The following is a 230,686-nucleotide window of genomic DNA, read 5'->3' on the forward strand; positions in this document are numbered from 1 at the left end:
CAACTCTCTAAACTGATACACATCAATAGAGAGCCAGTCTTCCTTTCCTCGTTCGATCTGAACAGAGCACGCGACCTAAAAATGTCGCATCTCTATCTTGCCCATCTGTCGCATCTGTATATTGCTGTTATACGCATCAATCAGATAATATGTATTATGGAACTATCTGATGTGAAGCGATGGACCCATCGCGATAGTGGTGGATATCGTCCCGGATGCGCGACGGCGATTAACGGCAGGATGCAGATTATAACAGGATCGCCGCTGAAACTGTGCATGTAAATTTCCAGCGAATCGAGCTGTTTTCAAGCGCATTCCAACTGACATTCAAATGTCGGAAATCGCGGGAAATGCGGCGTTTTCTGGGCACATCCAGATGGCATTCCGGCTTTGTAAATCAGATGAAAACCCGTGACCCCGTACCAGAAGTTAAGCGCGCGAATTACTCAAAAAATTGTGAATATATTAATTAAGTCAAAGTGTTGATAAGTTCTCTTGCAAGTGGCGATCTTATAAATAAGATGCGGGGCATTTCAAAAATTTCAAAGGAGGGGTTCTCACATGTATCGCAAATTTCTACTGACAGGTGTATGTCTTCTGGCGCTGGCCGGTGCTGCTTCAGCCGAAACCGTTCTCAATCGCGGCAACGACACCGACCCGGCGACGCTGGACCATCACCGCACCTCGACTGTGTCCGAAGGCAATGTCCTGCGCGACCTTTATGACGGCCTGACCATTCAGGACGCCAAGGGCGAGGCAATTCCCGGCGTTGCGAAATCCTGGGATATTTCCGAAGACGGCACCGTCTACACCTTCCATCTGCGCGACAATGCGAAATGGTCGAACGGCGACCCGGTTACCGCCGGCGATTTCCAGTTCACCTTCCGCCGCCTGATGGACCCGAAGACAGCCGCCGGTTATGCCAGCATGCTGTTCGTCATCAAGAATGCCGAAGACATTGCCGGCGGCAAGAAGCCGACCGACCAGCTCGGCGTGGAAGCCGTCGACGACCATACGCTCAAGGTGACGTTGAACTCCCCTGCTCCGTATTTCCTTGAGCTTCTGACCCACCAGACCGGCTTCCCGCTGCACCAGAAGAGCGTCGAGGCCAATGGCGACAAGTTCACCACGCCCGGCAAGATGGTGACGAACGGCGCCTATATGCTGGAAAGCTTCACCCCGAACGACAAGATCGTGATGAAGAAGAACCCGCATTACTACGAAGCGGATCAGGTGAAGATCGATACGATCAACTGGATACCGTTCGAGGACCGCGCAAGCTGCATGCGCCGTTTCGAGGCGAAGGAAGTGCAGGTCTGCTCCGACGTTCCGGCCGAGCAGATGGACTATGTGAAAAAGAACCTTTCCAAGGAATTCCGCCTGGCGCCTTATCTCGGCGTCTACTATCTGCCGGTGAAGGGCAAGACCGCCGACAGCAAGCTGAAGGACCCGCGCGTCCGTCAGGCTATTTCGCTAGCCATTGACCGCGATTTCATCGCCGATCAGGTCTGGCAGGGCACGATGCTGCCCGGCTATTCGATGGTTCCTCCCCATATCGCCAATTATGTTGAAGATGCGCCAAGGCTGAAATATTCCGACGATATGCTGGAGCGTGAAGACAAGGCCAAGGAACTGTTGAAGGAAGCAGGCGTCGAACCGAATACGCTTTCGGTCGAACTGCGTTATAACACTTCGGAAAACAACAAGAACACCATGGCTGCCATCGCCGACCAGCTTGGCAATATCGGCATCAAGGCTTCGCTGAACGAAACCGAAGGCGCGACCTATTTCAACTACATGCGTGACGATGGTCCGTTCGATATTGCCCGTGCTGCCTGGATCGGCGACTACAACGATCCGCAGAACTTCCTCTACATCAGCCAGAGCGACGTGAGCTTCAACTATTCCAAGGTGAAGAACGCCGATTATGATGCGTTGATGGAAAAGGCTGCAAAAACCCTTGATCTCAAGGAACGCGCCAAGACGCTTGCCGAAGCCGAACAGCTGAAGCTCGATGAACTGAGCAATATTCCGATCCTCTATTATTCGTCGCGCGCCCTTGTTTCGGACAAGGTCGAGGGTTGGACCGACAACCTGATGGATGTCCACAAGACGCGCTGGCTTTCCTTAAAACAATAAATTTTCAGCTTGGGCTGCGCTTATCGGCGCGGCCCATTTTTTCTTCCGGCAGTTCCGGAAGGCCCTTTTGCGGGGCGAACATTTTGTAAAAAAGTATATGGGAGTTTTTCATGGTTCGCGGAATTTTGATGACAGGCGTTTGCCTGATGGCGCTGGCAGGTGCCGCATCGGCAGAAACAGTGCTCAACCGGGGCAACGATACCGATCCCGCCACGCTGGACCAGCAACACACGACAACAGTTTCGGAAAACCGTGTCCTGCGCGACCTTTATGAAGGTCTGCTTGTGCAGAACGAGAAGGGTGAGGCCATTCCTGGCGCCGCATCCTCATGGGACATCTCCGAAGACGGCCTCATCTACACGTTCCACATGCGCGAGAACGCCAAGTGGTCGAATGGCGATCCCGTCACCGCTGGCGATTTCGAATTCACTTTCCACCGCATCATGGACCCGAAAACCGCCGCCGGTTATGCCAGCGTCCTTTACGCCATCAAGAATGCCGAGGAAGTCGCTACCGGCAAGATGCCGCTGGACCAGCTGGGCGTGAAGGCGTTTGACGACAAGACTTTGCAGATCACGCTCAAGAACCCTGCCCCTTACTTTCTGGAACTGCTCACCCACCAGACCGGTTTTCCGCTCAACCGGAAAGCGGTCGAGAAGTTCGGCGACAAGTTCACCCTGCCCGGCAATCTCGTGACCAATGGCGCCTATACGCTTGTCAGCTTCAATCCCAATGACAAGATTTCCATGAAGAAGAACCCCAACTACTGGGATGCTTCCAATGTGAAGATCGATGCAGTGAACTGGATACCGTTTGAAGACCGTGCAAGCTGCATGCGCCGTTTTGAAGCGAAGGAAGTCGATATCTGTTCCGATGTTCCGGCCGAGCAGATGGACTATGTGAAGAAGAACCTGAGCGGCCAGTTCCGCCTCGCCCCATATCTCGGCATCTATTATATCGACATCAAGGGCGAGCCGTCGAGCAAGCTGCGCGATCCGCGTGTGCGCCGGGCCATTTCCATGGCTATCGACCGCGATTTCCTCGCCGATGAAGTCTGGCGCGGCGTCATGCTGCCAGCCAGTTCCATGGTGCCGCCCGGCATCGTGAATTACGTCAAGGACGCTCCGAAGCTGGATTTCGCCGATGCGGACATTCTGGACCGTGAGGACAAGGCCAAAACGCTGCTGAAGGAAGCCGGTGTCGAGCCGGGAAGCCTTTCGGTGACCCTGCGCTACAACACTTCGGAAAACCACAAGAATACCATGGCGGCCATCGCCAATATGCTGGGCAATATCGGCATCAAGGCCACGCTCAACGAGGTCGAGGGTACGACCTTCTACAACTACCTTCAGGAAAAGGGGATGTTCGACATTACCCGCGACGGCTGGATCGGCGATTACAATGATCCGAATTCGTTCCTGGAGCTTTATACCACCGGCAATTATTTCAATTACGCCGAATGGTCGAACAAGGATTACGACGCGCTGATGGCGAAATCCGCCACGACGACCAATCTCGCTGACCGGGCAAACATTCTCGCAGACGCAGAGAAAATCCTGCTCAGCGAGGGGGCCGTCGTTCCGCTGATGTATTATTCGTCCACCGCGCTCGTTGCCGACCGTGTTCAGGGTTATGAAAACAACCTGATGAATTCGCACGGCACCCGCTGGTTATCCTTGAAGAACTGAAAACACAAGAAAAACAAGGCCCAAGAAGCATTTTCCAGCCAAAGGCGCGAAGCGGTTTTGCATAAGGAAAATGCATAAAACAAAGAGTTTGGGATTTGCCGGACCGCTGCACGGCGGTTCGGCAAAGAAGGGAAAAGAACATGCTGGGCTATACGCTCCGACGATTGGGTAGTGCGATACCCACGATATTCATCATCATCACGCTGACATTTTTTGCGATCCGGCTGGCGCCCGGCGGACCTTTCGACCTTGAAAGGCCCATCGACCCCCTGATCCTGGAAAACCTCAAGAAGGCCTATAATATGGATGCGCCGCTATGGCAGCAGTATCTGATTTATCTGGGCAATCTTCTGCATGGCGATCTTGGACCGAGCTTCACGCGCCGCGACTTCTCCGTGAATGATCTCTTCGCTTCCGGCCTGCCGGTATCGATCGTTCTCGGCACGCTCGGCCTGACGCTTGCGGCAATCATCGGAACGTTTCTCGGCACGCTTGCAGCCCTGAAGCAGAACTCGACCATCGACTATTTCGTCGTGGCGCTCGCCACTTTCGGCATCACCACGCCGAACTTCGTCGTGGCCCCTCTCCTCAGCCTTCTGTTCGGTGTCATTCTCGGCTGGGTTCCGGCGGGCGGCTGGTCCTCGGCCAATATAACCTACTGGATACTGCCGGTCCTTACCCTGGCACTGCCGCAGGTGGGCGTCATTGCGCGTCTCGTGCGCGGCGCAACGATCGAGGCGCTGCGCGCCAATCACGTGCGCACGGCGCGCGCCTATGGCCTGCCTTCCCGCGTGGTTGTCGGCGTGCACGCCTTGCGCGCCGCCATGCTTCCCGCCGTTTCCTATCTCGGCCCCACCGCCGCCGGCCTTCTCACCGGTTCGGTCGTGGTCGAGACGATCTTCGGCATCCCCGGCATCGGCCGTTACTTCGTGCAGGGCGCGCTCAGCCGCGATTACACCCTCGTCATGGGAACCGTTGTCGTCATTTCGATCTTCATCGTGGTTTTCAACCTGATCGTCGATCTTCTTTATGCATGGCTTGATCCGAGGGTTCGCTATGACTGATCTTTCCGTTCCGACCGAAACAGCCCGGCTGGAAGTTCCAAGCCGCTCCCTCTGGCAGGATGCATGGCTGCGCCTGCGCAAGAACAGGGCCGCCGTGGCGAGCGCCATCGCCCTTCTCGTGATGGCTTTTCTGGGCGTGTTCGGCCCCATGCTGAGCCCGCATCCCTATGACAAGATCTATCCGCAGTTCGTGCGCGTGGCTCCGAGCCTCGAAGCCTATCCGCGCGCGGATACGATCATGCCGGGCCTTGAACGCGAACTGGCCCGTGCACGGCTGAAAGCCGCCGGCGAACCGGAATTGACCGGCAACAATGTCGTTGTCAATTTCACCTCGCAGCGCCCGACAGATGACCGCGTGCTGCGTTATTTCCAGCGTTCCGACCTGTTCAGCAATCCCAAGATCGATATCGCGTCCGATGGGTTGTCGGGCAAGCTTACGCTCGACGTGACGCGCAACTATTTCCTGCTCGGCACCGATAATCTGGGCCGCGATCTGATGACCCGCATCTTCGTCGGCGTTCGCATGTCGCTTGCCATCGGCCTGCTGGCTTCCGCCATGTCGCTGATCCTAGGCGTGTCCTTTGGTGCCATCTCCGGCTATCTGGGCGGGCGCATCGACAATGTGATGATGCGGTTTGTCGATATCATCTATTCCCTGCCCTTCATCTTCTTCGTCATATTGATGCTCGTCTTCTTCGGACGATCCATTTTCATCATCTTCATCGCCATCGGCGCGACGGAATGGCTGGATATGGCGCGCATCGTGCGCGGACAGACATTGAGCCTCAAACGGCAGGAATTCGTGCAGGCGGCGGAAGCGCTCGGCGCGACGCGCAGCGGCGTCATTACCCGCCACATCATCCCGAATGCGCTGGGCCCCGTCATCGTTTTCGTGACGCTTCTGGTGCCGAAGGCAATCCTGCTCGAAAGTCTCCTTTCCTTCCTCGGTCTCGGCGTTCAGGACCCCCTCACCTCTCTGGGGCTGCTGATTTCCGAAGGTGCCCAGAACATGCGCGGCGCCAGCTGGCTATTGATCTGGCCTGCCATCACGCTGACCACAATCCTGTTTGCGCTGAACTTCCTTGGCGACGGCCTGCGCGACAGCCTTGACCCGAAGGATCGCTGAGATGACAAGTGAAAACATTCTGAGCGTGCGCGACCTGAAGGTCACTTTCGACACGCATGATGGCCCGGTCGAAGCCGTGCGCGGCATCAATCTCGACGTGAAAGCGGGTGAGACCATCGCCATCGTGGGAGAATCCGGTTCGGGCAAGAGCCAGACGACGATGGCGATGATGGGCCTTCTCGCCCAGAACGGCAGGGCTACCGGCCAGGCGCTCTATCGCGGGCAGGACCTGATCGGCATGCCCGAAAAGAAGCTCAACACCATCCGGGGCGCAAAGATCACCATGATCTTTCAGGAGCCCATGACATCGCTCGATCCGCTTTATCGCATCGGCGACCAGCTTGCAGAGCCGCTCCGCTATCATCGCGGATTGAGCAAGAAGGATGCGCGCCCGCGTATTCTCGAACTGCTCAGGCTCGTCGGCATTCCCGAACCGGAACGCCGCATCGACAGCTATCCATATGAACTGTCGGGCGGCCAGCGCCAGCGCGTCATGATCGCCATGGCGCTCGCCAACGAGCCGGATATCCTGATCGCCGACGAACCGACGACCGCGCTCGACGTCACCATTCAAGCGCAGATTCTCGACCTTCTGGCCAATCTGCAGAAGCGGCTTGGAATGGCGGTGGTTTTCATCACGCATGATCTCGGCATCGTGCGGCGCTTTGCCGACCGGGTTTACGTGATGCGCTCCGGCGAAGTGGTCGAAACGAACGAGACGGAAAAGCTATTCACCGCGCCCGAGCACGCCTATACGAAGATGCTGCTCAACGCCGAGCCGGAAGGCGAAAAAGCCCCTCCCCGCGATGATGCGCCGGTTCTCATTCGCGCCGATAATGTGAAGGTCAATTTTCTCATCAGCAAGCCGTGGCTTGGCGCCGCCAACTACCTCACAGCCGTCAACAATGTCTCGCTGACGCTGAAGCAGGGCCAGACCATCGGCATTGTGGGCGAATCCGGTTCGGGCAAGTCCACGCTGGGGCGCGCCATCCTGCGGCTGATAGCCTCCGAGGGCCGCATCGCCTATCTCGGGCAGGAATTGCCGCACGAGCCGCAAGCAATGCGCCCCAAGCGCCGTGAATTGCAGCTCGTCTTTCAGGACCCGTTCGGCTCGCTGAGCCCGCGCATGACGGTCGGACGCATCATTACCGAGGGGCTTCTGATCCACGAACCGAACCTTTCGGCAAAGGAACGCGACCGCCGCGCGCAGGAGGCGCTGAAGGAAGTCGGCCTCGATCCGGCCATGCGCAACCGCTATCCGCACGAGTTTTCAGGCGGCCAGCGCCAGCGCATCGCCATTGCGCGCACGATGATCCTGAAACCGCGCGTCATCGTGCTCGATGAGCCGACAAGTGCGCTCGACCGTTCGGTCCAGAAGCAGATCGTCACGCTTCTGCGCGACCTGCAAAAGGACCATGGACTGTCCTATCTCTTCATCAGCCACGACATGGCGGTCGTGCGCGCCGTCTCGGACTATGTGATCGTGATGAAGAACGGCAAGATCGTCGAACAGGGCGACACCGAACAGGTCTTCGACCGCCCGCGCGAAGACTATACCAGGGCCTTGATGGCGGCGGCGCTCAGCGAAGAACGCTTCGGCACATGACGAGCCAGAGGAAATGGGCCTGAAATTCAGGCCCATTTTCATTGCTGACCAGAGGGTTCAGGCGACGCTGTGCAGTTCGGTGCATACCTTGTTGCGTCCCAGATGCTTGGCGCGATAAAGCGCGGCATCCGCCCGGTGGAACACGGTCAGGAAATCACGGTCTCCCGGCGTACAGAATGCGATGCCCGCACTGGTCGTCGTGGAAAAATCTCCGGCCAGAGCTTCAAAAACTGTCGCCGCGAAGGCCTTGCGGATCGCATCCGCCATGGCGAGAACCTCGCTGTTCTGCTTCTGCCGCAGGACCAGGACGAATTCCTCGCCGCCGACACGGGAAATCAGCGCCTCGCATCTGACATGGCTGCGCAGGACATTGGAAAAGGTTCCAAGCACCTCATCGCCGATGATGTGGCCGTGCGTATCGTTGATCGACTTGAACGCATCGAGGTCGAAGATCACGACGGAATCCCCGAGCTGCAATTCATTGTCGGTCAGCACATCGTAAAGGGCGCGCCTGTTCAGCAAACCGGTCAGGCTGTCGGTGCGCGCATCATTGGCATGGCGGCGCGCAATACGCGACTGGGTGAAATTCAGCGACAGGGCGCCAATGCCCGTAATCCCGATGATGGCCGTTATCGCATTGATATTTTCAGCCCAGTTGCTGGGAATGGCGGTCATCACCCATTGCCGTTCATAAAGGATCACGGCACCGCACAGAAAGAACGAGATCGCCGTCAGGACATAAAGCGCGATCATGCCTGTCACGGGCACCGGCGCCTCGCGATAGACATGGAAATATTCCTTCGCGGTCAGCAGGAGCAACAGGGCCGATGTCAGGTTGAAAATTGCCGTGCCGGTGCCCGTCTGTCCCGCCAGGATCGGCAGCACCGTCGCGCTGATGACGGCAATCGCCAGAACGATCAAAAAGCGGCTGCGAACCGCACGGCCCGAAATCTGCCGCGAACCGAGGATCAGCAGTATGAAGCCAAGGCTTTCGAGGGTGAAGGCAATGATGGAGGCCGTGGCCAGCGGCAACGGACCGGCATAATAAAGCACCGCCCCCGTGCCGAGCAGGATCATGCCAAGGCAACCCCATAACAGGAAGCTGTCGCGGGAGTTCTGGTACCAGACACTCAGGATCGTCAGGGCCACTGCCAGGGAGCAGATACCCGCCGCAAAAAACAGAGTATTCTCGTCAAAACCCAAGGATGCGTTCCCCCAACCGCAAGATGCTGCCCGACAGAGTGTAATTCAGCTCTTTGTAATAAGCGATAAGCAATGTGCCTGTGCGTCTCTCCTGGCAGCCCTTGTCATTTCAGGCGCCATTTCCATCAAATTGACAGGGTCCTGCCCCTAAACCCCAGAAGCTGAAAACTTTTTTATTCCGGCCACTTGAACGGCCGTGGCGGCTTACTAAATCGACGCCGTCACACTAACATTTTCGTTCGATCAAATGGAGGTTCTGATGAGCGACCGTTTGTTTGACAGCCCTGTATTTGTTAAGGATGGGCCCTATCTCATTCGCGAAATTGCCTGCGTTGAAGATGCAATAGATTATCTTTATGAATGGCCGGAGCATGACCGCGATGTCATATATGAAATGACATGGAAGGCATGTTGTGATGCGCAGAACGGTCTCAAACCCCTGCACGTCGCGCGCCATGCGGTAGCAGGCTTCGCCCTCAAGCGAAATATTCTCGAAGAACCGCAAACAGCAATTCCGTGGGCACCGAACGTTCGATCTGGCGGCGGCAGAGTTCCGGCATAGGAGCTTCGCTCATGCACTGGTATTTTATAATAGAGGGTACGATCCTTGCGGCTTTTCTGACGGTGACAGCCGCGCTGGTATGGAAAAACCTGCGCAGGCACTGATTATCCAAGGCAAAACCCCGGCACCGATGGGCCGGGGTTTTGCATTTCTGGATAGACGTGCATCTCCAATGTTCGGTTGAAACGGGAAATGCCCTCTCCTCCAGGCTACATCATGCTGCCAGCGAAGCCATGTCGATGACGAAGCGGTAGCGCACGTCACTCTTCAGGACGCGTTCATAGGCTTCGTTGATCTCCTGGATATTGATCTTCTCGATTTCGGAAACGATGTTGTGCTGGCCGCAGAAGTCCAGCATTTCCTGCGTTTCCTTGATCGAGCCGATCATCGATCCCGCAAGCGACTTGCGGCCCGGAATGAGCGAGAAGGCATGCACAGGCACCATATGTTCCGGCACGCCGACAACAACCATGGTGCCGTTTACCTTGAGCAGCGCAAGATAGGCATTCCAGTCGATGGCGACGCCAACCGTGCAGATGATGAGGTCGAACGTTCCGGCCAGCTTCTGGAAGGTGGCAGCGTCGCTGGTGGCGTAATATTCATGGGCGCCGAGCTTGAGACCGTCTTCCTTCTTGGAAAGCGACTGGCTCAGCACCGTCACATGCGCGCCCATGGCATTGGCGAGCTTGACGCCCATATGCCCGAGCCCGCCCATGCCGATGATCGCGACCCGCTTGCCCGGACCTGCATTCCAGTGGCGCAGCGGCGAATAAAGCGTGATGCCCGCGCACAGCAGCGGAGCTGCCGCATCGAGCGGAAGATTGTCGGGCATGGAAAGGACATATCCTTCCTTCACGACGATATGGTCCGAATATCCGCCCTGCGTCCGTTCCTTTCCTTCGGCGTCGAAGGTGTTGTAGGTCTGGATGAGGCCCGGAAGATATTGCTCGTTGTCGACATCCCGGCTGGCGCAGCCGACGCAGGAATCCACGAAGCAGCCGACGCCGACCTTGTCGCCGACCTTGAATTTGGTGACCGCATCGCCGACGGCAGTCACGACGCCCGCGATTTCATGTCCCGGAACGATGGGATAAACGGCATTCTTCCATTCATTGCGAACGGTATGGATGTCGGAATGGCAGACGCCGCAATACTGGATCGAGATGACCACGTCATCCGCGTTGGGCTCGCGCCGTTCAAATGTGAACGGAACCAACGGCTCGTCTGCATCCGTAGCAGCATAACCTCTTGCTATGGCCATGATAGACTCCATTTATTGGATTGGGGAAGCAGGCGGAATATGCCGGAGACACGGGCAGATGCGGTAGACCGATCCTGCAAGCTTCTTGCACGATCCTGCAAAACTGCCTGTTTCGCGATTGCCGATACCGACCCGCTTGCGCAATAATTGCTCTATTCCACATCGTCTGAACCGGATCATCCATGACGTCATTGACAGAGACCTATAACGAGCTTGCCGCTCTCGCGGAGCGTTTCACCGCACAGGACGGCGAATACCGCATGCCGATCGAAGGTCTGTCGATCAGCAGGCGCACGACACCAAGCATACCGTGCCACAGCAGTTACAGGCCCTGCCTCGCCATGGTGCTGCAAGGCGCAAAATCGCTGCGCCTCGGTTCCGAAACGATCAACTATACCAAGGGCGAGTATCTGGTGACGTCGCTGGACCTGCCGGTCACATGGCGGGTGGTGGAGGCGAGCCCGGAAGCGCCGCATCTGTGCCTGGCGCTCGCCATCGACAGCGAGAAACTGACCGATCTGATCGGCCGCGTGGATGTTCGCAGACGGATGCTAGCCGATGGGGATCAATGGGGAATAACCGTCAATGCCGCGCCTGCGGGCCTGCTGGATGCAGCCTTGCGCCTGCTGCGCCTTCTCGACAACCCCGACGATATTCCGGTGATGGCGCCCCTGATCGAACAGGAAATCCTCTATCGCCTTCTGACGGGTCCCGGCGGCGAGCGACTGATCAACATCGCCACCGCCGACAGCCAGGCCAACCGTATAGCGCGGGCTATCGCATGGCTTCGCCAGAACTTTGCCGCACCGTTGCGGATCGAACAGCTTGCCGAACACGTCAATATGAGCGCGTCGTCGTTTCATCACCATTTCAAGGCGATCACGGCGATGACGCCGGTACAGTATCAAAAGCAGCTCCGCCTCAACGAAGCCCGCAGGCTGATGCTGGTCGAGCGGCTGGACGCCGGTACGGCAGGCCATCGCGTCGGCTATCAAAGCCCGTCGCAGTTCAGCCGCGAATATAGCCGCTTCTACGGCAACCCGCCGATGCGCGACATCGAAGCCGCCTGAATGACAAAACGGCGGAACTATCATTCCGCCGTTCTTTAAAGAGCATCCCGAAAAGTGTGAAACGGTTTTCGGGAAAGATCGCCCAAAACAATGGGACAGAGCGCCGATCTGATCCCGTCAGATCGGCGCTTTGTTGTCAGTGGGTCTGGCTGTTGCGGACCGTTGCAACATCCGCCGCCTTCACCGGCCCGGCGCTGTTGCCCCATGCGGAGCGCACAAAGGTAGCCAGTTCGGCAACTTCATCGTCCGTCAGGCGGTCGGCGTAGCCCTGCATCACAAGGCGCATCGGACGCTTTGCCGTGGACGGAACCTCGGCGCCGTGCAGGATGATCGAGATCAGCGGCTTCGTTTCCGAACCTGTCACCAGATCGTTGCCGGCAAGCTCGGGGAATATCCCCGGAGCGCCCCTGCCCGACACGAAATGGCAGGCAGCACAGTTGTCGAGATAGAGCCGCGCACCAAGCGGCATATCCGGAGAGGCTTCGGTCAGCATCTTTGTCGTTGCTTCACCGGCGGCATCAGCCGGGGCGGCTGGCAATGCCTTGGATGCCTTCACGGCAAACTCCTGCGGCACTTCAACGGCAGCACCGTCAATCCCCTTCAGGAATGCGGCGATCGCCAAATTGTCGGCATCGGTGAGATGCTGAAGCGAATGTTCGACCGCAAGGCCCATTTCGCCATTGGCCGTGGAGTAGGAATTGCGGCCTGTTGCAAGATAGGTCGCCAGTTCCTCGATGGACCACTTCTGCGGAGCGGAATTTGCGCCGCGCAGCGACGGTGCGTTCCAGCCATCGACGACGCCGCCGGTGAGGAAGTCCTTGTCACCGACTTGCGTGCCGCTCTGCGCCATCAGCGGATTGCGCGGGCTGTGGCAGGCGGCGCAGTGAGCCGGGCCCTCGACCAGATACTGGCCGCGATCCTGTGCTTCCGACTTGCCTGCGGCCTTGAAGCCCGCTTCCTGACCGAGAGCCAGCCAGTTCCATGCACGAATGCCGAAACGCATGTTGAACGGAAAGCCGAGCTTGGTTTCCTGAACGACATTGTTCACCGGCTCGACCTGATGCATGAAATAATCATACAGCGCGCGGACATCTTCCTCGGTCAGCTTGCGATAGTTCTCGTAAGGCATTGCCGGATAGAGATGTGAGCCATCGGCACGAATGCCGTCATAGAGAGCGGCGCGGAACTGATCGAGCGTCCAGTTTCCGATGCCGGTTTCCTTGTCCGGGGTGATGTTGGTCGTCCAGATCGTACCCATCGGGCTTGCAATCGGGCGTCCACCGGCAAAAGGCTTGCCGCCTTCCGCCGTGTGGCAGGCCATGCAGTCCGATGCATACATGACATACTGGCCCTGCCCTTCGGCAGGTTTCCAGTCCGCCGCCAGTTCCCTGGTTGGCTTCGTCAGCTGTACCGGCACGAAGATGAAGGCCAGCAGCGCGACAATTCCGATGACGACGAGAGCGCCGATTATGCGAAGAAAAGTCTTCATCACCATTCTCCTCAGATCAGCGGACGCGGATTGGACAGGTATTGCGTGCGGATCGCATGCGCAGTCGAATAGGCAAGCCCGCCGAGCAGACCCGTCGGATTGTACTGCGTGTTCTGCACGAAATTGCCCGCGCCGGTCAGGAACACATTGTGCTTGTCCCATGCCTGCGAATAGCGGTTGACCACGCCCTCACGCGGATTGTCCGACATGATATGGCCACCCGTATTGTGCGTCGTCTGGTATGGGCGCACGTCATACTGCGCGCCTTCCTTCTTGAAGGACGACTGCATCAGGTCGGGGTTCATCGTCCTGGCCAGCGCTTCCATCTTGGTCTTCATGTACTGGGTCATCCGGATATCATTCGGATTCCAGTTGAAGGTCATGCGCATGAGCGGGCGACCGTGACGGTCCTTGTAGGTCGGGTCCAGATCGAGATGGTTGGTCCGGTAGGACATGTGCGAACCATGGCTGCCGATCGACATGGAATGGCCGTACCATTCGGCGATGGCCTTTTTCCACGCGCCGCCCCATGCCGGTGTACCGGATGGCAGCGCCATGCTGCGGATCGGCTGGCCGTTGGTCTGGCCGGCGCGCCAGTACGAACCGCCGATGAAGCCTTCCCGTCCGAAATCGATCTGGTTGACACCGAAATCGTCGATGCACATGCCATTCGCGCCGGTGCCGATGAAGGGGTTGAATTCCTCATCCTTGAAGAAGAGCGTCACGCCGCCATTCATCTGATAGGCATAGTTGCGCCCGGTGACGCCTTCGCCCGTTACCGGGTCATATGGCTGGCCGATACCCGACAGAAGCGCCAGATGCACGTTGTTGAGCGAGAAGGACGCGAGGATGACGATATCGGCGGGCTGGAAAACTTCTTCCTGCGTCGCCTCGTCGAAATAGGTCACGCCCGTGGCGGTCTTGCCGTCCGGCGCCATTTCAACGCGCAGAACTTCAGACTCCGTGCGATAGGAGAAGTTCGGCATGCGCTTCAGCGCATCGAGGATGGCCGTCTGCGGCGATGATTTGGAATACTGGTAGCAGCCGAAACGCTCGCAGAAACCGCAGTGATTGCACGGCCCCATCTGCATGCCATATTCGTTGACATAGGCGGTCGAGGCAATGCCGCCCGGCGACGGGAACGGGTGATACCCCATGCCCTGAGCCGCATCGGCGAACTTCCGTCCATCCCAGGTCGTGTGCATCGGCGGCATCGGGTAGTCATTGGAACGCCAGCCCTCGAACGGATTGCCGCCTTCGACGATCTTTCCCTTCAGATTGCCCGCCTTGCCGGAAATGCCCGCGATGCGCTCGAAACGGTCGAAGAAAGGCTCCAGCTCGTCATAGTGGATCGGGTAGTCGCCGAGAAGCATGTCTTCGGGAATGATCTGCTCGCCCCAGCGTTCCTTGACATAGGAGCGCAGGCGCAGCTCTTCGGGCTGCGGACGCCAGTTCAGGCCGTTCCAGTGCGTGCCTGCACCGCCGACACCGTTGCCGGGCAGAAACGAGCCGAAGCTGCGGTAGGGCAAGGCGACTTCGTCGGCGTTGCGGCGGATCGTGACGGTCTGCTGGCTGGCGCGCTGCATCATCTTCAGGCGCACGCCGTATTTCAGCTCGTCGATCATGTTGGGATATTTGAAATCCGGGACCGTGTTCTGGTCATGCCCGCGCTCGAGCGCGACGATTTCAAGCCCTTCCTGAGCCAGTTCCATGGACAGGATGGCTCCGGTCCAGCCGAGGCCGACCACAACCACGTCTTTTTTCTTTTCCTGACGTGCCATCGTTAAGCCCTTTCGCCCTTGATCGAGACCGGGCCCAGCGGGTAGCGAACATTGTAGCGTTCGACCCATTCCTTGTAGCTGCCGCGCGCACCGGGGAAGCCGATATAGCTCCACGCCTGCATGCCGTGATTGCCGCCATACATCGGATCGGCGAAATAGCCTTCCTTGGTGTTCTGCAAAAGAAGCGTGAAGAAGTCGCGCAGTTCAGGCTGAAGGCCGACCTCCCCCTTCTGCAGCGAGGTCAGCGCCGCATCCTGCTGTTCCGCAGTTAGGGCGGAGAAAGCCGCGCCGTACTTCTGCTCGCACCATGCGTTGAACGCGGGAATGCCCTGCCGGTAAATCTGCGCAGGGTTCAGCGGTGTCTGCCAGCCACGCGTCGGATCTGCGGACGGATCGTGGGGTCCGACCATGTACCAGTCATCCGCGCGACCGAAATCGCCGGCGAGCTGGAGATCGATGAATACGGGAACACGGGCTTCGATAGCGCCGGGGCCGTCGCCTTCGGACGGAATCAGTCTCGCCGTGGCTGCAAGAACGAAAGCCCATTCGACTTCATTGAAATATTGGCGTTCATATTGTTCGAGTGGAACCGGGGGAGTTTGCGGTTCCGCTTTTGCTGAGACAGCGAGCCCTGAAAGCATCACACTTGCTGCGGAGGCTTTCAGAAAACTGCGACGACTCGGATATCCGGGGAGGTCGGTCATTGTCGTTTCCTGCCGATCTGGTGGGTAAGACTTTTTGAGTGTTTCCGAGAAATTCCACGATACGCAGACGAGAAACATATACGCTGGATACACATACCTTCAGAATAGTTCAAATATCTTGTACCCTAGTTGTGCATAAACATCCCGAGGTCTCTATAAAACCGGGGCTTTAGCGCATTCGGAAAAGCCCCGCAGAACGACCGGAAATCCGCTTGCCTTGGCGGTTTTGCACCTCGTTTTCACAATCACGTGATTGCAGGCACGTGATTGCAGGATTTGCCCGCCGATATTGCCCGGCAACGCCCTTGAGCCCGCTTCCGCAGGGATAATTCGCCTCGCCCGACCGGAACCGGCCCCGGCTTTTCACGTTGAAAGCGGTGGCCGAAAGAGGTCATTATGGGCCGTCGTGGTTTGCGCACGACGGGAGTGAAACGAAGGGAGGTCAGAAAAATGAAGGCACGCACAGCGACTGTCGGTGATCTTGAAAGCGTTTTTCATGACCTTTCGAGGCGCATGGCGATCGAATATATCGCCGCCGGCAAGGATACCAAAGCCGCCTACGACAACCTGATGATGAACCTGCGGGAAGGTCGTGCACATGCCTTGCTGCAAGACGACAAGGTGGTGGCAATCATCGCGTGGCACGAAGCGGATGGCGCGACGGACACGCTTTTCGCCGCGAAGGAGGAATTCTTCAACCGCAACACCGTGCGCTTCTGCAAGCAGCATATCCGGCAGATTCAGGCGCTGGCGGGCGATCTGCCTGTCCACTCGCGAAGCTGGCTCGACCGTTCCGACATTGTGAAATGGTTCCGGATCATCGGCTATGAGGAAAAGGGCACCGAGAACGGCGCCCGGCTGTTTGAACTGCCCGCCCCCAACGACGCAATCGTCTCCGCATGATTTTCGCCACCGGAGCAATTCCGGTGGCGCCCACGGCAAAAGCAAAATCCGACTGCAAAGCGGCCGAACTTGAGAAGTCTGTTCCTTGATGAAGGAGACTTCGTAGCTCACCATCGCAGCATGGACACGAGCTATATCTATATCGCCATCGCCCTGCTTCCATTCCTGCTCTGGAGCACGATCATCGTCGTACTGTCGGAACTGGATATCGATGCCGGTCACACGGACCGCGAAAGCATGAGCGATGATCGCCCCACCGACGACCAGATGGCCGACGTCGTGACCATTCCCTACGGCCTGATCTTCCCGCTTTATTATCACACGCCGACCGCATCCCGCGAGATCGGCTGACGTCGTTCAGGCGCGCGGCACAACCCTTGTTCGCAAGTCGCTTCACGCCCGCCATACAGGGTTGCGGCAGTGCGGGCAAAGTGTTGCAGATAGATCGCAGCCGCAAGCCTGACCTCACCCTTACCCTTCGATTGCCCCCTAATAATTGTTGACTCTGTTACTCCATTTTATAGTTGAGTAGCACACTCTTATTTAATGTCACGAGACGGGGAACGCTCGCGACAGGCTTATGAACCGAGGGACCCGCATGCGCTTCAATTCCCGTCACGGTCGGCTGAACCTGGCTTTGACCTGCTCCACCCTTCTTGCTTCCACTGCGATTTCGCTGGCTCAGGACAGCGCGCAACCGCTTGTTCTGGACACGGTTACGATCCAGTCGCAGAGCAACGACACGCTCGTTCAGGACGGTTATGTCGCCAAGAGAGATCGTGAAGGCACTAAGATCGACACGGATATCGTCAGGATTCCGCAGTCCATTTCGGTCATCACCCAGCGCCAGATGGAAGACCAGAAGCCTGTTACGCTCAACGATGCATTGAGCTATACGGCGAGCGCCAATCCGAACAATTTCGGCTTCGACACACGGTATGACGCGTTCTATCTGCGTGGTTTCCCGGCCTATTACACCGGCATGTTCCGCGATGGCCTGCGCATCATCAACGGCCCGTCTGCCTGGCTGAAAACCGAGCCATACGGCATCGAGGGCATTACCGTGCTGAAGGGCCCGGCTTCCTCCCTCTATGGCGTGAGTGGCCCCGGCGGTATCGTCAACGTCGTCACCAAGCGCCCGAAGGAAGAAGAATTCCGTGAGGTCGAGTTGCTGTTCGGCAGCCACAATCGCTATCAGGCCGCTTTCGACCTGTCCGGTCCGGCCAATGAAGACAAAACAATCCTCTATCGCATTACCGGCCTTGGCCGCATTAGCGATACCGAACTGCCCGGCTATCCGGACGACAAATATTACATTGCCCCGTCATTCACCATAAAGCCGGATGAAGACACGCGCTTTACATTCCTCAGCGAGTTTTCCCGCTCGGTGACCGGCGGCACGGCGGCGTTCTACAATCCGTCCTATGGCGAGGTTTCCAACCTCTACGAAGGCGACCCGAACTATAATGATTTCGTGCAGAAACAGGGCCGCGTTGGCTACGAATTCGAGCATCGTTTCAACGATCTGCTGACCGTTCGCCAGAATGTCCGCTACAGCGATGTCGATGCCGACCTTGAATATAGCGGCCATTATCCGCAGGAAGGCACCGCCGATCTCGCCCGCTACTGGGGCCACTACAAGGAGCGCATGAAGAACTTCGTCGTCGACACGATGGCGCAGTTCGATTTTGAAACCGGAGCGCTGACCCACAAGGCAATCGCTGGCATCGACTATGCCTGGTCGGACTACAAGGCCTATAGCGGCCTGTCCTACGTGTCGATTGAAGACATTCGCGCAATGGACGTTCCGTTCAACGGCGCCCAGAAGATGAATCAGGTCGGCATCTACGCGCATGACCAGATCGAGTGGGATAACCTCACCGTGTTCGGCAGTGGCCGTTATGACTGGGTGAAGTCCACGACCACGGATGTCGACTATACCGATACCAGGCAGAACGACAGCGCGTTCTCGGGACGCGTCGGCGTGGCTTACAAGACCGAATGGGGGCTCATCCCCTACGTCAACTATTCGACCTCCTTCTCTCCCAATATCGGCTTCGTTTACGATGACGTCGCGAGCGATGACAGGCACGTCGCCAATCCGACCATCGGTCGCCAGAAGGAAATCGGCGTCAAATACGAAATTCCCGGTTATAACGCCGTCATCAGCGCTTCATTGTTCGACATCGACCAGAAGGACGGCATCGTGCTCGATGCGTCTTCGGGCATGAACAAGCAGCGCCAGCTCGATCTGAATTCGCGCGGTTTCGAGCTTGAAGCCAATGCCACGCTCGATAACGGCATCGGCATCATCGCTTCCTACACCCACTTGCGGGTCAAGATCGACAAGGGCGCGGAAGGCACCGTCGGCAACGAACTCTCCGGCACGCCGAACGATGTCCTGTCGCTCTGGGGCAACTACAAGATCGAGAACGGCGTGCTTGCCGGTCTCGGCCTCGGTTCCGGCATTCGTTACGTCAGCTCCAGCTATGGAGACGATCTGAACAGCTTCAAGAACGAATCCCGCATCATGGTCGATGCCGCCGTTTCCTATGATTTCGGTTATCAGGATCCGAAGCTTGAAGGCGTTCTGTTGCAGGTCAACGCCAAGAACATCTTCGACAATCGCGACCCGGTCTGCACGGCAGGCTATTGCTATCAGCAGGAAGGCCGCCAGATGTTCGGCAGCCTCCGCTACCGCTTCTGATGGCCCAAATGGAGCGGATGGACAAAGCACCCTCGCCGGTCGCCGTGTTTGCGACGATCGGCGGCCTCTACATCGCCCAGAGTGTCATTGGCGGCATGACGTGGACGGGTTTGCCAGCGATCATGCGCGACAATGGCGTATCGCTCGACCAGATCGGCCTCGTTTCGCTCATCATTCTGCCCTGGGCGCTCAAGTTTCTCTGGGCGCCCGCGGTAGAGCGTTTCCGGCTGCCTCCGGCGGGCAAAACCCGCACCGCCACCATTATTCTCGGCGGCGGCTTTCTGTCCGTTCTCTGCCTCCTTGTCATCGGCTTTGTCGATCCGGGACAGGTCTATCTGCTGCTTGCGATCCTGGCCGTCGTCGCCTTTGCCACGGCCACCGTGGACATCGCCTGTGACGGCTATGCCGTGCAAAGCCTGTCGCCCGAAAACTACGGTTGGGGCAATGCAGCGCAGGTCGGCGGCGCCTATCTCGGGTCGGCCATCGGCGCCGGTGCCTTTCTGATCCTCGTGGACAAAGCGGGCTGGCAGGTCGCCATCTGGACCATGGCCGCAGTCCTCGTGCTGCTGGGCCTTCCTTTCGCGGTCTTTTCGCGCGGCCGAGACAGGGTCGAGGATCGCCCTCACACCCCTTCCCTGCTGGCCGCATGGCGGCGACCGGAGATGAGACGCGGCCTTGCGGCGGCTGCGGTCTATGTGATCGCACAAAAGGCCGGACTGGCAATGCTCGGCCCGTTTCTCATCGATGCAGGGCTTGACCTCACCACAGTCGGCATTCTGAACGGAGCAGGCAGCATGTTCATCGGCCTTGCGGCGGCGCTGGCCGGTGGCTGGCTGGTTCGCGCTTTCGGCGTTCGCGGCATTCTGGTCGCGGCCCTGCTGCTGCAGGCTTTCTGCTTCCTGTTCTTTGCTCTCCATTCCTCGGACAAGAATGCAGGCGTCGTGCTCATTGCGGTTGCAGTGGCGAGTTCCTCCGGCGTTGTGGCACTTGGTTTCGTCGCGCTTTATGCGCAGTTCATGCACTGGTCGGACCCGAGACAGGCCGGGGTGGACTTCACCCTGTTCCAGTGCATGGATGCTCTCATCAGCATGGCGGGCGGCGTCGCATCGGGCTACGTGGCGCAATATTTCGGATATGGACCGTTCTTCGCAGGCGTCGGGGCCATCGCAATTCTCGCAGTGCCACTGATATGGAAACTCTGCCGCCCGCGCCTATCGCATTAGTTGCACGGGCGGCCGATTTCGCCCCGCACCTTAACCGATTTCTGACGATTAGCCGCTATCTGATGGGTGGCAGCCAATCGGGGGAAATCATGGCTTGGAAATTGATGTTTGCGAGTGCCGTCCTTGCTGTAGCTCGGACAATGCCAAGGGTCTTCGTTGCGCCCCAGGGGCCCGCCGTCGTCTCCGACAATGCAATGGAAATGGAGTTGAAGCCCGCGCCGATCAATCCCGACTGGGTGCTGGATGGCAATCCGCAGGCCCGTTCCAGCGAGCAATCGGCAAGCGCGGACGGCGCCGCCTATACCGCTATATGGGATTGCACCGCAGGCACCTTCCGCTGGTATTTCGGCTGGGACGAAACCGTCTATATCCTTGAAGGCGAAGTCCACGTCACCGATGCGGACGGCGGCACCCGCATCTTGCGGGCGGGCGACGTCGCCTATTTCCGCGGTGGCACATGGGCTACCTGGAAAATCGAAAACTATTTGCGCAAGGTCGCCTTCATGCGTCGCACCTTGCCCGCACCCGCTTCATTCATTTATCGCGCAAGCGACGCCGCAAGACGCCGTCTGGGTCGGCGCAAAGGCGGCGCTCTCAACTGATTACCGTTTTGTGATCGGCACGGGCGATGGAGCCGCGCCCGTCAGATTGACGGGCGGTCTCGGTTTTCAGTATAAATCCCCCATGGCCTTTGCCATACGTGATGGGAATGGGGTTCTCCCGAAACTGCCAGCAATTGGCTGATGACTCCTGCTTGAATTGAAACAGGAGAAGAGCGCGTCGCAGTGCCTCGTGAAGCAGGATACTTATCAAGCTTCCGGAAGCAGACGGCGAAGCCTCTATCCATTATTGAATGGACACAGAACAATGCAAGCTACCCTCGTTGTAGCGCTCGGCGGAGCGATCGGAAGCGTCGCGCGATACTGGCTGGCCCTCTTGATGCTCCCCGTAAGTCGTGAGCTTCCCTGGGGCACTATCGTCGTCAATATTATCGGTTCGTTTGCAATCTCGTTCTTCGGCGCATTGACGCTGGAACAAGGCCGCTTTCCCATCCCGGAAATCTGGCGCATCGCCTTCATGGTCGGCGTGTGCGGTGGCTTCACCACTTTCTCGTCATTCAGCTTGCAGACAATGGACCTCCTCCGGGCTGGCCAACCGGGCAAGGCATTGTTCAATATCGGTTTTTCGGTCGTGCTATGCCTCATCGCCGTATGGCTCGGACTGCTGGCCGCCGAACGCTTCAATGGCGGCATCGAACAGGTCGCACAGAATGTGATCGAAGAAGAAGCTTCTTGAGCACCGCTCCGGGCGCGAAACCTGTCGCGCCCTTCTCATTTTCGCACCCCTGAGCGAAAGTAATCTCGAGTATTAGCGCAATAAAAAAGCGTACCTCTCCAATCGAGAATCATCTTCTGGCGTGTCAAGTAATTTTATGCTAGTCTATACACTATTATATTTTAGGATTAATGAATATGGAAATTGATACATTCTCTATTCTCCAATCCCTTGCATTATTCGGGGTCGTCATAGTGATAATGTTCATGATTTTTATTGGCATGAACACCAATGGGACTTTGTAGTATATTTGAGTCCGCTTTTGCAAGGATTGCAGCTTGGTGGCACCGTGGCCTTCCACAGTTGCACAAGCTCGGCCGTCCTTGGGACCGAGAAGGAGGGAGGCTTTCAATACGGGCGTCGTAGCCCGCAACGCGCGCACCCTTGCAACCGAATACCGCTGATACTTATTGAATTCGATGAAAATGGCGGAGGGGGTGGGATTCGAACCCACGGTACAGTCTCCTGCACGCCGGTTTTCAAGACCGGTGCCTTAAACCGCTCGGCCACCCCTCCAGGCAATTGATTTCTCGTGCTTTTCCCGATTCCGGTAAAGCAGCAAACCGCAGCAAGCTACCGATTTGCGACCAATCGCTCAGCGAGTGACTTCTTAGCAGCTTTTCTTTTCACGTCAACGTGCACTGTTTCATTTGCCAGCATTCCGAATAGCGAAGATCAAAACGGCGGCAGGTTGAGAGGACAACAGTTCGATCCGGCGCTCGAAATGCAACTTTCGATGTCGATGCCATGGCCAGCGCCCGGATGCGCACTAGGTTCTTGCGAGCAAGCCTCTATCACAGATCGCCATTTCGGCAGAATTCAACACGGAGAAATCCCATGCAGCACGAAATCCGCGAAAATATGGAAGTAATCGGAGCCGATGGCGTTCATGTCGGCACGGTCGACCACATTGAAGATAACCGCATCAAGCTCAAGAAGACCGATAATTCCGGCCAGCACGCCGACCATCACCATTATATCGAACTTGGCTTCGTTGCCGACGTTGAAGGCGACAAGGTAAGACTTTCCGCCAATGCGAATGTGGCGGTCACCCTGGAAGAAGAAGCCTCCGGTCGCCCGGTCGATCTTTGAAGCAGCCCGAACGCCAGTTCATAACACGGCGCGGCGGGCTGCCGTGTTATGAGGCGCGCTGCCGTCTCCAACACCTTCATCATTTGTTGCAGATCCGGACGCCGGTCTGATAGAGTTTTTATGCAAAAATGCCGCAATGAAGCGACCGGACTTGTCCTTTGTCATAATGCGGCTTAAACTTGAGTGTAATAATCAAAATAAGAAAAGGGAAGCTATGAGTCTGGATTCCGTAAAGGCCTTTTTTGCGGCCAAAGCGCCTGAAATCGAAGTGATCGAACTGCCCACCAGCACCGCCACCGTTGTTCTCGCCGCCGAAGCGCATGGCGTGGAACCGGGGCAGATCGCCAAGACGCTTTCCTTTTCGGCCAAGGAGCAGACCATTCTCATCGTTACCCGTGGCGATGCCCGCATAGACAATCGCAAGTTCAAGGATCAGTTTGGAACGAAGCCGCGTATGCTGGATGCCGAGACTGTCCTTGCTGAAACCAGCCATCCCGTCGGAGGCGTTTGCCCGTTCGGCCTGCCGAGCGCCCTGCCCGTCTATTGCGATGTTTCGCTGAAGACCTATGAGGAAGTCGTGCCTGCAGCCGGGGCTACCAACAGCGCCGTGCGCATCGCTCCGCACAGGATGGCCGAACTCGTCAGCGCCGAGTGGATAGATGTTTGCCAGTGACGCCAAAATGGACGTTTGCGGCCGGTCTGGGAGGAACTCGCAGCGAATTGATGCCGGCAACAACTTTTCCCCTTTAAAGGTGAGAAAAGACTTCATATATTTTAAGAATGATTCTAAAGTGGGTTAAGAAACAGATACTCGCTTTAGCGCATGTTCCGATCGCGCCTTGAACCTTTCGGAAAAGCAGATGCGACAGGACCAGAATTTAAAAGCAGTTCCGAAACAGGGATGAACGTTTTCGGTTGGAGCTGCAAACTCAAGGATTGGAGCATCGCTGCCTCTGTGGAGGCGAGATTGCTTCAAGACGTGTTGAAAGGAACAGTGATGCGTCTTACCCGCCAGACGAATTATGCCGTTCGTATGCTCATGTACTGCGCTGCCAATGACGGCAAGCTCAGCCGCATTCCGGAAATTGCACGCGCATACGGCGTTTCTGAACTGTTTTTGTTCAAGATTCTTCAGCCGCTCGTCGAGCATGGGCTGGTAGAAACGGTGCGCGGTCGCAATGGCGGCGTGCGGCTCGGACGCGCGGCACAGGACATTTCACTGTTCGACGTCGTGCGGGTGACGGAAGAAAACTTCGCCATGGCCGAGTGCTTCGAAAACGACGCCACCGAATGCCCGCTGGTTGATAGCTGCGCACTGAATTCGGCGCTGCGCGAAGCGCTCAATGCCTTCTTTGCCGTGCTGATGAAGTACAGCATTGCCGACCTCGTCAAGGCGCGCCCGAATGTGCGGCACCTGCTTGGTCTCGATGAGATGGAACCGGAGCGCGTCGCGAGCTGACGGCTCGGCGCCAGGGTGCGAACGAACAGGTCCGGCTTGCTGCCGGACCTTTTTTCATTCTGCGGCGGCGCGATAGGCGGATTGCGGCAGTATGAAAGGCACGCCCTTTTCGGGCGGAACGCCGACCCGTAACGAGCATTCGTAGACACGTTCGAGCCGCTCGTCAGTCAACGCTTCGCGCGGCGTCCCCATCACGTCGAGCTTGCCCTTGCTCATCACCGCTATACGGTCGGCGAACATGGCGGTCAGGTTGAGGTCGTGCAGGATCGCGATCACGCCGCCGCCTGCCGCCGCGAAATCCTTCGCAATCTCCATCACGACGATCTGATGCCGTATATCGAGGCTTGAAATCGGCTCATCCAGAAACAGATAACGCGCCTTGCCGCCCACGACGGGCTTCCAGACCTGACACAGAACACGGGCAAGCTGCACACGCTGCTGCTCTCCGCCGGAAAGCTCCTGATAGAGCCGCCCGCTGAAACCGGCAAGATCAACCCTTTGCAAGGCGAGATCGGGCAGCCGCTTTTCTTCATCGCGAGAAACACCGCTGTAGCCGCCCGTAAGCCCGATCTTCACGATTTCCCGTACCGTGAAGGGAAATGACAGGGCGCTCGCCTGCGGCAGCACCGCGCGGCGCGCCGCCATCTGCCAGGGCTTGATTTCCGCGAAGGACTTGCCGTCCAGACAGGCTGTTCCCGTATAGGCGATATCACCGGAAAGCGCACGCAGCAGCGTTGTCTTGCCGGAGCCGTTCGGCCCGACGATTGCCGTCACCTCGCCCGGTTTGGCGGAAAAGGCAACGTCGCTGATGATGGTCTTGCCCGACAGGCTTACGCCCAATGAAGTTGTTTCAATCATGACAGCCTCACAGATCGAGCAGGCCGCGCTGGCGCAGCAATATCCAGAGGAAGAACGGCGCGCCGAAAAGCGCGGTGATGATGCCGATCGGCAATTCCGCCGGAGCCACAATCGTGCGGCTTACCGCATCTGCGAGCAGCAGAAGCGTCGCGCCCAGCAGGGCTGAGGCCGGCAGGAGATAGCGATGATCCGGACCGATGCCAAGGCGCAGCATATGCGGCACGACGATACCGATAAAGCCGATCCCGCCTGCGACGGCGACCGTCGCGCCGGTGGCGGCAGCGACCGTGACGATGGCGATGTTCTTGACGCGCTGCACCTGAATACCAAGATGGCCAGCGGCAGCTTCTCCGAGAGCCAGCGCATTGAGACCGCGTGCCAGCAAGGGCGATACGGCGAGGACGACGGCAATGATCGGACCTGCGGCGCCGATCTTCGCCCAGGTGGAACCGGCAAGGGAGCCAAGGCCCCAGAATGTCAGGTCGCGGAGCTGGCGGTCATCGGCCAGATAGATAAGCCCGCCGGTGGCAGCGCCCGCCAGAGCCGCCAGTGCGATACCTGCAAGCAGCATGGTCGCCACAGAGGTCCGCCCCCGCCTCGTCGCAACACGATAGAGCAGAAACGTGCTGCACAGCCCGCCAAGGAATGCCGCCAGCGGCAGAGCATAGACACCAAGAGCAGCTATGACCGGCGCAAGAACGGTGCCGCCCAGAACGATCATGGAAACCGCTCCAAGGCTCGCGCCAGCGGAAACGCCGACGAGGCCCGGGTCGGCAAGCGGATTGCGGAAAAGCCCCTGCATGACAGCCCCGGAAACCGCGAGCCCCGCCCCTATCAGCATGCCCATGACGATACGCGGCAGGCGGATTTCCATGATGATCAGATGATCGCGGCGAAATGCATCCGCGCCCTCGGTTCCAGCGGAGGTCAGAGTGCGCAGAACCGAAAGCACGGACGCATCCGAAGCGCCAGCCGTGAGGCTGAACAGAGCAGCGAAGCACAAGGCCGCCGCGAGCAATATGATGGTGAGCCGTGCGCGTACCGCGCGGTCTCCCGTGTCATTTTCTGAATGACGCGCTGTAATGCGCTGCATGCGCGCCACGCGACCCTGGATCGTCATTTCCAATAATCCTTGCAATCGGGCCTGCGCTGGAACCGCGCAAGCCCGACCATGTTACTGCCCCGCAGGAGCGCCATAGAGTTTTGCCGACAGGTCACGAATGGCAGCGCCGGTTCGCGGCCCGAAACCTAACAGATAGGACGCCTCCATAGAAACGATGTTTCCGTTCCGCCCCGCCGGTGTTGCCGCGATAACCGGGTTTTTCATGAGCGATTCCGGCGTCATCCCATCCGCGCCCGTATCCATGATCAGGATCATGTCAGGCGCCGCCTTCTCAACGGCCTCGTCGGTCAACTGCTTGTATCCGTGATATTCGCTGATGACGTTTTCACCACCGGCAAGCTTGATCATGCCATCAGCCGCCGTGCCGGTGCCTGATGCCATCAGGCGTCCGCCGGGAGCCGACAATACGAAAAGCACACGCCTGCGTGGGTTATGGCCTGCCGCAGCCTTTTCGGCCGCCTCAATGTCGCTGGATATTTCTGCAGCAAGCGTCCGGGCCCTGTCTTCCAGACCGAGTGCCTTGCCCACGATCTCGATTTTCCTGACGACGCTTTCGCCTGTAAAGGTCTCCGGCACGACGATCATCGGCACGGACGCTTTTTTCAGGACATCGAGTGTATCCTGCGGGCCACTGCCTTCGAGGAGCAGAATGCCGGTCGGGTTGACCGAAAGCACGCCTTCGGGGGCAAGCTGGCGCATATATCCCACATCTGCCAGCTTCTTGACGGCTTCGGGATAAACGCTTGTCTGGTCACGACCGGCAAGCATATTTTCCGCCCCGAGAGCGTAGACTATTTCCGTCAGCGATCCGCCAACGGAAACAATGCGCGACGTATCGGTGAAACGATCGACAGTGTCGGCGCTCGCAGCGCCGGTCGCCAGCGACAGTGCGATGGCGACAAGGGCGGCTCCGTGCCTGAGGCGCAAGGAAATGAACGACATCGCCGTCACCCTATGCAGCGGAGGATTGCGGCAGACGTGGAAGATTTTCCACGATCATGCGCCAATCGGCCAGTTCCGCTTCGCCCTCATGACGCTCACCGAAGAACTGAACAATCAGTTCGCCCCTGGCATCATAAGCTTCGAGCGAGGTCACATGCCCGTCCTTGGTCGGCTTGCGCACAACCCAGACGTCAGAGATGTGATCGAGGCGCAAATGCATATGGAAAGTCGGGTCCAGCACGTTCAGCCAAGGGCCCATCATCTTGATCTCGTGGATCGGCCCCGTGTGAATCTGGATGCAGCCGCGGCTACCGACAAAGCACATGATCGGAAGCTTTTCCTGCACCGCATGGTTCATCATGGCCTCGACTGACGACGTGTCGACCCGCCAGGCGAAATCATGACCGGCAAGATGCACGGCCTGATGCCGGTCCACGCCGAAATCCTTCAGCAGGCCGACAAACTGGTGCACATCGGTGAGAGCGCCCCAACGCTCACGGAAAGCGTCGATATCGAGAAGCGACACATCCGCCTTCGGTCCCTTGGGAGCGAGGATGCTTGTTTCGATGACCGGAGACTGATCATCCAGCAGCATATCCCTAACGAGCGCCTCATAGGCATCAACGTCGGAAGCCGGGCGCAGATGTATCTTGAAGACCGCCTCGCCCGTGGCGTCGAAGAACTGCAGGCTGCGGCGCGTTGCTTCACCGTCCCGCTTGGCGACCGCAAAACCGTGAACCCAGTGCTTTGGAAAAATGCGAAGATCGATTTCCTTGCCGAGCGCCAGCGAAGCGTGCGCTCCCCAGACAGTCTTTTCAAAAGGTCCGATCTTTTCATGAACCACGCTTTCATTGCGCGTCAATGCCATGATCTCGCCGACAGACGCGATGCGGTTCAACAGCGTTTCAACATCGGCACGAATGCGTCGCGCCGAAATCGACGCCATCTCGGGCTGTCCGCAATGCGCTGCAACAAAATCGGCTTCTGATATAGCGAGACTCTGCGCAAAATCGCGTTCGCGCATTTTCGGATTATCAGCCCGTGCCTTGAGAATCTCCTCTGGGGAGGGCTTGGTATGGGTCGTCATCTGATGTTGCCTACTTGTTTAGGATGAGCTTGCCTTGGCGGGTGATCTTGAGGCGATAGAGCGAGCCGCCGTGCTCTATGCCCACTTCCCGGGAGCCGTCGAAAAGTTCGCGGCTGCCATAGGTTTTCAGTTGCGGCTCAAGCGCACTCTCGCCGAAGCGAGGTCTTATCTGAGCCGGAACAGATCCGGTCGAATCGCTGTGAAGCTGGCTTTCGGAAATGCGATCTGCGGCCCGCTCGGAAACGGGTCCGCGCGGCAACCGCACCTGCATGTCGATATGGATACGCCTGTTCATTTTCTCGCCTCAGCATCGACTTTCCACACGGTGATGACAGCAAATTTGTTTTGTTGACATCAATACTCATGTTTATTAATCACTGCATTACTGGAATAAACGAGTCAAGTTTAAATCTCGCTTTTTCCACGCAAGCCAGGGAGATGTTTTCTTCCCAGCCAGCACGCGGCCTTCTCTTGAGGGGGAAGTCATAAACAATTGAAATTTTTCGGTTTCTTCGCTGTCCAAAGGACTGGCGAAGCGTGTCTGGTCATGAAGGAAACATTGGAAATGCGGGCGACTGGTGGGGTTCATAGAAGGTCATTTAAGGCGAGCACGGGACTTGCCGTCATTCTGGCGGCGATGACGTCGCAAGCATTCGGGCAGGAGCAGAAAGCGGCTGACGACGAAGCCGGCGTTGCGCTGAAGACGATCACCATTCGCCGCGCGAACGACACACAAGTGCCGACCTCGGTCACGGCGCCCGTGGGCAAGGTGAACCGCGAAGAGATCAATCGTTTCGGTGGCGCGAAACTGGACGATGTGCTGCGCGGAACCGCAGGCGTCTTCACCCTCCAGAGTGGCTCCAATCCGGGCGTGGCGGTCAATATCCGTGGCTTTGAAGGCTCCGGCCGCGTCAACATGATGATCGACGGCGTGCCGCAGAGCTATCGCAACACCGCGCATGACGCGCAGGGCTATGCCTATATCGACCCCAATCTGCTGTCTGAAATTGACGTGGCGCGCGGCGCTGTTACGACCGAAGGCGGTACTGCGCTTGCCGGCAGTGTGAATTTCCGCACGCTCGGCGTGGACGATGTCATTCTCGACGGCAAGGACAAGGGCGTTCTGGGACGTGCTTCCTGGGGCAGCAACGGCACCGGATTCTCCGAAATGCTGGCGGGCGCGGCACGCGTCAATTCGATCGGGCTTGTCGCGGCCATCAGCCGCCACGATTCCAACGACTACAAGAACGGCGACGGCGTGACTGTCGAGAAGACCGGCGAGGAACTGACTTCCGGCTTGTTCAAGGCCGAGTTCGGCCTTGGCGAAGACCAGAAGCTGACGCTTGGCGGCGTTCTCTACAACAACCACTATGGCACATATGCTGCGGGCTATCGTCCGGGAACCTATACGATCTACGATATGTTCCTGCAGAACCGCACGTTCTTCGCACAGTATAACTACAACCCGTCCGACAACGATCTCATCGGCATCGACGTCAACCTCTACCACAACAGCACATTGCAGAACTGGGTGGATGGTAATGGCGGCTTCGTCGGGCGGCAGGTCTCGGCCGAAACCACCGGCATGACCGCCTCGAACACGTCGCGCTTCACCTTTGGCGATGTGGCGGTTGCATGGAAGAACGGCTTTGAAATCAACCGCGACAATGCGGGCGGCACCAAGACGGGCGTCAACCCGACAGATGCCACATCCAATCGTGGTGCGGTCTTCTCGGAAGCGACCTGGAATTATCAGGCGCTGCAAGTCGTTACAGGCCTTCGCTATGATTACTTCAAGCTCGAAAGCGAAGACAGTTCGATCTCGAACAGCGACAGCGAGTTCAGCCCCAAGGTCACAGTCGCCTACAACGTAACCGACTGGTTGCAGCCCTACATTACCTATGCGCATTCCATGCGTTCGCCGACCCTGCAGGAAACCTTCCTTGGCGGCATCGCCCATGCCGGAACCGCGGGGCTGCATGGAAACCCCAATCTCCGTCCTGAAAAGCAGCGCGGCTGGGAATTCGGCGTCAATATCGCTCGCGATGGCATCCTGACCGCAGAAGACGGCCTGCGCATCAAGGCCAACTATTACATGATGCGGGTTGAGGACTATATCACCGCCTCCAGCACCAACAGCCAGTTCATCAATGTTGACGGCACGTCCGATGTGAAGGGCTTCGAACTCGATGCCCGTTACGATGCCGGCTTCGCGTTCGGTGGCATTGCCTATACGCACTCCACTTCCGAACTGCCTGAGCAGACGGCGGGGCTTGGCGCCAACCAGTATCTGCCGGAAGATGTGGTGACTGTTACCGCCGGCGCGCGCTTCTTCGAACGCAAGCTTGAAAGCGGCCTGCGTGTCCAGCACGTTTCAAGCGGGCGGACCATCAGCGGCAGCGATACCGATCCCTACACGCTGGTGGACGTGTTCGCGAAGTACAAGTTCACCGATACGGTCGATCTTTCGCTTCAGGTGCTCAACATTGCCGACAAGGAATATACCCCCGCGCTGAGCACCTATGGCTCCGGTCGCGGGCGCACCTTCCTCGTCTCGACACAGTTCCAGTTCTAGAACTGCGGGAGGCGTTCCCGCCTCCCGTTTAAGATCGTCACATCTGCTAAGGCCGACCAACCTGACCGCGGCGGCCTTCTGATCCCGAGATGTGACGCGGCGAGTGCAGCCCTACCGCTGCACTCGCCGAAAACTATATAGTTAGAGCATTCCGCTTCGCACTTTTCGGGATGCGCTACAGCCAGTCCCAAACCTGATGGAAAAGGATCAGCAATGTTCATAGCCATGAATCGCTTCAAGGTTCGCGTCGGCAGCGAGGCCGATTTCGAGACCGTCTGGAAGAATCGTGACTCCAGATTGTCGGAACTTCCCGGCTTCGAAGGCTTTCATCTGCTTCGCGGCGCGACCAACGAAGAAGAAGGCTACACGCTTTATGCTTCGCACACGGTCTGGCGCGATCGCGAGGATTTCGTCGCGTGGACCAAATCCGAACAATTCCGCGATGCGCATCGCAATGCCGGGGATAACAAGCCGCTCTATCTCGGTCCCCCGCAGTTCGAAGGCTTCAGCGCCGTGCTTGGCTCGTGATGCCGCAGGCCGCTGCCTATCCACAAGGTGCGGCGAAATGGCGCATAATGTCCTGGCGGCGCATTTCCCGCGCCGCTATGGCAAACGCAGTTGCCAATTGTCCTTTAAAGATGGGTAGTTAACTCATATTTAGAATGATTCTAAGCTATTGATTTTTAGAACATTTCAAAAACATAAAAATTGACAGAACTGAACCCGAACGGCCATAACCTGACTTAATTGGGTGGGTTTTATAAACACCGCTTAAGTAACGCCTTTAATGTTCGGGCCTTTAACCCTTGCAGTTGGAGGAACCATTGACCGGTTCAGTTCGGCCTTGCGCCATGAGTGAAATAAAGCTGCCAGATTTTCTGCGCAGCCACACAGTTGAAGTACAGTTTGAGCCGGTAAAGTCCCTCCCTTCGGTGCTTTTCGCATCCGACTTTTTCTGCGCGCGCTTGGGAGATAGTTCCTCATGCTAGTGTGCAGCTGCAATGTTATTACCGATAAGGACATCGAAGCCGTCGTTATCGAGCTTCTCGATCAGGATTGCTGGCAACTTATCGTTCCCGGCACCGTCTATAACATCATGTCCAAGCGCGGCCGTTGCTGTGGCTGCTTCCCAAACGTCGTGGAAACGATCATAAGGGTGACTGAAGAGTATCATCTTCGTCATAACCAAATGGACGAAAACGTGATCCAGTTCATGGATCGTGTACGTTCTCTACGCGACAAATTCGGGAGTTCATGGAATGAAAGGCGAACCAAAGGTCATCGAGCGGCTTAACGAGGCACTTTTCCTCGAGCTTGGCGCTGTAAACCAGTATTGGCTTCACTACCGCCTCCTCAACGACTGGGGCTTCACGCGTCTTGCCAAGAAGGAACGTGAAGAGTCTATCGAAGAAATGCATCACGCCGACAAGCTGATTGACCGCATTATCTTCCTGGAAGGTTTTCCAAACCTGCAGACCGTAGCTCCGCTGCGCATCGGCCAGAACGTCAAGGAAGTTCTGGAAGCCGATCTTGCAGGCGAATACGACGCCCGCGCTTCCTACAAGAAGTCCCGCGAAATCTGCGACGAACTCGGCGACTATGTTTCCAAGCAGCTTTTCGATGAGCTTCTGGCCGATGAGGAAGGTCACATCGACTTCCTCGAAACCCAGCTCGACCTTCTCGCCAAGATTGGCGAAGAGCGTTACGGCCAGTTGAACGCGGCTCCGGCTGATCAGGCCGAGTAAGCCAACCTCACCAAGTATCAAGAAGCCGGAGCCCTGCGCTCCGGCTTTTTTTGTCATCTCAACTTTACCGTTGCCCCTTTATCGTGATATTGCGCGCGCAATTTCCGATATTTGCAAGGTTCTCCCAATGAGCGCACCGCGCGTCAGTTTCGTTTCCCTTGGCTGCCCGAAGGCGCTTGTCGATTCCGAACGCATCATCACCAGCCTTCGCTCCGAAGGTTATGAAATCTCCCGCAAGCATGACGGCGCCGATCTGGTGATCGTCAATACCTGCGGCTTTCTCGATTCCGCGCGCGATGAATCGCTGGATGCCATCGGCCTTGCCCTCAACGAAAATGGCAAGGTGATCGTGACCGGCTGCCTGGGCGCAGAGCCCGAGGTCATCCGCCAGCGCCACCCGAACGTGCTCGCCATCACCGGCCCGCAGGCCTATGAAAGCGTGATGAGCGCGGTGCATGAAGCGGCCCCTCCCGCGCACGACCCGTTTGTCGATCTGGTGCCCCCGCAGGGCGTGAAGCTGACCCCGCGCCATTACGCCTACCTGAAAATCTCCGAGGGCTGCTCGAACCGCTGTTCGTTCTGCATCATTCCGGCGCTGCGCGGCGATCTCGTCTCGCGCCCGATTGATCAGGTGCTGCGCGAAGCGGAAAAGCTGGTTAATGCAGGCGTGAAGGAAATCCTCGTCATCTCGCAGGATACGAGCGCCTACGGCCTCGACATCAAATATCAGGAAGCCATGTGGCAGGACCGCACGGTTCGCACCAAGTTCCTCGATCTCTCGCGTGAATTGGGCGAGATGGGCGTATGGGTGCGCATGCATTATGTCTACCCCTACCCGCATGTCGATGAAGTCATTCCACTGATGGCGGAAGGCAAGATCCTGCCTTATCTGGATATTCCGTTCCAGCACGCCTCGCCTGCGGTGCTGAAGAATATGCGCCGTCCCGCACATCAGGAAAAGACGTCGCGCCGCATTCAGGCCTGGCGTGAAACCTGCCCTGATCTGGCCGTGCGTTCCACTTTCATCGTCGGCTATCCGGGTGAAACCGAAGAAGATTTCCAGATGCTGCTCGACTGGCTCGACGAAGCCAAGATCGAACGCGCCGGCTGCTTCAAATATGAGCCGGTCAAGGGTGCGAAGGCCAATGACCTCGGTCTGGAGCAGGTACCGGAAGAGATCAAGGAAGCTCGCTGGCATCGTTTCATGGCCAAGCAGCAGCAGATTTCGACCAATCTCCTCAAGAAGAAGGTCGGCAAGCGCCTGCCGGTCATCATCGACGAGTCGAACGGAACGGTTGCCAAGGGCCGCACGCGCTACGATGCTCCGGAAATCGACGGCAGCGTTCACATCCAGTCGCGCCGCCCGCTTCGCGTGGGCGACATCGTGACGGTAAAGATCGAAGCGAGCGACGCCTACGATCTTCACGGCATGGCGGTCTGATGGCGGCGGATGCGGCCATAAAGATCAGAAAGGCAGCCTCGGCTGACGTGGCGGCGATTGTCGCCATGCTGGCCGATGATGCGCTGGGCGCAAAGCGTGAAGATGCGAGCCTTCCCTTGCGGGATTCCTATCGCAGCGCCTTTGCAGCCATCGACGCCGACCCCAACCAGCTTCTGGCTGTCGTGGAGCAGGAAGGCGAGATCATCGGCTGCATGCAGGTCAGCTTCATACCCGGCCTGTCGCGGATGGGCATGTGGCGCGGCCAGATCGAAAGCGTCCGGATTGCGAGCCGCATTCGCGGCGGTGGAATCGGTCGTCAGATGATCGAGTGGGCGATCGAACGGTGCCGCGAACGCGGCTGCCGCCTGGTGCAACTGACAACAGACAAATCACGTGCCGACGCATTGCGTTTCTATCGGTCCCTTGGCTTCATCGACAGCCTTGAAGGACTTAAGCTATCGCTTTAACAGACGGCTTCAATACAATGTAAGAAAATAAAAAGGGCGCTTTGAGCGCCCTTCTTTTTGATCGTGGTGAAAACTCACTGCGGCAGCTTGTCGTCCACGCCAGCGACGTAGAAGTTGAGGCCCAGCAGGGTCTTGTCGTCAGCCTGTTCGCCTTCTTTCAGCCAGACGGAGCCGTCCTGCTTCTTGATCGGACCGGTGAAAGGCTTCAGTTCGCCGGACTTGATCTTGGCTTCGGTTTCTTCCGCCAGTTTCTTCACGTCGTCCGGCATGTTGGTATAAGGCGCCATCTTCACGAGGCCTTCCTTCATGCCCCACCAGATGTTCTGGCTTTTCCACGTACCATCGAGAACTGCCTTGGCGCGGTCGATATAGTAAGGACCCCACTCATCCACAACCGCGGTAAGCTGCGTGTCGGGCGCGAACTTGATCATGTCCGAAGCCTGACCGAAAGCCTTGATGCCGCGATCATGCGCGACCTGAATGGCAGCGGTGGAATCGGTGTGCTGGGTGATGATGTCCACACCCTGATCGATCAGAGCCTTGGCCGCATCAGCTTCCTTGCCCGGATCGAACCAGGAATTGGCCCAGATCACCTTGACCTTGAAGTCAGGATTGACTGACTGCGCGCCGAGCATGAACGCGTTGATGCCCTGCACCACTTCCGGCACCGGCACGGAAGCGATGTATCCGGCCACGCCCTTGGTGGACATCTTGGCGGCGATCACGCCCTGCACGTAACGGCCTTCATAGAAGCGCGCATTATAGGCCGACATGTTGTCGGCGGTCTTGTAGCCGGTCGCGTGTTCAAATTTCACATCCGGGAACTTCTTCGCGACCTTGAGCGTCGGGTCCATGTAGCCGAACGAGGTGGTGAAGATCAGCTTGTTGCCCGCACGCGCCAGACGCTCGATCGAACGTTCGGCATCAGCACCTTCCGGCACGTTTTCCAGGAAGGTGGTTTCGATCTTGTCGCCAAGCGCTTCAACAAGCTCCTTGCGGGCCTGATCGTGCTGATAGGTCCAGCCGAAATCGCCCGGAGGTCCGATATAGATGAAGCCGATCTTCAGTTTATCTTCTGCATGCGCCGCGCCGCCGAGCATAAAGCTCGTCGCGGTGGCTATAGCCAAAAGCGTCTTTTTCATGATCCCTGCACTCCTTGTTTGCACCCACTAACCAGAACGAAAATCCTTGGGAGTGATTTTCGTCTACCCCTCAACCGTTGGCTTTACCTGTCCGGCACGAAGGGCTTGCCGAGCGAAGCCGGCGTATTCATCATCGTCAGGCGCTTGTTGCGCGAAATGATGACCAGCACCACAATCGTCGCAAGATAAGGCAGCGCGGACAGAAACTGCGATGGCAGGCCCAAGCCCAGCGCCTGCGCGTGGAGCTGGCCAATCGTCACCGCGCCAAACAGATAAGCGCCGATCAGCACCCGCCAAGGTCGCCACGAAGCGAAGACGACGAGGGCAAGCGCGATCCAGCCACGACCGGCAGTCATGTTTTCCACCCATTGCGGTACATAGACGAGCGAAAGCTGCGCGCCCGCCAGACCGGCGCAGGCACCCCCGAACAGCACCGCCAGATAGCGCGTGCGCACCACATGCACGCCGAGCGAATGGGCGGAGCCGTGGCTGTCGCCGATGGCGCGCAGGGTAAGGCCAGCCCGTGTACGGAACAGAAACCACGCCACGCCGATAACCAGCAGGATGGACATATAGAAGATCGGGTCCTGACCAAAGAGGAACCGACCGACAAGCGGGATATCGGTCAGATAGGGAATATGAACGGCTTCTAGCCGGACGCCGGGAAGCCCGACAAAACTTTCGCCGAGCAGGGCCGACGCGCCGACGCCGAGGATTGTGAGCGCCAGCCCGGTCGCCACCTGATTGGTGACCAGTATGAGCGTCAGAAAGCCAAAGACGGCGGAGAAGAGAGCGCCCACCAGAACGGCGGCAAACAATCCCAGCCATGCCGAACCGGTCATCTGTGCGATGGCGAAGCCGGACACCGCACCCATCAGCATCATGCCCTCGACACCGAGGTTGAGCACGCCGGAGCGCTCCACCACCAGCTCACCGATGGCCGCGATAAGGAGAGGCGTCGCAGCCGTTGCAATTGTCAGGAGAATAGCCTGTGTCAAATCCATGGGATCAGGCCTTTCCCGCTCGGGCTGCGGATATGAAGCGAATGCGATAGAGGATCAGCGTATCGCAAGCGAGAACGAAGAACAGGATCATGCCCTGAAACACGCGTGCTGACTTTTCCGAGATGCCTATGGAAACCTGTGCCGCTTCGCCGCCAAGATAGGAAAGCGCCAGCACCAGACCGGCCGCGATCGCCCCCAGCGGGTTAAGACGTCCGAGAAAGGCGACGATAATTGCCGTGAAGCCATAGCCCGGGGAAATGACGGGGCGAAGCTGGCCGATGGCGCCCGAAGTTTCCGCAATGCCGGCAAGACCGGCAAGTGCGCCGGAAACCGCAAAGACGAAGAACACCATCCTGCCTGCGCTGAAACCCGCAAAACGCCCTGCCCTCGGGCTTTGGCCGATGACCTTGACCTCGAAGCCCTTCAGCGTGTGCTTGAGCAGAAACCAGACGACCACCGCCGCCACAAGCGCGAAGATGAAACCCCAGTGGGCACGGCCCGATGCACTCCAGATTTCCGGCAGAATGGCGCTATCGTTGAACTGGCGGGTTTCGGGGAAGTTATAGCCTTCCGGGTTGCGCCACGGGCCGCGCACCAGCCAGTCGAGAAACAGTTGCGCGACATAGACAAGCATGAGGCTGGTCAGAATTTCGTTCGTGTTGAAGCGCACTTTCAGCAAGGCGGGAATGGACGCATAAGCCATCCCGCCTGCCATGCCCATCAGCATCATCAAGGGCAGAACCACCCATGACTGCAGATCGGGGAACATGACGGGCAGCACCGAGCCCGCGATGGCACCGGCAATGAACTGCCCCTCGGCACCGATATTCCAGTTGTTGGACAGGAAACAGATGCATAGCCCCACCGCGATCAGGATCAGCGGCGCGGCTTTCACGAGTAATTCATGCCACGACCAGATGTCGAACAAGGGCTCCACGAAGAAGACATAGAGCGCATGCAGCGGGTCCTTGCCCATCAGCGCAAAAGCGAGACCGCCGAAAACCAGCGTCAATGTCAGCGCAAGCAACGGCGACAAGGCGCTGAAAAGTTTTGAGGGTTGCGAGCGTTTGACGAGTTCGATCCGCATCATGCAGCCTCTCCAGAAACACCGCCCATCAGGAGGCCGATCTTTTCCAGCGTCACATCGGCAATCGGCATTGGATCGGAAAGCTGGCCGTGGTTCATGACCGCGATCCGGTCGCTGATTTCAAGAAGTTCATCAAGGTCCTGGCTGATAACGAGAACTGCGGAACCGGAACGCGCAAGATCGACGAGCGCCTGACGAATATGCGCCGCAGCACCGGCATCGACGCCCCATGTCGGCTGGTTCACCACCATGACAGACGGTGAACGGTCAAGCTCGCGCCCGATGATGAATTTTTGCAGATTACCGCCGGAAAGTGCGGATGCTGGTGGATTTTCAGCGCTCTTGCGCACATCCATCCGTTCGATGATGCGCTTTGCAGCCGACCGAAGCGCGCTCTCCGCGATCAGCCTGAGTTTGCCGCCGCGCAGGAACATTTTCGCGTCGGTCCTGTACCGCGACAAGAACAGATTGTCGGTCAATGTCATGGTCGGAACGGCACCGTGTCCAAGCCGTTCTTCGGGCACGAAGGCCGCGCCCATCATGCGCCTTTCGCTAATGCCTGCCTTGCCAGCATCCTTACCGCGAATACGCACATTCGAGGCGCTGGACTGCAACACTTCACCGGAAACGGCCTCGAAAAATTCACCCTGCCCGTTGCCCGCAACGCCTGCAATGCCAACGACTTCGCCAGCGGCAACCGAAAGCGAAATATTTTTCAGCGCCGTCGAAAACGGTCCACGCGGCGGCTGCGACAGCGACCTGATTTCTAAAAGCGCATCGTCACCCGCATTTTGCGCCGCAATGGGAGTGCGCGCCACGACGTTGATGTCGTTTCCAACCATCATGCGGGCAAGCGAGGCAACGGTTTCCTTGCGCGGATCGCAATGCGCGACGACCTTGCCATGCCGCAACACCGTCGCGCGGTCACAAAGGCGCTTCACTTCCTCCAGACGGTGGCTGATATAAAGGATCGACTTGCCTTCGGCTTTCAGCCGCTCCAGCGTTTCAAACAGCTTGTCGGCTTCCTGCGGCGTCAGCACCGATGTCGGCTCATCCAGAATGATCAGGTCGGGTTCCTGAAGGAGACAGCGCACAATCTCGATGCGCTGGCGTTCGCCAACCGACAGGTCGCCGACATGCGCTTGCGGATCGACAGGAAGGCCATAGGTCTTGCCGACCTCACGCGCACGTTTTGCAACCTCCGAAAGCGGAAGCGAACGGTCCAGCGACAAGGCGATGTTTTCAGCGGCGGTAAGTGAATCAAATAGGGAAAAATGCTGGAAAACCATGCCGATGCCGAGTTTTCTTGCAGCGGCAGGTTCGTCTATCGCGACAGGCTGCCCTTTCCAGACGATTTCGCCTTCAAGGGGTTGCAGGGCGCCGAACAGCATTTTCACGAAGGTGGACTTTCCCGCGCCATTTTCGCCCAGGAGCGCGTGAATCTCGCCTTCCCCGATGGTGAGATCGACACCATCACAGGCCCGCAGCTGACCAAATACTTTCGTGAGCCGGCGGACATCAAGAAGAGGCCGGTCGGTTAAAGGCGCTGTCATTGTTCCCCATTTGTATTTTTGAGCGACCTTAGCCAGCAAGTCTGCTCTTGAAAAGCCCAAAAGCAAGCAGCGGTGGACATATGCACACCGCCGCGATCATCAGTCAGTTCAGGGAAGCAGAATGGTCGTTCCTGTGGTCTTGCGGGCTTCCAGATCCTCATGCGCCCTTGCCGCATCCTTGAGCGCATAGGTCTGGTTGATCTCGATCTTGACGGCGCCGGTTCCCACCACATCGAAAAGCTCTGCCGCCGTCTTTTCGAGGTCGGCCCGCTTGGCGATGTAATTGAACAGGGTCGGTCGCGTGGCGAAGAGCGATCCCTTCTGGGCCAGAATGCCCAGATCGAACGGCGGAATGACACCGGAGGACTGGCCGAAGCAGGCAAACATGCCAAGTGGCTTCAACACATCCAGTGAGCCCATATAGGTATCGCGTCCAACGGAATCATAAACCACATCGACGCCCGCTCCGTCCGTCAGCTCCTTCACCTTTTCGGCGAAGTTTTCAGTGCGGTAATTGATGACGTGGTCGTAGCCGTGCTTTCTGGCGAGCGCGATCTTTTCTTCCGATCCTGCCGTGCCGATGACGGTAGCCCCGAGGTGCTTCGCCCATTGCCCGGCAATGAGCCCCACACCACCGGCAGCAGCATGGAAAAGGATCGTCTGTCCCGGCTCGACCCTGAACGTGCGCCGCAGAAGATACTGCGCCGTCATGCCTTTCAGCATCATCGAGGCGGCGGTCTTCAGATCGACATTATCGGGAACCCTGACCAGCCGTTCGGCTGGCAGAATGCGCTCGTCTGCATAGGAGCCCGGTGTGGCGACATAGGCAACACGATCGCCAACGCGAACATCGCTCACGCCCGGACCAACCGCCACGACCGTGCCCGCACCTTCATTTCCAGGCGTGAACGGCATCTGCGCCGCCTTGTAAAGCCCCGTGCGGAAATAGACATCGATGAAGTTGAGACCGACGGCTTCATGGCGCACCTTCGCTTCGCCCGGACCGGGTTCACCGATCTCGATCTGCTCATACTTCATGACGTCCGGACCACCGGTCTGGTGGACGCGAATGGCATTGATCATGGTGCTTCTCCGCTCTTCTGCTTCTTTTCGACAACCTTTCTGGCCTTCGCAAGTGCCGCTTCACGGCCCAGACTCGGGAAAAGCTGCATGATCGCCCCGATGAAATAGATGTAAAGCCCTGTCACGGAAACGCCGACGCGGACCCACAACGGCGCATCCAGAGTATAATAGAGCGCAGCCGCGCCAAAGGCACACCAGAGCAGGAAAACAGTCAGGTTGAGCGGGCGCAGGCGCACGACGCGCACCGGATGCAGGAAGTTGATCGGCAGGAACGAAAGGATTGCCGACACGACGACAGTCGCAAATGCGACCCACTCGCCCGGCCTGACGATGAAAAGCGTAAAGACGACCATGTTCCAGACGACCGGGAAACCCTTGAAGAAGTTTTCCTTCGTCTTCATGCCGGTATCGGCATAATAGATCGCGCTCGAAACCACGATTATGGCACCGGATATGAACGACAGATAGGTGCCCATGAACCCGCTTTGATAAAGCGCGAAGGCAGGTATCAGAACATAGGTGACATAATCGATGATGTTGTCGAGAAGCTCGCCGGACCAGTTCGGAAGAACATATTTCACCTCGAGCTTGCGCGCGATGGGTCCATCGATGCCATCGACGAAAAGCGCCAGCCCCAGCCACCACCACATTGCCGTGTAGCGCCCGTCGCTGGCCGCCACGATGGAAAGGAATGCCAGAAACGAACCCGATGCCGTCAGAAGGTGAACCGAAAACGCCTTGGCTTGCGGCGCGGTGACTTTCTTGGCTTTGAGTTTTCCGGTCAGTTTGGTTTTCACGCCGTCCGCCATTTCAGTTTGTCGCCGCGCTTATCCCGCCCAAGACAATCCCCGAGGCGGCGAGTATATTTAATCTATCGGGGAACGCGTACACTACACAAACTGACATCCCCAAAACTAATGATCATCGAAACCTTTTCCCTCGGGAAAAAGCCATGATCCTGCAGCAGCTTTCCCTGAATAAGCGCAAAAGAGCAAGTAAGGCGTGAGGCAAATCCGCCATAATCCCACGGAAGAATGGCCTTTTGGCTGTATTTCGGTTTAAGTGCGGCTGGAATCATCAGACGATGCACGAGGCCCGCAATGTCGGGCCGGGGATGAAACACGATGAACGATCTTGTTGTGAACAAGCCACTCACCGACATTGTCATCAGCGGCAGCGGACCCGCCGGCATGATGGCTGCGCTGGCGCTCGGCGCGAAAGGCTATCGCACCGTCCTGCTCGGACCGGAGACCGACAAGGGAGACCGTCGCACGACAGCGCTCATGATGCCGGCCATCAGATTGCTGGAGGGACTGGGCGTCTGGCCGGGTATCGAGCCGGAAGCAGCAGCCCTCGCCTCCATGCGCATCGTGGATGCGACACGGCGGCTTGTGAGAAGCCCCGTCGTGACCTTCCGCGCCGGTGAAATCGACGAGGCCGCGTTCGGCTACAACATCCCCAATGCCGTATTGAACGAGAAACTTTCTGAAGCCGTCGCACGCAATCCGAATATTCAACGCATCAATGCACCCGTCATCGAATATCGCCACAATGGCGACCACGTGACCGTCACCCTGTCGGGCGGCGACACGCTGCATACGCGGCTGGTCGTTGCAGCCGATGGACGCAATTCGATGGCTCGCGAAGCCGCCGGCATCCGCACACGCCGCTGGAGCTATCCGCAGACGGCCGTTGTGCTTTCCTTTTCACACACTGTCGATCATGAAAACATTTCGACGGAGTTCCACACCGAGGAAGGCCCTTTCACCCAGGTTCCCCTCAAAGGCAAACGCTCGAGCCTTGTCTGGGTTGTGAATCCGGGTCGCGCCGAAGCGCTTCTTGCACTTGATGACGCCACGCTCGCCAGGCGCATCGAGGACATGATGCAATCCATGCTCGGCAAGATCGAACTCGAAATAAAGCCGCAGGCCTGGCCGCTTTCCGGCCTCGTGCCTCATGTTTTTGCAGCCAGACGCACGATTCTTATCGGCGAAGCCGCGCACGTTTTTCCGCCAATCGGCGCACAAGGCCTCAATCTGGGATCGCGCGATGTCGAAACGCTGGTCAAGGCCGTAGAAAGCGATCCGGCAGATCCCGGTTCGGATCGGGTCATTCGCGCTTATGACCGCGCGAGACGCCCGGATATTCTGGCCCGCACCGGCTCCGTCGATGCACTCAATCGTTCGCTTTTGTCCGGCATGCTTCCGGCGCAGATCGTGCGCGGCGTGGGCCTGGAAATGCTTCGCTCCTTTGCGCCGCTGCGCGCGTTCTTCATGCGTGAAGGGCTTCGCCCCGGCAGCGGCTTCTCGCATCTTCTTCCGAAACTGCCGAGGCTTCCACACCGAGACGACGGAAAACGCTCCAGCTAACCTGATTTTCGGACCACCTGACACATCAAACTGACAGAATTGCCGGTCGCTGCCGACTTTAATTTGTCGCGCGGTGAACTAAATAATGTTGCATGGGTATGACACAGATAAAGCACGCGAAATTCCAGATCGGCCAGGTGGTCAAGCACCGGCTATTCCCCTTCCGCGGGGTCATCTTCGACGTGGATCCAGAATTCGCGAATACGGAAGAATGGTATGAATCCATTCCCGAGGAAGCGCGCCCGCATCGCGATCAGCCATTCTATCATCTGCTCGCTGAAAACGCGGAATCCGAATATGTCGCCTACGTTTCGGAACAGAACCTCGTGCCGGATTTGAGCGGCGAGCCCCTGCGCCATCCGCAGATAGAAGAAATGTTCGACCGGCTGGATAACGGTTCATATCGCGTAAAAGCGCAGCTCTCGAACTAGGGCGCGTTTCGATCCAATGAATGGAACCGGCGCTCTAATCTCTTTTATTTGAAATATAATCATTAAGATAGAAGCGTCTTTTAAAGCGATAGTTGAAAAGAAAAGGGGCGCTCGAAGCGCCCCTTTCTCGTGACAGACTGGATGCAGCTTAGTTTGCTGCGCCCTTTGCCTTGTCCTGTTCAGCCTTCATCTTGGCTTCAAAGTCTTTCTGCTTCTTCTGGACGGCGTCCTGAAGTTCCTTCTGGCGTTCTTCCAGTTCCGACTGCTTGAGAGCCGGGCCAGTCAGAGCGCCGGAGAAGCCGGTGAGTGCAACCGGAATCGGGTTCGGCTTGTTCTGATAGTTGACCGAAGTCAGGGTCAGCTTGCCGCCCTTCTTGAGCGCGTTGATGAGATCGTCGGTCAGCGGAGCTTCGGCGATGCAGCGATCCGGGAAGCAGATGCCGTATTCAAGCTTGACCGGCTTGTTGTTGTCGATCTGGAGGCCGACACCAGCAGGAATCAGACGGCCGATAGGAACGGTCACCTGAAAGATCTTGCGGTTGATCTTGCCCTTGATCTCGATGAGGTTGACGGCGGTCAGGAGCTGGCCGGAATCCGCGGTGACGATGTTCTGCGTGTTGCAGATGTCATTGTCTTCCTGCTTCGAGCAGACCTTGAACCAGCCCTGTGGCGGCTGCTGCGCCGATGCAGGCATCGTCGCGGAGGCAAGCAGGGCGAACGCGCCAGCAATGGCAGATGCGGCAGCGATTGTCTTCGTGCTGGACATGATCAACAGGTTCCTTTCAACACTCTGATCTATAGTTCCCGTTCTGTAGTTAAGTCAGCGATAGACCGTCACTGATTTGAAAATGCGGCAACAGCGTGACCTTGAGGGTTTTAGCCCCCATTCAGGCCCTATCCGGGCCCAATCCGGAGCCGTGTTACAACGACTAGGGGCATGAATCCAGATGAGTTTCGACATTCCATGCTCGGAATCCGCCAAAATCTTTGTTTTAGCTCCTACTGTCACGCGGCGGACACGCCCTAATTCCGCACTTAATGTACGATCATGCTAGTTTTCGGTTCCGAATCGGCGCTTCCCGGCGGCGACCATCAAACTTGTTTACAATGGACGATTGAAGTTGAACGGATTGATTGCCTATCTCCGCAAAGCGGTTCTTGCGAGCTTTACCGGAGCGGTTGTCGCCGCAATGCCGGTGCAGGCGGTAGCGGAAACCCAGCCGGACTACGCGCTCTCCATGCATGGAGACGTGGCGCTACCAGCCGACTTCACCCATTTTCCTTACGCAAATGCCGACGCACCGAAGGGCGGCGCGCTCACAATGGGCGTTGTCGGCACTTTCGACAGTCTCAATCCATTTGTGCTGAAAAGCATGCGTACAACGGCGCGCGGCCTGTTTCTTGACAGCGATCTGGGAAATCTGGTTTTCGAACCATTGATGCAGCGTTCGCGAAACGAACCTTTTACGCTCTATCCTCTCCTTGCGGAGAAAGTCTCTACCGATCCGGATCGCAAATGGGTCGAGTTCACGTTGAACCCGAAAGCGAGATGGTCTGACGGCCAACCGGTGACGGTGGACGATGTGCTCTTCACCTACGACATCCTGACGGAAAAGGGACGCCCTCCCTACAATAACCGGATGAGCCGTGTCGAAAAGATCGAGAAGACGGGCGAACGCTCCGTTCGCTTCACCTTCAACGACAAGTCGGACCGTGAGTTTCCCATGCTTATCGCGTCCGTTATGCCCGTGCTGCCAAGGCACGCCATCGATCGCGAAACTTTTGGCAATTCGTCCCTTAAACCACCTGTTGGCAGCGGCCCGTACCTTGTTTCCGGCGTGCAGCCCGGCCAGCGGATCGTCTACAAGCGCAACCCTGATTATTGGGGCAAGGATTTACCCTCCCAGCGCGGCCTCAACAATTTCGACACTTTGACAGTCGAATATTATCGCAACGAAACTTCCCTTTTCGAGTCCTTCAAGAAGGGGTTGCTCGACGTCTTTATCGAAGCAAACCCGACCCGCTGGCAAAAGCTCTATGATTTCCCGGCGGTCAAACAGGGACGGGTTATCAAGGACAACTTTGAAAAAGGCACGCCAGCCAATCTGCTGGGATTCGTGTTCAATACGCGCCGCCCGATCTTCGCCGATCGGCGCATCCGGCAGGCGCTGGGGCTGCTGTTCGACTTTGAATGGGCCAACCGCAATCTCTTTGCCGATCAGTACCGGCGCACGCAGAGTTACTGGGAAGGATCGGAGCTTTCTTCGGTGGGCAAACCTGCAGACGACCGCGAGAAGCAATTGCTTGCGCCTTTCCCCGACGCTGTTCGCGAGGATGTCATGAATGGCACATGGCATCCGCCGGTAACGGACGGCAGCGGCCATGATCGCACGCCTGCAAAGAAGGCCTATGATCTGCTGACGGAGGCAGGCTTCCAGTTTGAACACGGTCTTGCGGTCGATCCTTCGGGCAAACCGCTCACGTTCGAAATCATGACGCGCTCGCCCGACGAAGAAAAGGTCGCGCTTGCTTACAAGCGCAATCTCGCGCGACTCGGCATTACGGCAGAAATCCGCACCGCAGATGATGCCCAGTATCAGCAACGCCTGCAAACGTTCGACTACGACATGATCCTCGGCGCGCTGACCGGTTCGCTTTCGCCCGGCAATGAACAATGGATGCGCTGGGGTGCGGCCTCGCGGGATGTGCAGGGAAGCTTCAACTATCCCGGTGTTGCCGATCCGGCGGTCGATGCGATGATCGAAGCGCTTCTGGCCGCAAGGACCCGTGCAGATTTCGTCAGTGCGGTCCGCGCGCTTGATCGTGTGCTTATCTCCGGCGACTATTACGTTCCGCTCTACTACCTGCCCTATCAATGGGTGGCCCGGTGGGACCGCATCGAACATCCGCAGAAGACTTCGCTCTACGGTTATCAACTGCCGACATGGTGGCGCGCAAAACAATGACCGGGCTTTAACGTCAGTGTAATTCGCCCTACATCCACCCAATATATGATGAGTATTCAACGGGAGGCCGAGCCTCCGGTTCCTGCACGGAGATTGAACCATGGCCGCCAGAAAGATAACTATCGATGTGGTCTCGGACGTCGTCTGCCCATGGTGCTTTCTGGGGCGCAAGCGCCTCGAGGCGGCTCTTGCCATGGTGCCGGATGTGGAGGCGGAAGTGCGCTGGCGTCCCTTCCAGTTGGACCCTACCCTGCCGCCACAAGGCAAGGATCGCCAGGCCTATATGCGGGAGAAATTCGGCACAGGCGGAAAGATCGATGACATCCACAAACAGTTGACCGAGCTTGGCGAGGAAAACGGCATCGTCTTCGATTTCGACGCCATCGCCCGCGCGCCGAATACGCTCGACGCACATCGCGTCATCCATTGGGCGGCACAGGCTGCACCCGATACGCAGGATCGGATGGTCGGCCTGTTGTTTTCGCTCTATTTCGAGCAGGGACAGGATATTGGCGACCATGAAGTGCTGGTTGATGCGGCGGCAAGCGTCGGCATGGACGCGGCAGTAGTCGCCCGGCTTCTCCAAAGCGATGCCGACAAGGCGACAATTCGCGAGGAGATAGATACGGCCAGCCGCATTGGTGTGCGCGGCGTGCCCTGTTTCATCATCGACCAGAAATACGCCGTCATGGGCGCACAGACGGCCGATGTTCTTGCCGACGCCATCCGCCAGACGGCGGAAGGTTTTGAACCGGGTATTGCCGAGGATCGCTGAAAGAAAAGCTATAAAATAGCCCGCGCTCCATCTGGACGCGCGGGCTTTTTCTTTGAATAATTGAATGCCTACATGCTCTGATCGGACACGCGAACCAGAGTCCAGCATGGCTGCTTGGCAAATTCATATTCCATATATTCGCCACCGTCCGTGCCCTTGATGACAACGATCTTATTGCCATTGGCAGCATCTTTGTATTCGGCCTGCAGCTTCTGACGTTCCAGCGTCGCCATATCTGGCATCACAGGCCATTCAACGTCAGCGAGTGGAACTTCCTTGCTTGTCTTTTTTGGCTCCGGGTCAGCTTCCATGTCGAGGCCTTCAAAGATGACTGTCTTGGCGGTCTGAGCTTCCTGAATCGCAATGTTATGGCTGAAACGCGTGACAAAATTCTCGATACCTTCAACCTTGCAGTTGAGTGTGGTCAGAGCAAAAGCCGATTGAGAAGCCAACACAAGTGCACCCGCAGTGCAGAAAATGCGCAAAGCATTCTTTAGCATCAAAGTTCTCTCCGTTCTAAAATCTCGGGACCAACAGGCGGCTCCGAACCCTCAATTTTTATCCCCGTGTGCCTCAGCCGCCTGTAGCAATTTTTGCGAGCTGAGTCATGATGACTGCCGAGCCGTTGAGGCGCTTCTCCGGTGTTGCCCAGTCGCGGATGAAAACAATGCTCTGATCTGGCCTGATCTTGGCCATAGAACCCTGTTCCCCGATCATTTTCACAAGCCCGACGGGATTTGCAAAAGTGGCATTGCGGAACTGGATGACCACGCCCTTCGGACCGGCGTCGAGCTTCTCGACATTCGCACGGCGGCAGAGCGCCTTGATGTAAACGATCTTGAGCAGATGCTGCACTTCTTCCGGCATCGGGCCAAAACGGTCGATAAGTTCCGCACCAAAGGCATCGATATCCTGCGGCTCTTCCAGATCGGCAAGGCGACGATAAAGGCCGAGGCGGAGCTGAAAATCGGGCACATAGGCTTCCGGAATCATTACCGCCGTGCCGATCGCGATCTGCGGCGACCACTGGCTGTCTTCAACCTCGATTGTGCCCTTGAGTGTCGCCACGGCTTCTTCCAGCATTTGCTGGTAGAGCTCGAAACCGACTTCCTTGATATGGCCGGATTGTTCCTCGCCGAGCAGATTGCCTGCCCCGCGAATATCCATGTCGTGGCTTGCAAGCTGGAAGCCCGCGCCCAGCGTGTCGAGCGACTGCAGAACCTTGAGGCGGCGTTCCGCCATCTGCGTCAGCATCTTGCCCGCAGGGAGCGTGAACAGCGCGAAGGCGCGTTGCTTGGAGCGACCGACACGACCCCGCAACTGGTAGAGCTGCGCCAAGCCGAACATATCGGCGCGATGCACGATCATCGTGTTGGCCGTCGGAATATCGAGGCCGGATTCCACGATGGTCGTGGACAGAAGCACATCATATTGGCCGTCATAGAAGGCGTTCATGATGTCATCCAGCACGCCCGGCGCCATCTGGCCGTGGGCTACGGCGACTTTTAGCTCAGGCACATGGGTTTTCAGGAATTCTTCGATCTCGCCAAGATCGGAAATACGCGGGCAGACATAGAAGCTCTGGCCGCCGCGATAGCGTTCGCGCAACAGCGTTTCGCGAATGACGAGCGGATCGAACGGCGACACGAAGGTGCGGACTGCCATGCGATCGACCGGCGGCGTGGTGATGAGCGAGAGTTCGCGCACCCCGGTCAGCGCAAGCTGCAAGGTGCGCGGGATCGGCGTGGCGGACAATGTCAGCACATGCACATCCGACTTCAGCTCTTTCAGCCGTTCCTTGTGCTTGACGCCGAAATGCTGCTCCTCGTCGATGATGAGCAGTCCGAGATTCTTGAACTTGATGGAGTTGCCGAGCAGCGCATGGGTGCCGACGACGATATCGACGGTTCCATCCTCCAGCCCCTTCTTGGCAGCCGCAAGCTCCTTCGTCCCCACGAGCCGCGATGCATGCGCGACGTTGATGGGCAGACCGTGGAAACGTTTCGAGAAGGTCTTGAAATGCTGGCGAGACAGAAGCGTCGTCGGCACGACGACCGCAACCTGAACGCCGCTCATCGCCGCAATGAAGGCAGCGCGCAGCGCCACTTCTGTCTTGCCGAAACCGACATCGCCGCAAATCAGGCGATCCATCGGCTTGCCAGCAGCCAGATCGTCCGCGACGGATTCAATGGCCGTCAACTGATCGTCGGTCTCATCATACGGAAAGCGAGCTGCAAACTCCGCATAGAGACCATCGGGCGGCGTCATGACCGGCGCGCCGCGCATCTGGCGTTCGGCAGCGATCTGGATCAGCTGACCGGCAATCTCAAGCAGGCGTTTCTTGAGCTTCGCCTTGCGCATCTGCCATGCGCCGCCGCCAAGTTTGTCGAGAACCGCATCCGAGCCTTCCGAACCATAGCGCGACAGAAGCTCGATATTTTCAACCGGCAGGAACAGCCGGTCGTCGCCTGCATAATGGATTTCAAGGCAGTCATGCGGCGCACCTGCCGCCGTGATCGTCTTGAGGCCAATGAAGCGACCGATACCGTGATCGACGTGGACGACAATGTCGCCAGCGCTGAGTGAGGCAACCTCCGAGATAAAGTCCTGATCCCGCTTGCGGCGCTTGGAGCGGCGGATGAGGCGGTCGCCCAGAATATCCTGCTCGGCCACGATGACGAGATCGCCCGCATCGAAGCCGCTCTCGACGGCCAGCACCGCCGCCGTCACCTTGTCGCGGGACAGCGCCTTGACGGTAGAAAGCCTGTCGACGGATTCGATCTTTTCCAGCCCATGTTCGTCGAGCACCTGCAAAAGACGGTCGAGCGAGCCTTCGGTCCAGGCAGCAACCAGCACCTTCTTGCCCGACGCCCGCAGTTCGGCAATATGCTTCACCACCGCCTCGAACAGGTTCACATCGGTGGCGGCGCGCTCCTCGGCAAAGCTGCGGCCCTTATGCACATCGGCATGAACAATCGTCCGACCCGTAACTTCCGGCGCACCGAACGGCGTCAGGTCGATGCGCATGCCCCCGGCTTCCGCGTGCTTCTCGACCTCTGATGGCGTGAGATAAAGCGTTTCCGGCTTCACCGGCTTGTAAGGCACGGCGTCACTGCCCGGTTCCTTGCCTTCAGCCTGCCTCAGCCGCGCCTCGTAATGATCGACAACCATGGTGTGGCGTTCGGTCAGCGCCTCATGGACAAGATGATCGAAGACCACCGGCATATCGTCCGCATGATCGAATACGGTGTCGAGCCTGTCATAGAACAGCGGCAGCCAGTGTTCCATCCCGGCAAAGCGGCGGCCTTCGCTGATAGCCTGATAGAGCGCGTCATCGCGCTGCGGCGCACCGAACATCGCGACGTAATTCTTGCGGAAACGGCTGATCATGTCAGGCGAGAGCGTAATTTCGCTCATCGGCTGAAGCACGAATTCCTTCCGCGTGCCGGTGGTGCGCTGCGAGGCCGGATCGAAAGCGCGAATCGTCTCCAGCGTATCCCCGAAGAAATCGAGCCTGAGCGGCTCTTCCGCGCCCGGCGCATAAAGATCGAGAATACCGCCACGCACCGCAAATTCGCCGATGTCGCGCACGGTGGAAACGCGCTCGAAGCCGTTGCGCTCCAACCGGGATGCCAGATCGTTCATGTCCAGCTGGTTGCCGGGGCGCGCAGAAATCACCTGCTCGGCAATTGCAGCCTGTGGCGGCAGTTTTTGCAGCACGGCATTGGCTGTGGTCAGAATGATTGCCGGATGCGGCGCTTTCCTGAGCGCGGCCAGGGCGCCAAGCGCTGTGAGCCTGCGCGCGGCGGCGTCCGCTCCCGGCGACACGCGATCATAAGGCAGGCAATCCCATGCAGGCAGATGCAGTACCGGCATGTCCGGCGCCACGAAACTCAAGACCTGTTCCAGATCCGCAATGCGCTGCCCGTCGCGCACGATATACATGATCGGCCCGCGTTCGCCGATCTCTTCCACCAGACGGATAAGACAGAACGCCTCATAACCGTCGGCGACGCCGTCGATCACGATATGACGATTTGCCCCGGATGCGCTGGAGGACTTGAGACCTAGTTTGCTGAAAACGGGCATGGGAACCTTGAACTCAGAATTCTATGCGGTCGCGGAAAGCGACAATATCGCGAAACAGCGGCGTGTCGTAGTCTGCGGGGATCGGGCTCTCGCCCGTCACCCATTTGAGAAGATCGCGGTCGAGCACTTCGAGAATATGCTCGAACTCATCAAGCTGCGGATCGGTGAAGCCCACAATATACGCGTCCGCATATTGTCCAAGGATCAGATCCATCTCGCGCATACCGCGATGCCACGCGCGAAACAGAAGCTTGCGGCGCCGTACATCCAGATTTTCCGTCGCCAATGTGCTGCCAGTCATCCTTGGTAAGCTCCAGTCAGTTCCAAATTGCTGCTGGTATATAGCATCTGCGCCGCAAACGGGAACCCGTTTATCCAACAGGAACAAAAAGAGCACAGAAAGATTGCACGCCGCCCTTGCACGGCAGCCAGAAGCAGTTAATGCTCCCGCCATGCGTCCATCCGTTCTCGACCCATTTTTCGCCTCCGTTCGTTCGCTTTCAGGCATTGGCCCGAAGGTCGCCGCCCTGCTTGGCAAACTGCTCGGCACCGACATACCGGGCGCGGAGCCGAAAGTCGGCCAGCTTCTGTTTCTGGCGCCGCATAGCGTGATCGACCGGCGCAACCGCCCCGGCATCGTTAACGCGCCTGAAGGCGCAATCGTCACGCTGGAAGTAACGGTAGACCAGCACCAGCCAGCGCCGCCCGGACGCGGCAATGTTCCGCATCGCGTCTTCGCGCATGACGATACCGGCGAAATCGCGCTGACCTTCTTCCATGCACAATTGCCATGGTTGCAAAAAATGCTGCCCGAAGGCGAGACCGTCATCGTGTCTGGGAAGGTGGAATGGTTCAACGGCCGCGCCTCCATGGTCCATCCGGACTACATTGCGAGCCTGGAAGATGCGGCCAATTTGCCGATGGTCGAGCCGGTTTACCCGCTGACGGCTGGCCTGTCGCCGAAGACGCTGGCGCGCGCCGTCAAGGAAGCTTTGAGCCGTGTTCCAACAATGCCGGAATGGGTCGACGCTCCCCTGCTGGCGCGGGAGCGCTTTACCAGTTTCCAGCAATCGCTCAATACGCTTCATCTGCCGGAAGACCCCTCCGATATTGGGCTTGAAAGTATTTCGCGACGCAGGCTCGCCTATGACGAGTTTCTCGCCGGACAACTGGCGCTCGCCCTTGTTCGCGCCAAGACCCGACGTCTTTCCGGTCGCCCATTGGAAGGAACAGGACGCATCGTCGCCGAAATCATGCGCCACCTGCCCTATCGCTTGACGAAGGGGCAGGATCAGGCCGTTCGCGAGATCATCACAGACCTCAAATCGCCTGAACGCATGTTGCGGCTTTTGCAGGGTGATGTCGGCTCGGGCAAGACGGTGGTGGGGCTGCTTTCCATGGCGCATGCCGCTGAATCCGGTGGTCAATCCGCGCTGATGGCGCCAACGGAAGTTCTCGCCCGCCAGCATTTTGCGACTATTGCGCCGCTTGCGGAGAAAGCGGGATTGAAGGCCGCGCTCCTGACCGGCCGTGAAAAAGGACGCGACCGGAATGCAGTGCTTGAAGGATTGAAAAGCGGCGAGATCGATATTGTGATCGGCACGCACGCGCTTTTTCAGGAAAAGGTCGAGTACCACGACCTCGTCCTGGTCATCATTGATGAACAGCATCGCTTCGGCGTGCATCAGCGCCTGATGCTGACGGCCAAGGGTTCGGCACCGGATATGCTGGTCATGACAGCGACCCCCATTCCGCGCACCCTTGTGCTTACCGCCTTTGGCGATATGGACGTTTCGAAACTGACCGAGAAGCCAGCCGGACGCCAGCCGATCACAACGGCTATCGTGCCGATGGAGCGCATGGGCGAACTTGTCGAGCGCATCCGAAAGGCTGTCGGAGAAGGACAGAAAATCTACTGGATCTGCCCGCTGGTCGAAGAATCCGAAGTCGTTGAACTGACATCAGCGGAAGAACGCTTTGAAAGCCTCAAACCCGTCTTTGGAGACCGCATCGGCCTTATCCATGGCCGCATGAACGGTGCTGAAAAAGACGAGGCCATGCGGGCGTTCAAACAGGGCGAAACCCGTGTTCTGGTTGCCACCACAGTGATCGAAGTCGGCGTGGATGTGCCCGATGCCACGATCATCGTCATCGAGCATGCAGAACGGTTCGGTCTGTCGCAATTGCATCAGCTGCGCGGGCGTGTGGGGCGCGGCGACAAACCTTCGACCTGCCTGCTGCTTTACAAGGGGCCGCTCGGTGAAATCGCGCAAGCCCGGCTGAAAGTGATGCGTGAGACGGAAGACGGTTTTCGCATCGCCGAGGAAGACTTGAAACTGCGTGGCGAAGGTGAACTGCTTGGCACGCGGCAGTCCGGAACGCCGGGTTTCCGCCTGGCTTCCATCGAAGCGCATGGCGATCTTCTGGAAATCGCCCGCAAGGACGCGCGTTACATTCTGACGAGCGATCCAGACCTGGAATCCGAACGCGGACAGGCGCTGCGGATATTGCTCTATCTCTTTGGGCGTGACGAAGCGATCAGGCTCCTGCGGGCGGGATAATAATCTCGCCCCTTAGCCTGAGGTGCGGAGCGAAGCGATGCCTCACCCTTCGAGACGGTGCTGCGCACCTCCTCAGGATGAGGCATTGGGGAGTGAAATCACCTTCAACGCTTTATAAAAGCCGTAACAGCTGCTTTTCCCGATTACTCGACAGTCACCGACTTCGCCAGATTGCGCGGCTGGTCGACATCGGTGCCCATCAGAACAGCGGTGTGATAGGCCAGCATCTGGATCGGCAGCGCATAGACAAGCGGAGTGATGAATTCCGGAACGTCCGGCAGAACGATGGTTGCCATCGTGTCGATGCTGGCAGCTTCTGCGCCTTTTTTGTCGGTGATAAGAATGATCCGACCCCCGCGCGCCGCCACTTCCTGCATGTTGGAAACGGTCTTCTCAAAAAGGCGATCCGACGGCGCGATGACGATTACCGGCATGGTTTCATCGATCAGCGCAATTGGGCCGTGCTTCAACTCACCGGCGGCGTAGCCTTCGGCGTGGATATAGGAAATTTCCTTGAGCTTCAGCGCGCCTTCCATGGCAAGCGGGAAGGAAGTGCCGCGACCGAGATAAAGCACATGATTGACCTTGGCCAGTTCATGGCAGACTGCGGCGATCTGGTCTTCCAGCTTCAGAACCTGATTGATGAAACGCGGCGCTTCGGAAAGCTGGCGCACCAGTTCCTGTTCGCGCTTGTCATCGATTGCGCCACGCGATTTCGCAGCCGCGATAACAAGCGAGGCCATGGCCGAGAGCTGGCAGGTAAAGGCCTTGGTCGAGGCAACCCCGATTTCCGGCCCGGCAAGCGTCGGGAAAACGGCATCGGATTCACGCGCAATGGTCGAGCCCGTCACGTTGACGACAGCGGCGATTTTCAGCCCCTGCGATTTGCAGTAGCGCAGCGATGCCAGCGTATCAGCCGTTTCGCCGGACTGCGATACGAACATCGCCAGCGAATCTTTCGAAAGCGGCATTTCGCGATAACGGAATTCAGACGCGATATCGCTATCGACCGGCAGGCGCGCAATCTGCTCGAACCAGTATTTGCCGACGGACGCAGCATAATAAGCCGTGCCGCAGGCAGATATCGTCAGGCGGTCGATCTTGCTGAAATCGATGCCGATTGCTTCCTGACGCACCTTGCCGGTGGTGAAGTCGAGATAGTTCGCCAGCGTGTGAGAGATCACTTCCGGCTGCTCGAACATCTCTTTCTGCATGAAGTGACGATGATTGCCCTTGGAGACAAGCATGTTAGCCGTCTGCGTCTTCTGGATCGGCCGCTCGACTTCGCTGTTGTTCTCGTCGTAAACGGTCACACCCTTGCGCGTCAGAACGGCCCAATCGCCATCTTCGAGATAGGCGATGGTATCCGTGAAAGGCGAAAGGGCGATGGCATCCGAACCGAGGAACATTTCACCTTCGCCATAACCGACGGCAAGCGGCGGCCCCTGGCGAGCGCCGATCAAAAGCTCTTCGTCGCCCTCGAACAGGAAAGCAAGCGCGAAAGCGCCATGCAGCATCGGCAGGCTGTCGCGGACAGCCTCGACCGGAGACTTGCCCTTTGCCAGTTCGCGGGTCACAAGATGCGCGACAGCTTCAGTGTCGGTTTCGGTCTGGAACTTGTAGCCTTCCGCCTCAAGCATGGCGCGAAGTTCGGCGAAATTCTCGATGATGCCGTTATGAACAACCGCAAGGCGCTCGGTGATGTGCGGATGGGCGTTACGCTCCACAGGCTTGCCGTGCGTCGCCCAGCGGGTATGGCCAATACCGATGACACCAGGAAGCGGTTCTCCAGCCAGTCGCTTCTCCAGATTGACCAGCTTGCCTTCGGCACGGCGGCGATCGAGCTTGCCGTTCTGCAAGGTGGCGATACCGGCAGAATCGTAGCCGCGATATTCAAGCCGCTTCAGTGCATCCACGAGAAGCGGAGCGACTTCGTTATTTCCGATAATGCCGATAATTCCACACATGGGCTGCTCCAGATCCGACGTCGAGACGTAATGTTTCGCGGTTTAAAGATTCTAACGCAGAACGGCAACCCAATGGATTGCCGCTCACTTAAGCTATTGGACGATTTATTTCGCCGCGGTTTTAGCCGCTTTGATGGCGGCATACTTCTCTCGCAGGATTTTCCCCCGGCCTTCCTTCGTTTCCTGCCGGGCACGACCGAAGGCCAGCGCATCGGCAGGAACATTGTCGGTAATCGTGCTGCCCGATGCGATATAGGCATTGTCGCCGATTTCTACCGGCGCAACCAGAGAACTGTTCGAGCCGACGAACGCGTTTTCGCCGATCACCGTCTTGTACTTGTTGTACCCGTCGTAATTGCAGGTGATGGTGCCCGCGCCGATATTGCTCGATGCGCCGACTATCGCGTCGCCGATATAGGTCAGGTGATTGATTTTCGCGCCTTTATGCAAGGTGGCATTCTTCACTTCGCAGAAATTGCCGACCTTGGTCTTTTCTCCCAGATTTGCACCGGGGCGCAGGCGGGCAAACGGCCCGATCTCTGCCTTGGGACCGACCTCCGCACCTTCCAGATGCGAGAAGGAATGTATCAAGGCTCCCGACGCAACATGCACATGCGGGCCGAAGAATACATTCGGCTCAACAATAACGTCGGCCTCGATCAGCGTGTCATGCGAGAAGAACACGGTTCCGGGCGCAATAAGCGTCACGCCTGCCAGCATCATCTCGCGGCGCTTGCGATCCTGCCAGATGGCTTCGGCTTCAGCCAGTTCGACACGATTGTTGATGCCGATGACATTATCGACCGGCACTTCGATGGCCGTCACATTCATGTCCCTGCCATGGGCGATGGCGACAATATCGGTCAGATAATATTCGCCCTTGGCGTTGTTATTATCGACGGCATCCAGAAGCGCCAGAGCATGTTGGCCACGGACAGCCATCAGCCCGCCATTGCAGAAACCGATCTGCTTCTGCGCTTCGCTTGCTTCCTTTTCTTCAACGATGGCGACAAGCTTGTCGCCCTCTTCGATCAGACGGCCATAGCCGTGCGGATTCTCCGGGCGGAAACCGATAACGACAACGTCTGCGCCTCCGGCCAGCCGCTCGCGGGCCTTTTGCAGGGATTGTGCCTCGATCAGCGGCGTATCACCAAAAACGATAAGCAGATCATCATAACCGCGTTCGATTGCCTCGCGCGCGGCCAGAACTGCATGCGCTGTACCGAGACGTTCCTTCTGCTCGAAGGCCGAGACAGGCCCTGCATTCTTTTCCACCGCCGCGCGCACTTCGTCGGCGCCGCGCCCCACGACCAGCGCAACATCGCTTTTGCCGGTGCCCTGAACGGCCTTGACCACGTGCGAAACCAGCGGCAATCCCGCCACCTGATGCAACACTTTGGGCAGGCTGGATTTCATGCGTGTGCCTTCGCCAGCAGCTAGCACGATGGAAAGGCAGGTACGGTCTGTCATTGTGTCGTCCAGAAAATTGAGATGATCTTCGCTCATAACATCAAAGCGTCTATGAAAACTTACGCGCCAGTCTTCAGGAAAAGACCTTCGATTTGCCCAAGTGCAGGAAAGGTTTCAAGCATCCAGTACGAGAATGATTGCATGCCGCCCGTCAGGAACAAAACTCCTGCTACCACCAAAAGCGCGCCCATCGCTTTCTCCACCTTGCCCAGATGCACCCGGAAACGCGAAAGAAACCGCATGAATGCGCCGGAAAAAAGGGCGGCGATCAAAAAAGGAATGCCAAGGCCAAGCGAATAGGTTGCCAGCAACAGCGCACCCTCGCCCACCGTGCTGCTACCGCCCGCAAGCGTCAGGATCGGCCCAAGAACTGGCCCGATGCATGGCGTCCAGCCAAATGCAAATGCCAGCCCCATGACATAGGCTCCGAGCGGCGACGCCGGAGCGTTGCGGGCCTGGAACCGGGCTTCGCGAGACAGGAACGACAGGCGCAGGACGCCGAGGAAGTTCAATCCCATCAATATGATGACCACGCCCGCGACGATTGCAATTTCCTGCTGCCAGGCGCGCAGGAAGGCGCCAATCGAAGAGGCGCCAGCGCCAAGCGCCACAAAAACAGTGGTAAAACCGAGAACAAAGCAAATTGCGGCAAACGCCAGCGAACGGCGCGCCGAAGGCGCTGCTGCAACGGTTGTCGCCTTCTCTGCACGGAAATCCTCGACGCTCACGCCAGCCATATAGCACAGATAAGGCGGCACAAGCGGAAGAACGCAGGGTGACAGAAAAGACAACGCACCGGCTCCGGCAGCGGTCATGTATGAAATATCGAGCACCAAGACCTCTTTCAATTCATCAAATCACTTGCAGCCTGACCCAACCGCAGGCTTATATAGACCAACTTCTGCTCTACTTTGAATATTTTCAATGCGGCATCTCGCTCGAACACAAGTTCGCCCTAAATCGAGATCATTGCGCAATTTATATATGTTGCTCCAACCGGACGATGTTCCTATGAGCCTTATTGATGATGACGAAGTGCCTTCCATGCCATCCGAAACGTCAGCAAGACATCATGGCTGGTTCACCCGCTACCAACATTTTCTGTTTCCGATAGCCGGTATCGCCATTGCGTTGCTTGCAATCTATGTGCTGGAGAATCTTCTCCAGCATACATCGCGCACGGAAACGCTCGCCGCACTGCATAATATATCGTGGGCAACGCTTGCGCTGGCAGTGTTTTTCACGGCTCTGAGCTATGCCGCTGTCGCACTTTACGATGTCGTGGCCGTCGATACGATCGCGCCAAACCAGATACCGCGCCGCCTTGCAGCCGTTGCAGGCGCCGCTGGCTACGCGATTTCCAACGCGCTTGGCTTTTCCCTGCTGACCGGCGGTGCCCTGCGTTATCGCATCTATGCCGCGGAGGGCGTGAGTCTTGCTGACATCGGCAAGATCGTCGGCACGTCATGGTTCGCGATCTGGTTCGCGCTGATCATAATGGTGGGCGCCGCTCTTCTCATCGATCCACGGGATGTTCCCTGGCTCTCTGCCATCGATTCCCGCATCGATATCGTTGCCGGCATCGCTATTCTGGGCGGTATCGGCTGGCTGATCTACTGGCTGTCGCATGGGCAGCGCAGTTTCACGATAGGCTCATTCAGCCTGCGCCTGCCCAACTCAAAGGGAGCGCTGCTCCAGATATTTGCCGGGCTCGTGGATGTGGGCGCCGCAGCGGCTACGCTCTATGTCCTCATGCCCGCCGATGCTGTGCCTAGCTTCGCCGTTTTCGCACTCGTCTATGTGATCGCCATCGTGCTGGGCATTGCCAGCCATGCGCCCGGCGGCCTCGGCGCCTTTGAAGCGACAATTATTGCAGGTCTCGGCCTTGGCGGAAAACCGGATGCGATTGCGGCGCTTCTCGCCTACCGGCTTATCTATACGATTATGCCGCTTGTCGTGGCGACCGCAGGCATTCTCATATGGGAGATCATGCGCCGCCGCCATATGCTCGGCAAGCAGGCACGCTTCGCCAAGCGGCTGGTCGAGCCGCTCGTCCCCGGTCTGTCTGCCAGCATCATCTTTCTGGGCGGGATCATGCTTCTCGTTTCCGGGGCCACGCCGGACCTTCGCTACCGCGTCGAAGTGCTCTCCGACATCGTTCCGGAATCCTTCATGGAAATGTCGCACCTCGCCGCCAGTCTGGTCGGCGTGGCGCTGCTCATCGTTGCTCGCGGTCTCTCAAAGAGGCTTGCGCGAGCATGGGTGGCTGCGCAAATCCTGCTTCTCTGCGGCGCGGCCTTTTCTCTGGCAAAAGGTCTCGACTGGGAAGAAGCCATTACTCTCTGTCTTTTCGCTTTCACACTGTGGGGGTTCCGGGATTCGTTCTATCGCCGCCCTATTTCGGGGCCGTTTGACCTGAGCTGGAACTGGATCGCGACCGTCGGCACAACTGTGCTCGTTTCCACATGGCTTGGATTTTTCGTTTATCGCCACGTGGAATATTCCAACACGCTCTGGTGGGATTTCGCCTGGAACGGCAATGCCCCACGCTTCCTGCGGGCAACCGTGTTGGTCTTTGCCGTGGTCGCCGCAGTTGGCCTTTACTCCATCATCAACCGGAACGGTCATCGCAGGCGAAAGGTGGATTATTCAATACCCCCCGCCGTGCCCGCCCTCGTCGCCCAATGGCCGCACACGGATGCCGCCCTGGCGCTGCTTGGCGACAAGCAATTTCTTCTGGCCCCCGACAACAGCTCCTTCATCATGTATTCCCAGTCCGGGGGCAGTCTGATCGCGCTTGGCGAACCCATCGGTAATGAACAAACCGGCAAAGAGCTTGCATGGTCCTTTCACGGGCTGGCCGACAAGCTTGCCCTGCGCACCGTATTTTACGGTGTTGGTCCGCAAAGCCTGCCCCTGTTTCTGGATATGGGCCTTGTCGCCCTGAAACTCGGTGAAGTCGCCCGCGTTGATCTCGCCGAATTCTCGCTGGAAGGACCGCGTCGCCAGCCGTTCCGCTATGCCGACAGAAAGATCGACAAGGATGGACTGACGTTTGAAATCATTCCGTCCGCCGATGTGCCTCCGCTCATCCCACGCCTGCAGGAGATTTCGGATGCCTGGCTGGATTTCAAGTCGGGCAGCGAGAAAGGGTTTTCGCTCGGATATTTCGATGAAGAATATATGAAACGCTTTGACGTTGCAGTGCTGAAACGCGACGGAGAAATCGTGGCTTTTGCCAACATATGGCGCGGCGCGGACAAATATGAAATCACTGTCGACCTCATGCGCTACATGCCGAATGTGCATAAGCTCCTTATGGACGCGCTTTTCGCGAAGCTGCTGATGGCCGGCAAGGAAGAAGGCTACAAGTGGTTCAACCTGGGCGCCGCCCCGCTATCGGGCCTGAGCGGCAGCAGGCTGGCCTCCCGTTGGAACCGCTTCGGCTCGTTCATCTACAAGCGCGGCGCCGATCTCTATCACTTTGGCGGATTGAAAGCCTTCAAGGAAAAATTCGATCCTGTCTGGACGCCGCATTACATGGTTTGCCCGGGCGGCCTTGAGACGCCGCGCGCCCTTCTCGATGCCACGACCCTCATCAATGGCAGCCCACTGGAGTTCATCCGCAAATGACGAAAAGACGCGTTCTCTTTATTGTGCTCGGATTGGCGCTGGTGGCAGCAGCGGGCGTGTACGGCACAATGCATACTGGTAAAATCGCGCGGCTCTGGACAAAAGTCATCGATTCCGACGAGCCGGTTATCCATGCCAGTGCCGAAAGACTGTCCAACATTCCTGTCTATATGCCAGAGAACGATCCTGTCGGACTTGCCATCCTGCTGAGTGATGACGGCGGCATAGGCGACCGGGAAAAACAATTCATGGATGCCATGCTTGCCCGGAATATGATCGTTCTGCCGGTCGAGCTTGGTCCGTGGCGCGCGGCGCTCGATAAGGAGGGCGGCGAATGCAACTATCTGGACTCCGATTTCGAAGCCATCGCCAAGGAAGCCTTGCGCGGGCTGGATCTCGGGGTCTATTTTCACCCCGTCCTGACGGGTGTCGGACAAGGCGCGACCATCGCTTATGCGGCGGCCTCGGATTCTCCGGATGCAACGATTGCAGGCGCTGTCGCGCTTGATCCGGTTCCTGCCAGGACCCGTCTTCCTTCTTGCACGGAAAAAGCCGCAGCAACCAAGGCCCCGGATGGAGGCTTCACCTATGGGTTCAATGTGGCAATTCCCGCCCCTGCCCTGGTGATCGGGCCGGCCGGATCACCGACGAATAATCCCGTTACTGCCCGGCAGGAAAATTTAGCCGTGCTTCAATCTGCTCCTGCATTTCCGGCAAGACTCAAAATGGCTGTCGACAATGTCGTGGCCATGGCGGATCAGGACGCCAAGAACGAAGCCCTGCCGATCGTCGACCTTCCTGCGAAGGACGGAAAGGCCGATATGATTGCGGTCTTCTATTCCGGTGATGGTGGCTGGCGCGACCTCGACAAATCCATCGGCGAGTGGCTGCAGGCACACGGCGTCCACGTGATCGGCGTGGATTCGCTACGCTATTTCTGGTCGGAACGCACGCCGGAGGAAATCGCCAACGACACGACGGCGATGATCAAAAAAGCTGATCCGACAAATAAATTGCCGGTAGCTGTTCTCGGCTATTCGTTTGGCGCTGATACATTTCCGTTTGCCTGGAAATACCTGCCTGCGGCCATACAGGACCGGACGAAAATGATCGGCCTTCTCGGGGTCGAAACGACGACCACATTTCAGGTTTCGATTGAAGGCTGGCTCGGAATGGATGGTGACAAGGACGTCATTCCGGCCATTTCGACAATCCCGCTCGACCGGGTCGTCTGTGTCTATGGACAGGAAGAAGAGGATACCGCCTGCACTGCTCCGGAACTGAAGGGCATGGAAGTCATGAAACTGGCTGGCGGCCACCATTTCGATGAAAATTATGAGCCGATTGCCGCCAGCCTTCTGGAAAAGATGCGCAGCCGTGCCGGATTGCCGCCGCGACCAGCCAGTTGATAGGCCGCCGACAGGTCATCGCCAGAGATCAGGTATAAAAAATCGCCCAACCGCAAATCGGGGATCAAACGGTGACATCTAAGTATTTGAATGTGTTGGTGAGCGCGCAGGGATTCGAACCCTGGACCTACTGATTAAAAGTCAGTTGCTCTACCGGCTGAGCTACGCGCTCCCTGTTGGAGCAAATCGCCCCCGGAAGTGCGGCGGAACATAAGGGTGGCTTACGGATTGGTCAACACCATAAAGTCAGGTTTCTCCAACATAAATTCAAAAAAATAACAGGTCAGGGATACTCTATCTCGCGCAACAGCTTCCAGATGCCGGTAAATAGGTCATTTTCACGTTTTTCTGAGGGCTTAGCAGCTTCAACAGAACAGCGATTCTGAACCGTATGGTGATAGAACGACGACTGCCGGGCCTTCCGGGCCGGACCTTGCCGCGTGGCCATGCTACAGCTAGGGTCGGGACCTGTTAATTTGTTGGAAGTGGCGCCTGAAATGACAAGAGCTGCTGGAGCGGCGAAGGGCGACTACATCCAAACAGCCAGCCTCGTGCCATTTTCACCAAATTAACAGGTTCTGCCCTAGCTTCATCGGAATGAACTAACGGCACGGTATTTCATGTCTCTGACCACCAAGGCATTCTTCCATTTCCGGCGCTCCTTATCCGGCGTTGGCATAGCGCTAGGCACCCTGTTTTTTGCTGCGGCGCTCACGCCGAGCCTCGTTCCACGCACCTACGTCATGCAGGGCATTCTCGGTGGCGTCGCGTTCGGATCAGGTTATGGCATTGGCGTGCTATGGCGCTGGCTCTGGCATTACCTGGAATTGCCCGAACCCCAAGACCGCCTGCGCAGCAGAGCCAATCTTGCCGTCGGCGTGGTCTGTCTCGCGGTGGCTGTCGTAGCCCTTTATTTTGCGGCAAGCTGGCAGAATTCGGTTCGAGCCGTCATGGACATGGAACCGGTGCCCAGCGCCTATCCGATGAGCGTTTCGGCTTTGGCAGTACTGACATTCCTCATTCTGTTGGTACTTGTTCGCCTTCTCATCCGGCTAGGGCGATTCGTCTCCGGGAAAGTGCAACTCGTCATGCCTCGCCGGGTAGCCAACGTCCTCGGCGTCACGATTACCGTGATCCTTGTCTGGACGATTGCCAACGGGCTGCTCATCCAGTCCGCGTTCAGGGTTCTGGATCGTTCCTTTCGCGAGTACGACGCTCTGATCGAGCCGGATCGCCCACAACCGACGGCACCGGGCAAAACCGGCAGTGCTGCCTCGCTTTTGCATTGGAACGAACTTGGGCGGGCTGGACGCGAATTTGTCTCCTCGGGCCCTGCCGCTTCCGACATCACGGCGATGACCGGAGAAAGGGCAATCGACCCCATACGGGTCTATGCGGGTCTGCAAGTCGCCGACACGCCGGAACAACGCGCGGAGCTTGCACTGGAAGAGCTGAAGCGGCAACGCGGCTTTGACCGTTCGGTAATGGTCGTCATCACGCCCACCGGAACAGGATGGGTTGACCCTGCAGCAATGGACGGTCTTGAGTTTCTGCACCATGGTGATGTGGCCAGCGTCGCCGTGCAGTATTCCTATCTTTCCAGCCCATTGTCGCTGCTCTTTCAGCCCGAATATGGAGCGGAAGCATCGCGGGCGTTGTTCATCGCCGTCTACAACTACTGGAAAAACCTGCCGCGGGACAGCCGACCTCGCCTGTATCTTTATGGCTTGAGCCTCGGTGCGATGAACTCGGAAATTTCGTCCGAGCTTTTCGAAATGCTTGATGACCCCATCAACGGCGCGCTATGGAGCGGCCCTCCTTTCCCCAGCCGCGACTGGAAAGCCATGACCAGACGGCGAAATCCGGGAACGCCGGAATGGTTGCCGGTGTTCAGGGACGGCTCCTTTGCGCGTTTCATGAACCAGTATGGTGAAGCCCCGGGAAATGGAACGCGGTGGGGCCCAATGCGTGTGGTTTATCTGCAATATGCCAGCGACCCGGTCACTTTCTTCGACACGCTGTCCTTCTACCGCCAGCCTGATTGGATGCAGGCACCGCGCGGGCCCGATGTGTCACCCGATCTGCGATGGTATCCGGTGGTAACCATGCTTCAACTCGCCCTCGACATGGCCTTTGGAACGGCCACACCGATCGGGCACGGGCATGTATATGCTCCTGAGCACTATGTCGACGCGTGGCTGGAAGTTACCGGCGTAACTGGCTGGGATGCGCACAATATCGCAAGGCTCAAGCAGTATCTGCGCCAGAAAATGGATGGGACAAACATCGAGGGCTATGAACAGCGCGGCGGATAAGAGCGCATCCCGAAAGGCGTGAAACCCATTCAACAGGATGCGCGCCCCACCGGATAGTCGGAGCCCCGCTGTTCTTTATTCACCGGTCAGTAATCGGGCGATTTCTGCGGCGTCTGGGAACTGTTCAGATTCAGCATCGGAATCGCTCCGTTGGGCAGCATTGTGGTCGGCAGTTGACCATCCCATTTCTCGGCCTGCGTCAATGCAACGAGACCCGGATTGTCGCGAAGTGCATCGCCACGCGCCTTGATGGCGGTTGCCTCCGCCTCGCCCTTCAGCCTGATCGCGTCAGCCTCGGCTTCCGCCTGAAGACGAACGGCATCCGCCTGCGCCTCTGCTTCGGCGCGGCGAGCATCTGCCTGCGCTTTTGCCTGCGTCACGGTGATTTCAGCCTGCACCTTTTCGCGCTCTGCATTCTGACGAAGCCGCTGCACTTCAACTTCGGCCAACATGCGCTGTTCGATGGACTGCTCATAAGAGTCCGAAAAGTCGATATTCTCGATCTGCACCGTGTCGATGATAACCGGACCGCGCACACTGTTCTGAATGGCCTGCGCAATTTCCTGATTGAGACGGCTTCGTTCCTGAATAGCCTCCACGGCATTGAATTTGCCGAAAACCGTCTTGCTTTCCTCGAAAACGCGCCGCTCTACAAGGCGGGACAGGAGCCCGTCTTCACCGCCATAGGTCGCGTAGACTTCTTCCACGCGGTCTGGCGGAATGCGATAGTTGACCGACAGGTTCATCGTGGCTGGTTGCTGGTCGCGGCTATAGGCTTCCATGCTGTTATAGATCGCAGCTTTGGATTGCACCGATATTCGTACGATAGAATCGATCACCGGAATTTTGAAACCGAGGCCGGGTTGTGCAACGCCGGAAACAGCACCGTAGCGCAAAACAACGCCACGCTCGCCTTCATCAATCGTGTACCAGGAACCAAGTACTACGCTCAATATACCGAGTAAAATTACACCGGCTATTGCTTTGGGTAAAATCGCGCGCATCCTGTCTCCTTTGGCGCTCTGTTGTAACAGAGGGGAACCGAAAGCTTTTCAACAAGCGCGCTGCCGGAACTCACCCCGACCGCCTTTTAGGGTGCACCGCCGTGAATGACAATTACTGGTGGTACAGATGATGAAGCTAGTCCACAAAAACAAAGCCGCCCTTGAAGGGCGGCTTCATTGTGTTCAGCAGTTTTCAACTATCAATATGGCGAATAACACTGCTGGCGGGGGCCGTTATACGGCTGAAAAGTATTATCCGAGGCCCTATATGAGCGATAACGATTATAGCACCACTGTACATGTGAATTGCTGTAACCATAAGCCGGTGCGCGATAGACTGGCGGGGGCGGTGGCGGCGGAGCGGCAATCGCACCACCGATGATTGCACCGGCGCCGAACGCAGCGAGCGGATACCACCAACCGTCATTATGCCGGCGATAGCCGTGGCGATAATAGCGGTCACCGCGATAACCATTCCAGTAACCCGGCCCCGGGCGGTATGGCCGGCCATGCCAGCCCGGACGAGGCCCCGGCCGATAGCCGCCCCAGTGCCCATGGCCCGGTCCGCGACGCCAGCGGTCATCCCGAACCTGTTGAACATGCTCGTTGCTCGCCGCAGGCGCAGTTGGCATGACGGGCGCAGCCGAGACCGGGACTATCGCGCCGATCAAAAAGCTCGCACCGACAAGGCCGACCATCATCTTTTTGAAGGTGTTCATCCTGTGCTTCTCCATTTCAATGATGCCATCATTGCCGTCTGTTTATGAATGTCCGCTGAACGTTGCGGGGAAAATCTGCCGGCTCCCTGTTTTCTCCCCGCAACGCGGCATGTTTCATGCGGCTTCTAACGGAGGAGACGACAATTGGTTCTCGCTATTCCATTATTTTCGTTAGCAAATTGCGAGACAATCGGATAACTTGCGTGAAGTAGGGCAGCTTGTAAGCGTTTTCAGGGAGTGGGGTTTGCATTGGCAACAAAAGCAGGGCCGTCCGTAAAAATTTTGGGAACATCTTTTTCCCAGGAAGCGGATCCTTTCACGGCGGCAGTTCAACTGACGCCCATGCCGATGCTCATCACCAATCCCCGCCTGCCCGATAACCCCATCGTCTTTGCCAACAAGGCCTTCCAGAACCTGACAGGCTATGAAGCCGATGAAATCATTGGGAAGAATTGCCGTTTCCTGCAAGGCCCCGGCACGGACCCGAAACATGTCGAGATGATCCGCGCGGCAATCGAAACGGAACAGTCGATCGATATCGATATTCTCAATTACAAGAAGTCAGGCGAACCATTCTGGAACCGGCTTCACATCTCCCCTGTCAAGACCGAAGCAGGCGAACTCCATCACTTCGTTTCATCACAGCTCGATGTGACCCTGGAACTCGGCAAGCTGGTCGAGCTGGAAAAAGAACGCGAAACGCTTTCGCTTGAAAAAGAGCGCAGCAACGATCAGCTGCAATATATCATCGAAGTGGCGAATGTTGGCTTCTGGACGCGGGATTATCATACGGGCGAAATCAGCTGTTCATCGGAATACAGGCGTATTTTCGGGCTGACGCCGGATGAGCCGGTCAACTATGACAAGATCATCGAAATGGTGGTGCTGGAAGACCGGATTGCACTGATCCAGCGGTCGCAGGAATCTTTCGCGACCGGCAAGTCTTTCCGGATGGAATATCGCATCACGAACAGGCTGGGTCAGGTGCGCTGGGTTGAAACCCGAGCCAAGGCACTGACGGGCAAGTCACCGACGCTTCTGGGTATCGTCATCGACGTCACGGAGCGCAAGAAAGCCGAAGCTGACAAGGCTTTGGTCACCCGCGAAATTTCACATCGGTTCAAGAACTCGATGGCGATGGTGCAATCCATCGCCAACCAGACCTTGCGGAACGCCACCGATCCGCAGACCGCGAACGAGTTGTTCAGCGAGCGGCTGCGCGCACTTAGCCAGGCCCACGACATGCTGCTGCGTGAGGACTGGACGGGCACCACGATCAACCAGATCTGCGACACCGCGCTTGCCCCTTTCAACAGCACGTTCGGTCATCGAATCCGTACCCATGGTCCGGCACTGGTGGTGAGCGACCGGGTAACCGTCTCCCTTTCACTGGGCCTGTATGAACTGGCAACCAACGCGGTGAAATACGGCGCGCTGTCCAACGAAAGCGGCACCGTCCAATTCGACTGGAATGTCGTTCAAAGGCAGGGCGAGCAGAAACTTCATATGCGCTGGATCGAAAGCGGCGGACCTCCAGTCGAACGTCCTGCCCGGCGAGGCTTTGGCCAGCGGCTGCTCTACTCCGTTCTCGCAGGCGAGTTGAAGGCAAAATGCGATATCGACTTCGCGCCGGGCGGACTGGTAATTGATGTCCTCGCTCCCATGACAGCGGATGTGTTTCCGCAACTCGAGGGCATTTCACGTTCGCAGGCTGAGTCCGTCTGATGAAAAAGAGCAGCGAAAACGCTGCTCTTTTCTTCTTTAGTTGTGCGGGCCGCGACGGCGCGGCTCGATATATACGCGGTCACGATGACGGTGGCGATCATGGCGCCAGCGAGCACGGTCGCGTTCGCGATAATAGCGGGGTGAATGACGATCCCACCCGCGACGGTCATCGCGCCAGCGGCGATCCCAGACGCAGCGACCGCTTCGCGTACGAACCGCACCACGAGGGCAGCGAGAATCAACCTGAATGGCAGAACCAGCGCCATGGGCACCGACAGCCGGTAGTGCGGCCGGAGCAACAGGCGTGGCCGCTTCAGCAACAGCAGTTAGCGCGAAAAGCGCGAGAGCCGCAGAAACCAACTTGAATTTCATTCCATTTTCCTTTTCAGAGCTGTCCAGAATTGGAATATCTTGCCCACAAATACCTAGGTCAGACAGGCGAGTGGTAAAGTCACTTAATCTTACGGCGAGCTATCAATCTCGACCCCGCCCCATCAAACGGGACGCCGCACACCACCTGCAATTTTGCTGGGGTATTTTTAAGAGAATCTGGATATCAGAAGCCAATTGAATTCGCATGCTATCCCTTGAAGCAAGGGAAGAGCTGCAGAATCTCCAATCCGCAAAGCCGATCCTGCGCCGGTTCACGTCCGGTAGCGGGCGGAGCTTTGCGGCTGTCGCAAGGAGCAGGAACATGGATCATTCGGCCTCTAAAATCGGCGCCATAAGGGGCGAGAAAACCGGTCTGGTTACGACCCAGATCGAATGGATCGAACTGGTCGGCGGCTTGCCGGAGCAAGATTCGCTCTTCCTTCGCGACCTGATCGGGCGGCACCGTGAGCAGTTCGTTGGTGTGTTCTATGATCGTCTGATGAGCAATCGTGATGCGGCAACTTTTCTGTCCCAGAAAATGGTCCAGGAGCGCCTGCACAACTCGCTGAGCGATTGGCTCCTGAAAATGTTCGAGAGAACCGCCGGCGATGTTGACGCATTCATCCGTGAGCAGCGCAAGGTCGGCGAAGTCCACGCCCGCATCGACGTACCGATCCATGTCGTCATGCAGGGCGCGCGCCTGCTCAAGAACGAGATCGTCCGTCAGCTGAAGCTGGAAGTTGCCACACGCGAGGGTCTGGCGCGTCTGATCGTGCATGTCAGCAATGCAATCGACATTGCGATTGAAATCATGAGCCAGTCCTTCGTGAAAGACGCGCGCGAAAGCGCCCAGACCGACGAAGCCTATCGGGCCTTTACGCTGAGCCATGATTTTCCGCTTGAGCGAGAATCGCAACGTGCCGCACTCATGGAATGGAGCCAGTCGCTCCTTTTCAATCTCTATGGCAATCCCGACAGCCCGCTTCACACGCTGGCCAGCTCGGACTTCGGATTATGGTTGCAGCATAAGGCCGATCTCATGTTCTCCAATTCCTCGACGCTGGAAAATATCCGCCGGAATGTAGAACATATAGACAATGTGCTCCTTCCGGCCATCAACGGCGCCCGCAAAGATAACCCGACTGAACTCGCTGCCTCCCTGTCACTGTTCCAGACAAAGATCGGGGAAGTGAAGTTTCTGCTATCCGAACTTTTTCAGGCGGCTGCGGCCATGGAAACGGGCCGCGATCCTCTGACCCGCGCGCTCAATCGTCGTTTCATGCCCTCGATCCTGACCCGCGAAGTGCGCATGGCGTCCCAAAAGGCAATGGATTTAAGCGTTCTGATGATCGATATCGATCACTTCAAGAACATCAATGACACCTACGGGCACAGCAGTGGCGATGCGGTTCTTCAGCAGGTGGCCGAAACGATCCTTTCGCTCTGCCGCCCAAGCGATTTCGTGTTCCGCTATGGCGGCGAGGAATTTCTGGTCGCGCTTGTCGAAGCCGACGAGGACAAGGCATTTGCAATCGGCGAGGAACTGCGCAGACAGATAGCCCAACAACCTATGAACCTACCCGATGGCGCGCGTCAGTCTGTCACCCTGTCCATCGGTGTTGCGGCATTCAATGGTCATCCGGATTACAGCCACCTCGTGAACGCTGCTGACCGGGCGCTCTATCGCGCCAAGCAAGCCGGTCGCAATCGCTGTGAAAAGGAAGTACCGCTCGCGATTGATTGATTGCAGAGGCATTTTGACATCTGGCGATTACGCTGCAAAACCGCCATATGCTCCCATCATGACGAATAGCTCCGTTTCCCCCGTTTCCGATATTGCCTCACCAAAGCCGCGCGAGCGCAACGCGCTGGAGACGCGTTTTCTGCCGCAACAGGCAGATGCACCGCCGGTGGACTGGGTTGTCGCAGACGGGCTGACGGACTACGAGGAAGCACTTGCCTTCATGGAAGCGCGTGTGCAGGCCATTCGGGAAGGCACCGCTAACGAACTCGTATGGCTGGTCGAACATCCTTCGCTTTACACGGCAGGAACAAGCGCCAATGCAAGCGACCTGCTGGCGCCCGACAGCCTGCCCGTGTTCAACACGGGGCGCGGCGGGGAATATACCTATCACGGGCCAGGCCAGCGTGTTGCCTATGTGATGCTGGACCTGAAACGCCGCCGCGAGGATGTGCGTGCCTTCGTGACGGCGCTCGAACAATGGATCATCGAGAGCCTGGCCGAGTTCAACATCAAAGGCGAACGGCGTGAGGATCGCGTTGGCGTATGGGTAACGCGGCCTGAAAAGCCCCGCCTGGCCAATGGCGGCATGTGCGAAGACAAGATCGCGGCTATCGGCATCCGTCTGCGGCGCTGGGTGAGCTTCCACGGCATAGCCATCAATGTCGAACCGGATCTCAACCATTATTCCGGCATCGTGCCTTGCGGCATCTCCGAACATGGCGTTACCAGCCTTGTCGATCTGGGCTTGCCGGTGACGATGGGCGACATGGACGTCGCTTTGGGAAAGGCGTTCGAGACGGTATTCGGTCCGCGTCAGCTCAAATAGTTCTGCTCACGCCACTGCGTCGGCCTTCACCCGGCGCTCGCGCATGAAAACATAAAAACCCGATCCGACGATGATTGCGATACCGAGCCATTTCGATGGCGTCGGGAAATCGCCGAATACTATCAGGCCAACCAGAACCGCATTGACGATTTCAAGATACTGGAACGGCGCCAGCATGGATGCTGGTGCGAGCTTGAACGCCTGCACGACCATGAGGTGACTGACAGTGCCGATTGTTCCAAGAAGCAGCAGGAGCAGCCAGGGCTGGATGCCCTGCGGCAGCCCGAAACTCAGATCGCCAAGCCCCGCCGCAGTTCCATAGATCATGGCGAGCCCCGCAAACATCCAGCCGCCCACACCGGCATAAAACTGCATGACAAGCGGGCTTTCCTTCGCACCGTATTTGCGATTCAAAATGAGATAGATCGCAAAAGTTACGGCGGTCGCGAGCGGCAGAAGCGAGACCGCGCCGAAAATCTCGAAACTCGGCTGGATTACTATCATCGTCCCGATGAGACCGATACCGACAGCACTGAATCTTCTCCAGCCCACTTTCTCCTTCAGGAAAATGGCCGAAAACAGCGTCAGAATAAGAGGCTCGGCAAAGAAGACGGCCATCGCATCGGCCAGCGGCATATACTTGACTGCCGTAAAGAAGCAGAGCCCGCCAAACCCCATCAGCGCACCGCGAATGAGGTTGCCTGCCAGATGCTGCGTTCGCAACGCTGCAAAGCCGCCGACCATGAGCAGGATGAAGAACATCAGCCAGCACTGAACGAAGAAGCGCATGAAGGTCACGGTTGCCGGAGGCATATGGTCTGCCATGGCGAGCCACTTGCCGATGGCATCCATCAGCGGCAGCAGAAGCACCGAGAGCACCATGATCGCCATGCCTTTTACGTGCGCTTCCATGCCGCCTGTCGCGCTGCTCTGCATTTCAAACTCTCGGTATCTGGAATGTCCCCGCTATGGCTCTATGCGAACTGCCGCAGCGTTTCCATCCAATTTGACCGGAATTGCCCCGCTTGTTTGACTTTCGACCGCTTTCTGGTGCAAATCAGTTCCGTTCTGGACAAAACCCTTTGAAAAAGCCGTGCGCAAACGGAACGTAAGGCGAACTTTAGTCGCCTTTCGCGAGCGCGCGTGGCATCATTCAAGTGATTCGCGAACAGTATTTTCCGGTCTTTGGCGAGCAGGCTCGACAGCGGCCTCCTGAAATTCAGATAGAGAGCTTTTCGGAACAAATGGACGATAGCAACGATCTCTTCTCGAGAGTGGTCAACAATGCCCGGGCCCGAGAACAGGAACAGGGGCGACAGAGCGAAAAACCTGTGGCGCCGCAACCTGTTGCGCAGCCGGTGGCAGCGCCGTCGCTCTCTGTTCCAAAGCCGGTAACCGCCAAGGCGCCGCCTGCTTCATCGGCAGGCGATGACTATAATGCTTCGTCCATCCGTGTTCTGGAGGGTCTGGAACCCGTACGCCTGCGCCCCGGCATGTATATTGGCGGCACGGACGAAAAGGCGCTGCATCACCTCTTCGCCGAAGTCATCGACAACTCGATGGACGAGGCGGTGGCGGGACACGCCAATTTCATCGAAGTCAGTTTCGACGCCGACGGATTTGTCACCGTTTCGGACAATGGGCGCGGCATTCCAGTGGACGAACATCCCCAGGTGCCGGGAAAATCCACGCTCGAAGTCATCATGACCAAGCTGCATGCTGGCGGCAAATTCGACGGCAAGGCTTATGAAACGTCAGGCGGCCTGCATGGCGTGGGTGTTTCGGTGGTGAATGCCCTTTCGGACGTGCTTGAAGTGGAAGTGGCGCGCAATCGCCGTCTTTATCGGCAGCGTTTCTCGCGCGGTATTCCGCAGGGCGGACTGGAAGATGTCGGCGAAGTGCATAACCGTCGCGGCACCCGTGTCCGTTTCCACCCGGACCCTGATATCTTCGGGAAAACGGCGCAGTTCGATCCGCATCGTCTCTATCGCATGGCGCGCTCGAAGGCCTATCTGTTCGGCGGGGTTGAAATCCGCTGGAACTGCGATCCTTCCCTCCTCGACCCGAAGAAGGAAACGCCGGAGAAGGCGGTGTTCCACTTCCCCGGCGGCCTGAAAGACTATCTCGAGGCATCGCTTGGCAAGGAACATCAGGTCACGCGCGAGGTTTTCGCAGGCAAGACCGAAAAGCAGGGTGGCCACGGCGCGGTTGAATGGGCCGTTTCATGGTTTGGCGGCGACGGTTTCGTCCATTCCTATTGCAACACCATCCCAACCGGCGATGGCGGCACCCATGAGGCAGGCTTGCGCATTGCGCTGACACGCGGCCTGAAAGCCTATGCGGAACTGACCAACAATAAACGCGCCTCGATCATCACCACTGACGACGTGATGGTGTCGGCGGCGGGAATGCTGTCGGTCTTCATCCGCGAGCCGGAATTTGTCGGCCAGACCAAGGACAAGCTTGCCACCGTCGAAGCGCAGCGCATCGTGGAAAATGCAATCCGTGATCCGTTCGATCACTGGCTGACGGCTTCTCCGCAGGAGGCGTCCCGCCTCCTGGAATGGGTGATCGACCGCGCGGATGAGCGTTTGCGCCGCCGTCAGGAAAAGGAAACTGTCCGCAAAAGCGCGACGCGCAAGCTGCGCCTGCCGGGCAAGCTCGCCGATTGCACCCAGAACGCGGCCGCCGGGGCGGAACTGTTCATCGTCGAAGGTGACTCGGCAGGCGGTTCGGCCAAGCAGGCACGCAATCGCGCCAACCAGGCCATTTTGCCGTTGCGCGGCAAGATTCTGAACGTTGCCAGCGCAGGACGCGAGAAGCTGACGGCGAACCAGCAGATTGCAGATCTCATTCAGGCTCTTGGTTGCGGCACACGCAAGAACTATCGGGAAGACGATCTGCGCTATGATCGCGTCATCGTCATGACCGATGCTGACGTCGACGGTGCGCATATTGCATCCCTGCTCATCACATTCTTCTATCAGGAAATGCCGGACCTGATCCGCAACGGCCACCTCTATCTGGCAGTGCCTCCGCTTTTCCGCTTGAGCCAGGGCGGAAAGGTCGCCTATGCGCGTGATGAAGCGCATAAGGATGAGCTTCTGCGCACCATGTTTACCGGACGGGGCAAGGTGGAAATAGGCCGTTTCAAAGGCCTTGGCGAAATGCGCGCCGAACAGCTCAAGGAAACGACCATGGACCCTAAGAAGCGAACGCTTTTGCGTGTCCAGGTGGACGAAGAATATGTCGATGAAACCCGCAACACGGTCGATGAACTGATGGGCACCAAGCCGGAAGCTCGTTTCCGTTTCATTCAGGACCGTGCGGCTTTTGTCGAAGAGTTGGATATTTAGAGCACGTTTCCAGAAAGCCTGAACTGCTCGCGTCCCATGAACGGCAACCCGCAAGCGCGATGCCGTTCATTCTCTTTTTCAATAAAACTGTTTAAGCCATTGTTAAAATGAAGCTTCAAGCTTTCACCTCGATGCCGAGCTTGGCTTCAATTTCCTCAATCGATTCCTTGACGAAGAATGTCTGGTCCGTGCTCAGCGTCACAATACGCGTGCCGGTTCCATAAGTATTGTAGCACAAAACATGATTGAAATTCACGGCGAGCTTCTCCCCGTTTACTTCCGTCAGCATGATCCACATCGCTTGCCCTCCTCCTAGTGTATTCACTCTCAAGAAGGATAGGCGCGACAGAACGTTCGGCAATGGTTGCGACAAGCTGGCTTCAAAGCTTTGCGCGCATTCTCACCTTTTCAACCTGTTTCCTGAAGCTTTCCGACCACTCCTCTCCCTGCCACTCGATCCGGAAACCAACCTTTTCATAAAGATAGATCGCGGGGAGATTATCCGCATGCGTCCCGATCACTGCTTCATCGAAGCCGTCGAACAGGAGTTGCGCCATCAGGGCATCAAGAAGCTGTCCGCCAATTCCCTGCCCGTGGCAGGGCGGATCGACCCATAGGTCGGAAATGTAATTGCTTCGCGGCACTCTCGCACCCCAGCCCGCAATAGTTCCGCCCTTTTCGGCAGTCAACACACCATCCGCATTCTCTTGAAGGTCGTGCAGGAATTTGGCTTCCAGCGCGTGCTGCCGATCAGCGGTAAGTTCCACGCCACGAGCCGCAATCCGCCACGCCCTGACTGCCAAGGCGGCCATAGAAGCAAATTCGCCGGGGAAGCCCCGGCGAATAAGAAGATCGGATTTTACCACCATTTTGCCGGAGTAAACCGTCCGGCTGCCTGTTCGATGGCGTGTGCCGCCTGGAACAGCGTCTCTTCCTCGAACGGGCGTCCGATGAGCTGAAGGCCAAGTGGCAGGCCGTGGTCATTGACGCCCGCAGGCACGGCAATGCCCGGCAGGCCGGCCATGTTGACAGTCACCGTGAAGATGTCATTGAGGTACATCTTTACCGGATCGTTGGCGAGATCCTCATCGGCTAGGCCAAAAGCAGCCGATGGCGTCGCTGGCGTCAGGATCGCGTGGACGCCCTTGGCGAATGCGTCCTCGAAGTCCTTCTTGATCAATGTCCGTACCTTCTGCGCACGCAGATAGTAGGCATCGTAATAGCCAGCCGAGAGAACGTAAGTGCCAATCATGATGCGGCGCTTAACTTCCTTGCCGAAGCCCGCCGCGCGGGTCTGTTCGTACATGTCGGCAATGTCCTTGCCTGGCACACGCAGACCATAACGCACACCGTCATAACGGGCGAGGTTCGAGGACGCCTCCGCAGGCGCGACTATATAATAGGCGGCCAGCGCATATTTCGTGTGCGGCAGCGAAATATCGACAATTTCCGCACCAGCATCCTTCAGATACTGAATGCCCTTCTGCCAGAGTTCCTCGATTTCGCCAGGCATGCCATCGACGCGATATTCCTTCGGAATGCCGATCTTCATGCCCTTGAGCGATTTGCCGAGGGCAGCTTCGTAATCCGGAACAGGCAGATCGACGGACGTGGTGTCCTTGAGATCAAGCGAAGCCATCGATTTCAGCAGGATAGCCGCATCGCGCACGTCGCGGGCGATCGGCCCGGCCTGATCGAGCGAGGATGCGAAGGCCACCGTGCCCCAACGCGACACGCGGCCATAAGTCGGCTTGATGCCAACCGTGCCGGTGAAAGCCGCTGGCTGACGGATCGAGCCGCCTGTGTCGGTTGCAGTCGCGCCAGCGCAAAGCTGCGCTGCAACCGCGGCAGCCGAACCGCCCGACGAACCACCCGGTACCAGGTCGGCATTGGAACCCTTGGCCCGCCATGGATTCTTGACCGCGCCATAATAGGACGTTTCGTTGGACGAGCCCATGGCGAATTCGTCCATATTGAGCTTGCCGAGCATAACCGCGCCATCCGACCACAAATTGGCGGTGACGGTCGATTCATATTCCGGCTTGAAACCGTCGAGAATGTGGGAGCAGGCCTGCGTATGCACACCCTTGGTCGCAAACAAGTCCTTCACGCCCAGCGGAATGCCTTCCAATGCGCCCGCCTCGCCCTTGGCGATGCGCTCATCCGAAGCCTTCGCCATCGAACGCGCCTGATCGTGTGTCACCTTCACGTAAGCGTTGATGGTGTCATTCGCAGAGTCGATAGCTGAAAGATAGGCGTCGGTCAGTTCGGTCGCTGTGATGGCTTTGGCCTTCAGCTTGTCGCGCGCCTCGGCAATGGTCAGTGCGGTCAGTTCGCTCATCGTCAAATCCTGTCAGTGCGCCTCAGTGAGACGCTTTTCAAAAAAGGCGCTGTATTCAGATTCGGAATAGTCCAGAACCACACCGCAGCGCGTAAAACCTGAATTCTCATAAAGTCGCCATGCCCCGGCAAAACCGGGACCAGTTCCCGTTTCGAGTACCAGACGGGTCACGCCCCTCGCCCTCGCCAGATCGACAATCGCATCGACCAGAACCGAGCCAACGCGCTTGCCGCGCACTTCCGGGAGGGTAAACATGCGCTTCACCTCGGCGATGCCATCTCCATGCATCTTCAAGGCACCGCAGCCGACAGCCTTGCCGTTTTCGTCGCGCGCTACAAAGACCGACGTATCCGGCCCCGCCATCTGCTCCACCGTCATCTTGAACTGGAATTCCAGCGGCGACAGCGGCAGGAGATGCGCATTCAGGCCGTCGACCAGCGCGCGCACATCGTCCTGCAAAGGGGTCTCGACTGAAACCCGAATGGCCATGACCTACTCCACGACCTTTGGGACGACGAAGAAATTGTCTTCCGTAACCGGTGCGTTGGCGACCACTGCGGCAGCAATGCCGCCATCGGTCACCTTGTCTTCGCGCATGCGCATGTCCATTGGCGTAACGGAAGTCATCGGCTCGATACCGTCGACATCGACTTCGTTCAATTGTTCGACAAAGCCCAGAATAGCATTGAGTTCGCCGGTCATGCGTTCGGCATCGTCGTCGCTGACAGCGATACGCGCCAGATGCGCGACGCGCTTGACGGTGGAAATATCGACGGACATCCTGTTCTCCGCAAATGCACTAACTTTGTACCCACGCACATCTTGTCCGAAAACCGCATTGCGTGTTCCGGGTTGTGCTTCAGATCGGGCGGCGACCCGCCACCCCTGAAAAGGTTTCCTACCGGCTATAACGGCGCGACTGTTGAAGCGCAACATTTCTTGCGCCTCAAAAGGCCTTTAGAAGCTGTGGACAGTTCCAGCCGGATCGGTCAGCACTTTTGTCTCGCGATGGTCTGCCATTCCTTCAGCGAACTTGTCCGCCGTCTGATCGATGATGGGGAACGAGCCGTAATGGCACGGCAGCACGGTTTTGAAATTGAAGTAACGCTGGCAGGCGAGAGCCGCAACCGCACCGCCCATCGTAAAGCGATCGCCAATGGGAACGATCCCGATCTCTGGCTGATGAAGCTCGTTGATAAGCCCCATATCGGAAAAGATATCCGTGTCTCCCATATGATAAAGCGTCGGCGCATCCTCGAAATGGAACACCAGACCGTTCGGATTGCCCAATGCCTGCGATACGCCGTTTTCCGTCAGCATTGCCGAGGAATGAAGTGCGTTGACGAATGTAATGGTAAAGCCGTCATGCGCCACCGTGCCGCCCGTATTGCCGGGATCGACCTTTTCCACGCCCTGACTGCCGAGCCAGCTTGCAAGATCGGCGTTGGCGATAACCGTCGCACCATGTTCCCTTGCAATTGCTACCGTATCGCCGACGTGATCGCCGTGGCCGTGCGTCAGCGCGATGTGGGTCACACCGCTGGTTACTTCCTTGAAATCTATGCCCTTCGCACCGGGATTTCCGTTGAGAAACGGATCGATGAGAATGACGGCCCTTGCAGTTTCAACGCGGAAGGCGGCGTGGCCAAGCCATGTAAGTTTCATAAACTCTCTCCTCAATCTGTGTTTCCGGCTCGATTTCCAGTTTGCGAACAGATATGACGCCAATAAAGTTGAAGGCAATAGAAACCACTTCAAAATCCGATGAGGACCGATGGCTGTCGTTGAAATCGAGGAAATTCCGGCGCTGCTTCAGCCCGGAAAGACCATTGCCGGACTGGACTTGGGAACCAAGACCATCGGCCTTGCGGTATCGGACCTCGGTCTTTCCTTCGCCCATCCGCGCCCGGTCATCAAACGGGTGAAGTTTTCGATCGACGCACAAGTGCTTCTGAAAGCTCTCGACGCCGACAAGGTCGGCGTTATCGTCATCGGTTTGCCTATGAATATGGATGGAACATCGGGTCCCCGCGTTCAGGCCACGCGGGCATTTGTGCGCACCATGCAGCCGCTCACCGACTTGCCCTTTGTGTTCTGGGACGAGCGCCTGTCGACGGTCGCCGCCGAACGGGCGCTTATCGGCATGGACGTCTCTCGAGGCAAGCGGGCCGAACGTATCGATTCGGCGGCCGCAGCTTTCATTCTTCAAGGGGCGCTCGACCGCCTGCACAGCATCAGGCGGTCGGTATCCGACGATTACGACGCCGGATAAAGCTGGTCGAGAATGCGTTCCGCATTGTGGCGTGCATCCAGCATGCCATAGGTCGACCGCCACTGTCCGCCGAGGCGGGTTTCAATGAATGCGTCAGCCACATCGTCGGCACCAAGCTGGCGCAGTTCTGCGGCGGCGGCGGCATAGGCCAATTGCTCGGTCAGAAGGCGTGCAACACCCGGATCGGTTTCAGTGAGCTGCAATGCAGCACGCAGCACATCAAGCGTTCCCTGCCCGCGCGGGCCAAGCTGTCCGCCGATCCACTCCAGTACTTCATCGAAAAGCGCCGGCGCGCGGGACAGCACACGCGCGACATCCAGCGCCATGACATTTCCGGACCCTTCCCAGATCGCGTTGACCGGCGCTTCGCGATAGGCGCGCGCAAGATTGCCTTCCTCGATATAGCCGTTGCCGCCAAGGCACTCCATTGCCTCATAGAGTAAGGCAGGCGCGATCTTGCAAACCCAGTATTTCACCACCGGCGTCATGCAGCGGGCAAACGCCGCCTCTGCGCGATCACTTGCAGCCATATCAAAGGCGCGTGCCAGCCGCATGGAAAGCGCGGTCGCGCCGGCGACATCGAGCGCCATATCGGCGAGTACACGCTGCATCAATGGCTGTTCGATAAGAGCCTTGCCAAACACCTGCCGGTGACGACTATGATGCACGGCTTCGGCGAGGCCAGATCGCATAAGTCCAGCCGATGCCACTGCGCAATCGAGCCGCGTCAGCGTGACCATATCCATGATGGTCTTGACGCCCTCGCCCGGATTACCGATCAGATGACCGACCGCGCCGTCAAATTCCACCTCCGATGAGGCGTTGGACTTGTTGCCGAGCTTGTCTTTCAATCGCTGGAAAAAGAACCCGTTCCCGCTTCCCTGCGAAGTGAGGCGCGGAAGCAGAAAACAGGAAAGACCGTCTTCTGCCTGCGCCAGCGTCAGGAACGCATCCGACATAGGAGCGGACATGAACCACTTGTGGCCAGTAATGGCATAGGTGCCGTCTTCGTTGCGGATGGCGCGGGTCGTATTGGCCCGCACATCGGTTCCGCCCTGCTTTTCGGTCATACCCATGCCAAGCGTAATGCCCTGTTTGGCAAATGCTGGCTTCTGCGAAAAATCGTACTTTCTTGAAAGAATGACCGGCGACCATTCCTTGTAAATTTCCGGCGAGGCCATGAGCGCGGCAAGCGATGCGCTCGTCATGGTCAGCGGGCAAAGATGCCCCGCCTCAAGCTGCGCCGTCAGGAAAAAGCGCGAGGCGCGTGCCTGATGACGGCGACCGGTTTCCAGCGGGTTGCCCTCCCAGATGGAACAATGCAGGCCAGCCGCGATAGAGCGGCGCATCAGCGCATGATAGGCTGGATGATATTCAACCAGGTCGATACGGTTGCCCTGCCGGTCATGGGTGCGCAATTTCGGCAGCTCGGTGTTGGCGAGACGCGCAAGGTCCTGTGCTTCAGCCGACATGACGAAACGGCCCGTCTGCTCCAGATCCGTATGCAGTTCCTTCGGGAAACGTGCCGCAATCTGCATCAGAAGCGGATCGCCCAGATAGGCATTGTTGCCCGTCATGGGCGGTGTCTGGTTGGTCACGTCGTGCGTTTTCAAAAGCTCGTTCCGTCTTGTGCGATTCAGTTCTATTTAGGGTTCTTGCATCGCATTTGCTAAAATTTTGCCATCCCGAACGCAATTTGTCGTCAGGACAGCACAGGTTTTTCTTGGTGAATCGCCCATAGCCATTATAAGGACGGTTGCGGGACCTGCCTCATGGTCCTATACGGGTGACTTGCCATGACAAATCAAACGGTCCCTCCGCTTTTCCCTCACCGCCACCTGCTGGGCATCAAGGGGCTTTCGCCCCTGGACATTCTCTGCCTTCTTGATCTCGCCGATCAGGAAATCGCTGTTTCCCGACAGCCCGAGAAGAAAAAGTCCGTGCTGCGAGGTCGCACGCAAATCAATCTCTTCTTTGAAGCATCGACACGAACGCAATCATCGTTTGAGCTGGCCGGAAAACGGCTCGGTGCGGACGTCATGAATATGTCGGTCGGTAATTCATCGGTCAAGAAAGGCGAAACGCTCATCGATACCGCGATGACGCTGAACGCCATGCAGCCGGATATACTGGTCATCCGTCACGCCTCGGCAGGCGCTGCCGCCCTGCTCGCGCAGAAAGTCGGCTGTTCGGTCGTCAACGCCGGTGATGGCGCGCATGAACATCCAACACAAGCACTTCTTGACGCTCTCACTATCCGCCGCGCCAAAGGCCAGATCGAAAATCTGATCGTCGCCATATGCGGCGATGTGCTGCATTCCCGCGTGGCACGCTCCAACATTCTTCTTCTCAATGCTCTTGGCGCGCGGGTGCGTGTCGTCGCGCCATCCACGCTCCTGCCCTCCGGCATGGCGGACATGAGCGTCGAGGTCTTCAACTCGATGGAAGAAGGCTTGAAGGACGCGGATGTCGTCATGATGCTGCGGCTTCAGCGTGAGCGCATGGCCGGTTCATTTGTGCCTTCGGTACGCGAATATTTCCGCTTCTATGGCCTCGACAAGGAAAAGCTGAAACACGCCAAGCCGGACGCCCTTGTCATGCATCCCGGCCCGATGAATCGCGGCGTTGAGATCGCATCTGACGTTGCCGACGGGCCGCAAAGCGTCATCCAGCAACAGGTTGAAATGGGGGTTGCCATGCGCATGGCCGTAATGGAAGCCCTGCTCGACCCGCGACGCAACCTGGGCAATGGAGAAAATGCATGAGCGCGATCCTCTTTGAAAACGCGCGCATCGTCGATCCGTCGCGTGGTCTCGATGAAACCGGCAGCGTTTTGATCCGCGATGGAAAGATCGTTGCCGCCGGTGCCAACGCCCGCAATCAGGGTGCGCCGGAAGGTGCCGAAATCGTCGACCTGAACGGCAAGGCAGTGTTACCCGGCATGGTGGATGCGCGTGTCTTTATCGGTGAACCCGGCGCAGAACATCGCGAAACCATCGCCTCGGCAAGCCGTGCGGCAGCTGCGGGCGGCGTGACCTCCATCATCATGATGCCCGACACCGATCCGGTGATCGATGACGTGGCGCTCGTGGAATTCGTCAAGCGCACGGCACGCGATACGGCCGTCGTCAATGTGCATCCGGCAGCGGCGATCACCAAAGGCTTGCGCGGCGAAGAGATGACCGAAATCGGCCTCTTGCGCGATGCTGGTGCGGTTGCCTTCACGGAAGGCAGGCAGACCATCGCCAACACACAGCTCATGCGGCGCGCGCTGACCTATGCTCGCGATTTCAATGCCGTGATTGCCTGCGAAACGCGCGATCCTTATCTCGGCGCAAACGGCGTGATGAACGAAGGTCTGTTTGCAAGCTGGCTTGGACTTTCCGGCAGTCCCCGGGAAGCGGAAGTGATTCCGCTGGAGCGCGATCTGCGTCTGGCAGCGCTGACCAACAGCAACTATCACGCCGCACAGCTTTCCTGCGAAATGTCGGCGGAGGCCGTACGCCGCGCCAAGGATCTGGGCGCCAAGGTGACGGCAGGTGTATCGATCAACCATTTGTCGCTCAATGAGAATGACATTGGAGAATTCCGCACCTTCTTCCGTCTTTCCCCGCCCCTGCGCAGCGAACAGGACCGCCTTGCCATGGTCGAAGCCGTGAAAAACGGCACCATCGACATTGTCGTTTCGGCTCACGACCCGCAGGACGTCGATACCAAACGCCTGCCTTTCTCGGATGCCGAAGCCGGTGCCATCGGCCTCGAAACACTCCTGGGAGCTGCACTCCGCCTCTATCACAATGACAGCATTCCGCTCCTGCGGCTGGTGGAGGTTCTATCGACAGCTCCGGCGAAAATTTTCGGTCTGGATGCCGGTACGCTCAAACCGGGCGCCAAGGCCGATCTTGCCATTGTCGATCTGGAAGAACCATGGGTCGTGCGAGCGGAAGACCTGCACTCACTCTCAAAAAACAGCTGCTTTGAAAGTGCGCGTTTTCAAGGCCGCGTCGTCCACACATTAGTGGCCGGAAAGACCGTATATTCGGCTTGAAAAACACCGCATAACCCGGAACAATCAACCTAAAATTCCGGGTAGGCGGAATCAAGAAGCAGCAGGGGATGTTCATGGCCGAATCGGGATTTGTCAGCATGACGCTCGTAGGAGCGCTTGTCTTCGGCTATTTTCTGGGCTCGATTCCTTTTGGCCTGGTTCTGACCCGCCTTGCAGGGTTGGGTGATGTCAGGTCCATCGGCTCGGGCAACATCGGGGCGACGAATGTACTGCGCACCGGTAACAAGAAGCTTGCCGCAGCAACCCTGATCCTCGACGCCCTCAAAGGCACGGTCGCCGTTCTGATCGCTTCACGCTACGGGCCCGATGCCGCAATCGGCGCGGGCTTCGGTGCCTTCATCGGGCATCTTTTTCCGGTATGGATCGGCTTCAAGGGCGGTAAAGGCGTTGCCACCTATCTCGGTATCCTGATCGGTTTGGCATGGCCCGGCGCGCTCGTCTTCGCCGCCGTATGGATCGTAACCGCACTTCTCACGCGGTATTCTTCCCTTGCAGCGCTTGTCGCCAGCATCATTGTTCCAATCGCGCTTTACTTCCAGGGCAGTCCCGCAATCGCGGTCCTCTTCGCGATCATGACAGTCTTTGTCTTCTACAAACACAAGACGAATATAGGGCGCCTGATAAACGGCACCGAAAACAAGATCGGAGCCAAGGGGTGAAGGGAAGCGCGAATTCGAAAACTGGAATTCGCCTCTCCGACCGCCAGCGTCTCAACTGGCTGCGCCTCATCCGAACCGACAATATCGGCCCTGTCACGTTTCGCGACCTGATTCTGTTTTGCGGTTCAGCTTCAAGCGCGATAGAAATGCTGCCCGATCTCAACATCCGGGGCGGCAGCGCACGCCCCATCCGCGTCATGTCCATGGACGATGCAGAGCGCGAGCTTGAAACCATCGATCGAGCCGGTGCCCGCCTTGTTGGAATGGGCGAACCGGATTATCCGCCACAGCTGAAAAATTGTGAGGCCCCACCCCCGCTGGTCACGATTAAGGGAAACGCCGCTGTTTTCAACAAGCCTCCCGTTGCAATTGTCGGTTCCCGGAACGCCTCGGTAATTGGCGCGCGTTTCACCGAACGCTTGGCGAATGATCTTGGCGAAGCCGGGTTTGCTGTTATTTCCGGACTTGCCCGCGGCATCGATGCCGCTGCCCACCGCGCAAGCTTGAAGACAGGAACCGTCGCCGTGTTGGCAGGCGGGCTTGATCGCCCCTACCCACCCGAAAACCTGCCCCTTTATCGCGCCATACCGGAAGAGGGTGGCGTACTCATAAGCGAAATGCCGATGGGCGCGGAGCCTCGCTCGCGCGATTTTCCCCGTCGCAATCGCATCATTGCAGGGCTCTCGCTGGGATTGATCGTCGTCGAAGCTGCCGAACGATCCGGTTCGCTTATCAGCGCACGCATGGCCGGCGACATGGGGCGTACAGTATTCGCTGTGCCGGGCTCACCGCTCGATCCTCGTGCGCGCGGCACGAACCTGCTTCTCAAACAAGGCGCAACATTGGTAACGGAAGCAAACGACGTTATCGAGATGCTCCGGCCGCTGGCCGGTTCAAGTGCGTATCCAACGGATATGCCGACACAACCGGATCTTTTGTCTCCGGCCATGGAAGAACCAGAATCTTATCAACCGATTGCGACGGAGGAACAACGGGACATTGTTATTGATGCACTTGGCCCCGTGCCGACCGATATCGACACGCTGGTTCGCCATACGGGTCTGGATACCGGTGCTATCCAGCTCATTCTTCTGGAGCTGGACCTGGCCGGGAGGCTGCACCGATATGCCCGTAATCAGGTCGCCCTTGTCCCTCTGGAATAGCCTCTTATGTCTTGGCTTCGTTGTGAAGTGCCTCTCGCGCTTCGACAAGAGCCATCTCGATCATATAGGACAGCAACAGATAATCTGTATTCTTTGCCATTAAATTGAGCTGCTCCAGCATCTGCTCGATATATGTCAGCGTCTCGTGCCGAGTCGCGCTCTGTACATCGTCATCGTCTTCCATATCTGGAAAACTCGTTGTATCACCCATACCTATCTCCCCGCGAGATAAATCGCTCTTTGTTTCATTTCATGCTACTACTGGTTACACTCAACTTAACAGCAATCTTAAGTTGTATTTCGTTATTTTTGTCGTCCTGCTCTTGACCAAACGCTGCCTGCTGTTCATGTGAAGGCAACGAATTTCTCGCGGAGAGGAGATATTTTGTCTCCATGGGACGCGAATCTGGGCTGCTTTAAATGAACGTCGTTGTTGTCGAATCGCCTGCCAAGGCAAAAACCATCAATAAATATCTTGGTTCGAACTATAAGGTTCTGGCCTCGTTCGGTCATGTGCGAGACTTGCCAGCTAAAGACGGCTCGGTTCGCCCCGATGAAGATTTTGCAATGTCGTGGGAGGTGGATAGCAATTCCTCCAAACGTCTTGCAGATATTGTCAAAGCGTTGAAAGACAGCGACGGCATCATTCTCGCAACCGATCCGGATCGCGAAGGTGAGGCCATTTCCTGGCATGTGCTCGAAGTACTGAACCAGAAGAAGGCGCTCAAAGGCAAGACGGTCAAGCGTGTGGCATTCAATGCCATTACCAAGAAAGCTGTTCTCGATGCCATTGCCAATCCACGCGATATTGATGAGCCTCTGGTTGACGCCTATCTGGCGCGCCGCGCACTGGACTATCTCGTCGGTTTCACGCTTTCGCCCGTGCTATGGCGCAAACTGCCGGGCGCGCGTTCGGCTGGCCGCGTTCAGTCAGTAGCGCTGCGTCTCGTCGCGGATCGCGAATCCGAGATCGAGCGCTTCATTCGGGAGGAGTACTGGAACATTGCCGCGCTGTTGAAGACACCGCGCAATGACAGTTTTACTGCCCGCCTGACGGCTGTTGACGGCAAGAAGCTCGGCAAGCTCGATATCAAGAATGGCGAACAGGCAACCGCCATTCGCACCATGCTTGAAGGCGCAAGCTTCAAGGCGCTGTCCGTTGAGGCAAAGCCGACCAAGCGCAATCCCGGACCGCCATTCACCACGTCAACCTTGCAGCAGGCGGCATCCGGCCAGCTCGGTTTCTCCGCATCGCGCACCATGCAGGTGGCGCAGCGGCTTTATGAAGGCGTCGATGTCGGTGGCGAAACTGCCGGCCTGATCACCTATATGCGTACCGACGGTGTGCAGATGGCGCCGGAAGCCATCAATGCGGCCCGCGATGCAATCGGCAAGAGCTTCGGCGCGAAATATGTGCCGGAAAAGCCTCGCTATTATTCCAGCAAGGCCAAGAACGCGCAGGAAGCGCACGAAGCCATCCGCCCGACGGATTTCTCCCGCCATCCGAAGGACGTGCGCCGCTATCTCGACGACGATCAGGCACGGCTTTATGAATTGATCTGGAAGCGCGCCATCGCAAGCCAGATGCAGGCCGCCGATATCGAGCGTACCACGGTCGACATCGAGGCGGTCAATGGCTCGCGTTCGGCCCTCCTGCGGGCCAATGGATCGGTCACCAGGTTCGATGGCTTTCTCGCTGCCTATATGGATCACCGCGAGGAAGAAGACGACGAGGAGGATAGCGCAAAGCTGCCGGAAATTCGTTCAGGCGAAGCCCTGGCACGCGAAAAGATCGATGCGACGCAGCATTCGACCGAGCCTCCCCCGCGCTATTCGGAAGCTTCGCTCATCAAGAAGATGGAAGAACTGGGCATCGGCCGTCCTTCGACCTATGCCGCCACGCTGGCCACGCTGCGTGACCGTGAATATATCACGATCGACAAGCGCAAGCTTATTCCAGAGCCCAAGGGGCGTCTGGTTACGGCCTTCCTCGAAAGCTTCTTCGAGCGTTATGTGGAATATGATTTCACGGCTGACCTTGAGGAAAAGCTCGATCTCATTTCCGACGGCAAGCTTTCGTGGAAAGATGTGCTGCGCGATTTCTGGCGCGATTTCTCCGGCTCCGTCGATGACATCAAGGAACTGCGCGTTACCAATGTTCTCGATGCGCTGAACGAAGAGCTGGCACCGCTGGTGTTTCCGGCGCGCGAAGACGGCAGTGACCCTCGCTCATGCCCGACCTGCGGCACGGGCACCCTGTCGTTGAAACTCGGTAAATACGGTGCTTTCGTCGGCTGTTCCAATTATCCGGAATGCAAATATACGCGCCAGCTCGGCGGTGACGCCAATGGCGAAGCCGCGGCTGCGGATGAACCGAAATCGCTCGGCAAAGATCCGTTCACCGGTGAGGAAATCACTGCACGGACAGGCCGTTTCGGCCCCTATGTCCAGCGCGGCGAAGGCAAGGAAGCCAAGCGCGCCAGCCTCCCGAAAGGCTGGACCGTCGATGCGCTCGATCATGAGAAAGCCGTTGCGCTTCTGTCGCTGCCGCGTGATATTGGTCAGCATCCCGAGACCGGCAAGATGATCTCCGCCGGGATTGGTCGCTATGGGCCCTATGTCAGCCACGATGGCACTTTCGCCAATCTGGAAAATGCCGAAGAGGTTTTCTCTGTCGGTCTTAACCGTGCGGTATCGGTTTTGGCCGACAAGCAATCGAAGGGTGGCGGTCGTGGCCGTTCTACTCCGGCAGCATTGGCGACGCTTGGCGACCATCCAGACGGCGGGTCAATCACTGTTCGCGACGGGCGCTATGGACCTTATGTCAATTGGGGTAAGGTCAACGCCACCTTGCCGAAGGGCAAGGACCCGGCGAGCGTTACGCTGGAAGAAGCACTGGCGCTGATTACGGAAAAAGCCGGCTCTTCCAAGAGCAAGAAAGCCCCTGCCCGCAAAGCTTCGGCCAGCACGGAAAAGAAAGCTGCTGCAAAGAAGCCTGCGGCCAAGAAAGCGCCAGCAAAAGCCAAGTCGACAGCCAAGCCGAAAGCCAAATCCAAGGCCGAGGCGGCAGAGGAGTAACAATTGGCACGCCGTTTTTCCAAATCCGATACCGGTCGTTCCGCGCGGACCGAACGGCGTGCAGCCAAAGCAAAATCCGCCGAGGGCAAGAGCGATCCCCACGCGTTTCTGCCGACCCGCGAAGAGGTTCTCAAATATATTGAGGAGAATCCCGACAGGGCGGGAAAGCGGGAACTGGCGAAAGCCTTCAACATCAAGGGCGATGCGCGGGTCTATCTGAAAGACCTTCTGCGCGAACTTTCTGACGAGGGCCTTGTTGAAAAACGCGCCCGCAGGCTATCTCGCCCCGATGCGCTACCTGCCGTCACTGTGCTTGATATTACCGGACGCGACGAAGATGGCGGTTTGCTCGCACGCCCGTCGGAATGGGATGAAGCAGGTTATGGCAAGCCACCCGCCATCCTGATCCGCCGCACCCGGCTCAACAAAGCGTCTGAAGGCGGCCCGGCCGTCGGCGTTGGGGATCGCGTTCTAGCCAAAATATTCCGCAATGAAGATCGTGACGGGCCGGACTATACCGCGCGAGTGATGAAGCGTCTCGAGCACCGAACAAATGCGGTGCTCGGTATTGTGCGCAAGCTCGGCAATGGTGAATGGCGGCTTGACCCGGTAAACCGCAAGCAGCCGGAAGTGCAGCTCGATCCGGGCCATCTGGAAAATGCGGAAGCCGGTGATCTTGTTGAAGTCGACCTGATTTCCTCCCGGCGTCAGGGATTGCCGCGCGGCAAGGTTCGGCAGGTGGTAGGCTCGATCGACAGCGAAAAAGCCCTGTCGATGATTGCCATCCACGAGCATGAAATCCCGCATGTTTTCCCGGCTGAAGCGCTGAGCGAAGCAGAAGCTGCGACCGCAGCCACGATGGATGGCCGCGAAGACTGGCGCGATATTCCACTTCTCACCATCGATCCGGCGGATGCCAAGGATCATGATGATGCTGTTTACGCCGAGCCGGACCAGGACCCCGAGAATCCGGGAGGCCAGATCGTCATTGTGGCTATAGCGGACGTCGCCGCCTATGTCCGTCCCGATTCTGCGCTCGACCGCGAAGCCCAAAAACGCGGTAACTCGGTCTACTTCCCGGACCGCGTCGTGCCGATGCTGCCAGAGCGGATTTCAAACAATCTCTGTTCGCTTCGTGAACTGGAAGACCGCCCTGCCCTTGCGGTCCGTATGGTTTTTGCGGCCGACGGACGCAAGAAATCGCACAAATTTCACCGCATCATGATGAAATCGGCGGCGAAGCTGGCCTATTCGCAGGCGCAGGCCGCGATCGACGGTGCGCCGGATGACAAGACTTCGCCTATTCTCGACAGCATACTGAAACCGCTGTGGAACGCCTATGCCGTGCTGAAGCGGGGGCGTGACGCGCGCGAACCGCTGGAACTCGATCTGCCGGAAAAGAAAATCCTGCTCACGCCCGACGGCAAGGTCGACAAGGTCATCGTTCCCGAACGGCTCGATGCGCACAAGCTCATCGAAGAGTTCATGATTCAGGCGAACGTTGCCGCCGCTGAAACATTGGAAGCGCGCCGCCAGCCGCTTATTTTCCGCATTCACGACGCCCCAGCGCTTGCAAAGCAGGAAACCTTGCGTGAATTTCTGAGGACGCTGGACCTGAGCCTCGCCAAGGGAGCCGAGTTGCAGCCGGCGCAATTCAATCGGATTCTTGAGGCCGTCGAGGGCTCTGATCATCAGGAACTAGTCAACCAGGTGGTGTTGCGCACACAGAGCCAGGCAGAATATAACCCCGACAATATCGGGCATTTTGGCCTGCATTTGCGTCGCTATGCGCACTTCACCTCGCCGATCCGCCGCTACGCCGACCTTATCGTTCATCGCGCTCTGATCAAGGCCCTGAACCTCGGCAACGATGGCCTCACCGCCGATGAAGAAGCGCATCTGGAGGAAATCTCTGCGCTGATTTCCTCGACCGAGCGTCGCGCCATGCTGGCCGAACGCGAAACGGTGGATCGTCTTATCGCTCATTTCCTCGCCGCACATCTCGGTGATGAATATGAGGGACGCGTTACCGGGGTGACGAGAGCGGGCCTCTTCGTGAACCTTGCGACATATGGCGCAGACGGGCTGGTGCCCATTTCAACTTTGGGTCATGAATACTATCTATATGACGAAGCGAACCATGCGATTGCCGGTGAGCGGAGCGGCAAGGGCTTCCGTTTGGGCGATACAGTGACGGTTCGGCTTGTGGAAGCGCTCCCCGTGGCGGGTGCGCTTCGTTTTGAGATGGTTTCGGAACCGCATCCTCTGCCGATGGCGACCCGCTCGCATCACAAGGCAAGCCGGACGATGCGTGGACGAAGGGGTAAACCCGCGGGCATCCCGCGTCAGAAGAGAAGAGGTCGCTGATGAGCACGCTAGAGGCCAATTCCGCGCAGAATATACAGGTTTTCGGAGGGGAAAGCCCCAAGGCGGCCCACCCGAAACGCCCTTTGGGCGAAGCCATGTGGCGCGGATTTCGCGGACGTTGCCCGCATTGCGGTGAAGGAAAACTGTTCCGGGCCTTTGTGAAACCCGTGGCGCAATGTTCCGTGTGTGATGAAGACTACACAGAACAACGTGCTGACGATCTTCCTGCCTATCTGACCATCTTGATCGTAGGGCACGTGGTCGTGGGTGCCTTCATGGGCGTTGAAGCAACCACCAATCTTCCGCTTTGGGCTCATATGGCGATCTGGGGCCCCCTGACCGTGATCATGTCGCTGCTGCTTTTGCAGCCAATCAAAGGCGCAACCATCGGGCTGCAATGGGCGCTGTACATGCACGGTTTTGGAGGCAAGGGTGACGGCGAATATGGCGACGTGACCTAAACGTCACCGTGACCGCCATGGTTCAGCTTCCATCCTCGCCAATCAAAGCCGGAAAAGCTTTGCGGCCGCGTGACGCGGCATCGCTGCTGCTTGTCGACCGGTCGGGGGGCAAGCCGCGCATTCTCATGGGTCGACGCCACGCCAGCCTTGCCTTCATGCCGGGCAAATTCGTCTTTCCAGGCGGCCGGGCAGATCCGATAGATGGCGCTATCGGCGCGACAGCAGAACTGCACAACAATGATGTTGCCAAATTGCTTGCCGGCATGGGAGCCCGTGCGTCGCTGCGCCGCGCCCGGGCACTCGGCCTATGCGCCATCCGAGAGACTTTCGAGGAAACTGGCCTTCGCATAGGGCAAGCGGCATCGACACCGGTTACCTTGCCTGCACATAGCGACTGGTCGGCATTTTTCGACAATGGCATGATACCGGCGCTCAGCAGCCTGCGCTACTTTGCCCGCGCGGTTACGCCGCCAGACAATGTTCGCCGTTTCGATACCCGCTTTTTTATCGCCTTCCGCGATCATATACCGGAACTTGATGGACAACCGCTCGTTCCCAGTGGGGAACTGGAAGATCTGGACTGGGTTTCGATCGATCAAATCGACAGGTTCGATGTGGCCCATATCACCCAGGCAATCCTGAAAGAAGCGCGCGCGCTTCTGACAAATGCCGACTCTGAACTGCCCGCCACCTTGCCGGTGGTACAATATTGCAAGCGGCATGGCCGCTTTGTCCGCGAAGTGATCTGAACTCCATGAATCAAGAAATCCAATCCGCCGATCTTGTCCCGCAAGAACCAGGCGGCGGGCCGGCAGAGGGCCAGTTGCACTGGCGTTCGCTCGCTGCAGCCATCGCCACAATCAGCGCGGTTGGTGCAGCAATCGGCCTGGGCATTCCACTGTTGAGCGTTCTTCTGGAAAGCCGTGGCCATTCTGCTAGCCTGATTGGAGCCAATACCGCTGTTGCGGGCCTGGCCTCCATCGTTGCCGCCCCCCTTGCCGCGCCTATTGCCGCGCGGCTGGGTGTGGTCAAGGCGATTTTCCTTATGCTTGTCATTGGAAGCGGGGCATTTCTCGGCTTCCATTTCTTTCAGCCCCTCTGGGCTTGGTTTGCGCTGCGCATCGTTCTGCATTTCGCGCTGACCGTCCTTTTCGTTCTGTCGGAATACTGGATCAACGCATCGGCGCCGCCTGAAAAACGTGGCCTGGTACTCGGCATCTACTCCACATCGCTTTCGCTGGGCTTTGCGCTCGGACCGTGGCTGTTCTCGAAGATCGGCAGTACGGGAGGACTGCCTTTCTATGTCGGCTTCGCCATCATCATGATCGCCCTCATACCGGTTGCGATCGCTTGGCGTGACAGCCCCGATTTCGAGGAAGGTGAACACGTCCCGTTTCTGCCCTTCATTTTTGCCGTACCGACAGCGACCATGGCCGTCTTCGTGTTCGGCGCTGTTGAAACCGGTGGCTTCGCCCTCTTTCCAGTCTTCGGCGCGCGTATAGGTTATCCTGAGGCCGATGCGGCCCTGCTGCTTACGATGATCGGGCTTGGCAATGTTCTGATGCAGATTCCGCTTGGCATTGTCAGCGACCGCATTTCAGACCGCCGCAAGCTTCTGCTTTTCTGCGCCACCACCGGCCTCATCGGCATGATCGCACTGCCCTATCTCATGCAGCACTGGTATCTCATGGCGGGTATCCTGTTCCTTTGGGGCGGCGTGGTGGCGGGCCTCTATACGATCGGCCTCGCGCATCTGGGTTCCGAACTGACGGGGCGGGAACTGGCGTCCGCCAATGCCGCCTTCGTGTTCTGCTATGCCATCGGCATGCTTGCCGGACCGCAGGCCGTCGGCGTTGGCATGGACATGATGGGCCCGAAGGGATTCCCGATGACTCTCGGTGTGTTTTTTGCCGCATATGCACTCTTTGCAGCAGGAAGGCTGCTTTTGCGGAAGAAGCGGGCTTGACTTTTCGCCGCCAATACGTAGTGTCGCGCCAAATTTCCGCTGCCGGATGAGATTACCGGAATCGCTGGAGGTTTCCATCCATTGAGCATGATCCCGAGAATTGGGAACCGGTTTTCGGCAAGATCATGCTCCGGCAAAGATACAGAGCAGGTAATTCGATATGGCCAAGGCTACGACGATCAAGATCAAGCTTTTGTCGACCGCTGACACCGGCTTCTTCTACGTAACGAAGAAGAACAGCCGCACGATGACGGAAAAGATGACAAAGACCAAGTACGACCCGATTGCGCGCAAGCACGTCGAGTTCAAGGAAACGAAGATCAAGTAATTCGTTTCAGGTCGTCATCGACAAGACGATTGAAATAGAAAGCCGTCTCCTTCGAGGCGGCTTTTTCGTTTTCTGCCCATGTTCAACTTTCAAGCCGCCGAGGAGACTATGCGATTTCGTCCTCCCTTTTTCGCCTGATAGAGCGCCGCATCAGTTCGCGAGAAAAGGGCTTCGGCGCTGTCCCCTATCAGCCTCAATCCGGCGATGCCCATACTAACGGTCAAATTGACCTTGTGCTTGCCGTTGGCGACAGAAAAAGGCGCCTCCGATACGGCAGTCCGGATTCGCTCCGCGACAGCCCTTGCGGCCTCCACATCGCTGTCTGGAAGCACCACGACGAACTCCTCTCCGCCGTAGCGGCATAGAAGATCCATGCCGCGAATATTCTTGCGCAGGCGTGCCGCAAACTCGCGAAGGACATCGTCGCCCGCATCGTGCCCGAACTGATCGTTGATCCGTTTGAAGTGATCGAAGTCGAGCATGATGACGGACAATGGCCGCTCGCGCCCCATGGCGCGTGTAAGCAGGACCGGGATATGCGTATCCAGATAGCGGCGATTATGCAGCCCCGTCAGGCTGTCCGTCACTGCCATGGTAATCGTGCGATTGAGGCTTTGCCGCAAGAGATCGTTATAGCACTTCCGTTTTATCTGCGTTCGCAAGCGTGCGAATAGCTCCAGCTTCTCAAGCGGACGCATGAGATAGTCGTTTACGCCCAGTTCCAGTGCGCGCACCACCAGCGCCCCTTCATCTTCCCGCACGACAAGAATGATCGGCACCAGCCGTGTGCGCTCGATAGTTCGCAACTGGGAGCACAGACGCAGCGGGTCATAGTACGTGAAATTGGCTGAAACGACGATGCTGTCGTAATCGGTATCTATCGCCCGGATCAGGGCAGTGTTCGCGTCGCTGGCCACGTCCACGCGATAAGTCTCTCCAAGAATGAGACGAAGACGCGCGGCCGCCAGTTCATCCTCATCGACGACGAGAATGCGAGCCACCTCGTCCTTATCGGCATAATTCCCGCCCATCTTGCTTGCCAGCAGCGTTTCCACCTCTGCGTCCGCCACCGTGCCCGTCCGCTGGAAAAGCTCGTCAGAGACAAGTTTCAGCCGCGCCAGGCTCTTTACGCGCGACATAAGCTGAAGATCGCTGACGGGTTTGGACAGAAAGTCGTCCGCACCAGCTTCGAGACCGCGGATCTTGTCCTCCGCACCATCAAGCGACGTTACGATGACAACAGGGATGTTGGATGTGCGGGGATCGTCCTTCAAACGACGGCAGACTTCAAAACCGTCCATGTCCGGCATCAATATGTCGAGCAGGACGACATCAATCTGTCCGCCCAGACAAATCTCTATGGCCTCCGGCCCGCTGTAGGCCGTAACGACCTCGTAATATTCGGAGAGCAGCCTGGCTTCGAGGAGCTTTACATTGGAATCCACATCGTCAACGACGAGAATTCTTGCAGTCATGATGCCCCCGCCCTGATTTCCGCTAAGCGTCGCCCATATAGGATTTGATTGTTTCTATAAAGCGGGGCACCGATATCGGCTTGGATATATAGGCTTCGCAGCCGCCCTGCCGTATGCGCTCCTCGTCGCCTTTCATGGCAAATGCCGTTACGGCGATCACCGGAATATGCCGCAGCTCATCATCGTCCTTCAGCCATTTCGTGACTTCCAGCCCCGATACCTCCGGCAGCTGTATGTCCATCAGAATCAGGTCGGGTCGATGCTCACGCGCAAGGTCCAGCGCTTCAAGCCCGTTTCTGGTACGGATGGTCTCGTATCCGCTGGCTTCGATTAGATCGCGAAACAACTTCATATTGAGTTCGTTGTCTTCGACAATCATTACGCTTTTCGGCATCGAATATTCCTTGGTCTTATTCCCTGCAGCAAACCGGCATTTTCTCGATCTTCTTATCTGACAATGGACCGAAATAGACCACTAGAAAGTTCTCCACTTTCAGACCACGATCAGTTTAACCTCATTTCATTGATGAAAGGCAAATAATTCGATTGTTCCTCGACGGAGCGGCAGCTACACATTCGGCCAGACAACGAAAAAAGCGGAGAAACCACATGAAAACGCTGATGAGTCAGGCGGATGCGGAAGCGATCGCTATTGAAGCTTTAGCGTGGCTGGCGCAAGACAAGGACCTGCTGCCTCGCTTTCTCGCCCTGACCGGCATCGAAGCGACGTCCATCCGGCAGGCCGCGCTTGAGCCCGGTTTTCTCGCGGGAGTACTGCAATTTTTCCTGTCTCATGAACCGACACTGTTGCGCTACTGCGAGGAAGCAGGACGAGATCCGGCAACAATAGACAAAGCCCTCACGCACCTGCCTGGCGGTCTGAACCAACACCTCTAGGAGTGTGCTCAACTACCGCATGACAAAGCCCGGCAAAGCCGGGCTTTCTTATTGATCATTCAGCAGCAGGAGTTGCTGTAGCAACCTCGACTTCATTCGAAACCGACAACACGTTCAATTCGTGCTGCTTGCCATCGCGCGCCGTCCAGGAGATTGACTGGCCCGGTGCAAGGCCAATCAACGCGGTGCCGATTGGCGTGAGTATGGAAATCTTTCCCTGCGCAATGTCCGCTTCGCCAGGATATACGAGCGTCACCCGACGCTCCTGTCCGTCATTGGAGCGAAACTCGACAATAGAGCCCATGTGGATCACATCCTGCGGCAAGCGCTTTGCAGGCACGACTTTTGCCCGGTCGAGCTCGGCCATCAGTTCCTCGGCAATCTCCTCGAGACGTTCCGAAACATTGGTGGCCAACCCCATCAGGCGTTCATAGTCGATTTCGCTGACGACGATATTGGGCTTCTTGCGATTCTTTCCGCTCATGGCGAGTGCTCACTGCTGTTGAAAGGTAATAAATCTCCGTGCTGTTATGCACGAAGCTGTTCAGATTGATTTTGGAGAAAGCGCTTATTCGAAATCCGCTTAGGACAAGCGGCGTACCGTCCCCCGGAGTTCCCCTGCGCTAGGCAGAACTCGAGGGTAGCTATCCCGTGATCGGATGAACCCGATGGAGTATGGATGCAAAACGGTTATTCATGGCATTAAACTTGGTGATATTCCCGGCAATGTCAAGTGTAAGAACCTGCAGGACCTATATGCCGGTGGCGCTTCAGCCTTTCGATGCTATAAAAGGATGTTCCTTTTATGTTCATCAGACGGTTCGTCCTCATGGCTGACACCACTGCCCCTAACAGTCCGGAAAAAGGTGTATGCCGCGATTGCCTTGCGCCGCAAAAGACGGATACAGGCAGGCGTTGCCATGCATGCGGCAGTCCGCGTCTTCTTCGCCATCGCGAGCTTTACAGGCTCTCCCTCGCCCATATTGATTGCGATGCATTTTACGCCTCGGTCGAAAAGCGCGACAATCCGGAGTTACGGGACAAACCCCTCATCATCGGCGGCGGGAAGCGCGGCGTCGTATCGACTGCCTGCTATCTCGCCCGTATTCATGGTGTGCGGTCTGCCATGCCCATGTTCAAGGCGCTGGAAGCCTGTCCGGACGCAGTTGTCATTAAACCTAATATGGAAAAATACGTGCGCGTCGGTCGCGACGTACGGCAGATGATGCGTGACCTGACACCTCTCGTCGAGCCACTCTCTATCGATGAGGCATTCTTGGATCTGAGCGGCACCGAGCGACTGCACAAAGCGCCGCCCGCAATCGTTCTGGCGCGCTTTGCCAAAAGGGTTGAGGACGAAATAGGCATCTCCGCCTCGATAGGGCTTTCTTACTGCAAATTTCTAGCCAAGGTTGCATCAGACATCGAAAAGCCGCGCGGTTTTTCTGTTATCGGCGAAGCGGAGGCATTGGCCTTTCTGCGGGACCGATCGGTCAGCACGATCTGGGGCGTCGGCAAGGCCTTTGCAGCCAAACTGGAAAGCGACGGAATCCGATCCATTGGCCAACTCCAGACGATGGAGGAAGGAACGCTCATGAAAGCCTACGGCACCATGGGCCAGCGTCTTTACCGCCTGTCGCGAGGACAGGATAGCCGCAAGGTCGAGCCTGATCACGACATGAAAAGCGTCTCAGCCGAGACGACCTTCAACAACGACCTGTCGGACGCAAATGATCTCATTCCGGTGCTTCGCGCACTTGCCGAAAAAGTATCCCGGCGACTAAAAGCGGGTGACATAGCCGGACGCACCGTCGTCTTGAAGCTGAAAACCCGCGATTTCAAATTGCGTACCCGCAATCGCCAGCTTTCCGACCCCACCCAACTTGCAGATAGAATCTTCCGCCATGGATTGCAGCTTCTTGAAAAAGAACTGGACGGAACGAAATTTCGTCTGCTTGGAATTGGCGTTAGCGAACTTTCTTCAAGCGACCGGGCCGATCCGCCCGATCTTGTGGACACACAGGCCACCAAACGCGCCGTCGCCGAGAATGCCATCGACCGGTTGAGGAACAAGTTCGGGGTGAGTGTTGTCGAAACAGGCTATACTTTCTCCAAGGGTAATCTGGCCCGCCCGCAAATGCCACCAGACAGAGATGAACAGCCTTGAGTTTTCTCGTCGTGGAAACCCATGGAGAAATTTTCTACATTTGCCTCTAACGGCTTGACGAGACCGATCTGTATCAATATTGGAACGGACCAAGGCAATGCCAAGTGATTTGGCAACAGCTTTACGGAAGGCCTCGTGGCGGAGTGGTTACGCAGAGGACTGCAAATCCTTGCACCCCGGTTCGATTCCGGGCGAGGCCTCCAATTTTCCCAAATAAAATCAATAAGTCGCCAAGTTTACCGTTGACACCTTAGCGGGTGGCCTTGTTGCGCCATTCTGCAAATTGATTCCCTTGAATTACAAGGGGTTACAAAAAGGTCTCGCAAATCCACCCAACACATCTGATTCCGTTTGTTATGATAAACAAAGCAAGGTAGCGGAACGCCAGCCCGATAAACTCACAGGCATGCTCTGTGAGCCGCCCGTCTCAAACATCTCCCCGATTGTTCGTGGCGTTACGCCCGAGAGAGCTTTATAGCTCGGCGCAGTTTGGCTCGTGGATATCAAGCCTTTCGATAACGATTCCATTGATTGCTGGCACTAGAAGGACCTCGCGACCACAATGCGTCGGCACCCCGATACGTGCGTTGACGGTTATATAGCGTCGGATTCGGATCGGTGCCGGAAAATTCGCTTTTTCCGGCACCGATATCCAGCTCTTTTCAAATTCGCTACGGCTTCAGTGACATCTGACAGTCACCTCCAGTGCTAGACGGCTCACTTCACAGTGACGTGGGAAAGCCGACCGTTTTCAAACTGAAAAGTCGCGGTGCAAGCAGGGCCAAAACCAGTTCCTGTCCATGGCGAGATATTGAGAACATAGTCGCTGTCTTCGCCATTATATCCCTTTTCAAAGGCAACAGGAACCGAGTCGATGGTCCCAAATGATCGAATGACCTGGCATCCGCTTCCTTCTTCAAGCCAGTTGTCGGGCCCCTTGGCATTTACGACTTGTCCGTTCTCTATCCTGAAATATACGCCCGGCTGATAGCAGGACAGCGATCCGGCCGTACCGTTCACAACGTAAAAATTCGTACCCGGCAAATGATTCATATCCTGTATTGTATCGGTGTTGCCTATTATCTGTTCGACCAATTCGCTCGGTAACGAGACAGGTGGCGTCCCGGCTTTAGCCCATTCCACCAGTTTTTCCGGCGTAACATCCTCGACAGTCGTCGTGGCTTCGGTAATGCCGGTGGACGCCGTCGCGACCAACTGGGCGAGAACATCCGGGGTTTTGGTGCTGACTTTGCCGTTGCGAGGCAGGTTTCGATACTGCATTTCAACGGTTTGGCATAGTCGTGTCAGATCCTGCGCCAGCCCCAGATTAGTGGCTGAAAGCAGACCGGCAACACCGATCACCCCAAAAAGAATCTTCATCTCAATCTTTACTCCCTGCCGGCGCTTCCGCGTTGAACAGCCTTTCATACATTTTTTTGTCATTCCGTTCTCAAACTCATTTGGTATTTCAAGCTTCGTTCGATTTCCCAAGATTTTTTATGCAGCGCGGACCGGCGAGCCCCAGTGTCAAACCCCGCCATTCCTAGCCAACCAAACCGCTCAGCGAAACCCTCAGTCGTCACCCAAACCTGCGGTTGATTGAAATCAACTTCATCGCTGGCTTCTTATGGTAGAGTGGCATCTCTTTACCATAATGGAACTCAACGTGGCCCATCCTCTTCTCATCGATAAAGTAGCCACAGCAATTGAACAATGTGGCTGGGAAACTGTCGACATTCTGCAAATGAATAACGTGATGGCGCAAGCAACCATCGCCGCCATTTACGACGTTCTTGTTGACCACGCTCAACAAGCAAACAGAGAAGACGTTATCGAGTGGCTGATCGCCAGTCCAATCGGAAATAAGAACTCGCAAAGATAAGCGAGATTAATGCAAGATTTTTTAAATCCTCCAACGAGCCTCTGTTGGAGACAGGAATCAATTAACAGAGTTATCCGACCGCTGTCAGATCGAGTACTTTCGCAGTATACGAAACCGCAAGCGTCATTTACGGCCGCGCTGCTGTTCAACACACTTCCTTGCGTCCTGCCCCGGAACACACTGATCCATTTTGGAGTTCTGAAGTCGATCCTGTTTCTGCGATTCGGACGCTTTAGGAACGTCAACGCTGTCAGGATCAGACGGCGGCCGTCCCGGCGCCAGCGGCGGGTTGCCCGGCACTTCGGGTTCCTGTGTGCCTGACTGTGTCGGCATCCCCGATTCCTGGGCGAAAGACCCACTCGAAAAGCTTAACAGTAGCGCCATAAGGACTGAAAGTTTCATTTTTTCACTCCGACAGTTGGACCAATAGTAGGTTCAACGAAATTCGGAGTGAAAATGTTCCTCACCTGAAGCGGTTGGACGCTCGCTACCAATGTCTAGAAAGTCAAAGGAACGCCAAGTTCCTTTTCACACAGGGTCAAATCCTCGGAAAATTTCGTCAGCAAAGGATCGTAGTCTGGTTCATCAGTGCTGTCGCTTTTAACGTACTCGGATATTGTCTGCGAAACTTTCATGAGGGAGCCAGCAGCGACGTCACAACTTACGAATGCCTTATACTCAGCGGAGCTTGCATCCGCGTCTGCGGCTTGTCGCCAGTCAGACTGAGCACGTGCGACGGGAGTCGTCACCTTTTCTTCCATCGCGACGCCCAGCTCCCTGGATCGCCCATCGGAACTCTCGCCCAGTTCGATATAAGTCATCATCCCCGAAACGACGGCCTTATGAAGTGTCAGCGCATCTTCTTTCGCACCAGCAAAAGCCGGAGATACGGAAACCAAGGCTAAATTCATAACAATAAAACTGGATGCCAAACGCATAAATCACTCCCGAACAATGTAGCGCTCGAACTTATACCGATGAGCGGAACCTAGCGCAAATCCGCCGCTTGCTCAGGCATTTTTATTGGAAGGCGCTTACGGTTTTTCGAAACAGATAACGGCTCAGCTATGGGCACCCTTAGCGCCAGGCTGACATGTCAGGCTTATGACGTGCCGCTCAGGCTTCCTTAACAGAGTCGTTTGAGCATACGGCTGAGATAGCTGCAGCGTAGCCTAAGGTCTTATGATTATGGATTTATAAAGTTATCGAGCGTGAAGTGGCTCCCCGGGCCGGATTCGAACCAGCGACCAACCGGTTAACAGCCGGTTGCTCTACCGCTGAGCTACCGGGGAACAGGTGCTCGTTGCGTCAGCGAGGTGGCGTATAGCAAAAGGATTTCGCCTTTGCAAAGGGCTAAATCCATTTTTTTTTCATCTTTTTGCATTCTGCCTTCGAAACCCTATATTCTCTGGGAGATTTTCCGCCTGTGAATTGTAACATATCAGCCTGAGAGACGACCCAGTGAGTGATCAGTACGCCGAAATGCCCCGAAAAAAAGCCATTGTGATTCTTGGTCGGCGAATCCCCATGCCGCAATCTGTCATGATGCGTCGTATGCTTGGCGGTTCACTCGTAGTCGGCGGATCTCTGGGGTTTCTCCCGATTCTAGGTTTCTGGATGCTTCCCCTCGGACTTATCGTTCTGTCGCACGATTCTCATCGGGTCCGCCGCTGGCGCCGCCGAAGTGAAATTCACATCTGGCGCAAATGGTTGAAGCGGAAGCCAACCGACACGCCAACTGCTCGATGAATCAACATCCAGACGAAGCACGCGCCGAAGGATAAGCACCTGGGAATTGAGTTTGGATCTATTTGCGCAGTTCGCCCGGGGTGAGTTGCCGGTATTTCCGCAAAGCTGTGGTTAGATGGCTCTGGCTGGAAAAGCTCAAATGGCGCGCAATATCTCGTATCGACATAGATGTCTTTTTAAGCAGCCGCTCGGCTTCATCGAGCTTTAGCGCCATTAGGTACTGATGAGGTGTCTGTCCGAAACTATTGCGAAAGGACGTTGAAAAATGGCCTGCCGAAATTCCGACCAAATCAGCCATATCCCGGACCGAAACAGGCTGATGAAAATTCTGGGAGAGGTATGTTTCAATACGATGGCACGCCAGCTTGCTGAGTCCAGCTTTGCTATCAGTGGAAATTCGATTGCCCGGTGCACTGCGAGCTATCGTATGCATAAGGACCAAACCAAGAGCGCGCAGATAAGGCTCATCCCCCTCACCTCGCAGGCGGATTTCATCCCAGATCATATTTGATATCGGCAAGCATTCTTTACATAAAAATTTTGCAGCACTCCCAAAGTTCTTGATCTCGTGCTTCCAAATATTCTCGAAAAAAACATCCCGAAGAAGCTGTCCATCAAAATGCCCTATCAGTACTTCTGTGGGCTCGGGCCAATCGATTGTTAATTTCACGAAAGCCGGAATGATAAACACGGTACCGGTCGGGCAATTGGAATTCTCGCCATCCCGGCCAGAACAACACCACCTCAGATTGCGAACCTGTTCTCTGAAGACGAGGAAAGTCGTCCCGCTTGCGCGATAATTGACCGGCCCGATCTGCGTAGTGGCGCAGGTGAAGCCCCATCTAGTCCCACTCATATGTGGTTCATACACAACCATTCCTCAGCCCCATCCCAGAGAATATTCAACAACAAGTCAATCAGTAAGCTCATCGTCACCTCATTCATTCAATCCAAGCAGAGAATAAACTTGGTTTGTCGGGAGTCCGCATGCCCCTCCGGCACTGGCGCACCCTTCGCAATGCAACCCAACATGGCATGTGCAATCTATACGTGTAAATGCTTTTTGCAATCGGAATCTTGAGCCCTAGCCAGCCTTATAGATGCAAATGGATCGCAAAAGCACTTGTCAGTCGACTGTTATTCGATTATGCAATTGCAAATTATTAGCAACAAGGATTGAAATATGCGGAATTGCATTTTACGAACAGCAACGCTTGGTCTTTTGAGTGCAGCTCTCGTCTGGTCTAGCGCAACCCGTGCGCTGGCGGAGAAATTCAAGGCCGTGACGACATTTACCGTTATTGCCGATATTGCGCAGAATGTTGCGGGCGATGCTGCAATCGTTGAATCTATTACGAAGCCAGGCGCGGAGATTCATAATTACCAGCCCACGCCCGGAGACCTGATCAAAGCGCAGGATGCGAAGCTGGTACTCTGGAACGGGCTGGGGCTGGAGCTTTGGTTCGAAAAATTCTTCTCCCGTCTCAACAATGTTCCAAGCGCAATCGTGTCCAACGGCGTGAAGCCCATGGACATCACCGAGGGCCCATATAACGGTAAGCCGAATCCACATGCATGGATGTCCCCGAATGCCGCGCTGATCTATGTCGATAATATTCGGGACGCCTTTGTCAAAAACGATCCGGCCAATGCAGCTACCTACAAATCAAACGCCGAAGCCTACAAGGCAAAGATCAAAGCCGCTATCGACCCGATCCGGGCAGAGATGGAGGCCATCCCAGAGGAAAAGCGCTGGCTGGTTTCGAGTGAGGGCGCATTTTCCTATCTTGCGCGGGACTTCAACCTGAAGGAACTTTATCTCTGGCCAATCAATGCAGACCAACAGGGCACGCCCCAGCAGGTTCGCAAAGTGATTGATGGAGTGCGTAAAAACGGCATCTCCGCCGTATTTTCGGAGAGCACCGTGTCCCCCGCCCCTGCGAAGCAAGTAGCCCGCGAAACCGGTGCAAAATATGCCGGGGTTCTCTATGTCGATTCACTTTCAGAACCGGATGGTCCTGTGCCGACATATATTGACTTGCTGAAAGTTACTTCGCGCACCATCGCTGATGGACTTAAGCAATGAATTTGTCCGTAGATATTGAGAAAGTACTTCAGTCCGCGCCGGAAAAAGGAATCTATGTAAAAGACGCCACGGTCACTTACCGGAATGGCCATACGGCCCTGCGTAATGCGAGCTTTGCTATTCCGACCGGAACAATTACGGCGCTGGTAGGCGTTAACGGCTCAGGAAAATCAACCCTGTTCAAGGCGATCATGGGGTTTGTAAAACTCGCCAAAGGTGAAATATCCATACTCGGAATGCAGGTCGAAGCTGCACTGAAGCGCAATCTGGTGGCCTATGTTCCGCAGAGCGAAGATGTCGACTGGAATTTCCCGGTGCTCGTTGAAGATGTCGTCATGATGGGACGCTACGGCCACATGGGCATGCTTCGCATTCCGCGCCGTCCCGACAGGGAAGCGGTAGAGAATGCGCTTGCCCGTGTGAACATGCTTGAGTTTCGTCATCGGCAGATCGGCGAGCTTTCCGGCGGGCAAAAGAAACGGGTGTTTCTCGCACGAGCGCTGGCCCAGGATGGACGCGTCATTCTTTTGGACGAACCCTTTACCGGCGTGGACGTCAAGACCGAAGAAGCGATCATCGTTCTTCTTCGCAGCCTTCGGGATGAAGGATGCGTCATGCTGGTCTCGTCGCATAATCTCGGCAGCGTTCCCGAATTCTGTGACCAAACCGTATTGTTGAAACACACGGTGCTTGACTACGGTCGGACCACCGAAGTCTTCACGCAGGAAAATCTCGAAAAGACTTTCGGCGGTGTGTTGCGCCATCTCGTACTGAGCGGGAATGAACGTTCCGGACGAGCACCCGTCAGCGTCATAACGGACGATGAACGCCCTTTCGTTGTTTATGAAAAAGAGGGTTCGGCGCCCCAAAACCGGAGCCGGAAACAATGACGCTGCTGCTTGAGCCATTCAGCTATAACTACATGTTGAATGCAATGTGGGTTTCCGCCTTGGTGGGTGGCGTGTGTGCCTTTCTTTCGGCCTATCTCATGCTAAAGGGTTGGTCGCTTATTGGTGACGCCCTTTCCCATTCAATCGTTCCGGGTGTTGCAGGCGCTTACATGCTTGGCCTCCCCTTCTCCATCGGCGCGTTCTTCTCGGGCGGCCTTGCAGCGGCAGCGATGCTTTTCCTCAACCAAAGGACAAAGCTGATGGAAGACGCCATCATCGGCCTGATCTTCTCCTCGTTCTTCGGGCTCGGGCTTTTCATGATCTCGCTCAAGCCGACGGCAGTCAGCGTTCAAACCATCGTTCTGGGCAATATCCTCGCCATCACCCCGGAGGATACATTGCAGCTGGCGATTATCGGCTTCGTTTCCCTGTCGCTGCTTCTTTTGAAGTGGAAAGACCTGATGGTGGTGTTCTTTGATGAGAACCATGCGCGTTCGATAGGCCTGAGGCCCGTTCTGCTGAAGATCATGTTTTTCACATTGCTGTCGGCATCCACTGTCGCTGCCATGCAAACGGTCGGCGCATTCCTCGTCATCTGTATGGTGGTGACGCCGGGCGCAACCGCTTATCTGCTGACGGACCGGTTTTCGCGACTGCTGTGGATCGCTGTCGCGATTGGCTCTGTCACAAGCTTTGTCGGGGCCTATGTGAGCTATTTTCTGGATGGTGCGACGGGGGGCATCATCGTCGTGCTCCAGACACTGGTTTTTCTCAACGTATTCCTCCTGGCTCCAAAGCACGGACTGCTGGCAGCACGGCGCAAGGCTTCATTAGCCCTCAGGGAGTTCCAGCAATGACCATTTTTGAAACTCTGGCCGCCCCATTTCAGTTCGAGTTCATGCGCTATGCCTTGGCCATTTCAGTCCTCATCGCGATCCCGACGGCATTGCTGTCCTGCTTTCTGGTTCTCAAGGGCTGGTCATTGATGGGGGATGCGATCAGCCATGCCGTTCTTCCGGGTGTGGTCGTCGCCTACATCATCGGAATACCTTTCGGCTTCGGAGCGTTTGTAGCGGGCATGTCCTGTGCTCTTGCAACGGGTTATCTCACCGAAAACAGCCGTATCAAGCAGGATACAGTGATGGGCATCGTATTCTCCGGCATGTTCGGCCTCGGTCTGGTTCTTTATGTTGCGATCCGCTCGACGGTCCATCTCGACCACATTTTGTTTGGCGACATGCTCGGCATAACATTGTCCGATCTGGTCGAAACGGCCGTTATTGCCGCACTCACCGCTGGCATCCTTCTCGTCAAATGGCGGGATTTCCTGCTACACGCATTCGATCCGGCACAAGCCCGCGCAGTGGGCCTGCCGGTCCGCCTGCTGCATTATGGCCTGCTTTGCCTGATCTCGTTGACGATTGTCGGCGTTTTGAAAGCGGTGGGTATCATTCTGGCCATTGCCATGTTGATTGCGCCGGGTGCGATTGCGTTTCTCCTTACACGCAAGTTCAGCACCATGATGTTGCTCGCCGCAGCGATTGCGGTTTTTGCTTCCTTCTTCGGGGTCTATCTGTCGTTCTTCATCGACAGCGCGCCTGCCCCTACAATCGTTCTGCTGATGACAGTGATATTCCTTGCCGCGTTCATTTACGTTTCCCGACAGACTGCCAAAGTCGAAGAGCGTCTAGACGCTGACGGTGAAGTTCGGTTCTAAAGTCTCTACCAGACCTGCTAGTATGTGGCGTGGACAGCATTGCAAAGCTGTCCACGTTATCGGCGTTACGTCATACAGCTGTTATGAAATCCCGATAAACAGCCACCAAACGGCGTTCCATAATGGAACTCGAGACAGTTTTTCCGGCGCAGTTTCATTTTTGCGGCTTGTCGAGGTTGCTTAAAGATGCTTCAATCCAATTTGCACGGCTGTGCAGAAAATATAAAATCAGCCGGCGATCCTGGGGAGGAGCCGCTTATGCCAGCGTTTTTGGAGGTGGCGGACGCGCGCGTTCGCTATGGCAATAATGAAGTTCTCAAAGGCGTAAACCTATCCGTCAAAAAAGGCGAGTTCGTCGCGCTTCTGGGCTCCTCTGGCTGCGGCAAGACAACTTTGTTGCGAGCCATTGCGGGTTTCAACATGCCATCCGGCGGCGCAATCCGGGTAAACGGCAAGGATGTGACCAGACTGCCTCCGGACAAGCGCGGCATGGCACTTGTCTTCCAGTCTTATGCGCTCTGGCCGCACATGACTGTTGCGCAGAATATGGGCTACGGCTTGCGCATTCGCGGCGTAGCGAAGGAAACCATCAAGCAGAAGGTCGAAGACATTGCGCGCCTGCTGGGGCTGGATGCCTTGCTGGAACGCAAACCTGTCGCCCTTTCCGGCGGCCAACGCCAGCGTGTCGCCCTCGGGCGCGCACTCGCCATTCAGCCTGACATCCTGCTTCTGGATGAACCGCTGTCCAATCTCGATGCACGCATCCGACTATCGGTTCGCCATGAAATCAGCGCCTTGCAGCGCCGTCTCGGCATCACCGCAGTTCATGTGACGCACGACCGCGAAGAGGCCATGGTCATGGCCGACCGTATCGTCATTCTCAATAATGGTGAAATCGCCCAGGCTGGCGCGCCCGAAGAGGTCTACAATCATCCGGCGTCGGATTTCGTCGCAGCATTCATGGGCGCGGAAAACCTGATCGAGGTAGCGATCCAGATCAAGGCTGATCGCATAGAGATCGCTGCGGGCGCCAATAACAAGGCCAGCACTATTTCCGCAGGTCGCCGCAATCTGTCCGATGGCTTGGCATCGGCACGTTTCCGCAGCGAAGCAGCACGCCTTGCCAAGCCCGGGGCTGATCCCGACTCCCCCACAGCCGAATTGGTCCTCAATGGCACAGTCGAACAAACCAGTTATCCCGGCGGCCTTTGGAGACATATGATCCGTGTTGGGGATAGGCACATCATGGTCGACGCTCAGGCGAGCCACCAACCTGGGGCAAATGTAGAAATCCGCATACCGGAGCATGCCCTGTTTTTGTTCGACAGATAGTCCGTGGGCTGTAGCTTCGCTGCCCGCGCCTAGTGTTGAGTTAAGGAGATCCGAGATCAATGCACTACGGAATCTTTAATGAACCCTTCAATGCACGGCTGTGCATTCAAGCCGCAATCCGCATCGCCGGCCGAAGTGGGAGAATACCCGTTTCAAGCTTGCTTTCACGGGCATGCGCCCCCGCGATTATTACCGTTCCCGATCAACAGCACCACCAGATGCTCCGCATCTGTTTTCAATCATAAGACCGGAAACCCCGGTTTCAGACAGGAGTCCTTTCATGAGAACTATCCTGAACGCGGCAATGGCGATCGGCATCACCGTTGCACCGGCTGCCGCAGACGAACTTACCGTCATCACGGCAGGCGACCAGAACATGGTCGATTACATCAATCAGTATCTTGGACCGTTGTTCGAGAAGGAGAATCCCGGCACGACCGTTCGCGTGGTCGGAACCGGTCCTGGCGATGCCGGCTCGCAGAAGGTTCTCGAACGCTTCGAAGCCCAGTCGAAAGCTGGCGTGGAAAAGTGGGACACTGACGTCGCTGTCGTCCACGAGAAATTCGTCGGGCCGATGGTAACGGCAAAGTTCCTCGAAAATTATCGTGGCAAAATCGACAGCGGCAAGCTGGTGACACGCGACAATGCAAAAATGGCGCTCGGCACCGATGTCGACGGTTATGTCATGCCGATGTTCAACAGCCAAACCGCGCTTGCCTATAATCCCGCGCTCGTCGCCAATCCACCGAAGAGCTATGACGAGCTTGTGGCATGGGCAAAAGAAAATCCGAAGCAGTTCGGTTACAACGGGATAAAGGGCGGAGCGTCCGGCGTAAGTTTCGTCATGGGCTGGATTTATGCTTATGGCGGCGACGCAGAGAAACTGATGAAGGGTCCTTTCGAAGAAGGCGAAGCAAAGAACTGGGACAAGGCGTTTTCCTCGCTCAAGGACTTTACAAAGAACGCCACCCTTACCCCGGGCAATGCCGGTACACTCGACATGCTGAGCCGAGGCGAAATCGCGATGGGACCGGTCTGGGTAGACATGTTCTATTCGTGGAAGGCCAATGGACAGCTACCGCCGGAAATGAAACTTGTCCTTCCTGCGCCCGGAATGCCGGGACAGCCCATGCACTATGTGATCCCGGAAAAGAGTGCGCACAAGGAATTGGCCGAAAAGTTTGTTGCGTTGGCGACAAGCCCGAAGGTACAGGCTGAAGGCATAGTCAAGCGCTTCAACTGGTATCCGGGCATCGACGCCGACCACGTCAAGGCAGAGCTGGACGGCGACACCTGGAACAAGCTCTTCACGGATATTTCGCCGGACGACCTTGCGAAATATGGAAAGCCTTTCCCGATCGCACCCTATAACACCGCGATTCTGGAAGCATATGAACGTCAGGTAGGCAACTAAACCCTACATTTTCGATTGGAGTGCTCGGCTGAAGCTCAGTCTGAGCGCTCCTGCGCTCACTTTCATGAGGTTTGGAATGCCGCATCGACTGACGGGGATTCTTCTTGTCGCGCCCGCGCTGGCGATCGTGCTGTTGCTGTTCATCGTACCGCTTTTCGGGGCGATCACTGGAGCTTTCCATGTTTCCGGTGAATGGGGAACCGGCAACTTCACCAAGGCATTCGAGCTATATTCCAGCGACATCATCTTCACTTTCGTCATCGTCACATTGTCGTCGCTGCTCATCGCGTTGTTCTCTATCGCTATCGGTGGCTATCTGACACTCGGCTCCAATCCGCGGGCAGTTACCGTTCTGCGCTGGCTCTATCGCTGGCCGCTTTTCATCCCCTTCATCGTCGTCGGCCAGATACTTCGCACCTTCCTGGCCAAGAATGGGTTGATGAACAGCCTGCTCATCGAAACCGGTGTCCTCACGCCACTGCAAGCGATGAGCTTTCTGGACTGGCGCGGCATCGTCATCGCATTCGTCTGGAAACAGACACCGTTTGTCACGCTGCTGCTGGCGGGCGCCATGGCATCCCTTGATCGCAGCACAATCGAATCCGCTCGCAATCTTGGTGCAAGACGGCTGCGCATTCTCATCGAGATCGTGCTTCCTCAAGTCCGCCAGACATTGCTCGTTGGATTGATATTGAGCTTTGTCACCATGATGTCCGTCTTGTCCGTCCCGTTGATGATCAATGCGCAGTCGCCAACGATGATTACGGCCAACATGGCGTTCCGCATCAATGCCTACGGCGATTACGGCGTCGCAAATGCGCTGGGTACGATCTCGCTTCTCATGACCAGCCTCGTCGCCTGGGCTTACCTGCGCCAGACCATGAAGGAGCACGGCCAATGAGCAACATTCTCGACTGGCGCTGGATACCACGCGGCATATTGCTTGGTCTGCTGGCCTTCGCGATTTTCGGACCGCTCGCGAACCTGCTCCTGTGGGCTGTAGCTGAGCGTTGGTATTTCCCGCATACACTGCCGCTTCAATATGGATTTTCATTCTGGGCGAATGTGTTTTCGCCTCGCGGCAATGCGCTCTCATCGCTCGGCACAAGCGTCCTTATTGCAGCGCTTACCGTGATCGTATCGCTCGGCCTCGCCATTCCCGCCGGTTATGCTCTCGCACGATTGAAACTGCCCTTTCGCGGCTTGATCCTGTTGACGCTGCTTATCCCGCAAGCTTTCCCTAACCTGCCCGTTTACGTGAACATTGCGCAGATGTTCTATTCATTCGGCCTGAATGGAACGATCACCGGTGTGGTTCTGGTGCATGTCACCCATGGTCTGGTTTATGCCGTATGGATCGCCACGGCAGCGTTTTCAGCAATTGATCGCGAGATCGAAGAAGCGGCTCGTTCAATGGGCGCTTCCGCACTCAAGACATTCTTCGACATCACCCTGCCGATAGCCGCGCCCGGCCTGCTTGCAAGCGCGATCTTTGTCTTTCTTGAATCGCTCGACGAGTTCACCGGCACTTACTTCGTCGGCGCTCCGGATATTTCCACCCTGCCCCTGCTGCTTTATACAGCAAGTTCCGGCGGCAATTATCAAATCGCATCGATCAGCGCTCTGATATTGCTGGTGCCGTCAATTGCCTTCATGTTCGTGGTCGAGCGCTTCCTCAGGGCCGATGTCCTTTCAAAAGTAGGGCGGTGAAATGCCAGATAAAGAAACACAGCGAGAGCATGACATCGCGGACAGCCTGCCTCGATTTATCAGCGCACACGAAGTCGCACTGGAGGCTGGCGTATCCCGCTCCGCCGTGTCCCGCACCTTTACGCCAGGCGCCAGTGTCTCGCCTGCGACACGCGAGAAAGTGCTGAAAGCTGCCGAAAAGCTCGGCTATCAGGTCAATGACCTTGCACGCGGCCTTCTGGCCAATCGGAGCCGTATTGTCGGGATGATCGCGGCAGATCCCGACAGTCCGTTTCGCTCGCGCCAGATCGCAGCACTTTCCCGTCGCCTCGCAGCCCGCGGCAGTGTTCCTGTATTGATTCCGACCGGCCAACACGGAGAGAACCTCTCTGCCGCGCATGAAACACTGCTGCGTTATCGTGCAGAAGCGACGGTGGTGCTTTCCGGCATGCCATCTTCGTCATTTGTCGAGCTTGCCCAACGAAACGGCCAGACCCTTATTCTCGTCGGGCGAACAGAAGAGGGAGCCGACCACATCCATATCAACAATCGGCTTGCCGCTGAAACGGCTGTCGAAATCTTCGCGGCACGGGGCATGAAAAAACTAGGCCTCATAACGTCGAATGTCGGCAGCCTCAATCTGGTCGAGCGCGAGGAAGCCTTCGTCGCGAAAAGCGAAAGCCTTGGGTTGAGCGTCAGCGTGCAGCGTGGCGAACTGACAGATTATGACGGCGGTTACGGTGCCGCTTCTCTGATGCTGGGCGAAAGAGAGCGCGTCGAAGGCATTTTCTGCGTCAACGATCTCATGGCATTCGGCATGATGGACTGCGCGCGCGATGTCTTCAATCTCTCCATTCCTGACGATGTCTCAGTCATTGGCTTCGATAATGTCGCGGAAGCACGTTGGGGTGCCTATCGACTGACCACATTCGATCAGAACGCAGAACGGCTTTCCGCCGAGATCATCCGGTTGTTGGACGAGCGGCAGACCGCACCGAACGCGCCACCTCAGACAATTATACTCGAATTGCCACTCATCCTCCGCAGCAGCGTGAGGCCCATTAAAAATGACCGCAGCGTTGGGGAGATCCAACAGCAATGACATTCCATTCCATCTGGTTGCGTCCCGCCCGTGACGATCTCCGATTTCTCGAATCTATCGTGACCGATCTGGCTTCCAGCTTCAATTCACCCATATTCGAGCCGCATGCGACACTCGTGCCCGATATGAAACGTTCGGCAGATGAACTGCTGCCCCTGGTGCTCAGCCTTGCAGTCGGTCGCAAACCGCTGGACGTTCTGGTTGACGATGTGGCGGGAACCGAAGCTTATTTCCGCTCCTTCTATGCTGCACTGCAGAAAACACCGACACTGATGACGCTGAAGCAGGATTCTCTCGATATTTCGGGGGAGAAAGACGTTTCGACCTTTCTTCCTCATGTCTCGCTTGCCTATGGCGTCGCCGACCACGCCTCGCGCGACACAGAGATGGCACGCATGGCACGCTTGCTTGTCGGCCGCAGCATTCGCTTCGACAGAATGGTGATTATCAGTTCTTCAAGTGAAACGCCCATCGACCAATGGATCGTCAAGCACGAGGTCTATCTCGCGGGATAGAAAAGCCCGCCAGGTCTGGCGGGCCTTTGGAACTTTGGGCTCAAAGAGGGCGCGGATACTGTCTGTAGACGGTTTCGATGTCCGCCATTACGTCATCCGAGAGCTTGACCTGGTGAGCTGCGATATCAGTCTTCAGCTGGTCGACAGTTGTCGCACCAATTATCGCCGACGTCATGAACGGGCGCGTCAACGCAAAGGCGATTGCCATCTGGGCGATATCGAGCCCGTGCTTCGTGGCAACATCGATATAGGCGCGGACGGCTGGCTCGGAATGAATATTGTTGCGCCAGAGGCCACCTTCGGAAATGGCTGCGCGTGAACCGGCTGGCAGTTTCCCACCCAGATATTTTCCGGTCAGTACACCAGCGGCCAGCGTCGAATAGGCCAGCAACCCCACGTTTTCGCAGAGCGACAACTCTGCTAAGTCGAAATCGAACTGACGCTGCAAAAGACTATATTCATTCTGGATCGAGGCGACGCGCGGCCGGCCATGCTGTTCGGCCAGACGAAGCCACTGCATTGTTCCCCAGGCTGTCTCATTGGAAAGACCGATGTGCCTGATCTTTCCGTCGCGAACCATGTCTCCAAGTCCGAGCAGCACGTCGTGCATCTGTTCGGTTTCTGCAGCCCCGTCCGTAGTGGAAGGATCGAAGGTCCAGCTTTGGCCAAAATGATAGTGCGCCCGCATCGGCCAATGGACCTGATAAAGGTCGATATAGTCAGTCTGAAGCCGCTTCAGGCTGTTTTCCACCGCTTCGCGGACACTGTTGCGGCTTGGCTTGGCACCATCTCGAATCCACTTCTGCCTGCCGCCGCCAGCAATCTTGCTTGCCAGCACGATCTTGTCGCGTTTTCCGGATTTCTTAAGCCAGGTACCGATATAGGTCTCTGTCTTGCCATAGCTCTCCGGGCTCATGGGGATGGCATATCCCTCGGCCGTATCAATGAAGTTGATACCGGCATCAAAAGCAATGTCGAGCTGCTCATGAGCATCGGACTCGGTATTCTGCACGCCCCAGGTCATGGTGCCGAGGCAAATTTCAGTTACAGTAAGGCCGGTACGGCCTAAAGGCTTCATTTTCACGAGATTTTCCGGATCGATTGTTCGCGACTGCGCGATATGAGAGTGGAGCCAATTGATAGCCCCGCTCGACCGCAGCTGACAAGCCTGTCACGAAATTTTTAAATCAGCCTACAGAAAACGCTCGGCCGAATAGGGCTTCGGATCGACAAAGGGCTCTTCTCCGACAAGCATCTCTGCAAGCAAGCGCCCTGTCGCCGGCCCCAGCGTAAGCCCGTGATGAGCGTGGCCGAAATTGAACCATAGCCCTTTATGCTTCGGCGCGGCCCCGATGACCGGGCGCATGTCCGACAGGCAAGGACGCAATCCAAGCCAGGGCGTGGTTTCGACAGCCTCTCCCAATTGCGGCACAAGCTGGCGCGCAATCTTCTCGTCTTTTCTGAGTTGAATATAATTTGCGGGCGCATCGGGTGAAGCGAACTCTATGCCCGTCGATAGCCGCACCCCCTGCACCATAGGCGCAAGAACATAGCCTGCTTCTTCGTCGACAACAGTATGGCCGAGCCGCGAACCGTCCTTCATGGTGAAGTGAAGATGATGCCCCCGCTTGATGCCAAGCGGGATTGGATAGCCGAATTTCCTGAAGACGAGACCGGACTGCGGACCGAGCGCCACGACCACGTCACGCGCATGCGCAATGCCGTTCTCAGTCGTAACCTGCCAACCGCCCGCCTCCGCTGTCAGGGTTGCAGCATCGCCATGAACGAAAACCCCACCGTTTCTGATAAACAGGTCGGTATAGGCTCTGACCAGCCCCCCCGGGTTAACGACGGTCTTCGGATCGAGCCAATGAATGCCGCCAGCCACATCGCCCAGCGACTTTTCTCGTTCCCGCAATGCTGCTGCATCCAGAATGTCATAGGACAGTTTGAAACGCTGCAGATCGGGCAAACGGCGCACCGCTGTGTCGAATGCCGAAGATGACCGGAAAACTTCGATCCACCCCTGTGACCGGATCAATTTTTCACTGCCGGACTGGGCCACCAGATTGTCATGCTCCCGGACGCTGGCCTCAATCAAGGGCAACATGGCATCCGTCGCAATCTTCAACCGCTCCGGCGACGATTCCCTCCAGTATCGAAAAAGCCAACGAGCCATTTTCGGTATGTAGAAGGGGTTATAGCGAACGTCCGAACGGCGGTTCATGCCGTAACGAACAAGCGTCCAGAAGCCTTGCGGGAAGGAATAGGGTATGACGCTTGAACGCTCGATCAGACCGGCATTGCCGAAACTGGTGCCATTGCCGGGCTCGCTTTTGTCGATCAGACACACCGAACGGCCCCGCGCCTGCAGATGCAGTGCCGTGGATACACCAACAATACCCGCCCCCAGAACGATGACATCTTGTTGCTGAATCGGCATTTACGCATCCATAAAACAAAGAAATAAACGCGCCGATTTCAGCCGGCGCGTTGCTGGTTACAGCAAAGAGCTGCCTTTATTACAAGCAATCAATAGATGTCGAAGTCGAAATATTTCTTCACGATCGTGGCATAGGTACCATCGTCGCGAATTTTCTTGATTGCTGCGTTGAATTGTTCGCGCAGGTCGTCATCGCCCTGACGCAACGCTATCCCGGTATCGGTCTGCGTATTGGGAATATCACCAATAAGCTTGCAGCAATCCGCGCCGTCACCCTTGATCCAGTCGGAGATCGGGAACTTGTCGGAAACGACCGCATCAAGGCGCCCGCTTTTCAGGTCTGCGTTGGCTTCATCGGCAGTCGGGTAAAGCTTCACGTCGGCACCGGCCTTGCCGTAGACATCTTCGGCATAGTTACCCTGCGTGGTCGATCCTTGAGCACCAATCGTCTTTCCCTTGAAGGCCTCCGCATCCAGGGACGTGATCGGGCTATCCTTCGGCACGGCAACGGAAAGCGGCGTGGAGTAATACTTGTCGGTGAAGGCAACTTCTTTCTTGCGCTCTTCCGTGATGCTCATCGAGGCGACGACCGCATCGAACTTGTTCGACTTCAGTCCGGGTATCATCCCGTCCCAGTCGTTGGCGACGATGGTGCACTTGGCGTCCATCGCCTTGCACAGGGCCTCAGCAATTTCGACATCCAGACCCTGAAGCGAACCATCCGCGGCGACAAAGTTGAAAGGTGGATATGCACCTTCCGTCGCGATGCGGATTTCCTTCCATTCCCTGGTCTGCGCTGGCAAGGCAGCGATTACCGATGCAACGCCTGCAAACAGGATGGCTTTCAGCATGGGAGTTCCCCTTATTCCTTTGTTATAATTATATTATCGGGCATTACCAGTTCAGCGCAACGCCCACCTTTTTATGCGTCTTCCAACTGAAGCACCGGACGCTCCCGACATCAAGCCATGTTTGGAGAGCGCCCGATGAAATTTTGGCATCAATAGATGTCGAAATCGAAATACTTCTTGCGGATCGTTTCGTAGGTGCCGTCTTCACGGATCTTCTTGATCGCCGCGTTGAACTGCTCGCGCAGATCATCATCACCCTTGCGAAGGGCAACCGCGATCTTCGTTTCGGAACCGGGAATATCACCAAGGAACTTGCAGCAATCTGCGCCCTGCTTCTTCAGCCAGTCGGCGGCGAGAAACTTGTCGGCGGCGATGGCATCAAGACGGCCGCTTTCAAGATCGGCATTGGCTTCGTCGGCGGTCGGGTAGAGCTTCACGTCCGCGCCCGCCTTGCTGTAGACGTCGTCGGCATAGTTGCCCTGCGTGGTGCCGGCCTGCGCGCCTACCGTTTTCCCGTCGAATGCCGACGGATCAAGCGAGGTGATGTCCGTGTCCTTCGGCACGACAACCGCAAGCGGTGTCGTGTAGTAGCGGTCCGTGAAGGCCACCTGCTTTTCACGCTCTTCGGTGATAGCCATCGAAGCAATGACTGCGTCGAACTTGTTGGCCTGCAAACCGGGGATCATGCCGTCCCAGTCATTCGCGACGATCGTGCATTTCGCTTCCATCGCTTCGCAAAGCGCATTGGCGATATCGAGATCGAAACCTTCAAGCTTGCCGTCTGGAGACATGTAGTTGAACGGAGGATATGCGCCTTCGCTGGCGATACGGATTTCTTTCCATTCCTTCGCCTGAACCGGCAAAGCGAGAAAGACTGAGGCCAGACCGGCCAGCACAATTGATTTCAACATAGCTTTCCTACTTCTTCAAAGCACATCCCGAATTGTAGTGGTTTCGGGGTGCACAGATACACATCAAGCGGACAAACATATTCCATCCACCAGTTTGGATCGGGCAATGCGCTTAAATCCGATCCTATTCAATTGCGACTTTGGTAGGGCGGAGACGGCCGCCACCAAAACGCAAACAGGGCCTGCTGCGCACAAGCGCAACAGGCCCTGCATTCATGCGGCAGGAGCTATCAGGCAACCATGCGTGCGCAATGGTCTTCCTGTGCATAGGCCTTGCCAAAGCGGTTCGCGAGGAACGCTCCGAGCGTAATGTCTTCCTGGCGGATAAAGCCCTGCTGTGGAAGATCGCCCTTGGCGAGCATGTCGAGCACGGCGCAGATCGCCGAAGCCGTCGTAATCTGAATGCCCGAGCGCACGATCTTGCCAACCGGAGCGGCATAGACCTTATTCGCGTAGGTTTCCTGAACCAGGCGACCATTCTTGGTGCCCGACACAGTCACGAAAATCACCACAACGTCCTGAAGAGTGGTCGGCAGGGCATTTTCGAAGATGTCCTTGAGCACTTCACGGCGATGACGCAGGCCGAGATCGTTGAGAAGCGCCTTCATCAACGCAACGTGACCCGGATAGCGGATCGTGCGGTAGTTGAGCGTGCGCACCTTGCCTTCCAGCGTTTCGCAAAGCGTGCCCAGACCACCCGAGGTGTTGAAGGCTTCGTAGGTGACGCCATCAAGCGAAAACTCTTCGCGCTCTTCGAGAGCAGGAACTTCGGTCAGTTCGCCGTTCACGATAGCTTCGCATGGCTCGATATATTCGTTGATGACGCCGTCCGTGCTCCAGGTCAGGTTATAGTTCAGAGCATTCGAAGGGTACTGCGGCAGAGCGCCAACGCGCATACGAACGCTGTCCAGCTTGTCAAAACGCTTCGCCAGATCATAGGCAACGATGGAGATGAAGCCGGGAGCAAGGCCACACTGCGGAATGAAAGCCGTCTTCGCTTCCTTCGCCAGTTCCTTGACGCGACGCGTGCTGGCCACATCTTCGGTCAGGTCGAGATAATGCACGCCTGCCTTGGCCGCAGCTTCGGCGATACGGGTCGTCAGGTGGAACGGAGCGGCGCTGAGTACCGCAAACTTGCCGGCCAAGGCAGCTTCGAGGGCCTTGGCGTCTTCAATGTCGAGCGCCTGCGTCTTGACTTCGGCACCCGATTCCAGTGCATCGAGCTGCGCTTGAGAGCGGTCGACAACGGTAACAGCATACTCGCCTGTGGAAGCGAGAAGATCGGCAATGGTAGCGCCGATTTTGCCTGCACCTACAACAACGATCTCTTTCATGTAAATTCCCCTTGGAATGCAATTCGGATATGCAAGAATCGCATAGTTCCATGCAAAAAGAAGTATGCGAACTGACGATATGACGTTGTTTGTTTATGCATATTGACGTATTTTATATGCATTATGACGACAGAAGCAGATCTAATCCTCATCGCCCTCCTCCGTGAAAATGCCCGTGCTTCGACGGCCGACCTTGCGAGGCGCCTCGGAGTTTCGCGAACAACGGTTCAAAGCCGTATCGAGAAGCTCGAAAAGCGCGGTGTCATCGAGGGTTATACGGTCCGAATCGCCCCGGAGTTCGAGCGTGATCTGGTGCGCGCCCACGTATTAGTGACTGCCTTGCCAAAGCTCGCGCCAAAGGTCGAAACTGCATTGCGCGGCATGATGGCCGTCCGTTCACTTCATTCTGTGAGCGGACATTTCGATATGATCGTCGTTGTGGAAGCCCCTTCCATACAGGAGCTTGATGCCGTTCTGGATCGCATAGGCGCGCTGGAAGGCGTCGAGCGCACGATGTCGTCCATCATCCTCTCGACGCGAATTGATCGTTAAGATACAAAAACAATATCGCAGCGGTCAGAATCACTGGCAGTGCTTAGGTGGAGACTGCTCCACTCATGCGCTTTCGGCGAAAAAGCATCACCGCAAGCCCCAGAAGCACGGTGCCTGCAATAAACAGAAAGGCTGCGGCAGCGATCGCCGGGCTGATGTTCTCACGAATTGTCGAGAACATCTGGCGCGCGAGGGTACGCTGATTTGGTCCCGCGACGAACAGCGTCAGAACAACCTCGTCCAGCGAGGTGGCGAATGCCAGCACAGCACCCGAAGCGATACCCGGCATGGCAAGCGGAAGCGTGATTTTTCGAAATACTGTGAGAGGCGACGCGCCAAGGCTCTCGGCTGCCAGCTCGATACGCCGGTCGATACCGCCAAGAGCACCCGTAACGCTTACCAGAACAAAGGGGATCGAAATCACGGTGTGCGCGACAATCACGCCAAGATACGAATTTGCTATGCCCAATCGCACGAAGAGCAGTTGCATGCCCACACCCAGCACTACTGCGGGAACGACCATTGGCAATAGGAACAGAGTTTTAATGGGGCCGGAAAGAAAAATTATCCTGCTGCGCAAGCCAAGCGCGGCCATCGTCCCCAACACGGTTGCCAAAATCATAGTCCCAGAACCGATGATCAGGCTGTTGACGATCGCGCGGCGCCAGACATCCGCTGTCGCGAGTTCCTCAAACCAGCGCCCTGACCAGCCCGGCACCGGATAGGTCAGAAACACGCTGGAGGTAAATGCCAGTGGAAGGATGGCGAACAGCGGCGCGATCAGAAAGATCACGGCAGCCGCACCGAACACGATTTTCGCGAAGCGCCCCATCTTCATGCCCTCCGGGGATCATCGGCGGTAAGCCGTCCGTAAACCGCGTAGAGTATCAGACAGGCTACGAGCAACACGAGCCCAAGTGCACCGGCCATGCCCCAATTGGCCGAACCGGTTGCGTAATAAGCAATGATCGAGCTTATCATCTGGTCGCCCGGTCCACCGATCAACGCAGGAGTGATGTAGTAGCCAATCGCGCTCATAAATACGAGTAGCATGCCGGACACGATACCGCGCATACTCAACGGAAGCAGCACTCGCAGGAACGCTCTCCACGGCGGCGCACCAAGAGATGCGGCTGCAGGCATGAGATTGCCTGGGATAGACACAAGCACGCTGTAGATCGGAAGCACCATGAACGGCAGAAGCACATGCGTCATGGCGATGACCACACCCGCCCTGTTGAAGATCAAGGGAAAAGGCGCATCGGTTATGCCGAGCCAGATCAGCGTATCGTTGATGAGGCCCTTATCCTGCAAAAGAATGAACCAGGCAGCCGTTCGCACCAGCAACGATGTCCACAGCGGCAGTAAAACAGCAGCAAACAGCACGCTTTTGATCCAGCCCGTAGATGACGCCAGCAAGACCGCGTAGGGGTAACCAATCGCTGCACAAGCCAATGTCACCAGAGCAGCAATCCAGAAAGTACGCAGCATGATCGCCCGGTTTGCCGATGTGCCCGGCGCCATAGAAACAATTTCACCCGATGTCGAGCGCTCCATATCGACGGCCGCAAGCAGGTTGCGATCAGTTGTCGGGGAAAGCGCATTTGCAATCGCCCGCCAAAACTCCGGCCGGCTCCATCGCTTGTCGATCATTTCAAGATCTGGAACAGGATCGCCCTTTTCGATGGCTGAAAGCGTTTTGCTCATCAACGTGCGAAAGCCGGATTGAGCGCTGTTCAAGCGCCGAACCATATCGCCTATCGCCTGTTGGTCAGTCGAAGATTTCAGGTCCGTTACCAGGGCCTGCTTCATGTCTGGCGATGGACCCGACTGTCCGTCCCAAAGACTTACCGCTTCTGCGGTTCGGGGTAGAACGCGCAATACCGCTGTATCTGACACGGCCTGCTTCATCATCACCCCGAGCGGCCAAAGAAAAAACAGCGCGATAAAAACAAGCAGAGGCGTGATCAAAAATATCGCTCGAATATTTTTGCCGGACAAAACCGTCATGCTGCGATCGTCCAGCAATCAGCGGCACTGAACTTGGCGACGACATCAGTTCCGGGCGTCCATTCGCGCGATTTTCTGTCTAGCCGCACGATGAAATCATGCGCACTCCCATCAAGCTGGATACGCAGATGATCTCCTTGATAGACGCTATCAACCACGCGCGTTCTAAGGAGGTTGTCTGAATTATCCTCGCTGCCAAGTTCGATACGCTCAGGCCGGATGGACAAGAGAACCTTCTGCCCGGCCGCGAGAGTTTCCTTGGATGCTGCGGTCAGCGTGCCGCCGTCCTTCAGGCGAATAAAAGCACGCGCGTTTTCCATCCGCTCGATTATCCCTTCGGCGAGATTGGTTTCGCCTATGAATTCGGCGACAAACCGCGTTTGCGGCTCATCGTAGATCGCACGCGGCGTGCCGATCTGTTCAATTTTTCCTTTGTTGAAGACAGCGATCCGGTCCGACATGGTCAGCGCTTCACCCTGATCATGGGTGACGAAGACAATCGTCAATCCCAATCGGCTGTGCAGCGCGCGGATATCGAGTTGCATCTGCTCGCGCAACTGCTTGTCGAGAGCGCCCAGCGGCTCGTCCATCAAGACGACACCTGGCTCGAAAACCAGTGCACGGGCAAGCGCCACCCGCTGTTGTTGCCCGCCGGACAGTTGCGATGGCTTGCGTTCGCGCATCGGGGAAAGTTGCACCATATCGAGCACTTTATCCACCAGCTTGCCGATCTCGCCCTTTCCAACACCACGCATCTGCAAAGGAAAAGCAACATTTTCGCCAACGGTCATATGCGGGAAAAGCGCATAGTTCTGAAAAACCACGCCCATGTTACGCTTATATGAGGGAACCGCATTGATAGGCTTTCCATCGACATAAATCGTCCCGCTGCTCGGGCTTTCAAACCCGGCAAGCATCATCAGAAGCGTGGTCTTGCCTGAACCGGAGGGGCCGAGCAAGCTCACGAATTCGCCCTTGCCGATATCGAGGTTCAAACCATCTATAACTTTGAAATCACCGTAGGATTTACTGATATTCTCGAAGCGGATGCGGCAGTCCGTCAATGAATTACTCCATCTTCCGGAAAACGGGGAAACCCCGCCGGTGTTGCGCCGACGGGGCCATAATTGCGAATTATTGTGCCAGCCACGCGTTGAAGCGCTTCGTCAGCTCTTCGGAGTTGTCGATCCAGAAATCGACATTCAGTGGCAGAGAGTCTTTCAGATTGACTTCCGCTGTCGGAAGATCGGATGCGAATTCCGCAGGCACCTTGCTTGCAGCTTCCTTGTTCGGCAGGCCGTAAGCCACGTATTTCGGCAATTTCACCTGGTTGTCAGGCTGGCTCGCAAAAGCAATGAAATCCAGTCCCACATCCTTATTTTCGGCATCTTTCAGGATGACCCAGCTGTCGACAGCATAAATGCTGCCCGGCCAGACCACCTTGAAATTCTTGCCCTCGCTCCTGTTTATGCCCGTGATGCGCCCGTTATAGGCCGACGCCATCACCACTTCATCCGAGGCCAGCAATTGCAGTGGCTGCGCTCCTGCTTCCCACCAGACTATATTTGGCTTCAGTTCATCAAGCTTTTTGAATGCGCGATCCACACCCTCGGGCGTCGAGAGAACATCGTAAACCTCGTCCTTGCTGACCCCGTCAGCGAGGAGTGCAAATTCGAGGGTGTATTTGGCGCCTTTGCGCAGGGAGCGTTTGCCTGGAAACTTTTTCACATCCCAGAAATCTGCCCAGGATTGCGGACCATCTTTCAACTTGTCCGCGTTATAGGCGATCGCGGTCGACCACACGATCGCACCGACACCGCAATCATTGACCGCACTGTCGAGAAACTTGTCTTTGCCGCCTAGCTTGTCCCAATCGATCTTTTCGTAAAGACCGTCCGCACAACCAAGGGCGAGTTCTTCCGCCTCCACCTGCACCACATCCCAATTGGGCTTTCCTGCTTTCACCTTTGCCTGAACGACACCGTAGCCGCCGTCCCAGGATTCATCCAGCAAGGGCTTGCCGACTTTCTCGGAGAAGGGCTTGAAGTAAATTTCCCGTTGGGCGTCCTGATAGTTGCCGCCCCAGGAAACGACTGTCAGATCGCGGGCGGTCGCAGAGCCTGTATAGAGTGCAGTTGCAAGGAGTCCGCCCATAAGGGCAAGGCGAGCAATTTTCATCGACATGTTCCCATTTTGGTTCGACGGGTTGTTCCCGACGTTGTTGTAATGGGCCATGCTAGCTTGATCGTTAGTCGCGGGCAATATTGTAGTCGCCCGACAATGCAAAAGTATGATCCCGTTTTCACGAGGTGAAGAATCCGGGCGAAACGTCCGGATTTCTCACTCATGCGCGTTTCAAACGCGTTCAAGCGCAACGGCGATCCCCTGCCCGACACCTACGCACATTGTTGCGAGAGCATACCTGCCGCCATTGAGCGAAAGTTCGAGCGCCGCCGTGCCTGCAATGCGCGCGCCGGACATGCCGAGTGGATGCCCAAGAGCAATCGCGCCACCGTTCGGGTTGACACGCTTGTCGTCGTCGGAGATTTCGAGATCGCGCAATACTGCCAGGCCCTGCGATGCAAATGCCTCGTTCAGTTCGATGACGTCGAAGGCATCAGTCGCGATACCGGTACGGGCACAGAGCTTCCTTGTCGCCGGAGCAGGACCAATACCCATGATGCGGGGAGGAACACCTGCCGTAGCGCCACCAACAATGCGCGCTATGGGCGTGAGGCCATATTTTTTGATGGCCTCCTCTGACGCGATGATGAGCGCTGCAGCTCCGTCATTTACACCTGAAGCGTTGCCTGCCGTCACAGTGCCGCCCTCGCGGAAGGGCGTGCCCAGCTTTGCCAATGCTTCCAGGCTCGTCACACGGGGGTGTTCGTCCCTGTCCACAATGATCGGCTCACCTTTGCGCTGCGGTATAGTGACGGGTACGATTTCCCTGGCAAGGCGTCCATTCTCGTGCGCGGCTGCCGCCTTTTCCTGACTGCGAAGCGCAAATATGTCCTGATCCTGCCTCGAAACATTGAAATCTTCCGCTACGTTCTCGCCCGTCTCCGGCATGGAATCCACACCGTACTGCTTCTTCATCAAAGGATTGACGAATCGCCAGCCGATGGTCGTATCGAAGATTTCCGCCTTGCGTGAAAATGCGCTGTCGGCTTTCGGCATGACGAAAGGCGCGCGGCTCATGCTTTCCACGCCTCCGGCGATAACAAGTTCTGCTTCGCCGGCCTTGATTGCGCGTGCGGCCGTTATGACAGCATCCATCCCCGACCCGCAGAGACGATTGATCGTGGTTCCTGACACCCCAACGGGCAATCCCGCCAGCAACAATGACATGCGCGCGACATTCCGGTTGTCTTCCCCGGCCTGATTGGCCGAGCCGAAAATGACGTCATCCACGGCTTCCCAATCGACAGAGCCATTACGCTCCATAAGTGCTCTCAGTGGGACCGCACCAAGATCGTCGGCACGAATCGATGAAAGCGCGCCCCCGTAGCGACCGATTGGCGTGCGGATATAATCGCAGATATATGCTTCACTCATGGTATGGCCTCACAGTTCCGGGACAACGAGATCGGCAACCGAGCCGTCCACGTGGAGTTTCGCACCGGTCATGGCCTGAAGGGCTTCCAATGTCATGGAAGCCAACTTTTCACGCAGCACAAAACGCCCCTTGTCGATATCGATCACCGCATGGCTGGTATAGACACGCGTGATACATGCAACACCGGTTAGCGGGAAAGTGCACTTTTCGACGAGCTTCGGTTCGCCCTTCTTCGTCACATGCTCGGTAATCACCACGACCTGTTTCGCGCCGTGCACAAGATCCATTGCACCACCGACCGCCGGCACACCCTTGGCCCCTACTCGCCAGTTAGCGAGATCGCCGTTCTGGGCAACCTGATATGCACCAAGAATTGCCACGTCGAGATGGCCGCCGCGCACCATTGCGAAGCTGTCAGCGTGGTGAAAGAAAGCCGCGCCGGGCTTCAGCGTGACCGCCTTCTTACCAGCATTGATCAGATCCCAATCTTCCTCGCCTTCCGGAGGGGTTTCGCCGAAATCCAGAATGCCGTTTTCCGTATGGAAAATCGCTTCGCGGCCTTCCGGTTGATAACGGGCGACCATTTCTGGAAAGCCGATACCGAGATTTACATAGGCACCGTCCTGGATATCCTGTGCGGCACGCCAGGCGATCTGCGCATTGGATAGTTTGATGTCGTCATGAATATCGATCATCATGCGTAGGTCACTCCCGCGCGAATGAGCTCTTCTTCCTGCTTCGGATTTGCAACTTCAACGACACTGTCAACGAAGATGCCTGGCGTGATGACATTTTCCGGTTCAATGCCGCCGAGCGGAACAATTTCCGACACCTGCACAATGGTTCTCGCCGCAGCCATGCACATGAGGGGATTGAAATTACGCCCCGCCATGCGGTAGGTCAGATTGCCGTGCTTATCGCCAAGATGAGCCTTGATGAGCGCGAAATCAGCTTTCAACCAGCGCTCCTGCACATAGGGTCGTCCGTCAAATTCAGCTATAATCTTGCCTTCAGCCAGCTCCGTGCCGTAGGCGGTCGGGGTGTAGAATGCCGGGATACCAGCACCACCTGCGCGAATGCGCTCGGCAAGCGTTCCTTGCGGCACGAGTTCCAGTTCAATGTCGCCAGCTATATATTTATCCGTGAAGGCGCGCGGATCGGATGACCGGGGGAAAGAACAAATCATCTTCCGAACCATCCCGGCGTCGATCATGGCTGCAATGCCAATGCCGCCATTGCCAGCATTGTTATTGATCACCGTCAGGTTCTTGGGGCCCTTGTCGATCAGGGCATGAATGAGTTCGATTGGCGCGCCCGAGCCACCAAATCCCCCTATCATGACACTCGCGCCATCACCTATTCCGGCAACTGCGTCCGCCAAACCTCCGATTGTCTTGTCCATTTCGCCTCCATACTGGAACGCGCGATTTCACGGCGAGCGTTTCCAGCCTCAAACACGCTGAAATTAGCCACCGCATCAAGGGCGGGTCAAAACATTTGTGCGTTATTTGACATTTGTTCACATATCGCACAAAATAGATTGTCGCTTTCAGGAGGCTTCATGCGCGAAACAGACTTCATCGGAGGCTTTGCCAAAGGACTGAAAGTTATCGAGGCGTTCGGCGAAAATCAGCCACGTCTTTCGATAGCGGACGTTTCAAAGATTACCGGGCTCGACCGCGCAACAGCACGGCGGTGCTTGCTGACCCTCGCTACGCTCGGCTACGCCGAATACGATGGCAAGTTTTTCATGCTGCTGCCTAAAATTCTTCGGCTCGGACACGCTTATCTCTCTTCGACACCCTTGCCAACGATCATCCAGCCGCATCTGGACCGGTTGTCCGACACAGTCGGTGAAAGTGCGTCCGCGTCCGTTCTGGACGGAACAGAAATCGTGTACATCGCCCGCGCCTCGCAGATGCGTGTCATGTCCATTAACCTGATGGCTGGAAGCAGGCTTCCAGCCTACTGTGCCTCGATGGGGCGCGTGCTCCTGGCCTCGCTTCACGAACCCGAAGCACTTACGATTCTTGAGCGCACCGAACGGAAAGCGCTGACGCCATTTACGAAGGTGGCAATTGACCAATTGATGGCGGAAATCTCCGTTATTCGTGATCAAGGTTATGCAATCAACGATCAGGAACTGGAACTCGGGCTGCGTTCAATCGCAGTTCCAGTCTTCAATCACAGAGGCACCGTAGTTGCAGCAATCAATATCGGGGCGCCGGCGGCTCACGTCGAAACAGGGGGGCTGGTCGAACGCTTCCTACCCGCCATGTTGCAAGTCCAGTCGGACCTTCGCAGTCTGCTGAGATGAACTGTCGAGGATGAAAAATCCAATTAAACCTTACAGTGATATGTCCTGGGCGGCGAGACGCTCACGCTCCCTCAAGCGAAACGCACGTGGTGTTTCACCTGTCATTTTCAGAAAGAAGCGCGAAAAATAAGCAGGATCTGAAAATCCGAGGCTGTAGGCGATATGCTGTACGGAGGATGGCATGGCTATCAAATCGCGCTTGGCCGTATCCATCAGCTTGTTTGCGACCAAATCTTGTGTCGTTCCTCCCGTTAGCTGTTTCACCGTCCGATTGAGATGCGTCGCTGAAACTCCCAGCAATTTCGCATAAAATGAAACCGGCTTGTGATCTCGGTAATAGCGATCGACCAGTTCCAACAGCCGTTCAAGACGAGCGGGCATATAGACCCGGTTTTCTTGACGCTTCGCCGGGTTTGAAGAATATGCATGCCTTAAAATGTAAATGAGTGCAACTTGAACAAGGGACTCCAAAAGGCTGTTTTTATATGGTTTTCTTGCATGAAACTCATCTTGCACTTGGCTCAGAAGAGAGGAAAGTAATGCGAGATTATCTTCGCCTGCGTCTTTCATGGATATGAGTTGCGGCTGCGTCAGCCACTCTGCCATCACTCCCGCTGCCCCACCTCCCACAAACGGCATATGGGGGCTCAAAATCGTCACGATGTGACCCACTATATCTTTTGAAAATGCAAACCCATGATTGAAACCGGGCGGCACAAAAATCGCACATGGTGTTTGAAATGGGCGCATGGCGCCGTCAAAATTTACCTGCCCCGAACCGCTTTCAATATACAGAAGCTGAAAGAAACTCACGTGACGATGCAGTGAAATCTCGAAATTGTGCAAACTCGATCGCGAAAAAAGCGTTTCGCAGTGCAGCCAGAAATCCGGCCTCTTCTCGTTGTCCTCTCCGTAAAGCTCGTATGTTGGAACAAAATTTTCCGACATATTGTCCTCCAATAATGTTCGATTTGTACAATAAATTGCCGGAATTATCCATTGTCAGCCTGAAGGTTCCCCCAAGAATAAGGAAGACTGCATTGGGAGGACTATATGCGAACTCAGGTCGCAATCATCGGATCGGGCCCTTCGGGTCTGCTCCTTGGCCAGCTTCTGACGAAAGCCGGGATAGACAATATCGTGCTGGATCGCGTCAGCGCTGATTATATTTTGGGCCGCGTGCGTGCAGGCGTATTGGAAGAAGGCACCGTCAAGCTGATGGATGAGGCTGGCGCATCTGCGCGCCTGCATGCTGAAGGTCTGCTGCATGATGGCTTCTCGCTCGCTTTCGACGGGCGGGATCATCGTATCGATCTGCATGCGCTGACCGGCAAACGCGTCACGGTCTACGGCCAGACCGAGATGACGCACGACCTCATAGATGAACGGCAGAAGTCAAACGCTGCCAGCATTTATGAAGCGGCCAACGTTACACCGCACGATTTCGATACGTCATCACCATATGTCACATTCGAGAAAGAGGGTAGAACGCATCGTATCGATTGCGATTTCATCGCCGGATGTGACGGATTTCACGGCGTGAGCCGCAAATCCGTGCCGGAAAAGGCAATCGATATTTTCGAAAAGATCTATCCTTTCGGCTGGCTTGGAATACTGGCCGATATTCCACCCGTCGCGCACGAACTGATCTATGCGAACCACAAACGGGGCTTTGCCCTGTGCTCCATGCGGTCCCTCACCCGCAGCCGTTACTATATTCAATGTTCGTTGGACGAAACAATCGAAGGCTGGAGCGATCAGCGCTTTTACGATGAATTGCGCAGGCGTCTTCCAGCACATCATGCAGAAGCCATGGTGACTGGACCGTCTTTCGAGAAATCCATTGCGCCCCTGCGCTCCTTCGTGGCCGAACCGATGCGCTTCGGACGGATGCTTCTTGTTGGCGACGCCGCGCACATTGTTCCTCCGACCGGCGCCAAAGGACTGAACCTCGCCGCGAGCGATGTGCATTATCTTTACGAGGGACTGAGGGACTTTTACCTCGACAGGTGCGAAGCCGGTATTAACGCCTATTCCGGCAAAGCTCTCGCCCGCATCTGGAAGGCCGAGCGCTTTTCATGGTCGATGACAAAACTGTTGCACCGCTTCCCGAACATGGCGCCATTCGATCAAAAAGTACAGGAAGCGGAACTTGACTACTTCTGCACTTCCCACGCTGCTTCGACCGCACTTGCCGAAAACTATGTCGGATTACCGTTCTGAAAGCCGACGATTGAACTGCAATTGATATTGTCGAGACATACCAAGGGTTTGGTACAGAGGCCGCAACACTATTCATTGAACCCCCGGCGATAAGTTCCAATCGGAACTTGTCGCATCTCGCGCGGTCGGCCACCTCATCAAGGTAGTCGACCGCGGTTCTATGGCTGCAGGCCGGCAGCTTCACGCAATGTCTGGATCAGAATCTGCATCGCGGCGGTCTGCGCCATATCGGTCCGCATCGTGAGCCCTACAGGGCCCGTTGTCTCGCTTGTATCAATGGGCAACGCAACCAGTTTGCCCTCTGAGACGTCTCTGGCCGCAACGCCCTCTGATATAATCCACACCGCATCGCTGTCGCGGACAAATGCTCGCCCGAAAGCATCGGATACAGTTTCTATCTGAACAGGCAGTGTTCCGATCCCATTTGTAATCAACAGCCGGTCCACAAAAGGACGAATGATCGAGTTGCGTGTCGGCATTAAAACCGGATAATCGGCCAGCCTTTCGAAAACCGCGTGTCCAGCTGCCAGAGGATGCCCCGCCCTCACAAGAAACCGGACCTGCTCCGAGTAAAGATGCTCGAAGGAAAACCCGGTCATCTTTTCAGGTGCTGCAAGCCGCCCGACGACCAGATCGAGATCGCCAATCCGCAACTGCTCCAGAAGAACAGCATTTTCGCCCGTCACGATTTTGACCTGGCTGGATGTTCTCTCCGCAAGAAACAGGCTCATTGCTTTCGGCATGATCCGTGTTGAAACTGTCGGCAATGCGCCAATGCGAATAGGCGGCCCCGATCCGTCCAGTTCCTGTGATACGGAATCCAGTCCCTGCCTGAGAGCCGTCAGAGCTGTCCCCGCGTGACGAAGAAACACTTCACCGAACCGCGTTATCCTTATCCCGCGACCGTCGCGCTCCACCACCGGAACGCCCAGAATTTCCTCCAGCTCACGCATTGTCTTGGTCACGGCCGGTTGACTGATACTCAAGACTTCCGAAGCCTTGACCACGCTTTTCTGTCGCGCAACCTCAACAAACGTATGCAGATGGCGAAACTTGATCCGGTTTCCAATCACCTATCTATAACCTTATAGTTATGATTTTGGCCAAGAATATCATTTTACTTAACCAGTTGAAAGCATGACAGTGCGATGCAAGAGGAGAAAGCCGTGCAATTCGCATCCGTAAACGACGTCGTCATCCATTACGACTTTCAGCGGGCAGCAGCCGAAAAACCCGTTCTGGTTTTCATCAATTCGCTGGGAACCGATCTGCGCATATGGGATGAAGTTCGTTTACGCTTGGGCAACGACGTCTCAGTTCTCGTCTATGATAAGCGCGGCCACGGTCTTTCGGACATCGGAAGCACTCCTTATACAATCGAACTGCTCGCCGCCGATCTCACCGCACTGCTCGACAAGCTCTCGATAAAGCGGGCGATCATCTGCGGGCTTTCTGTCGGCGGTTTGATTGCGCAAGGCGTTGTTGCCGCGCGACCCGATTTGGTGACAGGGCTTGTTCTGTCCAACACTGCCCACAAGATTGGCACTGCCGATATGTGGGATGCGCGTATTGCCGCTATTCGGGAAAACGGCCTCGCAAGCATTCTCGACGCGACAATGCCCCGCTGGTTCACCCCTGCCTATCGGCATCCCGATAATCCTTCCTATCGTGCGTATTGCAACATGTTCGTTCGGCAACCGCTCGAAGGCTATGCAGCCACTTGCACTGCTCTGCGGGATGCCGACTTAACGCAAGTAGCCAAAAAGATTTCGGTGCCGACATTGTGTCTGGTCGGCGAGCAGGACGGCTCCACACCGCCTGCCATTGTGCGCGAATTGGCAGGCCTCGTTCCTCAAGCAGATTTTGCAGAGATTGCCGACTGCGGCCATATCCCCTGCGTTGAACAGCCCGATGCCTACGTCTCGCTGTTACGCAACTTTATTACAAACAGATTCTAGCATGGAGAATAACCATGGCTGACAATGCCGTGCGGTCAGAACGTTACAAGATCGGTATGAATGTGCGCCGTTCGGTTCTGGGCGATACGCATGTTGATCGTGCTTCAAACAGCGCGACCGACCTTGATGCACCATTTCAAGAGCTTATAACGGAAGCTGCATGGGGAACCGTCTGGTCGCGTCCGGGCTGGACCAAACGGGAGCGTTCGATCGTCACCATTGCGCTTCTTGCCGCACTCGGGCAAGACGACGAGGTTGCCATGCATATACGCGCTACAAAAAATACAGGCGCGACGAGGGAGGACATCTGCGAAGCATTGATGCATGTCGCTATCTATGCGGGAGTTCCGGCATCGAACCACGCTTTTAAGATCGCCAAGCAGACTTATGCGCAGATGGATGCGGAGGAGGCCGAAAAATGAAAAACAGTCTGCCGGAGATAACTCCATTCTTTGCTCGTGATCTGTCGATGCATCCACCGGCCTACACCCCGTGGTACAAGACCTCGGTGCTTCGCTCGCCCACCCGTGCGCTGCTTTCGCTCGAAGGCACCAAAAGCGAAATTACCGGCCCGGTATTCGGGCACAACATGCTGCATGAGCTGGATAATGATCTCATCCTGAATTACGCGCGCCCCGGTGAGATGCCGATCGGCCCCCGCATCCTTGTGCATGGCCGTGTTCTCGACGAAAGCAATAGGCCTGTTCCAGGGGCGCTCCTGGAATTCTGGCAGGCCAATGCCGGCGGACGTTACCGCCACAAGAAAGAAACCTATCTTGCAGCCATCGATCCAAATTTCGGGGGTGTCGGCCGCACCATCACGGACGAGAACGGCTATTACTGGTTCAAGACCATAAAGCCCGGCCCATATCCCTGGCCAAATGGCGTGAACGACTGGCGTCCGGCTCACATTCATTTCTCGGTGTTCGGGCATGGCTTTGCGCAACGCCTCATCACTCAAATGTACTTCGAAGGGGATCCATTGATCTGGATATGCCCGATCGTCAAAACCATCCCGGACAAATCGGCTATCGAACGGTTGGTCGCGCCGCTGGATATGAACGCCAGTTTGCCGATGGATATGCTCGCTTACAAGTTCGACATCGTGTTACGCGGTCGTCGTTCAACCCTCTTCGAAAATCGCCCGGAGGGCAACTGATATGGCGCAACCTCTCACCTATCTGAAAGAAACCGCGTCGCAAACCGCAGGCCCTTATGTCCATATCGGTTTGACCCCGAACTTTGTCGGGATCGACGGCGTCTTCCGGCAGGACCTCGGGTCCGGCCCTCTCTACGGTGAGGAAACCACTGGAGAACGCATCACCATCAAAGGCCATGTCATTGATGGAATGGGCGCACCGCTTCGCGATGCGCTTGTGGAAATATGGCAGGCTGATGCGCGCGGCCTCTATAACAGCCCTTCGGAAACCGGCGGGAAGGCCGACATCGGCTTTCGTGGCTGGGGCCGGTGTCCGAGCCATATGGACACAGGCGAATTCACTTTCGAGACGATCAAGCCGGGGCGCGTTCCTTTCAAAGACGGTAGCTTCATGGCGCCGCACGTCACCTTGTGGATCGTGGCTCGTGGCATCAATCTCGGCTTGCAGACACGGATGTATTTTTCCGACGAAGCCGATGCCAATGCAGAGGATCCCATCCTTGTTCGCATCGAACACCGGAGCCGGGTGCAAACCCTCATCGGTCGGCGCGAAGGTAGCGTCTATCATTTCGATATTCACTTGCAGGGCGAAAAAGAAACCATCTTTTTCGATATTTGACGCATGAGTATCTCGGTCTTCGAACACCCATTTCTGGCGCAACTCTTCGGCGATGACGAAGAGATATTGAGCCTGTTCACGGCAGCAGCCGATATTGCTGAAATGTTGCGCTACGAAGCGGCACTGGCCGAGGCTCAAGCCGGTCTTGGCCTGATACCAACCGAGGCAGGACTTGCAATCGCGCAAACGATAGAGACGTTCGGGCCCAACCTCTCCAGTCTGGCAAAGGCCACGGCCCGCGACGGTGTGGTTATTCCCTCGCTCGTGAAAGAGCTAAAACTGGCTGTAGGGAAAAATTACGGAGAGTATGTTCATTTTGGTGCGACGAGCCAGGATGTCATCGATACGAGTCTTGTTTTGCGGCTGAAGCGTACAAGCACAATCCTCTATGGAAGAATTCAACAACTGGTTCAACGTTACGAATGGCTTGAGGTGACGTTCGGAGCGAAAGCGCTCACCGGCTATACACGTATGCAGGCTGCTCTTCCCATAACCGTATCGGACCGCATCTCGAGCTGGAAAAACCCTCTCTGCAGTTACGGCACGAAGTTGAACGCCATCTCCTTTCCCGTGCAGTTCGGAGGCGCAGCAGGAACGCTTGAAAAATTCGGCACGCAAGCACCAGCCCTGCGGGCGCTGCTAGCCGAAAAGCTCGAACTGCACGATAGTCTGCAATGGCACAGCCAACGCGCATTCATCGTTGAATTTGGTAATCTGCTTTCGCTTGTCACGGGTACTCTGGGAAAGTTCGGACAGGACATCGCACTCATGGCCGAAATGGGTGAGGAACTTTCCCTGACAGGTGGCGGCGGATCGTCGGCTATGCCGCACAAGCAAAATCCCGTGGGAGCGGAGATATTGATTAGCCTTGCCCGCTTCAATGCAGCCCAAATGGGAGGGCTCCATCAGGCGATGGTGCACGAACAGGAACGCTCAGGCGCAGCCTGGATGGTCGAATGGATGGTCCTGCCGCAGATCGTTGCGTCAACCGGCAGTGCTCTTAACATTGCATCGGCGCTGATCGACAAGATTGTCCGGATCGGCACCGAACAAGCGCCAGACACATAACCATCCGGGTATCGATTATAAGTAATTTTTCATTTTACATGACCATTTAGATAGGCATGCTGAAATCAGGACATTCCCTGTTGCGACGAGACGGTCACGGGCAGGAATGGTGGGCGATAGGGAGGAGAACATGAAGAAAATCGCAATAACCGCGCTCGCGGTCTTTTCACTTGCGACGTCGGCAGCTTATGCGGACGTGGTGAAGGTCGGTGTCATCGGTCCATTTTCAGGGCCATTTGCCCTTCAGGGCAAGAACTTCAAAGCTGGCATCGACGCCTATATGGCCGAGCATGGTAACAAGATCGGCGATGACACTGTCGAGATCGTTTATCGCGACGTGCCGCAGGCAGACCCGGCGCAGTCCAAGGCACTTGCGCAGGAACTCGTGGTCAAGGAAGGCGTACAATATCTCGCTGGCTTTTACTTCACTCCTGACGCCATGGCGGTTACACCCATTCTCAAACAAGGCAATGTGCCGATGGTGGTCATGAATGCCGCCACGTCTTCCATCGTAACCAAAAGCCCCTATGTGGTGCGCACGTCCTTCACCACGTGGCAAACGTCAACCCCGATCGCGAAGGTCGCACTCGACAAGGGTGTGAAGAAAGTTATCTCGGTTGTGAGCGATTATGGACCAGGAGTGGATGCTGAAAATGCATTCAAGGCAGCGTTCACCGAAGCTGGTGGAGAAGTGGTCGAAGCCATTCGTATGCCACTTGCAACGAACGACTTCAGCCCGATCATGCAGCGCATCAAGGATTCCGGCGCTCAAGGCGTGTTCGCGTTCCTGCCGTCAGGGCCAACGACGCTCGGTTTCATGAAGTCCTATGTCGATAACGGCTTAAAGGGCTCGGGCATCCAGCTTTTCGCTCCGGGTGATCTGACCCAGGAATCCGATCTTCCGGCGTTGGGCGAGAATGCTCTCGGCGTGCTGACGACGTTCCACTATGCGGTTTCCCATGACTCGCCGGAGAACAAGAAGTTCGTAGAGGAAGCCCGGAAAGCTGTTGGCAATCCTGTCGAACTTTCCTTCCCTTCGGTTGGCGCGTATGACGGCATGCATGTCATATACAAGATGATCGAAGCGACCGGCGGCGAAAAAGATGCCGAGAAAGCGGTCGAAGCAGTCAAAGGCATGGAATGGATCAGCCCGCGCGGCCCAGTATCCATCGATCCAGAAAGCCGCCACATGACGCAGAATATCTATCTGCGTGAAGTAGCCAAGGCTGATGACGGGACTTTCTACAACAAGGAAATCCAGACTTTCGAGAAGCAGGGAGACCCCGGACTGAAAGCTCAATAGCTCGGCGGTCGAACTACTGCCGCGCATTGCCTGGAGAGGCGTGAAACGCGTTCGCTCCGGTCCGTAACTGCTTGTTTTACCGCGTATCCCGAACAATGTCTTGCGCATCTCGGGATACGTTCCAACAGGATCATTCAATGCAGACTGTGCTCAGCATTGCTGTCGATGCCCTTGCTTACGGCATGGTGCTTTTCGTCATTTCCATCGGCCTCTCGGTTACCATGGGCTTGATGCGGGTCGTCAATCTGGCTCATGGAGCATTTGCGATGATCGGCGGCTATTTCGCATCCTATGCCGCCCAGCAACTCGGCCTCAATTACGGCTTTGCGATCATTATTGCCGTCGCTGGTACGATGCTCATCGCAGTTCCGGTGGAACGGCTGCTCTATCGGCGCATTTACGGAGCGCCCGAGCTGACCCAGGTTCTGATGACCATCGGCATCACTTTCTGCATCATAGGACTGACGAATTACATATTCGGGCCGACGCTGAAGACCATCCCCTTGCCGGAAGCGCTGCGTGGATCGGTCGATCTCGGATTTCGGGCTATCGCGAAACACCGTGTCTTTGCGATCGGTTGCGGCCTGGTAGTAGCTCTTGGCCTTTGGTACATCATCGAACGCACCGCCTTCGGCGTGAAACTGCGTGCCGCTGTCGACAATGCCAATATGACGGCAGCCCTCGGTGTGCGAACTGAAATCGTTTATGCCGTCAGCTTTGCGCTTGCCATTGGGCTTGCAGCTCTCGGCGGCGTTGTTGGCGCCGAACTTCTGCCTGTTGAGCCCTATTACGCACTCCGCTACATGGTGACTTTTCTGGTGGTTGTTTCGGTCGGTGGTGCAGGCTCCATACCCGGTGCGCTGATCGCTTGCCTCCTACTCGGCGCAATCGATACTACCGGCCGTTATCTGGCACCGGAATATGGCGAGTTCTTCTTTTATCTGGCGGTGATCGTCATTGTGACCCTATTCCCCCGCGGCCTTGCAGGAAGGTTGGCCAGAAAATGACCGACGTGACGCAAAGCCTCAACCAACGCCGTCATTCTCGCGCGGGTTTCCTCGGCATCACAGCCATAATCCTGGCCAGTGTCATCGGCTGGTTTCTGTTTCCCGATAATCTGGCGCTGCTGACACGCATCATCGCAATTGCCTTGCTCGTATTGTCCCTCGATCTGGTGACCGGCTATTGCGGCATCGCAACACTTGGTCACGCTGCCCTATTTGGCGCGGGAGCCTATGGCGCCGGCATCGCCGCCGCACATTTCGGAATTACCGACCCGCTCCTGATGACACTCATCGGCCTGATAGCTGGCGCGATCACCGGACTTGTTTCCGGAGCCGTCATTCTGCGTGCCCACGGCCTCGCGCAACTCGTCCTATCGATTGCCGTGATCCATCTTTTTCACGAAGCGGCTAATAAGGCATCAAGCTGGACCGGCGGTAGCGATGGACTGAGTGGCATTGCGCCCGATCCAATTCTCGGCATATTCGAGTTCGATCTCTACGGACACACGGTCTACATTTACGCTGTAGTCCTGCTGCTGATTTCTTTCATCTTCTTGCGGTTTGTCGTGCGCTCGCCTTTCGGCATGCTTTGCCGGGGCGTGAAAGAAGACCCAATCCGCATTCACGCGATGGGGGCTTCGGTTCAGTCAGTCCAGCTTCGCATGTACGTTATCTCCGGTGCCGTTGCCGGCGTTGGCGGCGCGCTGAACGCCATATCGACGCAGGTCGTCGGGCTCGACAGTCTCAGCTTCACCCTGTCGGCAGAGGCCTTGGTGATGCTGGTTCTCGGCGGCACGGGATCGCTGTTCGGCGGGCTGATCGGCACGGTAGTCTTCATGTGGTTCGAAGACCTCGTCTCTGCCGCAAATCCTTTCCACTGGCTTACGATGGTCGGTGCCCTGCTGATTGCTGTCGTGCTGTTTGCGCCGCGTGGCCTCTACGGCACGGTCGCCTATTACTTTGAAAAGAAGGCGCATCGCAAATGAGCACCGTGTTTGAAGTAACAAAACTGCGCAAGAATTTCGGCGGGCTGGCGGTCACCAACGATGTTTCGATCAGCATGGCGAAAGGCGATCGCGTTGCGCTTATAGGTCCCAACGGGGCAGGCAAGACCACGTTCGTCAATCTTGTTACGGGCAATCTTCCGGCCACCTCCGGCACGGTGACACTGGGCGGCGAAAATGTCTCCAGGCTTAACGCCATGCAGCGCGTTCGGCGTGGGCTTGTGCGCTCATTTCAGGTTACCCGCCTCTTCTTCGACATGACCCCTGAAGAACACGTCGCGCTTGCGATCCTGCAACGAGAAGGCATGACAGGACGCATTCTCGGCAACTATCGCAAAATGCCCGAAGTGATGGATGAAGTGCGCGACATTCTCGATACGCTCGGCCTTCTGTCTCTCGCCCAATTGCGGGCGAACGAGATCGCATATGGCCAGCAGCGTCTTCTGGAAATTGCCCTTGCTTTGGCTCTTCGTCCCAAGGTGCTGCTGCTTGATGAACCTGCCGCAGGAGTTCCACAAAGCGATACGGGCCGCATCGAGGAAGCACTTGCCCGATTACCCCCCGATCTGGCGGTTCTCATGATCGAGCACGATATGGATCTCGTTTTCCGCTTTGCAAAGCGCGTCGTCGTTCTGGCCGCAGGAACGGTAATCTTTGACGGGCTGCCTGAAGATGTCGTGCAGGACGCCCGTGTCCGCGAAGCCTATCTGGGGAGCTATGCGCAATGAGTGCAGCCGCGCTTGAAATTCGCAATCTTTCATCCGGTTACGGCCCCACACGCGTGATCGAAGATGTATCCTTCAAAGCCGATCCGGGGTCGCGGCTTGCCGTTCTTGGCCGCAATGGTGTCGGCAAGACCAGCCTCTTTGCTACCATAGCAGGGCAAACACGCCGTTATGGCGGCGAAATTCTGTTGGACGGGAAGAATATCGCCACGCTTCCTTCGGCAGCTCGCGCAATTGCCGGTCTCGGCTACGTGCCGCAGACCCGTGATGTCTTCCCCACCCTCACAGTTGAAGAAAACCTTTTCGTTGGCCTTAAAAGCCGACCGAAAGACGCGCTTGAAGAAGCCTATGCAATGTTTCCGCGCCTGAAGGAACGACGCCGCAATCTCGGATCACAGCTTTCCGGTGGCGAGCAGCAGATGCTCTCGACCGCGCGCAGCATTCTTGGCCAGCCGACAGTACTGCTGCTCGACGAACCATTGGAAGGGCTTGCTCCCGTCATCTGCGAAGAACTAATGGCTGCTTTCTCGGCATTAGCCCAGAAAGGCGACATGACGATCCTGCTCGTCGAACAGCGCATCCAGAGCGCGCTCGATTTTGCCGATCATGTCATCATACTGGAACGCGGGCGCATCGCATGGTCTGGCACGTCGACAGAACTTGCAGACAATCAGCAGACTGTTGAGGAACTATTGGGTGTGGGCGGCTTGCACTGATCAGTTGCCAACAAACTCGAACTTGTCGACGTCCACGAGGCCCCGGTCGGTAATCTTAAGATGAGGGATCACAGGCAGGGCGATGAAGGCCAGTTGCAGAAATGGCTCTTCGAGGACCGACCCTAGTTCTTCGGCTGCGTGACGCAGAACGCGAAGCTGGTCACGGACTGTTTCATACGGCTCGGCGCTCATCAAACCAGCAATGGGCAAAGGCATTTCAGCCAACACCTTGCCATCGCGCACGACGACAAAACCGCCTTCAATTTCGCCCAATCGGTTCGCGGCCGCAGCAATGTCTTCGTCGGATGTGCCTACCACACAGATATTATGGCTGTCATGGCTGACCGTTGACGCGATTGCCCCCGATTTCAAGCCGAAGCCGTGCACAAAACCGGTCGCGATATTTCCATTTTTACCGTGCCGTTCGACAACGGCGATCTTGACCACATCCTTTTCGAAATCCGGCTCGACACCCTTCGGGCCGACCTTGAGGTCGAATTTCAGGCTTTCCGTTATGATCTTGCCCGGAATAATCCCGATTGCGCGGGTCTTGCCGCTGTTCGAATGCGAGCGGAAACTCGATGCGCTGACTTTCGGCGCCTTGACGCTGTTGCGCCCCACAGGTGCGACGGCCTTGCGCGCGGCAAACAAATCTTCCGAAACCACCCTGCCCGCTGACAGGACGATTTCAGCGTGGCAGCCTTCGAGGCTATCCACCACGACCATATCAGCCCGTTGCCCCGGGGCAACCAGACCGCGGTCAAAAAGGCCGAAGGCCCTCGCTGCGGAAACGCTTGCAGCTCGGTAAATGGCAATCGGCTCGACGCCGCCTGCAATCGCGGTCCGAATGAGGTAATCAAGATGGCCCTGATCGGCGATATCCAGCGGGTTACGGTCATCCGTGCACAGCGCCAGAAACTGCGCATGGCGCTCCGTAATGATCGGCATGAGCGCTTTCAGGTCCTTGGAAACGGACCCTTCGCGCACAAGCACATGCATGCCTTTGCGCATCTTTTCGAGCGCTTCTTCCGCACTTGTGGCCTCGTGTTCGGTGCGAATGCCCGCAGAAATATAGCCGTTCAGATCAAAGCCGCGCAGAAGCGGCGCGTGGCCATCGATATGCCGCCCCTGAAAAGCTCTCAGCTTCGCCATGCATTCAGGGTCTTTCGCCAGAACGCCCGGAAAATTCATGAACTCCGCAAGCCCGATCACCTTGGGATGGTCCGCAAAAGGTAACAGATCGTCGATCAGAAGCTCGGCGCCAGACGTTTCCATATGGGTCGCCGGTACACAGCTCGAAAGCTGCACACGGATATCCATGATGGTTTCCATGGAGCTATCAAGAAAGAACTTGATACCCTCTGCACCGAGCACGTTGGCGATCTCGTGCGGATCGCAGATGGCGGTCGTCACCCCTTGCGGCAGCACGCAACGATCAAACTCATGCGGCGTAACGTGCGAGGATTCGATGTGAAGATGAGTATCGATAAATCCCGGCACGACGATCCGTCCGGAAATATCGATTTCCTGCTTGCCTTGGTAGTTGCCGAATGTTCCGACAATCCGGTCCCCACAGATGGCAATATCACTTTCGACAAGCTCGCCAGTCACGAGATCGAAGAAACGGCCGCCTTTCAGCACGATGTCGGCAGGTTCCCGTCCTGCGCCCTGATCGATCATCCGTTCCAGCATCACGTTACCTCATATTTCCGGAATCAAGCGTCACAACCTACCATAATGCAAGATGCGGCGGTAAGGTCGCCCTTCCGCCGCATCCATAACCTTTGATGTCCAGATTAACGGACGTACTCAATCATCCGAGCGCGGCTCAGGACCAGTTCGATGCGATCGTCCTGAAGCTTGTGCAGACAGACACGCTTGGTCCACGGGCCATCATGCAGCGTGAACAGGGCCCGTCCCTGGCCCAGGTCTTCCAATGGCATGGCCCGACGCGTAGGACCTATACCCATGATGAGGTGGCCGTCCTTGATATCGAAACTGGCACCATAGGATGGCGCCTGCCAGTGTCCGTCGAGTTCGTGGCCGAGCGGCTCCACTTTGACCGGCTTCAATCGGCGGGACACATAGCCGATTTCCCCTTCCAATTCCGTACCCGTCCAGCGAAGCCGAACCGGTGAGGACGGTGACAGGGATGAGAACCAGCCACCGCCGATATCGTAAAGCGTGTCTTCGGAATCGAGCCAATTGGCTATACCGTTGCGCATTTCCAACCAGAACGGTCCGCTATCCGCCACGTAAAGCCCGTCCGGGATGGTGCAGTTCGTCTCAGGCAACGACAAACCGTTGAGAGCGGCCATGCAGTCCCGCGCCATCTTATACGTATTGGCATCTTCGCGGTTCGAAACCACGATCATTCCGGTTTTTGCTGTTGGGTCGAGCAGAAAATAGCTCTTATAGCCGGGATGCGAACCGCCATGTCCGACAAAACGCTTTCCGTCCACCTCGTTCCTGCGCAGCCCGAGGCCATACCCTGTGACGCGCCCATCAGAAAGACGACGGTCTGCCGACAGCCTATCCAACAGGCCTTTGAACGGCCCCTCGCCGTTAACGAGCGCCTGCGCCCATTTCGTCAGCGCCATCCCGCTGCCCGTCAGGCTGCCGGAAGCTGAAATATGCAGGCCAGCGGAGCTAAGCTGCCACTTTTCACCAGATTTCCAATAACCGGGCACGAGACCGGCAACCGGGTCATTCCAGACATCCGGCGCTTCCATGAAAATGCCGAGTTGTTGCGCAATGTCCGATTTCACAAAATCATTGAAACGGAATCCCTTTCGTTCAAGGGCGGCTTCCACCAGCCGGTAACCGGTGTTGGAATAGGAAATCTCTGAGCCGGCATCGAAATTGAGACGTTTGAGGGAAGCCAGATAATCCAGAAGCTGACCGGCTTCCGTTTCCGTATAGACAGATAGTCCGAGAAGCGTCAGGCATTCGCGTGTATCGGGGAGCCCGCCAGTCATGTCGAGTGCACGTCCGACGGTGACATCGGCAAGTGGGCTTTGCAATTCCGGCAGATGATCACCTAGCCGGTCCTCCAGGCCAATGACATCGCCATGTTTGAGAACCATTGCACAAAATGCATGTTTCGTGACTGATGCGTAGCGAACGACTGTATTTGCCGTAAATGGAACACCGGTAGACAGGCTTTCAAGCCCGCTTGCATAAGCAAACTTTACCCCATCAGGGCCAAAGCCGATGATGACACCGCCCGGCTCATCCTTGGCCCAGCTTCGCGAAAAGACTTTCGCGGCAAGAGAAGCCGCGTTCCAGTCAGCATGCGTTGACATGAAAACTCCGTCAGGCAGGTTCTTCCAGATTGACGCTCAAAGCGCGCAGTTCTGTGGTATGCGGATGTGTCGTTCTGCCGGCGCGCAAATCCTCGGCGCCGAGCTGCTCTACCATCTCGCCGTGTTGCATCACTCCGACATTTGGACACAGATGCGCGATTACCGCGAGATTGTGGCTCACAAGCACATAAGTGAGATTCTTTTCCGCACGCAGGTCGGCGAGCAGATTGAGAATTTCAGCCTGCACCGAAACATCAAGCGCCGAAGTTGGCTCGTCCAGCAGAAGTACTTCCGGTTCGGCAATCAAAGCACGCGCTATCGCCACGCGCTGTCGCTGACCGCCCGAAAGCTGATGCGGAAAACGAAACCGCGCGGCTTTAGGCAATGCGACTTCATCGAGGACCTTTTCAATCCGCTTGTCGATATTGCCGATACCGTGGACCAGCAGAAGCTCGCTCAGAATGCGGTCGATTGTCTGGCGCGGATGCAGCGATCCAAATGGATCCTGAAACACCATCTGCACCTGACGGAAGAAGGCGGGCGCCCGCTTCGGGGCTACGTCCTTGCCGTCGAACGCGATGCGGCCGCTCCATTGTTCGTTGAGGCCGGCCATGGCGCGCAGAATGGTGGACTTGCCCGAACCGCTTTCGCCTACGATGCCAAAACTTCCGCCCTTCTCCACACGAAAGGACACACCCTTGACGACTTCGCGATCGTTGAAGCTGATGCGGAGTTGATCAATATCTATCATGAGTTCAGCCAGCTTTCTTCACGATTGAGAACCGGCAATCGATCGCGAGGATGCATCAGAGACGGAATGCAATTGAGAAGCCCCTTGGTATAGGGGTGCTCGGCGCGCACCAGTTCCGAGGCTTTCAATTCCTCCATGACACGGCCCATATACATGACCATTACCCGGTCACAGAAATGCGACACGAGCGGGAGATCGTGACTGATGAGAAGAAGCCCCATTCCCCGTTTGGAAACCAGATCGTCGATCAGGCGAAGAATTTCCGCCTGTACGGTAGCATCGAGCGCGGATGTGGGTTCGTCGGCAATAAGCAGCTCGGGATCGGGCGCCAGCATCATAGCGATCATGACGCGCTGGCCCATGCCGCCCGAAACCTCGTGCGGGTAAAGCTTTGCCACTTCACGCGGATTGCGGATCATGACCTGATCGAGCAGATCAACCGCCGCATCCATTGCCTGACGCTTGCTGCCACCTTTATGGGTGCGCCACGCCTCAGCCACCTGCACGCCTATGGTCTTGACCGGATTAAGCGAATATTTGGGGTCCTGCAGAATGAAACCAGCCCGCTTGCCGCGTATCTGACGCATCCCGCGTTCGGTAGCCGACAGAATGTCGATACCGTCGAACGAAAGCTTGTCAGCCTTCACATCAGCGATTGGCGGCAGGAGTTTCATCAGGGCTCGTGCGGTCAGCGACTTGCCTGAACCACTTTCGCCAACGATACCCAGTTTTTCGCGACCGAGCTGAAGGGAAACCCCGCGCACGGCATCGAAACGGCTGGTGCGCGTTTCAAAGCTGATTTGCAGATTTTTGATATCAACCAGCATCTGTTCTCTCAATTTTGCTTCGGATCGAGCACGTCGCGCAGACCGTCGCCGAGGAAATTGAAGGCGAGCGATACAAGGAAGATCGCAATGCCGGGGATAGTGGCAACCCACCATTGTTCGAAAATAAAGCGCTTGGCGGTCGCTATCATCGCACCCCATTCGGGCGATGGCGGCTGTGCGCCCATCCCGAGGAAGCCAAGACTTGCGGCGGTGATGATGATCGAACTCATATCAAGCGTGATACGCACGATGACACTCGGCACGCAGAGCGGCATGATATGGCGCAGAATGATGCGGAAAGGCAAAGCACCAGTCAACTTGGCTGCGGCGATAAAATCGCTTTTGCGCAGGGTCATGGTTTCCGCACGCGCCAGACGCGCATAGGGCGGCCACGCGGTCAATGCAATCGCAAGCACCGCGCTTTCGACGCCTGGCTTCAAGGCCGCTACAAAGGCCAGCGCAAGGATCAGTCGCGGAAAGGCAAGGAAAACATCCGTAACGCGCATCAGTGCCGTGTCAACCATGCCACCGAAGTAACCGGCGATGCAGCCGATGAACAGTCCGATCGGCGCGACAAGAATGACGACGGCGATAACCATTCCAAGGGTTACGCGGCCACCGTAGAGAATGCGCGAAAGAATATCGCGGCCCAGTTCATCGGTGCCGAACCAGTGTTCCGCAGTCGGAGCGGACAGTCTGTTGCCGAGGTCCTGCACACTTGGATCATAGGGCGCCAGCAATGGCGCAGCCAGCGACAAAGCAACGAAAGCGACGATGATGAAAAGACCAATCATTGCGAGCGGATTGGCCCGAAGATTTACCCAGATACGATAGCGCCTCCCCCAGTTCGCCTGAGAGCGGGAGGTGGGCGAGTCATCAAGCGCCCAGTTATGAAAATTGGCAAAAATCATCGCACACGGGGGTCCAGAACTTTATAGAGGATATCGGCGAGCAGATTGAGCCCGACATAGATAACACCGATCAGCAGTGTAGCCCCTACAACCGGGTTCATATCGGCATTCATCAATGAGACCGTGAGATACTGCCCAAGGCCCGGCCAGCTGAAGACAGTTTCAGTAACGACGGCGCCCTCGAGCAAACCAGCATAGGTAAGCGCCAGAACGGTCACAAGCTGTACTGCAACGGTCGGGAAAGCATGTTTCCAGATCACAGATGTCAGCGACAGGCCTTTTGCTCGGGCCGTAATCACAAACTCGCCCTTGAGCGCGTCAAGCATGAAGGCACGGGTCATGCGTGTGATGTACGCCATGCTGAAATATGCTAGGATCAGGACGGGCTGAATCATGTGACGGACAGCATCCCAGAATGCGTCCCAGTCGCCCTCGATGAGCGTGTCGATCGTGAGCAGGCCCGTTACATGCGGAATCATGCCCTCGTAGATGATGTCCTGGCGCCCCGGTCCCGGTGCGAGATCGAGCGTCGCATAGAAAACCAGAAGTGAAATCAGCGCCAGCATGAAAACGGGAACCGAGTGTCCCGCAAGACAGATGACGCGGATCGTCTGGTCAACGAAAGACCCTTGCCGCACCGCTGCCCATACGCCCAGCGGAATTCCGATCAGTGCAGCAACAATCAAGGCGGCCGTTGCCAGTTCCAGCGTTGCCGGGAAATAGCGTGCGATATCCTGAGCTACCGGATTGCGGGTCAGAATGGAGTTGCCAAAATCACCGTGCAGGACCTGCCCGATATAATGTACAAACTGAACCACAAGCGGCTGATCGAGCCCCATCTCCGCGCGTACGCGCTGGATAACGGCTTCGGGCGCGTTGTCGCCCACGGCAGCAATAACTGGATCGACCGGCATGACGCGGCCGATCATGAATGTGATAACCATAAGCCCGAACAGCGTGATCAACACGCTGCTCAGGATTCCGGTCAGGTTTTTGAGGCTTTTCTTCACGCCTTGGCGATCCCTGCATAGGAATGGGAATCGGACAGCACGCCGAGACGCATCCCGGTAACGTCCTTGCGGCAGGCAGCCGTCTCGAACTTCTGCATCATGATGATGAACGGGCTGTTGTTCATGAATTCGCGCTGCAGATCTTCATACATCTTCACGCGCTTGGCCGGGTCCTGTTCATCACGCGCGGCCAAAGACTTCTTGGCGAAATCTTCGTTCTGGAAATGCGAGCGCCAGGCAAAAGGCTTGGTTTTCGCATCATCGGAATTGTCCGGATTGTTGCAGAAGACGTCGACATTGGTATTCGGGTCGAAATAGTCAGAGCCCCATACGGTCAACGCCATCTGGTGTTCACGAGCCCGCATCTTCGTCAGAACCTGACGATTTTCGGCAGCCAGCAACTCCACCTTGATCCCGATTTCGGCAAGGCTCGCCTGAATTGCCTGTGCGATATCCGGGCTAGGCTGCGCCGAATAGTGATCCATCTTGATGGAAAAGCCATCTGGAACACCTGCTTCCGCGAGAAGAGCCTTTGCCTTGGCAATATCCTTCTTGAATGGATTTTCATTCAAGGCTGCCGGAAAGCCTTCAGGAACAAGCGTTTGATGCACCTTGTAGTTCAGCGGCACGATGTTCTTCTGAATGCCCTCGTAATCCACAGCCCACTTGATCGCTTCCCAGACCTTCGGCTTGGCGAGAGCTTCCACGCTCTGATTGAGCGACATCAGCATCAAGCCGCCAACGCCCTTGCGCACCAGATTGTAGTTTTCATCACCGTCCAGAATACGAAGCTGTTCAGTGGTGAGATTACGCGCAATATCGACATCACCCTTCTGAAGCATCAGAAGCTGCGAGGACGGGTCCGCAACGTGTCGCAAAAGGATGCGCTTCACATTGCCCTTGTAGGCGCCATGCGGATTAACGTTCAGAATGATGCTTTCGCTCGGCTTCCAGGAAACGAGGACCCATTCACCAGAACCCGCGCTGTTCTTTTGAAGCCAACCATTGCCAAGGTCATCCCCGGAGGCGTTCTCCAGAACAGTTTTCTTTTCCACAATGCTGGCAACGCTTGCCGAGAGGCAGTATAGCAGGAATGGCAGCGATGTCGGCTGCTCGACCGTCAAAGTCAATGTCGATGGATCGGTTGCGACGATACTCTTCTCGGCATTCTCAGGCGTGAAGCCGAACTGGCCGATGATGAAAGCCGGCCCCTTGTTCATCTTGATCGCACGTTGCAGCGAGAAGGCAGCATCTTCCGCTGTTATCTGGGCACCGCTCGCAAACTTTGCGTTCGGATCGATCTTGAACGTAAAGACCTTGCCTTCGCCGTCGGCTTCCCAGGAAACCGCCACACCGCCTTCCACCTGATCCGGATTGGAGAGGCTTGGATGCACCAGACGCTGGTACATGTTGTTGCAGATTTCGCTGCCGACAGCTTCAAAGCTCTCATGCGGGTCAAGACTGGTCATGTTGTCGAGCTGCTGCGCCACAACCAAAATGTCCTGACGTCCAGCTCCGATAGCAGGCAAAATGCTCGCATAGGACAGGAAGGGAACGGCAGCCGCACCCGCCAGAAAACCACGTCTTGAAATCATTGAGAGCTCCTCTTGCAGCGCTTTCCGAACATGTCCATGAATTGGGATGCAATCGTCGACGCTTATATCCGGATATATTTTTCCACCTTTCCGCTATCACGTCAGCGGATGCAGGGGCCAATGCAGAATTTTGCATTGCCTATGCAGACTTTGCATGAGCGCAACCTAAAAGAAAGCTTTCGCTACAAGGAATCGCCGCTCATGCAGGGTGATCATATCAAGTGACTGAAATCGCATTTGCAATTCTTCGCGCTTGGGTCCATCACCCGTGTCTCAAATACTGGACTTGATTTGAAAAGGCTACTCCATGGCAACAGAACAGAAGATACCCGTTTTTGATGGTCACAACGACGTGCTGTTGCGGTTGTGGTCATCCGAGGCTGCCGCGCCGGAGAAGCGCTTTCTTGATGGCGAAAATGTCGGACATATCGATCTGCCACGCGCGCAGAAGGGTGGTCTGGGCGGCGGACTTTGCGCAGTGTATGTACCCTCGCCGTCACGCGAACTCGATGCCAACGGCAACCTCGCGACGCCCAGCCAAACGGATGCGATGAAGGCGACGCTCGCCATGTCTGCAATCCTGCTGAAAATCGAACGCGAATCTGAAGGCCGAGTGCGTGTCTGCCGCACGGCAGCAGATATTCGCGATGCGTTTGCGAAGGGGATTTTCGCGTCCGTCTATCATATCGAAGGTGTGGAGGCTTTCAGCGAAGACCTCGATGCGCTTTATGTTCTGCATGAAGCTGGCCTTAGAACGCTGGGGCCTGTCTGGAGCCGCCCGAATATTTTTGCCCACGGCATCCCCTTCCGCTTTCCCGCCTCCCCGGATATCGGTCCCGGCCTTACCGATCACGGCAAAGCTCTCATTCGCGCATGCAACGAGCTGAAAGTCATGATCGACCTTTCTCACATGAACGAGAAAGGGTTCTGGGACGTTGCAGCGATCTCCGACGCGCCGCTCGTGGCCTCGCACTCCAATGCGCACGCGCTTTGCCAGCAAAGCCGCAACCTGACGGACAGGCAACTGGATGCCATTCGCGATACGGGCGGTCTTGTTGGGCTCAACTTCGGCGTGTCATTCCTGCGCGAAGACGGAAAGCGCGATCCTGATACCGATCTATCCGAGATCGTTCGTCACGCCGATTACATTGTCGATCGCATCGGGATCGACCATCTGGCGCTCGGTTCCGATTTTGATGGCACCACGATTTCGTCGACGCTCCGCGACGTAGGCGATCTCCAGCTGGTCATAGAAGCATTCCGCAAGCACGGCTACGACGATGCCTCCATCGTCAAGCTGGCCCATGGCAACTGGATCAATGTCCTTGAGCGGACGTGGGGCGCTTGAGGCTGCTGAATAGACGCGACCTCACCCTTCGAGGGTGAGATCGAAGACGTGATGATGGATATGACCATCGAACATTTCGAGGAGGCCCTTTGTCGCCTCCCGGCTTTCATATCGCACAGATGACGCGAGCGCCTCCGCCAGAGCCTCCCTGCTGTCATACTTGGTCCAAAGCACCATCGGGTAAGCCGGAGCACCTTCATCGCGTTCGACAGCGTAAAGAACGCGCACTTCCCTGATACCGGGAAAGGAGAGCCACATCGGCATGAGGATATCGGCGACATAAGCTTTGAACGCATCCTCGCGCCCAGCATGAATAGCGCCTTCAAAAAAGGCCTGTCTGACAATCATGGATAATAACTCAGTTTACCTTGGTCGGCGGAACATCACCGGAAAAATATGCTGCGAGATTGGCGAGCACCAGTTCGCCCATTCCAACACGGGTTTCGACCGTTGCGCTGCCCTGATGCGGCATCAGCACCGTGTTTGGCGCGGTCAGAAAATCCGCTCTGATCGTCGGTTCATTGACGAAAACATCAAGGCCGGCACCAGCAATGGTTCCGTTGTTCAACGCTTCCAGAAGCGCATCTTCGTCAACGACACTGCCTCGGGCTACATTGACCAGATAGCCTTTGTTTCCAAGTGCCGCCAGAACATCCGCATTCACGATATTTGCCGTGGCAGGGTTGGCTGCAACGCACACTGCGAGCACGTCGCTTTGCTGCGCAAGTTCCACAGGCGTGGCGTGTGCGACCCAACCGGTGTCTGCGACAGGCGAACGGTTCCAGTAATGCACTTCCATGCCAAATGCTTCCGCGCGCCGCGCAAACGATTTGCCAATCTGGCCAAGCCCCAGGACGCCGACCCGCTTGCCTTTCGGGCTTATCCCGAGAGAGAAAGCCTCCCGGCGAGCCCATCTACCTTCCCTTACGAACCGATCGCCCGCAACGACATGGCGCATTACCGCGAGCATGAGGGCAATGCCGGTGTCAGCGACATCGTCCGTCAGAACGCCCGGCGTGGTGCTGACATGGACGTTGCGACCACGTGAAAAAGCGAGGTCAACCTTGTCTGTTCCCACACCGTTAATGGCGATCAGGCCAAGTGACGGCAAACGTTCCATCCACTCGTTGGAGAGCCCTGTTCCGCCCCCAGTGACGACAGCACGTATGGTGCCGAGGGCCGCATCGATAGCCCCACTGTCCTCCGGTTTATACAGGCGAAGAACCTTGTAAGCCGCGTCCAGTCGCTCTTCGATCAACGGCATCATAGGCTCGATGAGCAGAACTTCGTTCGTCACTTCAAACTCCATTACTAAATTATTGGAGACAATCAGGAAATCTGGCCAATGAATGCCTTTGTGCGCTCGTGTTTCGGATTACCGAAAAACTCTTCCGGTTCCGCCATTTCGAGAATTTGCCCCTGATCCATGAAAATGACGCGGTCTGCGACCTGCCGCGCAAAGCCCATTTCATGCGTAACGCACAGCATGGTCATGCCCTCTTTCGCGAGATCGATCATGGTATCCAGAACTTCCTTGACCATTTCTGGATCGAGCGCCGAAGTCGGTTCATCGAAAAGCATGATCTTGGGATTCATGCAGAGCGCACGGGCAATAGCCACGCGCTGTTGCTGTCCGCCGGAAAGCTGGGCCGGATACTTGTCCGCCTGTTCGGGAATGCGGACGCGCTCCAGATATTTGCGCGCTGTCTTTTCGGCCTCCGGCTTCGAGATGCCCCGCACCTTCATCGGCGCCAACGTGCAATTCTCAAGAACAGTCATATGCGGAAAGAGATTGAACTGCTGGAAAACCATACCGGTTTCCTGCCGCACGATATCTACATTCTTTCCACCAGCAGTCAGGTCGTGGCCATCAACGATGATACGGCCCTCCTGAATGGTCTCCAACTGATTGATGCAGCGGATGAGAGTAGACTTTCCCGAACCAGACGGGCCGCAAATAACGATACGTTCGCCGCGGGATACAGTCAGATTGATATTTCGGAGCGCATGGTACGTGCCGTACCACTTGTTCACCCCTTGCATAAGCACTGCCGCACCAGAAGCATCGTGCTGCATCTGGTTTGTCGTTCCCTGAGCCGTCTGGTTCATGTCGAGAAACTCACTTTCGTGGACTGGATCGCCATGCCCGCCTGAGGACGGGCAAGGCGGAATTCAGGAGCTTACTTTGCCTGGGAAACAAAATCCGGCAGCGGCGCGCCAAGCCACTTCTCATGGATCTTGTTCAGTTCACCGTCGCTCTTCGCCTTTTCGATGAACTTGTTGACGAATTCCAGCATTTCGGCCGAGCCCTTGCGAACAGCGATGCCCTGTACCTGCTGGCTGAGCTGGATTTTCTGTTCGTAGCGGCCCGGAGCAGCCTTTTCGATCTCAGCCGCCACAACGTTGGATAGACCGATCAGTTCAACCTGACCGGAAAGCAAAGCCTGCACTGCGCTTGCGTCGTCGTCGAAGCGGCGAATGTTGGCATCCTGCGGCGCAACCTTGGTAACTGCCGTATCCTGCGTCGAAGCCCGCGCGACGCCGATGGTCTTGCCCGAAAGATCCTCCGGCTTCGCAACCGCAATATCCTTCGGTCCGAATACACCAATTGAAATGCCCGCATAAGGCTGGGAGAAATCCACGCTCTTGGCGCGCTCCTCCGTGATGCCCAGCGAAGCAACCAGGACATCGACCTGACCGCTCTGCAGATAGGGAATCCGGTTCGGACCGGTAACCGGAACAATCTGAGCCTCGACACCGATCTCCTTCGCCAGCAGCTTTGCCACGTCAGCGTCATAGCCATCCGGTTCATTGCTGGTATTCATGATGCCGAAAGGTGGAAAATCGACCAGCATACCGATCTTGATTTTCCCGGCGGACTTGATGCCGTCAACAGTCTGCGCAAATGCTGCAGGTGCCAGCACGGTCGCGAGAGCTCCCGCACCAATGAAGGCCATAGCCAAACGTCTGGTGATATTCATTTTTATTCCTTCCCTATCAAGGGCCGGTCTCCTCGCCGGCACCGTTTCTTATTTTTCGGAGCATTTCCTGCCGCAGCCATGTCTCGCAGCAGGCCGGAAATGCCCATTGTCTTCCCCAGCCCCCCGATTACCGAGCCGTAGCACGAGAAAACCTCGCTTCCATGCGGCGCGCGAGAATGGATAGCGGCCAGCACAGGACAAAATAGATAGCAGCCACGGTGCCAAACACCATGAACGGGCTGAATGTCGCGTTGTTGATGATCTGACCTTGGCGTGTCAGTTCCGTAAAGCCAATGATCGCAGCAAGAGACGTTCCCTTGATGAGCTGCACGAGAAACCCCACCGTTGGCGCAACGGAAATGCGCGCAGCCTGCGGCAGGATCACATAGCGCATACGATTATAGTAACGCAGCCCCAAGGCAGTTGCGGCTTCGCGCTGACCGGGCGGCACAGCATCAATACAGCCGCGCCAGATCTCGCCCAGAAAAGCGCTCGCATGCAAAGTCAGTGCAATTGTTGCAGCGATCCACGGATTGATGCCCAGTCCGAAAATATTGAGACCGAAAAAGACCAGAAACAGCTGCATCAGAAGCGGTGTGCCCTGAAACAGCCTTATGAAGCCGAGCGCAATGAAACGCGGGACGCGGGCATCCGAGACGCGCATCAGCGCAACCAGCAGCCCTCCAATACCGCCGCCCACAAAGGCAATGGCGGAAAGAGCAATGGTCCATTGCGCTGCATAAACGATGATGAGAAATTCGTTCCAGCCAAAAGGTCTGATCATGGCCTGCTCCTATCGGCTCAACGGGTATTTGAAGGCCACCTTCTCGATCAACGCGAAGACGGCAGAGAAACCGATGGACATGACGAGATACATGAGCGTGATAACGATATAGACCTCAAAGCTCGCAAAGGTCGCCGACTGCAAATCGTTACCCGCAGCCGCAAGCTCATTGGCGGAAATGACGGATACAACACTCGAAGTCAGCATCAGATAAATGAACTGACTGGTGAGCGATGGATAGACCGTCCGCAAGGCTGGCTTCATGATGACATAGCGGAATACCTGAAGCCTGGAGAGACCAAGCGCTGTCCCAGCTTCCACCTGACCTTTATGAATAGATTCAATACCCGCCCGAATAATCTCCGTGCCGTAGGCCCCGAAATTCACGATCAGTGCGAGAAGCGCAGCACTATTGGGCGACAGGCGCAAACCAGCAGAAGGCAATCCAAAGAAGATAAAGAAAATCTGCACCAGAAACGGTGTGTTGCGGATGATTTCGATATAGGCATCGATGACGAAGCGTACCGGTTTGGGTCCGGATGTCTTACCGACGGCGCAGATAATCGAGACAATCAAGCCTAACACCATCGCAGCGCACGAGAGCTCAATTGTCTGCCACGCACCGACAAGCAGCTTATCCATCGACGCGAAAACGGGCGCGAAGTTGAAATTATACAATGCCGAACCTCCCGGTACACGGACTATGCCGACTTTTCCTCCTGTCGGCAACAAATTTAGATCGATCTAATTGGGTTTGATGCCGCTCGTCAATCATTAATTCGGATTAGATGACTGGCGCTTTTAACGGTACACAGGACTGCCTCACCTGCAAATATGTCTCGCTCACGATCCGCTCGGCCTGCTTTTCCGGACTTGCCAGCCGGGAAAGAAGCAGCCTGGCGGCGTTCTGGCCCACTGCAACCGGTCGCGTTGACACTGAACTCAAGCGGGGCCGTGTCGCCTCCGCGTCGCTTACATCATCGAAGCCGATCAGAGAGAAGTCGTCACCAACTTTCCTCCCACAGTCATAAAGACCCGCTGAAAGCCCCAGCGCAACCACGTCATTGAAACAGATCGCCGCTGTCGGCGCTTTTCCCGCCTGAAAGAGTAGCGGGGCCGCTTTGGCGATTTCCGGCATCGTGTATGGCAAGCGAACGATCAAACCGGGATCGAGGCCTTGTTGCTCCATCGCATCCCGGAATCCTTCGACACGTTCGCGATATGCGGAATGGACCGGCCCATGCACGGCAAAGGCGATCGTCCTATGCCCCAACCGGGCCAGATAATTGACTGCCTGCCGCATGCCGCCCGCATAATCCACGCCTGCGTAGTCAATTCGGTCCGTCACATGACGCAATACCTGAACGACCGGCAGCCCCCAGTCCACAAACTGCTCGATGAATTCGGGAGCCGTTTCTGCCGTCAGCGATACAATCACGCCATCGACACCATGCTCGCGCATACGCTGCATGAGGGTGGTTTGATTGGCAAAATTCTCGTGGCTGTTTGCAAGAAGAACGACCAGCCCAGCTTCACCTACAACACTGTCTATTCCAGAAAGCAATTCACCGTAAAACGGGTTGCCGAGGGTCGGCACGATGACGCCCACCGTATTCGACCTCTCCGCCCGGAGACTGGCTGCGCCCATATTATAGACATAACCCAACTCCTGCAGGGCTTTTTCCACCTTCTCGCGTGTCGCTGCCCCCACCAGCGGACTTTTGCGAATGACCAGTGAAGCCGTCGCACGCGATACATTGGCGTGGCGCGCCACATCCAAAAGCGTAACGCGACTTTTCCTGCGATCATCACTCGGCATAAGCTCACCCGTCTGCAAACTGATCAATGTCCGGCCTGGTTGATAGGATTTCAGCAACCCGTCGGCCAGATTCGAGGAGGTATATTCAATTCAGACTTGCACGTTGGTCAATCCGCCGGGGCAGCGAACAGGCAATCACCGTGCTCAAATGCCATCGGGCAGCGTTTCCGACGGCTTCATTGTGCACATGTTCTCCCCACGATTATCACTTGCCTTTCGCTTTTTTTCATTTCGAATGCTATCGTTTTCGGATTTATTCTGCCATTGGAAGAATCGAAGGTTGATCCTTTGCAAAAAATTGCATTCATATAAGTGCAATGAATATATCGCAGATGTCGGAACTTTGAGCCCCCCTAAAGGAGCTCGAATGTTCACGCAATCTCACACTCGAGGAGGAAACATGCTTATCCGTCTGATCACGACTTCGGCGCTGACGAGCGCCCTCGCCCTCACCATCGGTTCGCAGGCATTCGCCCAGACGGAACTGGCGTGGTGGCACGGCATGACCGGTGCCAACAACGAAATGGTCAACGAACTCTCGAAAGAGTTCAACGAAAGCCAGAGCGAATATAAGATCGTTCCGGTTTACAAGGGAACCTATCCCGAAACGCTGAATGCCGGTATTGCCGCGTTCCGCTCCAAGCAGCCCCCTGCAATTCTGCAGGTCTTCGATGCCGGCAGCGGTGTAATGATGGCTGCCGAAGGTGCTGTAGTGCCGGCTGCCGAAGTGCTGGAAAAGGGTGGTTTCAAGTTCGATAAGTCGCAGTACCTGCCCGGCATCGTCGCTTATTACTCAAAGCCCGATGGCACCATGCTGTCCTTCCCATATAACTCCTCGTCGCCGATCCTCTATTACAACAAGGACGCCTTCAAGAAGGCCGGTCTCGATGAAAACAATCCGCCAAAGACCTGGCCGGAAGTTTTTGAAGCGGCCAAGAAGATCAAGTCCAGTGGTGCGGCAGCGTGCGGCTTTACTTCGACATGGCTGACCTGGATTCAGACCGAAAACTTTGCGGCCTGGAATAACGTTCCTTATGGCACCAACGAAAACGGTCTCGGCGGCACCGATGTAAAGCTCGAGATCAATTCTCCGCTTTACATTCAGCATTTCCAGTCGATTGCCGACCTCGCAAAGGACGGCACGTTCCGCTACGGCGGTCGTACGTCGGAAGCCAAGCAGCTTTTCACTTCAGGTGAGTGCGCGATGCTTACCGAATCCTCGGGCGGCCTTGGAGATGTCGTGAAGTCGGGCATCAATTACGGCATCGGCCAGTTGCCTTATTATGAAGGTCACGGCCCGCAAAATACGATTCCTGGCGGTGCGGCCCTTTGGGTTTTCGCCGGTCTTAGCGACGAACAGTACAAGGGCGTTGCAGAATTCTTCAACTTCCTCTCTCAGACCAAAATTCAGGTCAAGCTGCACGAGAAGTCGGGTTATCTGCCAGTGACGCTCGCTGCTTACGAGGAAACCAAGAAGTCGGATTTCTACGAAAAGAACCCGGGCCGCGAAACGCCTATTCTCCAGATGATGGGCAGGGCCCCGACCGAAAACTCAAAGGGTGTGCGCCTCATTAACCTGCCACAGGTCCGCGATATCCTGAATGAAGAGTTCGAAGCCATGCTCGGCGGCAAGCAGGACGCGAAAACAGCACTTGAGAACGGCGTCAAGCGTGCCAACGACGCGATTGCCGCAGCTCAGTAAACGATCACATTGACACAACGCCGCCTGCCTTTTGTGGCAGGCGGCGTTGTTATCCCACGAGGAAGCTCCCCGTGCAGAAAGTAACCTTTCCAAATAAAATTCTGCCCTATTTCCTGCTGGCCCCGCAGATCATCCTGACTGTGGTGTTTTTCTTCTGGCCAGCCAGTCAGGCGATTTATCAGTCCTTCATGCGTGAAGATGCATTCGGGCTCAAATCCACCTTCGTGGGTCTGGCCAACTTCACAAGTGTTCTGGCCGATCCCAACTATCTGCACTCATTCAGAGTGACGATTGTTTTCAATATCCTGACCGCTCTGCTCGCGATGGGCGCAGCGCTGTTGCTTGCGACCGCTGCAGACCGCGTTATTCGCGGTAAAACATTTTATCGTACGCTCCTGATCTGGCCATATGCCGTGGCACCCGCCGTGGCCGGCATGCTGTGGCTTTTCATGTTTAATCCGGCGATGGGCACTTTCGCCTATATCCTGCGCCGCAATGGCTTCGCATGGGACCCGCTACTGGATGGCAATCAGGCTATGGGCCTCGTCGTCGTTGCTGCCGCCTGGAAACAGATTTCCTACAATTTCCTGTTCTTTGTTGCAGGTTTACAGGCAATCCCTAAATCTTTGATCGAAGCAGCCGCTATCGATGGTGCCCGGGGATCGCGGAGATTCTGGTCCATCGTATTTCCTTTGCTCGCACCGACGTCGTTCTTCCTCTTGGTCGTAAACACCGTCTATGCATTCTTCGACACGTTCGGCATCATCCATGCCGTGACGGGAGGTGGCCCTGCCAGAGCGACCGAAACGCTGGTCTACAAGGTTTACAATGACGGCTTCGTCAATCTGAACCTCGGTTCGTCTTCTGCACAGTCCGTCATTCTGATGGCAATCGTGATTGCCTTGACCGCCTTCCAGTTCCGCTTCGTCGAGAAGCGCGTGCATTATTCGTGAGGGTGGCGACAATGATAGAAAAACGCCCAATCTCAAACCTAATCGGTCACCTGATCCTCATCCTTGGCATCATAATCGTCGCCTTTCCCATCTACTATACATTCGTCGCTTCGACGATGACTTCGACCCAGATCATCCGCCCGCCAATCTCGCTTCTGCCCGGCGATCATTTCATAGAAAACTATGGCGAAGCCATCTTCGGCGGCGTTGAACGTGTCGTCGGCGTCAGTCTCGAAAGGCTGCTTTGGAACTCGTTCGTGGTTGCTATGGCCATCGCAGTCGGCAAGATCATTATCTCGTTCATGTCCGCCTTCGCGATTGTGTTCTTCCGCTTTCCGATGCGTATGTTCTTCTTCTGGATGATCTTCGTCACGCTGATGTTGCCCGTGGAAGTGCGCATTCTGCCCACCTACAAGGTAATCGTGGACCTCGGCATGATCGACACCTATGCCGGGCTTACGCTGCCGCTGATGGCATCTGCGACGGCGACATTCCTGTTCCGTCAGTTCTTCCTCACAATTCCAGGTGAGCTGGTGGAAGCAGCACGTATCGACAATGCCGGACCTTTCCGTTTCATGCGGGATATCCTGCTTCCGCTTTCGAAGACGAATATCGCAGCGCTTTTCGTCATTCTCTTCATCTACGGATGGACCCAGTATCTGTGGCCGCTGCTCGTTACCAATGATGCAAAGATGAACACAATCATCATTGGCCTGCGTCGCATGGTCGACTGGGCTGACGCTTCCACTCCCTGGAACTACGTCATGGTAACAGCCATTCTGGCTATCATTCCGCCGATCCTCGTTGTGGTGCTGATGCAGCGCTGGTTCGTCAAAGGTCTCGTTGAAACGGAAAAGTAATGAGCAAAATCGTTCTTGATAACGTCCGCAAGAGCTATGGCGGCAATGTTGAAGTCATCAAAGGCGTATCGCTGGAGATCGATGACGGGGAATTCGTGGTGCTGGTAGGTCCCTCCGGCTGCGGTAAATCCACGCTGCTGCGCATGATAGCCGGATTGGAAGGCATTACATCTGGCACCATCTCCATCGGCGCCCGCGTGGTCAACGATGCTGAGCCCGCTGAGCGCGATATTGCCATGGTGTTCCAGAATTATGCGCTCTATCCGCATATGACGGTACGGGAAAACCTCGCTTATGGCCTGAAAAACCGCAAGACACCGAAAGACGAGATCGAACGTCGCATCGCAAAGGCTGCCAAAGCCCTTGAAATCGAGCAGTTTCTGGAGCGTAAGCCGCGCCAGCTCTCCGGTGGCCAGCGCCAGCGTGTAGCCATGGGCCGAGCCATCGTCCGCGAACCGGCGGCATTTCTCTTCGACGAACCGCTTTCTAACCTCGATGCGAAACTGCGCGTGCAGATGCGTGTCGAGATCAAGCGTCTGCAACGTTCGCTCGGCACCACGAGCGTTTATGTCACCCATGACCAGATGGAGGCCATGACCATGGCAGACCGTCTCGTTGTGCTGAATGCAGGTCGTATCGAACAGGTCGGCACACCGATCGAACTTTATGAAAAACCGGCCTCCACATTCGTCGCAACGTTTATCGGCTCTCCGTCCATGAACTTGCTGCCAAGTGCAGAAACCGTCGGCTGGACGACCGGCAGTGCGGTGAAGACACCCGCAGGAAATTTCACCATCGGTGTTCGCCCGGAAGATGTCCACATTCTCGAAGATGGCGCGCCCGATGCTGATGGTTTCAATACGACCGTCCGTATCGAAGCGGTCGAACTCGTCGGTGCAGAAAGCTATATTCACGCTGCTTTGCCTGACGGCAAGCCACTTATCTTCCGCGTTGCCGGGCGCTCGGCCCATAATATAGACCAGACCGTGAGGGTTGGCGCATCCGCAGAAAATGTCCATGTTTTTGGCAGGGACGGCCAGCGCCTGAACGATTGACACTCTGACGGGTTGCGTCCGTCGAAGGTCGCAACCCGCTATAATAATCGATTTCTGTTTTAGAATTTATCGGCTACACAGAATGGAATATTTTTCCGCCTGTGAGGAAATTCCGATAGATGACGCATCAGCAGATACTCTCCTTCGCAGTGATCATACTTATGATGGGGGCGTTTATCTGGGGCAAATTCCGTTATGATGTCGTCGCGCTCTGCGCACTTCTCTTAGCGATAGCTGTTGGCGTTGTCCCATTCGATCACGCATTTTCGGGGTTTAGCGACGACATTGTCATCATCGTGGGCAGTGCGCTGGTGGTTAGCGCAGGCGTCGCACGTTCCGGTCTCATGCAGGCGGCAGTGCAGCGTTTCCTGCCGGAGATCAGCAGTGTAAGATTACAGCTGGCCGTGTTGGTCGCGGTCGTCACCGTGCTCTCCGCCTTTGTGAAAAACGTCGGTGCGTTGGCCATCATGATCCCGGTCGCTTTTCAATTCGCACGCCGCTCCAATGTTTCCCCCTCAACGTTTCTCATGCCTATGGCGTTTGGCGCGCTGCTCGGCGGTTTGATGACTCAGGTGGGTACTTCGCCCAATATCGTCGTTTCTCGCATTCGCGGCGAAATGGTGGGGGAGCCCTTCACCATGTTCGACTTCACGCCCGTCGGCGCCGTGCTTTCAGCCGTGGGGCTAATCTATCTGGTTCTTTTTTACTGGCTCGTCCCGCAACGCACGCGCGAAAATGTTTCGCTGGATGAAGCAATCAAGATCAAGAATTATGCTTCCGAAGCGCGCATCACAAAAACCTCGACAATGATCGGCAAGCGCGTGACTGATCTCATCAAGGCTGCTGAAGGCGAAGCGATGGTAACCTCCATCGTACGCAAGGAACAGCGATTGACGCCGCTTCCCGACACCGTCCTGAATGAAGGCGATGTAGTGCTACTTGAAGGCGACCCAAAGGCGCTTGATGCGATCATAAGTGCGGGAAAGCTCACCCTCTCCGAGAACCGCAATCCTTCCGAGACCAGCGGTTCGACCGACATCGAAGCCGTCGAAGCTGTTATTGGAAAAAATTCGCGTCTCATCGGACTGACGGCCCAGAGACTCGCCCTTTTCGCGCGGTATGATCTGAATCTTCTGGCTGTCAGTCGTCCAGGGGAGCGGATTACCGAGCGCCTCAGCGAAGTTATACTGCGCTTCGGCGATGTAATCGTCCTGCAAGGCAGACAGGCAAATCTATCAACCTTCCTGCCCGAGTTTGAATTGCTGCCACTCGCCCGCCGCAAGTTGATGCTCGGCAGTGTCCGGCGCGGATTGATCCCGCTCGCCATTCTGATTGCCGCCATCGGTGCGACCGCTTTAAGCCTCGTACCGGTTGCGGTGGCTTTCTTTGCGGCTGCCGTTGCTATGCTTCTGTTCAAGGTCATACCTCTCAACGAGGTCTATGACGAGATTGATGGCCCAATTCTGGTCATGCTGGCTGCGCTCATTCCGGTTTCCGATGCACTGAGGACGACCGGGGGCACTGATCTCATAGCAGAGGGACTTGCCACAATCGGCCATCAATTACCACCGGCCGGTGCTTTGACGCTCATTCTTGTGGCAGCGATGATGGTGACGCCATTTCTCAACAATGCCGCGACGGTCCTCGTCATGGCTCCAATCGCGACAAGCTTTGCTTCTGGGCTCGGTTTCAAGCCTGAAGCGTTCCTTATGGCAGTCGCGATCGGTGCGGGGTGCGATTTTCTCACCCCGATCGGTCATCAGTGCAATACGCTGGTGATGGGACCGGGCGGCTACAAATTCAGCGATTATCCGCGTCTTGGGTTGCCGTTATCCATCATCATCGCGATTGTAACGGTACCCACACTGATGTTCTTCTGGCCGTTGAAATAACGCTAACGCTGAACTGAATCTATCCATTCGAGGCTATCGGAAACGATCTTTTCCACGCTCTCGGCAACATCTGCTCGGAATACCAACGGCTCTCCGACCGGGCTTTCAAGTGTAGCAATCTGGCTTTCCAGCATCGTTACCGGCATGAAATGGCCTGTGCGATGCCCCATATGCTCATGCAAGACTTCAAAACTGCCGTCCAGAAAAACAAAAAGGACAGGCGCATCCGCTGCGGTGCGGAGGCGATCCCGATAGCTCTTCTTCAATGCGGAACAGGATATCACAATCCCGTCGCTCGAGGCTGCAAGACGTTCTCCGACTTTATCGAGCCAGGGCCAGCGATCCTCGTCCTGCAAGGGGATGCCTGCCGACATCTTATCGACGTTCGACTTTGGATGAAGAGAGTCGCCTTCGAGAAACGGAAGCTTCAAAGCATCTGCAATCTTCTCCCCGACCGTCGATTTTCCGGAACCCGAAACACCCATCACGATGATACGCAGCATCAATTCCTCATACGCTTGCGGTCATGCCGCCATCGACATGCAAGACCTGTCCGTTCACAAAAGTGGAAGCATCGCTGCTCAGGAATACGGCGGCACCGACCAATTCTTCCACATTCCCCCAGCGGCCCGCCGGCGTCCTTTTTTCCAGCCAAGCCGTAAATTCGGGGTCATCAACCAATGCCTGATTCAGCGGCGTCTTGAAATAGCCGGGTGCAATCGCATTGACCTGCAAGCCATGTCTGGCCCAATCGGTGGCCATACCGCGGGTCAGGTTACGGATAGCTCCCTTTGTCGCGGTATAAGGCGCAATCGAAGGACGCGCCAGTTCACTTTGAACCGAAGCAATGTTGATTATCTTGCCGCGTCCTCGCGCGATCATATGGCGCGCAGCCGCCTGCCCGGCATAAAAAGCGCTGGAGATGTTGGTTTCCAGAAGCTGCTGCCATTTCTCGATAGGGAAATCCTCAAGCGGTGCGCGGTACTGCATCCCGGCGTTATTGACCAGAATATCGAGTGCGTCGATTTCCTCTTCAATCATCTCAATGGCGGCGCGGACTTCCGCGGCATTCGTCACATCGAAGGCAGATGCAAAGACCTTATGTCCATCATCCTCCAGCAGGGTGACAGCCTGATCCACCTTGCCCCGGTCACGGCCATTGATGATCACCGTTGCACCATGTTCCGCAAGCCCTCGCGCCAGGGCAAAACCAATGCCCTGACTGGAACCCGTGATCAGCGCAATGCGCCCTTCCAGATTGAAAAGCCCGAAAGAAGAAGCCATCAAAAAGTTTCCAGCTTGAGGCCGACTCGGCTTGCTGCCTGCACGATGTGGTGGCGCATCACTTCGCGTGCCTGCAACGGATCCCGCGAATGAACGGCGTCCCTGATTGCGGTATGCTCATCAATGGTGATCTCGACAATCTGCTCGAGCACGGCCCGCGCACGCGCTGCGTTGATTGCCTGATTGATGCGTTCGGCAATGAAGCCTAGGACCAACGGAAAATACTCATTGTGAGTTGCAGAAGCGAGCGCCCGATGAAAAGCCAGATCGGCAGCTATACCCGTATCGGTCCATTTTTTTGAACCGCTCATTTCTGCGAGCGCTTCGTTGAGTTGCATCATGTCATGTTCATCATGATGAACCGCCGCTAATCCCGCCGCTTCAATTTCGAGTGCCATTCGTAACTGGAACAGGCTGCGGAAATTTTCGCGATTGGCAAGTGTTTCTGGCTCTATCCGGAGGGCGTGTCTCCTGTCGGGTTCTGTCACGAAAGCCCCGACACCCTGTCGGGTTTCAACCAGACCCTCGTTGCGCAACTGGGCTATCGCTTCACGTACAACCGAGCGGCTAACTCCGAAGCTCTGAGCCAGATTATGTTCTGTCGGCAGCTTTTGCCCCGGCAAGAGAGTACCTTCACCGATCTGCCGCGTGATTTCGGAAGCGATGCGTCCAGGGAGTTGCTCATTGCGCCTGATTTCACCAAACAAAATGATAAAGTCTCCCTGATTGCCTGTGCAATTGATGTGTCGTCAGCCTTTTGAAGAGTCAAGCGAAAGCTGGCAGCCCGGATTCATGATGTTGTCCGGATCGATTACCTGTTTGAGACCTTCAAGCAGCTTTCGCCGTGCAGGGTCAATACGCTTCTCGAAATCGTCCCTTTTCAGGCGACCAATGCCGTGTTCCGCGCTAATGCTGCCTGCATAACGATCCAGAACAGCATTGATCGTTTCCTTCGCAAGCTTGATCTTCGCGTCTTTCGCAGCAACATCGAGATTGCTTTCCGGGATGACATTGAGATGCACATTGCCGTCCCCGACATGTCCATAGGAAACCGCGAGACAATCAGGAAGAACCTTGGCCAGTTCCCTTTCAGCTTCATCGACGAACGATGCCAGTTTCGACAATGAAACCGATATGTCAGTGCGCAGATGCTTGCCACGCAGCGCCTGCCCTTCATTCATCGCCTCGCGAAACATCCAGAGATTTTGACCTTGTGCCCGCGAGGACGCGATGGTCCCGTCAAGAACGAGGCCATCTTCCATTGCTCCTGCAAGAAACTGCTCCATCAGTGACGCTATATCGACCAGTCCCGAGCCTGAAATCTCCATCAAGACATAGGCCGGATATTGCCCCAGCGGCGTGGCGAGTTCCGGCATCGCCTCTTGTGCCAGTGTAAAAGCCACCGGAGGCATGAACTCGAATGCCGACATCAGATCACAGCACTGCACCCGTGCCCGCCGATAAAGCGCAATGGCATCTTCAAGGGAATTGAGCCCAAGCAGCGCAGTTTCCACCTTGTCCGGCAAGGGCATCAGTTTGATTGCGACGCCGGTTACTATTCCAAGAATGCCTTCCGCACCGATAAAAAGCTGTTTCAGATCAATGCCGCCATTGTCTTTTCTCAGCGTCGAAAGACCGTTGAATATAGTACTGTCAGGCAGAACGACCTCCAGCCCCAGTATCAACTCGCGGGTCATGCCATAGCGCAACACATTGATGCCGCCGGCATTGGTGCTGACATTTCCCCCGATACGACAGCTTCCCTGCGCACCAAGCGCCAGCGGAAAAAACATTCCTTCGGTTGCCAGTTTGTCTTTCAGTTCCGAGAGAATGCAACCCGCATCGACAACCGCTGAAAAATCATCCGGATCTATTTTCCGAATGCGGTTCATCCGCTCAAGACTCAAAATGACGAGATTGTCCCGGCCATCCGGTACGCCACCCTGCACGAGACCGGTATTTCCGCCTTGCGGAATGATAGACAATCCCAGGGAAGCGCAGGCTTTGACCGCGGCGGAAACATCCGCTGTCGAACGCGGACGGATCACAGCAACCGCCGCATTTTCCACATCCCCCGGCCAGTCACGACAATAGCCAGACATGTCATTTTGTTCGGTCATAACCAGATCGCCACCCAAAAGAGCGACGAGACCGTCCTGCTTGTTTCCCGCCCTGTCCCCCGTAACGTACATGATATCCTCTTGGCTTTATCGAAGTGCAATGCGCTGTCGCAGGAGTACGACAGTTTTTCAGATGCGGCGGGCTTTTCCGTTTCATTCCTTGGACAGAACGGAGAAAACTGTTTCCAACGCTTACATATAAGGTTATCAGACAACCCTACAACATGAATCTGCGGGAGATTGGATAAGTGTTGTTCCACAGCCAAGTCTGCATCATTTGAGTGTCAGTGGCTGCAAGGCAGGGAGGAGATTTCTGGATGCATATCGCAATCATCGGCGCCGCTGGCATGGTGGGCCGCAAATTAGCGCAGCGCCTTTCCAACGATGGCCGTCTCGGGGATATCCCCGTAGAGAAGCTCACGCTTGTCGATATCGTCGCCGCAGAACCTCCAGTCGGCTTCGCAGGATCGGTCGACACTTTGGCTGCGGATATATCCACCAAGGAAACCGCGCAGAAGATCGTATCAGGACGGCCTGATGTCATCTTTCACCTAGCGGCAATCGTGTCCGGTGAAGCAGAGATGGATTTCGACAAAGGATATCGAATTAATCTGGACGGCACACGTTATCTGTTCGATGCAATCAGACTTGCGCACGTTGCCGATGGCTATAAGCCTCGTGTGGTCTTCACATCCTCCATCGCCGTTTTTGGCGCTCCGCTGCCCTATCCGATCCCGGATGAATTTCATACGACGCCGTTGACCAGTTACGGCACGCAGAAGGCAATCAGCGAACTTCTTTTGTCCGACTATACGCGACGCGGCTTCTTCGACGGTATCGGCATCCGCCTGCCGACGATCTGCATAAGGCCGGGCAAACCGAACAAGGCTGCATCCGGCTTTTTCTCCAGTATATTGCGCGAACCGCTCTCCGGTCAGGAAGCCATATTACCTGTTCCTGAAGAGGTTCGGCACTGGCATGCTTCGCCGCGCTCAGCGGTGGGCTTTCTGATTCATGGAGCCACTATCGATACGGAAGCGGTCGGTGCGCGTCGCAATCTTTCCATGCCTGGTCTCAGCGCCACCGTCGGTGAGCAGATTGAGGCGTTGCGCCGCGTTGCTGGCGATAAGGCCGTCCGACTCATCCGACGCGAGCCAGATGAAATGATCATGCGCATGGTCGCAGGGTGGGCGCCCGGTTTCGAGGCTAAACGCGCACAGGCCCTTGGCTTCACCGCCGAAACCTCCTTTGATGAGATCATTCGCGTTCACATCGAAGATGAAATGGGAGGCAAGCTTTGAAATGCAGGATCGCTTTTCTCGGTACCGGCCTGATGGGCGCACCAATGGCCGGTCGGCTTCTGGATGCAGGCTTCGACGTAACGGTCTGGAACCGGAACAGCGCCAAGTCTGCCCCCCTTGTGGAAAAAGGTGCCAAGCTCGCTCAAACCGCCGCAAAGGCGGGGGTGGACGCCGATATCGTCATCACCATGCTGACCGATGGACCAGCGGTACGTGATGTCCTCTTTGAGCAAGGTGTCGCTGCTGTCTTGAAAAAAGGCAGCATAGTCATCGACATGAGTTCAATTTCGCCGGACTTCGCGCGCGAGCATTCGAAGCGTCTGGAGGCGACGGGCGTCAATCATATCGACGCGCCGGTTTCCGGGGGCGTGGTCGGTGCACAGGAAGGTACACTCGCCATCATGGCCGGAGGTGATGAAGCGGTTATCGCCACCCTCGCCGATGTGTTCAAACCGTTGGGACGCCTCACGCGCGTGGGTCCGTCAGGTGCCGGCCAGCTTGCAAAACTTGCCAATCAACAGATTGTTGCCGTGACCATCGGGGCAATCGCAGAGGCAATGGTTCTTGTCGAAAAAGGCGGCGGGTCGCGTGCCGCATTCCGCGATGCCATCCGCGGAGGTTTCTGTGAAAGCCGCATTCTCGAACTCCACGGCAAACGGATGATCGACCGCAATTTTAAGCCAGGAGGCACATCGCGCATTCAGTTGAAAGACCTCAACTCGATCCTGAAGACCGCAGGCGACCTGTCCTTGAAATTGCCGTTGACCGAGACCGTGCGAGAGGCTTTTGCGACTTTCGTTGAAGACGGCGGAGGCGAGAAGGATCATAGCGCCCTGCTTCTTCATATCGAAAAGCTCAACGACGTTCCTCAAGATTAGCGCCTGATAAGCAGTTGCATTGGGAGGTGCAATGAAGATCACAGCAATCGAAACCATTCGCATCGCCGAACGGCCAAATCTTTTGTGGGTGGAAGTTCATACAGATGAAGGAATCACCGGCCTCGGCGAAACCTTTTTCATGTCCGAGACGGTCGAGTCCTATCTGCACGAATATGTCGCGCCGCGTGTTCTAGGTCGCGATCCGTTGCAAATCGATCTGCTGGCCTCTGACCTTGTGGGCTATCTCGGTTTCCGTTCAACCGGCGCGGAAGTGCGTGGCAACTCCGCTTTCGATATCGCCCTGTGGGATTTATACGGCAAAGCTGCCAATCTCCCTATCGCTCAGCTTCTCGGCGGCTTCAGTCGTCAATCCATCCGCACTTATAATACGTGCGCCGGAACCGAATACATCAAGAAGGCTACCGGCCAGCAATCCGGCAACTACGGTCTGGCCGGTTCCGGAGCCAGCTACGACGATCTGAACGGCTTCCTGCACCATGCCGATGAACTTGCCCTCTCATTGCTGGAAGAAGGCATAACGGCGATGAAAATCTGGCCATTCGACATGGCGGCAGAAAAGACACGCGGGCAGTATATCTCTCAACCCGATCTCAAAGCGGCATTGCAGCCTTTTGAAAAAATCCGGGCGGCGGTCGGTGATCGCATGGATATCATGGTCGAGTTCCATTCCATGTGGCAGCTCTTGCCCGCCATGCAGATTGCCCGTGAACTCAAGCCATTCAAGACTTTCTGGCACGAAGACCCGATCAAGATGGACAGTCTCGGCAGTCTCAAACGTTATGCAGAAGCCAGCATTGCACCTATCTGTGCCTCCGAAACTCTAGGAAGCCGATGGGCATTTCGTGATCTTCTGGAAACAGGCGTGGCCGGCGTCGTCATGCTTGACTTGAGCTGGTGTGGTGGCCTTTCTGAAGCACGGAAGATCGCTGCTATGGCCGAAGCCTGGCATCTTCCGGTCGCGCCACATGATTGCACCGGACCGGTCGTTCTGTGTGCTTCGACGCATCTATCGCTCAACGCACCAAATGCCCTGATTCAGGAAAGCGTCCGCGCGTTCTACAAAACATGGTATCGCGACTTTTTACCGCCCTGCCCGAAGTCAAGGACGGCATGATTACGGTTCCGCCCGGTACCGGGCTGGGCATGGCCCTCAGCTCCGAAATGGACAAAGCCTATACCGTCGGCCGAAGAAAAACAGATCGATCTAATTTTTGAGCTCAAAGCCGTCTCAAGGCTGGACTCAATTCTGGACTGCTAATAATAGTACTATTGTTGTCAGGCATCCTGACAACATATGGCCCGTGGGAAACGGCCATACATTGGGAGGATATCTGTGCAAGACAAGCGTGAACTGAAAGCAACGGTGATTCTGCCTGAAGACAGCCACTCAGCGGTTTTGATTGGCCGTGTGTGGTCGAAAGCCGAAAACGGTCCTTGTCCTGTATTGGTCAAAAATGGCCATGTGCACGATCTGTCCAGCTTGTCAGCTACGGTTTCGGGCCTTCTGGAACGCCGTTCGCTAATAAGTGAACTGGAGAATACCGAGAGCTATCCAAACCTCGGTTCTCTGGATGATTATCTTTCCGGTGATCGCGGGGAGTTGCTCGCTCCCATAGACCTGCAATCCATCAAAGCAGCAGGCGTTACCTTTGCCGACAGCATGCTTGAACGCGTGATTGAAGAACAGGCCAAAGGCGATCCCTCTCGAGCCCGCGAAATTCGCGAACGTCTGGCGCCGGTTATCGGCGACAATTTGCGCGGCGTCGTGGCAGGCTCCGAAAAGGCTGCGGAGGTCAAGGCGCTTCTTCAGGAAATGGGACTCTGGTCCCAATATCTGGAAGTGGGTATCGGGCCCGACGCGGAAATCTTCACCAAATCTCAGCCGATGTCGGCCGTTGGATGCGGCGCTACCGTCGGCATTCTGCCCATTTCCCAATGGAACAACCCGGAACCCGAGGTGGTCCTGGTTGTCGCCTCGGATGGACGTATTGTCGGCGCAACTCTTGGCAATGACGTCAATCTTCGAGACGTGGAAGGTCGTTCGGCTTTACTGCTCGGTAAAGCGAAGGACAATAATGCTTCCTGCGCTATCGGCCCGTTTGTTCGTTTGTTCGACGCCCAATTCACTATGGACGTATTGCGCAAACTCAAGCTGTCGCTGACGGTTCATGGGGCTGACGGTTTCGAAATGACCGGCGAAAGCCCTATGGAAGCGATCAGCCGCGATCCTGAAAATCTTGCGTCACAGATGATGAACCGCAATCATCAGTATCCGGACGGCGCAGTGTTGTTTCTTGGCACCATGTTCGCGCCCGTGAAGGATCGTCGTGGTGCGGGACAAGGGTTTACCCACGAAGTCGGCGACCGCGTGGAGATTTCCACGCCGAAGCTTGGACGGCTCATCAACTGGGTCGACCGGACCGACAAATGTCCTGAATGGACATTCGGTATCAGGGCGCTGATCCAGAACCTGCAAGCGCGCGATTTGCTCGATAAAGTCTGAGGGCGCATAGATGACGAAAGCCATAGACTTCTTCTACAAGATACTTGGCGCAATTCTCGTCTTCCTCCTCGCCGGCATGGCTATTATGGTCTTCGTCAACGTGATTTTGCGCTACGCCGCAAACTCTGGACTGACCGTATCGGAAGAACTTGCGCGTTATTTTTTCGTCTGGGTGTCTTTTCTTGGAGCCGTCCTCACCTTTCGCGAGAATAGCCATTTGGGCATCGAGTCGCTCGTTGCTCGCTTTGGACGGCAAGGGCGCGTTACCTGCATGGCAATCAGTTATCTGATCGTCCTGCTTTGTTCCGGGATTTTCTTCTGGGGCACCTGGAAACAGTTCGACATCAACGCCAGCATGGTCGCACCCGTCACGGGACTTTCAATGATCTGGGTTTACGGCGTCGGGTTATTCACGGGTGGCGCAATGTTCATCATTGCCGCCGAGCGCTTCCTGCGCGCTGTCACCGGTCGTTTGACCGATGAGGAAATTGCCACCTTTGCGGGCGAACACTCGCTCGACCATCTGATGGAGTAGACGACATGACGCTCGTAGTATTTGTCGGCTCGCTTCTCAGCGCCATGGCTATCGGCGTTCCGATCGCTTTCTCGCTCATGTTCTGCGGTGTGGTTCTCATGTGGTACATGGGGATGTTCAACACGCAGATCATCGCGCAGAACATGATTGCCGGCGTGGATTCCTTCACGCTGCTGGCAATACCGTTTTTCATTCTGGCTGGTGAGCTTATGAATTCCGGCGGCTTGTCCCGCCGCATCATTGATTTCGCCATAGCTTGCGTCGGGCATATTCGCGGCGGCCTCGGCGTCGTTGCCATTCTCGCAGCCATCATCATGGCCAGCGTTTCGGGTTCCGCCGCTGCGGACACTGCGGCGCTGGCAACCATCCTAGTCCCCATGATGGCGAAAGCGGGCTACAACATCCCCCGGTCTGCGGGACTGATGGCGGCAGGCGGCATCATCGCGCCGGTTATCCCGCCATCCATGGCCATGATCGTGTTTGGGGTTGCTGCCAACGTATCGATAACGCAGCTTTTCATGGCCGGGATAGTGCCCGGTCTGATGATGGGTATCGCGTTACTCTTCACCTGGCAGATCGTCGTCAGAAAAGACAATCTCAAGGTGCTTCCCAAGCAATCCGGCAAAGATCGGCTGCAGGCGACCGGACGTGCACTTTGGGCGCTCGGCATGCCCGTGATCATTCTTGGCGGCATCCGTATGGGCGTCATGACACCGACAGAAGCGGCTGTGGTTGCCGCAGCCTATGCCCTTTTTGTCGGCATGTTCATCTATCGCGAACTGAGATTTGTCGATCTTTACGGCGTGTTTTTGCGAGCTGCCAAAACAACATCCGTCATCATGTTTCTCGTCGCGTCGGCCCTGGTGTCGTCATGGTTGATAACGGCAGCAAATATCCCGGCTGAAATCAGCAGTTACATCGCGCCGCTGATCGACAGTCCGAAACTGCTGATGTTTGCGATCATGATACTTGTGCTCGTCGTCGGAACAGCACTCGACCTTACGCCGACGATCCTCATCCTGACGCCAGTCCTGATGCCGATTGTCAAACAGGCGGGGATCGACCCGGCCTATTTCGGCGTTCTTTTCATTATGAACAACAGCATCGGGCTCATCACGCCGCCGGTCGGCGTCGTGCTGAATGTGGTGAGCGGCGTCTCAAAGGTGCCGCTCGGAAAAGTGGTCGCTGGCGTCAATCCATTTCTGATTTCGCAAGTGATCGTGCTGTTCCTGCTGGTTCTGTTCCCAAGTCTCGTACTGGTACCCATGAACTGGCTGCATTAGGTTTAACATCAACTCTGGGAGGAGAGTTCAATGAAGAAATTGCTTATGCTGGCAACAACCGCCCTGATGGCGGCCGCGCTAACCGTACCCGCTCTTGCCGAATTTCAGGAGCGCAACATTCGTGTCTCCAATGGCATCAACGAGGATCATCCAGTCGGCAATGGCATCAAGGCAATGAATGAATGCCTTGCTGAAAAGTCCGGTGGCAAAATGAAGATAACCGCCTTCTGGGGTGGAGCTCTGGGAGGCGATTTGCAGGCAACGCAAGCACTGCGTTCCGGTGTGCAGGAAGGCGTGGTAACCTCGTCGTCGCCCCTCGTCGGGATAGTTCCAGCGCTTGGCGTTTTCGATCTGCCATTCCTCTTCGCAAACGATGAAGAGGCAGATGCCGTCGTCGACGGCCCCTTCGGCAAAATGATGGACGAAAAGCTCGCGGCCGTCGGCCTCGTCAATCTTGCCTATTGGGAAAACGGCTTCCGAAACCTTTCAAACTCAAAACATCCGGTCAACAAATGGGAAGATTTCAGCGGCATGAAAGTCCGCGTGATGCAGAACAACATCTTCCTCGACACATTCCAGAATTTCGGTGCCAATGCCACACCGATGGCTTTCGGTGAAATCTTCTCAGCGCTGGAAACCAAGGCCATCGATGCGCAGGAAAATCCTTACGTCACCATCGATACTTCAAAATTCTACGAAGTGCAGAAATATGTGACAGAAACCAAGCATGCCTATACGCCGTTCCTGTTCCTGTATTCCAAGCCGATCTTCGACACATATTCCCCTGAGGAACAAGCCGCCTTGCGTGAATGCGCCGTTGTCGGACGCGACGTAGAACGCAAGGTCATTCGTGAATTGAACCAGAAGTCACTCGAGAAGATCAAGGAAGCGGGTCTGGAAGTAAACACGCTTTCGCCGGAAGAGCACGCGCGCATGCTCGAAAAATCCCAGCCGATCTACGCCAAATACAAGTCTCAGATCGGCGACGACGTCATCGATGCGGTGCAAAAGCAGCTAAGCGAAATTCGGAAATAAAAACAATTTGAAAACTCGAACAGGCCGCGCTCGTCACGCGGCCTGTTTTGTTTCGTTCAAGCGGCTTTCCGGCGGCTGTTAACTCGTTCGGCGAGCTTGCGGGCACGCGCAAGACTATCAGCCTGCTCGGTACTGAAACGATCTTCCCCGATTTCCATGATCAGGAAGGTATCGGGCAAAAAAGTCAGTTCATCGAAAATCTCGTCCCACGGAATATCGCCCCAACCGATCGGCAGATGCAGATCGCCAATACCGAGCGCCGTTGCCTCCGCAGGATGATAAAACTTGGTCATCGTGTAAGGGCGACCAAAACTGTCATGAACATGCAGATGCCCGGTTACCGGAGCCATGGCACGAATTTGCGGACGCCAATCGATTCCGAGACGACTGCACTCAATATAAGCATGGCTGAAGTCGATCAGCCCGCAGACGGAAGAGTGGTTGACCGCAGCGACCGTTTCGGCAACCTGAGCCGGTGTCTGCCGATACTCGGCATCGCTCATTGCAAAGATATTTTCCAGCGCGATGCGGACGCCATAAGACTTTGCCAGTTCCGCCATTTCGCCGAGCGCATCCCGCTCCATCTTGTCGAGGTCGGGAAGGCGAGAAGGCGCAGGCATTGTGGCGTGGCCGGAATGATGAACAAGTACTTCCGCTCCCACACGATCGCAGAGTTCCAGCATCGCCCGGACCACTGCCTTTTGATACTCAAGATGTTCGCGATCCATGAAATTGGAAACGATCTGTCCGTGGACGCTGTAACGGACGTCAAACTGTCTGGTAATATTGACGAGGCGATCCACGCGGTGCGGAATGAGACGGCCGCCTGAGATTATTTCCTCGCCATAAAGCGACAATTCCACAGCGTCCGAACCGAGTTCGACGATATTACGGATTGCCCCTTCAAGCGTGCTGAAATTGCCGTCACCTGCCGGAGTGCAAAAGCCAATCGCTGATATTATGTGGTCAGAAGTCATGATACTCGTCCTGTCAGACATGGAAAATGCGCGAACGGGGTGTCCTGTATCGCGCATCCCCTCTGGCACGAGGCTATTTCAGGCGTATGACTATAAGAAACGATTGTTCATCAGTTGAGAGGAATTGCGTTACCATCCTTGCTTGACTGATAAGTGTCGGACAATTCGTCATACTTCGCAAAAATCGCGTCGAGCTTTTTGCGGAGTCGCAAACGATCGGCGTCCGGCAAGGATGCCATCATTTTCGGAATCGAATGGCTATGCCAGAAAGCGTTGTCGCGGTTGTATCCGCCCGGTTCCAGCGTGAAGACTTCCTTGAGGATCTTCAAATCATGCGGGATAGAGAAAGCATCCCGTGAATCTTCATGGCTGAAAAGGTAGTAAAAATTGTCGAAACCACTCCATGTGATAGCCGATAAGCACATGGAGCACGGCTCATGAGTGGAAAGAAACACCATGTCTTTCGTATCGGGACGTCCATTCTCCGGCATTTCATAGAAGCGCTTCAATGTGTGCACTTCGCCGTGCCAGAGCGGATTCTCGGTCTCGTTATTGGTTTCAGCAAGAACAAGAGACAGATCTGACTTGCGCAACAGCGCCGCACCGAAAACCTTGTTGCCTTCCGCAACACCTCGCTCAGTCAGCGGAATGATGTCCTGCTCGATAACCTCAATAAGCTTTTCAAGCAGTTTCAGTTCATTCGTCTGCACAGTTGGTTCCTCCCGCTATTGCAGAATTACGCCGGACCTTTTCGGCCCGGCGCTTTACGGTTACTCCGCAAAGAATGCGAAGCGGATGACGAAAAGTGCAGCGACCAGCCAGGTAGCCAGATGCACGTCACGTGCCTTGCCCGTGAAGGCTTTGAGGATGACATAGCTGATGAAACCGAAGGCCAAACCGTTGGCAATCGAATAGGTGAACGGGATAGCCAAAGCTGTCAGCGCAGCCGGCGCAGCTTCCGTTACGTCGTGCCACTCGATCTCGGTCAATTCACGCATCATCAGGCAAGCGACGTAGATAAGGGCCGGTGCCGTCGCGTAGGCTGGAACAGAACCAGCGAGCGGGGAAATGAACAAGGCCGCAAGAAACAGAAGTGCTACGACCAGTGCCGTCAAGCCTGTACGGCCCCCCGCCTGAACGCCGGATGCGCTTTCCACATAGGCCGTCGTGGACGAAGTACCGAGAAGCGAACCACCCAGAATTGCCGTGCTGTCGGCAAAAAGGGCGCGTCCGAGACGGTTTGGTTTCCCCGGTTCAATCAGACCGCCACGCTTAGCCACGCCGATCAGCGTGCCTGTGGCGTCGAAAACTTCAACCAGCACGAAAACGAGAATGACGTGCAGAATGCCAGTATGCAGAGCACCCATCACATCAAGCTGAAGGAAAGTCGGAGCAAGACTAGGCGGCGCTGAGAAAACACCGCCGAACTGGCTGATGCCAAGAGCGATAGATGCCACGGTGACAATGAGAATACCAATGAGGATCGCACCGCGAACCTTAAGGGCGTCCAGCACCGCGATAATGAAGAAGCCCGCAATCGCCAAAAGCGGTCCCGCCTTCGTCAAATCACCCAGGCCAACCAAAGTCGCCTGATTGCCGACAACCACACCAGCGCTTTTCAGACCAATCAAAGCCAGGAACATGCCGATACCGGCTGCAATCGCACTTCGCAGCGAATGTGGAATACCCTCCACCAACCAGCGGCGTACACCTGTAACGGTCAGGATCAGGAAGATGATACCCGAAATAAAGACAGCACCGAGTGCCTGCTGCCAGGAAAAACCCATCGCCCCAACAACGGTGAAGGCGAAGAAGGCATTAAGACCCATGCCGGGCGCCATGCCGATTGGCCAGTTTGCGACGAGCGCCATGATGATCGAGCCGAGAGCTGCCGCAAGGCAGGTGGCAACGAAAACGGCGTTTCGATCCATACCCGTAGTGGACAGAATATCCGGGTTTACGAAGATGATGTAAGACATCGTCAGGAAGGTCGTCACGCCGGCAATAATTTCCGTTCTCGCCGTTGTGCCGTGTTCCTGCAATTTGAACAGCTTTTCGAGCATCGTCCCTCCAAGGCAAAGCGCCCGTCAATTTAGCGCCCCAATTCGCGTCAAATCACGACGCGCAACCTATTGCGCCCCGCAAATGTGTCGAGTTGAAGCAACCTATGCGATTGCCATAATGTTAGTTGCCGCTGCAGATTTGCAGGCGGACATGTTCCCCATACACCCATCGCGGACAAAAGCACAGTTCTGCCGCGTGAATGCCAGTTTGTTGACATGATTTAGTGTGGACTGAGATTTCACCGCGCGCCAGTCACTCATTTGCGGGAAATATTTGAAACAGATTCAAAAAAGACAGTTCGTGAATGCGGCTCTGCAAATTCTAACCGACTGTTTGGAATGAGCTTTGCAGGAGCAAGGCCGTTCCGTACATGCCAAGAGCAAAAAATGTATGCGCTATAAGATTGAGCAGTCGCACATTGCGCGCATTTGGCAGCTTGGACGCCGCCCAACCGATTCCCAGGCCCGGTTGCAATAAAAACCACCCCGCCGATACCGTCAGTATACCAAATATCCAAACCGGGAAAAATACTGGATCAGAAAACCATTCCGCGCCACCATAAATGGCAAAGATCACGCCATAAAGAATGCCGACTGCATAATGCCCGATCCAGCCGAGCGCTACTTCATGCTTATAAGGTGCAGAAGAGGAAATATCGTCGTGGAAAATCCGCCCATGCCGAAGATGCCAAAACCAGCGTCCCACCAGACCCCAGTTTGGACGTGCCTGTCCGGGCATTGCAGCAAGCAAAAGTGCCCATAAATCCATTACTATGGTTGCGCCGATCCCGATCAGAATTCCGCGCCAGACAATGTCCATCTTGAGTCTTCCTCTGCATCATCGGGCAGCCAGATAAGCCTGAGACCGCCCGATGATGCAAGAGGTAGATCTACGTGCACTCCTGCATTCCAACTTCTTACTGGCAATGACTTGGTATGACAACATGCACCGGCAATAGAACGTTGCTATGAAATAGAAGCGATGAAGAACGGCAATTCTACCGCAGTTAAAACGGAAAGACCGTACCTTCATCGCCGCCCCCGCAAGTACAAGTTGACTGAAATTCAGGATACACGCAATCGCAATCTGTCCCAAAAAGGCACGGATTATGTCCCATTAGCATTCTGTGAGAAGATGATGGACAAGACTGGATTCAAGCGGTTCCAGCGTACCGCGATACCGAACCTAATCCAGAATGTCGGCCAGGAAAAACTATTTAAATAAGGGATACATAAAACAAAAGCGTCGGGACTGGAGACCGACGCTTTGTTATTTTATTCGATTTTCACTTACGGGGCGATCCTTCGGGAGACACGCCATAAGTTATTACTTACCGAAAACTGCGCTCTGGATCTGCGAACGCGAAACACCGATATCGGCAAGAAGATGGTCGTCCATTGCACCGAGCTCACGGATAGCGCGGCGGCGGGATACGAACTGCTGTACTTTCTGACGAATGTTCATTTGCTTTCTCCTCGTTTGGATGATGGGTAAATAGGCGTTTGCCCAAATTTCCACCACGGATATGATTGCAAATGAGGCATGCGTTTTTGCTTGAGCTCGAAACCTTGAAAAGGTCGAATTTACTTCTTCCTCAAGCAATGAGCTGCTTATAGACTTTAAAAACAGAATTTCAGAAATGTCTTTTGCCAATAGGCTTCTAATCGATTAAGGGAACGATAGGAACGAACCCCTCCCCCCGTTTCTTTCGGACATCGTCATGCTTTATGGTATTTTTCTCGCGTTTGCGTCCTATGCGGCATTCGCTGTCAGCGACGCCTGCGTCAAGTTTCTCGATGGAACGTTATCGCCGTATGAAGTCGCGTTTTTCGGCGCCGTCCTTGGTCTGCTGGCTATCCCTTTTACAAAGAAAGCAGACGATGTCTGGCTGGACATGTTTCGCACAACCAACATTCAGATGTGGCTATTGCGGACCGTAACGGCCGCCATGGGAACCATAGGCAGCGTTACCGCATTCACACATCTCTCCATGGCGGAGGCTTTCGCGCTCATTTTCCTCCTGCCTGCCTACGTGACGATCCTTTCCGTGGTATTCCTGAAAGAGCAGGTTGGCTGGAGGCGATGGTCGGCGGTGCTTATCGGATTCGTCGGAGTTCTTATCGTGCTGCGGCCTGGATTCCGGGAGCTTTCCATCGGCCATCTCGGAGCACTTGCTGCCGGCATGGGCGGAGCGATGAGCATCATCATCTTCCGCGTCATGGGTAAGCAGGAATTGCGCATATCCCTTTATACAAGCGGGTTGATCGGTCCCATCATCATTTGCGGAGCTCTGATGGCTCCGTCATTTGAGGCACCCAACACTGAGCAGTGGATCTACCTCGCAGGCTACGGTCTTCTGGCAGCACTAGCCAATATCCTGTTGATGCTTGCGGCCCAGCGCGCGCCTGCGAGCGCCATCGCCTCTCCGCAATACAGTCAGATGATTTGGGCGATCCTGTTCGGATATTTCGTCTTCCACGACCATATAGACACGCCAATGATGATCGGCATCGTTCTCATCACTATTTCCGGTCTCTTTACTTTCATTCGCGAAAGACAACGCGGCGTGGAGGGCCCTCCGGCTGTGGTTACATCGGAGCCCACCCCGGCGCTTGTTGAAGAACAATCCTGAAAGCAAACCGTGACAAGTTCGCGCTTGTCTCCGGCGTTGCCTCCTCCTACCATGCACGCAGGCCCGTGCCGGATCGATGAAACCGCACCTTAAAAGTGTGCTTAGGACATTGATCCGTTTCAATCATATCGAGACGCTCCGAGCATTTTCCGACAACGATCTGTGTTTGAAGGCGTTCTGACGCGGGCGGAAGCATGAAAGAATATTGTCAAAGGACTAGGAAAATGAACGATAAGCGGGCGATGTGGACCTATTACAAGGGCGAATGGCGTGAAGGGGATGTACGAATTCTAGGCGCAGCCTCGCAGGCGACCTGGCTTGGTTCGCTGGTATTTGATGGCGCACGCCTGTTTGAAGGTGTTACGCCCGATCTCGACCGTCATTGTGCACGCGCCAATGATTCAGCCCGCGCTTTGGGATTGGAGCCCACACTTTCTACCAGCGATATCGAAACATTGGCGCGCGAAGGCCTGAAGAAATTCGCGCCGGGAACAGACGTTTATATCCGTCCCATGTACTGGGCAGAAGAAGGCGACACGAGCACTGTCGCGCCGCTTGCCTCGTCAACGGATTTTGCACTCTGCCTGGAAGCGATCCCCATGGTCGAACCAAAAGGCTTCACTATCACCACTACGTCGTTCCGCCGACCCTATATGGAAGTCATGCCGGTCAATGCCAAAGCTGCGTGCCTCTATCCGAACAATGCGCGCATGCTGCGTGAGGCCAAGGCAAAGGGCTTCCACAATGCTCTGGTGACGGACGTTCTTGGCAATGTCGCAGAAACTGCAACTTCCAACGTTTTCATGGTCCGCGGCGGTGAGGTGTTCACCCCGGCCGCCAACGGCACGTTCCTCAACGGCATCACTCGCCAGAGGGTCATCAACCTGTTGCGCAATGCGGGCATTTCCGTTCATGAAACCGTTCTGAAAATTGACGACTTCCGCCAGGCAGACGAAATCTTTTCTTCAGGCAACATGAGCAAAGTCGTCCCGATCGTCGGTTTCGATGACCGCAAACTGGAATATGGACCGCTGACCAAACGCGCTCGTGCCCTTTATTGGGAATGGGCCCACGCCTGATATCCACACACAACATCTCCGGTCCTCCGACCGGAGATGTTTTTCACCGCTCGCAAATCTGACATCGCCGTTACATGATCGAACATACGCCCCTTTTTCTCGCAATCGCAGTCATTGCGGCATTTCTTGTCGGGCTTTCAAAAGGTGGCTTGCCGTCGGTTGGTACACTTGCCGTTCCCTTGATGGCATTAGTCATATCACCCGTCACTGCTGCTGCGCTTTTGCTTCCGATCTATGTCATCAGCGATATGTTCGGGCTGTATCTTTACCGCCGCCATTTTTCCCCACGCAATCTCGCGATCCTGACTCCCGCCGCGATTCTCGGCGTCGGCATCGGATGGATGTTCAGTGCGCACCTGTCGCCTACATTCATAGGAATGCTGGTCGGCTTGGTTGGTATCCTTTTCTGTTTCAACGCGTGGTTCGGCGCCCGTTATCGTAAGAAAGCCAGAAAGGCGGATGTGCCCGGCGGAGCATTCTGGGGTGTACTTACCGGACTGACCAGCTTTGTCTCTCATTCCGGGGCTCCACCGTTTCAGATGTATGTGTTGCCACAACACCTCCCGAAGCTGGTCTTCGCCGGTACCTCGACTATTCTTTTCGCCATCGTCAACGCCGTTAAACTCGTTCCTTACTGGCAGTTGCAGCAGTTTTCCCACCTCGATACGTCGCTTGGTCTCTGGCTGGTTCCCGCTGCAATAGTCGGTACCTTCGTCGGCGCCAAGCTGACGCGAATAATGCCGGACGGTCCGTTTTTCTTGCTGGTTCAACTGACCTTGTTCGGACTCTCCATCAAGCTGATTGCCGACTGGACCGTGCCTTATCTCTTCGGTTGAATAGTTTCAGCCATCGCTTGCAACGCTTCGTCCCTTCAGTCACGATGCCTGTATCAAGCGCCTTTTGGGAGAGAGGAAGCGGGGATGGCTGATGCTGATGCGATTATCATCGGAGCAGGACTAGCGGGGCTTGTCGCGGCTCACGAGCTGGCTGCTGCCGGGCGCAAAGTCATTCTCCTCGAACAGGAAGGCGAAAACTCCATCGGCGGACAGGCATTCTGGTCGCTCGGTGGACTGTTTATGGTCGACAGTCCCGAACAGCGTCGTCTTGGAATCAAGGACAATATTGATCTCGCACGGCAAGATTGGTTCGGCTCGGCACAATTTGATCGACCCGAAGACCACTGGCCAAAGCGCTGGGCGGAATCTTATCTGGCGTTTGCCGCCGGAGAAATGCGATCCTGGCTCCACAGTCTCGGCATGCGCTGGTTTCCTGTTGTGGGCTGGGCAGAGCGCGGCGGCGCGCGAGCAGATGGTCACGGCAATTCCGTGCCGCGTTTTCATATTACGTGGGGCACTGGGCCCGCCGTCGTTGCGCCGTTCGAACGATCTCTTCGTGAAGCGATCGGCAAAGGGCTTATTACCTTGAAATGCCGCCACCGAGTCAACAGCATAGCCACTACAGACGGACGAGCCAGCGGCGTCTATGGCGAAGTGCTGGCCCCTTCGACCGTTGAGCGCGGGAAACCTTCATCACGAGATGCCGTAGGGGAGTTCGCCTACTTCGCGGACTGCGTGATCGTCACGTCGGGGGGAATAGGCGGAGATCCCGACAAAGTTCGAAGAGCATGGCCACGCGACCGGCTCGGCAATCCGCCGAAAGAAATGGTGTTGGGTGTTCCGGCCCATGTCGATGGGCGAGGCATTGATATCGCGGTAGCCGCAGGCGGTCACGTCATCAATGCCGATCGCATGTGGCACTACACGGAAGGCGTGCGCAACTGGGACCCGATTTGGCCGAACCATGGCATTCGCATTCTGCCGGGACCGTCTTCCATGTGGTTCGACGCCAGGGGTGATCGCCTCCCTGCCCCCTATCTCCCCGGTTTCGACACACTGGGCACGCTCAAACATATTCTATCCACCGGCTACGATTATTCCTGGTTCGTCCTGACGGAGAAAATCATTCGTAAGGAATTCTCCCTGTCCGGATCGGAACAAAACCCGGATATCACCGGCAAGGACTGGAAACTCTTGCTTAAAAGCCGCCTTGGTAAAGCCCCGCCACCTCCGGTGAAGGCATTTCTGGACAATGGAGCGGATTTCGTCACAGCGGTTACGCTTGATGAACTCATTGCAAAAATGAACAGTCTAACGGGAGAAAAGCTTCTCAAGCTTGACCATATACGCGATCAAATCGAAGCGCGGGACCGCGAGCTGATCAATCGCTATTCCAAGGATGCTCAGGTAATGGCGATTCATAATGCCAGGGCCTATATCGGCGATCGTCTTACACGCGCCGTTCCCCTGCATCCAATGCTGGAAGCTTCCAATGGTCCACTCATTGCAGTCAAACTTCATATTCTGACACGCAAGACACTCGGCGGCCTGCATACCGACTTGGACGCCCAGGTTCTCAATTCAGCTGGAGAAAGAGTACCTGGCCTGTACGCTGCAGGTGAGGCCGCCGGTTTCGGCGGCGGCGGCTATCACGGATATAACGCGCTTGAGGGGACGTTTCTTGGCGGCTGCATCTTTTCCGGTCGGACGGCGGGCCGGGCTGCAGCTGCAGCCTCGCTCTAACTCTCGTTCCCTGGCATCGCTCCTAAAGGGCCGCTTCCATATATGAGTTTTTTATTTTTCGGTCCCGGCTTCGCTCTCGAAACCCTATGCCAAACGGCAACATAATGCCCCTGTAAGAAACAGGGAGCCCTCTCGGGCATGATTATGGATTTCTTCGTCCTTGCAATCGGCATCGGCTTTTTTAGCCTGCTGTTCGGCTATTTGCGCATCTGCGAAAGGCTTTGAGGCAGGTCATGATGATCGAATACATCGCCGGCGCTTTGGTCGCCGTCTTCATAGCCGCCTATCTTCTTTATGCGCTTTTGCGACCAGAACGATTCTAAGCGGGTTTCTGGCCGACACCACGTAACCGGCAGCTATTCAGTCCTCGGAAAAGACAATGACCCTTAATGGATGGATTCAGATCCTCGTTTTCTGCGGGATCATCATTTTGCTCGTCAAGCCGCTCGGCGGCTACATGACGCGCGTTTTCAACGGTGAACGGACTTTTCTTTCACCAATCCTGGTGCCTGCGGAGCGCGGGCTTTATCGTCTCGCAGGCACGAGCGAACGCGAAGAGCAGCACTGGACAACCTACACCGTTTCCCTGCTTCTTTTCAACCTGGCGGGCTTTTTGCTCCTTTACGTGCTCCAGCGGGTTCAAGGCTCCCTGCCCTTCAATCCGATGGGCATGAGCAACGTTCCCGCTGATCTCGCCTTCAACACCACCGCAAGTTTTGTCACCAACACCAACTGGCAGAACTATGGCGGCGAAAGCACACTCTCTTACGTGACGCAAATGGCAGGGCTGACAGTGCAAAACTTCGTTTCAGCTGCGACCGGCGTTGCCATCGCCATAGCGCTCATTCGCGCGTTCTCGCGTAAGTCGATGAAGACGCTTGGAAATTTCTGGGTCGATCTTACGCGCTGCACGCTCTACATCCTACTGCCCTTGTGCGTCCTCCTTACCTTGGCTTTCGTCAGTCTCGGCGTGCCGCAAACGATTGGAGCCTATGCCGAAGCTACGACGCTGGAGGGTGCGCGACAGGTGATAGCGCTCGGGCCAGTCGCCTCGCAACTCGCGATCAAGATGCTTGGCACCAATGGCGGCGGCTTTTTCAACGCCAATTCCGCGCATCCTTTCGAAAACCCCGACGCCATTTCCAACCTGATCCAGATGGTTGCGATTTTCGCCATCGGTGCTTCGCTGACCAACGTCTTCGGGCGGATGGTCGGCAACGAGCGCCAAGGCTGGGCGATCTTTGCCGCCATGGGCATATTGTTCGTCGCGGGCGTTGCAGTCTGCTACTGGGCGGAAGCCACCGGCAATCCTCTTATCCATGCACTCGGAATTGACGGCGGCAACATGGAAGGTAAGGAAACACGCTTCGGCATCGCTATGTCCGCGCTATTCGCCGTTGTTACAACCGCTGCCTCATGTGGCGCAGTGATCGCCATGCATGACAGCATGATGGCGCTCGGCGGAATGATCCCCATGATCAATATGATGCTTGGGGAGATAATCATCGGCGGGGTTGGCGCAGGCTTCTACGGCATAGTCCTCTTCGTCGTCGTCGCCATTTTCGTAGCTGGCCTGATGGTTGGGCGAACTCCCGAATATCTCGGCAAAAAAATCGAAGCCAAGGAGGTGAAGATGGCGATGCTGGCCGTCCTTTGCCTGCCGTTGTCCATTCTTGGATTCACGGCCATTGCTTCGGTCCTACCGACAGGTCTGGCGTCAATCGCCAACCCCGGCCCGCATGGCTTCTCGGAAATCCTCTACGCCTATACCTCAGGGACAGCGAATAATGGTTCTGCCTTTGGTGGATTATCCGGCAATACGCCGTGGTACAACATCACGATCGGTCTCGCCATGTTGATGGGAAGGTTTCTCGTCATCATTCCGGCTCTCGCAATCGCCGGTTCGCTTGTCGCCAAGAAAGCCGCTCCGCAATCCGCCGGTACCTTCCCGACAACAGGCCCGCTTTTCGTCGGCTTGCTGATTGGCGTCATTCTCGTAGTCGGTGGCTTGATTTTCTTCCCCGCGCTGGCGCTCGGGCCCGTCGCCGAGCACTTCGCAATGATCAAGGGACAAATGTTCTGATGCTGCGCCCCTCAAACTGCATCCTCTCTATCCTTCTGGCAACGACCGCCATCCTTCTCGCGGTTCAGCTTGCCGGGTTGATCTGAGATTTTCCGAAACGGAAACGTAATTTACTGGAGCCTCCTTTATGAGCCAGTCCAAATCCGCGAGCATTCTCGATGCCCGCATCCTTTTACCCGCCATCGGCGATGCCTTCCGCAAGCTCAACCCGAGGAGCCTTGCACGCAATCCGGTAATGTTTGTGGTTGCAGTCGTTTCACTGTTGAGCACTTTGCTTCTCCTGAAGGACGTTGCCACCAGCAATCCCGATGCCAGCTTCTCGTTCCAGATCGTTCTCTGGCTATGGTTCACGGTTCTGTTTGCGAATTTTGCTGAAGCCGTCGCCGAAGGACGTGGAAAGGCGCAGGCGGACTCCCTGCGCCGCACACGAACAGAAACGCAGGCCAAACTTCTGGATAGTCCGGAAAGCCAAAGCTGGAAGAATGTACCGGGGACCAGTCTGAAGGTGGGTGATGTGGTTCTGGTGGAAGCCAGTGACATTATTCCCTCGGATGGCGAAGTCATCGAAGGCGTGGCCTCCGTTAACGAAGCGGCCATCACCGGGGAATCCGCACCGGTCATTCGCGAGTCCGGCGGCGACCGCTCCGCCGTCACCGGTGGAACACAGGTCCTGTCCGACTGGATCAAGGTCCGCATCACTGCCGCGCAGGGTTCAACCTTCATCGACAAGATGATCAGCCTGGTGGAAGGTGCCGAACGTCAGAAGACGCCGAATGAGATCGCACTCAACATTCTGCTTGCAGGCATGACGCTGATATTCGTTCTGGCCGTTGTGACAATCCCGAGTTTTGCGACCTATGCAGGCGGTTATGTTCCGGTCACAGTGCTGGTTGCACTGTTTGTAACACTCATCCCGACTACAATCGGCGCCTTGCTTTCCGCTATTGGCATTGCGGGCATGGATCGTCTCGTTCGGTTCAACGTGCTTGCCATGTCTGGTCGTGCCGTAGAGGCCGCAGGGGACGTCGACACGCTTCTTCTCGACAAGACCGGAACGATCACCCTCGGCAATCGTCAGGCGACTGCTTTTGTACCTGTCAGCGGCGTAACCGCGCAAAACTTGGCCGACGCGGCACAGTTGGCTTCGCTTGCCGATGAGACACCGGAAGGTCGCTCTATCGTCGTTCTTGCCAAGGAAAAATACGGCCTGCGTGGGCGCGACATGCAGAGCCTTCACGCTCATTTTGTACCGTTCACCGCACAAAGCCGCATGAGCGGGGTAGATGTTGAAGGTTCTGTCATTCGCAAAGGTGCGGTGGATGCGGTGCTCGCCTATGTGGAGCAGAGCAGCCGCGTTGATCAAGGCACCCTGTCCGGACTGCAATCCATCGCTGATACGATCGCCAAGGCGGGCGGCACACCGCTTGCTGTCGCCAAGGATGGTCAACTCCTTGGTGTCGTGCATCTGAAGGACATCGTCAAAGGCGGCATCCGTGAACGCTTCGCGGAACTGCGCCGGATGGGTATTCGTACAGTCATGATTACCGGTGATAACCCGATGACCGCAGCAGCCATCGCCGCCGAAGCCGGGGTGGACGACTTTCTGGCGCAGGCAACGCCTGAAAACAAACTGTCTTTGATCCGCGAGGAACAGTCCAAGGGCAAACTTGTTGCAATGTGCGGCGATGGCACCAATGATGCCCCTGCCCTTGCGCAAGCTGATGTAGGCGTGGCCATGAACACCGGCACGGTTGCCGCGCGTGAAGCAGGCAATATGGTCGACCTCGACAGTGATCCCACGAAACTCATCGAAATTGTTGAGATCGGCAAGCAATTGCTGATGACGCGGGGGGCACTGACCACATTCTCCATCGCCAATGACATTGCGAAGTACTTTGCAATCATTCCGGCGATGTTTCTGGCCTTTTATCCGCAGTTGGGCGCGCTCAACATTATGGGATTGGCTTCTCCACAGAGTGCCATTTTGTCGGCCATCATCTTCAATGCCCTGATCATTGTGGCCCTGATCCCGCTTTCGTTGAGAGGCGTCACCTATAAGCCGGTCGGCGCAGGCGCTCTCCTTTCGCGTAATCTTTTAATCTACGGACTCGGCGGTGTCGTCGTGCCGTTCGTGGGCATCAAGGCCATCGATCTGGCGATTATCACCCTTGGCCTCGTATAAGGATAAGCAAAAATGCTGAAACAACTTCGTCCAGCGCTTGTCATGATCGTGTCGCTTACCGTTATAACCGGATTACTCTATCCGCTCGGCATGACCGGCATCGCCCAAGCGATCTTTCCGGCGAAAGCCAGTGGCAGCCTTATCGAAAAGGACGGCACAATCATCGGCTCCCAATTGATCGGCCAGAATTTTACCAGCGATCGGTATTTTCACGGTCGGCCATCTGCCGCAGGAAAAGACGGTTACGATGCCGCAAGCTCCGGTGGTTCCAATCTGGGCCCAACCAATCCAAAGCTCATTGAGCGGATTAAAGCGAACGCCGCGGCCCTTGCGCACCAAGAAGGCTCTACAGAACCACCGATTGACCTCGTGACAACATCTGCAAGCGGTCTTGATCCGCATATCTCCCCGGAGGCAGCCTTCTATCAGGTGCCTCGCGTTGCAAAGGCACGCGGGATTGATGAAGCCGCATTGCGCCGGATTGTAGAGCAACAGATCGAACCTCGTGAACTTGGATTCCTCGGGGAGCCGGTGGTCAATGTTCTCGAGCTGAACCTTGTTCTGGACAGGGACGAAACCAAGTAGAATAACTCGGGCGGCAAGATTTGCCGCCCTTTCCTGTTAGGAGCCTTGTTTGACATCGGACCCGCTTCGTTTCGGCGAAAACAGACCCTCCCCGGATGCTCTGCTTGAACAGGCGGAACGCGAGACGCGTGGCCGTCTGAAGATATTTCTCGGTGCTGCGCCAGGTGTCGGCAAGACCTATGAAATGCTGATGTCGGGCCGCGCGCGCAAAGCTGATGGAATAGATGTCGTCATCGGCATTGTCGAAACGCACGGACGAGCGGAGACTGAAGCCCTTACTGAAGGGCTTGAAATCATTCCTCGCGCGCGCGTTGCATATCGGGGTCATCAACTCGAAGAAATGGATATCGATGCGGTTCTGGCGCGCAAGCCGCAGCTGGTTCTGGTAGATGAACTTGCACATACGAATGCGCCCGGCAGCAGGCATCCCAAGCGGTATCAGGATGTAGAGGAAATTCTGGCGCGCGGTATCGACGTTTACACAACGCTCAATATCCAGCACGTCGAAAGCCTGAATGATGTTGTGGCGCAGATCACCCGTATTCGCGTGCGTGAAACTGTGCCCGACAGCATAATCGACCGTGCCGACGACATCGAACTGATTGATCTCACCCCCGGAGATCTCATTAAACGGCTCAATGAAGGCAAGATCTACCTTCCCAAGACAGCGAAACGGGCGATCCGCAATTATTTTTCCCCCGGCAACCTGACAGCGTTACGCGAACTGGCGCTGCGCCGCACCGCCCAACGTGTAGACGAACAGCTTCTCAGCCATATGCGCGCTCATGCGATAGAAGGGCCCTGGGCGGCAAGCGATCGCATATTGGTCGCCGTCGATGACAGTCCGCGCAGTGTATCGCTTGTTCGCTATGCCCGTCGGCTTGCAGATCGCCTTCGCGCCCCATGGGCCGCAATCCATATCGAAACCGCCCGTTCTGCGGGGCTCGCCGATGAAGCAAAGGACAGGCTTGCAACGGCGTTGAGGCTTGCCGAACAGCTTGGCGGGGAAACGATCACCATTCCGGGCCAGTCAGTAGCCGAAGACATTGTTCGCTACGCTTCAGCTCACAACTTCACTCAGATCGTAGCCGGAAAGTCCATAAAGTCGCGTTGGCGCGAGATGATTGACGGGTCCGTCGCGCGCGAGCTTGTCCGGCTTTCCGGTGCTATCGATATTCATATAACAGCCGGGGTCGAGCACGAAAATGGGAGCGCCAGCCGCAAGATAAACACCGCCCGGCACAACACACCGCCCGATGTAACGCCCTATCTGATCGGCATGGCAATGACCGGCGTAGCCCTTGTTGTCGGGCTGTTGCTCGATCAGTTTTTGGATGTGCGCAGCATAGCGCTGGTATTCGTTGTTGGCGTTCTTGGTGTCGCAGTCACCCTCGGTCTTTGGCCTGCGCTTTTTGCATCCGTAATCAGCGCATTCGCCTATAACTTCTTTTTTCTCTCGCCACTTTACACGCTTTCAATCGCCGATCCCGAAAGTGTCGTAGCGTTGGTTTTCTTCCTGTTTGTGAGCGTTATCGCCAGCAATCTGGCAAGTCGCGTCCAAAGGCAGGCCGCGGCTGCGCGACAACGCGCGCGCATGACGGAAGATCTGTATCTCTTCAGTAAAAAGCTGGCAGGAACAGGTTCAATTGATGATGTGCTCTGGGCAACGGCATTCCAGATCGCATCCATGCTCAAGGTAAGGGTCGTAATTCTGCTTCCCGACGTTAACAGCATTGCTGTCAGGGCCGGTTATCCGCCAGATGATACTCTGGACGATGCTGATATAGCTGCCGCGCACTGGACCTGGGAGCATGACTTGCCGGCAGGCCGCGGCGCCAATACGCTGCCGGGTGCAAAGCGGCTCTATCTGCCTCTCAAAACTGCACGAACGTCCGTTGGCGTTATCGGTCTCGATAATGATCGTGTGGGCCCAATTCTCACGCCTGAGCAACAGCGTCTCTTCGAAGCTCTGGCCGATCAGGCAGCAATTGCCATCGAACGCGTTCAGCTTGTTGGCGATGTAGAGCGGGCAAAACTGGCCGCCGAAGCTGACAAGCTGCGTTCGGCATTGCTCACCTCCATCTCGCACGATCTGAAGACCCCTTTGGCTGCCATTCTCGGAGCCGCGACGACACTGCGCGACTATTCCGCATCTTTGCCGGACGCCGACCGATCAGAGCTTGTTGCAACCGTCGTGGATCAATCTGAACGCTTGAACCGCTTCATCGCCAATCTCCTTGATATGACCCGCATCGAAGCCGGTGCGATGAAGCCTAATCTCTCGCTTCATTTTGTTGGAGACCTGATCGGGGCTGCACTCAATCGTGCATCCAGGATACTCGCCTGCCATCAGGTCAACGTCGCGGTTCCAGTCAATCTGCCGATGGTCCACCTTGACGCCGTCCTGTTTGAGCAGGCTTTATTCAATCTGTTCGACAACGCCGCAAAATACGCTCCGGAGAATTCGCCCATTACGGTTAAAGCTCACGCGGATACATCCAACATAACGCTGGAAATCTCGGATCGAGGCCCAGGGATTCCTCATGACGATCTGGAGCATGTGTTCGATACGTTCTATCGTGTGCGTAAAGGAGATCACGTTCAGGCTGGCACCGGACTGGGTCTTCCTATCGCACGCGGTTTCATCGAGGCGATGGGAGGCTCCATCCGGGCAGGTAACCAACAAGAAGGTACTGGCGCTGTATTTACGGTCACCTTGCCCATTCCCGCTGATGAAGTTGACAGGGATTCATGAACGATCCGAAGCTCAAGATTCTAGTTGTCGATGACGAACCAGCCATCCGCAAATTGCTGCGGGTCGGACTGACAACAGAAGGCTATACCGTTGTCGAAGCTGCAGATGGCAGCCAAGCTGACGAACGCATTGCAATGGATAAGCCCGACATCGTGGTGCTCGATCTGGGCCTTCCTGATACCGACGGCCATACTCTGCTCCAACGCTGGAGAGAGAACGGAATAAGCTTGCCAATTCTCATCCTCTCGAGCCGCACCGATGAAGCCGGGATTGTCCGCGCCCTTGAAGAAGGGGCAGATGACTACATCCCGAAACCTTTCGGAATGAAGGAGCTTGCCGCTCGTCTTCGGGTCGCCTTGCGGCATCGACTACAACAGCAGGGACAAAAGCCGCTTTTCCAATGTGGTGGTCTGACCGTCGATCTCGTGCGCCGCATTGTAAAACTGAACGGCGAAGAAATTAAGCTGTCGCCAAAAGAATATGATATCCTGAGCTTGCTCGTACAGCATGCAGGGAAAGTGCTGACTCACCATTTCATCTTAAGCCAGGTCTGGGGACCGGCGGCTGACGTGCAATATCTTCGCATCTATGTCCGCCAGCTACGGCAGAAGATTGAAAAATCGCCGGATCAGCCGCATTATATCCTGACCGAAACAGGCGTCGGTTACAGGCTGCGCGAAGCCGATCCCGCTCTTTGAGGCAACCGGAACCAAGGCTTCGCGAAAGCGTTGTTTGACAAATAGCCAAGGTGACGGAGGCGAGCGTGGTCGAGTTGGTCAACAATATTGAGAATTTGGAATTTATTATCGCCAAGGCTCGGGAATATGATGTTCAGGTTCCCGCTACCGATGAAGACTCCGGATCCAACGCCAGCGATGACAACGAAGTTGATATTCTCGATGCCTCGCTGACCAATCCCACTCGAAAGGAACTTTTTGCGGCTATTCGTTCTCTTAACATAGACGAACGACAGGAACTGCTGGCGCTGATGTGGGTAGGACGGGGTGATTTCAGCGTCGACGAATGGGACGAAGCCCTGTCAACCGCTGCCGACCGCGATAATGGTCGGGAGGCCAAGTATCTTATCGGCACACCACTTCTCGGAGATTATCTTGAGGAAGGGCTGGCCGCTTTGGGCGTCGAGATTGAGGCTTACGATAATGAATAAGAAAAATTGATGCTTCCATGCAGCCTTCTGTTTTGACGCTGCAATGTCCGGGTATTAGTGTCAAAACACAAACCGGGTCCGCTTGAAACGACCCGGGACATTAAGCGCGACGGAGGACGGCACGATGCTTCAGAAAAACCTCATTCAGAAAACAGACTTCTATATCGATGGCGCATGGCGCGCTCCGGTAGAGGCCAAGTCCATTGAGGTCATTAATCCCGCTAACGAGAAGCCTTATGCCGTAATCTCTGCAGGCTCTGCGAAAGACATTGATCTGGCGGTCGCAGCTGCCCGCAAGGCATTCCCGTCCTGGAGCGAAACTTCTGCCGCGGACCGCATCGGTTATATTCGACGGCTCGTGGAAATTTATGAAGCTCGTCTTGAGGAAATGGCCAAGGCGATCTCGCTGGAAATGGGAGCGCCAATCACGCTTGCGCGGGAATCGCAGGCTGCGGCAGGCCTTTCGCATACCAAAGCCTTCATCGCAGCATTCGAGAATTTCGAGTTCGAAGAGCTTCTTTCTCCGAAATTTCCGAACCAGACGATAGTGCGCGAACCGATTGGCGTTTGCGGCCTCATCACGCCCTGGAACTGGCCAATGAACCAGATCGCGCTAAAAGTTATCCCTGCGCTAGCTGTCGGCTGCACCGTCATACTGAAGCCATCCGAGATTGCCCCCATGTCGGCCATGCTCTTCGCCGAGTTTGTGGATGAGGCTGGTTTCCCGCAAGGTGTGTTCAATCTCGTCAATGGCGAAGGTGCTGTCGTTGGTGAGGCCCTGTCGCAGCATCCGGATGTCGACATGATGTCGTTTACCGGCTCGACGCGCGCAGGCACAGCGGTCTCTCGAGCTGCAGCAGCAACGGTGAAGCGGGTTTCGCTTGAACTTGGCGGCAAGTCGCCGAATATCGTTTTCGCCGATGCCGACCTCGAAAAGACCATTGCCCGCAGCCTTGCCCATTGTTTCGAAAATACCGGCCAGTCCTGCAATGCGCCGACGCGCATGCTGGTCGAACGTTCGGTTTACGACAAAGCGGTCGAACTCGCCAGGAAGGTGGCGGAAGGCACGAAGGTTGGTGACCCGGCAGAAGAAGGCGATCATATTGGCCCGCTTTCCTCTTCGATCCAGTTCGAGAAAGTGCAGAAACTGATCCAGAAGGGCATCGACGAAGGTGCTCGGCTTGTGGCTGGTGGAACGGGGCGTCCCGATGGATTCACCGAAGGGGACTTCGTCAAACCAACCGTCTTTGCCGATGTGAATAATGACATGACGATTGCCCGCGAAGAAATCTTCGGACCGGTGCTGGCTATGATCCCCTTCGATACGGAAGAAGAAGCCATCGCCATTGCCAATGACACGCCTTACGGACTTGCAGCCTATATCCAGACCGGCAGCCCGGAACGGGCGAAACGCGTGGCTCGAAAGTTGCGTGCCGGCATGGTGCAGATCAATGGCACCTCCCGCGCGCCGGGCAGCCCGTTCGGAGGCTACAAGCAGTCGGGTAATGGTCGCGAAGGCGGCAAATGGGGGCTGGAAGACTTCATGGAAGTCAAGCTCATCAGCGGCTGAACTTCCAATATAGCAATAAAAAGCGCCGCTTAGCGGCGCTTTTTATTGCAAATCAGGGTTTCTTCATAACGCGGATACGCTGCTCTCCACCAATATTAATCAATTGCGTAGGAGGTGGTATCTTATGAACGTCATGCGTGCCGAAGCTGTCTGGGTAAAACGCATAACCGGCAGGCGGTTGCGGCGGGTTTCGATCGTCAATCAGTCGACCGCCCGTCAATTCGGTCATCGGGTCAGGAATGGCCGAAATCAGCCGCCGGGTATAAGGGTGGGTTGGATTCGAGAAAATCCGATCCCACGGACCACTTTCGACAATCTGCCCGAAATACATGACCGCCACCCGGTCGCTCATATGCTCCACGACGCTCAGGTCGTGGCTGATCATGATGTAGGAAAGGCCAAGCCGCTCCTTCAGCTCCAGGAGCAGATTGATGATCTGCGCCCGGATCGAGACATCAAGGGCCGAAACGGGCTCATCGAGCACGATGACTTTCGGATTAAGTAACAGCGCTCGTGCGATCCCTATACGCTGGCGTTGACCACCGGAAAATTCGTGCGGAAAACGCCTCGCCTGCTCGGGTTTCAAACCAACGAGACGTAGGATCTCTTCAATGCGACCGTCGATTTCGCTACGCGATTTCACGCCGTGAAGTCGCAAAGGTGCAGCGAGCGACGTGTACACCGTCTGGCGAGGATTGAGTGAAGCAAACGGATCTTGAAAGACCATCTGCGCCATCTTCGACCGTTCCAGACGGGAAGGTTCATTCTTGCCTGTGATCGGACGTCCTTCAAAATAGATCTGCCCACTGGTCGGTCTCTGCAAGCCGACTATGGAGAGGGCCAGTGTGGACTTACCGCAACCAGACTCCCCTACAATCGAAAGGCACTCGCCTTTGTTAAGCGTCAGGCTGAGATTGTTGACGGCGCGCAGCAATTGCTTGGAACGACTGAAAATTCCACCGCTCACCGGGAAGTAAACGCAGACATCATCGATGCGAACCAAAGGTTCTGCCAGTTTGGTTGAATGTAGATCATTCATGATGGAAGCACCTCACCACACCGGCATCCTCAAGCGGCGTCCAGCCCGGCTTTTGCGCACGGCAAACATCGGTCGCACGCGTGCAACGCGGCTCGAACCGGCAGCCTTTTGGAAAAGCGGAAATCGATGGCACGACACCCTCGATTTCCTGAAGCCGTAGCTGGCCTTCCGTCTGGCGCGATCCAAGCTGCGGCAGGGACGCCAGAAGACCATGCGCGTAAGGATGTGCCGGATGATGAAACAGATCCGCCGTTACACGCTCCTCGACCAGATGCCCGGCATACATGACACCCACGCGACGACACATTTTCGCAATGACCCCAAGATCATGGCTGATCATCAGAACGGAAGTCCCTCGCGCCGTGCAAAGTTCCTGCATAAGACGCAGAATTTCTGCCTGAACGGTCACGTCAAGCGCGGTCGTGGGTTCATCGGCGATCAGCAGATCGGGATTGCATGCAAGGGCGATCGCGATCATCACACGCTGGCGCATGCCGCCAGACATCTGATGCGGATAGTTCTTCACACGCTGCTCTGGTGCGGGCACCTGAACGCTGGCAAGTGCTTCAATCGCCTTGCGTTCTGCCTCATGCCAGGTTGCCCCCTGATGCAGCACGAACATTTCCGCAATCTGTCTTCCCACTGGTGACAGGGGATTAAGGGCGGTCATCGGTTCCTGAAAAATCATCGCGATACGATTGCCACGCAGCTTTCGCACTTCGCGCGACGACATGGCTCGCAGGTCCTGTCCTTTGAAGCGGATCGCGCCTCCGGTAATTGACAGCGGCTTACGCAACAGCCCGATCATGGACAGCGCGGTGATGCTCTTTCCGCAGCCGGACTCGCCCACCAGACCAAAGGTCTCGCCAGCGGCGATTGTGAACGATACATCCTCGACCACGTTATGTTTGCTTGAACCGGAAACGATATCGATGCGAAGATTTTCGACTTCTAGAAGTGGTTGTTCGCTCATACTTTGCGCGTCCTCATATGCGGGTCGAGCCAGTCACGAAGACCATCGCCGAACAGATTGAGTCCGAGTACCGTGAGGAAGATAGCCAGGCCCGGAAACACCGCAGCCCAAGGCGCGTTCACAATCAGCTCTCGCGCATCGGTGAGCATGTTCCCCCAGCTTGGATCGGGGGGGCTGATACCGAGACCAAGGTAGGAAAGAGCTGCTTCCGCAAGGATAGCATCGCCCATTCCAAGAGTGCCGATAACAAGGATAGGGCCGATCATGTTCGGCACAATCTGCGTGATCATGATGCGGACATCGCTATAACCGAGCATCTTGGCGGCCTGAACATATCCCTGTTTCTTGAGAGAAAGGGTTGAGCTGCGCGCGATCCGGCAGGTCCAGGACCAGTTCGTCAAACCCAGAGCAAGCAGAAGGCTCGGCAAACCGGGACCGAGGACAGCCATGATTGCCAGAGCAAAGATGAGCGACGGTATCGCCAGCATCAGATTTGTCAGACCGTTGACGAGATCGTCCCACCATCCGCCGAAATAGCCCGCGGAAATGCCAAAACACAAACCAATGACAGTGTTGATGCACTGCGAGACGACGCCGACGGTCAGTGACACCTGCGCGCCATAGAGGATTCGCGAAAAGACATCGCGCCCCTGTGCATCGGTACCAAACCAGAATTGTGTGTCAGGCGGAAGTTCGGCGTTCATCAAATCGGCATCAAGGACCGGGTTATAGTGGGCCAGCAGCGGTGCAAAAATCGCCGCCGCCGCGATGACGATGCATATGAAACCGCCGAATACGAGATTGAAACGGAGCTTCATGGGCTTACTCGTGGCTTATACGCGGGTCGATAACCGCGTAGAGGATGTCAACGATCGTATTGATAACCAGAAACCACAACACGATTACGAGAATTGCCCCCTGCACGACGGGGATGTCGCGCAGCGAAACGCTATCAATCAGCAAGGAACCAAGACCCGGCCACGAGAAAAGTTTCTCCACCACCACGGCCTGCCCCATCATCGATCCGAACTGCAGGCCGATAGTCGTGATGATCAGCACCAGCGCATTTCGCATGACATGCCATTTCACAAGCCGAAAGCTGCTCATGCCTTTGGAACGCGCTGTTCGAATGAAATCGGCACCCATCACTTCAAGCACGGCTGCTCGCGTCGTTCTTGCCAACAGTGCAAGGGGCGCGACACCCAGAGTGAGCGCCGGGAGGATAATATTTCTGATGCCGCCGTCGCCATAACCGAAGCTCGGCAGCCATCCGAGCGTCAATGCAAAGAGATACATGGCGAGCAGACCCAACCAGAATTGCGGCAAGGAAAGACCCGAAACCGCTCCTATCATGGTCACGCTGTCAAGAATGCTTCCGGGTTTCAACGCTGCGAGAAATCCGAGCGGCACCCCGATCAGGATAGCAAGTCCCATCGCGGCAAAAGCGAGCTTCAGCGTGGGCCACATTCGCTCCTGAATAAGCGAGATAACCGGCTGCCTTGAACGATAAGAAGTCCCTAGATCGAACTGCGCCAACTGAACGAGATAGTTACCGAAACGCACATGAACAGGCTTGTCGAGCCCGAATTCCTGGGTGATCTTCTCGACCATTTTCGGATCGTTCATGCCCTTGCCATTGGCGATAAGGCCGGAAGCGATGCTACCTGGAACCACGCTGAAGATAACGAAAATCAACAACGATACCGCCACGACCGTCGGTATCATCTGTAGGACGCGCCGGAAAATAAAATAGAGCACACGGTCCTCCTTTCGGATCAGCGCCGATTACGCTGGAGCAAAGGGGATCAGTGGCCCGCCCGAGAAAGAGCGGGCCGATCCAGAACAGCTGGAACTAGCGACCGGCCGGAACCGTGTCGTCCACCCAGAGCTTTTCATAGGACTGAACCGCGAGTTCCGCCGAGTTCGGCTGCAGGCCATGCAGCCATGGCTGGTGTGCCATCACTGCCTTGTTGTAGTTGAAGAACCAGACCGGCGCTTCTTCCTGCAACAGATTGTTCGCCTTCTTCAGAAGTTCGTTCTTCTCTTCTTCGGTTTTTGCCACCTTGGCTTCGTCGACAATCTTGTCGAATTCCGCATTGGAGAATTTTTGATAATTGCATGCGGATTGCGGCGTCGCGGAATAGAAGCACTGCATCGCGGTGAGTGCATCGGGCCCGCTTTCGAGCGACCACATATAGGCCTGGAAATTGCCAGCCGGAACCACATCAGCAAGCACAGAGGCCTCTACCGGCTTGGCCTTCACCTTGATGCCGACCTTGGCGAGCATCGGAATGATCGCCTGAACAATGGTCAAACCCCAGCTCTCATTCTGCGTTGCAGTCAGTTCGAACTCGAAACCATCTGGATATCCGGCTTCTGCGAGCAAGGCTTTCGCTTTTTCGGGATCATACGGATATGGCTTCGCATCCTTGTCGAAGGCTGGTGATGAGTTTGGAAGCCAACCTACAGCACGATAGGCCTTGTCCTTGACCAGACGCTTGATGATGAGATCGCTATCGATCGCGTAGTTGATTGCCTGACGGACGCGCTTGTCCTGGAACGGCTTGAAATCCGGGTTGAAGCCGACGGCGCGCGTATAAACTTCCGCCACCTCGACCATGTTCTTCGCCAGTTCGGGGTCGGCAAGATAGGCAGTGTACTGCGCGGGGCCAAGCACAGCTACATCGATTTCCTTGTTGCGGAACGCGACATCGCGCGCCGCCGCATCACCCATGATCATGATATTGATCTTGTCGGCGTAAGGCTTGCCCTTCTCGTAGTATTTGTCCCACTTCTCGACCGTGAGGCGTGAGCCGGGAACATATTCGGCAAACTTGTATGGTCCGAGACCGACGGGGTGGCGCTGAAATTCCTCACTGTCCCCCTCGCCTGCAGGATAGATCGCTGTGTTGTTACGCATAAACTGGAAACCCGGATCGATCGGCTGCTTCAACGTGATCTCGAGCGTATGGTCATCGATCTTCTTCAGACCGGAGATTTCCTTGGCCTTACCCTGCGTATATTCCTCCGCTCCTTTGATCTCGGCAATGTAGCGTGCTGGTGGGAATGCCTTTTTCGGGTCCATTATCCGTGTGTAGCTCCAGATAATGTCGTCTGCCGTCAAAGGCTTGCCATTGTGGAAAAATGCATCCTGACGAAGCTTGTAGGTATAGACGAGCCGGTCGTCGGACACGGCCACGTCCGTTGCAAGACCGAGCACCGGCTTGTTCAAATCGGCATCCCAATCATAGAGCGTGCGGTGAATAGCTTTGGCGTAGAACTCGTCCTGCGTGGCAGGCGATGCCTGAATGTCCAGCGTCGAGAAGCTGTCGCCGTAAGGCGCGACGAAATTGATAACGCCCCCTGAACGCGGTTCATCCGCAGCATAGGCTGCCGTTCCCGTCAACAGAGCTGCGGACAGCGCCGCCAGCAATGCAAATTTTCTCATATTGTTCCCCTTCATAAGTGTCATTCTTGCGATTCAGATGAACCGTTCATTCGGACAGTTCCGCCGAAACTTCGCTGTCCGACATTGCGCCGAAGCGTTTCCGCTTCAATTCTTTTTATGATCCGGCAGGAACCGGAGTATCGCTTCACGACCGTTCGAACACGATCTCACCGTCGCGTAGGGTAAGAACACAATGCGTGTCGTTGAGAATTTCTTCCGGCTTTGCAGTGAGCATGTTGCGCGTGAAAACTGCAATATCGGCAACCTGTCCAGGCACGAGCTTGCCCTTCACATTCTCCAACTTCTGTGAAAAAGCTCCGAACTCGGTGTAAACCTGCAGAGCCTCTTCAATGGTCACGCACTCGCGGGCATCCATCACCGTCCCCTTGCCCGTTTCACGGGTCAGCATCGAATAGATATTCGGATAGGGATTGGGGTGACAAACCGGCGCATCGCTGCCGGTCGCGGGTTTGAAACCGAGATTTTTCCACGTCTTCAGCGGGTAGCTTGAAAGGGCGCGTTCCTCGCCGAGAACAGAAATATAGGCATCTCCAAAATCATAGATGAAGACCTGTTGCGGGCACGGATAAATGCCGGCCTTCTTCATCCGCTCGTGTTGCGCCGGCGTGGAGAAACCGCAATGCTCGATACGATGGCGGCGGTCGGGATCGGGATAAGCGACTAGCGCCTTTTCATAGGCCATGATCAGCTGGCCGATTGCTGCATCGCCGATAGCGTGGCATGCCAGTTGGTAACCCTTCTTATGCGCGTCCAGCACCAGCGCTTCCAATTCCGCGTCCGGTAATATCTGGACACCGATATTGTTGTCGTCGCCAAGATAAGGCTTGCTCATCCACGCGGTCCGCCCGCCTGCTGAGCCATCGAGGAAAATCTTGACGGCACCGACCGTCAGCATGTCGTCACCGACACCGGAAACAAGCCCTGCTTTATAGCATTCCTCAACGATGGAAGGCCCAAGGTCGCCAAGCAGTACGAGCCAGGTGCGTACCGGCAAACGCTTTTGCAGCTTCGCGATGTTGTAGGCACGGATTTCATCGAAGCCCGCAACCTGACCGACAGCTGCATCCATAACGCTGGTAATGCCGTAGGAAAGAAGAAGGTTGCCCGCAGCCTCAATGGCTTCGATCATTTCTTCCGTCGTCGCCTTGGGGATAGCCCTGCGAACGGCGCCTTGAGCATTTTCAGCCACCATTCCGGTCAGAACGCCATTTTTCTGTTCGATCAAACCGCCTTCCGGTACCGGGAAGTTTTCATCCACACCGGCCAGCTCAAAGGCTTTCGAGTTGAAGATCGACACGTGGCCACAAGCACGTACGAGCATGACGGGATGGTTTGGAGCGACCGCATCGAGCTCCGACTTATGGGGATGACGACCGACGTCGAGCTTCGTCTGGTCATAACCGCGTGCTTTGATCCAGGTCCCGGGAGGCGCAGAAGCAGCCTTCTCGCGAATGGCATCAAGCAGGCTCTGTAATGTTGGCGCGGCCTGCGGTGTCGCATCAATCCATTTGAGTGTAAGCCCGACCGAGATAAGATGCAGATGGGCATCATTTAATCCGGGTGTCGCGAAGCGCCCTTCGAGGTCGATCAAACGGGTTTTGTCGCCCCTCAAGGACCATATCTGGTCCTTCGTACCCGTAGCAAGCACCTTGCCTTGCCAGATGGCCAGGGCTTCAACTGTGCCCTCTTCGTATCCACACCAGATCGTGCCGTTATAAACTATGGTATCGGCACACAATTCGGGCATTACAGGCATTTCAGCGATCCCCTCCCTACGTCACGCTTATATAAGTGTAGGGAGATTTCCATTGATGCTTTGACCGATCAAGCCGTGGATTTGTTAAATTTGTAGGGGGCAAATTGTTCAAAATGACAAGTCTACGGTCAATTTGCCGAAATTTTTGCAAAGTTGAGGTGAAACCGGTCGATCAAATCGGCAAAGACTGCCGCCAAATGGTTATCGCCGCCTCTGGCCTGTCAACAATCACAGCTTTAAAATATCTGCAGACACGCAAATGATAGGCAGCATCGCTCAACAGAGCACGGTCTCAAGAAGCGAATTGTCGACATACCCCCGACCCATTCCTTGGCGACTGACGACACCAGCGCAATTGGCCGTTAAGGGATGGGCAATGGGGCGTCCCGGTTCACAAATAACGATACGCCCCGTCAAAACGACAATCAAACGATCAGTATGCCGATCCCGGCGTGCGTTCTGCCAACTGTTCGGGAGTCAGCAAATCCGCGTGATGGGCACGTGCGACATCCGGATGCGACCGGAGGCGACTTTTGAGATTATTTGCACCTACCTCGCGGAAGATCGGATTAAGCGCGTCCACAGTCACGCCGCGTTCCTTGGTCTTCAACTCCTCCGGCAAATCGATAACCGGAATAGTCGCATCGTAACGAGCGCCAAGGAAGAACGCGACTGAGAAGCGTTCAACACCTGCTGGCGGCGCGACGACGCCGTGTACATCCGCCCGCACGAATCCGTTCGTGGCAAGCTCAAGCAGTTCCCCGGTATTGATGACAAAGGTGCCTGGGACTGGAGGCGCATCGATCCATTCGCCGTCTTCGCGTTGAACCCTCAAACCGGGAACAACATCCTGCAGGAGGACGGTAACGAAGCCACCATCCTTATGGGCACCCACCCCTTGTTCGCTTTCCGCCACATCGCGGCCCGGATAACGAATGATCTTCAAGAGCTGAGACGGATGCGGTTCGTAAATCTGGGCGAAAAAGTCTTCCGGCTGTCCCAATGCAGCAGCGATGGCTTTCAGAATGTCGATGCCGACACGCGTCACCTCGGCCTGATAGGCAAGCAGCAACGGCTTGAGTTCCGGCAACGCATCCGGCCATTGGTTCGGGCCGATCAGTCGCTTCCACGCCGGGCTGTCCGAACCAATTACGGCGGGCTCCGATTCAGTGTTGATATCCAGCTGTTCACGCCAGTCCTGCTGGCCGCGTGTCCGTTCAAAGCCAGCTCGATTGTAGCCTCGAAAATGGGGCGACTTCACCATTTCGATCTTCAGCTTTTCTTCCGCGGGCAGTGCGAAGAACTTCTTCGCCGTACTTACTACGTCTTCCACGAGTTTTGGATCGACGTCGTGGCCCGTAAGATAGAAAAAACCGTGGTCGTGAAGCGTCCGGCGCAATTCTTCAATAAAGCTGCCGCGCTCCTCCGCACTTCCGTTGAAACGGGACAGATCAAGCAAAGGCAGGTTGATCGGCGTGGTATGTATGGTCATGGAAACCTCCTGAAAATTCTTAGCGCGAGCGACGGCTGCGGGCCACGCGGTGATTGACAAGGCGAGCGGCATAATCGCCGGTAATCTGAATGGATTGCACGATTGCAACCAGAATGATGACAACGGCGATCATGACTTCCGGCATGAAGCGTTGATATCCGAAACGAATTCCGAGATCGCCCAAGCCACCGCCGCCGACCGTTCCTGCCATCGCCGAGTATCCGACAAGGCTGACAAGGGTAACCGTTTGCCCGGCAATAATCCCCGGCAGCGCCTCTGGCAGCAGCACCTTGAAGATGATCTGGATAGGCGTCGCGCCCATGCTTTCCGCAGCCTCGATCAGGCTTTGGTCTACTTCACGCATCGCCGTTTCCGCTAGTCGCGCGTATAAGGGTACGATTGCCACTGTCAGAGGAACGATGGCTGCATAGGTGCCAACCGTGGTTCCAGCAATCAGGCGCGTCAGGGGAATGATCGCCACCATCAGGATGATGAACGGCGTGGATCGAACCAGATTGACGATCGTGCCTGCTATGCGGTTAAAAGCCGGTCGTTCAAGAAACTGGCCGGGGCCGGTAACAACCAGCGCGACGCCCAGCGGTAGGCCGATCAAAGTGGACAGGACAGCTGATGCGGCCACCATAATGGCCGTCTGCCTCAGCGATTCAAGCAAGAGCCCGGCGAGCGCCGGGGGAAGCAGATCGGACAACATGGCCGATAACCTCTCCATGAAGATTGAGTGAAGAAAGATAGCTTCGGACAGCGGCAAGATCAGCCGGACCGTGCTCAGCGACAAGCGTCATGATGCCCAGAGGTTTGCCGCAAATATAATCTATACGTCCATGCAGTATGTTCGGATTTATCCCGAAACGCTGCACAAGCGTTGCAACGACAGGCGCGTGGGCGGCATCACCGGCGAACACGATACGCAGAACGGGATCCGATCCCGCTACAGGTTCCGGCAGTAGCCGCCGAGACACTTCCGCCGGAAGATCATGAGCAACAATGCTTGCCAGAAATGACCGGGCGGTTGGGGATTGCGGAAAAGCGAAAACATCGAAAGTCGGGCCACTTTCAACGACCCTGCCGCCATCGAGAACCGTCACATAGTCAGCGATGTCGCGTACTACCTCCATTTCATGCGTAATAAGCACAATCGTCAGGCCGAGGCGTCGATTGATGTCTTTCAATAAAGAAAGAATTTGTTCCGTGGTTTCGGGATCAAGCGCTGAGGTAGCCTCATCGGATAGCAGGACGCTGGGCTCCAGAGCCAATGCCCGCGCTATGCCGACACGCTGCTTCTGACCGCCTGACAGTTCCGATGGATAAGCACCAGCCTTTTCCTTGAGGCCCACCAACTCAAGCAGATCGTTAACACGCGATTTTATAGTTTTCCGATCAATACCGGCGAGTTCCAACGGTAGAGCTACATTACCATAAGCAGTTCGCGAGGAAAGGAGGCTAAAATGCTGAAATATCATTGATACTTCACGCCTGACCTGCCGTAGTTCTTCTTGCCGGAGGGTTGTGATCTCACGGCCCGAAACAAAGACTTTCCCATCGCTTGGATGCACCAGTCCGTTCAGGCAACGGACCAGCGTACTCTTCCCTGCACCTGAGCGGCCAATGATACCGTGAATGGTTCCCTTTTCAATCTGAAGCGAAACATTGTCGATGACCGGACCAGCCTTCTCGTCATAGGTCTTTGTCAGCGAACGTATGTCGATGATCGACAGTGGTGATGTCACATCACCCAGTGCCGTATTCGACATATTTTCGCTGCGTACGAGCACATTCATCTCACCAACCCGCTATGATGTTGCCGCCGAATTTCTTCTCGATGAACGCTTTGACGTCGGGGGACTTATAGGATTCGATTAGCGTCTGGACCCAGGGCGCATCCTTGTTCTTTTCCGCGACAGCAAGCAGGCAGAAATAATCGGATAGCTGATCTTCAATCAAAATCGCATCACGGCTCGGCACCAGCCCGGCACTCAGCGCGAAATGCGAAGTGATAACGGAAAAATCCACGTCTTCCAGCGACCGGGGAAGCTGGGCCGTTTCCATTGGAATAATTTTGACCTTCTTCGGATTATCAACGATATCGAGTTCGGTTGCGTTGAAAGTCACCCCCGGTGTGAGCTTGAGAACGCCCCCCGCCTCGAGAAGTTTCAGGGCACGACCCGCATTGCTGGGATCATTGGGAATCGAAATCTGTGCCCCCTCCGGCAGTTCGCCAAGTGATTTATATTTGTGCGAATATCCGGCCATCGGCAACAGCACAGTACGACCGCCGACGGCAACAAGGCTGAGACCTCGATCCTTGTTCTGCTGGTCGAAATAAGGCGTATGCTGGAAGCCATTGGCGTCGAGATCACCATCATTCGTTGCCGGGTCGATCAGTGCGCCGTCCGAGAACTCCACAATCTCTATTTCCAATCCCTTTGCCTTGGCGACGGGTGCCAGTGCTTCGGCGATTTCCGCATGTGGACCAGAAGTCACGCCGAAACGGATTTTGTCCGCAAATGCAGGTGAAGCGACGAGTACGGAAAAGAGTGCTGCGGAAACAGCTCCGCGCAACAATGAAACTGGATGCATGTCATTTTCCCTGTGGTTGTTTTTGAGGCACGCTTACGCAGCGCGCCGTTTGCGTTCATTGTTCCACTGTGCCAGCCTTGAACTGGCTTCCTGCAGCGTTTCTTCGCGCTTCGCGAAACAGAAACGCACATGGCTGCGCACATCGCGCGCACCGTAGAAGGACGAGATGGGCACAGGTGTTACGCCTGCTTCAAGCGTCAAACGTCGGCAGAAATCGAGATCATCGTCTCCGCTATCAAGTGCTCGTATGTCCGCCACAGCAAAATAGGTGGCTGGTACATCGGCGACCTCGAACCCCGCAGATTTCAGCCCTTCGACCAGAAGGTCTCTCCGCGATGCCAGCGCCGCACGAAGGCCGGTGAAATAACTGTCCGGCAAGCTTAACCCTACCGCCACTGCCGTTTGCAAAGCCGGGGGCGTGGTAAAAGTTACATACTGATGCGCACGGGCAATTGGCGCAAGAGTCGCCTCGGAAGCGGTCACATAACCAACCTTCCAACCCGTCAGGGAAAAGCTTTTTCCAGCAGAGCCGATACGCACCACACGGTCACGTATTTTTTCAACGCCCCATAAGGAATGAAACGGCCTTTCATCGAAGACGAGATGCTCGTAGACCTCGTCCGATACAATCAGGAGATCATGCTTGATGGCGAGATCGGCGAGAAACTCCAATTCATCGAGATCGAATATTTTGCCTACCGGGTTCATCGGCGTGTTGACGACAATCAGCCTCGTCCGTGGAGAGATGACTTTCGCCAACTCCTCACGCGGTAGTTCCCACAGAGGCGGCTTCAACCGTACCGGGACCACCGTTCCTCCTGCACGACGAATAAGCGTTGCATAAGCATCGTAAGCTGGCTCGAACAGAATTACCTCGTCGCCCGTGTTCAGATGCCCGAGAAACGTATCGGCTAGCGCTTCCGTAGCGCCGGAAGTGACGAGGACTTCCTTTTCCCAGTCAATGTCGAGGCCAAGAAAACGTCTCGTGTTTTCTGCAACCGCCTGACGGAGGACGGGCAGGCCCATCATGGGTGGGTACTGTTGTGAAGTTTCACGAAGAGCGAGGGCAGCAGCGTCAAGGAGTTCAGTTGGCTCAAAGCCTTCCGGGAAACCCTGTCCCAGATTAATAGCTCCGCGCTCAACGGAAAGCCGCGACATCGCCTCGAAAATCGACGTTCCCGCCTCACCGAATATCGGGCTAACCATCGGCGCTCCCCTTTCGCAATCGAACTTACGGGGAGAAGATAAAGCCTATAAAATCAGTAGACAAAGCATGGACTTGCCATCCCGGACAGCCGCAGGGAAAGCTTTTTCAAATTTTGGGGAACGTGAAACAGATTCAAGTTCCGCAATTGCAGCTGATTTTGAATCATCCTGCCGTTTGGCTATGCCGATTGCGCCAGAGTTCTCCAGCCTTGTCGAAGAACAGCGTATAGCTTTCATTGTCGGCGGATGCTGCCGTCATCATCCCCATGGCAGCGGTGGCAACGATTGTATTTTCTGCGCGCTTGTCCACGGCCGCACCGGACCAGACGCCATACCAGTATTCAAATGAGCTGAAGTTCGAATGCTTGTCTCCGCTCTCTCTGGATAGTGTGGGAAGCAGCAGATCTATTTCACGACCGTCCAGAAGTCTGTGGACGGTATGGGCCCTGTGTGGAACCAGTTCCGCAACATCGCGGCTGGTCGAAACAACCGAGATCGACGGCAAGCCAAGAAGCGCACCTGCATCGCGATGCAATTTGCGATATGCGGGTTGGGTAACCCCAAGGAAAGATGCCTTGAGGTTCATCGGATTAAGCAGATGAACGAGGCTGTTCATCGATGAACGCGACTCGAACAGGGGATAGAGCGCCATCAGCGCATGGATCTGAGGAGCGAAACCGGCCATAGGCATGAAGCATATGCCATGTGCTCTCAATGCATCTTTCGCCAGAGAGTGTGATGTCGCGATCGGAAGATTGATAGCTTCGGCAGCGATCTCAAGCTTGCCCGATATCTCGCCGGTACCGCAGTTTCCGTGCAGGACAACCGGAAAGCCAGCCCGGGCGACCAGCAATGCCGAAAGCATGAACCACGGTGATTGCATGGAATTGGGCGACAGATAGGCTGGCCAATCCAGTGCAGGCATATTCAGTTCGGCGTCGGCTGAGTAAATTCTTCTTGCCGCCCGCGCCATGCCAGCCAGTTCCGGTGCAGTTTCTCCACGGTAGTGAATAAGCCGTAGTAATGCACTGATCTGCATCGGATCGGCATTCCCTGTGAAAATCGTCGTGAAAGCATCCTCGGCTTCGGACATTTCCAGCGGGCGGGTGTGCCCGGCTTTTCGCCCTACCACAGCGATATATTTTGCAAGCCTCCTGATTGGATCATTTTCGCCCTGGATGTCCGCGAACTGCGCCGCAAGCTGTTCCGGCGTGGGGTGGTTTTCAAGCTCGACCACCTTACGGATACCGAGCGGCGGCGGTGCGACGATGGCGCTTCGGTTCCAGCCATGATGGCCGGTGCAACTGGATTTCGGCACTTCGGCGAGATCCAAATTGAGGAGTGCTTCAGCTTCATTCGCAAGGCGTCGCAAACGCGCACGCAACGCTTCGGCTTTCGGCGTAGCCACCATGTTACGTCCCGAGCGAACCAGAATGGGGTCGTTAAACTTCTCGCGGATCTGGCCAAGCAGCCGACTCATCGCCGCAATGCTCAACCCCATCTGCTTTGCAGCGCCGCCAACACTGCCCTCCACAAGAAGTGCATCAAGAGCGATCAGCAGGCGTAATTGTCCCAAGCGAAGGCTTTCGTTCTCACCTTTCGCCGTTTGCTGCTGCGTTTTCGCTTCCTTGCCCGACATCACTTTTGTGCCCGTTCATTTGCAGTTTTTGGAACTTAGAATGCTTATAAAACATGACGATTGACGTCACCTTATCGCCATACATAAGGAGACTTGAAAACTCAACTTTAAACGGTGACGAAAATGACGAGCTTGTTTCGGGGATTGTGGGCCGATGGTACACAAAACAGGCGTATGGCTGGCAAACCGCTCGTGTACCGGGCGATCCTTGCGGGCACGTGTCTTTCCACAGCGCTGCTTTTGAGCGAAGCGGTTGCGAACGCGCAAACCGCGACCAAGGCCAAAGAAGAAGCATCTTCCGAGGCGAGCGCCAAGAAAAAGGCAGCGGAAGCAGCCGTCGAGACGGGTGCTGACGGAGCCGTCAAACTCAAACAAATCGTTGTCACGGCGACCGGGTTCGAACAGAACATCACCGACGCGCCCGCAAGTATCACCGTGATTCCCGGAGAAGAGCTGGAAAAAGGCGTCTATCGCGATCTGACGGACGCTCTAAAAGATGTGCAAGGCGTAGCTGTAACCGGTCCCGCGGCTGAAAAGGACATCTTCATTCGCGGTCTTCCCGGCTCTTACACGCTGCTTCTGGTAGACGGCAAACGGCAGAGCACCCGCGACGCCCGCACCAACGGCAATTCCGGTTTCGAACAGAGCTTCCTGCCACCGGCGAACGCCATTGAACGGATCGAAGTCATTCGCGGCCCGATGTCCTCGCTTTACGGATCGGACGCCATGGGCGGTGTTATCAACGTGATCACCAAAAAGGTGTCGGACACGTGGAGCGGCTCTTTCTCGGTCGACGGCACGGTACAGCAGCACTCCAAATTCGGAAACTCATTGCAAGGCTCCTACTATATGACCGGGCCGCTGGTTCCCAATCTTGTAGGCGTTCAGCTCTGGGGGCGTGGTCTCAAGCGGCAGGAAGACAATATCGTCAGCGGCACGCCTGAGCAGAAGGATATCGACATCACGGGACGTGTCACGATCACGCCGAATGAAGATCACGATATCATGCTCGAATTGGGAAAGACGCGCCTTCGCCGCGACTCCACCGTTGGCAATACGGCAGCGTCGGGTTCGGACTCCTACAACTACAATGATCGCGATCATTGGTCTATCAGCCACACCGGCCGCTGGGGTCCGACAACATCGGAGTTCTCGTTCCAGCAGGAATGGGCGGAGCGCACCAATTTCAACTGGGACAAGAAGACGAAGAGCTATGTCGAGAATCTACGTTCTCCGCACATCCGCAACTCTGTGCTCGATGGCAAGTTCACGACGCCGTTTGAATTCTACGGAAATCACACCCTGGTAACAGGTGGGCAGTTCATGCAATCGGTGCTCACCGATCAAAACCCGGGACGCCGCACCGGTCTGGACGAGGAATTCAGTGTCCGCCAGTGGGCGCTCTTTGCCGAAGACGAATGGTGGATCACCCCGGACTTCGCCCTGACGGGTGGCCTGCGCATGGATGACCATGAGATTTATGGATCGCATTTCAGCCCGCGCGGCTATGCCGTCTGGCACGCAACTGAACAGTTGACGTTCAAGGGCGGCATCTCCACAGGTTTCCGCGCACCAGAACTGCGCACTATCGCCCCGGGATACGCTTATACGACGGGCGGGGCGGGATGCTCATACGGTCCTAACGGCACCTGTGGCGTGATCATCGGCGATCCGGACCTGCAGCCAGAAAAGAGCACGAGCTATGAAGCGAGTGTTCTCTGGGACAATCAGTCCGGCCTTCGTCTGGGCGCAACGTATTTCTACACGGATTTCAAGGACAAGATCAGCAATGCATTGATCACGGATGCGAACGGTGATCCTGTTCGCTGGAGCGAAGATCCCAATTATCGCCTCTGGTACAGCTTCAATATCGATGAAGCCGTGATGCAGGGTGTGGAACTCACCTTCAACTGGGAAGCAACCGACACGATCACCTTACGCGGTAACTATACCTACACCGACTCCGAACAGCAGACGGGTGATTACAAGGGCTTGCCTCTGGCACGCACGCCGAAGCACATGGCGAGCCTGCGTGCGGACTGGATAACGCCGGTTGAAGGCCTGAGCGCATGGGCAGCCGGTAACTACCACGGCGAAGAAACCAATGCGGGCGCGCGTATCGGAACAGCCGGCGAACCGGTTTACAGAAACGGCAAGGTGGTCGCCCGTAAATACAAGCCCTATGCGACCTTCGATATTGGCGGGTCTTATGACTTCAGCGAGAATGTCACCTTGAATGCCGCCGTTTACAACATCTTCGACAAGAAGGTGGACGTGGATGACTTCAATTCAGTCGTCGATGGGCGTCGTCTCTGGGTCGGAATGACTTCCCGCTTCTAGGATTGCAAGCCAAGACGCCTGCCCCAACGGCTGGCGCCTTCCACTGATGGGATGCTCCTATGAGCGTAGTGACGATGATCGTAAAATGGGTGTGCCTGACAATGACGGGGATACTTACCGCTTCAACCGTGCAAGCTGCCGAGCCTGTCACTTCGTCGTTTGACATGGAGGCCAATGGCATTGCCTATCGTATATTCACTGCTGCCCCCAAAGGTGCGGCACCCGAAGGCGGTTACCCGGTTATATACATGATTGACGGCAATCGCACGTTGCCGATTGCTGCAAAACGTATGGCGGAAAACCCAGCATTGAAAGCTGTCGTTGTCGGCATCGGCTACCCCACCGACAATCCGGAAGAAATTGTCCGGCTGAGATATTTCGACCTCACCCCTCCCACGCGCGATGATCTGATCCCGGTTCACTTCAATGTACCGAAGACAGGAGGACGAGAGGCCTTCTTCAACTTCATCGAAAATCAGGTGAAGCCTGAGATCGAAAAGCGTTTCAACATCGACAAAGACCGGCAGGCTTTGTTCGGGCACTCTCTGGGCGGGTTGTTTACACTATATGCCCTGTTCAACCACCCGGCTTCCTTCCAGAGTTATAGTGCAGCAGACCCATCGATCTGGTGGAATGACCGCTCAATTTTGAAAGATAAGGATCAGTTCGTCACGAGTTCCAAGGATAGCCCTCGCCCCATCCGCTTGCTTATAGAAACCTCGGGCAAACGTGGTAACCGGCCTGGCCAGACGAAGCAGGATGATGACCGGTTGAAGAAACTGCGCGGCGGGCCCTCTGGTGCGGATATCTTCAAGGAGCTTTCTGAACTGCCGCAAATGGATGCAGCATTCCGTCGTTTTGAAAATGAGAGCCACGGATCAATGATACCGTTAACGGTAGAAGACAGCCTCGATTTCATCCTGCTCGGAAAAGCTCCCATCGTCAAAAACAACTGAATTTTACCTCTCCGTCTTTGACGGCGAAGATACTTGACTATAAAGCACAGGATTGATGAAAGGATCGAACACCATGCTGAATATCGCTCAACAGGTTTCCCGCTTGTGTGGTGCCGCTGTCGTGGCACTTGGCGTCGCTGCATCTGCAAATGCCGCGGATTTGACCGTCAAGCATGCCCAAGGTGAAACAGCGGTTCCAGCCTCACCGACAAAAGTACTGGTTTTCGATCTTGGCACCCTCGACAATCTTGACCGTCTCGGCGTCAAAGTAACCGGCGTTCCCAGCGGCATATCGTTTCCTGAATATATGAAGAAATATCAGGGCGATGAATACGTAAAGATCGGCACATTGTTCGAGCCTGATTATGAGGCCGTCAACGCGGCAGAGCCTGATCTCATCATCGTGGCAGGCCGTTCAGCCGCCAAATACGGTGAACTTTCGAAAATCGCACCTACGATTGATCTCACCACCAACGCGAAAAACTTTATCGTCGACACTGAAGCCAATGTGGAAAAGCTTGGCCAGATTTTCGGAAAGGAAGCAAAAGCAAAGGCTGAAGTCGAAAAGCTTGATGCTGCGCTTGCTGCCCTGAAGGAAAAGGCTGCCAATAAGGGTACAGGGCTTCTTATCCTCACATCCGGCGGAAAGATCAGCGCCTATGGTCCTGGTTCGCGCTTCGGAGTCCTTCACGAGAGCTTCGGCGTCAAGCCGGCAGCGCCAGACCTTTCCACTGGCAACCATGGCCAGCCTGCCAGTTCGGAATTCATCCTGGAAACCAATCCGGACTGGTTGTTCGTCATTGACCGCGATGCGGCGATTGGTCGGGAAGGCAATTCGGCCAAGCAGGTTCTCGACAACGACCTCGTGCGCCAGACCAATGCCTGGAAGAAGGATCAGGTCGTCTATCTGAACGCTCAGAACTGGTATCTCGTCGGAGGCGGCCTCGGTGCGCTTCACGGCACGGTTGATCAGCTTTCGCAGGCTTTCGACAAGGCAAAGTGACAGCTTTCCAAACCCAATTCGATCGGGCCGCCATCGGTGGCCCGAATTCGTAATCAGGCAATAGAACAGGAAATGCGTGTGAAGGGACTTGCAGCAGCCGTTATCGTTGTTGCCGTACTGGCTGTCATAAGCCTGTTCATCGGCGTCAGCGAGGTATCGCTGAGTACGCTTTTTGGGGCAGGAAGCACAGACCGTGCCACTGAAGTTCTGCTCATCAGCCGCATTCCGCGCACTCTTGCTATCATTCTGGCGGGCATGTCCATGGCCGTTTCGGGAATGATCATGCAAATGCTGACCCGAAACCGCTTCGTTGAACCGTCAACGGCTGGCACAGTGGAATCCGCGGGTCTCGGCATTCTTCTGGTTATACTGTTCGCACCGGAGACGCCGGTTATTGGCAAAATGCTGGTTGCATCCGTCACAGCGCTTGCTGGAACAGCCCTGTTCCTTCGTATTCTTCGTACAATTCCATTGCGTTCCGTTCTTGTCGTGCCCTTGGTCGGCATCATGCTTGGTGGTGTTGTCAACGCGATCACCACCTTCATTGCTTATCGCTTTGACCTCCTGCAATCGCTCAATTCCTGGACGACCGGCGACTTCTCCGGCGTTCTTCGCGGGCGCTACGAATTGCTCTGGTTCGCGTTCAGCCTGACTGTCATCGCCTATATCGCCGCCGACCGCTTTACGGTCGCGGGACTAGGCGAGGATTTCACCACCAACCTTGGGCTCAACTACCGCCGCGTGGTCACACTTGGCCTAATCATCGTCTCGATGGTCAGTGCATCGGTCGTCGTGACGGTTGGCATGATACCTTTCCTGGGGCTTATCGTTCCCAATGTCGTCAGCATGTTCATGGGTGACAATATGCGGCGCGCGGTGCCATGGGTTGCGGTGCTCGGCGCAGGGCTCGTTCTTGCCTGCGACATCGTCGGACGGTTGGTCCGCTTCCCCTACGAAATCCCGATCGGAACGATGATGGGTGTCGTAGGGAGCGTCCTGTTCCTCTACCTTCTGTTGCGGCGAGGTTCACGCCTTGCTTAAGCGCCCCACCCTGAACCTCACGCTGCTTTGCCTGCTCACGTTGCTTACAGTCGCCGCATTCATGACTGTCGGCGCAAAAGGAAGCTGGTCCTTTATCCTGTCCTTCCGCGGTACCAAACTTGCAGCCATGTTACTGGTTGCTTATTCGATTGCAGTTTCGACGGTCTTGTTCCAGACGGTCACGAACAACCGCATCCTGACGCCCTCGATCATGGGCTTCGATGCGCTCTATATCCTGATCCAGACCGTGGTGGTCTTCTTCTTCGGCGCTGTCCATATGGACTGGCTCGGACCGAACATTCGATTTCTCGCAGAAACCGCCATCATGGTGGTTTTCGCCGGGACGCTCTATTACTGGCTTTTCTCGGGCGCCACACGCAGCCTGCATCTCGTTATGCTCGTCGGCATTGTCTGCGGTGTGTTTTTCCGCAGCATTTCCAACCTGATGCAGCGGATGCTCGATCCAAATCTTTTCGCCGTCCTGCAAGACCGGTTTTTCGCAAGCTTCAACACCATCAACAGCGACATTCTGATAATGTCGGCCGTTATCGTTGTTGCAGTTTCGCTCTACGGCCTGCGCTTTATTCACGTCTTTGACGTGCTGTCTCTCGGGCGCGACGCCGCGATCAATCTTGGCGTCGATCACCAGCGGATCGTGCGCAAGATCCTGTTCATGGTCACGGTGCTGGTTTCCGTTTCCACCGCACTGGTCGGGCCCATTACCTTCTTCGGCCTGCTGGTGGCCAACCTGGCCTACATGATTGCAGGTTCGGCAAAGCACCGAATTATACTGCCGGTAGCGGCCCTGCTTGCAGTCTTCTGCCTCGTGGGCGGACAGACCATTCTTGAACGTGTCTTCTCATTCAATTCCGCACTCAGCGTCATTATCGAGTTTCTGGGCGGCCTAGTCTTCATCATCCTTCTCGTCAGGGGGCACGCGCGTTGATAGAAATCAGCCAAGTCAGCAAATCCTACAATGGCACCCCGGTTGTGGATGATGTGTCCCTGAAACTGCCAGCACGCGGCATAACCTCGATCATCGGTCCGAACGGTGCGGGAAAATCTACCCTACTCTCCATGATGAGCCGTCTCCTGCCTATGGACAAAGGGCGGGTTACCGTAGACGGACTCGACGTTTCGACCACATTGGGTGACGTGCTGGCAAAACGGCTGTCGATACTGCGGCAGGAGAACGCAATCAATTCCCGCCTGACCGTGCGTGATCTCGTAACTTTCGGCCGTTATCCCTATTCCAAGGGTCGCCCGAATAATGAGGATCGCAAACATGTCGAACAGGCCATCGGCTATCTCGGCCTTGACGATTTAAGCGGACGTTTTCTGGATGAGCTTTCCGGCGGGCAGCGCCAACGCGCCTTCGTGGCGATGGTTCTCTGCCAGGACACGGACTACGTGCTGTTGGATGAACCGCTCAACAATCTCGACATGAAGCATTCGGCTTCAATGATGAAGCTGCTGCGCCGGGCGGCGGATGAACTTGGAAAAACGGTCGTTCTGGTTCTGCACGACATCAATTTCGCCTCATGCTACTCCGACCATATCGTTGCCATGCGCCACGGCAAGGTCGTCCATCAGGGAAACCCGGACGAACTCATTCATCCGGAAATCCTCGAAGACATTTACGAGATGGAGATTGCCGTCGAAATCATCGGCGGGAAGCGTATCGGCGTTTATTATCTTTAAAGCGCCGATCTGATCCAATCGGATCGAAACGCGCTCTAAGCAACCGCGCTGGACGGAAACAGTGCCTGCAAGGCATCGTATGATGCCAGAACCGTTTCCATTTGCGCGGTATGTCCTTTGACGAACGCATCCCCATAAATCGTTTCATCAGGATATTCGGTAATCAGCGTCAGCGGCACGGTGTGTCGATCATCCACACCGACAAGGCATGGGAAACCGTTGATAATGCGGAAACCCGTTTCACCGGCATGTTGCTCGAAAAGCCTGATCTGGGCGTTGTTATACGCAACCAGCCCGTCGATAGCCGCCAGATGCTTCGTTACCCGGTCTATCAGTTCCTCCGCTTGCCGCTCCCATGAAGCGTGATGACGGATGATGAGGAAAAAGCCCTTTGGCAGGGTCCACATGGCAAAAGAACGCGGCACATAACCCGATAGCGGGCGCGTCCATTCATGCGACGGATAGCCGTGCAGATTGACATGCAGTTTTGCGCCTGTGAGCTTTTCCGCCTCAACGCGGATAGCCTTTTCGTAAAGCCCCTCGCCTTTGCGATACTCCAGATCGTCACCGAGCGCCGTATAGCGGGCAGCATGATGCATATGATGCGGTTGCAAGGCGCAAAGCCGTTTGTGGATTTCGTATCCGTCGGGGTTTTCCTGCGGTGAAATCGTGAAATGGGCGCTTTCACGCGAGATCAGCCGGTTGGCCGCACGCAGTGCGCCGACGACACCCGTGGTCTCGTTGGCATGTTGACCTGCGCTGATCATCATCGCCGCGTCGCTGCCCTGGATATAGGTCGCGCGAACGCTCCGACCTGCACGGCTTTTTGCCTCAAAGGGCAGGCCACCTAGCGCGATAATCTCACGCTTGATCTGATCTGCGGAAAGTGGCGCCTGAGCCTCTCCCAGCACCTGTTCAGCGGTCACTGCATCAGCTGTGGCAAGCGGACGTGTTTCGACCCTGACTGAAGGAGCCGCATCGTGAAAGCGGACTTCCGGTACGATCTGGCCCGGTTGCAAACCACGATCCCCGACCGGACGGCCGGACTTTTTCTGGAAAACTTCGAGCAGCGAGAAATAGATATCCTCGTGCATGGCTTCGGTGAGGCTGAGCCTTTCCTCATCGTAAGGCAGGCGGCGGTCGGTGATCGGTAGGCTGACTGCAATATTCAGTTCGTCAAAATAGGGTTCGCCATGCTTCCAGTCATGCGCGGCGATAGCCGAGATCGTATCGTGGAACAGCTTTTCGTATGATGTTTCAAAGCGTTCGCTATCAGTTCTGCCATGATGCGTGATGGACAGCCAGCCAGTCGGCGAAACCAGCGTTTCGCCGATGAAATCCTCGTGCACGCGGTTTGGAGCAAAAACCCGGTGGTTCTCGCTGTTACCATCGGCAAAAAGCAGATCAACTTCATAGTGAAAGTCGTCTTTCCCAGAAGCGGCGAAAGTGACATCCACCCCCGGCAGCAGCGCGGACAACGGATAAGTCTCCAGGAGAAAGCGGTTCTGCACGCAGGCGTCATGACGAGGATAGCGGATCGCAGCCGACCTCAGCGTGACGCTATCCACCTCTTCAAGAAAGAAGTGAAGGAGTGGTTTGTAGGCAGAACGGAATCGTGCCTCGACACCTGCTTCACGCAGCTTCATTTCGGCGGCAAAGCGGCTCGGCTGGTCGTCGAACAACCAGGCTTCCATCTTCGCGCCGCGCATTTCCGGTTTCATAAAACGTTCGACAAGCGCGTGAACGGTGCGGGGATAGGTTTTCTCAAAAAGCACGCTCATCGTGAAGTCCTGCCTGTTGGATCGAGGCTATCGCGCAGCCAGTCTCCAAGGAGATTGAGGCCTAGCACAGTGAACAGAATGGCGAGACCCGGAAATATGCTCACCCACCAGGCGGTTTGGAGATAAGTACGCCCGTCGGCCAACATGCCGCCCCAACTCGGGATAGTCGGATCAACACCGAGGCCAAGGAAGGTCAAGCTCGATTCCAGCAGGATGTTGTTTGCGACATTGAGAGTCATGAGCACGATCACCGGACCGAGCAAGTTCGGTAGCAAGTGCTGGAAAATGATGCGCCAATCCTTCACGCCGATAGCGCGGGCCGACAGGATGAATTCCCGCTCGCGTAGCGATAGTACCGAGCCCCGCACAAGTCGCGCATATTGCACACATTGCGAGACGATCAGCAGAATGATGGTGTTGAATAACCCGCCGCCCAGAATGGCCATGACCGTAATGGCGAGCAGGATAAACGGCATAGCCAACTGCACATCGACAAAGCGCATCAGCGCCATATCCCAGAAGCCGCGATAATAACCGGCGACAAGGCCCATGACCGTGCCGATGACAACGGAGCCGATCACCGAAACAAAACCGACAAACAGCGAAACCTTGCCGCCGGTGACGACACGCGCCAGCACATCACGGCCCAGCGGATCGGTCCCGAAAATATGTGCCGGATTGACAAATGGCGGCGTCAGGCGCGCCAGAAGATCGATCTTGTTAGCGCCACCGGGAAAGAGATAGCCCGAGAAAACCACAGCCAGACAAATACAGCCGGTGAGCACGACACCGACGATGAACTCAAGGCTCGCAAAACGCGAAAACAGAACGGATGAAGTCTTGGTCGCCATCGGTCCTACTCCGTGCGAATACGCGGATCGACAAGCCCGTAGGCGATGTCCACGAGAAGATTGACGCCGATGATCAGCATGGAAAGGATCGCGATAGTGGCCTGCAGAACGGGATAATCGCGCCCTGCCACGGCGTCAAAGGCGAGTGTGCCCATGCCTGGCCAGTTGAACACCCGCTCGACTACCACGATGCCGCCGAGAAGGCCGCCGAACTGAAGGCCGAGATAAGTGATCAGCGGGATCGCGCAATTGCGTAGCGCGTGCTTGTAGAGAACCTTGTTCTCGCTCAATCCCTTGGCCCGTGCCACCATGATATATTGCGATTGCAACGTTTCCAGCATCGACGTGCGCACGAGACGGACATTCGTTGCCGTCAGGATGATACCCATTGTGAGCGCCGGCATGATGAAGCTCGCAACGCCGCTCATGCCGCTTGGCGGCAGCCACTGCAGTGAGATGCCGAAAAGCAGCACCAGCATGGTCGCCAGCCAGAAATTAGGAAAGGAAAGGCCCACCAGCGAGCAAATGCGGATCAACTGGTCGGCCCATTTTCCGCGGGACACGGCCGCCTTGATCCCAAGCGGGACGGAAATCACGATGGAAACGAACAGTGAAGCGAAAGCAAGCTTCAGCGTAGCAGGTAAGGCGCCAGCCACCAGCGTCGATACGGGTGTACCGCCGAGGAAACTGCGCCCCAGATCCATCGTGAACAGGCCCTTCAGGAACTGCCAGTATTGAACGAAGAACGGCTGGTTGAGACCAAGACCTTCGCGGATGCGTGCAAGATCGGCTTCGGTGATACTGCCCGCACCTTGCGTCAGCATCAATGCCGGATCGCCCGTCAGGCGGACCGCGAAAGCGACAAGCAGCGTCATCGCGACGAGCACAAATAACGCCTGCAAAATTCGTTTAATCAGAAATCCGGCCACCAGTGCGCCTCCGCAATGCTGCGGCAAGCCGGACATATCCGGCTCGCCGTATTGTCATTCTTGCTTACTCAACGGTAACGTCCGTCAACCGCAGACGGCTGTCGGGAACCGGAACGAAGTTCTTCACGCGCTTGTTGACGCCGAAGATCGCCTTGAGGTTATAGAGCGGCATTTCGAGTGCGCGGTCGGCTGCGTAATGCGCGATTTCCTGCAGGAGCTTTTCACGCTCCCCACGGTCAAGAACCGAACGCTGTGCTTCGAGCATCTTGTCCAGCTTTTCGTCCTTGTCGTAGGGATTCCACTTCTCGCCGGAATGATACATCGAATAGGCAGTGTTGTCGTAGTCGAAGGTCCAACCGCCCCAGGACTGCTGGAACATGGCACCCGTCTTGCCCTGCGGGATGATGTCGTTCAAAAGGACGTTGGTATCGTAAGGCTTGATGGTTGCGTTGATACCAACCATTTGCAGGAAACTCGCAACTGCCTGCGCCACTTCATTGAAGCTTGCCTCCTGCCCGCGCACATCGATCTGCACGGTTGCGCCGGGTTGAACGCCCGCTTCTTCGAGAAGCTTCTTCGCACCTTCCGGATCGTAAGGCAGCGGCTTCATATTCGGATCGAAGCCGAAGGATAACGAGCCCTGAAAGCTGGCAATCGCTTCCGCCTGACCTGCCAGAATGGACTGAATGATCGCATCGCGATCCACCGCCATAATCAGCGCCTTGCGCACGCGTTCGTCTTTGGTGATGCCGTCAGCGGTATTGAAGCGCAAGGCATAAACCGTAGGCCCAGAAGCGGTGACCAGCTCCAGTTTTGGGTCGCCCTGAATTGTCGGGATCATTCCAATTGGAATGGTTGGCGGGATAACCAGATCGACGCGACCGGCCTGAAGTTCGGCAACGGCGGTCGAAGGCTCGGTTATGAAGCGATATTCGAGTTCCGAAAGCTTCGGCGCACCACCCCAATGGTCTGCGAAAGCCTCAAGCTTGATGTTTACCTTCGGCTCATATGAGACGAACTTGAACGGCCCGGTCCCCACCGGGTGCATATTGAAATAATCGTCGCCCTTTTCCTGAATGTACTTTGGCGGAACAATCATGCCGCCGTAACCGGCCAGCTTGGTGATAAGAACCGGATCGGGCGCCTTCAGATGAAAATCGACGGTTTTTTCGTCGATCACTTCCACCTTTTCGATTGCAATATAGTTGGAACGCTGAGGACCTTTCGCTCCTTCATCGCCCAACAGACGCTCGAAGGTGAATTTGACGGCGTCCGCATTAAAAGGCTCACCGTTCTGGAACTTGACGTTCTCGCGGAGATGGAAGCGAATGCGCTTGCCCTTGTCCAGTTCTTCCCACGAAGTCGCGAGTGCCGGGACAATCTTGAGGTCCGGTCCACGATAGACAAGGCCATCGAAAATATTGGTGGCGACAGAAGCCCAATTGACGAGGAAAGTGTCGATCGGGTCCCAACTGCCCGGGTCCTGCGGGGACGAAATGGTGAGCTTTCCGGCAGCGAACGCCGGAGCAGATGCAAACACAGCCGTCGACAATGCGGAAGCCATGAAAACGGCTTTGAGTGTTTTCCTTATCATTGTTTTCCCCTTTGGGTTTCGTTAAGCTTTTATGGTTCAGGCAGTTTCAGCTACAAAATGCCCGGCTGCGACCTCGCGATGTTTATAAATCGCCGGTTTGTCGTCGATCAGGCGGGTCGTGCTTGGAATTTCACCTTCCAGCGCAGGTCGCTTGGTCCGCGCAGTCGGATCGGCAATCGGCACAGCCGACAGAAGCCGCTTCGTGTAAGAATGTGATGGGGTTTCGAAAACCTGCTGGCGCGAACCAAGCTCCATGATCTGGCCGAGATAGAGAACCGCGACCCGATGGCTCATCTTCTCGACCACCGCCATGTCATGACTGATGAAGAGATAGGCCAGATCGTGCTCTTTCTGCAGGTCCATGAACAGATTGATGACCTGCGCCTGAATGGAGACATCCAGCGCTGAAAGCGCTTCGTCGGCAATGATGAGCTTCGGCCTGGAAGCAAGCGCACGCGCAATGCAAACGCGTTGACGCTGACCGCCCGAAAACTCATGCGGATAGCGCCTGGCGTGTTCCGGGCCAAGACCGACACGCTCCAGCAACTCCGCAACGCGCGCATTGATCGCCTTGTCATTATCGAGAAGGCCATGCGTACGGATGGGTTCGGCAATGGAAAAGCCGATCGTCTTGCGTGGGTCGAGCGATGCGAACGGATCCTGAAAGATATATTGGACTTCACGGCGCATTGCATAGCGTTCGGCCGCGCTCATTGCCGAATATGCCTTGCCGTTGAAGCGAATATCCCCGGACAATGGTGTCTGAAGTTGCTGGATTGTGCGCCCTATGGTCGACTTGCCCGAACCGGATTCACCAACCAGCGCCAGTGTCTCGCCCGGATAGATATCGAAGGCGACATTCGATACCGCGTTGCAGACATGCGTGATCTTGCCGAACAGGTTCTTCTTGATCGGGAAGCGCACATAGAGATCGTCAACAGAGAGGAGAGGCTTGCTATCGTAGCGCGCAGTGTCCTGATTGCGCTCCTCCCCTGCCACCACCGGCACACCGTCGCGCATGGTCATGACCGGCATTCGCTTGGGAAAGGCTTCGCCCGTCATGCTGCCAAGTTTCGGCACCGCCGACAGCAGCGTTTTGGTATAGGCATGCTGCGGCTTTGAGAAAATCTGTCCGACTGGACCTTCCTCTACCTTTTTACCCTTCCACATCACGATGACATCGTCGGCCATTTCCGCCACCACACCCATGTCATGCGTGATGAAAATTACCGCCATTTCAAGCTCTTGCTGCAACTCCCTGATAATGTGCAGTATCTGGGCCTGAATGGTCACATCGAGAGCGGTCGTCGGCTCGTCGGCAATCAACAATTTCGGGCGGCAGGCGAGCGCCATGGCGATCATGACACGCTGACGCATACCGCCGGAGAGTTGGTGCGGATAGCGCTTCAACAGTCCTTCCGCATCCGGAAGCCGCACCATTTCGAGAAGTCGCTTGCCTTCTGCAAGCGCCGCCTGCTGGGTCATGCCCTCGTGCAGCATCAGAACTTCGGATATCTGGTTGCCGATAGTGAAAACCGGGTTTAGCGAAGTCATCGGCTCCTGGAAGATCATGGCGATCTCCTTGCCGCGAATGCTTCGCATCGTCTTCTGGTCAGCCTTGAGCAGATCGCGCTCGCCCAACATAATTCGACCTGAGGGGAACTTCGCGCCGCTCATATCGGCAAGCCGCATGATGGAAAGCGACGTAATCGACTTGCCTGAACCGGATTCCCCCACCACAGCCAACGTCCGACCGGGATGGACCGAAAAGCTCAAATCGTCAACGACACGGCTTGCCCCAAATTCGACACTGAGGCCATCGACGGTCAGCAAAGGCTTTGAAACTGGCTCACTCAATTCGGTTCCGCTCAAACTCTGACCCTCTTAAAGTGTGATGGCAGACCGCGTGGCCTGATTGAATGCGCCGGACATGAATCGCAAAAGGGCCGCCACCTCCGAAAGCGTTTCTTCCGAAGGTCGTGCATTGGAAGTGGAATCGACCAGAAGACGCTCCCGAATCTGCGCATAACGCGCACAAGCTTCGGCCCCCTTGGCGGTGATCTTTACCGTTTTTTCCTTGGCAGCCTTGCCGGTGGTCAGCAAGCCGGCACTTTCAAGCTTGCGAATGGCATAAGTTGCAATGTGCGTGTCTTCAATATCGAGAACGAGGCAGATATCGGCCAGTTTCTTTTCGCGATCCCGATGGCGGATCGAGTGGAGAATAAGCACTTCGATAGGGGAAAGACCCGGCAATCCTGCCGCAGCCATGCAACGTACCATCCAACGGGAAAACGCATGAGACGCGAGAATAAGGCCATACTCGACCTCGGACATGCCGGGTGAACCGCCTTCAGCGAGATGGGCGGATGAAACGATGGGGCCAATCGAAGCAACAGGACGCAGATGCTTGGGCAGCGCAACTTCCTCGAAACTCGCTTCCCGAATCTCGGTGGAGAACGTCGCAGTTACTTCACCGTCCCTTTTCTTCCCCATTCTTGCTGCTCCCTCATTTATGTGTATTTTATGTCACCATCTTATCGACATTTTGTCAATAAAGTGGGACTATGAAATTCTGAAAAGATGTCAAAATGCACCAGTTGCATTGGATGAGGGAGCCGATAATGAGCGGAACGGGACGTGGAGTATGGGATTTCTGGATCGACCGCGGCGGCACATTTACCGACGTTATCGGGCGCGATCCACAGGGCCAGCTTCATGCGCGCAAGGTTCTCTCCGAAAACCCGTCTGCCTATAAGGATGCTGCCGTCCAGGGCATTCGCCTACATCTGGGCCTGAAAGCCGGCGATCCGGTCCCCGCCGGAATCATCGGAGAAGTCCGTATGGGCACGACAGTCGCCACCAATGCGCTGCTGGAGCGCAAGGGCGAGCGGCTGGCGCTGGTGACCACCAGAGGCTTTCGCGATGCGCTGCGCATCGGCTATCAGGAACGCAAGAACATCTTTGCAACCGAGATCATCAAGCCGGAGGCGCTCTACGAAAAGGTGATCGAACTGAATGAGCGCGTACAGGCTGACGGGACAATTGAAACGGCGCTAGATCCCGCCGAAGCCGAAAGCGCACTGGTCGCACTGAAAGAACAGGGCTACAAATCCATCGCCATCGCCCTCATGCATGCTTATAAGTTCCCCGCGCATGAGGCTGAAATTGCTCGCATTGCGCGCGACCTTGGCTTTGAGCAGGTCTCTGTCAGCCATGAAGTTTCGCCGCTGATCAAGCTGGTCGGACGGGGCGACACCACCGTCGTTGATGCATATCTGTCACCCGTTCTCCGCCGCTACGTTGCACAGGTATCAAACGAACTGGATGTCGAGCGCACCGGCGCGCGCGTCATGTTCATGATGTCGTCGGGCGGCCTTACGGCGGCGGATCTCTTTCAGGGCAAGGACGCCATCCTCTCCGGTCCGGCGGGCGGTGTCGTCGGTCTCGCCCGCACCGGCGAAACGGCCGGTTTCCCGAAAGTCATCGGCTTCGACATGGGCGGCACTTCTACAGACGTGGCCCATTTCGACGGCGAATATGAACGTGCTTTCGAGACGGAAGTGGCTGGTGTTCGTGTTCGCGCACCCATGATGCTGATCCACACGGTTGCCGCTGGCGGTGGCTCGATCCTGCATTACGACGCCGGGCGCTTCCGTGTCGGTCCGGATTCGGCAGGCGCCAACCCGGGCCCGGCCTGCTATCGTAATGGCGGACCTCTCGCAGTCACCGACGCCAACGTCATGCTTGGCAAGCTGCTGCCGGAATTTTTCCCGGCGATCTTTGGCCCTGAACAGAACCAGCCTCTAGACGTTGAGCGGGTGCGCGAACTCTTCACCGCGCTCGCTGCCGAAATCGGTGACGGTCGTTCGCCTGAAGCAGTGGCGGACGGTTTTATCCGAATTGCGGTGGCCAATATGGTTGAGGCCATCAAGAAAATCTCAGTCCAGCGCGGATACGATGTGACGCGCTATGCCCTCAACTGCTTTGGTGGAGCTGGGGGCCAGCATGCGTGTCTCGTGGCGGACGCGCTCGGCATGAAAAGTATCCTTCTTCATCCGATGTCGGGGCTCCTGTCAGCGTATGGCATGGGCCTTGCTGATATTCGCGCCACGCGCCAAAAAGCGCTTGGCGTCCCACTCGATATCGACGCTCCAAAAGCGTTGAAGGAGCTAGGCGAAGAACTTGCGCAGGAATGCGTTGCCGAACTCACTATACAAGGCATCGAAGCAGATGCCATTGAACGACATCTGCGCGCTCACATCCGCTATGCAGGCACCGATACGGTCCTCTCCGTTGAAGCCACCTTCCCCGAAGAGGACAGCGCCGACCGTCTTCGCGCCGAGTTTGAAGCCGCGCATAAGCGCCGTTTCGGCTTCATTGCGGAAAACAAGGCTCTCGTTATCGATGCTGTCGAAGTAGAAGCCGTTGGCGGCGGCGCGGGTGAAACCGAAAGCGCGCAATCACTTGAGAGCGATCTGGAAGCCGCAACAGCCGAGCGGACACGCTTCTTCTCGCAAGGCGAATTGCACGATGCGGGCGTTGTCTTGCGCGAACAGATGCAGCGCGGCCAGACTGTTACCGGCCCGGCGATCATTATCGAGAAGAACCAGACAATCGTCATCGAAGACGGATGGCAGGCGCGTCTGAGCGCCCATGACCACGTGGTGCTGACACGTATCAAGGCGCTTCCCGCCCGTACGGCCATCGGCACTGAAGCCGATCCCGTCATGCTTGAGATTTTCAACAATCTCTTCATGTCCATCGCCGAACAGATGGGCGTGACGCTTCAGAACACTGCCTATTCGGTCAATATCAAGGAGCGTCTCGACTTCTCCTGCGCTGTTTTCGATGCTGCAGGCAATCTCGTTGCAAATGCGCCTCATATGCCGGTGCACCTGGGCTCCATGGACGCATCGGTTGCCACCGCCATTCGCGAAAACAGCGAGATCAAGCCCGGTGATGTATTCCTCATCAACGCCCCATATAATGGCGGCACTCACCTTCCCGACCTCACCGTCTGCACGCCGGTCTTCGACGATGACAATCGTGTAATCCGGTTTTGGGTCGCAAGCCGTGGACATCACGCGGATATTGGCGGCATCTCGCCGGGATCCATGTCGCCGCTTGCGGTCAATATCGAGCAGGAAGGCGTCTATATCGACAATTTCAAGCTGGTGGCCCGGGGTACGTTCCGGGAAGATGCACTGGCTGATCTGTTGACCGGCGCAACCTATCCTGTCCGCAACCTGACCCAGAACGTCAACGATTTGAAGGCGCAGATAGCAGCCAACGAAAAGGGTGTTGCCGAGCTGAAAAAGATGATCGGGCTTTTCGGCGAGGATGTCGTGAAGGCTTACATGGGCCATGTTCAGGACAATGCTGCCGAGAGCGTGCGCCGAGTGCTGGACAAGCTGCCGGATGGCCATTTCACCTATGAAATGGATCAGGGTTGCAAGATCGAAGTGCGAGTTACGATCGACAAGGAAAAGCGTGAAGCGACTGTCGATTTCACTGGCACGTCCGAACAGCGTTCCGACAATTTCAACGCACCACAACCTGTTACCCGTGCGGCTGTGCTCTATGTGTTCCGCGTGCTGGTCGAAGGCGACATTCCGATGAATGCGGGTTGCCTGCGCCCGATCAAGATTATCGTGCCGGAAGGCTCCATGCTTTCACCACGCTATCCGGCAGCGGTCGTGGCCGGAAATGTCGAGGTAAGTCAGGCTGTTACCAACTGTCTGTTTGGCGCGACCAGGGCGATGGCCGCAGCCCAAGGCACCATGAACAATCTGACATTCGGCAACGACGAATATCAATATTACGAAACCATCTGCTCGGGCGCACCAGCCGGCCCCGGCTTCAATGGCGCGGATGCGGTGCATACACATATGACCAATTCACGCCTGACCGACCCGGAAATTCTTGAAACCCGTTTTCCGGTATTGCTGGAAGATTTCCACATTCGGGAAGGATCGGGCGGCAAGGGCAAATGGAGCGCTGGCGACGGCACCAAGCGCACGATCCGGGCATTGAAGAGGCTGGAATTCGCCATTCTCTCCGGGCATCGCCGCGTGGCGCCCTTCGGCCTCGATGGCGGCGAGGCGGGACAAACCGGCCGTAACGAAGTGCGCCGCGGGGACGGTTCGGTTGAAGTGCTTGGCAATTGCGACCAGACCGTTCTGGAGGCAGGTGAAGCCTTCACCGTCGTCACACCGACCGGTGGCGGGTACGGAAAACCGGAATAATCCGACATTCTAAAGATTTCGCCGCCTTCAAGGCGGCGTTTTCATTTCGAGGCATACCTTAGCGAGCCAGAATCCCGACGATCAATGGAAGCGTCTTCCTGTTTCTCATCTGGACAAATACCCCAGATGGAATACAATTTCATCCTGTCGCTGATAATTAGAAATAAACTCTCAATTGAGGGACGTTGCGACCCGGTTTCGACGCATCATTAGAATTAAATTTCTGCGATCAATAGGACATCAACCAGATCACGGATACCACAATGAAATTCGCTCAGATTCTCGCTACCGCAGGCATCATTCAGGCAGTTCTCCTCACTGGCGCAATGGCCGGAGAAAATCTCGACGCCATCAAGTCGGCTGGTGTCTTGAAAATTGGGACTGAAGGCACCTATGCGCCGTTTACCTATCACGACAAGGACAACAAGCTCGTTGGTTTCGACGTCGAAATCGGTGAAGCGGTTGCCGCCAAGCTCGGCGTTAAGCCGGAATTCGTTGAAGGCAAATGGGATGGTCTCATCGCAGGTCTTGATGCCAAGCGTTATGACGCCGTCATCAATCAGGTAGGCATTACCGAAGAACGCCAGAAGAAATTCAACTTCTCCAATCCCTATATCGTTTCGAAGGTCGTTCTGATCGTCAACGACAAGAACGATACGATCAAGGACTTTGCGGATCTCAAGGGCAAGAAATCGGCTCAGTCCCTCACCAGCAACTATGGGAAACTGGCGAAGGAAGCTGGCGCCGAACTCGTTGCTACTGATGGCTTCGACCAGTCGATCCAGCTGGTTTTGACCGGCCGCGCCGACGCCACACTTAATGACAGCTTGTCATTCCTCGATTTCAAGAAGCACCAACCGAAGGCACCGGTCAAGGTTGTCGCCGAAAAGGAAAATGCGGATGCGTCCGGCATTATTGTCCGCAAGGGCGACGACGAACTCGTGGCGGCCATCAACAAGGCCCTCGATGAAATCAAGGCCGACGGCACCTACGACAAGATTTCGCAGAAATATTTTGGCCAGGACGTCTCCAAGTAAGCGTCGTCTCGGTTCATGCCGCGAAGCCGGAAGCTACTTCCGGCTTCGTTTTATTGTGAGCGCGAAAAACTATTCCAACGACATGAATGCCAGACTGTATAAGATATGAGCGCCCAGCTTCATTTCAGTCTGACGCTTAGATATTGATGAGGAGCCGAAGAACGTGCCCGACTGGCTTCAACTAATGGCGGAGTCCCTGCCCACCCTTCTGTGGGCTGGATTGATTTTCACCATCCCCCTCACTCTTTTGTCCTTTGCTTTCGGCCTTACGTTGGGCCTGTTGACAGCACTTGTACGGCTATTCGCGCCGCTCTGGCTTTCGTCCATCGCCCGCTTTTATGTCTGGATATTCCGCGGCACACCACTGCTTGTGCAGTTGTTCGTAATCTTTTACGGCCTGCCCAGTGCAGGCATCTATCTGGATGCTTTTCCTGCGGCGGTAATCGGCTTCACCCTAAGCGTCGGCGCCTATAGTTCGGAGATAATCCGGGCTGTGATATCAGCCGTTCCGAAAGGTCAATGGGAAGCCGCTTATTCCATCGGGATGAGTTGGCGTCAGGCCCTCTCGCGCACCATTCTGCCACAGGCGACCCGTACGGCAGTACCACCGCTTTCCAATTCCTTCATTTCCCTGGTGAAGGATACCTCGCTCGCCGCCGCAATCACAGTGCCGGAGCTTTTCCAATCAGCACAACGCATCGTGGCCACCACTTATGAACCTCTCATCCTCTATATCGAAGCGGCTCTGATCTATCTGGTGATGAGTTCCGTTCTCTCTGCCCTGCAGGTACGGCTGGAACGACGCTTCGGTCGCTATGGCGGCACGCTGGAGACAAACGCATGATCGAGCTGCAACACATCGTGAAGCGTTTTGACGACGCGGTCATTCTCAACGACATCAACGTTGCAATTGCAGAGGGAACGGTAACCGCGCTTGTGGGCCCGTCCGGCGGCGGCAAGAGCACGCTGTTGCGCTGCATCAATCTGCTGGAGGTACCGACCTCCGGCACTCTTGTTCTGGGTGGCCAGAGCCTCAGCTTCGAGCCTGACCGCAAGCCCAGCTGGCAAGCGATCCAGTCAATCCGCCGCCAGACGGGTATGGTTTTTCAGAACTTCCAGCTCTTTCCACACCAGACAGCGATCCAGAATGTGATGGAAGGACTCGTTACCGTCCTGAAATGGCCGAAGGACAGGGCCAAGGAACGTGCGATGGAACTGCTCACGAAAGTGGGCATGGCGCACAAGGCAGATGCCTGGCCTTCGACCCTTTCCGGTGGACAGCAGCAACGCATCGCTATTGCGCGTGCACTGGCACCCTCGCCGCGTGTGCTGTTATGCGACGAACCTACCTCGGCGCTCGACCCCGAGTTGGCATCAGAGGTCGTTGATGTTCTGAGCAAGCTCGCCCGGGAAGGCACAACCATGGTGATCGCGACACATGATCTGCGGCTTGCATCGAAGATTGCAAAAAATGTCGTCTTCCTCGAGTCGGGCAATATTGTTGAAACCGGCTCCGCACACGAAGTTTTCACCCGGCCTACGCGTGAGCGCACGAAACAATTCGTCGCGACAATCAACGCAGCCCATACTTACGATATTTAACCTGTAGCCAGGTCGGTTCCGTAAGGGCTTTCGCCACCAGCGAAAGCCCTCGGCACGCCGTTGGTTCAAATTTCATACGTGTATTCGAAATTTTCCGGCGGCTCCCGACAGCCTGCCCCTTGGTAAAACAGAAAACCACTGTTACATTATGCACAACGTAGAAATTGAAGCGCCTTGCTTGCGTCCTCACAGGTTCGCGCGGCGCCATAAGGACAAGAACCTTGAAGAACCCCGACGAGCGCACCGCAGAAACGGTGCATCAAGGGGCGTCCGGCGGACAATCGGGCAATTCGCAAGCCTGGAATCCGTCCGATAACGGCAAGCGCAGACCGCGCAAAAAAGCCGTTGCAGATATCGGTAATGCCCGTAGTGCATCCGATTCAGGACGCTCAAAAGCACAGGACGAAACCGAAGGCACGAGTTCGCAGGCCCAGCGTAAACGTGCGCGTCGGCGTCGGCGCGGCAAGTCCGTGCCAGCCCTTGAAACCTCGTCACAAAAGCCAGCCGCTACAGATCCGGGCAACAACCAACAGCGGTCTTCCGGGAAAATCTCGAATCGCCGCCGGCGTGCACGTAAAAAGAAGCAATCGCGGCAACTTGGTGCTCAGACGCCGCCGGCAGCTGAAGTATCGGTCAAGACTTCGCATAATGCTGTGCGTGCAGAGAACCCGCACGTCCCTGTCCAAAACAAGCGTAAGGGCACCAATGGCCAGACGCCCAGAGCCAGCAACGGCGTGCAGCACGACAAGGGTGATGCCCCCCTTTACGCAGCTTTGGATCTCGGCACCAACAATTGCCGGTTGCTGGTAGCATCCCCGACAAGACCTGGTCAGTTCCGGGTCGTGGATGCGTTTTCGCGGATTGTGCGGCTTGGGGAAGGCTTGAGCGCCACCGGTCGGCTCAGTGACAATGCAATGGATCGCGCAGTGGAAGCGCTGAAGATTTGCCGCGACAAACTGGCAGGGAAAAAAATCAGACGGTCGAGGCTGATCGCGACCGAAGCCTGCCGTTCGGCATCGAATGGCGAGCAGTTTCTGGAACGAGTCCGTGCGGAAACCGGTCTTGAACTGGAGATCGTGGACCGGCAAACAGAGGCCCGCCTGGCAGTTTCTGGGTGCGGCACTCTGGTAACTCGTGAAACGGATGCCGTGGTGTTGTTCGATATTGGCGGCGGTTCTTCAGAAATCGCCCTGATCGATGTTTCCCGTCGACGGTCCCCACGCCTTGCCGAGCACATCATGGCCTGGACGTCTCTTCCCGTCGGCGTCGTGACGCTGGCAGAACGTTTCGGCGGACGGAATGTCACGCAGGAAAGCTTCGATTCCATGGTTTCCCATGTAACCGATCTGCTTGCGCAATTTGCCGAGCGGCAGTGCCTTGGGAACCTTACCGCCAGCCCGCGCTTCCATCTGCTTGGCACATCCGGAACTGTGACCACTCTGGCCGGAATACATCTCGGACTTGAACGCTACGACCGTCGGCGAGTCGACGGAATGTGGATGGGCGCCGAAGACGTAACGCAAATGACCAACCGCCTGCTGTCGTGGGATTTTGATGCACGCGTAGCCAACCCGTGTATTGGCGCGGATCGCGCCGATCTGGTATTGGCAGGCTGTGCTATCCTTGACGCAATACGCAAAGTGTGGCCGAGCGAGAAGCTACTCGTTGCCGACCGTGGTCTGCGTGAAGGCATTTTGACCGAACTGATGTCGCGCGATGGCGCATGGCGGCACAATCGCGCAACAGGCGCTAGAAACAGGCACTGATGATGAGCAAGACAGGCGGCAATAAAAGCGGAGTGAAAACTGGCGGTCGCGGGGGCGCGGGCTCCAGCAATCTGCAGGTGCGCGTGAAGAAAAAGGCAGGCACGATCAAGGAATCGTCGCGCCGTTGGCTTCAACGCCACCTGAACGATCCTTACGTGCATAAGTCCAAGCAAGACGGCTATCGTTCACGTGCGGCCTACAAGCTCATTGAAATCAACGACCGTTATAATCTGCTCAAAAAAGGCCAAAAGATCATCGATCTCGGGGCCGCGCCGGGCGGGTGGTCCCAAATTGCGGCCAAGGTTGTCGGTTCAACCGACGAAGACCCGCACGTCGTTGGCATAGACTATCTCCACGTCGATCCCCTTCCCGGCGTCGTTCTGCTGGAAATGGATTTTCTGGACGACGAAGCACCGCGGAAGCTGATGGAAGCTCTGGGAGACAAACCCGATCTGGTCATTTCGGACATGGCTGCCCCGACCACCGGCCACCGCCGTACCGATCATCTGCGCACCGTACATCTTTGCGAAGTCGCTGCCGATTTTGCCATTTCGGTTCTAAAGCCGGGTGGACATTTTCTTACAAAGACTTTCCAGGGCGGCACCGAAAACGAACTCCTGGCACTGCTCAAGCAGAAATTCCGCTCTGTGCATCATGTAAAGCCACCGGCATCCCGCGCCGAGTCCGTGGAGCTTTATCTGCTCGCTCGCGATTTCAAGGGCTAAGGCTTATTTTCCAGTGGAGGTACTCGCAGCTTCTATTGTTGCGTGCTCCTCGCTACGGTGTTTCTTGACGGTCGGCGCGGCTAGTTCCTTGCCAGCATCCGGCGCAAGCCGGGCAAACCAGAGAAAAGCCAAGGCCGAAACAGCGGCAACCACGAAGAAGCCGATGTGGAAATCTACGAGTTCGAGGTGGGCTCTGCGAAGAGATGTGCTGATCTCCAGAATACCACCTGCCAATGCGACCCCGATAGCGATGGAAACCTGCTGGGCAACGGCCGTGATGGGCGTAGCCTGACTGGTCTTTTCGTCGGGTATTTCCGCAAAGGCCAGCGCGTTGACCCCGGTGAAGAACAATGAGCGCGCAAAGCCTCCCACCAACAGAAAACCAATGATGATCCAGTAAGGCGTCGTTGGCGTAAACAGCCCATTGACCGCAATGAAGCAGGCCGAGATCAAAGAACCTGCCATCAGGGCGCGCCGGAAACCGACAAGGACAAAGATGCGCTTTGCACCGAATTTCATGCTGATCGCGCCAATTGCCGACACAAATGTCATCATGCCCGATTGAAAGGGTGTGTGACCGAAACCCAGCTGAAACATCAACGGCAACAGAAACGGAATGGCACCAATCCCAAACCGGAAAATGCTGCCACCAATAACCGCTGCGCGGAACACCTGATTATCAAAAAGCTTCAGGTTCAACAAAGGGTCGTCGACCCTTTTCGCATGCTGTAGATACAGAACCGTGCAGACGACACCGATTGCAAGGGTGGTAAAACCAACCGCAGGCGGCAAAGCTGGCAGACTGACTACCGACAGTCCGAACACCACCCCGGACATGGCGATGCCCGAAAGAAAAAAACCTGTCCAATCAAGTCGCTTTACGATGCGCTCGTCGTTATCTGGAAGGAACCGGCTGGCAAACCAGATCCCCACGAAACCGATCGGCACGTTGATGAGGAAAATCCAATGCCAGGTCAGGAATGTCGTGATGAAGCCGCCCACCGGCGGGCCGACAAGCGGCCCGACCATCGCAGGGATTGTCAGCCAGGCCATGGCTGAAACGAGTTCACTGCGTGGGGTCGAACGAATAAGGACGAGACGCCCAACGGGGGTCATCATCGCGCCGCCCATGCCCTGCAAAAACCGTGCAATGACGAAAGCGGTGAGTGAATTCGATGCGGCGCAAGCAACGGACCCAACCACGAACACCGCTATCGCCGCCCGAAACACATTCTTGGCTCCAAAACGATCAGCCATCCAGCCGCTGACGGGAATAAAAACCGCGAGCGCAACAAGGTAAGCCGTCAGCGCCAGCTTGAGCGCAATGGGGCTTGTGCCGATATCGGCTGCGATAGCGGGAAGCGAAGTCGAGATGACATTCGAATCCATCTGCTCCATGAACAGGGCTATGGCCAACACGAGAGGAATGATGCGATTCACGATGATATTCCGAATAAACGGGCACGAAAGGATCGGCAATTCTATGTAGCGCCCAACTAATTATTGCTAGCCGAACGGCGTCACAATGCAGTGAATGCGCGATAAAATCAGTCATTTCTCGCGGTTTAGGCTCAAGACGATCGCCGTAGACCGGCACCGGAATGCCTCACGCGAGATTTCAGCCGTTCACATTTGTGTAAAACAGGGTTGCGCTTCCCGTAACAGCTTGTTACATTTCGTTACAGTTTCACGAAGCTTCGAACCGGGTGGGGGGCCGCTCCGGTTCAAGGAGGTAGGAAATGAACGATATTACAAGAACCGCTATCATCTATGGAATGATGATCATTTCGCTCAACACTGCCCTCGCAGTCGGTCTTCTCGGACTTGATTTCCTGCGTTAACGCGCCCCAAGCAAGTTTTTGCCCTCCAGGCACTCATGAAAAAGAGCGTTTCCATTCATTGGAAGCGCTCTTTTCATTTCCAGCGGTTGAAATGCGCAACCCCGAGACTGCCCTGTCCGAGCCACGGGTCAGAGAATGCGGGCCTGACTGTTCGGATCGAAGAAAACCGACTTGTCGAGATTGAAAGCCAGCCGGGCCGGCTGCCCTGCGGTGATGCGGGCATCGGCGCGTAGACGTGCCACGACATGCTTGCCGCCCAGACGCGTGACCGCGAACGTGTCGGAGCCCGCCGGCTCGACAACGTCGATAAGGCAGTCGCCTTCCACGATTGCGTCGGCATTGCGGTCTGCTCCATCGGGATCGGTCAATGCCTCGGGGCGGATGCCGAACACGATATCCTTGCCTTCATAGGCACCGAGACCCTGCGGTGCTGTCTTCAACGGAAGCTTGAGCGGTTCGCCCTCACCGCGCTTGAGATTAATCGCATAACCCGAACCATTTTTTTCGACCTGTGCTGTCAGCAAATTCATTGCTGGGGAGCCCATGAAATCGGCAACGAACATGTTGGACGGGTTATTATAAATCTCGGCCGGCGTGCCGAACTGCTGCAAGATTCCATCCTTCAGGACTGCAATCTGGGTAGCCAGCGTCATCGCCTCGATCTGATCGTGCGTCACATATACGATCGTGGTCTTCATCCGGCTATGCAGCCGTTTGATTTCCGTGCGCATATCAACGCGCAGTTTTGCGTCGAGATTCGATAGCGGTTCATCAAAAAGGAAGACCTGAGGATTGCGCACCAGAGCACGCCCCATGGCCACGCGCTGACGTTGGCCACCGGAAAGCTGGCTCGGCTTGCGATCCAGCAAATGACCGATCTGGAGTATGTCGGCGACTTCCTGAATAGCCTTGTCACGCTCGGCCTTTGGAACCTTGCGAATTTCCATGCCGAAAGCGATGTTCCCGGCAACCGTCATATTCGGGTAAAGCGCATAGGACTGGAAGACCATTGCAATATCGCGCTGCGACGGATGCAGCCCTGCAATAGAC

General features: G+C 56.2%; 208 protein-coding genes, 4 tRNA genes, 1 pseudogene and 1 riboswitch (1 of these 214 cut by a window edge). Of the genes and pseudogenes, 112 read left to right on the plus strand and 101 right to left on the minus strand.

The features are described 5' to 3' along the window. The 6 genes from ACOWVS_RS07840 to ACOWVS_RS07865 form a co-directional block, all read left to right on the plus strand. Positions 1 to 282: hypothetical protein (locus ACOWVS_RS07840; RefSeq protein WP_420972997.1), on the plus strand; the 282-nt coding region annotated here is incomplete at its 5' end. 279 nt (positions 283 to 561) lie between these two features. Then, complete coding sequence (locus ACOWVS_RS07845; protein WP_075041912.1) at positions 562 to 2,139, plus strand: peptide ABC transporter substrate-binding protein; 1,578 nt, start codon at positions 562 to 564, stop codon at positions 2,137 to 2,139. Positions 2,140 to 2,249: 110 nt separating this feature from the next. Next, positions 2,250 to 3,827, plus strand: coding sequence for a peptide ABC transporter substrate-binding protein (locus ACOWVS_RS07850; protein WP_075041911.1), 1,578 nt, complete (start codon positions 2,250 to 2,252; stop codon positions 3,825 to 3,827). A 140-nt stretch (positions 3,828 to 3,967) separates the two neighbouring features. Further along, positions 3,968 to 4,891 (plus strand): ABC transporter permease, encoded by a 924-nt coding sequence (locus ACOWVS_RS07855; protein ID WP_021586012.1) that lies wholly within the window; start codon positions 3,968 to 3,970, stop codon positions 4,889 to 4,891. Continuing rightward, on the plus strand, positions 4,884 to 6,017 hold the full coding sequence (locus tag ACOWVS_RS07860; protein WP_075041910.1) for an ABC transporter permease: 1,134 nt from the start codon (positions 4,884 to 4,886) through the stop codon (positions 6,015 to 6,017). Before ACOWVS_RS07855 ends, ACOWVS_RS07860 begins: the two co-directional genes overlap by 8 nt. A gap of 1 nt (position 6,018) precedes the next feature. Beyond that, positions 6,019 to 7,623: an ABC transporter ATP-binding protein gene (locus ACOWVS_RS07865; RefSeq protein WP_006471343.1), complete on the plus strand. Its 1,605-nt coding sequence runs from the start codon at positions 6,019 to 6,021 to the stop codon at positions 7,621 to 7,623. Positions 7,624 to 7,680: 57 nt separating this feature from the next. Here the strand turns inward: ACOWVS_RS07865 and ACOWVS_RS07870 are convergent, their stop codons facing one another. Further along, positions 7,681 to 8,826, minus strand: coding sequence for a GGDEF domain-containing protein (locus ACOWVS_RS07870; RefSeq protein WP_063620423.1), 1,146 nt, complete (start codon positions 8,824 to 8,826; stop codon positions 7,681 to 7,683). Between the two features lie 259 nt (positions 8,827 to 9,085). Between ACOWVS_RS07870 and ACOWVS_RS07875 the strand changes: the two genes are divergently transcribed. Then, positions 9,086 to 9,388 carry a DUF982 domain-containing protein gene (locus tag ACOWVS_RS07875; protein ID WP_063620422.1) on the plus strand — a complete coding sequence of 101 codons (303 nt, stop codon included), beginning with the start codon at positions 9,086 to 9,088 and terminating at the stop codon, positions 9,386 to 9,388. Between the two features lie 214 nt (positions 9,389 to 9,602). Here ACOWVS_RS07875 and ACOWVS_RS07880 read toward each other — a convergent pair whose 3' ends face one another. Beyond that, on the minus strand, positions 9,603 to 10,649 hold the full coding sequence (locus ACOWVS_RS07880) for an NAD(P)-dependent alcohol dehydrogenase (protein WP_006471347.1): 1,047 nt from the start codon (positions 10,647 to 10,649) through the stop codon (positions 9,603 to 9,605). Positions 10,650 to 10,831: 182 nt separating this feature from the next. Here ACOWVS_RS07880 and ACOWVS_RS07885 point away from each other — a divergent pair, with 182 nt between their 5' ends. Further along, positions 10,832 to 11,719 (plus strand): AraC family transcriptional regulator, encoded by an 888-nt coding sequence (locus ACOWVS_RS07885; RefSeq protein ID WP_075041909.1) that lies wholly within the window; start codon positions 10,832 to 10,834, stop codon positions 11,717 to 11,719. A gap of 136 nt (positions 11,720 to 11,855) precedes the next feature. Here the strand turns inward: ACOWVS_RS07885 and ACOWVS_RS07890 are convergent, their stop codons facing one another. From ACOWVS_RS07890 to ACOWVS_RS07900, 3 genes are read right to left on the minus strand one after another with little or no spacing between them, the layout of a single operon-like run. Next, positions 11,856 to 13,208 carry a cytochrome c gene (locus tag ACOWVS_RS07890; RefSeq protein WP_075041908.1) on the minus strand — a complete coding sequence of 451 codons (1,353 nt, stop codon included), beginning with the start codon at positions 13,206 to 13,208 and terminating at the stop codon, positions 11,856 to 11,858. A gap of 11 nt (positions 13,209 to 13,219) precedes the next feature. After that, complete coding sequence (locus ACOWVS_RS07895; RefSeq protein ID WP_075041907.1) at positions 13,220 to 14,989, minus strand: GMC family oxidoreductase; 1,770 nt, start codon at positions 14,987 to 14,989, stop codon at positions 13,220 to 13,222. Positions 14,990 to 14,991: 2 nt separating this feature from the next. Next, positions 14,992 to 15,693: a gluconate 2-dehydrogenase subunit 3 family protein gene (locus ACOWVS_RS07900; RefSeq protein ID WP_006471350.1), complete on the minus strand. Its 702-nt coding sequence runs from the start codon at positions 15,691 to 15,693 to the stop codon at positions 14,992 to 14,994. Between the two features lie 450 nt (positions 15,694 to 16,143). Between ACOWVS_RS07900 and ACOWVS_RS07905 the strand changes: the two genes are divergently transcribed. The 6 genes from ACOWVS_RS07905 to crcB all read left to right on the plus strand — a co-directional run bounded on the left by ACOWVS_RS07905 (position 16,144) and on the right by crcB (position 21,822). Continuing rightward, positions 16,144 to 16,596 carry a hypothetical protein gene (locus tag ACOWVS_RS07905; RefSeq protein WP_006471351.1) on the plus strand — a complete coding sequence of 151 codons (453 nt, stop codon included), beginning with the start codon at positions 16,144 to 16,146 and terminating at the stop codon, positions 16,594 to 16,596. Positions 16,597 to 16,665: 69 nt separating this feature from the next. Beyond that, positions 16,666 to 16,947 carry a hypothetical protein gene (locus ACOWVS_RS07910; protein WP_230349899.1) on the plus strand — a complete coding sequence of 94 codons (282 nt, stop codon included), beginning with the start codon at positions 16,666 to 16,668 and terminating at the stop codon, positions 16,945 to 16,947. Positions 16,948 to 17,194: 247 nt separating this feature from the next. Continuing rightward, positions 17,195 to 19,303 (plus strand): TonB-dependent siderophore receptor, encoded by a 2,109-nt coding sequence (locus ACOWVS_RS07915; protein ID WP_081375268.1) that lies wholly within the window; start codon positions 17,195 to 17,197, stop codon positions 19,301 to 19,303. 17 nt (positions 19,304 to 19,320) lie between these two features. Then, positions 19,321 to 20,526, plus strand: a complete 1,206-nt coding sequence (locus tag ACOWVS_RS07920; RefSeq protein WP_006471354.1) for an MFS transporter — start codon at positions 19,321 to 19,323, stop codon at positions 20,524 to 20,526. An 89-nt stretch (positions 20,527 to 20,615) separates the two neighbouring features. Beyond that, a complete protein-coding gene (locus ACOWVS_RS07925) occupies positions 20,616 to 21,128 on the plus strand; it encodes a cupin domain-containing protein (protein WP_031346368.1) in 513 nt (170 codons plus the stop codon). A gap of 94 nt (positions 21,129 to 21,222) precedes the next feature. Next, positions 21,223 to 21,286: riboswitch (Fluoride riboswitch) on the plus strand. Between the two features lie 107 nt (positions 21,287 to 21,393). Then, complete coding sequence (crcB, locus tag ACOWVS_RS07930) at positions 21,394 to 21,822, plus strand: fluoride efflux transporter CrcB (protein WP_006471356.1); 429 nt, start codon at positions 21,394 to 21,396, stop codon at positions 21,820 to 21,822. A 465-nt stretch (positions 21,823 to 22,287) separates the two neighbouring features. Here the strand turns inward: crcB and ACOWVS_RS07935 are convergent. After that, positions 22,288 to 22,377 (minus strand) — tRNA-Ser (locus ACOWVS_RS07935). 321 nt (positions 22,378 to 22,698) lie between these two features. Here ACOWVS_RS07935 and ACOWVS_RS07940 point away from each other — a divergent pair. The 3 genes from ACOWVS_RS07940 (at position 22,699) to rirA (ending at position 24,412) form a co-directional block, all read left to right on the plus strand. Then, entirely contained in the window at positions 22,699 to 22,953 is a 255-nt protein-coding gene (locus tag ACOWVS_RS07940; RefSeq protein ID WP_006471358.1) for a DUF2171 domain-containing protein, read from the plus strand. A 214-nt stretch (positions 22,954 to 23,167) separates the two neighbouring features. Then, positions 23,168 to 23,626: a YbaK/EbsC family protein gene (locus tag ACOWVS_RS07945; RefSeq protein ID WP_063621045.1), complete on the plus strand. Its 459-nt coding sequence runs from the start codon at positions 23,168 to 23,170 to the stop codon at positions 23,624 to 23,626. A 324-nt stretch (positions 23,627 to 23,950) separates the two neighbouring features. Then, entirely contained in the window at positions 23,951 to 24,412 is a 462-nt protein-coding gene (gene rirA, locus ACOWVS_RS07950; protein WP_006471360.1) for an iron-responsive transcriptional regulator RirA, read from the plus strand. A 54-nt stretch (positions 24,413 to 24,466) separates the two neighbouring features. On the opposite strand, the gene ACOWVS_RS07955 is transcribed toward rirA, so the two are convergent. The 5 genes from ACOWVS_RS07955 to hemP are packed head-to-tail and all read right to left on the minus strand — an operon-like array spanning position 24,467 to position 28,591. Further along, positions 24,467 to 25,270: a heme ABC transporter ATP-binding protein gene (locus ACOWVS_RS07955; RefSeq protein WP_006468888.1), complete on the minus strand. Its 804-nt coding sequence runs from the start codon at positions 25,268 to 25,270 to the stop codon at positions 24,467 to 24,469. A gap of 7 nt (positions 25,271 to 25,277) precedes the next feature. Then, positions 25,278 to 26,390, minus strand: a complete 1,113-nt coding sequence (locus tag ACOWVS_RS07960; RefSeq protein WP_006471361.1) for a FecCD family ABC transporter permease — start codon at positions 26,388 to 26,390, stop codon at positions 25,278 to 25,280. 54 nt (positions 26,391 to 26,444) lie between these two features. Further along, on the minus strand, positions 26,445 to 27,335 hold the full coding sequence (locus ACOWVS_RS07965; RefSeq protein ID WP_006471362.1) for a heme/hemin ABC transporter substrate-binding protein: 891 nt from the start codon (positions 27,333 to 27,335) through the stop codon (positions 26,445 to 26,447). A 10-nt stretch (positions 27,336 to 27,345) separates the two neighbouring features. Further along, positions 27,346 to 28,422: a hemin-degrading factor gene (locus ACOWVS_RS07970; protein ID WP_006468891.1), complete on the minus strand. Its 1,077-nt coding sequence runs from the start codon at positions 28,420 to 28,422 to the stop codon at positions 27,346 to 27,348. Between the two features lie 10 nt (positions 28,423 to 28,432). Then, positions 28,433 to 28,591, minus strand: coding sequence for a hemin uptake protein HemP (gene hemP / locus ACOWVS_RS07975; protein WP_374846691.1), 159 nt, complete (start codon positions 28,589 to 28,591; stop codon positions 28,433 to 28,435). Between the two features lie 378 nt (positions 28,592 to 28,969). Here hemP and ACOWVS_RS07980 point away from each other — a divergent pair, with 378 nt between their 5' ends. From ACOWVS_RS07980 to ACOWVS_RS08005, 6 genes are all read left to right on the plus strand, one after another. After that, entirely contained in the window at positions 28,970 to 30,997 is a 2,028-nt protein-coding gene (locus tag ACOWVS_RS07980; protein WP_170873261.1) for a TonB-dependent receptor domain-containing protein, read from the plus strand. A 213-nt stretch (positions 30,998 to 31,210) separates the two neighbouring features. Next, positions 31,211 to 31,525, plus strand: coding sequence for an antibiotic biosynthesis monooxygenase family protein (locus ACOWVS_RS07985; RefSeq protein WP_006468894.1), 315 nt, complete (start codon positions 31,211 to 31,213; stop codon positions 31,523 to 31,525). Positions 31,526 to 31,979: 454 nt separating this feature from the next. After that, complete coding sequence (locus ACOWVS_RS07990) at positions 31,980 to 32,291, plus strand: (2Fe-2S)-binding protein (protein WP_006468895.1); 312 nt, start codon at positions 31,980 to 31,982, stop codon at positions 32,289 to 32,291. Beyond that, the gene (bfr, locus tag ACOWVS_RS07995) at positions 32,257 to 32,742 is read left to right on the plus strand and encodes a bacterioferritin (RefSeq protein ID WP_006468896.1); all 486 of its coding nucleotides are present in this window, start codon (positions 32,257 to 32,259) and stop codon (positions 32,740 to 32,742) included. Before ACOWVS_RS07990 ends, bfr begins: the two co-directional genes overlap by 35 nt. Before the next feature lie 127 nt (positions 32,743 to 32,869). Beyond that, complete coding sequence (gene rimO / locus ACOWVS_RS08000; protein ID WP_006471364.1) at positions 32,870 to 34,183, plus strand: 30S ribosomal protein S12 methylthiotransferase RimO; 1,314 nt, start codon at positions 32,870 to 32,872, stop codon at positions 34,181 to 34,183. Beyond that, the gene (locus tag ACOWVS_RS08005; protein ID WP_075041904.1) at positions 34,183 to 34,650 is read left to right on the plus strand and encodes a GNAT family N-acetyltransferase; all 468 of its coding nucleotides are present in this window, start codon (positions 34,183 to 34,185) and stop codon (positions 34,648 to 34,650) included. Before rimO ends, ACOWVS_RS08005 begins: the two co-directional genes overlap by 1 nt. A gap of 74 nt (positions 34,651 to 34,724) precedes the next feature. Here the strand turns inward: ACOWVS_RS08005 and ACOWVS_RS08010 are convergent, their stop codons facing one another. The 6 genes from ACOWVS_RS08010 to pcsA form a co-directional block, all read right to left on the minus strand. Next, complete coding sequence (locus ACOWVS_RS08010) at positions 34,725 to 35,792, minus strand: BMP family ABC transporter substrate-binding protein (RefSeq protein WP_006471365.1); 1,068 nt, start codon at positions 35,790 to 35,792, stop codon at positions 34,725 to 34,727. Positions 35,793 to 35,875: 83 nt separating this feature from the next. Beyond that, positions 35,876 to 36,796: an ABC transporter permease gene (locus ACOWVS_RS08015; protein ID WP_075041903.1), complete on the minus strand. Its 921-nt coding sequence runs from the start codon at positions 36,794 to 36,796 to the stop codon at positions 35,876 to 35,878. A 4-nt stretch (positions 36,797 to 36,800) separates the two neighbouring features. Then, the gene (locus ACOWVS_RS08020; RefSeq protein WP_006471366.1) at positions 36,801 to 37,883 is read right to left on the minus strand and encodes an ABC transporter permease; all 1,083 of its coding nucleotides are present in this window, start codon (positions 37,881 to 37,883) and stop codon (positions 36,801 to 36,803) included. Further along, a complete protein-coding gene (locus ACOWVS_RS08025) occupies positions 37,883 to 39,436 on the minus strand; it encodes an ABC transporter ATP-binding protein (protein WP_075041902.1) in 1,554 nt (517 codons plus the stop codon). The genes ACOWVS_RS08020 and ACOWVS_RS08025 overlap by 1 nt, the downstream gene beginning before the upstream one ends. 108 nt (positions 39,437 to 39,544) lie before the next feature. Beyond that, positions 39,545 to 40,519 carry a quinone oxidoreductase family protein gene (locus ACOWVS_RS08030; RefSeq protein ID WP_006468903.1) on the minus strand — a complete coding sequence of 325 codons (975 nt, stop codon included), beginning with the start codon at positions 40,517 to 40,519 and terminating at the stop codon, positions 39,545 to 39,547. After that, on the minus strand, positions 40,516 to 41,328 hold the full coding sequence (pcsA, locus tag ACOWVS_RS08035; RefSeq protein WP_006468904.1) for a phosphatidylcholine synthase: 813 nt from the start codon (positions 41,326 to 41,328) through the stop codon (positions 40,516 to 40,518). The genes ACOWVS_RS08030 and pcsA overlap by 4 nt, the downstream gene beginning before the upstream one ends. 315 nt (positions 41,329 to 41,643) lie before the next feature. On the opposite strand from pcsA, the gene ACOWVS_RS08040 reads away from it, so the two are divergent. Both ACOWVS_RS08040 and hspQ read left to right on the plus strand, forming a co-directional pair. Beyond that, positions 41,644 to 42,888: a UbiH/UbiF family hydroxylase gene (locus ACOWVS_RS08040; protein ID WP_006468905.1), complete on the plus strand. Its 1,245-nt coding sequence runs from the start codon at positions 41,644 to 41,646 to the stop codon at positions 42,886 to 42,888. A 92-nt stretch (positions 42,889 to 42,980) separates the two neighbouring features. Then, positions 42,981 to 43,319, plus strand: a complete 339-nt coding sequence (hspQ, locus tag ACOWVS_RS08045; RefSeq protein WP_075041901.1) for a heat shock protein HspQ — start codon at positions 42,981 to 42,983, stop codon at positions 43,317 to 43,319. Between the two features lie 148 nt (positions 43,320 to 43,467). Here the strand turns inward: hspQ and ACOWVS_RS08050 are convergent, their stop codons facing one another. Continuing rightward, complete coding sequence (locus tag ACOWVS_RS08050; protein WP_006471370.1) at positions 43,468 to 44,085, minus strand: invasion associated locus B family protein; 618 nt, start codon at positions 44,083 to 44,085, stop codon at positions 43,468 to 43,470. Between the two features lie 349 nt (positions 44,086 to 44,434). On the opposite strand from ACOWVS_RS08050, the gene ACOWVS_RS08055 reads away from it, so the two are divergent. Continuing rightward, positions 44,435 to 46,285, plus strand: a complete 1,851-nt coding sequence (locus ACOWVS_RS08055; protein ID WP_006468908.1) for an extracellular solute-binding protein — start codon at positions 44,435 to 44,437, stop codon at positions 46,283 to 46,285. A gap of 100 nt (positions 46,286 to 46,385) precedes the next feature. Further along, positions 46,386 to 47,060, plus strand: coding sequence for a DsbA family oxidoreductase (locus ACOWVS_RS08060; protein WP_006471372.1), 675 nt, complete (start codon positions 46,386 to 46,388; stop codon positions 47,058 to 47,060). A 68-nt stretch (positions 47,061 to 47,128) separates the two neighbouring features. Here the strand turns inward: ACOWVS_RS08060 and ACOWVS_RS08065 are convergent, their stop codons facing one another. The 3 genes from ACOWVS_RS08065 to ACOWVS_RS08075 form a co-directional block, all read right to left on the minus strand. Further along, positions 47,129 to 47,560, minus strand: a complete 432-nt coding sequence (locus tag ACOWVS_RS08065; protein ID WP_006471373.1) for a hypothetical protein — start codon at positions 47,558 to 47,560, stop codon at positions 47,129 to 47,131. A gap of 73 nt (positions 47,561 to 47,633) precedes the next feature. Further along, a complete protein-coding gene (gene mfd, locus ACOWVS_RS08070; protein WP_075041900.1) occupies positions 47,634 to 51,149 on the minus strand; it encodes a transcription-repair coupling factor in 3,516 nt (1,171 codons plus the stop codon). Positions 51,150 to 51,162: 13 nt separating this feature from the next. After that, entirely contained in the window at positions 51,163 to 51,450 is a 288-nt protein-coding gene (locus ACOWVS_RS08075; RefSeq protein ID WP_006471374.1) for a succinate dehydrogenase assembly factor 2, read from the minus strand. Positions 51,451 to 51,601: 151 nt separating this feature from the next. Between ACOWVS_RS08075 and recG the strand changes: the two genes are divergently transcribed. Then, complete coding sequence (gene recG, locus ACOWVS_RS08080) at positions 51,602 to 53,710, plus strand: ATP-dependent DNA helicase RecG (RefSeq protein ID WP_006471375.1); 2,109 nt, start codon at positions 51,602 to 51,604, stop codon at positions 53,708 to 53,710. 143 nt (positions 53,711 to 53,853) lie between these two features. On the opposite strand, the gene glmS is transcribed toward recG, so the two are convergent. From glmS to ACOWVS_RS08095, 3 genes are all read right to left on the minus strand, one after another. Continuing rightward, positions 53,854 to 55,677 carry a glutamine--fructose-6-phosphate transaminase (isomerizing) gene (gene glmS, locus ACOWVS_RS08085; protein WP_006468912.1) on the minus strand — a complete coding sequence of 608 codons (1,824 nt, stop codon included), beginning with the start codon at positions 55,675 to 55,677 and terminating at the stop codon, positions 53,854 to 53,856. A gap of 105 nt (positions 55,678 to 55,782) precedes the next feature. Then, positions 55,783 to 57,147: a bifunctional UDP-N-acetylglucosamine diphosphorylase/glucosamine-1-phosphate N-acetyltransferase GlmU gene (gene glmU, locus ACOWVS_RS08090; protein ID WP_031346386.1), complete on the minus strand. Its 1,365-nt coding sequence runs from the start codon at positions 57,145 to 57,147 to the stop codon at positions 55,783 to 55,785. Between the two features lie 59 nt (positions 57,148 to 57,206). Beyond that, a complete protein-coding gene (locus tag ACOWVS_RS08095; RefSeq protein ID WP_025090207.1) occupies positions 57,207 to 57,980 on the minus strand; it encodes a cytochrome c biogenesis CcdA family protein in 774 nt (257 codons plus the stop codon). A 178-nt stretch (positions 57,981 to 58,158) separates the two neighbouring features. Here ACOWVS_RS08095 and mprF point away from each other — a divergent pair, with 178 nt between their 5' ends. Together mprF and ACOWVS_RS08105 are read left to right on the plus strand one after the other, a co-directional pair. Continuing rightward, positions 58,159 to 60,780 carry a bifunctional lysylphosphatidylglycerol flippase/synthetase MprF gene (gene mprF / locus ACOWVS_RS08100; RefSeq protein ID WP_031346387.1) on the plus strand — a complete coding sequence of 874 codons (2,622 nt, stop codon included), beginning with the start codon at positions 58,159 to 58,161 and terminating at the stop codon, positions 60,778 to 60,780. Continuing rightward, positions 60,777 to 62,189: an AcvB/VirJ family lysyl-phosphatidylglycerol hydrolase gene (locus tag ACOWVS_RS08105; protein WP_021586020.1), complete on the plus strand. Its 1,413-nt coding sequence runs from the start codon at positions 60,777 to 60,779 to the stop codon at positions 62,187 to 62,189. The genes mprF and ACOWVS_RS08105 overlap by 4 nt, the downstream gene beginning before the upstream one ends. A 96-nt stretch (positions 62,190 to 62,285) precedes the next feature. On the opposite strand, the gene ACOWVS_RS08110 is transcribed toward ACOWVS_RS08105, so the two are convergent. Next, positions 62,286 to 62,361 (minus strand) — tRNA-Lys (locus tag ACOWVS_RS08110). 448 nt (positions 62,362 to 62,809) lie between these two features. On the opposite strand from ACOWVS_RS08110, the gene ACOWVS_RS08115 reads away from it, so the two are divergent. After that, positions 62,810 to 64,504, plus strand: coding sequence for an alpha/beta hydrolase (locus tag ACOWVS_RS08115; RefSeq protein WP_075041899.1), 1,695 nt, complete (start codon positions 62,810 to 62,812; stop codon positions 64,502 to 64,504). Between the two features lie 86 nt (positions 64,505 to 64,590). On the opposite strand, the gene ACOWVS_RS08120 is transcribed toward ACOWVS_RS08115, so the two are convergent. Beyond that, positions 64,591 to 65,508 (minus strand): prohibitin family protein, encoded by a 918-nt coding sequence (locus tag ACOWVS_RS08120; protein ID WP_006468919.1) that lies wholly within the window; start codon positions 65,506 to 65,508, stop codon positions 64,591 to 64,593. A gap of 200 nt (positions 65,509 to 65,708) precedes the next feature. Next, positions 65,709 to 66,227, minus strand: a complete 519-nt coding sequence (locus tag ACOWVS_RS08125) for a BA14K family protein (RefSeq protein WP_006471381.1) — start codon at positions 66,225 to 66,227, stop codon at positions 65,709 to 65,711. Between the two features lie 282 nt (positions 66,228 to 66,509). Between ACOWVS_RS08125 and ACOWVS_RS08130 the strand changes: the two genes are divergently transcribed. Further along, positions 66,510 to 67,952 (plus strand): PAS domain S-box protein, encoded by a 1,443-nt coding sequence (locus ACOWVS_RS08130; protein ID WP_036565014.1) that lies wholly within the window; start codon positions 66,510 to 66,512, stop codon positions 67,950 to 67,952. Positions 67,953 to 67,988: 36 nt separating this feature from the next. On the opposite strand, the gene ACOWVS_RS08135 is transcribed toward ACOWVS_RS08130, so the two are convergent. Then, a complete protein-coding gene (locus ACOWVS_RS08135; RefSeq protein WP_075041898.1) occupies positions 67,989 to 68,324 on the minus strand; it encodes a hypothetical protein in 336 nt (111 codons plus the stop codon). Positions 68,325 to 68,646: 322 nt separating this feature from the next. On the opposite strand from ACOWVS_RS08135, the gene ACOWVS_RS08140 reads away from it, so the two are divergent. Continuing rightward, positions 68,647 to 70,068 (plus strand): GGDEF domain-containing protein, encoded by a 1,422-nt coding sequence (locus ACOWVS_RS08140; RefSeq protein ID WP_006471384.1) that lies wholly within the window; start codon positions 68,647 to 68,649, stop codon positions 70,066 to 70,068. A 58-nt stretch (positions 70,069 to 70,126) separates the two neighbouring features. Beyond that, on the plus strand, positions 70,127 to 70,894 hold the full coding sequence (gene lipB, locus ACOWVS_RS08145) for a lipoyl(octanoyl) transferase LipB (protein ID WP_050791023.1): 768 nt from the start codon (positions 70,127 to 70,129) through the stop codon (positions 70,892 to 70,894). Between the two features lie 6 nt (positions 70,895 to 70,900). Here lipB and ACOWVS_RS08150 read toward each other — a convergent pair whose 3' ends face one another. Further along, positions 70,901 to 71,830 (minus strand): DMT family transporter, encoded by a 930-nt coding sequence (locus ACOWVS_RS08150; RefSeq protein WP_006468924.1) that lies wholly within the window; start codon positions 71,828 to 71,830, stop codon positions 70,901 to 70,903. Between the two features lie 308 nt (positions 71,831 to 72,138). Between ACOWVS_RS08150 and parE the strand changes: the two genes are divergently transcribed. Next, on the plus strand, positions 72,139 to 74,250 hold the full coding sequence (gene parE / locus ACOWVS_RS08155) for a DNA topoisomerase IV subunit B (RefSeq protein WP_006471386.1): 2,112 nt from the start codon (positions 72,139 to 72,141) through the stop codon (positions 74,248 to 74,250). Positions 74,251 to 74,365: 115 nt separating this feature from the next. Here parE and ACOWVS_RS08160 read toward each other — a convergent pair whose 3' ends face one another. From ACOWVS_RS08160 to ACOWVS_RS08185, 6 genes are all read right to left on the minus strand, one after another. Further along, positions 74,366 to 74,548: a flagellar FlbD family protein gene (locus ACOWVS_RS08160; protein ID WP_075041897.1), complete on the minus strand. Its 183-nt coding sequence runs from the start codon at positions 74,546 to 74,548 to the stop codon at positions 74,366 to 74,368. A gap of 82 nt (positions 74,549 to 74,630) precedes the next feature. After that, complete coding sequence (locus ACOWVS_RS08165) at positions 74,631 to 75,062, minus strand: GNAT family N-acetyltransferase (RefSeq protein ID WP_235691677.1); 432 nt, start codon at positions 75,060 to 75,062, stop codon at positions 74,631 to 74,633. Between the two features lie 47 nt (positions 75,063 to 75,109). Beyond that, the gene (gene gatA, locus ACOWVS_RS08170) at positions 75,110 to 76,591 is read right to left on the minus strand and encodes an Asp-tRNA(Asn)/Glu-tRNA(Gln) amidotransferase subunit GatA (protein ID WP_006471388.1); all 1,482 of its coding nucleotides are present in this window, start codon (positions 76,589 to 76,591) and stop codon (positions 75,110 to 75,112) included. Positions 76,592 to 76,603: 12 nt separating this feature from the next. Then, entirely contained in the window at positions 76,604 to 77,080 is a 477-nt protein-coding gene (locus ACOWVS_RS08175; RefSeq protein WP_075041896.1) for a GNAT family N-acetyltransferase, read from the minus strand. 3 nt (positions 77,081 to 77,083) lie between these two features. Next, a complete protein-coding gene (gatC, locus tag ACOWVS_RS08180; protein WP_006471389.1) occupies positions 77,084 to 77,371 on the minus strand; it encodes an Asp-tRNA(Asn)/Glu-tRNA(Gln) amidotransferase subunit GatC in 288 nt (95 codons plus the stop codon). A gap of 177 nt (positions 77,372 to 77,548) precedes the next feature. Next, entirely contained in the window at positions 77,549 to 78,256 is a 708-nt protein-coding gene (locus ACOWVS_RS08185) for a metal-dependent hydrolase (RefSeq protein ID WP_006471390.1), read from the minus strand. A 109-nt stretch (positions 78,257 to 78,365) separates the two neighbouring features. On the opposite strand from ACOWVS_RS08185, the gene ruvX reads away from it, so the two are divergent. Further along, on the plus strand, positions 78,366 to 78,863 hold the full coding sequence (gene ruvX / locus ACOWVS_RS08190; protein ID WP_006468933.1) for a Holliday junction resolvase RuvX: 498 nt from the start codon (positions 78,366 to 78,368) through the stop codon (positions 78,861 to 78,863). Here the strand turns inward: ruvX and ACOWVS_RS08195 are convergent. Then, complete coding sequence (locus ACOWVS_RS08195; RefSeq protein ID WP_031346952.1) at positions 78,848 to 80,476, minus strand: acyl-CoA dehydrogenase family protein; 1,629 nt, start codon at positions 80,474 to 80,476, stop codon at positions 78,848 to 78,850. The two genes, ruvX and ACOWVS_RS08195, sit on opposite strands and share 16 nt — an antisense overlap. Before the next feature lie 183 nt (positions 80,477 to 80,659). Here ACOWVS_RS08195 and ACOWVS_RS08200 point away from each other — a divergent pair, with 183 nt between their 5' ends. The 4 genes from ACOWVS_RS08200 (at position 80,660) to dprA (ending at position 84,754) form a co-directional block, all read left to right on the plus strand. Then, positions 80,660 to 81,628: an aspartate carbamoyltransferase catalytic subunit gene (locus ACOWVS_RS08200; protein WP_063621053.1), complete on the plus strand. Its 969-nt coding sequence runs from the start codon at positions 80,660 to 80,662 to the stop codon at positions 81,626 to 81,628. After that, complete coding sequence (locus tag ACOWVS_RS08205; protein WP_006468935.1) at positions 81,625 to 82,911, plus strand: dihydroorotase; 1,287 nt, start codon at positions 81,625 to 81,627, stop codon at positions 82,909 to 82,911. Before ACOWVS_RS08200 ends, ACOWVS_RS08205 begins: the two co-directional genes overlap by 4 nt. Positions 82,912 to 82,985: 74 nt before the next feature. Beyond that, on the plus strand, positions 82,986 to 83,591 hold the full coding sequence (plsY, locus tag ACOWVS_RS08210; protein ID WP_006471392.1) for a glycerol-3-phosphate 1-O-acyltransferase PlsY: 606 nt from the start codon (positions 82,986 to 82,988) through the stop codon (positions 83,589 to 83,591). After that, entirely contained in the window at positions 83,588 to 84,754 is a 1,167-nt protein-coding gene (gene dprA, locus ACOWVS_RS08215) for a DNA-processing protein DprA (RefSeq protein ID WP_075041895.1), read from the plus strand. The genes plsY and dprA overlap by 4 nt, the downstream gene beginning before the upstream one ends. Positions 84,755 to 84,758: 4 nt before the next feature. On the opposite strand, the gene ACOWVS_RS08220 is transcribed toward dprA, so the two are convergent. Next, positions 84,759 to 84,965: a hypothetical protein gene (locus tag ACOWVS_RS08220; protein WP_006468937.1), complete on the minus strand. Its 207-nt coding sequence runs from the start codon at positions 84,963 to 84,965 to the stop codon at positions 84,759 to 84,761. Between the two features lie 209 nt (positions 84,966 to 85,174). Between ACOWVS_RS08220 and topA the strand changes: the two genes are divergently transcribed. The 6 genes from topA to rpmG all read left to right on the plus strand — a co-directional run bounded on the left by topA (position 85,175) and on the right by rpmG (position 92,954). Continuing rightward, entirely contained in the window at positions 85,175 to 87,832 is a 2,658-nt protein-coding gene (gene topA / locus ACOWVS_RS08225; protein ID WP_063621057.1) for a type I DNA topoisomerase, read from the plus strand. A 3-nt stretch (positions 87,833 to 87,835) separates the two neighbouring features. Then, on the plus strand, positions 87,836 to 90,199 hold the full coding sequence (gene rnr, locus ACOWVS_RS08230) for a ribonuclease R (RefSeq protein WP_075041894.1): 2,364 nt from the start codon (positions 87,836 to 87,838) through the stop codon (positions 90,197 to 90,199). Beyond that, positions 90,199 to 90,660: a DUF983 domain-containing protein gene (locus ACOWVS_RS08235; protein WP_006468941.1), complete on the plus strand. Its 462-nt coding sequence runs from the start codon at positions 90,199 to 90,201 to the stop codon at positions 90,658 to 90,660. The genes rnr and ACOWVS_RS08235 overlap by 1 nt, the downstream gene beginning before the upstream one ends. Positions 90,661 to 90,677: 17 nt before the next feature. Further along, positions 90,678 to 91,409: an NUDIX hydrolase gene (locus tag ACOWVS_RS08240; RefSeq protein WP_021587248.1), complete on the plus strand. Its 732-nt coding sequence runs from the start codon at positions 90,678 to 90,680 to the stop codon at positions 91,407 to 91,409. Positions 91,410 to 91,483: 74 nt separating this feature from the next. Then, positions 91,484 to 92,626: an MFS transporter gene (locus ACOWVS_RS08245; RefSeq protein WP_006471394.1), complete on the plus strand. Its 1,143-nt coding sequence runs from the start codon at positions 91,484 to 91,486 to the stop codon at positions 92,624 to 92,626. Between the two features lie 160 nt (positions 92,627 to 92,786). Continuing rightward, positions 92,787 to 92,954 carry a 50S ribosomal protein L33 gene (rpmG, locus tag ACOWVS_RS08250; protein ID WP_002966024.1) on the plus strand — a complete coding sequence of 56 codons (168 nt, stop codon included), beginning with the start codon at positions 92,787 to 92,789 and terminating at the stop codon, positions 92,952 to 92,954. Between the two features lie 89 nt (positions 92,955 to 93,043). Here the strand turns inward: rpmG and ACOWVS_RS08255 are convergent, their stop codons facing one another. Together ACOWVS_RS08255 and ACOWVS_RS08260 are read right to left on the minus strand one after the other, a co-directional pair. Next, positions 93,044 to 94,429 carry a PleD family two-component system response regulator gene (locus tag ACOWVS_RS08255; RefSeq protein WP_075041893.1) on the minus strand — a complete coding sequence of 462 codons (1,386 nt, stop codon included), beginning with the start codon at positions 94,427 to 94,429 and terminating at the stop codon, positions 93,044 to 93,046. Between the two features lie 22 nt (positions 94,430 to 94,451). Next, entirely contained in the window at positions 94,452 to 94,823 is a 372-nt protein-coding gene (locus tag ACOWVS_RS08260) for a response regulator (protein WP_006468945.1), read from the minus strand. A 215-nt stretch (positions 94,824 to 95,038) separates the two neighbouring features. On the opposite strand from ACOWVS_RS08260, the gene ACOWVS_RS08265 reads away from it, so the two are divergent. After that, on the plus strand, positions 95,039 to 95,326 hold the full coding sequence (locus tag ACOWVS_RS08265) for a DUF3572 domain-containing protein (RefSeq protein WP_006471395.1): 288 nt from the start codon (positions 95,039 to 95,041) through the stop codon (positions 95,324 to 95,326). Between the two features lie 55 nt (positions 95,327 to 95,381). On the opposite strand, the gene rnk is transcribed toward ACOWVS_RS08265, so the two are convergent. Continuing rightward, entirely contained in the window at positions 95,382 to 95,810 is a 429-nt protein-coding gene (gene rnk, locus ACOWVS_RS08270) for a nucleoside diphosphate kinase regulator (RefSeq protein ID WP_075041892.1), read from the minus strand. Positions 95,811 to 96,155: 345 nt separating this feature from the next. On the opposite strand from rnk, the gene ACOWVS_RS08275 reads away from it, so the two are divergent. Further along, positions 96,156 to 97,493, plus strand: coding sequence for a DNA polymerase IV (locus ACOWVS_RS08275; protein WP_075041920.1), 1,338 nt, complete (start codon positions 96,156 to 96,158; stop codon positions 97,491 to 97,493). Between the two features lie 129 nt (positions 97,494 to 97,622). Next, positions 97,623 to 97,696, plus strand: a tRNA-Cys gene (locus ACOWVS_RS08280). Positions 97,697 to 98,210: 514 nt separating this feature from the next. Here ACOWVS_RS08280 and ACOWVS_RS08285 read toward each other — a convergent pair. Beyond that, positions 98,211 to 98,873 carry a hypothetical protein gene (locus tag ACOWVS_RS08285; RefSeq protein ID WP_075041891.1) on the minus strand — a complete coding sequence of 221 codons (663 nt, stop codon included), beginning with the start codon at positions 98,871 to 98,873 and terminating at the stop codon, positions 98,211 to 98,213. A 286-nt stretch (positions 98,874 to 99,159) separates the two neighbouring features. On the opposite strand from ACOWVS_RS08285, the gene ACOWVS_RS08290 reads away from it, so the two are divergent. Next, positions 99,160 to 99,375, plus strand: a complete 216-nt coding sequence (locus ACOWVS_RS08290) for a hypothetical protein (protein ID WP_139309264.1) — start codon at positions 99,160 to 99,162, stop codon at positions 99,373 to 99,375. A gap of 497 nt (positions 99,376 to 99,872) precedes the next feature. On the opposite strand, the gene ACOWVS_RS08295 is transcribed toward ACOWVS_RS08290, so the two are convergent. Together ACOWVS_RS08295 and ACOWVS_RS08300 are read right to left on the minus strand one after the other, a co-directional pair. Beyond that, positions 99,873 to 100,313, minus strand: a complete 441-nt coding sequence (locus tag ACOWVS_RS08295; protein WP_006468951.1) for a hypothetical protein — start codon at positions 100,311 to 100,313, stop codon at positions 99,873 to 99,875. 279 nt (positions 100,314 to 100,592) lie between these two features. Beyond that, positions 100,593 to 100,667, minus strand: a tRNA-Asn gene (locus tag ACOWVS_RS08300). A 190-nt stretch (positions 100,668 to 100,857) separates the two neighbouring features. Here ACOWVS_RS08300 and ACOWVS_RS08305 point away from each other — a divergent pair. Beyond that, positions 100,858 to 101,124 (plus strand): hypothetical protein, encoded by a 267-nt coding sequence (locus ACOWVS_RS08305; protein WP_152849512.1) that lies wholly within the window; start codon positions 100,858 to 100,860, stop codon positions 101,122 to 101,124. 58 nt (positions 101,125 to 101,182) lie between these two features. Here ACOWVS_RS08305 and ACOWVS_RS08310 read toward each other — a convergent pair whose 3' ends face one another. Then, complete coding sequence (locus ACOWVS_RS08310; RefSeq protein ID WP_247644430.1) at positions 101,183 to 101,980, minus strand: AraC family transcriptional regulator; 798 nt, start codon at positions 101,978 to 101,980, stop codon at positions 101,183 to 101,185. 327 nt (positions 101,981 to 102,307) lie between these two features. On the opposite strand from ACOWVS_RS08310, the gene ACOWVS_RS08315 reads away from it, so the two are divergent. The 10 genes from ACOWVS_RS08315 (at position 102,308) to ACOWVS_RS08360 (ending at position 111,869) form a co-directional block, all read left to right on the plus strand. Further along, on the plus strand, positions 102,308 to 103,210 hold the full coding sequence (locus ACOWVS_RS08315) for a metal ABC transporter substrate-binding protein (RefSeq protein ID WP_139309263.1): 903 nt from the start codon (positions 102,308 to 102,310) through the stop codon (positions 103,208 to 103,210). Next, a complete protein-coding gene (locus ACOWVS_RS08320) occupies positions 103,207 to 104,100 on the plus strand; it encodes a manganese/iron ABC transporter ATP-binding protein (RefSeq protein ID WP_081375267.1) in 894 nt (297 codons plus the stop codon). Before ACOWVS_RS08315 ends, ACOWVS_RS08320 begins: the two co-directional genes overlap by 4 nt. Continuing rightward, the gene (locus ACOWVS_RS08325) at positions 104,097 to 104,957 is read left to right on the plus strand and encodes a metal ABC transporter permease (RefSeq protein ID WP_075041885.1); all 861 of its coding nucleotides are present in this window, start codon (positions 104,097 to 104,099) and stop codon (positions 104,955 to 104,957) included. Before ACOWVS_RS08320 ends, ACOWVS_RS08325 begins: the two co-directional genes overlap by 4 nt. Beyond that, positions 104,954 to 105,817 carry a metal ABC transporter permease gene (locus tag ACOWVS_RS08330; RefSeq protein ID WP_025090169.1) on the plus strand — a complete coding sequence of 288 codons (864 nt, stop codon included), beginning with the start codon at positions 104,954 to 104,956 and terminating at the stop codon, positions 105,815 to 105,817. Before ACOWVS_RS08325 ends, ACOWVS_RS08330 begins: the two co-directional genes overlap by 4 nt. Before the next feature lie 258 nt (positions 105,818 to 106,075). After that, complete coding sequence (locus tag ACOWVS_RS08335) at positions 106,076 to 107,149, plus strand: ABC transporter ATP-binding protein (RefSeq protein WP_075041884.1); 1,074 nt, start codon at positions 106,076 to 106,078, stop codon at positions 107,147 to 107,149. A 280-nt stretch (positions 107,150 to 107,429) separates the two neighbouring features. Beyond that, complete coding sequence (locus ACOWVS_RS08340; RefSeq protein WP_031346958.1) at positions 107,430 to 108,563, plus strand: extracellular solute-binding protein; 1,134 nt, start codon at positions 107,430 to 107,432, stop codon at positions 108,561 to 108,563. A gap of 76 nt (positions 108,564 to 108,639) precedes the next feature. Beyond that, the gene (locus ACOWVS_RS08345; protein ID WP_075041883.1) at positions 108,640 to 109,464 is read left to right on the plus strand and encodes an ABC transporter permease; all 825 of its coding nucleotides are present in this window, start codon (positions 108,640 to 108,642) and stop codon (positions 109,462 to 109,464) included. After that, positions 109,461 to 110,273: an ABC transporter permease gene (locus ACOWVS_RS08350; RefSeq protein ID WP_075041882.1), complete on the plus strand. Its 813-nt coding sequence runs from the start codon at positions 109,461 to 109,463 to the stop codon at positions 110,271 to 110,273. Before ACOWVS_RS08345 ends, ACOWVS_RS08350 begins: the two co-directional genes overlap by 4 nt. A gap of 1 nt (position 110,274) precedes the next feature. Continuing rightward, positions 110,275 to 111,354: a LacI family DNA-binding transcriptional regulator gene (locus ACOWVS_RS08355; RefSeq protein ID WP_075041881.1), complete on the plus strand. Its 1,080-nt coding sequence runs from the start codon at positions 110,275 to 110,277 to the stop codon at positions 111,352 to 111,354. Beyond that, positions 111,351 to 111,869, plus strand: coding sequence for a haloacid dehalogenase (locus ACOWVS_RS08360; protein ID WP_075041880.1), 519 nt, complete (start codon positions 111,351 to 111,353; stop codon positions 111,867 to 111,869). Before ACOWVS_RS08355 ends, ACOWVS_RS08360 begins: the two co-directional genes overlap by 4 nt. Before the next feature lie 40 nt (positions 111,870 to 111,909). Here the strand turns inward: ACOWVS_RS08360 and ACOWVS_RS08365 are convergent, their stop codons facing one another. The 5 genes from ACOWVS_RS08365 to ACOWVS_RS08385 form a co-directional block, all read right to left on the minus strand. After that, entirely contained in the window at positions 111,910 to 112,947 is a 1,038-nt protein-coding gene (locus tag ACOWVS_RS08365; protein ID WP_075041879.1) for an aldo/keto reductase, read from the minus strand. 114 nt (positions 112,948 to 113,061) lie between these two features. Beyond that, on the minus strand, positions 113,062 to 114,312 hold the full coding sequence (locus ACOWVS_RS08370) for an NAD(P)/FAD-dependent oxidoreductase (RefSeq protein ID WP_075041878.1): 1,251 nt from the start codon (positions 114,310 to 114,312) through the stop codon (positions 113,062 to 113,064). An 89-nt stretch (positions 114,313 to 114,401) separates the two neighbouring features. Next, positions 114,402 to 115,163, minus strand: a complete 762-nt coding sequence (locus ACOWVS_RS08375; protein ID WP_075041877.1) for an ABC transporter substrate-binding protein — start codon at positions 115,161 to 115,163, stop codon at positions 114,402 to 114,404. Positions 115,164 to 115,312: 149 nt separating this feature from the next. After that, on the minus strand, positions 115,313 to 116,074 hold the full coding sequence (locus ACOWVS_RS08380; protein ID WP_006471410.1) for an ABC transporter substrate-binding protein: 762 nt from the start codon (positions 116,072 to 116,074) through the stop codon (positions 115,313 to 115,315). A 230-nt stretch (positions 116,075 to 116,304) separates the two neighbouring features. Further along, positions 116,305 to 117,408, minus strand: a complete 1,104-nt coding sequence (locus ACOWVS_RS08385; RefSeq protein ID WP_006468965.1) for a saccharopine dehydrogenase family protein — start codon at positions 117,406 to 117,408, stop codon at positions 116,305 to 116,307. Between the two features lie 123 nt (positions 117,409 to 117,531). Here ACOWVS_RS08385 and ACOWVS_RS08390 point away from each other — a divergent pair, with 123 nt between their 5' ends. Further along, complete coding sequence (locus ACOWVS_RS08390; protein ID WP_021587257.1) at positions 117,532 to 117,960, plus strand: Lrp/AsnC family transcriptional regulator; 429 nt, start codon at positions 117,532 to 117,534, stop codon at positions 117,958 to 117,960. Positions 117,961 to 118,003: 43 nt separating this feature from the next. On the opposite strand, the gene ACOWVS_RS08395 is transcribed toward ACOWVS_RS08390, so the two are convergent. The 7 genes from ACOWVS_RS08395 to ACOWVS_RS08425 form a co-directional block, all read right to left on the minus strand. Further along, a complete protein-coding gene (locus tag ACOWVS_RS08395; RefSeq protein ID WP_031346961.1) occupies positions 118,004 to 118,792 on the minus strand; it encodes an ABC transporter permease in 789 nt (262 codons plus the stop codon). A 2-nt stretch (positions 118,793 to 118,794) separates the two neighbouring features. Further along, positions 118,795 to 119,970 carry an ABC transporter permease gene (locus ACOWVS_RS08400; RefSeq protein ID WP_006471411.1) on the minus strand — a complete coding sequence of 392 codons (1,176 nt, stop codon included), beginning with the start codon at positions 119,968 to 119,970 and terminating at the stop codon, positions 118,795 to 118,797. Then, positions 119,967 to 121,034: an ABC transporter ATP-binding protein gene (locus tag ACOWVS_RS08405; RefSeq protein WP_006468969.1), complete on the minus strand. Its 1,068-nt coding sequence runs from the start codon at positions 121,032 to 121,034 to the stop codon at positions 119,967 to 119,969. Before ACOWVS_RS08405 ends, ACOWVS_RS08400 begins: the two co-directional genes overlap by 4 nt. A gap of 70 nt (positions 121,035 to 121,104) precedes the next feature. Further along, positions 121,105 to 122,148 carry an ABC transporter substrate-binding protein gene (locus ACOWVS_RS08410; protein ID WP_075041876.1) on the minus strand — a complete coding sequence of 348 codons (1,044 nt, stop codon included), beginning with the start codon at positions 122,146 to 122,148 and terminating at the stop codon, positions 121,105 to 121,107. Between the two features lie 177 nt (positions 122,149 to 122,325). Continuing rightward, on the minus strand, positions 122,326 to 123,528 hold the full coding sequence (gene pcaF / locus ACOWVS_RS08415) for a 3-oxoadipyl-CoA thiolase (protein ID WP_075041875.1): 1,203 nt from the start codon (positions 123,526 to 123,528) through the stop codon (positions 122,326 to 122,328). Positions 123,529 to 123,537: 9 nt separating this feature from the next. Further along, entirely contained in the window at positions 123,538 to 124,227 is a 690-nt protein-coding gene (locus ACOWVS_RS08420) for a CoA transferase subunit B (protein ID WP_075041874.1), read from the minus strand. Then, positions 124,224 to 124,931, minus strand: coding sequence for a 3-oxoacid CoA-transferase subunit A (locus ACOWVS_RS08425; RefSeq protein WP_075041873.1), 708 nt, complete (start codon positions 124,929 to 124,931; stop codon positions 124,224 to 124,226). The genes ACOWVS_RS08420 and ACOWVS_RS08425 overlap by 4 nt, the downstream gene beginning before the upstream one ends. Before the next feature lie 159 nt (positions 124,932 to 125,090). Between ACOWVS_RS08425 and ACOWVS_RS08430 the strand changes: the two genes are divergently transcribed. Continuing rightward, positions 125,091 to 125,846 (plus strand): IclR family transcriptional regulator, encoded by a 756-nt coding sequence (locus ACOWVS_RS08430; RefSeq protein ID WP_075041872.1) that lies wholly within the window; start codon positions 125,091 to 125,093, stop codon positions 125,844 to 125,846. A 30-nt stretch (positions 125,847 to 125,876) separates the two neighbouring features. Here ACOWVS_RS08430 and ACOWVS_RS08435 read toward each other — a convergent pair whose 3' ends face one another. After that, positions 125,877 to 126,794 (minus strand): helix-turn-helix domain-containing protein, encoded by a 918-nt coding sequence (locus tag ACOWVS_RS08435; RefSeq protein WP_075041871.1) that lies wholly within the window; start codon positions 126,792 to 126,794, stop codon positions 125,877 to 125,879. A 105-nt stretch (positions 126,795 to 126,899) separates the two neighbouring features. Here ACOWVS_RS08435 and pobA point away from each other — a divergent pair, with 105 nt between their 5' ends. Next, a complete protein-coding gene (pobA, locus tag ACOWVS_RS08440; protein WP_075041870.1) occupies positions 126,900 to 128,069 on the plus strand; it encodes a 4-hydroxybenzoate 3-monooxygenase in 1,170 nt (389 codons plus the stop codon). 158 nt (positions 128,070 to 128,227) lie between these two features. Here pobA and pcaQ read toward each other — a convergent pair whose 3' ends face one another. After that, positions 128,228 to 129,142 (minus strand): pca operon transcription factor PcaQ, encoded by a 915-nt coding sequence (pcaQ, locus tag ACOWVS_RS08445; RefSeq protein ID WP_075041869.1) that lies wholly within the window; start codon positions 129,140 to 129,142, stop codon positions 128,228 to 128,230. Positions 129,143 to 129,235: 93 nt separating this feature from the next. On the opposite strand from pcaQ, the gene pcaD reads away from it, so the two are divergent. From pcaD to ACOWVS_RS08495, 10 genes are all read left to right on the plus strand, one after another. Further along, a complete protein-coding gene (gene pcaD, locus ACOWVS_RS08450) occupies positions 129,236 to 130,027 on the plus strand; it encodes a 3-oxoadipate enol-lactonase (RefSeq protein WP_075041918.1) in 792 nt (263 codons plus the stop codon). Between the two features lie 14 nt (positions 130,028 to 130,041). After that, entirely contained in the window at positions 130,042 to 130,449 is a 408-nt protein-coding gene (gene pcaC / locus ACOWVS_RS08455; protein WP_075041868.1) for a 4-carboxymuconolactone decarboxylase, read from the plus strand. Then, entirely contained in the window at positions 130,446 to 131,186 is a 741-nt protein-coding gene (gene pcaH / locus ACOWVS_RS08460; protein ID WP_075041867.1) for a protocatechuate 3,4-dioxygenase subunit beta, read from the plus strand. The genes pcaC and pcaH overlap by 4 nt, the downstream gene beginning before the upstream one ends. Before the next feature lies 1 nt (position 131,187). Next, a complete protein-coding gene (gene pcaG / locus ACOWVS_RS08465; protein ID WP_075041866.1) occupies positions 131,188 to 131,805 on the plus strand; it encodes a protocatechuate 3,4-dioxygenase subunit alpha in 618 nt (205 codons plus the stop codon). A 3-nt stretch (positions 131,806 to 131,808) separates the two neighbouring features. Beyond that, a complete protein-coding gene (locus tag ACOWVS_RS08470) occupies positions 131,809 to 132,873 on the plus strand; it encodes a 3-carboxy-cis,cis-muconate cycloisomerase (RefSeq protein WP_075041865.1) in 1,065 nt (354 codons plus the stop codon). Between the two features lie 130 nt (positions 132,874 to 133,003). Further along, positions 133,004 to 134,176 (plus strand): ABC transporter substrate-binding protein, encoded by a 1,173-nt coding sequence (locus ACOWVS_RS08475; protein ID WP_021587259.1) that lies wholly within the window; start codon positions 133,004 to 133,006, stop codon positions 134,174 to 134,176. Positions 134,177 to 134,313: 137 nt separating this feature from the next. Continuing rightward, positions 134,314 to 135,183: a branched-chain amino acid ABC transporter permease gene (locus ACOWVS_RS08480; protein WP_006471315.1), complete on the plus strand. Its 870-nt coding sequence runs from the start codon at positions 134,314 to 134,316 to the stop codon at positions 135,181 to 135,183. Then, complete coding sequence (locus tag ACOWVS_RS08485; protein WP_006468985.1) at positions 135,180 to 136,166, plus strand: branched-chain amino acid ABC transporter permease; 987 nt, start codon at positions 135,180 to 135,182, stop codon at positions 136,164 to 136,166. Before ACOWVS_RS08480 ends, ACOWVS_RS08485 begins: the two co-directional genes overlap by 4 nt. Further along, positions 136,163 to 136,912 (plus strand): ABC transporter ATP-binding protein, encoded by a 750-nt coding sequence (locus ACOWVS_RS08490; RefSeq protein WP_006468986.1) that lies wholly within the window; start codon positions 136,163 to 136,165, stop codon positions 136,910 to 136,912. The genes ACOWVS_RS08485 and ACOWVS_RS08490 overlap by 4 nt, the downstream gene beginning before the upstream one ends. Next, positions 136,909 to 137,625, plus strand: a complete 717-nt coding sequence (locus tag ACOWVS_RS08495) for an ABC transporter ATP-binding protein (RefSeq protein ID WP_006468987.1) — start codon at positions 136,909 to 136,911, stop codon at positions 137,623 to 137,625. Before ACOWVS_RS08490 ends, ACOWVS_RS08495 begins: the two co-directional genes overlap by 4 nt. On the opposite strand, the gene ade is transcribed toward ACOWVS_RS08495, so the two are convergent. The 7 genes from ade to ACOWVS_RS08530 form a co-directional block, all read right to left on the minus strand. Next, a complete protein-coding gene (gene ade / locus ACOWVS_RS08500) occupies positions 137,626 to 139,317 on the minus strand; it encodes an adenine deaminase (RefSeq protein WP_063621067.1) in 1,692 nt (563 codons plus the stop codon). Positions 139,318 to 139,421: 104 nt separating this feature from the next. Further along, positions 139,422 to 140,930 carry a serine hydrolase domain-containing protein gene (locus tag ACOWVS_RS08505; protein WP_006468989.1) on the minus strand — a complete coding sequence of 503 codons (1,509 nt, stop codon included), beginning with the start codon at positions 140,928 to 140,930 and terminating at the stop codon, positions 139,422 to 139,424. 10 nt (positions 140,931 to 140,940) lie between these two features. After that, a complete protein-coding gene (locus tag ACOWVS_RS08510) occupies positions 140,941 to 141,681 on the minus strand; it encodes an ABC transporter ATP-binding protein (RefSeq protein WP_021587261.1) in 741 nt (246 codons plus the stop codon). Beyond that, positions 141,678 to 142,508: an ABC transporter ATP-binding protein gene (locus tag ACOWVS_RS08515; protein WP_006471316.1), complete on the minus strand. Its 831-nt coding sequence runs from the start codon at positions 142,506 to 142,508 to the stop codon at positions 141,678 to 141,680. Before ACOWVS_RS08515 ends, ACOWVS_RS08510 begins: the two co-directional genes overlap by 4 nt. Before the next feature lie 8 nt (positions 142,509 to 142,516). After that, the gene (gene nikC / locus ACOWVS_RS08520; RefSeq protein WP_006468992.1) at positions 142,517 to 143,419 is read right to left on the minus strand and encodes a nickel transporter permease; all 903 of its coding nucleotides are present in this window, start codon (positions 143,417 to 143,419) and stop codon (positions 142,517 to 142,519) included. Continuing rightward, complete coding sequence (locus tag ACOWVS_RS08525) at positions 143,416 to 144,429, minus strand: ABC transporter permease (protein WP_021587262.1); 1,014 nt, start codon at positions 144,427 to 144,429, stop codon at positions 143,416 to 143,418. The genes nikC and ACOWVS_RS08525 overlap by 4 nt, the downstream gene beginning before the upstream one ends. Next, positions 144,426 to 146,024: an ABC transporter substrate-binding protein gene (locus ACOWVS_RS08530; protein WP_006468994.1), complete on the minus strand. Its 1,599-nt coding sequence runs from the start codon at positions 146,022 to 146,024 to the stop codon at positions 144,426 to 144,428. The genes ACOWVS_RS08525 and ACOWVS_RS08530 overlap by 4 nt, the downstream gene beginning before the upstream one ends. 12 nt (positions 146,025 to 146,036) lie before the next feature. Here ACOWVS_RS08530 and ACOWVS_RS08535 point away from each other — a divergent pair, with 12 nt between their 5' ends. Beyond that, the gene (locus ACOWVS_RS08535) at positions 146,037 to 146,249 is read left to right on the plus strand and encodes a hypothetical protein (protein WP_006468995.1); all 213 of its coding nucleotides are present in this window, start codon (positions 146,037 to 146,039) and stop codon (positions 146,247 to 146,249) included. A gap of 82 nt (positions 146,250 to 146,331) precedes the next feature. Then, positions 146,332 to 147,372 carry a dipeptidase gene (locus ACOWVS_RS08540; RefSeq protein ID WP_006468996.1) on the plus strand — a complete coding sequence of 347 codons (1,041 nt, stop codon included), beginning with the start codon at positions 146,332 to 146,334 and terminating at the stop codon, positions 147,370 to 147,372. Between the two features lie 21 nt (positions 147,373 to 147,393). Here the strand turns inward: ACOWVS_RS08540 and ACOWVS_RS08545 are convergent, their stop codons facing one another. The 7 genes from ACOWVS_RS08545 to ACOWVS_RS08575 all read right to left on the minus strand — a co-directional run bounded on the left by ACOWVS_RS08545 (position 147,394) and on the right by ACOWVS_RS08575 (position 152,956). Next, entirely contained in the window at positions 147,394 to 147,720 is a 327-nt protein-coding gene (locus tag ACOWVS_RS08545; RefSeq protein WP_006468997.1) for a hypothetical protein, read from the minus strand. Between the two features lie 10 nt (positions 147,721 to 147,730). Beyond that, entirely contained in the window at positions 147,731 to 148,681 is a 951-nt protein-coding gene (locus tag ACOWVS_RS08550; protein ID WP_006468998.1) for a 2-hydroxyacid dehydrogenase, read from the minus strand. Between the two features lie 20 nt (positions 148,682 to 148,701). Then, positions 148,702 to 149,448, minus strand: coding sequence for an amino acid ABC transporter ATP-binding protein (locus ACOWVS_RS08555; protein ID WP_006471317.1), 747 nt, complete (start codon positions 149,446 to 149,448; stop codon positions 148,702 to 148,704). 104 nt (positions 149,449 to 149,552) lie between these two features. Then, positions 149,553 to 150,353, minus strand: coding sequence for a transporter substrate-binding domain-containing protein (locus ACOWVS_RS08560; RefSeq protein ID WP_006471318.1), 801 nt, complete (start codon positions 150,351 to 150,353; stop codon positions 149,553 to 149,555). Between the two features lie 127 nt (positions 150,354 to 150,480). Further along, positions 150,481 to 151,137 (minus strand): amino acid ABC transporter permease, encoded by a 657-nt coding sequence (locus ACOWVS_RS08565; RefSeq protein ID WP_006469001.1) that lies wholly within the window; start codon positions 151,135 to 151,137, stop codon positions 150,481 to 150,483. Positions 151,138 to 151,146: 9 nt separating this feature from the next. Next, a complete protein-coding gene (locus tag ACOWVS_RS08570; protein WP_006471319.1) occupies positions 151,147 to 151,815 on the minus strand; it encodes an amino acid ABC transporter permease in 669 nt (222 codons plus the stop codon). A 106-nt stretch (positions 151,816 to 151,921) separates the two neighbouring features. Beyond that, positions 151,922 to 152,956, minus strand: coding sequence for a LacI family DNA-binding transcriptional regulator (locus ACOWVS_RS08575; protein WP_031346967.1), 1,035 nt, complete (start codon positions 152,954 to 152,956; stop codon positions 151,922 to 151,924). 400 nt (positions 152,957 to 153,356) lie between these two features. Here ACOWVS_RS08575 and ugpB point away from each other — a divergent pair, with 400 nt between their 5' ends. The 5 genes from ugpB to ACOWVS_RS08600 all read left to right on the plus strand — a co-directional run bounded on the left by ugpB (position 153,357) and on the right by ACOWVS_RS08600 (position 159,418). Further along, positions 153,357 to 154,658: a sn-glycerol-3-phosphate ABC transporter substrate-binding protein UgpB gene (gene ugpB / locus ACOWVS_RS08580; protein WP_006471321.1), complete on the plus strand. Its 1,302-nt coding sequence runs from the start codon at positions 153,357 to 153,359 to the stop codon at positions 154,656 to 154,658. 71 nt (positions 154,659 to 154,729) lie between these two features. After that, the gene (gene ugpA, locus ACOWVS_RS08585) at positions 154,730 to 155,611 is read left to right on the plus strand and encodes a sn-glycerol-3-phosphate ABC transporter permease UgpA (protein ID WP_006469005.1); all 882 of its coding nucleotides are present in this window, start codon (positions 154,730 to 154,732) and stop codon (positions 155,609 to 155,611) included. Positions 155,612 to 155,622: 11 nt separating this feature from the next. Then, positions 155,623 to 156,471 (plus strand): sn-glycerol-3-phosphate ABC transporter permease UgpE, encoded by an 849-nt coding sequence (gene ugpE / locus ACOWVS_RS08590; RefSeq protein WP_006471322.1) that lies wholly within the window; start codon positions 155,623 to 155,625, stop codon positions 156,469 to 156,471. Then, a complete protein-coding gene (locus ACOWVS_RS08595; RefSeq protein ID WP_006469007.1) occupies positions 156,471 to 157,526 on the plus strand; it encodes a sn-glycerol-3-phosphate import ATP-binding protein UgpC in 1,056 nt (351 codons plus the stop codon). Before ugpE ends, ACOWVS_RS08595 begins: the two co-directional genes overlap by 1 nt. A 119-nt stretch (positions 157,527 to 157,645) precedes the next feature. After that, positions 157,646 to 159,418, plus strand: coding sequence for an SLC13 family permease (locus tag ACOWVS_RS08600; RefSeq protein WP_006469008.1), 1,773 nt, complete (start codon positions 157,646 to 157,648; stop codon positions 159,416 to 159,418). A gap of 2 nt (positions 159,419 to 159,420) precedes the next feature. On the opposite strand, the gene ACOWVS_RS08605 is transcribed toward ACOWVS_RS08600, so the two are convergent. Genes ACOWVS_RS08605 through ACOWVS_RS08620 form a run of 4 tightly spaced genes read right to left on the minus strand, consistent with a single transcriptional unit; the run spans position 159,421 to position 162,894 of the window. Next, positions 159,421 to 159,921, minus strand: a complete 501-nt coding sequence (locus ACOWVS_RS08605) for a gluconokinase (RefSeq protein ID WP_006471323.1) — start codon at positions 159,919 to 159,921, stop codon at positions 159,421 to 159,423. Between the two features lie 7 nt (positions 159,922 to 159,928). After that, positions 159,929 to 160,702, minus strand: a complete 774-nt coding sequence (locus ACOWVS_RS08610) for an SDR family oxidoreductase (protein ID WP_006471324.1) — start codon at positions 160,700 to 160,702, stop codon at positions 159,929 to 159,931. Continuing rightward, positions 160,702 to 161,409, minus strand: a complete 708-nt coding sequence (locus tag ACOWVS_RS08615; RefSeq protein ID WP_006469011.1) for a FadR/GntR family transcriptional regulator — start codon at positions 161,407 to 161,409, stop codon at positions 160,702 to 160,704. Before ACOWVS_RS08615 ends, ACOWVS_RS08610 begins: the two co-directional genes overlap by 1 nt. 42 nt (positions 161,410 to 161,451) lie before the next feature. Beyond that, positions 161,452 to 162,894: an FAD-binding oxidoreductase gene (locus ACOWVS_RS08620; protein WP_006469012.1), complete on the minus strand. Its 1,443-nt coding sequence runs from the start codon at positions 162,892 to 162,894 to the stop codon at positions 161,452 to 161,454. Between the two features lie 245 nt (positions 162,895 to 163,139). Between ACOWVS_RS08620 and denD the strand changes: the two genes are divergently transcribed. From denD to ACOWVS_RS08655, 7 genes and pseudogenes are all read left to right on the plus strand, one after another. Beyond that, on the plus strand, positions 163,140 to 164,123 hold the full coding sequence (gene denD, locus ACOWVS_RS08625) for a D-erythronate dehydrogenase (RefSeq protein WP_006471325.1): 984 nt from the start codon (positions 163,140 to 163,142) through the stop codon (positions 164,121 to 164,123). After that, complete coding sequence (locus ACOWVS_RS08630) at positions 164,120 to 165,001, plus strand: NAD(P)-dependent oxidoreductase (RefSeq protein WP_006469014.1); 882 nt, start codon at positions 164,120 to 164,122, stop codon at positions 164,999 to 165,001. Before denD ends, ACOWVS_RS08630 begins: the two co-directional genes overlap by 4 nt. A 31-nt stretch (positions 165,002 to 165,032) precedes the next feature. Further along, positions 165,033 to 166,237 (plus strand): annotated as a pseudogene (locus ACOWVS_RS08635) (mandelate racemase/muconate lactonizing enzyme family protein). Positions 166,238 to 166,355: 118 nt separating this feature from the next. Then, positions 166,356 to 167,525: a fumarylacetoacetate hydrolase family protein gene (locus ACOWVS_RS08640; RefSeq protein ID WP_081252510.1), complete on the plus strand. Its 1,170-nt coding sequence runs from the start codon at positions 166,356 to 166,358 to the stop codon at positions 167,523 to 167,525. A gap of 10 nt (positions 167,526 to 167,535) precedes the next feature. After that, positions 167,536 to 168,060: a TRAP transporter small permease gene (locus tag ACOWVS_RS08645; RefSeq protein ID WP_006469017.1), complete on the plus strand. Its 525-nt coding sequence runs from the start codon at positions 167,536 to 167,538 to the stop codon at positions 168,058 to 168,060. Positions 168,061 to 168,065: 5 nt separating this feature from the next. Beyond that, positions 168,066 to 169,343, plus strand: a complete 1,278-nt coding sequence (locus ACOWVS_RS08650) for a TRAP transporter large permease (RefSeq protein ID WP_006469018.1) — start codon at positions 168,066 to 168,068, stop codon at positions 169,341 to 169,343. Between the two features lie 30 nt (positions 169,344 to 169,373). Further along, on the plus strand, positions 169,374 to 170,378 hold the full coding sequence (locus tag ACOWVS_RS08655; RefSeq protein WP_063621077.1) for a TRAP transporter substrate-binding protein: 1,005 nt from the start codon (positions 169,374 to 169,376) through the stop codon (positions 170,376 to 170,378). Positions 170,379 to 170,434: 56 nt separating this feature from the next. On the opposite strand, the gene ACOWVS_RS08660 is transcribed toward ACOWVS_RS08655, so the two are convergent. From ACOWVS_RS08660 to ACOWVS_RS08680, 5 genes are all read right to left on the minus strand, one after another. Beyond that, the gene (locus ACOWVS_RS08660) at positions 170,435 to 171,355 is read right to left on the minus strand and encodes a sugar phosphate isomerase/epimerase family protein (protein WP_006471328.1); all 921 of its coding nucleotides are present in this window, start codon (positions 171,353 to 171,355) and stop codon (positions 170,435 to 170,437) included. 110 nt (positions 171,356 to 171,465) lie between these two features. Continuing rightward, a complete protein-coding gene (locus tag ACOWVS_RS08665) occupies positions 171,466 to 172,065 on the minus strand; it encodes a nucleoside deaminase (RefSeq protein WP_006469021.1) in 600 nt (199 codons plus the stop codon). A gap of 60 nt (positions 172,066 to 172,125) precedes the next feature. Next, positions 172,126 to 173,418, minus strand: a complete 1,293-nt coding sequence (locus ACOWVS_RS08670) for an NCS2 family permease (RefSeq protein WP_006471329.1) — start codon at positions 173,416 to 173,418, stop codon at positions 172,126 to 172,128. A gap of 322 nt (positions 173,419 to 173,740) precedes the next feature. Further along, positions 173,741 to 174,238, minus strand: coding sequence for a DUF2938 domain-containing protein (locus ACOWVS_RS08675; protein WP_006469022.1), 498 nt, complete (start codon positions 174,236 to 174,238; stop codon positions 173,741 to 173,743). A 507-nt stretch (positions 174,239 to 174,745) separates the two neighbouring features. Then, complete coding sequence (locus ACOWVS_RS08680; protein WP_006471330.1) at positions 174,746 to 174,883, minus strand: DUF1127 domain-containing protein; 138 nt, start codon at positions 174,881 to 174,883, stop codon at positions 174,746 to 174,748. Positions 174,884 to 175,139: 256 nt separating this feature from the next. Here ACOWVS_RS08680 and ACOWVS_RS08685 point away from each other — a divergent pair, with 256 nt between their 5' ends. From ACOWVS_RS08685 to ACOWVS_RS08740, 12 genes are all read left to right on the plus strand, one after another. Further along, positions 175,140 to 176,051, plus strand: a complete 912-nt coding sequence (locus tag ACOWVS_RS08685) for a DMT family transporter (protein ID WP_075041864.1) — start codon at positions 175,140 to 175,142, stop codon at positions 176,049 to 176,051. 224 nt (positions 176,052 to 176,275) lie between these two features. Next, positions 176,276 to 177,130, plus strand: coding sequence for a branched-chain amino acid aminotransferase (locus tag ACOWVS_RS08690; protein WP_031346972.1), 855 nt, complete (start codon positions 176,276 to 176,278; stop codon positions 177,128 to 177,130). 74 nt (positions 177,131 to 177,204) lie between these two features. Next, entirely contained in the window at positions 177,205 to 177,966 is a 762-nt protein-coding gene (locus ACOWVS_RS08695; RefSeq protein WP_006469027.1) for a sulfite exporter TauE/SafE family protein, read from the plus strand. An 84-nt stretch (positions 177,967 to 178,050) separates the two neighbouring features. Continuing rightward, positions 178,051 to 179,709, plus strand: a complete 1,659-nt coding sequence (locus ACOWVS_RS08700; protein ID WP_063621079.1) for an FAD-binding dehydrogenase — start codon at positions 178,051 to 178,053, stop codon at positions 179,707 to 179,709. Between the two features lie 236 nt (positions 179,710 to 179,945). Further along, positions 179,946 to 180,032 carry a K(+)-transporting ATPase subunit F gene (gene kdpF, locus ACOWVS_RS08705; protein ID WP_353390991.1) on the plus strand — a complete coding sequence of 29 codons (87 nt, stop codon included), beginning with the start codon at positions 179,946 to 179,948 and terminating at the stop codon, positions 180,030 to 180,032. A 56-nt stretch (positions 180,033 to 180,088) separates the two neighbouring features. Beyond that, entirely contained in the window at positions 180,089 to 181,792 is a 1,704-nt protein-coding gene (gene kdpA / locus ACOWVS_RS08710; RefSeq protein ID WP_006469030.1) for a potassium-transporting ATPase subunit KdpA, read from the plus strand. Between the two features lie 127 nt (positions 181,793 to 181,919). Next, positions 181,920 to 183,974, plus strand: a complete 2,055-nt coding sequence (gene kdpB, locus ACOWVS_RS08715; RefSeq protein WP_006469031.1) for a potassium-transporting ATPase subunit KdpB — start codon at positions 181,920 to 181,922, stop codon at positions 183,972 to 183,974. Positions 183,975 to 183,986: 12 nt separating this feature from the next. Further along, positions 183,987 to 184,559 (plus strand): potassium-transporting ATPase subunit KdpC, encoded by a 573-nt coding sequence (gene kdpC / locus ACOWVS_RS08720; protein WP_006469032.1) that lies wholly within the window; start codon positions 183,987 to 183,989, stop codon positions 184,557 to 184,559. A gap of 49 nt (positions 184,560 to 184,608) precedes the next feature. Beyond that, entirely contained in the window at positions 184,609 to 187,314 is a 2,706-nt protein-coding gene (locus tag ACOWVS_RS08725) for a sensor histidine kinase (protein WP_006469033.1), read from the plus strand. Further along, positions 187,311 to 188,012 carry a response regulator transcription factor gene (locus ACOWVS_RS08730; protein WP_006469034.1) on the plus strand — a complete coding sequence of 234 codons (702 nt, stop codon included), beginning with the start codon at positions 187,311 to 187,313 and terminating at the stop codon, positions 188,010 to 188,012. Before ACOWVS_RS08725 ends, ACOWVS_RS08730 begins: the two co-directional genes overlap by 4 nt. Before the next feature lie 65 nt (positions 188,013 to 188,077). Beyond that, the gene (locus tag ACOWVS_RS08735) at positions 188,078 to 188,482 is read left to right on the plus strand and encodes a DUF3775 domain-containing protein (protein ID WP_006473150.1); all 405 of its coding nucleotides are present in this window, start codon (positions 188,078 to 188,080) and stop codon (positions 188,480 to 188,482) included. 124 nt (positions 188,483 to 188,606) lie between these two features. Then, entirely contained in the window at positions 188,607 to 190,052 is a 1,446-nt protein-coding gene (locus tag ACOWVS_RS08740) for an aldehyde dehydrogenase family protein (RefSeq protein WP_006473151.1), read from the plus strand. 52 nt (positions 190,053 to 190,104) lie between these two features. On the opposite strand, the gene ACOWVS_RS08745 is transcribed toward ACOWVS_RS08740, so the two are convergent. From ACOWVS_RS08745 to ACOWVS_RS08800, 12 genes are all read right to left on the minus strand, one after another. After that, complete coding sequence (locus ACOWVS_RS08745) at positions 190,105 to 191,091, minus strand: ABC transporter ATP-binding protein (RefSeq protein WP_006469037.1); 987 nt, start codon at positions 191,089 to 191,091, stop codon at positions 190,105 to 190,107. After that, the gene (locus ACOWVS_RS08750; RefSeq protein ID WP_021587267.1) at positions 191,084 to 192,064 is read right to left on the minus strand and encodes an ABC transporter ATP-binding protein; all 981 of its coding nucleotides are present in this window, start codon (positions 192,062 to 192,064) and stop codon (positions 191,084 to 191,086) included. The genes ACOWVS_RS08745 and ACOWVS_RS08750 overlap by 8 nt, the downstream gene beginning before the upstream one ends. After that, entirely contained in the window at positions 192,061 to 192,882 is an 822-nt protein-coding gene (locus ACOWVS_RS08755) for an ABC transporter permease (RefSeq protein WP_006469039.1), read from the minus strand. Before ACOWVS_RS08755 ends, ACOWVS_RS08750 begins: the two co-directional genes overlap by 4 nt. 4 nt (positions 192,883 to 192,886) lie before the next feature. Continuing rightward, positions 192,887 to 193,822 (minus strand): ABC transporter permease, encoded by a 936-nt coding sequence (locus tag ACOWVS_RS08760; protein ID WP_006469040.1) that lies wholly within the window; start codon positions 193,820 to 193,822, stop codon positions 192,887 to 192,889. Between the two features lie 94 nt (positions 193,823 to 193,916). Beyond that, positions 193,917 to 195,512 (minus strand): ABC transporter substrate-binding protein, encoded by a 1,596-nt coding sequence (locus tag ACOWVS_RS08765; protein WP_021587268.1) that lies wholly within the window; start codon positions 195,510 to 195,512, stop codon positions 193,917 to 193,919. Between the two features lie 145 nt (positions 195,513 to 195,657). After that, positions 195,658 to 197,280 (minus strand): amidohydrolase, encoded by a 1,623-nt coding sequence (locus tag ACOWVS_RS08770; protein ID WP_420973015.1) that lies wholly within the window; start codon positions 197,278 to 197,280, stop codon positions 195,658 to 195,660. A gap of 442 nt (positions 197,281 to 197,722) precedes the next feature. Beyond that, positions 197,723 to 198,781: an isopenicillin N synthase family dioxygenase gene (locus ACOWVS_RS08775; RefSeq protein WP_006473154.1), complete on the minus strand. Its 1,059-nt coding sequence runs from the start codon at positions 198,779 to 198,781 to the stop codon at positions 197,723 to 197,725. Positions 198,782 to 198,800: 19 nt separating this feature from the next. After that, positions 198,801 to 199,493, minus strand: a complete 693-nt coding sequence (locus ACOWVS_RS08780) for a methionine ABC transporter permease (protein ID WP_021587269.1) — start codon at positions 199,491 to 199,493, stop codon at positions 198,801 to 198,803. Next, positions 199,447 to 200,580 carry a methionine ABC transporter ATP-binding protein gene (locus ACOWVS_RS08785; protein ID WP_006469044.1) on the minus strand — a complete coding sequence of 378 codons (1,134 nt, stop codon included), beginning with the start codon at positions 200,578 to 200,580 and terminating at the stop codon, positions 199,447 to 199,449. Before ACOWVS_RS08785 ends, ACOWVS_RS08780 begins: the two co-directional genes overlap by 47 nt. 1 nt (position 200,581) lies before the next feature. After that, a complete protein-coding gene (locus ACOWVS_RS08790; protein ID WP_006469045.1) occupies positions 200,582 to 201,379 on the minus strand; it encodes a MetQ/NlpA family ABC transporter substrate-binding protein in 798 nt (265 codons plus the stop codon). 33 nt (positions 201,380 to 201,412) lie between these two features. After that, positions 201,413 to 202,585 (minus strand): aminotransferase, encoded by a 1,173-nt coding sequence (locus tag ACOWVS_RS08795; protein ID WP_006469046.1) that lies wholly within the window; start codon positions 202,583 to 202,585, stop codon positions 201,413 to 201,415. Positions 202,586 to 202,748: 163 nt separating this feature from the next. Further along, positions 202,749 to 204,224, minus strand: a complete 1,476-nt coding sequence (locus tag ACOWVS_RS08800; RefSeq protein ID WP_075041862.1) for a glycosyl transferase family protein — start codon at positions 204,222 to 204,224, stop codon at positions 202,749 to 202,751. A 174-nt stretch (positions 204,225 to 204,398) separates the two neighbouring features. Between ACOWVS_RS08800 and ACOWVS_RS08805 the strand changes: the two genes are divergently transcribed. The 6 genes from ACOWVS_RS08805 to ACOWVS_RS08830 all read left to right on the plus strand — a co-directional run bounded on the left by ACOWVS_RS08805 (position 204,399) and on the right by ACOWVS_RS08830 (position 211,265). Then, positions 204,399 to 206,564, plus strand: coding sequence for a TonB-dependent receptor domain-containing protein (locus tag ACOWVS_RS08805; RefSeq protein ID WP_006472645.1), 2,166 nt, complete (start codon positions 204,399 to 204,401; stop codon positions 206,562 to 206,564). A gap of 59 nt (positions 206,565 to 206,623) precedes the next feature. Then, positions 206,624 to 207,520, plus strand: coding sequence for an alpha/beta hydrolase (locus ACOWVS_RS08810; protein ID WP_006469049.1), 897 nt, complete (start codon positions 206,624 to 206,626; stop codon positions 207,518 to 207,520). Between the two features lie 55 nt (positions 207,521 to 207,575). Next, positions 207,576 to 208,523, plus strand: coding sequence for a siderophore ABC transporter substrate-binding protein (locus ACOWVS_RS08815; RefSeq protein ID WP_006472647.1), 948 nt, complete (start codon positions 207,576 to 207,578; stop codon positions 208,521 to 208,523). Positions 208,524 to 208,601: 78 nt separating this feature from the next. Next, positions 208,602 to 209,564: an ABC transporter permease gene (locus tag ACOWVS_RS08820; RefSeq protein ID WP_006472648.1), complete on the plus strand. Its 963-nt coding sequence runs from the start codon at positions 208,602 to 208,604 to the stop codon at positions 209,562 to 209,564. After that, on the plus strand, positions 209,557 to 210,510 hold the full coding sequence (locus ACOWVS_RS08825) for an iron chelate uptake ABC transporter family permease subunit (RefSeq protein WP_006472649.1): 954 nt from the start codon (positions 209,557 to 209,559) through the stop codon (positions 210,508 to 210,510). The genes ACOWVS_RS08820 and ACOWVS_RS08825 overlap by 8 nt, the downstream gene beginning before the upstream one ends. Beyond that, positions 210,507 to 211,265, plus strand: coding sequence for an ABC transporter ATP-binding protein (locus tag ACOWVS_RS08830; protein WP_006472650.1), 759 nt, complete (start codon positions 210,507 to 210,509; stop codon positions 211,263 to 211,265). Before ACOWVS_RS08825 ends, ACOWVS_RS08830 begins: the two co-directional genes overlap by 4 nt. Positions 211,266 to 211,300: 35 nt before the next feature. Here the strand turns inward: ACOWVS_RS08830 and ACOWVS_RS08835 are convergent, their stop codons facing one another. The 6 genes from ACOWVS_RS08835 to ACOWVS_RS08860 form a co-directional block, all read right to left on the minus strand. Then, entirely contained in the window at positions 211,301 to 213,046 is a 1,746-nt protein-coding gene (locus ACOWVS_RS08835) for a M14 family metallopeptidase (protein ID WP_006469053.1), read from the minus strand. After that, complete coding sequence (locus ACOWVS_RS08840; protein ID WP_006469054.1) at positions 213,043 to 213,897, minus strand: ABC transporter permease; 855 nt, start codon at positions 213,895 to 213,897, stop codon at positions 213,043 to 213,045. The genes ACOWVS_RS08835 and ACOWVS_RS08840 overlap by 4 nt, the downstream gene beginning before the upstream one ends. Positions 213,898 to 213,902: 5 nt before the next feature. Beyond that, positions 213,903 to 214,826, minus strand: coding sequence for an ABC transporter permease (locus tag ACOWVS_RS08845; RefSeq protein WP_075041917.1), 924 nt, complete (start codon positions 214,824 to 214,826; stop codon positions 213,903 to 213,905). A gap of 64 nt (positions 214,827 to 214,890) precedes the next feature. Further along, a complete protein-coding gene (locus ACOWVS_RS08850; protein ID WP_006469056.1) occupies positions 214,891 to 216,420 on the minus strand; it encodes an ABC transporter substrate-binding protein in 1,530 nt (509 codons plus the stop codon). A gap of 36 nt (positions 216,421 to 216,456) precedes the next feature. After that, on the minus strand, positions 216,457 to 218,292 hold the full coding sequence (locus ACOWVS_RS08855) for an ABC transporter ATP-binding protein (protein WP_006469057.1): 1,836 nt from the start codon (positions 218,290 to 218,292) through the stop codon (positions 216,457 to 216,459). Between the two features lie 12 nt (positions 218,293 to 218,304). Next, positions 218,305 to 218,913 carry a winged helix DNA-binding protein gene (locus tag ACOWVS_RS08860; RefSeq protein WP_006469058.1) on the minus strand — a complete coding sequence of 203 codons (609 nt, stop codon included), beginning with the start codon at positions 218,911 to 218,913 and terminating at the stop codon, positions 218,305 to 218,307. A gap of 113 nt (positions 218,914 to 219,026) precedes the next feature. Here ACOWVS_RS08860 and ACOWVS_RS08865 point away from each other — a divergent pair, with 113 nt between their 5' ends. The 6 genes from ACOWVS_RS08865 (at position 219,027) to ACOWVS_RS08890 (ending at position 227,795) form a co-directional block, all read left to right on the plus strand. Next, a complete protein-coding gene (locus tag ACOWVS_RS08865) occupies positions 219,027 to 222,665 on the plus strand; it encodes a hydantoinase B/oxoprolinase family protein (RefSeq protein WP_170873262.1) in 3,639 nt (1,212 codons plus the stop codon). 263 nt (positions 222,666 to 222,928) lie between these two features. After that, positions 222,929 to 223,702: an amino acid ABC transporter substrate-binding protein gene (locus tag ACOWVS_RS08870; RefSeq protein ID WP_006469060.1), complete on the plus strand. Its 774-nt coding sequence runs from the start codon at positions 222,929 to 222,931 to the stop codon at positions 223,700 to 223,702. Positions 223,703 to 223,865: 163 nt separating this feature from the next. After that, positions 223,866 to 224,546 (plus strand): ABC transporter permease subunit, encoded by a 681-nt coding sequence (locus ACOWVS_RS08875; RefSeq protein WP_006469061.1) that lies wholly within the window; start codon positions 223,866 to 223,868, stop codon positions 224,544 to 224,546. Beyond that, entirely contained in the window at positions 224,543 to 225,304 is a 762-nt protein-coding gene (locus ACOWVS_RS08880) for an amino acid ABC transporter ATP-binding protein (RefSeq protein WP_006469062.1), read from the plus strand. The genes ACOWVS_RS08875 and ACOWVS_RS08880 overlap by 4 nt, the downstream gene beginning before the upstream one ends. 221 nt (positions 225,305 to 225,525) lie before the next feature. Continuing rightward, positions 225,526 to 227,070: a Ppx/GppA phosphatase family protein gene (locus tag ACOWVS_RS08885; protein ID WP_006469063.1), complete on the plus strand. Its 1,545-nt coding sequence runs from the start codon at positions 225,526 to 225,528 to the stop codon at positions 227,068 to 227,070. A gap of 2 nt (positions 227,071 to 227,072) precedes the next feature. Continuing rightward, a complete protein-coding gene (locus tag ACOWVS_RS08890) occupies positions 227,073 to 227,795 on the plus strand; it encodes an RlmE family RNA methyltransferase (protein ID WP_006472653.1) in 723 nt (240 codons plus the stop codon). Positions 227,796 to 227,798: 3 nt separating this feature from the next. Here the strand turns inward: ACOWVS_RS08890 and ACOWVS_RS08895 are convergent, their stop codons facing one another. Continuing rightward, the gene (locus ACOWVS_RS08895; RefSeq protein WP_075041861.1) at positions 227,799 to 229,235 is read right to left on the minus strand and encodes a DHA2 family efflux MFS transporter permease subunit; all 1,437 of its coding nucleotides are present in this window, start codon (positions 229,233 to 229,235) and stop codon (positions 227,799 to 227,801) included. Between the two features lie 529 nt (positions 229,236 to 229,764). Beyond that, positions 229,765 to 230,686, minus strand: the 3' portion of a protein-coding gene (locus tag ACOWVS_RS08900; RefSeq protein WP_006472655.1) for an ABC transporter ATP-binding protein. The gene runs 194 nt beyond the window's last position; 922 of the gene's 1,116 nt are visible here — the last part of the coding sequence; its start codon lies off the right edge, out of view; the stop codon is at positions 229,765 to 229,767.

The sequence above is a fragment of the Brucella sp. IR068 genome, assembly GCF_049065885.1.
GTDB classification, from domain to species: domain Bacteria; phylum Pseudomonadota; class Alphaproteobacteria; order Rhizobiales; family Rhizobiaceae; genus Brucella; species Brucella intermedia.

Coding starts and splice junctions, on each gene's coding strand:
- ACOWVS_RS08480 (WP_006471315.1), top strand. CDS start 134,314: ATGCAGACTGTGCTCAGCATTGCTGTCGATGCCCTTGCTTACGGCATG.
- ACOWVS_RS08785 (WP_006469044.1), bottom strand. CDS start 200,580: ATGAATGTGCTCGTACGCAGCGAAAATATGTCGAATACGGCACTGGGT.
- ACOWVS_RS08685 (WP_075041864.1), top strand. CDS start 175,140: ATGCTTTATGGTATTTTTCTCGCGTTTGCGTCCTATGCGGCATTCGCT.
- ade (WP_063621067.1), bottom strand. CDS start 139,317: ATGCTGGAACGGATGATCGATCAGGGCGCAGGACGGGAACCTGCCGAC.
- ACOWVS_RS08360 (WP_075041880.1), top strand. CDS start 111,351: ATGACATTCCATTCCATCTGGTTGCGTCCCGCCCGTGACGATCTCCGA.
- ACOWVS_RS08030 (WP_006468903.1), bottom strand. CDS start 40,519: ATGATCAATGCCATTCGCGTCCACCAGACCGGTGGTCCGGACGTCATG.
- recG (WP_006471375.1), top strand. CDS start 51,602: ATGCGTCCATCCGTTCTCGACCCATTTTTCGCCTCCGTTCGTTCGCTT.
- ACOWVS_RS08750 (WP_021587267.1), bottom strand. CDS start 192,064: ATGAGCGAACAACCACTTCTAGAAGTCGAAAATCTTCGCATCGATATC.
- ACOWVS_RS08745 (WP_006469037.1), bottom strand. CDS start 191,091: ATGAATGATCTACATTCAACCAAACTGGCAGAACCTTTGGTTCGCATC.
- ACOWVS_RS07990 (WP_006468895.1), top strand. CDS start 31,980: ATGCTAGTGTGCAGCTGCAATGTTATTACCGATAAGGACATCGAAGCC.
- hspQ (WP_075041901.1), top strand. CDS start 42,981: ATGGGTATGACACAGATAAAGCACGCGAAATTCCAGATCGGCCAGGTG.
- ACOWVS_RS08135 (WP_075041898.1), bottom strand. CDS start 68,324: ATGAAATTCAAGTTGGTTTCTGCGGCTCTCGCGCTTTTCGCGCTAACT.
- ACOWVS_RS08755 (WP_006469039.1), bottom strand. CDS start 192,882: ATGAAGCTCCGTTTCAATCTCGTATTCGGCGGTTTCATATGCATCGTC.
- ACOWVS_RS08565 (WP_006469001.1), bottom strand. CDS start 151,137: ATGATCAGACCTTTTGGCTGGAACGAATTTCTCATCATCGTTTATGCA.
- ACOWVS_RS08655 (WP_063621077.1), top strand. CDS start 169,374: ATGAAGAAATTGCTTATGCTGGCAACAACCGCCCTGATGGCGGCCGCG.
- ACOWVS_RS08125 (WP_006471381.1), bottom strand. CDS start 66,227: ATGAACACCTTCAAAAAGATGATGGTCGGCCTTGTCGGTGCGAGCTTT.
- ACOWVS_RS08695 (WP_006469027.1), top strand. CDS start 177,205: ATGATCGAACATACGCCCCTTTTTCTCGCAATCGCAGTCATTGCGGCA.
- mprF (WP_031346387.1), top strand. CDS start 58,159: ATGAGCCTTATTGATGATGACGAAGTGCCTTCCATGCCATCCGAAACG.
- ACOWVS_RS08890 (WP_006472653.1), top strand. CDS start 227,073: ATGAGCAAGACAGGCGGCAATAAAAGCGGAGTGAAAACTGGCGGTCGC.
- ACOWVS_RS08550 (WP_006468998.1), bottom strand. CDS start 148,681: ATGGAGTTTGAAGTGACGAACGAAGTTCTGCTCATCGAGCCTATGATG.
- ACOWVS_RS08675 (WP_006469022.1), bottom strand. CDS start 174,238: ATGGACATTGTCTGGCGCGGAATTCTGATCGGGATCGGCGCAACCATA.
- ACOWVS_RS07860 (WP_075041910.1), top strand. CDS start 4,884: ATGACTGATCTTTCCGTTCCGACCGAAACAGCCCGGCTGGAAGTTCCA.
- ACOWVS_RS07965 (WP_006471362.1), bottom strand. CDS start 27,335: ATGTCGTTCATTTCCTTGCGCCTCAGGCACGGAGCCGCCCTTGTCGCC.
- ACOWVS_RS08340 (WP_031346958.1), top strand. CDS start 107,430: ATGAGAACTATCCTGAACGCGGCAATGGCGATCGGCATCACCGTTGCA.
- ACOWVS_RS08285 (WP_075041891.1), bottom strand. CDS start 98,873: ATGAAGATTCTTTTTGGGGTGATCGGTGTTGCCGGTCTGCTTTCAGCC.
- ACOWVS_RS08260 (WP_006468945.1), bottom strand. CDS start 94,823: ATGCCGAAAAGCGTAATGATTGTCGAAGACAACGAACTCAATATGAAG.
- ACOWVS_RS08435 (WP_075041871.1), bottom strand. CDS start 126,794: ATGTCGGAAAATTTTGTTCCAACATACGAGCTTTACGGAGAGGACAAC.
- ACOWVS_RS08595 (WP_006469007.1), top strand. CDS start 156,471: ATGAGCAAAATCGTTCTTGATAACGTCCGCAAGAGCTATGGCGGCAAT.
- ACOWVS_RS08345 (WP_075041883.1), top strand. CDS start 108,640: ATGCCGCATCGACTGACGGGGATTCTTCTTGTCGCGCCCGCGCTGGCG.
- ACOWVS_RS08555 (WP_006471317.1), bottom strand. CDS start 149,448: ATGCAGCACGATGCTTCTGGTGCGGCAGTGCTTATGCAAGGGGTGAAC.
- ACOWVS_RS08740 (WP_006473151.1), top strand. CDS start 188,607: ATGCTTCAGAAAAACCTCATTCAGAAAACAGACTTCTATATCGATGGC.
- ACOWVS_RS08870 (WP_006469060.1), top strand. CDS start 222,929: ATGAAATTCGCTCAGATTCTCGCTACCGCAGGCATCATTCAGGCAGTT.
- ACOWVS_RS08680 (WP_006471330.1), bottom strand. CDS start 174,883: ATGAACATTCGTCAGAAAGTACAGCAGTTCGTATCCCGCCGCCGCGCT.
- ACOWVS_RS07970 (WP_006468891.1), bottom strand. CDS start 28,422: ATGACGACCCATACCAAGCCCTCCCCAGAGGAGATTCTCAAGGCACGG.
- ACOWVS_RS08165 (WP_235691677.1), bottom strand. CDS start 75,062: ATGGCCGCCTTGGCAGTCAGGGCGTGGCGGATTGCGGCTCGTGGCGTG.
- ACOWVS_RS08065 (WP_006471373.1), bottom strand. CDS start 47,560: ATGCTAAAGAATGCTTTGCGCATTTTCTGCACTGCGGGTGCACTTGTG.
- parE (WP_006471386.1), top strand. CDS start 72,139: ATGGACGATAGCAACGATCTCTTCTCGAGAGTGGTCAACAATGCCCGG.
- ACOWVS_RS08530 (WP_006468994.1), bottom strand. CDS start 146,024: ATGATTTCAAGACGTGGTTTTCTGGCGGGTGCGGCTGCCGTTCCCTTC.
- pcaC (WP_075041868.1), top strand. CDS start 130,042: ATGGCTGACAATGCCGTGCGGTCAGAACGTTACAAGATCGGTATGAAT.
- rpmG (WP_002966024.1), top strand. CDS start 92,787: ATGGCCAAGGCTACGACGATCAAGATCAAGCTTTTGTCGACCGCTGAC.
- ACOWVS_RS08105 (WP_021586020.1), top strand. CDS start 60,777: ATGACGAAAAGACGCGTTCTCTTTATTGTGCTCGGATTGGCGCTGGTG.
- ACOWVS_RS08610 (WP_006471324.1), bottom strand. CDS start 160,702: ATGGCTTCTTCTTTCGGGCTTTTCAATCTGGAAGGGCGCATTGCGCTG.
- ACOWVS_RS08620 (WP_006469012.1), bottom strand. CDS start 162,894: ATGTACGTTACGGGGGACAGGGCGGGAAACAAGCAGGACGGTCTCGTC.
- ACOWVS_RS08605 (WP_006471323.1), bottom strand. CDS start 159,921: ATGCTGCGTATCATCGTGATGGGTGTTTCGGGTTCCGGAAAATCGACG.
- ACOWVS_RS08115 (WP_075041899.1), top strand. CDS start 62,810: ATGTCTCTGACCACCAAGGCATTCTTCCATTTCCGGCGCTCCTTATCC.
- ACOWVS_RS08420 (WP_075041874.1), bottom strand. CDS start 124,227: ATGATGATCGATATTCATGACGACATCAAACTATCCAATGCGCAGATC.
- ACOWVS_RS08840 (WP_006469054.1), bottom strand. CDS start 213,897: ATGGCGACCAAGACTTCATCCGTTCTGTTTTCGCGTTTTGCGAGCCTT.
- ACOWVS_RS07945 (WP_063621045.1), top strand. CDS start 23,168: ATGAGTCTGGATTCCGTAAAGGCCTTTTTTGCGGCCAAAGCGCCTGAA.
- ACOWVS_RS07915 (WP_081375268.1), top strand. CDS start 17,195: ATGCGCTTCAATTCCCGTCACGGTCGGCTGAACCTGGCTTTGACCTGC.
- ACOWVS_RS08650 (WP_006469018.1), top strand. CDS start 168,066: ATGACGCTCGTAGTATTTGTCGGCTCGCTTCTCAGCGCCATGGCTATC.
- ACOWVS_RS08380 (WP_006471410.1), bottom strand. CDS start 116,074: ATGTTGAAATCAATTGTGCTGGCCGGTCTGGCCTCAGTCTTTCTCGCT.
- ACOWVS_RS08240 (WP_021587248.1), top strand. CDS start 90,678: ATGGTTCAGCTTCCATCCTCGCCAATCAAAGCCGGAAAAGCTTTGCGG.
- ACOWVS_RS07940 (WP_006471358.1), top strand. CDS start 22,699: ATGCAGCACGAAATCCGCGAAAATATGGAAGTAATCGGAGCCGATGGC.
- gatA (WP_006471388.1), bottom strand. CDS start 76,591: ATGAGCGAACTGACCGCACTGACCATTGCCGAGGCGCGCGACAAGCTG.
- ACOWVS_RS08205 (WP_006468935.1), top strand. CDS start 81,625: ATGAGCGCGATCCTCTTTGAAAACGCGCGCATCGTCGATCCGTCGCGT.
- bfr (WP_006468896.1), top strand. CDS start 32,257: ATGAAAGGCGAACCAAAGGTCATCGAGCGGCTTAACGAGGCACTTTTC.
- ACOWVS_RS08175 (WP_075041896.1), bottom strand. CDS start 77,080: ATGGCCATTCGGGTTTCAGTCGAGACCCCTTTGCAGGACGATGTGCGC.
- ACOWVS_RS08315 (WP_139309263.1), top strand. CDS start 102,308: ATGCGGAATTGCATTTTACGAACAGCAACGCTTGGTCTTTTGAGTGCA.
- ACOWVS_RS08015 (WP_075041903.1), bottom strand. CDS start 36,796: ATGGATTTGACACAGGCTATTCTCCTGACAATTGCAACGGCTGCGACG.
- rimO (WP_006471364.1), top strand. CDS start 32,870: ATGAGCGCACCGCGCGTCAGTTTCGTTTCCCTTGGCTGCCCGAAGGCG.
- lipB (WP_050791023.1), top strand. CDS start 70,127: ATGACGAATAGCTCCGTTTCCCCCGTTTCCGATATTGCCTCACCAAAG.
- ACOWVS_RS08485 (WP_006468985.1), top strand. CDS start 135,180: ATGACCGACGTGACGCAAAGCCTCAACCAACGCCGTCATTCTCGCGCG.
- nikC (WP_006468992.1), bottom strand. CDS start 143,419: ATGATTTTTGCCAATTTTCATAACTGGGCGCTTGATGACTCGCCCACC.
- ACOWVS_RS08350 (WP_075041882.1), top strand. CDS start 109,461: ATGAGCAACATTCTCGACTGGCGCTGGATACCACGCGGCATATTGCTT.
- ACOWVS_RS08495 (WP_006468987.1), top strand. CDS start 136,909: ATGAGTGCAGCCGCGCTTGAAATTCGCAATCTTTCATCCGGTTACGGC.
- ACOWVS_RS08425 (WP_075041873.1), bottom strand. CDS start 124,931: ATGGACAAGACAATCGGAGGTTTGGCGGACGCAGTTGCCGGAATAGGT.
- ACOWVS_RS07905 (WP_006471351.1), top strand. CDS start 16,144: ATGAAGGCACGCACAGCGACTGTCGGTGATCTTGAAAGCGTTTTTCAT.
- ACOWVS_RS08395 (WP_031346961.1), bottom strand. CDS start 118,792: ATGGGGCGCTTCGCGAAAATCGTGTTCGGTGCGGCTGCCGTGATCTTT.
- denD (WP_006471325.1), top strand. CDS start 163,140: ATGCATATCGCAATCATCGGCGCCGCTGGCATGGTGGGCCGCAAATTA.
- ACOWVS_RS07980 (WP_170873261.1), top strand. CDS start 28,970: ATGAAGGAAACATTGGAAATGCGGGCGACTGGTGGGGTTCATAGAAGG.
- ACOWVS_RS08305 (WP_152849512.1), top strand. CDS start 100,858: ATGCCCCGAAAAAAAGCCATTGTGATTCTTGGTCGGCGAATCCCCATG.
- ACOWVS_RS08545 (WP_006468997.1), bottom strand. CDS start 147,720: ATGATTGTCAGACAGGCCTTTTTTGAAGGCGCTATTCATGCTGGGCGC.
- ACOWVS_RS08220 (WP_006468937.1), bottom strand. CDS start 84,965: ATGGGTGATACAACGAGTTTTCCAGATATGGAAGACGATGACGATGTA.
- ACOWVS_RS07960 (WP_006471361.1), bottom strand. CDS start 26,390: ATGACGATCCAGGGTCGCGTGGCGCGCATGCAGCGCATTACAGCGCGT.
- ACOWVS_RS07900 (WP_006471350.1), bottom strand. CDS start 15,693: ATGACCGACCTCCCCGGATATCCGAGTCGTCGCAGTTTTCTGAAAGCC.
- ACOWVS_RS08880 (WP_006469062.1), top strand. CDS start 224,543: ATGATCGAGCTGCAACACATCGTGAAGCGTTTTGACGACGCGGTCATT.
- ACOWVS_RS08805 (WP_006472645.1), top strand. CDS start 204,399: ATGGCTGGCAAACCGCTCGTGTACCGGGCGATCCTTGCGGGCACGTGT.
- ACOWVS_RS08370 (WP_075041878.1), bottom strand. CDS start 114,312: ATGCCGATTCAGCAACAAGATGTCATCGTTCTGGGGGCGGGTATTGTT.
- gatC (WP_006471389.1), bottom strand. CDS start 77,371: ATGTCCGTCGATATTTCCACCGTCAAGCGCGTCGCGCATCTGGCGCGT.
- ACOWVS_RS08325 (WP_075041885.1), top strand. CDS start 104,097: ATGACGCTGCTGCTTGAGCCATTCAGCTATAACTACATGTTGAATGCA.
- ACOWVS_RS08375 (WP_075041877.1), bottom strand. CDS start 115,163: ATGCTGAAAGCCATCCTGTTTGCAGGCGTTGCATCGGTAATCGCTGCC.
- ACOWVS_RS08355 (WP_075041881.1), top strand. CDS start 110,275: ATGCCAGATAAAGAAACACAGCGAGAGCATGACATCGCGGACAGCCTG.
- ACOWVS_RS08690 (WP_031346972.1), top strand. CDS start 176,276: ATGAACGATAAGCGGGCGATGTGGACCTATTACAAGGGCGAATGGCGT.
- ACOWVS_RS08860 (WP_006469058.1), bottom strand. CDS start 218,913: ATGGGGAAGAAAAGGGACGGTGAAGTAACTGCGACGTTCTCCACCGAG.
- ACOWVS_RS07845 (WP_075041912.1), top strand. CDS start 562: ATGTATCGCAAATTTCTACTGACAGGTGTATGTCTTCTGGCGCTGGCC.
- ACOWVS_RS08025 (WP_075041902.1), bottom strand. CDS start 39,436: ATGACAGCGCCTTTAACCGACCGGCCTCTTCTTGATGTCCGCCGGCTC.
- plsY (WP_006471392.1), top strand. CDS start 82,986: ATGGCCGAATCGGGATTTGTCAGCATGACGCTCGTAGGAGCGCTTGTC.
- ACOWVS_RS08400 (WP_006471411.1), bottom strand. CDS start 119,970: ATGACGGTTTTGTCCGGCAAAAATATTCGAGCGATATTTTTGATCACG.
- ACOWVS_RS08140 (WP_006471384.1), top strand. CDS start 68,647: ATGGATCATTCGGCCTCTAAAATCGGCGCCATAAGGGGCGAGAAAACC.
- ACOWVS_RS08600 (WP_006469008.1), top strand. CDS start 157,646: ATGACGCATCAGCAGATACTCTCCTTCGCAGTGATCATACTTATGATG.
- ACOWVS_RS08790 (WP_006469045.1), bottom strand. CDS start 201,379: ATGCATCCAGTTTCATTGTTGCGCGGAGCTGTTTCCGCAGCACTCTTT.
- ACOWVS_RS08235 (WP_006468941.1), top strand. CDS start 90,199: ATGAGCACGCTAGAGGCCAATTCCGCGCAGAATATACAGGTTTTCGGA.
- rirA (WP_006471360.1), top strand. CDS start 23,951: ATGCGTCTTACCCGCCAGACGAATTATGCCGTTCGTATGCTCATGTAC.
- glmU (WP_031346386.1), bottom strand. CDS start 57,147: ATGACAGACCGTACCTGCCTTTCCATCGTGCTAGCTGCTGGCGAAGGC.
- ACOWVS_RS07890 (WP_075041908.1), bottom strand. CDS start 13,208: ATGAAGACTTTTCTTCGCATAATCGGCGCTCTCGTCGTCATCGGAATT.
- ACOWVS_RS08060 (WP_006471372.1), top strand. CDS start 46,386: ATGGCCGCCAGAAAGATAACTATCGATGTGGTCTCGGACGTCGTCTGC.
- glmS (WP_006468912.1), bottom strand. CDS start 55,677: ATGTGTGGAATTATCGGCATTATCGGAAATAACGAAGTCGCTCCGCTT.
- ACOWVS_RS08850 (WP_006469056.1), bottom strand. CDS start 216,420: ATGATAAGGAAAACACTCAAAGCCGTTTTCATGGCTTCCGCATTGTCG.
- ACOWVS_RS07895 (WP_075041907.1), bottom strand. CDS start 14,989: ATGGCACGTCAGGAAAAGAAAAAAGACGTGGTTGTGGTCGGCCTCGGC.
- ACOWVS_RS08320 (WP_081375267.1), top strand. CDS start 103,207: ATGAATTTGTCCGTAGATATTGAGAAAGTACTTCAGTCCGCGCCGGAA.
- ACOWVS_RS08810 (WP_006469049.1), top strand. CDS start 206,624: ATGAGCGTAGTGACGATGATCGTAAAATGGGTGTGCCTGACAATGACG.
- ACOWVS_RS08490 (WP_006468986.1), top strand. CDS start 136,163: ATGAGCACCGTGTTTGAAGTAACAAAACTGCGCAAGAATTTCGGCGGG.
- ACOWVS_RS08335 (WP_075041884.1), top strand. CDS start 106,076: ATGCCAGCGTTTTTGGAGGTGGCGGACGCGCGCGTTCGCTATGGCAAT.
- ACOWVS_RS07875 (WP_063620422.1), top strand. CDS start 9,086: ATGAGCGACCGTTTGTTTGACAGCCCTGTATTTGTTAAGGATGGGCCC.
- ACOWVS_RS08660 (WP_006471328.1), bottom strand. CDS start 171,355: ATGACTTCTGACCACATAATATCAGCGATTGGCTTTTGCACTCCGGCA.
- ACOWVS_RS08295 (WP_006468951.1), bottom strand. CDS start 100,313: ATGCGTTTGGCATCCAGTTTTATTGTTATGAATTTAGCCTTGGTTTCC.
- rnk (WP_075041892.1), bottom strand. CDS start 95,810: ATGAGCGGAAAGAATCGCAAGAAGCCCAATATCGTCGTCAGCGAAATC.
- ACOWVS_RS08835 (WP_006469053.1), bottom strand. CDS start 213,046: ATGAGCGTGCTTTTTGAGAAAACCTATCCCCGCACCGTTCACGCGCTT.
- ACOWVS_RS07985 (WP_006468894.1), top strand. CDS start 31,211: ATGTTCATAGCCATGAATCGCTTCAAGGTTCGCGTCGGCAGCGAGGCC.
- ACOWVS_RS08330 (WP_025090169.1), top strand. CDS start 104,954: ATGACCATTTTTGAAACTCTGGCCGCCCCATTTCAGTTCGAGTTCATG.
- ACOWVS_RS08765 (WP_021587268.1), bottom strand. CDS start 195,512: ATGAGAAAATTTGCATTGCTGGCGGCGCTGTCCGCAGCTCTGTTGACG.
- ACOWVS_RS08310 (WP_247644430.1), bottom strand. CDS start 101,980: ATGAGTGGGACTAGATGGGGCTTCACCTGCGCCACTACGCAGATCGGG.
- ACOWVS_RS08475 (WP_021587259.1), top strand. CDS start 133,004: ATGAAGAAAATCGCAATAACCGCGCTCGCGGTCTTTTCACTTGCGACG.
- ACOWVS_RS08255 (WP_075041893.1), bottom strand. CDS start 94,429: ATGACTGCAAGAATTCTCGTCGTTGACGATGTGGATTCCAATGTAAAG.
- ACOWVS_RS07855 (WP_021586012.1), top strand. CDS start 3,968: ATGCTGGGCTATACGCTCCGACGATTGGGTAGTGCGATACCCACGATA.
- ACOWVS_RS08020 (WP_006471366.1), bottom strand. CDS start 37,883: ATGCGGATCGAACTCGTCAAACGCTCGCAACCCTCAAAACTTTTCAGC.
- ACOWVS_RS08160 (WP_075041897.1), bottom strand. CDS start 74,548: ATGTGGATCATGCTGACGGAAGTAAACGGGGAGAAGCTCGCCGTGAAT.
- ACOWVS_RS08410 (WP_075041876.1), bottom strand. CDS start 122,148: ATGAAAATTGCTCGCCTTGCCCTTATGGGCGGACTCCTTGCAACTGCA.
- kdpF (WP_353390991.1), top strand. CDS start 179,946: ATGATCGAATACATCGCCGGCGCTTTGGTCGCCGTCTTCATAGCCGCC.
- ACOWVS_RS08150 (WP_006468924.1), bottom strand. CDS start 71,830: ATGCAGAGCAGCGCGACAGGCGGCATGGAAGCGCACGTAAAAGGCATG.
- ACOWVS_RS08800 (WP_075041862.1), bottom strand. CDS start 204,224: ATGTCGGGCAAGGAAGCGAAAACGCAGCAGCAAACGGCGAAAGGTGAG.
- ACOWVS_RS08865 (WP_170873262.1), top strand. CDS start 219,027: ATGAGGGAGCCGATAATGAGCGGAACGGGACGTGGAGTATGGGATTTC.
- pcaG (WP_075041866.1), top strand. CDS start 131,188: ATGGCGCAACCTCTCACCTATCTGAAAGAAACCGCGTCGCAAACCGCA.
- ACOWVS_RS08775 (WP_006473154.1), bottom strand. CDS start 198,781: ATGACCATACATACCACGCCGATCAACCTGCCTTTGCTTGATCTGTCC.
- ACOWVS_RS08390 (WP_021587257.1), top strand. CDS start 117,532: ATGACGACAGAAGCAGATCTAATCCTCATCGCCCTCCTCCGTGAAAAT.
- ugpB (WP_006471321.1), top strand. CDS start 153,357: ATGCTTATCCGTCTGATCACGACTTCGGCGCTGACGAGCGCCCTCGCC.
- ACOWVS_RS07880 (WP_006471347.1), bottom strand. CDS start 10,649: ATGGCCATAGCAAGAGGTTATGCTGCTACGGATGCAGACGAGCCGTTG.
- ACOWVS_RS07920 (WP_006471354.1), top strand. CDS start 19,321: ATGGACAAAGCACCCTCGCCGGTCGCCGTGTTTGCGACGATCGGCGGC.
- ACOWVS_RS07925 (WP_031346368.1), top strand. CDS start 20,616: ATGGCTTGGAAATTGATGTTTGCGAGTGCCGTCCTTGCTGTAGCTCGG.
- ACOWVS_RS08470 (WP_075041865.1), top strand. CDS start 131,809: ATGAGTATCTCGGTCTTCGAACACCCATTTCTGGCGCAACTCTTCGGC.
- ACOWVS_RS08815 (WP_006472647.1), top strand. CDS start 207,576: ATGAAAGGATCGAACACCATGCTGAATATCGCTCAACAGGTTTCCCGC.
- ACOWVS_RS08075 (WP_006471374.1), bottom strand. CDS start 51,450: ATGACTGGCAGCACATTGGCGACGGAAAATCTGGATGTACGGCGCCGC.
- ugpE (WP_006471322.1), top strand. CDS start 155,623: ATGATAGAAAAACGCCCAATCTCAAACCTAATCGGTCACCTGATCCTC.
- ACOWVS_RS08670 (WP_006471329.1), bottom strand. CDS start 173,418: ATGCTCGAAAAGCTGTTCAAATTGCAGGAACACGGCACAACGGCGAGA.
- ACOWVS_RS08730 (WP_006469034.1), top strand. CDS start 187,311: ATGAACGATCCGAAGCTCAAGATTCTAGTTGTCGATGACGAACCAGCC.
- ACOWVS_RS08005 (WP_075041904.1), top strand. CDS start 34,183: ATGGCGGCGGATGCGGCCATAAAGATCAGAAAGGCAGCCTCGGCTGAC.
- ACOWVS_RS07865 (WP_006471343.1), top strand. CDS start 6,019: ATGACAAGTGAAAACATTCTGAGCGTGCGCGACCTGAAGGTCACTTTC.
- ACOWVS_RS08365 (WP_075041879.1), bottom strand. CDS start 112,947: ATGAAGCCTTTAGGCCGTACCGGCCTTACTGTAACTGAAATTTGCCTC.
- pcaF (WP_075041875.1), bottom strand. CDS start 123,528: ATGAGTGAAGCATATATCTGCGATTATATCCGCACGCCAATCGGTCGC.
- ACOWVS_RS08770 (WP_420973015.1), bottom strand. CDS start 197,280: ATGCCCGAATTGTGTGCCGATACCATAGTTTATAACGGCACGATCTGG.
- ACOWVS_RS07850 (WP_075041911.1), top strand. CDS start 2,250: ATGGTTCGCGGAATTTTGATGACAGGCGTTTGCCTGATGGCGCTGGCA.
- ACOWVS_RS08645 (WP_006469017.1), top strand. CDS start 167,536: ATGACGAAAGCCATAGACTTCTTCTACAAGATACTTGGCGCAATTCTC.
- kdpB (WP_006469031.1), top strand. CDS start 181,920: ATGAGCCAGTCCAAATCCGCGAGCATTCTCGATGCCCGCATCCTTTTA.
- ruvX (WP_006468933.1), top strand. CDS start 78,366: ATGGCTGTCGTTGAAATCGAGGAAATTCCGGCGCTGCTTCAGCCCGGA.
- ACOWVS_RS08050 (WP_006471370.1), bottom strand. CDS start 44,085: ATGTCCAGCACGAAGACAATCGCTGCCGCATCTGCCATTGCTGGCGCG.
- ACOWVS_RS08510 (WP_021587261.1), bottom strand. CDS start 141,681: ATGATAGATATTGATCAACTCCGCATCAGCTTCAACGATCGCGAAGTC.
- ACOWVS_RS08515 (WP_006471316.1), bottom strand. CDS start 142,508: ATGCTGGTTGATATCAAAAATCTGCAAATCAGCTTTGAAACGCGCACC.
- ACOWVS_RS08385 (WP_006468965.1), bottom strand. CDS start 117,408: ATGAAAGAGATCGTTGTTGTAGGTGCAGGCAAAATCGGCGCTACCATT.
- ACOWVS_RS08780 (WP_021587269.1), bottom strand. CDS start 199,493: ATGTTGTCCGATCTGCTTCCCCCGGCGCTCGCCGGGCTCTTGCTTGAA.
- ACOWVS_RS08185 (WP_006471390.1), bottom strand. CDS start 78,256: ATGAAACTTACATGGCTTGGCCACGCCGCCTTCCGCGTTGAAACTGCA.
- ACOWVS_RS08700 (WP_063621079.1), top strand. CDS start 178,051: ATGGCTGATGCTGATGCGATTATCATCGGAGCAGGACTAGCGGGGCTT.
- ACOWVS_RS08505 (WP_006468989.1), bottom strand. CDS start 140,930: ATGTCAACGCATGCTGACTGGAACGCGGCTTCTCTTGCCGCGAAAGTC.
- ACOWVS_RS07955 (WP_006468888.1), bottom strand. CDS start 25,270: ATGATTGAAACAACTTCATTGGGCGTAAGCCTGTCGGGCAAGACCATC.
- kdpA (WP_006469030.1), top strand. CDS start 180,089: ATGACCCTTAATGGATGGATTCAGATCCTCGTTTTCTGCGGGATCATC.
- ACOWVS_RS08010 (WP_006471365.1), bottom strand. CDS start 35,792: ATGAAAAAGACGCTTTTGGCTATAGCCACCGCGACGAGCTTTATGCTC.
- ACOWVS_RS08575 (WP_031346967.1), bottom strand. CDS start 152,956: ATGCCGAGTGATGATCGCAGGAAAAGTCGCGTTACGCTTTTGGATGTG.
- ACOWVS_RS08275 (WP_075041920.1), top strand. CDS start 96,156: ATGGCTGACACCACTGCCCCTAACAGTCCGGAAAAAGGTGTATGCCGC.
- kdpC (WP_006469032.1), top strand. CDS start 183,987: ATGCTGAAACAACTTCGTCCAGCGCTTGTCATGATCGTGTCGCTTACC.
- ACOWVS_RS08120 (WP_006468919.1), bottom strand. CDS start 65,508: ATGCGCGCGATTTTACCCAAAGCAATAGCCGGTGTAATTTTACTCGGT.
- pcsA (WP_006468904.1), bottom strand. CDS start 41,328: ATGGCGGACGGCGTGAAAACCAAACTGACCGGAAAACTCAAAGCCAAG.
- topA (WP_063621057.1), top strand. CDS start 85,175: ATGAACGTCGTTGTTGTCGAATCGCCTGCCAAGGCAAAAACCATCAAT.
- crcB (WP_006471356.1), top strand. CDS start 21,394: ATGCAAGCTACCCTCGTTGTAGCGCTCGGCGGAGCGATCGGAAGCGTC.
- mfd (WP_075041900.1), bottom strand. CDS start 51,149: ATGCCCGTTTTCAGCAAACTAGGTCTCAAGTCCTCCAGCGCATCCGGG.
- pcaH (WP_075041867.1), top strand. CDS start 130,446: ATGAAAAACAGTCTGCCGGAGATAACTCCATTCTTTGCTCGTGATCTG.
- ACOWVS_RS08265 (WP_006471395.1), top strand. CDS start 95,039: ATGAAAACGCTGATGAGTCAGGCGGATGCGGAAGCGATCGCTATTGAA.
- ACOWVS_RS08560 (WP_006471318.1), bottom strand. CDS start 150,353: ATGAATATCACCAGACGTTTGGCTATGGCCTTCATTGGTGCGGGAGCT.
- pobA (WP_075041870.1), top strand. CDS start 126,900: ATGCGAACTCAGGTCGCAATCATCGGATCGGGCCCTTCGGGTCTGCTC.
- ACOWVS_RS08200 (WP_063621053.1), top strand. CDS start 80,660: ATGACAAATCAAACGGTCCCTCCGCTTTTCCCTCACCGCCACCTGCTG.
- ACOWVS_RS08430 (WP_075041872.1), top strand. CDS start 125,091: ATGCGCGAAACAGACTTCATCGGAGGCTTTGCCAAAGGACTGAAAGTT.
- ACOWVS_RS08540 (WP_006468996.1), top strand. CDS start 146,332: ATGGCAACAGAACAGAAGATACCCGTTTTTGATGGTCACAACGACGTG.
- ACOWVS_RS08040 (WP_006468905.1), top strand. CDS start 41,644: ATGAACGATCTTGTTGTGAACAAGCCACTCACCGACATTGTCATCAGC.
- ACOWVS_RS07885 (WP_075041909.1), top strand. CDS start 10,832: ATGACGTCATTGACAGAGACCTATAACGAGCTTGCCGCTCTCGCGGAG.
- ACOWVS_RS08795 (WP_006469046.1), bottom strand. CDS start 202,585: ATGGTTAGCCCGATATTCGGTGAGGCGGGAACGTCGATTTTCGAGGCG.